Raw genomic sequence first — 230,686 nt, 5'->3', positions numbered from 1 at the left:
TCAGTGACGGTACGCCGTTTGCTGATGAAGTGACGCTTAACTGGATCCAGCAGAGCGTACTGGATACTACTGCTGGGTGGGGCAATGAAACGCCTTCCGCCCGTATGGCCGAAGTGAACGACGACATTCTGGCTCTGGAGTCGGAAGCCGTGGCGCTGGCGGACAGCGAAAGCCCGGATGCGGCACTGAGCTGGTTACAGCATCGACCAGGCATCGCCACTGCGCGGCAGCAGTGGCTGCTGCGCCTGCTAATGGGGCGTATTGCAGAACAGTACGGAAAAAATGAGCTCGCGGTGCACCTGTTTGCAGAGCTGGGTGAGCGTGCCACAGAAGTGGCCCTTAGCGACTGGGAACCCGAGCTGCTGTTTGAGGTACAGGCCCGTCATCTGAAACTCCTCAGACTGAAAGCCAGTCGCAGTGAGGCTGACAAGATTCGCCTCGGGCCTGCTATGGAAAAATTGCTAGGCGGGCTGATTCAGCTCGATCCGGCGCGGGCCGCGGTGTTATGTGGTTAGAGAAAGTTATTGGCTGGATAAAAGGAGGATGAATAAGTGTGGCTCATAATTTATAGCAAGGTACTTTCTCACATTTTTTATCTGGTCAGTCATTCAGAAAAATAACTACTGAATTTGAGATTTTAAATGAGGAGATAAAACCTATGTCTCTGACTACTCGCGAAGTGGTGAGATAACTTCCACTTTTGGGGAAGAAAACATTGTTTCCTATATTTTGAGTAACTATTTTATGGAAAATTTAACCCCGCGTTATTACGACGCAGAAATGCGCTACCTGCGTGAAGCCTCGAAAGAGTTTGCACACAATCATCCGGACCGGGCAGCGATGTTAGACCTGGATAAGGTCGGCACTCCGGATCAGGTGAATAACACCTGGCGGATCGTGTTGAGTCGTGACGACCTTGACCCGGATTCAGCCAGAATCATTGAAGCAGGGAGTGAACGGTTGACTCTGAAGGCGTTGAAAGATGAATGACACTCCGCGCCCGTCGCTATATGAAACCCTGTTTGGGAATTTTACCGGAGGTCTGGATCTGAATCAGGTTAGCGAGCAGAACCAGATAATCCTCTCCGTACTGGACAATATGCAGCGCATTCTTAACAGTCGTGCCGGCACGCTGGCACATCTGCCGGACTATGGTCTACCGGATATGACCAAAATTCTCCAGGGAATGCCGGGGACGGCGCATGAAATGATGGGGACGTTATCTACCGTACTGCTCAAATATGAGCCGCGTCTGAAAAAAATAACCGTTGTTCTGCTGGAACAGGCAGTCCCTGGCGAGCTGTGCTATGCCATTGACGCTGAACTCAAAGATGTTGGTCTGGTGCGTTATGGCACTGAATTTATGCCTGAAGGGCGAGTCCTGTTGAGACACCTGAGACAGCAGTATCTCGACACGGCAGCTCGTATTTAAGGTCTGGTTTTAGCGTTTCTCCCTAACCCCGTCAGTATCTGCTACGCCCTGAATATGCAGAACACCAAGCTGCATAAACAATCATCTTCTATAACCGCAAGTACGTCAGATGGATAACTGGTCATGAATGACATTACCCCACGTAGAATTAAAACCGGCGGTGACCCGCGAAGGCTACCGGATTATGCCGCTTTGTGTGATGAACTCAATAAGCTAACGCATCCGGCACGTCCTGATGTGAACTGGCGTTATGCTGAAAAACTGTGTCTTTCACTGTTTGAGCAAAATGGTGTTGAGCTGCAGACTGCGGCCTGGTATACGCTGGCCCGTACGCAGCTGGCCGGATTGTTTGGTCTGAATGAAGGGTTGGCAATACTGGAGGCTCTGATAAGCCATCAGTGGGGCGTGCTTTGGCCACAGCCTGTCCATGTTCGGATTGAGATCCTCAGTAATCTGAGCCAGCGTTTGCAACAACGGATGCGCTCACTCCCGCTGAAATACAGCGACCTTAGCCAACTGTATCGGGCAGAGCAACTGCTTACCCGTTTGGGGGCAGTTTTACAGCGCCTGGAACTCAGACATCTCAGTCAGCTGGATACATTGCGTACCCTGATACATAACAACGCTGTCAGGCTGGAGAACAGCGATGACACAATCTGTACAGGGGCGACAATTCAGTCGGGTATCGTTTCGCATGCTCCGGTCATGAATGACGTGGGTATAACAACAGGTTCCCATACTGGTCGTTCGTTTGAAGATATCCGGGCGCCAGACAGTGCAGTGCAATGGGTGTACGTTACACAGCCGAACGTGGAGGTACTGCCGGCAATACCTGAGCCAGTAAAAAAATGGAAATCTTTTGTCGGGGGGATGTGTACCATGCTGGTGATAGGTGCAGCAACGCTATGGACGTGGCAGTTTTTGCATCGGCCGGACCCGTTACAAACCCAGTTTACTGCCTCTCTGGCACCGTTACCCGCAGTACTCACGCCTGAACAATTGGATTTATTGCGTCAGCAATCTCCGTTGCCACAAGCTTTAATTACGCAAACACAACAGCAGCTTACGCTTCTGGACAAGCTACCGCCGGACTGGCTCATAACCCGGGAAAGGCAGCTTGTCGAACAGGCCCAGGTGATATGGCCGGAGCGCGCAAAGCCCCTGATACAGCAGTGGCAGCAACAATTTAATGTCGCTGCGTTGCCGACAGAAAATTTGAATGGCTGGCATCAGGGAATGGTTACGCTACAGAAACTGAGTGAACGACTGAACGGACTGGATGAGCATAAGGGGAAATACATGACGGTCAGTGAGCTGAAGTCAGTGGTGTTTTCAACGATACAGTCTTTTAATCAATCCATACCGGCTGAAGAGCAACTGCGGATACTGGAACAGTCGTCGGCAGGACAACCACTTCCTCCTGCCGCAGGGGCTGAGGCAGAGATGCATCTGAAACAGCTCATCGCCAGATATGCCGACATTAGACAGAATGCTTTGAAATTAAAAGGCGTTAACGATTACGAATGACCTGTAGCAACGATCTGAAATTTACCGTAGCCAGAAAAAGAAAAAGCCCCGCTTTGCAGCGAGGCCTTATAAATTTGGTGCCCGGACTCGGAATCGAACCAAGGACACGGGGATTTTCAATCCCCTGCTCTACCGACTGAGCTATCCGGGCAACGGGGCGCATTAAACCTGATTCGCCTCGTCTCGTCAATCAAATTTCTTCAATTTACGGCAGACTGCACAATCTATCATCAGTTTGCCGTTATCGCTCGAAATGTCAGGCAAACCAGGTGGTCCAGGCGGCGGAAAGCGGCATTGCCAGAAGGAGGGCAGGAAGCATATTGACCACCGGAAACATTTTTATGCCGCAGATGCGTAAGCCGGTTGCCAGCAGCAATAAACCACCTACGGCGCTGAAGTCCGCCATCATCGACGGTGTGGTCAGCGGTAATATCAGCGCAGCAGCCCACGCCAGCGTTAACTGGATGATGAGCAATGGAATACTAATCACCGATACCGCAATGCCAAGTGAACAGGCGAAGATCATCGCTGTAAAGAAATCAAGAAATGACTTGGCGATTAAAATACTCGGATCGCCTGTCATCCCTTCATTCATCGCGCCGAAGATCCCGGTGCCGCTGGCACAAAACAGGACAATAATCGCGACAAAATTCTGAATAAAAGATTCATGCGCAGATTTCTTGCTCGAGTGACGAAACAGATTCTGCGCTTTAGCGACCGCAGTGTTGACGCCTTTTTCCAGCAGACAAATTTCGCCGATTAATGCCCCGAGTAGCGTAGCTAAAACCATCGCCGGAAGGTTGGCACATTTCACGACCAGTAAAATACCAATTCCCAGCGATGCCAGGCCAAAAATGGACGTCATAGAGACGCGGATGTGTTCCGGTAAGCGTTGGCTAAGCAGTGCGCCGAGGGCGCCACCCAGTAATACTGCACTTGCGTTGATAAAAGGGCCGATGACCACAATAGTTCCTGTTAATTGTGTTGTTTGATGTTTTTATTATGAACTTTTTGCCCCGTCGATTGCTTGTCTGGTCGCAAAGTCCTGGCTTGCACGCGTTAGCGAAAAGTGCCATGATTGCGCGAATTTTCTCCTTCCTGTACGGAGCTTGCTTGATGCACGCCGCCTCCTTACATTCTTTCGCTTATCGCCGTTTCGCGCGAAATGTCTCCTGTTCTGTGACGCTGCTTTTTATGCGGTGACGTTAACGTATGCTCACTGCAGGGCAACAGTAAAATCAGAGCGTTTCTGCTTTTACTGATGTCTGGCGGTCGGAGCTGGTGACCAGTTTGACCCACATCTCATGGGGCAGGGGGTTCCACCTTGCCCGGTATTTTTACTTCCCCGAAACGGGTTTTGCGCTTATGAAATCAATGAGTATTGCCGCCAGTGGTGAACTGGTTTCCCGACTTTCTACCCATCGCCGCGTGGTGGCGCTGGAAGATACTGATTTTACGGACGTCGCGGCAGTCGTCATTACCGCTGCGGATAGTCGTAGCGGCATCCTTGCGTTACTTAAGCGCACCGGTTTTCATCTGCCGGTGTTTTTGTATTCTGAAGATGCGGTTGAATTGCCCGCGGGCGTTACGGCTATCATCAACGGCAATGAGCAGCAGTGGCTGGAGCTGGAATCCGCAGCCTGTCAGTATGAAGAGAATTTGCTGCCGCCATTTTATGACACGCTGACCCAGTACGTTGAGATGGGCAATAGCACCTTTGCTTGTCCTGGGCATCAACATGGTGCGTTCTTTAAAAAGCATCCTGCCGGACGCCATTTTTACGATTTCTTTGGCGAGAACGTCTTTCGTGCCGATATGTGTAACGCTGACGTAAAACTGGGCGATTTGCTTATTCATGAAGGTTCCGCAAAGGATGCGCAGAAATTCGCTGCCAAAGTCTTTCATGCCGATAAAACCTATTTTGTGCTGAACGGCACATCGGCGGCGAATAAGGTTGTGACGAATGCACTGTTAACGCGTGGTGATCTGGTGCTCTTCGACCGTAACAACCATAAGTCGAATCATCACGGTGCGCTGATTCAGGCGGGGGCGACGCCGGTGTATCTGGAAGCCTCACGCAACCCATTTGGGTTTATCGGCGGGATTGATGCGCACTGTTTTAATGAAGAGTATCTGCGCCAGCAAATTCGCGACGTTGCGCCAGAAAAAGCCGAACTGCCGCGCCCGTTCCGCCTGGCGATTATTCAGCTGGGAACCTATGACGGCACTATCTACAACGCCCGCCAGGTGATCGATACCATTGGGCATCTGTGTGATTACATTCTGTTTGATTCCGCGTGGGTCGGGTACGAACAGTTTATCCCGATGATGGCGGATTGCTCACCGTTGCTGTTAGAGCTTAACGAAAGCGATCCTGGGATCTTTGTGACCCAGTCGGTGCACAAACAGCAGGCGGGATTCTCACAGACGTCGCAGATCCATAAAAAAGATAACCATATTCGCGGGCAGGCGCGGTTTTGCCCGCATAAACGGCTGAATAATGCTTTTATGCTCCATGCTTCAACCAGCCCGTTTTACCCGCTGTTTGCTGCGCTGGACGTTAACGCCAAAATTCATGAAGGGGAGAGTGGGCGTCGGCTGTGGGCTGAGTGTGTTGAGATAGGGATTGAAGCCCGGAAAGCGATTCTTGCGCGCTGTAAGCTGTTCCGCCCGTTTATTCCACCTGTTATTGATGGCAAATTGTGGCAGGATTATCCGACGTCAGTGTTAGCCAGCGACCGCCGTTTTTTCAGTTTTGAGCCGGGGGCGAAGTGGCACGGCTTTGAAGGATATGCCGCGGATCAGTATTTTGTTGATCCCTGCAAGCTGTTACTCACTACGCCGGGTATCGATGCTGAAACCGGCGAATATAGCGATTTTGGCGTTCCAGCGACGATTCTGGCGCACTATCTGCGTGAGAACGGCATTGTGCCGGAGAAGTGCGATCTCAACTCCATTCTGTTCTTATTAACTCCGGCGGAAAGCCACGAGAAGCTGGCACAGCTGGTGGCGATGCTGGTGCAGTTTGAACAGCATATTGAAGATGACTCGCCGCTGTCTGAAGTCTTGCCGAGCGTTTATAACAAATACCCGGTGCGCTATCGCGACTATACCCTGCGCCAGTTGTGTCAGGAGATGCACGATCTGTATGTCAGTTTCGACGTCAAAGACCTGCAAAAAGCGATGTTCCGCCAGCAGAGCTTCCCGCCAGTGGTGATGAATCCCCAGGACGCGCATAGCGCTTATATTCGTGGTGAAGTGGAGTTGGTGCGCATTCGTGATGCCGAAGGGCGAATTGCGGCGGAAGGCGCGCTGCCGTATCCACCTGGCGTGCTTTGCGTGGTGCCAGGAGAAATGTGGGGCGGAGCGGTCCAGCGTTACTTCCTTGCGCTGGAAGAAGGCGTGAATTTGCTGCCGGGATTTTCGCCGGAGCTACAAGGTGTCTATAGCGAAACCGATGCGGATGGAATGAAACGGTTATACGGTTATGTGTTGAAGTAAGAATAAAAAACGGGGCACCTTCTGGCGCCCCGTTTTTCTTTGCGTAATTAGTGGTTAACAGTTTGTGTACCGGCAGGGACACGAACGTGTTTGTATTTAAACATCGCCATGAATGCGAAGGCCAGAATCACGGAGTAACCTGCGAAAATCAGCCATACGGTCTGCCAGTCGGTAATGCCGTTTTGGGTGTACATCTCAACCACTTTACCGCTCACGATGCCACCGAGGATACAGCCGAAGCCGTTGGTCATCATCAGGAACATCCCTTGCGCACTGGCGCGAATCGCCGGGCTAACTTCTTTTTCGACAAACACCGAACCAGAGATGTTGAAGAAGTCGAACGCACAGCCGTAAACAATCATCGACAGAACCAGCAGTACGGTACCGAACGGAGTCGGGTCGCCGTAAGCAAACAGTGCAAAACGCAGGATCCATGCCACGATACTGATCATCATTACGTTCTTAATACCGTAGCGGCTTAAGAAGAACGGGATGGTCAGAATGAACAGGGTTTCAGAGATTTGCGAAATCGACATGATGATTGACGCATGCTGCACGATGAAGCTGCTGGCAAACATCGGATCTTTGTCGAAGCTGTGCAGGAAGGTATTACCGAACATGTTGGTAATCTGCAGTTCCGCGCCCAGCAGCATCGAGAAGATGAAGAAAATCGCCATACGCTTGTTTTTAAACAGCGCGAATGCATCGAGGCCGAGCAGCGTCGTCCAGCTCTGATTAGCTTGCTGTTTAGCAACCGGAATATACGGCAGCGTAAAGGTGAACAGCACCAGAACGGCGGAGAGTGCTGCGCCAATATATAGCTGCATGTGGCTCAATTCAAAGCCAGACAGGCTCACAACCCACATCGCCATGATAAAGCCGATAGTACCCCAGATACGGATTGGCGGGAAATCAGTCACGATATCCATTCCTGCATTTTGCAGGCGATAGTAGGAGATGGTGTTGATTAACCCAAGCGTTGGCATATAAGCAAACGAGTTAATCAATATCACGAGGAACATCGCCTCCGGAGTGGTAACTTGTGCCGCCATGAAGAGGGTGATTGCGCCGATGGTGTGACAAATAGCATACACCCATTTCGCACTTAACCATTTGTCGGCCACAATCCCCAGCAAAGCAGGCATAAAGACCGCAGCGATACCCAGCGAGCTATAAACAGCGCCAATGGAAGCACCGTCGAACTTCAGGGTAACGAACATATATGAGCCGAGGGTCGTCAGCCAACTTCCCCACAGACAGAACTGCAGAAAAGAGAGGATTTTCAGCTGCAGCTTAAGATTCATGTTAATTTCCTCACATCGTGATGCGGATGAGTGTTTTAAAAAGCACATTTGACCGTGCAAGATGATGCGATTCTATCAACTTCGCTGACTGTTTTTTTGTTATCCGTAGCAAATAATTGCAAATAATCTCAATTTGCAAGGCGAAATTGTGATGCGTATAACACTTTGTCTCGGAGTATTGTCAGAGGCAAAGATGAAATTATCGGCGGCGGTAAGATTTCTGCGCCATGTTCACTTTATAAAGATAGCGACGAGATTCCGCAGACGGATGGCGGGTTGTCAGCGTCTGATAAACATCGCCCGGCGTCATAGTATTTATAATAGCGGCAGCCTGAATTTTATCGTTCGAGAAGACGCGTAATACGCTGCCTGCACCACCGTTATAGGCGGTGATGACGGCATAACGCCGCGACGTTGGGTTATCAATTCCGCCGAGATAAACATTATTCAGCATCGCCAGATACGCGGTGCCGGTATCAATATTGCTGGCAGGATCAAACAAGAAACTGCGGCTCGGCGTGCCGGATTTCCCCTGTGAGCGGAACACATCTTTCCCGGCAGTATGTTGTACCACCTGCATTAATCCCAGCGCATCGGAACGGCTGACCGCATACGGGTTAAAGGAAGATTCGGTCTGCATAATCGCCAGAATCAGCGACTCATCAACGCCATATTTCCGTGATGCCTGGCGGACCATGCCGAGATATTTGTGCGCACGTTTATCAAGGTGGTTCGGCACCATGTTAATGGTCACGCTGTAGATGATACGCAGCCCGTTGCTGCGGCTTTTGAGGCGGTTTTTCAGCAGATAATCCGCGAAGTTACTCGCACGGCCTTCCCAGCGAATCGGCTGCCCGGTGTTATCCACCACCTGACCGTAAAGGAAAGGTTCTTTCGAAATCGTAATATCATCAACGTCGGAATAGAGATCGACCGAACTCGGATCGTCGCCCATCAATAATGTTTTGATAATTGCCCGGCGCAAATGCGCAGCAGGTTCTGTCCCGGCGATGGTTTCGATAGTGATCGTACCGTCATCGAAGTTGATGTGGCTGCGGGTCTGATATTGATCGGTGTATTTCACGTAGTCCTTAGGACCGGCGATCACCACCTCTTTGAATCCCCAAATGTTCTCAATATTGTGGGCAAATTGCCCCATCAGAATATCAAAACCGTTGGTATCTTTGACCCAGGCTTCATTATAGGTATCGCCTTTTTTGGTCGTCGAACAGGAGATGAGCAACGGCGCAATCAAAGCCAGCGCGAGATATTTTTTCATCATTCCGGGTGCGTGTTGTGTTTGTTTTTATGCAAGTTGCCGGAGGCGTGCTCCGGCACTGTTTTTATTTTTTATCTTCCGGCGTATAGCCCTCGATATGCACCTCTTTACCTTCGAACAGGAAGTTAACCATCTCCTGCTCCAGCAGCTTGCGGTGCTCGGCATTCATCATGTTGAGTTTCTTTTCATTAATCAGCATGGTTTGTTTGTGCTGCCACTGCGCCCAGGCTTCTTTGGAGATCTCGTTATAGATGCGTTTTCCCAGTTCGCCGGGGTACAGCTGAAAATCCTGACCTTCTGCTTCACGCTGCAGGAAAGTACAAAAAATCGTTCTGCTCATAAATCATCCTCTTTATCGACTCACGCGCTAAACCGGCGCGCCAGTGCGTAACTGCTGTAACAAACGCTCCACGGGAGCCGCCAGGCCAACTGACGGCGGTTGCGCTAAGTTATACCAGAGCGCATTGCCTTCATCCATGCAGTCGGTGAATGACGACACGGGAAGCCACATAGGCACAATATCTAAGTGGAAATGGCTGAAGGTATGCCGAAACGCGGTCAGTTGCGTCAGGTTATCGGCAGCAATCTGCCGTTGTGCCAGCCATTGCCGCAAACTTTCTTCGTCGGCAAACTGTGGGAAACAGTATAAACCGCCCCACAATCCGCTCGGCGGACGCTGCGCCAGCAATACTTCATCTTCGTGCTGTAACAGCAGAAAGTAGCCGGTGCGCTCCGGCAGCGTCTGTTTCGGCTTTTTGCCCGGATAAAGCGACCAGCTATTATTGGCGGCGGCAATACAACCGTTTTGCAGCGGGCAGAGCGAGCATTTCGGCTTCGAACGCGTACAAATCATCGCACCTAAATCCATCACCGCCTGATTAAACCGCTCCACGCCAACCACGGGCGTCACCTGCTCGCTCAAACTCCATAATTTATTCTCGACCTCTTTTTTCCCAGGCCAGCCGCTTACAGCATAGCAGCGCGCCAGCACGCGTTTGACGTTACCGTCGAGAATCGGAAAGTGCTTACCCAGAGAAAGTGAGAGAATCGCGCCCGCAGTGGAACGCCCGACGCCCGGTAACGCCGCAACTTCTTCAAAGGTTTCCGGGAATTTACCGCCGTGTAAGGTGGCAACTTGTTGTGCCGCTTTATGCAGATTGCGCGCGCGGGCGTAATAGCCAAGCCCGGTCCACAAGTGGAGAACTTCGTCGAGCGGCGCGTTGGCGAGATCGGTCACCGTCGGGAAGCGCGCCATAAAGCGTTCAAAATAGGGGATTACGGTCGCAACCTGAGTTTGTTGCAACATCACTTCTGAGAGCCATACTTTGTAGGGCGTCTTGTCAATTTGCCAGGGCAGCGTTTTCCGCCCGTATTTATCGTACCAGTCCAGCACCTGGGCTGAAAATTGCGACGCTTGCATGGTCACCGAATTCACTGTTGTTGGGGGCAAGATTGCAGCACAGCCGCGGCGGGGTGTAAACCGGAACTTTCCGCAGCCACGGCCTTATCATGCTTGCATCCGGCAACTAACTTTGGATAATGCCCGTTTTCAGAACACTTTCACAAGCGACTAAATCTTTATGAAAAACGACGTCATCTCACCGGAATTTGATGAAAACGGCCGCCCACTGCGCCGTATCCGTAGTTTTGTGCGCCGCCAGGGGCGACTGACCAAAGGCCAGGAACATGCGCTGGAAAACTACTGGCCGGTGATGGGCGTTGAGTTCAGCGAAGATATGCTGGATTTCCCGACGCTGTTTGGCCGTGAAGCGCCGGTGACGCTTGAGATTGGTTTTGGCATGGGGGCGTCGCTGGTGGCAATGGCTAAAGACCGCCCTGAGCAGGACTTCCTCGGCATTGAAGTGCATTCACCGGGCGTTGGGGCTTGCCTGGCTTCCGCGCATGAAGAGGGCTTAAGCAACCTGCGCGTGATGTGTCACGACGCGGTCGAAGTGCTGCATAAAATGATTCCTGACAATTCATTGCGCATGGTGCAACTCTTTTTCCCTGACCCGTGGCACAAAGCGCGCCATAATAAACGCCGTATCGTTCAGGTGCCGTTTGCCGAACTGGTAAAAAGCAAACTGCAACTGGGTGGCGTATTCCATATGGCGACCGACTGGGAACCTTATGCGGAACATATGCTCGAAGTGATGTCTTCTATTGACGGTTATAAAAACCTGTCAGAGAGCAATGATTACGTACCGCGTCCGGCATCACGTCCGGTGACGAAATTTGAACAACGTGGTCATCGTCTTGGTCACGGAGTATGGGACTTAATGTTCGAGAGGGTGAAATAATGGCAAAGAACCGTAGCCGTCGTCTGCGTAAAAAAATGCACATCGACGAATTCCAGGAATTAGGATTTTCGGTGGCATGGCGATTCCCGGAAGGTACATCGGAAGAGCAGATTGATAAAACCGTTGATGACTTTATTAACGAGGTTATCGAACCGAACAAACTGGCCTTTGACGGCAGCGGTTATCTGGCCTGGGAAGGTCTGATCTGCATGCAGGAAATCGGCAAATGCACCGAAGAACATCAGGCGATTGTGCGTAAGTGGCTGGAAGAGCGCAAACTGGATGAGGTACGCACCAGCGAACTTTTCGACGTTTGGTGGGACTAATAAAGCATACGGGCGATGACAAATGCAAAACTGCCTGATGCGCTACGCTTATCAGGCCTACAAAGATGCACGATCGAGTAGGCCGGATAAAGCATTTACGCCGCATCCGGCATGGACAACGTGTACTTTGTTATCAATCTGGGGCCAGCAAATGCTGGCCTGATTTGTTCTTGAGGGAAGACTATGATGCGCAAAATGCTGCTGGCGGCAGCACTTTCAGTGACGGCAATGACCGCTCACGCCGACTACCAGTGCAGCGTCACGCCGCGTGACGATGTGATTGTCAGCCCGCAAACCGTGCAGGTGAAGGGCGAAAACGGCAATCTGGTGATCACGCCAGACGGCAATGTGATGTACAACGGCAAGCAATATTCACTGAACGCCGCCCAGCGCGAGCAGGCGAAGGATTATCAGGCCGAACTGCGCAGCACGCTGCCGTGGATTGATGAAGGTGCGAAAAGCCGCGTAGAGAAAGCACGCGTTGCGCTGGATAAAATTATCGTTCAGGAGATGGGCGAAAGCAGCAAAATGCGCAGCCGTCTGACCAAACTTGATGCGCAGCTGAAAGAGCAGATGAATCGCATTATCGAAACGCGCAGCGATGGCCTGACGTTTCACTATAAAGCCATTGATCAGGTTCGCGCCGAAGGTCAGCAGTTAGTGAATCAGGCGATGGGCGGAATTTTGCAGGACAGCATTAACGAAATGGGCGCGAAAGCGGTGCTGAAAAGCGGCGGCAACCCGTTACAGAATGTGCTGGGAAGCCTGGGGGGACTGCAATCCTCAATCCAGACCGAGTGGAAAAAACAGGAAAAAGATTTCCAGCAATTTGGCAAAGATGTTTGTAGCCGTGTTGTGACTCTGGAAGACAGCCGTAAAGCCCTGGTCGGAAATTTGAAATAATCCTCTAGTTTAAGACGGCATAATGCTTTTTTATGCCGTTTAATTCTTCATTTTGTTACCTGCCTCTAACTTTATAGATCTCCAAAATCTATTCACAAAGTAAATTGTTTAACGTCAAATTTCCTATACAAAGCTAAGGGATAATACGTAGCGTTCACGTAACTGGAGGAATGAAATGGAGTTTTTCAAAAAGACGGCACTTGCCGCACTGGTTATGGGTTTTAGTGGTGCAGCATTGGCATTACCCAATATCACCATTTTAGCGACTGGCGGGACGATTGCCGGTGGTGGTGACTCCGCAACCAAATCTAACTACACAGCGGGTAAAGTTGGCGTAGAAAATCTGGTCAATGCGGTGCCGCAACTGAAGGACATTGCGAACGTTAAAGGCGAGCAGGTCGTTAATATCGGCTCCCAGGACATGAACGATAATGTCTGGCTGACACTGGCGAAAAAAATTAACACTGACTGCGATAAGACTGACGGCTTCGTTATTACCCACGGTACCGACACGATGGAAGAGACTGCTTACTTCCTCGATCTGACGGTGAAATGCGACAAACCGGTGGTGATGGTCGGCGCAATGCGCCCATCCACCTCCATGAGCGCAGACGGTCCATTCAACCTGTATAACGCGGTAGTGACCGCCGCTGATAAAGCCTCCGCCAATCGTGGCGTGCTGGTAGTGATGAACGACACCGTACTGGACGGTCGCGATGTCACCAAAACCAACACCACCGACGTAGCGACCTTTAAGTCTGTTAACTACGGTCCGCTGGGATACATTCATAACGGTAAGATTGACTATCAGCGTACCCCGGCACGTAAGCACACCAGCGACACGCCGTTCGATGTCTCTAAGCTGAATGAACTGCCGAAAGTCGGCATTGTTTATAACTACGCTAACGCATCCGATCTTCCGGCTAAAGCCCTGGTAGATGCGGGCTATGATGGTATCGTGAGCGCTGGTGTGGGTAACGGTAACCTGTATAAATCCGTGTTTGACACTCTGGCAACCGCCGCGAAAAACGGTACTGCGGTAGTGCGTTCTTCCCGTGTACCGACGGGCGCTACCACTCAGGATGCCGAAGTGGATGATGCGAAATACGGTTTCGTTGCCTCCGGCACGCTGAACCCGCAAAAAGCGCGCGTCTTGCTGCAACTGGCTCTGACGCAAACCAAAGATCCGCAGCAGATCCAGCAGATCTTCAATCAGTACTAATCACCTCGCCCCGGTATCGCGCCGGGGCTTATTCACTTCAGACTCACGTCCATTGCCAATTATTATTACCCTGATGATAATCACTGAAATAAATTATTCCGCGCGAGGGTGTTCCGGTGAAAAAGCAATGGATTGTAGGCACGGCATTGTTCGTGTTGACGTCAGGTTACAGCTGGGCCGATGGCGAACCGCCAACTGAAAATATCTTAAAAGATCAATTCAAAAAGCAGTATCACGGCATTCTCAAGCTTGATGCCATCACCTTAAAAAATCTTGATGCTAAGGGTAATCAGGCCACCTGGTCAGCGGAAGGCGATGTCTCTTCCAGTGACGATCTCTATACCTGGGTCGGTCAGTTGACAGATTATGAACTGCTGGAACAGACCTGGACGAAAGATAAACCAGTAAAATTCTCGGCGATGTTAACCAGTAAAGGAACACCCGCGTCTGGCTGGACGGTGAACTTTTACTCTTTTCAGGCGGCAGCCAGCGATAGTGGGCGGGCGGTCGACGATATCAAAACGAATAATAAATATCTGATCGTGAATAGCGAAGATTTCAATTATCGCTTTAGTCAGCTTGAATCAGCGTTGAATACCCAGAAGAACTCGATTCCTGCGCTGGAAAAGGATGTAAAAGAGCTTGATAAGCAAATGGTGGCGGCGCAGAAAGCAGCAGATGCCTATTGGGGAAAAGATGCAAACGGCAAGCAAATGACCCGCGAAGATGCCTTTAAAAAAATTCACCAACAGCGTGATGAGTTTAATAAACAGAATGATAGCGAGGCGTTCGCGGTTAAATATGACAAAGAGGTTTATCAACCGGCGATTGCGGCATGTCATAAACAGAGTGAAGAGTGTTATGAAGTGCCGATTCAGCAGAAACGGGATTTCGATATCAACGAACAACGGCGACAGACTTTTCTACAATCACAAAAACTTAGCCGTAAATTGCAGGATGACTGGATAACGCTCGAAAAAGGGCAATATCCGTTAACGATGAAAGTTTCAGAAATAAACAGTAAAAAAGTCGCGATTTTGATGAAAATTGACGATATCAACCAGGCTAATGAACGCTGGAAAAAAGATACCGAACAACTGCGGCGCAATGGGGTGATTAAGTAATTTTTGCGATGACGCATGAGTTGTAGCCGGATGCTGCGTACACGCACGCCGCATCCGGCAATACAAATTTACTCCACTAGAAAAAGCTCCAGCAGCGAATTTAAAAACAACTTCCCATGTTCCGTTATCTGCCAGTAATCCGCACATTCTGTGAGATAGCCCTGAGCGATAGCCTCGTCTAACTGAGGGCGAATAACTTCTTCAGAAAGGCCAGTATACTGGCTAAACTCCACGCGCGGCGCGGCCTCCAGCAGACGGAAGCGATTCATAAAGAACTCAAACGGCTTATCTGCGGCTTCGACATCACGCTGGCTTTCCAGATACCGCCCCTGCATAAAACCGCGCGGATGCCGCGTTTTGGTGGTACGCAGAATGCGCCCATCCGGGAAGGTCACTTTGCCGTGCGCGCCGCAGCCAATACCGATGTAGTCGCCAAATCGCCAGTAGTTGAGATTGTGCTGGCACTGATAACCGGGCTTGGCGTAAGCGGAAGTTTCATATTGCTGATAACCTGCCGCGGTTAACAACTGATGCCCCTGTTCGAAAATATCCCATAACGCATCATCGTCCGGCAGTACGGGAGGGCGCGAGCCAAACAGCGTATTGGGTTCAATGGTCAGTTGATACCAGGAAAGATGCGGCGGATTCAGTTCAATGGCCTGGTGCAGATCGCCTAGCGCCTCTTCCAGTGATTGATCCGGCAGCCCGTGCATCAAATCGAGGTTAAAACTACGCAGACCCAGTCCGCTTGCCAGTTTTGCTGCACGTTTCGCTTCTTGTGGGCCATGAATGCGTCCAAGTCGTTTCAGCTTTTCTTCGCTAAAACTCTGTACGCCAATAGAGATGCGGTTCACGCCAGCACGCTGATAATCAACAAAGCGATCGGCTTCAACCGTACCAGGGTTCGCTTCCATAGTAATTTCTGCATCCGCTGCCAGCGGCAAACGCGCACGCACGCCGTCCAGCAGCGTTTGCATCGCCGGGCCGGAAAGCAGGCTCGGCGTACCGCCGCCAATAAAGATTGTCTTTACTTCACGGTCCTGTGCGTAAGCCACATCATTGTCCAGATCGCAAAGCAGATGCTGAACGTAATCGTCGTGCGGCACTTCCCCTTTCAACGCGTGAGAGTTGAAATCGCAGTACGGGCATTTCTGCACGCACCACGGGATGTGAATGTAGAGACTCAGCGGCGGTAATTTAACCATTACGTAAAGCGTCCAGCAGCAGTTTCAACGCCCGACCACGGTGAGAAATGGCGCTCTTTTCTTCGCGGGTCAGTTCGGCAGCGGTTTTCCCTTCGGAAGGTACGAAGAAGATTGGATCATAACCAAAGCCGCCAGTACCCGCTGGTTCACGAGTAATCACGCCCGGCCAGCTGCCGTGGCACACCAGCGGAGTGGGATCTTCCGCGTGACGCAGATATACCAGCACGCAGTGGAAACGCGCCTGACGTTGGTCGTCCGGTACGTCTTTCAGTGTTTCCAGCAGTTTTTGCAGATTCTTTTGATCGGTCGCGTCTTCACCGGAATAACGCGCGGAGTAAATACCCGGCGCGCCACCCAGCGCATCTACCGCCAGACCGGAGTCGTCGGCAATTGCCGGTAAACCGGTCACTTTTGCCGCATGGCGCGCTTTCAGAATCGCGTTTTCGATAAATGTCAGGCCGGTTTCTTCAGCGGAATCTACGCCGAGGTCTGTTTGGGCCACGATATCAAGACCGAAGTCGCTAAGCAGCGACGCCAGCTCACGCACTTTACCGGCATTGCCGGTTGCGAGGACAACTTTTTGCATAGGATACCTAATTAATTAACGCCGCGATTTCTGGCGGGATTTGTTGCGGATTAATGATTTTAATTTGTTTGTGGCGGCCAAGTTCGCCTTTCTCAATCACCACCTGGCTTTTGGCAACCCGGAATTGCTTACCGAGAAACTTCACCAGATGGCTGTTGGCCTGACCGTCAACTGGCGGCGCGGTAATGGCGACTTTTACCTCGTCGCCATGTAAACCGACAATAGAATCACGGCTGGCTTTCGGCTGAATATAGAGCCGTAAAACCAGACCGTCATCATTAACTGTTACGGCACTCATAACGCCATCCACAGCCCCGGCAGCAGCATGTTTCCGGTCGCCTGCAGCACTTCTGCGACACCCATATTAATGACATACAGTAGCAGAACGAGGATCATCGGCGAGAAATCAATCCCACCCATTGCCGGTAGCAGGCGGCGAATCGGACGCAGCAGTGGATCGGCAAGTTGAATCAGCACATATTCAATTGGGCTACGACCCTGGCTTACCCAGCTCATAATCGCCATCACCAGCAGGACCCAGAAAATCAGCAGGCCGATGGTTTTCAGCAGAATCAATAAACCGGCAATCCAGATGATCGGCAGGAAGGTCACCACTTTAAACAGCACGATGGCTTTGATGAAACTGAGAATATAGGCAACCAGCAGCGAGGCGCTATCAATTGGCCCCATTGCCGGAATAACGCGGCGCAGTGGCCCGATAATCGGTTGTGTCACCTTCACCACAAACTGTGAGAAAGGGTTATAAAAATCACAATGAGCCCACTGCATCCAGATGCGTAATAACAGCACCATGGTATACAGCTCAATGACCGTTGAAAGCAGGAAAGTCAACGTATTCATGGCGTTCTTAAGATTCCTTATTTTTTAGAGTAATCACGTGCACCAAAGATGGCAGTGCCGATACGAACCATCGTGCTACCTGCCGCAATGGCGGCTTCCATATCGTCCGACATTCCCAGAGAGAGCGTGTCGATATGCGGGTAGCGCGTTTTCAGTCCGGCAAATGCTACAGCCATTTGGCGTGCAACTTCAAACTGCCTTACATATTCTGACTCAGGCGCCGGGATTGCCATCAGCCCGCGTAGACGTAAACGCGGTAGTTCAGCGACCGCCGCTGCCAGCTCGTCCAGTTCCGCCAGTTGAATCCCTGACTTGCTGTTTTCATCACTAATATTAATTTGAATCAGTACGTTAAGAGGGGGAAGTTCTGCCGGTCGCTGGTCGTTCAGGCGTGTGGCGATACGCAAACGGTCGATGGTATGACACCAGTCGAAATGCTCTGCCACCAGGCGGCTTTTATTAGACTGCAACGGGCCAATAAAATGCCATTCTAATCCTGTTACGCCCAGCTCCTGAAAGTGGCGAATTTTATCTACCCCTTCCTGAACGTAGTTTTCACCAAATTGACGCTGCCCGGCATCAATGGCTTCTGCGATGGCGCTCGCAGGTTTTGTTTTACTGACTGCAAGCAGCGTAATTTCTTCTGGAGAACGGCCGCAACGCGTTGCAGCCGCTGAGATTTTGTCCCGGACCTGTGCCAGGTTATGCGCAATATCGTTCATTTTCCGAGGATCTTAGTATGAATATGGAAGAAATTGTGGCCCTTAGTGTAAAGCATAACGTCTCTGATCTACACCTGTGCAGCGCCTGGCCCGCACGATGGCGCATTCGCGGCAGAATGGAAGCTGCGCCGTTTGATGCGCCGGACGTCGAAGAGCTACTGCGGGAGTGGCTGGATGACGATCAGCGGGCAATATTGCTGGAGAATGGTCAGCTGGATTTTGCCGTGTCGCTGGCGGAAAACCAGCGATTGCGCGGCAGTGCGTTCGCGCAGCGGCAAGGCATATCTCTGGCGTTACGGCTGTTACCTTCGCACTGCCCGCAGCTCGAACAGCTTGGCGCACCACCGGTATTGCCGGAATTACTCAAGAGCGAGAATGGACTGATTCTGGTGACGGGGGCGACGGGGAGTGGTAAATCCACCACGCTGGCGGCAATGGTTGGCTATCTCAATCAACATGCCGATGCGCATATTCTGACGCTGGAAGATCCTGTGGAATATCTCTATGCCAGCCAGCGATGTTTGATCCAGCAGCGGGAAATTGGTTTGCACTGTATGACGTTCGCATCGGGATTGCGGGCCGCATTGCGGGAGGATCCTGATGTGATTTTGCTCGGAGAGCTGCGTGACAGCGAGACAATCCGTCTGGCGCTAACGGCGGCAGAAACCGGGCACCTGGTGCTGGCGACATTACACACTCGCGGCGCAGCGCAGGCAGTTGAGCGACTGGTGGATTCGTTTCCGGCGCAGGAAAAAGATCCCGTGCGTAATCAACTGGCAGGTAGTTTACGGGCGGTGTTGTCACAAAAGCTGGAAGTGGATAAACAGGAAGGACGCGTGGCGCTGTTTGAATTACTGATTAACACACCTGCGGTGGGGAATTTGATTCGCGAAGGGAAAACCCACCAGTTACCACATGTTATTCAAACCGGGCAGCAGGTGGGGATGATAACGTTTCAGCAGAGTTATCAACAGCGGGTGGGGGAAGGGCGTTTGTGACGTTGCTGTGCCTGATACGAATTGTAAACATGCCCGATGCGCAAGCTTATCAGGCCTACAAACGTAGTCATTCACACCGCATCCGGCAATGAACGTCTGATGCGACGCTGATGCGTCTTATCAGACCTACGACCGCTGCCACATGTGGGCTGGATAAGGCGTTCACGCCGCATCCGGCAAGATGGCGGGATGACGGTAACGACTATCCGCCAGGCTTTTAAATCGCCTTAATATCCTTGCTCGAAATAACTTTCGAGAATAATAACCGCAGAGGCAGAGTCGACTTTGCCTTTGTTGAGCGCCCGATAGCCGCCCTGTTCAAACAGACCGGAACGCGCTTCCACGGTGCTAAGACGCTCGTCATGGAGCTTTACTTCAACACCGAAACGGCCATGAATACGGTTGGCAAATTTACGCGCTCTGGCAGTCAATGGTTGCTCGGTGCCGTCCATATTCAGCGGCAAACCGACGATGATTTCGTCTGGTTGCCACTCTTTCAGTAAACGCTCGAGGATGTTCCAGTCCGGCGTACCGTCCTGTGCTTTAATTGCGGGCAGCGGGCGAGCGGTGCCGGTAATGCGTTGGCCGACCGCTACGCCAATGCTTTTGGTGCCGAAGTCGAAGGCGAGTAATGTTCCGCTCATCAGGCATGCCCTGCCACACCAGGCATGGTGAGAATATCAACACCAATCAGCCTTGCCGCATCGCGCCAGCGGTCGGCTATCGGTGTTTTGAACAGAATATTCAGATCTGCCGGGGCGGTTAACCACGCGTTATCGAGAATTTCTTGTTCCAGTTGGCCTTTATCCCAGGAGGAGTAACCAAGGGCTACCATCACGTCAGCAGGTTGTTTATCGGTGCCGAGTGTTTCCAGCACATCGCGGGAAGTGGTCATCACCGTGTTATCTGAAATGCGAATGCTGGACGCAAAATTGGATGGAGGGGTATGCAAAATAAACCCGCGATCTTCAGCCAGCGGGCCGCCAAGCATAACCGGTTTGTCCAGACGGACAGATTCATCACGCGGCTCCGGCGTGATCTTCAGCTTTTCCAGAATCCCTTCAATTTTGAGATTTTCCAGTGGCTTGTTAATGATGATCCCCATTGCTCCATTGGTATTATGTTCGCAAATGTAGACCACGGAACGACGGAAAATCGGATCCTGGAGAGCAGGCATGGCAATAAGAAAGTGATGCTGTAAATTCATTGTCAGAGGTTCTGTTTCCTGGTTCAAAAAAGCAACAGCGCCCAGTATGCGTGGAAAGTATGGCGCTGTCACTCATAGTCTCAACGAGCTCCCTCTCGCTAAACAGGGTTACTGCTGCTGTAATCGTGCTTCAATAGCATCCATTAACATTCCGGTGATAGACACCGGAAACTCTGCTTCAATCTCACGAATACAGGTTGGACTGGTGACATTAATTTCAGTCAGGCGGTCACCGATAATATCCAGACCAACAAAAATCAGCCCTTTTTCTTTCAGCGTCGGTCCTACCTGACGGGCGATTTTCCAGTCGCTTTCCGTTAGCGGACGAGGTTCGCCACGACCACCGGCAGCCAGATTGCCACGGGTTTCGCCGCCCTGTGGAATACGCGCCAGACAGTACGGTACTGGTTCGCCATCCACCACCAGCACGCGCTTGTCACCATCTTTAATCGCTGGCAGATAATTTTGTGCCATGCAGTAGCGAGTGCCGTGCTCAGTCAAGGTTTCGGCAATCACACCAAGGTTCGGATCGCCTTCTTTCACGCGGAAAATCGACGCGCCACCCATGCCGTCCAGCGGCTTAAGAATGATGTCGCTGTGTTTTTCCCAGAACGCTTTCAACTGCGCTTTATTGCGCGTGACCAGTGTTTCTGGCGTTAAGTCAGAGAACCAGGCGGTAAACAGCTTCTCATTACAGTCGCGCAGGCTCTGCGGCTTGTTAACAATCAGCGTTCCTTTCTCTTCGGCGCGTTCCAGAATATAGGTCGCGTAGATAAACTCGGTATCAAACGGCGGATCTTTACGCATCAGAATCACGTCGAGATCGGCCAGTTGCAGATCCTGCTCACCCGTGAACTCGTACCATTTATCGTAGTTCTGTTCGACGCTCAAAGTACGGGTACGAGCGCGAGCCTCACCATTGATCAAATAGAGATCGGCCATCTCCATATAGTGAAGTTCGTAACCACGACGCTGTGCTTCCAGCAACATAGCGAAACTGGAATCTTTCTTGATGTTGATGCTTGCGATGGGGTCCATCACGATGCCGAGCTTGATCATTATTCTTCTCCGTTAGCCCAGATCGCCAAAACGCACTTGTAGCGCGGTAATGGCGGTGAGCGCAGTTGTCTCAGTACGCAGAACGCGAGGTCCCAACAGGATATCAGTAAATTGATAGCGGGCAGTCATGGCAATTTCATCTGCCGATAAACCGCCTTCCGGGCCAATCAGCAGGCGGACGCGTTCGACTGGTAACGGCAGCGTGTTGATGCTGTTACTGGCGCGCGGGTGAAGATTGAGTTTCAAGCCTTCATCTTGCTCTGCACACCAGGCTTCCAGATCCATCGCCGGACGGATTTCTGGTACCCGATTACGACCACACTGCTCGCAGGCGGCAATTGCAATTTTCTGCCACTGCTGGCGCTTCTTGTTCAGACGTTCACTATCCAGTTTAACGCCGCAGCGTTCAGAAAAAAGTGGCGTAATGAGGCTTACGCCAAGTTCTATCGATTTCTGGATAGTGAATTCCATTTTTTCTCCGCGCGACATCACCTGACCGAGGTGAATATGCAAGGGAGATTCACGATCGTCTACCTGGCCTTCCAGCACTTTAACTTCCACGCTTTTTTTGCTGGCGCTGGTGATTTCTGCGTCAAAGACCTGGTTGCTGCCGTCAAATAACTGTAATGCCTGACCTGGCCCCATACGCAGGACGCGCCCGATATGGTTAGCGGCATCTTCACAAAGCGCGATCTGCGAATTGCTGGTGAGTGGTTCAGGATGATAAATGCGGGGGATACGCATGGTTAAATATCCGCGTCGTCTCCCCACGCGGTTGCGCGCGTGGGGCAGGGTTAACAAAAAGAATTTCGCTAGTGTAGGTTAGCTCTTTCGCGCCTGGCAAGCGCGTTGCACATACGGGTTGTGATTGCCTTGCACCTTCGCGATGCGTTCGTCACGCTCACACTCCCAGTCGGTGACCGGATACATTTTGTTCCAGGCGTTAAACAGCTGCGTTTGCTGGCGTGAGAGTGTCAGGTTGTACTGGTCACGCATGTAGAAGTAAATCCGCGCAATGGAACCACGGGCATGAGCTGGCGGTTCAGCAACTTTTTCTTTGAAATCAATCTTCATGGCGCACTGCCCATACTGGCCCTCGCCGCCATTCCACTGGCTGTACATAAAGTTGCCGCGATCGCCGTTCACTTCACCTATCGCGGGCTGCAGGTTATGCATATCGCTTTCCATTTGGCGATAAACCGGATCTTTAGCGCAGTTTTTACGACCGCCTTCCTGCCAGCACTGACGCTGGTGGCCGAACTGCCAGGCGGGAACAACATGTTCCCACTCTACGCGGCTGGCGCGGTTTTCATTTTTGCGCACCTGATACCCGCACGACTCCAGATCCACGATGCCTTTTTTACCCTGCCAGTTGATTTTACATCCGCAGTAAAATGTTCCCGGCACATCAGCGTAGACTTTTACCGCTGCTGTTTTCGCCTGGGAAAAACTATTGATGCCTTCGGCTAACGCCGTGCCGGATAATGCTGCGCTCAGTACCACCGCAGCCACAGACAAATTACGGTACATCACTTACTCCGTGTTAAAACGAGCGAGCAACGTAGCGAAAGTTGTTTTGGTATGCAATCAGCCAGATCAGTAAAATTCCTGATAGTTCTGCTGGTTATTGAGCAACCAGTTGTTCGCCGCAGTGAACACAGCGATAGACGGCTTCGCCTCGTACCACGCGGTTATGACGACGTACGGTAAGCTGATGCTCCTGGCACTTGCAACGGTAGGGGAAAGTGTTACGGCGCACGGATTGCAGTTCAAACTGATGCGTACGGCGGGCGGGAACGCCCAGCACGCTTTCCATCATCCACTTCCACTCTTTGCCATGTGGCGCTACGCGACCGAAGTGCTTCCACACCAGCAGATGCGCCAGTTCGTGTGGCACCACTTCTTCAATAAAGGCTTCACTGTTTTCCAACAGCAAAACGGGATTGAGGCGAATTTCATAGCTTTCCAGCCAGGCCGTTCCGGCGGATGTGCCACGCTGGGTATAAGAGAGTTTTGGCTCCGGATAGTTACGCCCCAGCTTCAGGTTGGCCTGGGCGAGTTTTTCCCGCAGGCGACGCATAACAGCCTGTTGGATGGCGATAGGGAGACGGGATGTTTTCATAGCGGCAGAGGATAGAGCGAAGAAAAGATGACTGCAAGAGGTGGCTTCCTCCGCGACGGGAGGAAGCCTGAGGAGATTAATCGTGAGCGCCGATTTCGCGCAGTTTACGACCTTTCATCAGATTACGTTCAATGTGTTCCAGCGAAACGTGTTTGGTTTCCGGCACCAGCCACAGTGTCAGCAGGATAAACAGCACATTCAGACCTGCGTAAACCCAGAAGGTATTGGCGTTGCCCAGCGTGTTGAGCATGGTCAGGAAGGTTGCGCCGACAATCATGTTGGCAATCCAGTTGGTAGCGGTGGAGCAGGTGATACCGAAGTCGCGGCCTTTCAGCGGCTGGATTTCAGAACACAGTACCCAAATCAACGGACCCGCGCTCATGGCAAAACCGACAATAAACATCAGCAGCATGGCGATGGCGAAATATTGCGCCGACGGTGAGTGAATACCGATATGCATCATTGTACCCAGTACGCCCATGCCCACAGCCATCACCATGAAGCCCAGCGTCAACGTTGGTTTACGTCCCCAACGGTCAACAAGACCGATTGCGATAAAGGTGGCAAGTACGTTGGTCAGGCCGACAATCACGGTCCCCCACATTTGTTCCGTCGTGTTGGTATATCCCGCCAGTTCGAAGATTTTTGGCGCGTAATACATGATGACGTTCATCCCGGTGAATTGCTGCATCACCTGCAACAGTACACCCAGGAACACCGCGCGACGGAAGTTACTGTTCTCTTTAAACAGCGCCCAACCGCTCTGTTTAACCTGCAAACTTTCACGGATTTCATCCAGTTCACGTTTCGCTTCCGCGCTGGTGTCGCGCAGGCGCAGTAGCACGCGTTCGGCATCAACAAAGCGGCGTTTAGCGGCAAACCAACGTGGGCTGTCTGGCAGGAAGAAGACGCCAATCAGTAGCAGAATTGCCGGGATGATAATCACACCCAGCATCCAGCGCCATGCGCCGGTGTAGCTGAAGGCGGTATCAGAAAGATAAGCACCGAGGATCCCGATAGTGATCATCAACTGATACATCGAGATCATACTGCCGCGGATTTTCTCTGGCGCAATTTCGGAGAGGTACAGCGGCGCGGTATAGGAGGCCACACCTACCGCCAGTCCCAGCAGCACGCGGGAAAGAATCAGCACTTCAACGTTCGGTGCAGCAGCAGAGAACAGCGAACCGGCAACAAACAGGATTGCGCCGATCATCAGGCTCTTTTTGCGCCCGAGTTTAAAGGAGAGCCAGCCGCTACCCACCGCACCGACTGCGGCACCAAACATCATGGAGCTTACGACCCATTCTTGCGTGTGCGAAGTAATCTGGAATTCATCTGCAATAAACGGCAGTGCGCCAGCAATTACACCGATATCCAGGCCAAAGAGTAATCCCGCCAGAGCAGCAAGGAAGCAGACGAAAAACGTCATTGCCTTGTTTGACCGCCCCTGTTTTTTAGCGTCAGGCATGATGCCCTCCAATATGGTTATTTTTTATTGTGAATTAAGATAGGTGAGTACGACGTAAAAAGATGTGAAGCAAATCACATCAGTGTAATCGCTTACACTAACATTCATTATGGTTATAATTTAAGTGTATGAAAATAATTGAGTTATATAATCATAGGTTAAACATAGTTATCTGCATTTAAGACTTTACCGAAAAGAAATGTAACGATTATAAAAAATGAATCATACAATGAAAATATTGTGAACATTTGCTCTGTGTTGCTGGTGTAATCGGTTTCAATCATGATGATGATTTGCGGGTAAAACGTGTTCAGGAAGAATGATGTCATTGCGCGGGTGGCTTTTTGCCGGATGCGGCGTGAACGCCTATCCACCGCGGTGAGGTAAAAGAAAAGGCCAGCGCGAGGCTGGCCTTTGAAAGCAGGTGAAGAAAGATTACTTCAGACCGGCAGCTTCACGCAGCAGTTGCGCTTTGTCGGTTTTTTCCCACGGGAAATGTTCGCGACCAAAGTGACCGTATGCTGCGGTTTCTTTGTAAATCGGGTGCAGCAGATCCAGCATCTGAATCAGACCGTATGGACGCAGGTCGAAGAACTCACGTACCAGCAGGGTCAGCTGTTCAGAAGGCACTTTCTCGGTACCGAAAGTTTCCACCATGATGGAGGTCGGTTCAGCCACGCCAATTGCGTAGGAAACCTGAATTTCGCAACGGTCAGCCAGGCCAGCAGCAACGATGTTTTTCGCGACATAACGTGCTGCGTACGCTGCGGAACGGTCCACTTTTGATGGATCTTTACCGGAGAACGCGCCGCCACCGTGACGTGCCATGCCGCCGTAGGTATCTACGATAATTTTACGACCAGTCAGACCGCAGTCACCCATCGGGCCGCCGATAACAAAACGTCCGGTCGGGTTGATGAAGAATTTGGTTGCGGAAGTCAGCCATTCAGCCGGCAGAATCGGCTTGATGATCTCTTCCATTACCGCTTCTTGCAGCGATTTCTGGTCGATATCTTCAGAGTGCTGAGTGGAAAGCACAACAGCATCGATGCCAACGATTTTGCCGTCGTCATACTGGAAAGTCACCTGGCTTTTCGCGTCCGGGCGCAGCCACGGCAGAGTGCCGTTTTTACGCACTTCAGCCTGACGCTGTACCAGACGGTGTGCATAGGTGATAGGTGCTGGCATCAGCACGTCGGTTTCGTTGGTTGCGTAGCCAAACATCAGACCCTGGTCGCCCGCGCCCTGTTCCAGCGGATCGGCACGGTCAACGCCCTGGTTGATGTCAGGAGATTGTTTGCCGATGGCGCTCAGGACCGCACAGGAGTTAGCGTCAAAGCCCATGTCGGAATGCACATAGCCAATTTCGCGAACGGTGTTACGGGTGATCTCTTCGATGTCTACCCAGGCGCTGGTGGTGATTTCACCGCCAACTAAAACCATGCCGGTTTTTACGTAGGTTTCGCAAGCAACGCGTGCTTTCGGATCCTGTTCGAGGATCGCGTCTAAAACGGCATCAGAGATTTGGTCAGCAATTTTGTCAGGATGCCCTTCAGAGACGGACTCGGACGTAAAAAGGTGTTTTGCCATATTTAATATCACCTAAAGAGAATTTGGTTAGCTCAAACTGTTGTGTGGATTTTCTGTGGTAGCGGATCCTACCACGACTCGACAGGTTAAAAACACTGGCAGTCTGAGTGTTAATCAGTATGGATGGATTAACATCTGGATGGCTATTTTAGGTCAATCCTTCACCCGATTTCCACTTTTTTTTGAATCGTGTCTCATTCTGTTAAAAACGTGGCTGGAAATTTTTCCTGACAATGCTGGCATTCTTTGTATTTATCTTTTGCAATTTTCTGCCATTGTGGGGTATAAAACGCGACGCGCGGCTTAAATAAAAAGCACACGACGTTTCTTTCGTGTTGCCACTTCCAGCCGGGTTGAAATCAGAGTTTTGGCTTGTGGGTTCGTCTTAACGGGCGGCCGTGGAGGTGATACGAAATAATGAACCGTTGTCTGCTGCTTAACCTGTCTCACCGTTCTGGTGAAGATTCGTTTCCCGCACTCTGCATCTCTGCTTTGCATACCTGCCGATGTTATACCCATCTCGGCGCTTCTCAGGATTCAAGAGCTGGTTACAGTTACTGAGGACTGAACAAGGGCGCTCTTGTAAAAACAAGAGTTTTCTCGTGGTTTCGCCGAACTGTCACACTTACGTTCGGTTATGTGCTTAATAATGTTATGAAAAAGAAACCGGTTGCGCAGTCGGAGCGTCAGCATACACTGCTGGAAAATCCATGTGCTTATGGGTTGTTATCGCAGTTTCAGGCTGCGATAGTGGTTAACTGTTTTACACTTAATAAAATAATTTGAGGTTCGCTATGTCTGACGACATGTCTATGAGTTTGCCTTCGTCAGCGGGCGAACACGGTGTACTACGCTCCATGCAGGAGGTTGCAATGAGCTCCCAGGAAGCCAGCAAGATGCTGCGTACTTACAATATTGCCTGGTGGGGCAATAACTACTATGACGTTAACGAGCTGGGCCACATCAGCGTGTGCCCGGACCCGGACGTACCGGAAGCTCGCGTCGATCTCGCGCAGTTGGTGAAAACCCGCGAAGCACAGGGCCAGCGTCTGCCTGCATTGTTCTGTTTCCCGCAGATCCTGCAGCACCGTTTGCGTTCCATTAACGCCGCGTTTAAACGTGCGCGTGAATCCTACGGCTATAACGGCGATTACTTCCTTGTTTATCCGATCAAAGTTAACCAGCACCGCCGCGTGATTGAGTCCCTGATTCATTCTGGCGAACCGTTGGGGCTGGAAGCAGGCTCGAAAGCAGAGTTGATGGCGGTGCTGGCGCATGCTGGCATGACCCGCAGCGTGATTGTCTGTAATGGTTATAAAGACCGCGAATATATCCGCCTGGCATTAATTGGCGAGAAGATGGGCCACAAGGTCTATCTGGTCATCGAGAAGATGTCAGAAATCGCCATTGTGCTGGATGAAGCAGAGCGTCTGAATGTCGTTCCTCGTCTGGGCGTGCGTGCACGTCTGGCCTCACAGGGCTCGGGTAAATGGCAATCTTCCGGCGGGGAAAAATCGAAGTTCGGCCTGGCAGCGACTCAGGTACTGCAATTGGTTGAAACGCTGCGTGAAGCCGGGCGTCTCGACAGCCTGCAACTGCTGCACTTCCACCTTGGTTCGCAGATGGCGAATATTCGCGATATCGCCACGGGCGTTCGTGAATCCGCGCGCTTCTATGTTGAGCTGCATAAGCTGGGCGTCAATATTCAGTGCTTCGACGTCGGCGGTGGTCTGGGCGTGGACTATGAAGGTACCCGTTCGCAGTCCGACTGCTCCGTAAACTATGGCCTCAATGAATATGCCAACAACATCATCTGGGCGATTGGTGATGCGTGTGAAGAAAATGGTCTGCCGCATCCGACGGTAATCACCGAATCGGGTCGTGCGGTGACTGCGCATCACACCGTGCTGGTGTCTAATATCATCGGCGTGGAACGTAACGAATACACGGTGCCGACCGCGCCCGCAGAAGATGCGCCGCGCGCACTGCAAAGCATGTGGGAAACCTGGCAGGAAATGCACGAACCGGGAACTCGCCGTTCTCTGCGTGAATGGTTGCACGACAGCCAGATGGATCTGCACGATATTCATATCGGCTACTCTTCTGGCACCTTTAGCCTGCAAGAACGCGCATGGGCTGAGCAGCTTTATTTGAGCATGTGCCATGAAGTGCAGAAGCAACTGGACCCGCAAAACCGCGCTCATCGCCCGATTATCGACGAGCTGCAGGAACGTATGGCGGACAAAATGTACGTCAACTTCTCGCTGTTCCAGTCGATGCCGGATGCGTGGGGGATCGACCAGTTGTTCCCGGTTCTGCCGCTGGAAGGGCTGGATCAAGTGCCGGAACGCCGCGCTGTGCTGCTGGATATTACCTGTGACTCTGACGGTGCTATCGACCACTATATTGATGGTGACGGTATTGCCACGACAATGCCAATGCCGGAGTACGATCCGGAGAATCCGCCGATGCTCGGTTTCTTTATGGTCGGCGCATATCAGGAGATCCTCGGCAACATGCACAACCTGTTCGGTGATACCGAAGCGGTTGACGTGTTCGTCTTCCCTGACGGTAGTGTAGAAGTGGAACTGTCTGACGAAGGCGATACCGTGGCGGACATGCTGCAATATGTACAGCTCGATCCGAAAACGCTGTTAACTCAGTTCCGTGATCAAGTGAAGAAAACCGATCTTGATGCTGAACTGCAACAACAGTTCCTGGAAGAGTTCGAGGCAGGTTTATACGGTTATACCTATCTTGAAGATGAATAATTAAACCGATGGTTGGGTGTTTTTATACAACACCCAACCTTTTCTCAGGTCATAAGGGCTAAAGGAAAGAGCACTAATTGCGGGAAGAGCACCAGTAAAATAAGGATTGCCACGCATGTAAGTAAGAACGGCCATATACCTTTGACCAGCTCATCCATACTTATCTTTCCAATACCACAAATTACATTTAATACTGTGCCTACTGGTGGTGTTATCAAACCAATGGACGTATTTATTACAAAAAGAACACCGAAATATACCGGGTCTATTCCTGCCTGTTTAATCAAAGGTACAAGTACAGGTGTCATAACTAAAATAGTGGGTGTTAAATCCATTGCTGTACCGATGATAAATATCAGCAACATTAATGTTAATATTAACAAAGTTTGGCTATGCATAACCGGCGCCAGCAGTTCCGTTAATTGTGCTGGAATATCTGCTGCTGCTATAAGCCATGCAGAAACCGATGCAGCAGCAACCAGGAACATAATAACAGCTGTTGTCTTAGCGGCATTGAGCATTAATCCATAAAGCGATCCTAAGTTAATGCCACGATAAATAAATACGCCGACAAATAATGAATAAGCAGCTGCTATCACTGCCGCTTCTGTTGGGGTAAATATACCAATCCTTAATCCACCCACGATAATAACAGGTAGCAACAACGCCCAAAAACCTTCACGAGTCTTTTTCAGCCTGTCTCGTAATGTGCTCTTCGGACTTGTTTGTATATTTTCTGATTTAGCCAGTAGTCGCCAGGTCAGGAGTAATCCCATTCCCATAATTATGCCAGGTACGATACCCGCAAGAAACAATTTGGTAATGGAAATTTGGCCTGTAACACCATATAAAATCATTGCTACTGATGGTGGAATTACTGGCGCTATTATTCCTCCGGCTCCGATTAAACCGCCAGTCCGATTTAATTTATACCCAGCTTCACGCATCATCGGTAAGAGAATCGCCGCCAATGCAGCAGTATCAGCTGCAGCAGAACCGGAGAGCGAAGCCATAATAATGGCGGCAAAAACGGCGACGTATCCCATTCCTCCTCGCACATGACCAACCCAGGTCATGGCAATACCAATAATCCGTTTGGTCATACCTCCGGCATTCATAAACTCTCCCGCCAGCATGAAAAAAGGTACTGCCAGTAACGGGAAGTTATTAGCTCCATTCCACATATTTTGAGTAATAATTTGGATATCTGTCATATCCAAAAAATACATTAATGAAAGAGCGCAAATAATTAGTGAGAAGGCGATAGGTAAACCGATGAACATCGATAACAGAAGTGAACCCGCAAATATTAATAATGCCATTACTTACCCTCCCTGGAAGATATGGAAGAAAGCGTTTTAGCCCGGAAGAGATAATTTTTTGTAAAAACAGATATGATGTTTATCAATGCACTGATAAAAATACAAATGCCGGTCAGCCATGAAATTCCGAAAATAAGCAACATATTAACATCTAAAACCGGTGAATATGTCGTTGACAGAATATCAGATTCAATCCAGGTACCGTAAATTAGCGTTACACTACATACCAACATAAGTACCTGTGAAGCTAATTGGCAAATCTGTTGACCCAATAATGGCATTTTTTTAATGAAAAGGTCTACGCGAATATGGCTCTGATCTTTGATTGCCACCACAGCACCAATAAATATCATCCATACGAATAAAAATCGAGGTAACTCTTCAGCTATGTCTATTCCACTGTTAAAGATAAAACGCATCAATACATTGATAAGCACAAGAAGAAACATAATGCTGATACATATCACCATGATGGCTTCAAGGCTACCTATGAAAAACCTTGTGGCTTTTTCATAAATTTTCATTATGGGAACCTTTATTGAGAATAGCGGGGATATAGTATTACCCGCTATCTTGATAGTATTATTCAGCGAGTTTTTTCTTTACATCATAAAAATGCTTGATGGTATCTTCACCGACGGTTTTTTTATGTTTTTCTATAACAGGTTGAACGGCTTGCTGGATTTTTGACAATTCTCCTTCTTGTAAGGAGGAAACTACCATGCCATTTTTCCTGAGTTCGTCAATGGCGCCTTTTTCCTGTTCAATTTCTTGCTGGCGTTGAAACGTTTTATTGTTGTTGGCAACTTTCTGGATCACTTCTCTTTGTTTCTCAGTCAGCGAATCAAACCACTTTTTAGACACGATCAACGCAACAGGGGTATAAACATGCCCTGTCAGTGTCATATATTTTTCAACTTCATACATTTTATTCTGTAAGATATCGACAGAAGGGTGTTCATGACCATCAAGAGCGCCAGTTTCAAGTGCTGTAAATACCTCTGAATAAGCCATAGGTGAAGGATTTATACCTAAGCTTTTAAAACTGTCTATAGCAACCTGTGTTGGCATTACACGAATTTTTAAGCCTTTAAAACCTTCAAGCGTGGTGACTTCTCGTTTTATATTTGCCACATTACGAAAAGCGCCACCTGCCCATGTCAATCCTTTCAGGTTAATGCTATCAAGATCTGTTAATAATTTATCGCCAAATTCACTATCAAGTATTTTTGCAGCTTCGTCATTAGAGGAAAATAAAAATGGGAAGTCGAATATTTGAAATTGTTTCTGAAAACCTGCAAGCGGAGAAACGGCGCCCATATAGAGTTGCTGAACATTACTTCGTGTTGCTTGCAACATTTGCTGTTCAGATCCGAGAACAGCATTTCCGTAAACAGTAATCTTAATTTCACCATCAGTTGCATTTTCAACATCTGCCGCAAATTTTTTCATAGCAATGGCTCTTGGATGTGCATCTGAAAATGAATGACCTAGCTTTACTGCTTTGACTTCTGCATTAAGGGTTGTTGAAAAAAAGCTACAACTTACTAATAATATCCCCAAGCTTAGACTTTGAACGGCAGAAGTAAATTCCTTTGCTTTCATATAAATATCCTTTATTAAATAAAATAATATGATTTGTATTTGTCTTGTTATTTATGGTGTTAATAATCTGGCTTATAAATTGTTATAATACTGCCAACCAACCACCATCGACATAAATAACTTGTCCATTGATATAGTCAGAAGCTGTAGAGGACAGGAATATGGCAGTTCCTACTAGCTCCTCTGGTTTTCCCCATCGTTCTGCTGGATTACTATTTTTAACCCATTTATCAAATTCTGCGTTATTAATAAGCGCAGTATTCATATCCGTTAATATATAGCCAGGACCAATAGCATTTGCCTGAATATTAAATTTTGCCCATTCAGCAGCCATAGAGCGGGTAAGCATTTTCACCCCGCCTTTTGCCGCGGTATAAGGTGAAACGGTTGGGCGAGCTGCTTCACTTGTTAAAGAGGCAATATTGATAATTTTGCCACCTGTATTGCGAGCTATCATGCGAGAGGCTGCTGCCTTTGAAACCAGAAAAACACTGGTGAGATTTACATCAATAACTTTTTGCCAGTCAGCTAAAGCAAGATCCACAATCGACTGACGGTACTGGATACCAGCGTTATTAATAAGAATATCGATAGCGATATCTTGTTCATCTATTTGTTGAAATGCTTGTTCCACAGCCTTTTCATCTGCCACGTTGAATGCAATTCCTTGTGCAGACAAGCCTCTGCTCTGGAGTTGTTCAACAGCTTCTTGCAACACGGCGTCATTCAGGTCATTTAGAATGACATGCGCACCAGCGCTGGCTAATCCTTCTGCATATGCGAATCCCAGACCGCGGGCGGAGCCTGTAATCAGAGCTGTTTTACCTGTCAGATCAAATAAATGATGCATTTTGTTTCCCTTATCATGGAAAGCTTTTTGAAAGGTAGGACGTCTGACAAGTTGCGTAAAAAACGATACAGTATTAAAAAACTTGTTCAATAAAAGCGCTTTCAAAATGTGTTGATAATCACAAAAAACAGAAAATTGAACTTGTAGGACATGTTATACTCATTTTTATTTTATAAAGTCTGTAGAAAGATGAATTCAAATAAAGCCGTTAAAAATCATAATGTTGTGTCTGTTTTGTTTGAGGCTATGAAAGGCTATCTGCAAGATGGTCGCTGGAAAGCGGGTTACAAACTTCCTTCAGAAGCCCAACTCGCTGCTCAATTTGGCGTAAGCAGAGTTAGCGTTCGAAGTGCAGTTCAAAAATTGCGTGATATGGGGGCTGTGATTACGTACCAGGGTAAAGGGACATATGTAACTGATAATATAGATAAATATGGTATTGATGATTTGCTGGCGAAGCCTGCTATGCATCTTAGTGAAGCTGCGTTTCGTGATATGCTGGTTTTCAGACAAACCGTGGAATTTAAATGCATTGAACTTGCTGCACAGCACGCAGATGATGAAGATATCGCGATTCTCGAACGTTTGCTTGGACAAATGTTAATCAATAAAAACGACTATAAAAAGTACAGTAAAGCAGACTACGAATTCCATCTTGGTATTGTTAATGCGGCAAAGAACACGGTTTTTACTGCAGCCATGCATGCAATAAAAGACATATATTATCAATATCTTGAAGAGTTGAATCGGACCCTTGGCATCACTATTGAAAGCATTGATGCACACTTGAATATTTATCTGGCAATAAAAAACCGCGATCCAAAAGCTGCCGCCGAAATTCTTGATACGCATATGGCGAGCAATCTCAAAGTTATCCAGACGCTTAATGAAAAAAAATAGTTGCCTGAGAAAATAATCCAGCTCATACTGCTCCATACCACATGTAGGACAACTGACATGTTGCGCGAATCGGCTAACTACAGTGGAAATGAATATGCAGAATCTGAAAATAACAGATGTCAGAACGATCCTTACTGCACCCGGTGGGATCGATCTGGCCGTTGTAAAAATTGAAACGAATGAACCTGGCTTATATGGGCTTGGATGCGCTACGTTTACTCAGCGGATAGTGGCAGTGGAAAAGGCTGTAAATGAGTATATGAAGCCTTTCTTGATTGGGAAAAATCCTGCTCGTATAGAAGATATCTGGCAATCAGCATGTGTAAGCGGTTACTGGCGTAGTGGCCCAATTATGAATAATGCCTTGTCAGGGATCGATATGGCTTTGTGGGATCTAAAGGGAAAAGTCGCCGGACTCCCTGTTTATGAATTGCTGGGGGGGAAATGCCGTGATGGCGTGCCATTATACCGCCATACTGACGGGGCTGATGAGATTGAAGTTGAAGATAATATCCACAGCGCTATAGCAGAGGGGTATCAGTACGTTCGCTGTCAGATGGGGATGTATGGTGGGGCTGGAACCGATGATCTGAAACTTATTGCCAGTAAATTAGCCAGAGCAAAAAACATTCAACCGAAACGCTCGCCAGCCAACAAAACTGCTGGCATCTATTTTGATCCGGAAGCGTATGCCAGAAGCGTTCCTCGTTTGTTCGATCATTTGCGTAATAAGTTTGGTTTTGGCATTGAATTTATCCACGACGTTCATGAACGCATAAGCCCCATTAACGCAATCCAATTAGCAAAATCACTTGAACCTTACTCACTTTTTTATCTTGAAGATCCTGTGGCCCCGGAAAACCTGGAGTGGTTGAAAGTACTTCGTCAACAATCGTCAACTCCTATTGCTATGGGGGAGTTATTCACGAATATTAATGAATATAAACCATTAATTATTAATCAACAGATTGACTTTATTCGCTGCCATGTCAGTTCAATTGGCGGGATCACACCAGCAAGAAAACTGGCGATTTTGAGTGAAATGTTTGGAGTTAGAACCGCATGGCATGGACCAGGAGATATTTCTCCTGTGGGGGTAGCCGCTAACATGCATTTGTCTGTAAGTTCGAGTAATTTTGGTATTCAGGAATACACGCCAGTCAATGAGGCGCTGCAAGATGTTTTTACAGGCTGCATCCAGGTTAAGGACGGTTTTGCATATGTGAGTGATAAACCAGGACTGGGTATTGAAATGGATGAAAATAAAGCAAAAGCATGGCCAATTAATGGCGGTATTCCTGGCTGGACATTAGCGCGTACTCCTGACGGTACAGCGGCCCGACCATAGCCGTAAATTTATTTTTAGTGAGACCTCAAACATAGGAAGTGTAACGGCTATTGCCTTTGCTCTGATTGACCTGATTTGTGCAGACTACCAGCGATAATTCTTCTTAATTCACTTCTACCAAATCCAACCCTTCTTCGTCGGGCCTGACGAAGAAGGCTTTTATATCAACTTTGTAAAAACAGCTCATCTATGAGCACATTAGGTCATCAATATGGTTGCTCACTGTCTACAAACTACTTTGGTTGTCAGCAAAATAGCGCAGGCACACTTTGATGCCCATATCGATACCTATAGTTGTGAGTTTGGCCACTGCCGCATTGTAAGAAGATCTGAACGACTTGAACTATTCGTATTGAGTGCGATGGAGACGACAACTTTACCGTACTGGATGTCTGCCAGGTGAACGATCACTGTGTGGATGATATTATCGTCCAGGCGAAATAGATTGTTGGTGATATGCCGAGCTATCTGACTTTGGATATCGACAGCCCGTGCCCTACTTTTGCGCTGGAGAAGCTTTTTCCCGGATGGCTGCGCTGAACTGCAACAACAGTTCCTGGAAGAATTCGAGGCAGGTTTGTACGGTTATACCTATCTTGAAGATGAATAATTAAGATTATTCCACTGGCGGGGCGATTTGTTTTGCCGAATCGGTCCGCTTTATTTTTATATATTCTTAAAAATAAATTGGCTGCTTTTATTCTTAAATAATCTCCCTACAATCGCTGCATTAATTAAATGCAGGGGGAACGGTTATGAAAAAATGGAAAGTACGTGGCGCGCTGGTCGCATTAGTCGTGTTGTTGGCAGGTTGTTCCAGTAACGCGCAGTATAATAGCAGTGCATCTGGCGATGTCGGCACTGCCTGGGGTGGGGATGTGCACTCAACGGTTCAGGGCGTATCTGCTGAGCGAGCCTGGCGCGATCCGGCGGAGATGATCGTTATTAGTTATTCAGCTAATGTTCCTTCCGGCTACGACCGCGTTTATAGCATTCGTATTAACGAACTGGAATATGCTATTCGCTATGCTAATTTTAATTCACTACCTATTACGCGGGTTTATGATTCATCAAATAGTGAACCACGCTATATTGTCCATGCCAGAGTAGGAATGAATTATCAATTATATGTCCGCAATTACAGTCGTAACACCAACTACGAGATCGTTGCTACGGTTGATGGCCTGGATGTTCTGAACGGTAAACAAGGTTCGCTGAATAACAACGGTTATATTGTGAATGCCGGAGATTCGTTAGCGATTAAAGGATTCCGCAAAGATAAACATACCGAAGCGGCTTTTCAGTTCGCCAACGTTGCTGATTCCTACGCAGCCAATTCGGCGCAAGGCGATGTGCGTAATACCGGTGTAATCGGCTTTGCCGCCTTTGAATTACAAGGCCCGGCGCAAAACGCGCTGCCGCCGTGCTCTGGACAAGCGTTTCCGGCAGATAACAATGGCTATGCGCCGCCGCCGTGTCGGAAATAGCAACCTCGCTTGATGCCTCGCCCATTTAAGGCGATAATTAGCACAAACTTGTGTTTCGCAAATCCAACCCTTCCTCGTCGGGCCTAACGACGCGGAAGGGTTTTTTTATATCGACTTTGTAATAGGAGTCCATCCATGAGCACCTTAGGTCATCAATACGATAACTCACTGGTTTCCAACGCCTTTGGTTTTTTACGCCTGCCGATGAACTTCCAGCCGTATGACAGCGATGCTGACTGGGTGATTACTGGCGTGCCGTTTGATATGGCCACTTCTGGTCGTGCGGGTGGTCGCCACGGTCCGGCAGCTATCCGTCAGGTTTCGACAAATCTGGCCTGGGAACACAACCGCTTCCCGTGGAATTTCGACATGCGTGAGCGTCTGAACGTCGTGGACTGCGGCGATCTGGTATATGCCTTTGGCGATGCCCGTGAGATGAGCGAGAAACTGCAGGCACACGCCGAGAAGCTGCTGGCTGCCGGTAAGCGTATGCTCTCCTTTGGTGGTGACCACTTTGTGACGCTGCCGCTGCTGCGTGCTCATGCGAAGCATTTCGGCAAAATGGCGCTGGTACACTTTGACGCCCACACCGATACCTACGCGAATGGTTGTGAATTTGACCACGGCACCATGTTCTATACTGCGCCGAAAGAAGGTCTGATCGACCCGAATCATTCCGTGCAGATTGGTATTCGTACCGAGTTTGATAAAGACAACGGCTTTACCGTGCTGGACGCCTGCCAGGTGAACGATCGCAGCGTGGATGACGTTATCGCCCAGGTGAAACAGATTGTGGGTGATATGCCGGTTTACCTGACCTTTGATATCGACTGCCTGGATCCTGCTTTCGCGCCGGGAACCGGTACGCCGGTAATTGGCGGCCTGACCTCCGATCGCGCCATTAAACTGGTACGCGGCCTGAAAGATCTCAACATCGTTGGGATGGACGTAGTGGAAGTGGCTCCGGCATACGATCAGTCTGAAATCACCGCTCTGGCTGCGGCGACGCTGGCGCTGGAGATGCTGTATATTCAGGCGGCGAAAAAGGGCGAGTAAGTAATCTGCCAGGTTGAATTTTTTGCACAGTCCCTTGTCTGGCACAAGGGACTTATCATTTAAAACCTATCCTGTTAATTAAGTCATCTTTACCCTGACTGCTGTTTTTTAATGGATTGTTATTATCGCGTTTTTAATGGAATAAATAGATGAAACGCACTCTTCCCTGGAAGCCTCTTCTTTGTTTGTTATTTCTTTTATCAACTGGCTGCGATAGAGCAGAAAAACAGAAAATTGCCGCACAGCTGCAACAAGACAAAGAGGCCATTTCCTCTGTCGTCAAAAAGAGTTATCACGCATTATGTGGCCTGAGTTTGTCACCAGCACAGATTCGCACGATCGCCTTGCGGAAATGCAGCAAGTATTTACGCCTGCTTTAATGGAGCCTGTACTGAAATACTGGCAAGAGTCACCCAAAACGTGTAAACGACGTTTCCCCAGTTATAGCGATCCTTTAGCGACCTTCGTCGAAGGCGACAAGGCGCAGATTGGTGCTTTTTTTGGTCACCAATCTGATATTGATATTCCAATGGAATTAATCCGGGAAGGGGATGGTAAATGGAAGATTGCTGCGATTGATATTGCATCGTTACACGAGTTTGAAAAAAACGGTCGGGTTACTGATGAGGTGCAGAAAAAAATAGATTTGCTAAAAAAACGCTCATTCAAGCAACATATGGATTCCCCTGTGTTGACGAGGACCGCGCCAGACCGGGTCAGTGAGTCCCCTTTGACATCGGTGGAGCAAACAGTTACGGAGCAAGACTCTTCCTGGCTGGATGTCTTACTGACAATAGGAAAATATGCCCTTTATCTGGTAGCGATAATACTTATTCTCGCATTTGTGGCTGTTTTGTGGATTGGTTATGGCCTGGTGTTCGCCGGACATCGCCTTTTCAAAGCATCCTGTAAAGATCCCTCAATTCAAAAAATTCCTGCGGCTGAACGTTGGGCGATGGCAGTCGGCGCGCCTTATGCCATTGCGGGTAACAATCACTGGGCGCGACGAGTCGTTAATGATGATTCCGTGGAAGCAGAGAATGATTGCAAAAGTGAAGTTGAGTCACTTGCTGACATGTGGGGCGTCTTTGATCGGGATTCGTTACTTGAGCAACTCTTAGCTTTGTTTGTAGCAGGGCATCGTTCAGTTTATGAAGAACAGATCAAAAACGATAGCGAAATGCCGGATGCTGAGTATCGCGCGTTCGCTCAGCAATTAGCTCAGAACGCGAAATCAAGTAGCGAAGCGAAAGAGCGTTTGTGGCAGCTACAGATGGTCAGAAAAAATCGACGTAAAATATGCGACATAGATTTTTGTGCCTGGGATATGGTGCGTTTTGTCATGCTATGTAATAGCGGGGCGCAAGTGGGATACATTACCCAGCGTGAAATGGTCGATTTTTCGATGCTGGCAGCCAGACGCGTGCAGCAACATTATAGAAGCTGGCGCGAATTGGCCGGACATTTTTTGCTGGCCCGTTGGTACTGGAAAGCAACGGATAAACGGCACCTGATTACCCATATTCTTTTTAAGAAAGCCATTACATCTTTATTAAAAGAGCAGGGGAGTCCGTGGCGTACTTTACCCTGGGATACTCCATTACCTGAAGGAACAGAGACGGCTTTTGCCTGGGCTTGTGGCGTAAGCACTGCCGATGTAGTAGAGGTGCGATTGGATACACCAGAGAAAGCAATCTACGAAGCGAATTGATGCCCCAAATGATTGAGCTTGTTTAATGACTGTGGCCGGCCCTGAATGAAAATTTCTCCGACATTCCTGTCGGAGAAATATGAAATCACTTTATCCCATCCGCGCTCATACGATCGCGAATATGCTGGGCGCGTTCGGCGGATGCCGGATGGTCGTCAAACATTGAGCTTTGGCGGCCTTCTTCCAGTTTCGCCAGTTTTTCAAAGCTGGTGGCAAGGCCTGCCGGGCTGATGCCGCGTTGACGCAGCAAATCGTAGGAATAATCATCCGCCTCTGCTTCCTGGCGCTGGGAGAATTGCGAATTGACTAATTTTTCGCCCAAGTCACCGAGTTGTGATTGCGATAAACTGCCGACAATCCCGCCCGCAGAGGCCGCAGCTACTCGCACGGCATTTGTACCAAGTGCTACCTGCATCCCTTTCTTCACATGGCCTAACGCCACATGGCCCATTTCATGACCGATCACCGCTTCGACTTCGTTATCGGTCATCATATCCATCAGGCCGCTATAGACGCGGATACAGCCGTTTGCCATCGCAAAGGCATTCACATCCTTCGCCATATACACTTTGTAATTTACCGGCTGGCCGTTGATGTTATTTCCCAGCGCATTAGCAATAGTGGTCAGACGTTTAGCGTATTCGCTACCGTCTGGCGCAATCGTCGCCTTGCTGTCCATCTCCTGGCACGCCTGATCGCTCAGGGCTTTTACCTGCGCATCGCTCAAACTGTAAGCCTGAAAAGCTTCCGCTCCTGATGAGAGCAGTCCACTGGAGTCCATATTCTGGCAACCGGTCAGTACCGTTGCCATGCTCATTGCTACCAATAAGGCGCGAATTTTCATGTTTTCTCTTCCGCACAAGGTCAGGATTATTCTAAAAATGCGCCGTTTGCAGGTGAATCGACGCTCGTCCTAAGTATAAGAAAAAGCGCAGCGGACGGGCGAGCAGATTGCGCAACATGCGAGCATGATCCAGAGATTTCTGAAACGGCAAAAGGATGTTCCATGTACATGACGCGCGGCTTGCGGTAAATTGTTGGCAAATTTTCCGGCGTAGCCCAAAACGCGCTGTCGTCAAGTCGTTAAGGGCGTGCCCTTCATCATCCGATCTGGAGTCAAAATGTCCTCACGTAAAGAGCTTGCCAATGCTATTCGTGCGCTGAGCATGGACGCAGTACAGAAAGCCAAATCCGGTCACCCGGGCGCCCCGATGGGTATGGCTGACATTGCCGAAGTCCTGTGGCGTGATTTCCTGAAACACAACCCGCAGAATCCGTCCTGGGCTGACCGTGACCGCTTCGTGCTGTCCAACGGCCACGGCTCCATGCTGATCTACAGCTTGCTGCACCTCACCGGTTACGATCTGCCGATGGAAGAACTGAAAAACTTCCGTCAGCTGCACTCCAAAACTCCGGGTCACCCGGAAGTGGGTTACACCGCTGGTGTGGAAACCACCACCGGTCCGCTGGGTCAGGGTATTGCCAACGCAGTCGGTATGGCGATTGCAGAAAAAACGCTGGCGGCGCAGTTTAACCGTCCGGGTCACGACATTGTCGACCACTACACCTACGCCTTCATGGGTGACGGCTGCATGATGGAAGGCATCTCCCACGAAGTTTGCTCTCTGGCGGGTACGCTGAAGCTGGGTAAACTGATTGCGTTCTACGATGACAACGGTATTTCTATCGATGGTCACGTTGAAGGCTGGTTTACCGACGACACCGCAATGCGTTTCGAAGCCTACGGCTGGCACGTTATTCGCGACATCGACGGTCATGACGCAGCATCCATCAAACGCGCAGTAGAAGAAGCGCGCGCAGTGACCGACAAACCGTCCCTGCTGATGTGCAAAACCATCATCGGTTTCGGTTCCCCGAACAAAGCCGGTACGCACGACTCCCACGGTGCGCCGCTGGGCGACGCTGAAATTGCCCTGACCCGCGAACAGCTGGGCTGGAAATATGCGCCGTTCGAAATCCCGTCTGAAATCTATGCTCAGTGGGATGCGAAAGAAGCAGGCCAGGCGAAAGAATCCGCATGGAACGAGAAATTCGCTGCTTACGCGAAAGCTTATCCGCAGGAAGCCGCTGAATTTACCCGCCGTATGAAAGGCGAAATGCCGTCTGACTTCGACGCCAAAGCGAAAGAATTCATCGCTAAACTGCAGGCTAATCCGGCGAAAATCGCCAGCCGTAAAGCGTCTCAGAATGCTATCGAAGCGTTCGGTCCGCTGTTGCCGGAATTCCTCGGCGGCTCCGCTGACCTGGCACCGTCTAACCTGACCCTGTGGTCTGGTTCTAAAGCAATCAACGAAGATGCTGCGGGTAACTACATCCACTACGGTGTTCGCGAGTTCGGTATGACCGCGATTGCTAACGGTATCTCCCTGCACGGTGGTTTCCTGCCGTACACCTCCACCTTCCTGATGTTCGTGGAATACGCACGTAATGCCGTACGTATGGCTGCGCTGATGAAACAGCGCCAGGTGATGGTTTACACCCACGACTCCATCGGTCTGGGCGAAGATGGCCCGACTCACCAGCCGGTAGAGCAGGTCGCTTCTCTGCGCGTAACCCCGAACATGTCTACATGGCGTCCGTGTGACCAGGTTGAATCCGCGGTCGCGTGGAAATACGGCGTTGAGCGTCAGGACGGCCCGACTGCGCTTATCCTCTCCCGTCAGAACCTGGCGCAGCAGGAACGTACTGAAGAGCAGCTGGCAAACATCGCGCGCGGTGGTTATGTGCTGAAAGACTGTGCCGGTCAGCCGGAACTGATTTTCATCGCTACCGGTTCTGAAGTTGAACTGGCTGTCGCTGCCTACGAAAAACTGACTGCTGAAGGCGTGAAAGCGCGCGTGGTTTCCATGCCGTCTACCGACGCATTCGACAAGCAGGATGCGGCTTACCGTGAATCCGTACTGCCGAAAGCGGTTACCGCTCGTGTTGCGGTGGAAGCTGGCATTGCTGACTACTGGTACAAGTATGTTGGCCTGAATGGCGCTATCGTCGGTATGACCACCTTCGGTGAATCTGCTCCGGCTGAACTGCTGTTTGAAGAGTTCGGCTTCACCGTTGATAACGTTGTTGCGAAAGCAAAAGCGTTGCTGTAATCGGTAAGATGCTTTGTGAGAAGGGCCGCGAAAGCGGCCCTTTTTTTACTTAGTAGAGATAAACGGAACTGTGCTACCTGGAATCATGGTATCGGGCAGCTTGCCGTCCCAGCGCTCAGCAGTGGTGAGGGCAACAAGTCCGGGATTATCTCGCAGGGCTTCCCCGCGCAGGCGGATAGCTTCTGCTTCAGCCGCACTTTTTAAACGAATGGTTTCAGCCTCTGCTGCGCCTCTTACGCGAATAGTTTCCGCTTCTGCTTTGGCTGCCGCCAGTTTACTGTCTGCTTCTGCCTGGGCCTGAGTTACCGCAATTTGCGCCTGGATTTTCTCTGTTTCCAGATTTTGCTTACGTGTGGCAATGGCGACTTCCGCTTTCATTCGATCTTCAATCGACTTTTCATAAGCGTCAGAAAAATCAATATTCTCAATCTGAACCCCGTCAATCACTACCGGGCCAACAACGGCTTTGCGCATGGCATTTTGCAGATCCTGAACCAGTTTTGTACGATCCTGTACCGCGCTGATGGCGGTATATTGACCGAAAACGTTCTCCAGTTGGGTTGGCAACTGGCGAACAATCAGGCGATCTTTTAATGCTTCAATGGTGTTGTAAGTGGTATAAACCGCGCCTGCTTCCGAAGGTTTTATGTGGAAGCTGACTGATACTGTCATTTGTGCCGGTTGCTGGTCGCGGCTGTAGGCCTGTAATCCCTGATAGACCACAGCCTGATTACGCGTGGAAATTTTCTCCACGCTTTCCATAAAAGGGATCTTAAAACCCAGACCCGGCTCGGCAACTTTTACGATTTTTCCGTAGCGCAGCAAAATGCCGCGTTCACCTTCATTAACGGTGTAATACGAGAGAAATGGCAGCACAACCACGGCAAGCACGCCAATGGCGATAGCAATAGATTTTTGTGGGCGAAATGAGGTTATAGAAACAGGTGCTTTCATGACAATCTTCCTTGAGTAAAGTATGGGAATATGTCACATGAGGTGAGGAGAAAACAGCCGACAGGTGAGAATTCAGAATCTATAAAGGGGTATAGCGAAAAAACATTGCATTAGAAAAGTATGTTTTCGAACATTCAATAAACAAATAGAGATATGCATCACAAATACAATAACAAACAAAATATTGATTTTGTGACAAACATAACAAATACAAAGTTGACTTTAAAAATATCAATTTCATATTATTGTTATTTAAGGTTTTATTATTTTGGTTTATGGGGTTTTTCTTCTCGCGTACCCAATTGCTTTCATTAAACCGCACGAGTATTTTATTTTTACCGCCGGACGATACCCTAAAAATAAAATAAGGATAATTTATGCGGCTTATTGATTATTTTCCAGAATCATCAATCTCAGTTATACATTCAGCAAAAGACTGGCAGGAAGCTATCGATTTCTCGATGGTATCATTGCTGGATAAAAACTATATCAGCGAGAATTACATTCAGGCAATTAAAGATTCAACTATCAACAATGGCCCTTATTATATTCTCGCACCAGGCGTGGCGATGCCTCATGCGCGACCGGAATGTGGGGCGCTTAAAACCGGGATGTCACTGACATTACTCGAACGACCAGTGTATTTCCCGGGGAATGACGAACCGATTAAATTACTCATCGGGCTTTCGGCTGCCGATGCTGATTCGCACATTGGCGCTATTCAGGCGTTAAGTGAATTACTGTGCGAAGAAGAAATACTCGAACAACTATTAACAGCAATATCAGAAAAACAATTAGCGGACTTAATCAACCGCGGATAATTACTCTCTCCTCTACAGGATAATATTATGGAAAACAAGTCTGCTCGTGCAAAGGTCCAGGCTTTTGGGGGCTTTTTGACGGCAATGGTCATCCCCAATATTGGTGCTTTTATTGCCTGGGGTTTTATTACTGCATTATTTATTCCTACTGGTTGGCTGCCTAACGAACATTTCGCCAAAATTGTCGGCCCGATGATTACCTATTTATTGCCCGTGATGATTGGTTCTACAGGTGGTCATCTGGTCGGTGGTAAACGCGGTGCGGTCATGGGCGGAATAGGGACGATTGGCGTTATTGTCGGTGCTGAAATTCCGATGTTCCTTGGCTCAATGATCATGGGACCGTTAGGTGGGCTGGTCATAAAATATGTCGATAAAGCACTGGAAAAACGCATACCTGCTGGTTTTGAGATGGTTATCAATAACTTCTCATTAGGTATCGCGGGGATGATTCTCTGTCTGCTGGGTTTTGAAGTCATCGGCCCGGCGGTGTTAATTGCCAATACTTTCGTCAAAGAGTGTATTGAAGCACTGGTACATGCAGGCTATCTGCCTTTGCTGTCAGTCATCAATGAACCGGCGAAAGTGCTTTTCCTCAATAACGCGATAGATCAGGGCGTCTATTATCCGCTGGGGATGCAACAGGCATCAGTTAATGGCAAATCCATCTTCTTTATGGTGGCATCCAACCCTGGGCCTGGCTTAGGGCTGCTGCTGGCATTCACTCTGTTTGGTAAAGGGATGAGTAAGCGCTCTGCACCTGGTGCGATGATTATTCACTTCCTCGGTGGGATCCACGAACTGTATTTCCCGTATGTGCTGATGAAGCCGTTGACCATTATCGCCATGATTGCGGGCGGTATGTCTGGCACCTGGATGTTTAATTTGCTGGACGGTGGTCTGGTTGCAGGCCCAAGCCCAGGTTCTATCTTTGCTTACCTGGCGCTGACGCCGAAAGGCTCGTTCCTGGCGACAATTGCCGGAGTTACGGTAGGCACGCTGGTGTCCTTTGTCATCACTTCCCTGATACTGAAGATGGAAAAAACAGTGGAGACTGAGAGCGAAGATGAATTTACCGAGTCAGCCAATGCGGTTAAAGCAATGAAGCAGGAAGGCGCATTCTCGTTAAGCCGTGTTAAGCGTATTGCCTTTGTTTGCGATGCAGGGATGGGCTCCAGCGCGATGGGCGCAACCACCTTCCGTAAACGCCTGGAAAAAGCAGGGCTGACAATGGAAGTAAAACATTACGCCATAGAAAACGCGCCTGCGGATGCGGATATCGTCGTTACTCATGCCAGTCTGGAAGGGCGCGTGAAACGTGTGACGGATAAAACGCTGATATTGATTAATAACTATATTGGCGATCCAAAACTCGACACTTTATTTAATCAATTAACCGCCGAACATAAAAACTGATTGCAGAGGTAAAAATGAAAACCAAAGTTGCTGCTATTTATGGCAAGCGGGATGTCCGTCTGCGCGAATTTGAATTGCCAGAAATTACTGATAACGAACTTTTGGTGAGTGTAATTTCTGACAGCGTCTGTTTATCGACCTGGAAAGCGGCGTTACTCGGTAGTGAACATAAGCGCGTACCCGACGATTTAGAAAATCATCCGGTCATTACCGGGCATGAATGTGCCGGGGTTATTGTCGAAGTGGGTAAAAATCTCACCGACAAATATAAAAAAGGTCAGCGTTTTGTATTGCAACCGGCGATGGGGTTACCAAGCGGATATTCAGCGGGCTACAGCTACGAATATTTTGGCGGTAACGCCACCTATATGATTATTCCAGAGGTAGCCATTAATTTGGGCTGCGTATTACCGTATCACGGCTCTTATTTTGCAGCGGCGTCGCTGGCAGAGCCTATGTGCTGCATTATTGGCGCTTATCATGCCAATTATCACACCACGCAATATGTTTATGAGCATCGCATGGGCGTCAAACCTGGCGGCAATATTGCACTGCTGGCGTGTGCAGGTCCGATGGGAATTGGCGCTATCGATTATGCCATTAACGGCGGCATACAACCGTCGCGGGTGGTGGTGGTCGATATCGACGACAAACGTCTGGCGCAGGTGCAGAAGTTGCTGCCAGTGGAGCTGGCGGCCAGTAAAGGCATTGAGCTGGTGTATGTGAATACCAAAGGGATGAGTGATCCTGTCCAGATGCTACGGGCGCTGACGGATGATGCCGGGTTCGATGACATTTTTGTTTATGCGGCGGTGCCTGCTGTTGTTGAAATGGCGGATGAATTACTGGCGGAAGATGGCTGCCTGAACTTCTTTGCCGGTCCGACGGATAAAAACTTCAAAGTGCCGTTTAATTTCTACAACGTCCATTACAACAGCACGCACGTCGTCGGTACATCCGGTGGTTCAACGGATGACATGAAAGAGGCGATTGCCCTTAGTGCCACGGGGCAGTTGCAGCCGTCGTTTATGGTGACCCATATCGGTGGCCTGGATGCGGTGCCAGAAACCGTGCTCAATCTGCCGGATATCCCAGGCGGCAAAAAACTCATTTATAACGGCGTGACCATGCCGCTCACTGCCATTGACGATTTTGCCGAAAAAGGCAAAACCGATCCGCTGTTTAAAGAGCTGGCGCGGCTGGTTGAGGAAACGCACGGCATCTGGAATGAACAGGCCGAGAAATATCTGCTGGCGCAATTTGGCGTTGATATTGGGGAGGCCGCGCAATGATGTCCCTGGCGTGGCCATTATTTCGCGTTACGGAACAGGCAGCGTTGGCTGCCTGGCCGCAAACCGGATGTGGCGACAAAAATAAAATTGATGGCCTGGCGGTCACCGCGATGCGCCAGGCGTTGAACGACGTCGCTTTTCGTGGGCGAGTGGTTATCGGCGAGGGAGAAATTGACCATGCGCCGATGCTGTGGATTGGCGAAGAGGTGGGCAAAGGCGATGGGCCAGAAGTCGATATCGCGGTTGATCCCATTGAAGGCACGCGGATGGTGGCGATGGGGCAGAGCAATGCGCTGGCGGTCATGGCTTTCGCCCCTCGAGATAGCCTGTTACATGCGCCCGATATGTATATGAAAAAGCTGGTTGTTAATCGACTGGCTGCCGGGGTGATTGATCTGTCTTTGCCCCTGGCGGACAACCTGCGCAACGTGGCGAAAGCGTTAGGCAAACCGCTGGACAAGCTGCGCATGGTTACGCTGGATAAACCGCGCCTGAGAGCCGCAATTGAGGAAGCAACACAGCTGGGCGTGAAGGTTTTTGCCCTGCCGGATGGCGATGTCGCCGCCAGCGTGCTGACCTGCTGGCAGGATAATCCTTACGATGTGATGTACACCATCGGTGGCGCACCGGAAGGCGTTATTTCTGCCTGTGCTGTTAAAGCATTGGGTGGGGATATGCAGGCGGAATTAATCGATTTTTGCCAGGCCAAAGGTGACTACACCGAAAATCGGCAAATCGCAGAACAGGAGCGTAAGCGTTGTAAGGAGATGGGTGTTGAAGTCAACCGTGTGTACTCGCTCGACGAACTGGTGAGGGGGAACGATATCCTCTTTAGCGCTACGGGCGTGACGGGCGGCGAGCTGGTGAACGGTATCCAACAGACGGCGAATGGGGTGCGGACGCAGACATTACTGATCGGCGGCGCGGACCAAACGTGTAATATAATAGACTCCCTGCATTGATGGTGATCTATCGGAAGACGAATGGCGACGCTGACAGAAGATGATGTGCTTGAGCAACTGGACGCACAGGACAATTTATTGTCATTTATGAAAACTGCGCATTCTATTTTGCTCCTGGGGATACGCCAGTTTCTGCCGTCGCTGTTTGTCGATAACGATGAAGAGATCGTGGAATATGCAGTGAAGCCGTTACTCGCCCAAAGCGGCCCGCTTGACGATATTGATGTTGCGCTGCGTTTGATTTATGCGCTGGGGAAAATGGATAAATGGCTGTATGCCGATATCACGCACTTTTCCCAGTTCTGGCATTACCTGAACGAACAGGATGAAACGCCCGGATTTACCGATGATATAACCTGGGATTTTATCAGCAATGTCAATAGCATAACCCGAAATGCGACGCTCTACGATGCGTTAAAAGCGATGAAGTTCGCCGATTTCGCCGTCTGGTCAGAGGCGCGTTTTAGCGGGATGGTCAAAACGGCGCTGACGCTGGCAGTAACGACAACTTTAAAGGAATTAACGCCGTGAAAATCGAACTGACGGTGAATGGACTAAAGGTACAGGCGCAGTACTCTGATGATGAAATTGAGAATGTACATAAACCGCTACTGCGTATGCTGGCGGCCTTACAGGCGGTAAATCCGCAGCGACGTACGGTGGTTTTTCTTTGCGCTCCGCCGGGGACGGGTAAATCTACATTAACTACCTTCTGGGAATATCTCGCGCAACAAGACCCTGAATTACCCACTATCCAGACGCTGCCGATGGATGGTTTTCACCATTACAATAGCTGGCTGGATGCGCATCAATTACGCCCCTTCAAAGGTGCACCAGAGACGTTCGATGTGGCGAAACTGGCGGAAAATCTGTGCCAGGTCGTGGAAGGGGATTGTACGTGGCCGCAGTACGATCGACAAAAACATGATCCGGTAGAAGATGCGTTGCACGTTACCGCACCAATAATCATCGTCGAAGGAAACTGGTTGTTGCTGGATGATGAGAAGTGGCGCCAGCTTGCGCAATTTTGTGATTTTTCGATCTTTATCAACGCGCCCGCAGCTGCATTGCGTGAACGGCTGGTGGGGCGCAAGCTGGCGGGGGGGTTATCGCTGGCAGACGCAGAAGCCTTTTATGAACGTACCGACGGTCCGAATGTTCGCCGGGTGCTTGAAGAGAGTCTGCCTGCAAATTTGACCTTAATGATGACCGCTACGGGTGAATATCGACGCTGCATCAGTCATATTCTGATATAAGTCAGGGTTTATGACGGCACAACGAAAAGATTTTGCTACGCTTATTCGTGATTCTGCAAAGTGGAATAAATTCCAACGCATCAGGCCGGAAAACGTGACGCAAGTCAGATAATTGTCTTCTTTGACTGGACAATCATTCCTTTTATTCCATGTTTCGCTTATCCTAGCTGAAGCGTTTCAGTCGATTAAATGTTCGACAATTAACCAATCAGTCGCAGTTTGCGACAGGTAAGGTTTCCCCGAACGATTTGCTGGATTACTCTGTCTGGCAAATTTGCTCAGGGAAAGCCTTGCAGGAGATCTATGACCGTACGCGTAGCGATAAATGGCTTCGGTCGCATCGGGCGTAATGTGGTTCGTGCTTTGTATGAATCAGGACGCCGGGCGGAAATTACCGTGGTGGCAATCAACGAACTGGCGGATGCTGCGGGCATGGCGCATTTGTTGAAATATGACACCAGTCATGGCCGTTTTGCATGGGAAGTCCGTGAGGAACGTGATCAACTTTTTGTTGGTGATGATGTCATCCGCGTATTGCATGAACGTTCACTGCAATCGCTTCCCTGGCGTGAACTAGGCGTTGATGTGGTTCTCGACTGCACCGGCGTATATGGCACCCGCGAGCATGGCGAAGCGCACCTTGCCGCCGGGGCCAAAAAAGTGCTCTTTTCACATCCTGGCAGTAACGATCTCGACGCGACCGTTGTTTACGGCGTCAATCAGGATCAACTTCGTGCGGAACACCGCATCGTTTCTAACGCTTCCTGTACCACGAATTGCATAATTCCTGTCATCAAATTGTTGGATGATGCGTACGGTATTGAGTCCGGCACTGTGACTACAATTCACTCCGCCATGCACGATCAACAGGTTATCGATGCATACCATCCTGACCTGCGCCGCACCCGGGCAGCCAGCCAATCGATTATTCCGGTCGATACCAAACTGGCCGCGGGTATCACGCGATTTTTCCCGCAGTTTAACGATCGTTTTGAAGCGATTGCGGTGCGTGTGCCAACCATAAATGTGACGGCAATCGATTTAAGCGTGACGGTGAAGAAACCTGTAAAAGCCAATGAAGTCAACCTGTTGCTGCAAAAAGCAGCACAAGATGCATTTCATGGTATAGTTGACTATACGGAATTACCGTTGGTCTCTGTAGATTTTAACCACGATCCGCACAGTGCCATTGTCGATGGCACCCAAACCCGGGTCAGTGGCGCACACCTGATCAAAACGTTGGTCTGGTGCGATAACGAATGGGGCTTTGCTAACCGAATGCTCGACACGACGTTAGCTATGGCTACTGTTGCTTTCAGGTAAGACGCAAGCAGCGTCTGCAAAACTTTTAGAATCAACGAGAGGATTCACCATGTCTGTAATTAAGATGACCGATCTGGATCTTGCTGGGAAACGTGTATTTATCCGTGCGGATCTGAACGTACCAGTAAAAGACGGGAAAGTAACCAGCGACGCGCGTATCCGTGCTTCTCTGCCGACCATCGAACTGGCCCTGAAACAAGGCGCGAAAGTGATGGTAACTTCCCACTTGGGTCGTCCTACCGAAGGCGAGTACAACGAAGAATTCTCTCTGCTGCCGGTTGTTAACTACCTGAAAGACAAACTGTCTAACCCGGTTCGTCTGGTTAAAGATTACCTCGACGGCGTTGACGTTGCTGAAGGTGAACTGGTTGTTCTGGAAAACGTTCGCTTCAACAAAGGCGAGAAGAAAGACGACGAAACCCTGTCCAAAAAATACGCTGCACTGTGTGACGTGTTCGTAATGGACGCATTCGGTACTGCTCACCGCGCGCAGGCTTCTACTCACGGTATCGCCAAATTCGCTGACGTTGCGTGCGCAGGCCCGCTGCTGGCAGCTGAACTGGACGCGCTGGGTAAAGCACTGAAAGAACCTGCTCGCCCGATGGTGGCTATCGTTGGTGGTTCTAAAGTATCTACCAAACTGACCGTTCTGGACTCCCTGTCTAAAATCGCTGACCAGTTGATCGTAGGTGGTGGTATCGCTAACACCTTTATCGCGGCACAAGGCCACGATGTGGGTAAATCCCTGTACGAAGCTGACCTGGTTGACGAAGCAAAACGTCTGCTGACCACCTGCAACATCCCGGTTCCGTCTGATGTTCGCGTAGCGACTGAGTTCTCTGAAACCGCTCCGGCTACTCTGAAATCTGTTAACGATGTGAAAGCTGACGAGCAGATCCTGGATATCGGTGATGCTTCCGCTCAGGAACTGGCTGAAATCCTGAAGAATGCGAAAACCATTCTGTGGAACGGTCCGGTTGGCGTGTTCGAATTCCCGAACTTCCGCAAAGGTACTGAAATCGTGGCTAACGCTATCGCAGACAGCGAAGCGTTCTCCATCGCTGGCGGCGGCGACACTCTGGCAGCAATCGACCTGTTCGGCATTGCTGACAAAATCTCCTACATCTCCACTGGCGGCGGCGCATTCCTCGAATTCGTGGAAGGTAAAGTACTGCCTGCAGTAGCGATGCTCGAAGAGCGCGCTAAGAAGTAAAAAATCACAGGGCAGGGAAACCTGCCCTTGTTGCAGCGCGCTTTTAAAGCACGCACTTTTTCATACTCTAAATAATTCGAGTTGCAGCACAGCAACTTGAGGTATGGCGAGTATAAGGCCCGACGATACAGGACAAGAGACATGTCTAAGATTTTTGATTTCGTAAAACCTGGCGTAATCACTGGTGATGACGTACAGAAAGTTTTCCAGGTAGCAAAAGAAAACAACTTCGCACTGCCAGCAGTAAACTGCGTCGGTACTGACTCCATCAACGCCGTACTGGAAACCGCTGCTAAAGTTAAAGCGCCGGTTATCGTTCAGTTCTCCAACGGTGGTGCTTCCTTTATCGCTGGTAAAGGCGTGAAATCTGACGTTCCGCAGGGTGCTGCTATCCTGGGTGCGATCTCTGGTGCGCATCACGTTCACCAGATGGCTGAACACTATGGTGTTCCGGTGATCCTGCATACCGACCACTGCGCGAAGAAACTGCTGCCGTGGATCGACGGTCTGCTGGACGCGGGTGAAAAACACTTCGCTGCTACCGGTAAGCCGCTGTTCTCTTCTCACATGATCGACCTGTCTGAAGAATCTCTGCAAGAGAACATCGAAATCTGCTCTAAATACCTGGAGCGCATGTCCAAAATCGGCATGACTCTGGAAATCGAACTGGGTTGCACCGGTGGTGAAGAAGACGGCGTGGACAACAGCCACATGGACGCTTCTGCACTGTACACCCAGCCGGAAGACGTTGATTACGCATACACCGAGCTGAGCAAAATCAGCCCGCGCTTCACCATCGCAGCGTCCTTCGGTAACGTACACGGTGTTTACAAGCCGGGTAACGTTGTTCTGACCCCGACCATCCTGCGCGACTCTCAGGAATATGTTTCTAAGAAACACAACCTGCCGCACAACAGCCTGAACTTCGTATTCCACGGCGGTTCCGGTTCTACTGCTCAGGAAATCAAAGACTCCGTAAGCTACGGTGTAGTTAAAATGAACATCGATACCGATACCCAATGGGCAACCTGGGAAGGCGTTCTGAACTACTACAAAGCGAACGAAGCTTACCTGCAGGGCCAGCTGGGCAACCCGAAAGGCGAAGATCAGCCGAACAAGAAATACTACGATCCGCGCGTATGGCTGCGTGCCGGTCAGACTTCGATGATCGCTCGTCTGGAAAAAGCATTCCAGGAACTGAACGCGATCGACGTTCTGTAAGATATTCCTCTCTGCTTATCTCAAGGCCCGCTCTGCGGGTCTTTTTTTCGCCAAAAGCAAAATTGCCTGATGCGCTACGCTTATCAGGCCTACAAGTGTCCTGCAATATATTGAATTTGCAGGTTTTTGTAGGTCGGATAAGGCGTTCACGCCGCATCCGGCATGACAAAGTGCACATTGTCATCTGTCTGAGGCCCGCTCTGCGGACCTTTTTTTCGCCAAAAGCAAAATTGCCTGATGCGCTACGCTTATCAGGCCTACACGTATCCTGCAATATATTGAATTTGCAGGTTTTTGTAGGTCGGATAAGGCGTTCACGCCGCATCCGGCATGACAAAGCGCACGTTGTCATCTGTCTGAGGCCCGCTCTGCGGACCTTTTTTTCGCCAAAAGCAAGGTGATGTACTTAAGAAATCTGTGATCTATTTGGCAAAATTATGCTTTATTGTTTACCCTTGTCAGACTGCCCGTCGTGAGGCGGCGGAGTATGTTTCTCCAATTTAAGTCAGTTGAAAAGGAATATTGAATGGAAGATTTGAAAGTTGTCGATAGCATAAACGGCGCAGGATCCTGGTTGGTAAACAACCAGGCGCTGTTGCTGAGTTATGCTGTAAACATCGTGGCGGCACTCGCGATCATCATCGTTGGTTTGATTATCGCGCGGATGATTTCCAACGCGGTGAATCGCCTGATGATCTCCCGTAACATAGATGCCACCGTTGCTGATTTTCTTTCTGCATTAATCCGTTACGCAATTATCGCCTTTACGTTAATTGCAGCACTGGGCCGCGTGGGCGTACAAACCGCATCGGTCATTGCCGTACTCGGTGCCGCAGGTTTAGCTGTAGGTCTGGCCTTGCAGGGGTCACTATCTAACCTGGCTGCTGGCGTTTTGCTGGTTATGTTCCGCCCGTTCCGTGCAGGAGAATATGTTGACCTCGGCGGCGTTGCCGGTACTGTACAGAGTGTGCAGATTTTCTCCACCACCATGCGTACCGCAGACGGTAAAATTATTGTTATTCCGAACGGTAAAATTATTGCCGGTAATATTATTAACTTCTCTCGTGAGCCGGCGCGCCGTAACGAATTTATTATTGGCGTAGCGTATGATTCTGATATCGATCAGGTTAAGCAGATCCTGACCGATATTATTCAGTCCGAAGATCGTATTTTAAAAGATCGTGAAATTACAGTACGCCTGAACGAACTTGGCGCATCGTCGATTAATTTCGTCGTGCGTGCCTGGAGCAACAGTGGCGATCTGCAAAACGTGTACTGGGATGTGCTGGAACGTATTAAACGTGAATTTGATGCTGCTGGTATCAGCTTCCCGTATCCGCAAATGGATGTGAACTTCAAGCGGGTGAAAGAGAGCAATAGTTAATTATGTAATGAGGGCTTATCAAGGTGATAAGCCCTCATTTTTAACAACTAAAATCAAACTTCATATTTTTAAAGTCCAGCCAGGCATTACCTGCACCGAAATTATACCCACCGAAATACTCTTCAAACTCAATATAATAAGGCGACATTCCGTTTGGTATAGACTGCACGGGCGCCATTGAACCACCGAGATGATTGGGTAGATGTGCACTATGCCACTGGTGAGTTTCACATTTACTTTTTCCCTCTGCATCTTTAGAAAAATAACGAATGGACTGATATTCCGTATTATTTCTTTCTGTGGGGCTAATTCCCGCATTAGGATCAAAAGCGCGCGGCTCGCATGAAATCGCCAGATTGAAAGCCAGCGACTGCTCAGGAATGGTGCCCATTTTACGGTATACAAAATTGCTTTCAGGCGTATCTTTTGGCCTGACGTTAGCCTGAAAATAACTAAAAGCACTGCCGATAGTCAGCCATTCTGGCGTATCTTGCTGGTCGCGATAGTGGTTAGGTATAAGTTCAGGCGGCTCACAAAATGGGCCGTTGAACTCGTGCTGGGTGAGTAAAATCACCGCATAAGAACAGCCTAATATATCTTCCATCCGAAATAGCCGTGGATGTCGTTGCTTTTCTGCCTGCCAGAAAACATAAAGGTCTGGATCTTCAGGTGGGGGGCAGGATTCAAAATTCTCAAACACATCCAATATTTCTTCTGTACATGGTGTTCCGCCATCGTTGTGCTCGGGCGCAACAGCAAAGAAAGATAACGCGACAATCTCTGGCCCATAAATCCGATAATCTTCCGGCAACAGCAGGGTAAATCCATGATTCAATGGGAAACCATTATTTGGATCCAGCGGCCACTGTTCGGGCGTTATGCCTGGCGGTAGGCCAAAGCACCAACCTTGTTGGCGCGGTATATTTTCGTGGATAGGGTAGGGGAGAAGAGTGAGATCATAGGCTTGCATAGTGTTAGTCCTTTACAACGCTAGCAGGAAAGAGAGCCATAACGCCGTTTATGTTATGGGGAATGATGAGATCTTTATCCTAAAATCAGTTACCGAATAGAATTATTTATTTTTTTATTAAAATTATTTATATGCTATTAGCATTATAAATTTTATCTAATAACAATCCCGCGCTATAGTCTCTTTATCAGATAATTAGTTCGGAATGTTAAACGTGTTTTCTTATTATTTTCAAGGCCTTGCACTTGGTGCTGCTATGATTCTGCCGCTTGGTCCGCAAAATGCTTTTGTGATGAATCAGGGCATTCGTCGTCAGTACCACATTATGATTGCTTTGCTCTGCGCGATAAGCGATTTGGTCCTGATTTGCGCCGGGATTTTTGGTGGTAGCGCGTTATTGATGCAGTCACCGTGGTTGCTGGCGCTGGTGACCTGGGGCGGTGTGGCCTTCTTGCTGTGGTATGGCTTTGGTGCTTTTAAAACGGCGATGAGCAGCAATATTGAGCTGGTTAGTGCTGAAGTGATGAAGCAGGGACGTTGGAAAATTATTGCCACTATGCTGGCAGTAACCTGGCTGAATCCACATGTTTACCTGGATACCTTTGTGGTATTAGGCAGCCTGGGCGGACAGCTTGATGTCGAACCAAAACGCTGGTTTGCGCTCGGGACGATCAGTGCCTCTTTCCTGTGGTTTTTTGGTCTGGCGTTATTAGCCGCCTGGCTGGCGCCGCGTTTGCGTACCGCCAAAGCGCAGCGCATTATCAATCTCGTGGTGGGCTGCGTTATGTGGATTATCGCCCTACAACTGGCGAAAGAGGGTGTTGCTCATGCACAAGCCTTGTTCAGTTAGGCGCTATCTGATGGAAAAATAAAACAGAGACGCTAAGCTTGCCTCCAGAGGTCCTGAGTTTTGGGCAAGTCAATTAACACGGAGAGACTAACGTGAAGTTCAAAGTTATCGCCCTGGCGGCATTGATGGGTTTCAGCGGGATGGCTGTGCAGGCCAATGAACTACCGGATGGTCCGCACATTGTCACTTCAGGAACGGCAAGCGTTGATGCGGTGCCAGATATCGCTATTCTTGCTATTGAAGTTAACGTGACGGCGAAGGATGCCGCTTCTGCCAAGAAGCAGGCGGATGAGCGTGTCGCGCAATATATCTCTTTCCTTGAACTCAATCAGATCGCGAAAAAAGATATCAGTTCCGCGAATTTGCGTACCCAGCCAGACTACGATTACCAGGATGGTAAAAGTATCCTGAAAGGCTATCGTGCCGTGAGAACGGTGGAAGTCACGCTTCGTCAGTTAGACAAACTGAATTCCTTGCTGGATGGCGCGCTGAAGGCCGGACTCAACGAAATTCGTTCTGTGTCGTTGGGCGTGGCACAGCCAGATGCCTATAAAGACAAAGCGCGTAAGGCTGCGATTGATAACGCGATTCATCAGGCTCAGGAGCTGGCGAACGGCTTTAATCGCAAACTGGGGCCGGTATATAGCGTGCGCTACCATGTTTCCAATTATCAGCCCAGCCCAATGGTACGCATGATGAAAGCCGATGCCGCGCCGGTTTCCGCCCAGGAAACTTACGAGCAGGCTGCTATTCAGTTTGATGATCAGGTCGATGTGGTCTTCCAGTTAGAACCAGTGGATCAACAACCCGCTAAAACACCTGCCGCACAATAATACCTGTAGCCCGACTCATTTGTCGGGCTAATGTCTTTATCTGATATCGCCTCTTTTTTCTGTAATTTTCTGTAAAACCATGACGTAGACACCTATCTTTGCTTGCGATTTCATTAAGGATTAACTTACTGAAACGGTTAAGCGGACAGGGATGTTTGGAGGAAGCGGCGATGGATATTTTTATTTCGAAAAAGATGCGCAATTTTATTTTATTAGCGCAAACCAATAATATTGCCCGAGCGGCAGAAAAGTTACATATGACTGCTTCACCGTTCGGCAAAAGTATTGCCGCGCTAGAGGAGCAAATTGGTTATACATTATTTACCCGTAAAGATAATAACATCAGCCTTAATAAAGCCGGGCAGGAGCTTTATCAAAAGCTTTTCCCGGTTTACCAACGGCTTTCTGCGATCGATAATGAAATTCATAATTCTGGACGTCGTTCTCGTGAAATTGTGATAGGTATCGATAATACCTATCCGACGATTATTTTTGATCAGTTAATTAGCCTGGGTGATAAGTATGAAGGCGTGACGGCCCAGCCGGTTGAATTCAGCGAAAATGAGGTTATCGACAATCTCTTCTATCGTCAGCTTGATTTTATTATCTCTCCGCAGCATGTTTCCGCTCGTGTACACGGGTTGGATAATCTAACAATGAGTGAACTGCCGCCGCTGCGACTGGGGTTTCTCGTTTCTCGCCGTTATGAAGAGCGTCAGGAGCAGGAGTTGTTACAGGAGTTGCCCTGGTTACAGATGCGCTTTCAAAACCGTGCTAATTATGAAGCGATGATTGATGCGAACATGCGCCCTTGTGGGATCAATCCAACAATTATTTATCGCCCATACAGTTTTATGGCCAAAATCAGCGCCGTTGAGCACGGACATTTTCTTACGGTGATCCCACATTTTGCATGGCGGCTGGTGAACCCAGCTACGTTGAAATATTTTGATGCACCGCATACGCCAATGTATATGCAGGAATACCTTTATTCACTGAAAAATCATCGCTATACCGCCACGCTGCTACAGCAAATTGCTGAAGATCGTGACGGTACGAGCGATTAACCTAGCATTGAGCCCGTTTCGATCAAATTGCGATGCAGATCGAAAACGTGGCTAAGATCGTGGTGAATATGCCCGCCGGGTGCATTCTCCAGATAGCGATGCAGATAGTCACGGTACATCGGATGTGCGCAGTTATCGATGATAGTGCGCGCGCGCTGAAGTGGGGAGAGGCCACGTAAGTCGGCGATCCCTTGTTCTGTGATGATCACTTTCACGCTGTGTTCGCTGTGATCAACATGGCTGCACATAGGCACGATGGTTGAGATCTTGCCTTCTTTAGCAATCGACGGTGCCATAAAGATCGACAGATACGCGTTGCGTTCAAAATCACCGCTACCGCCGATACCATTCATTAAATTAACGCCGACGACGTGCGTGGAGTTGGCGTGTCCGTAAATATCAAACTCGAGGCCGACATTCAGAGCGATAACACCAAGGCGGCGGATAATTTCTGGGTTATTGGAAATTTCTTGCGGACGTAACACAATGCGACTGGCGAAGTAATCCATATTGGCGTAAATCTTGCGCAGTGAATCGGCAGAAATTGTCAGACTGGAGGCGCTGGCCCCGGTAATTTTGCCGGTTTCCAGAAGATGAACCACAGACTCCTGTAGCACTTCCGAATACATCATAAACGGAGGAATTTCCGGGTTTTCCCCCAGACGCGCCATTACCGCATTATTGATGTTGCCTACCCCGCTTTGCAGTGGCAGAAATTCCCGTGGAATACGCCCCTGCGCCATTTCACGCAACAAGAAGGTGACCACATTGTCGGCGATTTGCTGGCACACAGGATTTTGTTTATCCAGCGAGTTACCTGCATCAGGTAAGTTAGTTTCCACGACGGCGACAATTTTTTTCGGATCGATTTGTACATAGCGGGTACCGACGCGATCCATCGCATGGAAGATCGACACGCTATTGCGCCGCGGTGGTGCGCCAGGAGTCACAATATCTGCCAGTTCTGCAACGCGCGGATCGTGATAATGATTGAGTTCAATGATCACTTTCTTTGCGTGCAGCAACCAGGTCGGGGCATTACCGATCCCACTGGTTAACCAGACGCGACCATCCGGAGCGAGGGCTGAGGCTTCAATTACCGCAACATCGATGTCGCCGAAAAAGCCGTAGTTGACCATTTGCGCAACTTCGCTCAAATGCAGATCAACAAAACTAACCGATCCCTGATTGATCTTTTTACGCAATCCCAATGATGTCTGGTATGGCGCGCGCCATGAAACGGCGTCAGCTTCAGAGAGTATGTCATCGGCGGCGGCGCTAATCGACGCTCCGGTCAGCAGGCGAATTTGATACGGTTTTTTCGCCTCATGTTGTTCATTGGCGCGACGGGCAATGGCAACAGGAAGAGCCTTGGGCGAACCCGCAGGGGTAAAACCACTGAATGCCACCATATCGTTGTGCTGGATAATTTCCGCCGCTTCATCGGCGGTCATCCTTGTCCGGGTAATATTCATCCTTTGCTCCTTAGTTCGTGGATCATTAATGACCGACGAAATTAGGTTTACGTTTTTCCAGGAAGGCGTTCATACCTTCCTGATAATCTTCGCTGTCATAAACCGCCCGGCGCATCCCTTGAATACGCTCAAATTCATCTGAATTCATAGTGTGCGCTTCACCCAACACGCGCAGCTCTTCCTTGATTACTGCAATGGCTAACGGTGCTTTTTCGGAAATGTGGTGAGCCGTTTGTAAGGTGAAATCTTCAAGTTCATCGGCCTCAACAACGTGGTTAAGAATGCCAACAGCCAGCGCGCGTTGGGCGGTGATTGGCGAAGCGGTAAAAATCAGCTCTTTGACAATGTGGAAGCCCGCGTCGCGAGTCAGGTTGTGGATCCCCACCAGGTTATACGGTACGCCCAGGTTGACTGGCGTCATTGAGAAGGTAGAGGTACTGGCGGCGATGATCAGATCAGAGCTCATGATCATTTCAAATGCGCCACCCCAGACGCTACCTTCGACCATCGAAATTACTGGTTTAGGGCATTTTTGGATCACGCGGGTAATTTGACGTAGCGGATCATCGTAAGAGAGCGGATCGCGACCTCCTGACGGCAACTCATGAATGTCGTGACCTGCGGAAAAGACTTTGGAACCACTTGGGGCACGCAGAATGATGCAGCGGATTTCTGGACGATTGAGATCGTTTAATGCCTGAATCAGGTCATCAATAAAGACTTTACTTAACGCATTGAGTTTGCGGGCATAGTTAAACTCAATGACCGCCACTTTGTTGATGATGGCTACATTAACATACTGATAAGACATAAAAATTCCCTTAATTAAAATATTGAGTCTGGATAAAATCACTGAGCTGCCGCAAACCTGTGCGTGGCGAGAGCATATTATTTTTGACCGCTAGTAGCGTTTGGCTGTAATAGCGATCGAAATCTTCATTAGTGAACAGGTGGCGTAGCACTTCTTCTTCGGTCTGTTTACGCAGCCATTCCACCGATTGTTGTTGCCGCACCTGTTGTAAACGACCGCTGGTAGTCAGTGCGGTTTTGAAATCGATAATTGCGCGCCAAATTTCATCGATGCCGCATTTTTCCAGTGCACTACAGGTGAGGACCTGGGGCTGCCATTCGTCATATTTGCGGCGCAAAATATGCAGAGCGCTTTCGTACATATGGCGGGTAATGGCGACATTGGTGTGGTTATCACCATCATCTTTGTTGATGACAATCAGATCCGCCATCTCCATCAAACCCTTTTTAATGCCCTGGAGATCATCGCCACCACCGGCAATTTGCAGCGAGATAAAGCAGTCCACCATGCGGGCGACTTCCGTTTCTGACTGCCCGACGCCGACGGTTTCAACGATCACCACGTCATAACCCGCCGCTTCACATAACAGCATTAACTCCCGCGCCCGCTGGCTGGCGCCGCCAAGGTGACCAGATGACGGAACCGGGCGAATAAACGCTGCATCGGCACGCGCCAGTTCGGTCATGCGAGTCTTATCCCCAAGGATGCTGCCACCGGTCACTGGGCTGCTGGGATCGACGGCAATCACCGCGACTTTCAGCCCCTGGCGGATCAGCAACATACCGAAGGCTTCAAGAAAGGTACTTTTTCCTGCTCCTGGCGTGCCGGTAACGCCCAGTCGCAGGGCGTTACCACAAAACGGCATGATGGCATCAAGCAGTTGAGTGCTGAGTGCCTGATGGCGAGGGTGACGGCTCTCAACCAGCGTCATGGCCTGGGCGAGCGTGGCTCGCTCACCCAGACGTAGGCGTCGAATGCTGTCTGCCAGCGTGGCTTCGTTAATCATGATGTTGGCTAATCCGGTTCAGCACATCACGCACGCTGTCGAGCATGGGAGTACCAGGACCGTAAATCGCCGCCACGCCACGCTCTTGCAGGAAGGCATAATCTTGCGGCGGAATAACGCCACCGGCGACCACGCAAATATCTTCGCGCCCCCATTTTTTCAGGGCTTCAACCAGTTCCGGGATCAGCGTTTTATGTCCTGCTGCAAGCGAGGATGCGCCCACCACATGAACGTCGTTTTCCACTGCCAGGCGGGCGATCTCTTCCGGCGTGGAGAACATGGGACTCAAATCAACGTCGAAACCAAGATCGGAATAGGCGCTGGCAATGACTTTCGCTCCGCGATCGTGTCCATCTTGTCCCATTTTGGCGATCAGAATGCGCGGGCGACGACCATTGTCGGCAAGGAACAGCTCCGTTTGCGCAACAATGGCATCAAACTCGAAGGCTGATTTTTCCGACTGATGATAGCTTTGCGCAATGACGCCGGTAACACACTGGCTCGGTACCAGATAACGGTCAAAAGCGGCTTCCAGCGCATCGGATATTTCACCCAGCGTCGCGCGAACGCGAGCCGCATTAACAGCGGCAGCCAGCAGGTTTTCGTTATGCTGTGCAGCGTGAGTCAGAGCGTTCAACGCGGCGGTTACGGCGGTATCATCACGGGTGGCGCGAATGCGTTCCAGCGAAGCAATTTGCTCGTTACGCACCATCACGTTGTCGATTTCAAGGACATCAGTTTCATCTTCGTGATCCAGTTTGTACTTGTTGACGCCGACGATCACGCGTTTGCCCTGGTCGATCAACGACTGTTCACGAGCAGACGCTTCTTCGATCATCCTTTTTGGCAGACCTGCTTCGATCGCCTTCGCCATGCCTCCGGCTTCGTCGATCTGATCAATGATGGCTCTGGCCTGTTTCACGATCTGATCGGTTAGTGACTCAACGTAATAAGAACCGGCCAGCGGATCGACGGTGCGACAGAGTTCTGACTCTTCCTGAATAATGATCTGGGTGTTACGGGCAATACGTGCCGAAAAATCGGTCGGCAAACCAAGCGCTTCATCAAAGGCATTTGTATGCAGCGACTGGGTTCCGCCAAGGGTAGCTGCCAATGCTTCAATGGTGGTGCGGATAACGTTGTTATACGGATCCTGTTCGGTGAGACTCCAGCCGGAGGTTTGACAGTGGGTGCGTAGCGCCAGCGATTTCGGATCTTTAGCACCAAACCCGCTTACTGCTTCGCTCCAGAGATAGCGTGCGGCGCGCAGCATGGCGACGTTCATAAACAGGTCCATGCCGATACCAAAGAAGAACGACAGGCGCGGGGCGAAGTCATCAATTTTTAAGCCAGCAGAGAGAGCTGCTTTGATGTACTCAATCCCATCGGCGAGAGTAAACGCCACCTGTTGCACACAGTTCGCACCGGCTTCGCCCATGTGGTAGCCGCTGATGCTAATGGTATTGAAGCGCGGCATATTGCCGGAACACCAGGCGATAATGTCAGCGATAATGCGCATAGAAGGTTTCGGTGGGTAAATATAGGTATTGCGGCAGAGGTACTCTTTGAGGATATCGTTCTGAATTGTACCCGTCAGTTTATCGGGGGGAACGCCTTGCTCTTCTGCCGCCACGATATAAAAGGCCAGCACTGGCAGGACTGCGCCGTTCATGGTCATCGAAACCGACATTTTATCCAGCGGGATTTGGTCGAAGAGCACTTTCATATCTTCTACGGTGTCGATAGCGACGCCCGCTTTGCCAACATCGCCCGCCACGCGCGGGTTATCGGAGTCGTAGCCACGGTGGGTGGCAAGGTCAAACGCCACGGAAAGACCTTTTTGCCCGGCAGCCAGGTTACGGCGATAAAAAGCGTTGGACTCTTTGGCGGTCGAGAAACCGGCATACTGACGGATGGTCCACGGTTGGGCGGTATACATGGTGGCGCGGGGACCACGAACGTAAGGCGGCAAGCCAGGAAGGGTACCGGTCACTTCCAGATTGTCGAGATCGGCTTCGGTATACAGTGGCTTGATGGCGATCCCTTCCGCCGTTTGCTGAACCAGTGAGTCGACGGTTTTCTCCCGACGGCTCAACTCCTTGTTGGCAAGCTGTTGCCACTCTTGCACGTTTGACATTATTTGCTCCATAAAACGCAATAAAAATGAGGGTGTTTGCGCTTACGGTGAGCTTTTTATACGGGTTTGTCGCCAGCAAAAAAAATGGAATGGGGCGTCGTTTTTTGCCGTGTGAGATTTGTCTGTTTTGCGACGTTATTCAAAGAATAAAAAAGAAAAAAAGAAAAACGCCTGATATGTGCTATCAGGCGTTAACTGATTGATTAATCCTGACGAAGCACTTTGTGACCATAGTCGAGCAAAGCATCAGTGACTTTACGCATCATGCGGCTTTCTGGGGCAAAGCGATGCCAGTAAAGCATTCGCCGTTGGAACAGCCCGGGCGTCAGATCAATCAACTCTCCGCTGGCCAATTCTTTTTCAATTTGCAGGTGTGGGATCATACAGCAGGTTGTACCCTGGCGAGCGAGCTGCACGAAGGCTTCGGACGAGTTAACGATATGGCACGGTACGCTACCTGGCGGCAGATCGAAGTTTTGCTGCAAAAATGCCTGGTGCATATCGTCAAGATGGTCAAACGCGACTACTGGTGCTTTGAGCAGCGCAGAACGACTTACTCCGTTGGGGAAGTATTTCTCGGCAAACGGTTTGGAGCTGACGAACAGATAGTCGAGCGCGCCAAGTTTATCGACCAGGCAACTGGGCAGCGCCTGATGTTGAATACTCACCGCGCCGACCACTTCACCTCGACGCAGACGCTCCTGGGTGCGAGTTTCATCTTCCACCTGTAAGTTCAGGCGAATAGGCGAATCAGCCAGTACAGGAGCCAGTGCCGGAAGCAACCAGGTTGCCAGACTGTCGGCGTTGACTGCCAGCGAGAGCAGTAGTGGGGTGGAACCGGTTTGTTCATCGCCCAGCCACTCTTCTTCCAGCAGCTCGACCTGGCGAAGCAGTGCCAGTAATTTTTGCCCTTGTTCTGTCGGGCGCGGGGGAACCGTTCGCACTAACAGCGGCTGCCCGAACATATTTTCCAGCTGCTTAATGCGCTGTGAGACGGCTGATTGCGTAATGCACAATTTCTGTGCCGCGCGCTCAAATCCTCGTTCACGTATCACCGCATCCAGTGCCTGTAATGTCCTGTAGTCCGGGCGTTTCATTGCTTTAACCTGCTCCTCAAATTTTCTTATGCCGAACTATGACATAATTTTGCTTTGGGTACAGAGCATTTAACGTATGCAAAAGCAGTCATAATGGAAATTTTGGTTGGCTTTATCGTGCTTTTTTAGTCTTTGTGAGGCGCGAAACCCGCAATGGATATTATTCATATTCGTCATATTATCAAGCCCCTGGCTTACCAGGGCAAAAGAGGATGTCCGGTGTTACCTGTTATTTCATGGATAAATGCGTCGCCGACTTGCTGACGGGGTCCGGGTCGCTTTTTTTGTATATAATGCGTGTGAAATTTCATACCACAGGCGAAACGATCATGACGCAGGATGAATTGAAAAAAGCAGTAGGATGGGCGGCACTTCAGTATGTTCAGCCCGGTACCATTGTTGGCGTAGGTACAGGTTCCACCGCCGCACACTTTATTGATGCGCTCGGCACGATGAAAGATCAGATTGAAGGGGCAGTTTCCAGCTCGGATGCATCCACTGAAAAACTGAAGAGCCTCGGCATTCACGTTTTTGATCTCAATGAAGTAGACAGCCTCGGCATCTACGTTGATGGCGCAGATGAAATCAATGGCCACATGCAAATGATCAAAGGCGGCGGCGCGGCGCTGACCCGTGAAAAAATCATTGCTTCGGTTGCAGAAAAATTTATCTGTATTGCAGACGCTTCCAAGCAGGTTGATATTCTGGGTAAATTCCCGCTGCCAGTAGAAGTTATCCCGATGGCACGTAGTGCAGTGGCGCGCCAGCTGGTGAAACTGGGCGGTCGTCCGGAATACCGTCAGGGCGTGGTGACCGATAATGGCAACGTGATCCTCGACGTCCACGGCATGGAAATCCTTGACCCGATAGCGATGGAAAACGCCATAAATGCGATTCCTGGCGTGGTGACTGTTGGCTTGTTTGCTAACCGTGGCGCGGACGTTGCGCTGATTGGCACACCTGACGGTGTCAAAACCATTGTGAAATGATCTGACGGGGGAACCTCCCCCGTTAAAAAAATTCTCTTCATTAAATTTGGTGACATGTGTCACGTTTTTACTTGGCTGTTGCTGATTGCTCTAAATAAATCCTCTAAACCAGCATATTCATCCAAGAAATACCTTTGCGTGATATTTCCTCAACATCGCGACGCAAACGTTCATATTGCCGCAATATTTTTTTTTGATATGTTGAAAGGCGGACGCAAATCCGCACACAACATTTCAAAAACAGGATTGGGTAAATGGCAAAGGTATCGCTGGAGAAAGACAAGATTAAGTTTCTGCTGGTAGAAGGCGTGCATCAAAAGGCGCTCGAAAGCCTTCGCGCGGCAGGTTACACCAACATCGAATTTCACAAAGGCGCGCTGGATGATGAACAATTAAAAGAATCCATCCGCGATGCCCACTTCATCGGCTTGCGATCCCGTACCCATCTGACCGAAGACGTGATCAACGCTGCTGAAAAACTGGTCGCTATTGGCTGTTTCTGCATTGGGACCAACCAGGTTGATTTGAATGCTGCGGCAAAACGCGGGATCCCGGTATTTAATGCCCCGTTTTCAAATACGCGTTCCGTTGCTGAGCTGGTGATTGGCGAACTTCTGCTGCTATTACGCGGAGTGCCGGAAGCCAACGCCAAAGCGCACCGTGGCGTATGGAACAAGCTGGCCGCAGGTTCTTTTGAAGCGCGCGGCAAAAAGCTGGGCATTATTGGTTATGGTCATATTGGTACGCAACTGGGCATTCTGGCAGAATCGCTGGGGATGTATGTTTACTTCTATGATATTGAAAACAAACTGCCGTTGGGCAACGCCACTCAGGTGCAACATCTTTCCGACCTGCTGAATATGAGCGATGTAGTGAGTCTGCATGTGCCAGAGAATGCGTCTACCAAAAATATGATGGGCGCGAAAGAGATCTCGCTGATGAAGCCGGGCTCGCTACTGATTAACGCTTCGCGCGGAACGGTGGTTGATATTCCGGCGCTGTGTGACGCGCTGGCGAGCAAACATCTGGCAGGGGCCGCAATCGACGTGTTCCCGACGGAACCGGCGACTAACAGCGATCCATTTACCTCTCCGCTGTGCGAATTCGACAATGTTCTGCTGACGCCACACATTGGCGGTTCGACTCAGGAAGCACAGGAGAATATCGGCCTGGAAGTTGCGGGCAAATTAATCAAGTACTCTGACAATGGCTCAACGCTCTCTGCGGTGAACTTCCCGGAAGTCTCTCTGCCACTGCACGGTGGGCGTCGTCTGATGCACATCCACGAAAACCGTCCGGGCGTGCTGACTGCGCTGAACAAAATATTTGCCGAGCAGGGCGTCAACATTGCCGCGCAATATCTGCAAACTTCTGCCCAGATGGGTTACGTCGTTATTGATATTGAAGCTGACGAAGACGTTGCCGAAAAAGCTCTGCAGGCTATGAAAGCTATTCCGGGTACCATTCGCGCCCGTCTGCTGTACTAATTCCCCTTCTTTGACAATCAACGGGCAGGTCACTGACTTGCCCGTTTTTTTATCCCTTTTACCGCGCTAATTACGGCATTTGCATCGCTGTGTAATCGCCTTTGCGAGCCTGCTCGAAGAAATAAATTAAAGCCAGATCAATGCGTTGTGTTTATTCAAAGAGGATTTACGATGACGGGGCAGCACAGGGCTGTAACGGTAAAGCCCTCACCGAAGCGAGGGCTTAAAGGAGAAGGGTTATGATGCGACTTGTCATCATACTGATTGTACTGTTACTGATAAGTTTGCCAGCTTATTAACAGTCAGTCTCAGGGGAGGAGCAATCCTCCCTTACCCTTACTCACTAAATTAGGTTAAAGAATCAACGATGTCAATCAGGGCGATGCAGGTGTGTCGCTCTCACCACTCCCAGATTTTCGATGGCGTAACCACTGCAGGCAGCGGGACGTCCCATTCTTCTACGGGGAGTTTTTCCACCAACTGGCAATCATGGGCATAACCTATTGGCTGCATGTTGTAGTGCTGCCAGTTTTGCAATGTCCGATCATAAAATCCACCGCCCATTCCCAGCCGTTGACTGAACTCATCAAAGGCGACCAGCGGCGTTATCAGGACGTCTAATCGGGAAAGGGGTAGCACGTCACGCACGTCCAGTTTTGGCTCGTGGATCTTCAACCTGTTCATCACCAGTTCACTCTTAGGATGGTAATTCAGGAACAGTAAATTACCGGCACTAAAGGGATGCAAAACGGGAAGATACACGCGCTTACCTGCGCGCCAGAGTTGCTCTATGAGCGGCTGGGTGTCGAGTTCACCATCAAAAGAGAGGAATACAGCGACCGTATGCGCCATCACAACAGGGGGATAACTCATCATCCGCATGGCAGCCTGCTGGCCCATTTCACGTTGTTGTTCCGGCGTTAACGCACGACGACGTTGCCGAATCATTTTGCGGATTTCTTGTCGGGATAATGTCAGTGGGAGCTCTGGTAGTTGCGTCATGGCTGGTGCCAGATAAGAAGGGAATCTCCGAGATGCCGCCGCAGGCTGTAACCCTTGAACCCTTGGTTCAAGGTGAATGTGTCGTCGCAGTTTTAAGGCTTCTCGGACGGACCGAGCATGCTCACCAACCACGGAGCGCCACATTCTTGTGGTATGAAATATCGGCTCAGGGGACTGGCCCGCTTGCGAACATCTCAGAGAAATTTTGTCTTCACGGTTACTCTACCACAGTAAACCGGAAAGTGTCATTCAAAGTTTTGGTTCGTTTTTTCGGTGATGCGACCTTGTTCAAGTAACGCTTGTTCGATGGTCTGTTGCAGCATCCGAATACGCTGTTCCATACTTGCCGCGTAGTCACGAGTCTTCGCTTTTTCTTGCGCTAACTCGTAGCTGATATTCAATGCGGCAATGAAAACCAACTGTTCAGTATTTGTGACTCTAGTGCGTTCTTTCAGATCTTGCAACCGTTGGTTCAGATCGTCCGCAGCCTGATTCAACGCATCCCTTTGGTCAGGCGGGCAGTTCACACGCAGTGAACGGCCAAAAATTTGGATATCGACGGGTTGTGCAGACATGCCACCTTCCTGCTGATTGACTGCGCTGCCTTCGCCTTCAGACCTTTGGTCTGCGAAGGGGCGAAACTATAGCTACCCTGGTGCAATGAGACAAGCCCTTTTCTGGTCCACCAGGGTCCAAAGTGATAGCATATCATGAATCTTCCTCCCTTTGATGCCGAATGCTTATGTCAATACAGAACGAAATGCCTGGTTACAATGAAATGAACCAGTATCTGAACCAACAAGGGACAGGTCTGACCCCTGCTGAGATGCATGGTTTAATCAGTGGGATGATATGTGGCGGTAATGATGACAGCTCCTGGCTGCCGCTGCTTCACGACCTGACGAACGAAGGTATGGCTTTCGGGCATGAACTTGCCCAGGCATTGCGCAAAATGCACTCTGCCACCAGTGATGCCTTGCAAGATGACGGCTTCCTTTTTCAGCTTTATCTGCCTGATGGCGATGGCGTTAGCGTTTTCGATCGCGCTGATGCGTTGGCAGGCTGGGTAAATCACTTCCTGCTCGGTCTTGGCGTCACTCAGCCGAAGCTGGATAAAGTGACTGGCGAAACTGGTGAAGCCATTGACGATCTGCGTAACATCGCGCAACTGGGCTACGACGAAGACGAAGATCAAGAAGAGCTGGAAATGTCGCTTGAAGAGATCATCGAGTACGTCCGTGTTGCCGCGCTGTTATGCCACGACACCTTTACTCATCCGCAACCGACCGCACCAGAAGTACAAAAACCAACTCTACACTAAAAACAAAAAACGTAAGGAGAGTGTTATGAGTGAGATATCTCAGCAGGAATTTCAGCGCCGCCGTCAGGCCCTGGTGGAGCAAATGCAACCCGGCAGCGCCGCGCTGATATTTGCGGCACCAGAAGTGACCCGAAGCGCCGACAGCGAATACCCCTATCGTCAGAACAGCGACTTCTGGTACTTCACCGGCTTTAATGAACCGGAAGCGGTGCTGGTGCTGATTAAAAGCGATGACACTCATAACCACAGCGTTTTGTTTAACCGCGTGCGCGACCTGACGGCGGAGATCTGGTTTGGCCGTCGTTTAGGTCAGGATGCCGCGCCAGAGAAACTGGGCGTTGATCGCGCTCTGGCGTTCAGTGAAATTAATCAGCAACTTTATCAACTGCTTAATGGTCTGGATGTGGTTTACCACGCCCAGGGCGAATATGCATATGCTGATGAAATCGTGAATAGTGCGCTGGAAAAACTGCGTAAAGGCTCGCGGCAAAATCTCACCGCGCCAGCAACGATGATCGACTGGCGTCCCATTGTTCATGAAATGCGCCTGTTCAAATCGCCGGAAGAGATTGCCGTACTTCGCCGCGCGGGTGAAATCACCGCACTGGCGCATACCCGGGCGATGGAAAAATGCCGTCCGGGGATGTTCGAGTACCATCTGGAAGGCGAAATTCACCATGAATTCAACCGTCACGGTGCGCGCTATCCTTCCTATAACACCATTGTCGGTAGCGGTGAAAATGGCTGCATTTTGCACTACACCGAAAACGAGTGTGAACTGCGTGACGGCGACCTGGTGTTGATTGACGCAGGTTGTGAATATAAAGGTTACGCGGGCGACATCACCCGTACCTTCCCGGTCAATGGCAAATTCACCCAGGCCCAGCGTGAAATCTACGACATTGTGCTGGAATCTCTTGAAACCAGCCTGCGCCTGTATCGTCCGGGAACTTCCATTCAGGAAGTCACCGGTGAAGTTGTGCGCATCATGATTAGCGGCCTGGTAAAACTCGGTATTCTGAAAGGTGATGTTGATGAACTGATCGCTCAGAACGCCCATCGTCCTTTCTTTATGCATGGCCTGAGCCACTGGTTAGGTCTGGATGTCCATGACGTTGGCGTTTATGGCCAGGATCGCTCGCGCATTCTGGAACCGGGCATGGTACTGACCGTAGAGCCAGGGCTGTATATTGCGCCGGATGCAGAAGTGCCAGAACAGTATCGCGGTATCGGCATTCGTATTGAAGACGACATTGTGATTACCGAAAACGGCAACGAAAACCTCACCGCCAGCGTGGTGAAAAAGCCGGAAGAAATCGAAGCATTGATGGCAGCTGCGAGAAAGCAATGAGCGTAATCATCGTCGGTGGCGGCATGGCTGGCGCGACGCTGGCGCTGGCTATTTCCCGGTTAAGTCACGGGACGCTGTCGGTACATTTAATTGAAGCGACCGCGCCAGAGTCTCATGCTCATCCGGGCTTTGATGGACGGGCTATTGCGCTGGCGGCGGGCACCTGTCAGCAACTGGCGCGCATCGGCGTCTGGCAATCTCTGGCTGATTGCGCAACCGCCATCACCACCGTGCATGTCAGCGATCGTGGTCATGCCGGATTCGTCACCCTCGCCGCAGAAGATTACCAACTGGCGGCGCTGGGGCAGGTTGTCGAATTGCACAATGTCGGGCAACGGCTGTTTGCGCTGTTGCGCAAAGCGCCTGGCGTAACGCTGCATTGCCCGGATCGCATTGCTAATGTTGTTCGTACCCCAGCTAACGTTGAAGTGACGCTGGAGAGTGGCGAGACGCTGACGGGCCGCGTGCTGGTGGCGGCTGACGGTACGCATTCCTCGTTAGCTACTACCTGTGGCGTTGACTGGCAGCAGGAGCCCTACGAACAACTGGCTGTGATTGCGAACGTTGCAACTTCCATTGCGCATGAAGGGCGCGCTTTTGAACGCTTTACGCAACATGGCCCGCTGGCGATGTTGCCGATGTCTGAAGGACGCTGTTCGCTGGTCTGGTGTCATCCACTGGAACGGCGCGAAGAAGTGTTGGCGTGGAGCGACGAGAAGTTTTGCCGTGAACTCCAGTCGGCCTTTGGCTGGCGACTGGGGCAAATTACCCACGCCGGTAAACGCAGTGCTTATCCGCTGGCGTTAACCCGCGCCGCCAGACCGATTACCCATCGCACCGTGCTGGTGGGCAATGCGGCACAAACCCTGCACCCGATTGCCGGGCAAGGATTTAACCTCGGTATGCGTGATGTCATGAGCCTTGCGGAAACCCTGACTCAGGCGCAGGAGCGCGCAGAAGACATGGGTGATTACGGTGTATTATGCCGTTATCAGCAGCGTCGACAGAGCGATCGTGAAGCAACCATCGGCGTCACGGACAGTCTGGTACATCTTTTTGCCAACCGTTGGGCGCCGTTGGTTGTCGGGCGCAACATCGGGCTGATGACGATGGAATTATTCACCCCGGCACGCGATGTGCTGGCGCAGCGCACCCTCGGTTGGGGGGCGCGTTGAAGGCGGTTTTAAGGAATAAACAATGCAAAGTGTTGATGTAGCCATTGTTGGCGGCGGCATGGTGGGGCTGGCGGTTGCCTGCGGCTTACAGGGGAGCGGCTTACGCGTTGCCGTACTGGAGCAGCGCATACCGGAACCTCTGGCGGCGGATGCACCACCACAACTGCGCGTTTCGGCTATCAATGCCGCCAGCGAAAAATTACTCACCCGTCTTGGCGTCTGGCAGGACATCCTCTCTCGCAGAGCCAGCTGTTATCACGGTATGGAAGTGTGGGATAAAGACAGTTTTGGTCACATTTCGTTTGACGATCAAAGCATGGGTTATAGCCATCTTGGGCATATCGTTGAAAACTCAGTGATTCACTACGCGCTGTGGAACAAAGCGCTGCAGTCGTCAGATATCACCCTGCTGGCCCCCGCAGAATTACAACAGGTCGCCTGGGGGGAAAACGAAACCTTCCTGACGCTGAAAGATGGCAGCATGTTAACGGCGCGTCTGGTAATTGGTGCGGACGGCGCTAATTCCTGGTTGCGCAACAAGGCCGATATTCCGCTGACTTTCTGGGATTATCAGCATCACGCGCTGGTGGCGACCATTCGCACGGAAGAACCGCATGATGCGGTGGCGCGGCAGGTTTTCCATGGCGAAGGCATTCTGGCCTTTTTACCACTTAGCGATCCGCATCTTTGCTCGATTGTCTGGTCACTGTCGCCAGAGGAAGCGCAGCGGATGCAGCAGGCAGGGGAAGACGAATTTAATCGCGCGTTAAATATCGCTTTTGATAATCGACTGGGCTTATGCAAGGTTGAGAGCGAGCGTCAGGTGTTCCCGCTGACGGGGCGTTATGCGCGCCAGTTTGCCGCGCACCGTCTGGTGCTGGTGGGCGACGCCGCGCATACCATCCACCCGCTGGCGGGGCAGGGGGTAAATCTCGGCTTTATGGATGCTGCAGAGCTGATTGCTGAACTGAAACGACTGCATCGTCAGGGTAAAGACATCGGGCAGTACATTTACCTGCGTCGCTATGAGCGTAGCCGCAAGCACAGCGCGGCGCTGATGCTGGCAGGTATGCAAGGATTCCGCGATCTGTTTTCTGGAGCTAATCCAGCGAAAAAACTGCTGCGTGATATTGGTCTGAAACTGGCCGACACGCTTCCTGGCGTTAAACCGCAACTTATTCGTCAGGCAATGGGATTAAACGATTTGCCTGAATGGCTGCGTTAAAAATTTCTCCTCTTTTGTTTATTTGATACCCATCACACTTTCATCTCCCGGTTTTTCGCCGGGAGATTTTCCTCATTTGAAATAAACTAATTTCACCCGTAATTTCGCATTATATTTTCTAATGTCGTGAATTTTTGATTTAGCGATTTTTGACAATTTTTTAGTTCTTAATATCGCTTTATTCAAAACTGTTTTATTAACTCGTTATGTTTGTTTGCGTGTGTCGCGTTATTTGGTTTTTTGTCCTGTTGTCATTTTTGAGATTTTTAACCATAAGCTAATGTGATGATCAATTTTTCCTTATGGTTAACCGTCTGTTTCGGTGGTAAGTTCAGGGAAAAGAGAACGATTGCGTTGGGGACCGGGAGTGGCTCCAGTGCTGGGTTTCGTGGTGACAATTTCACCACGAAAAGTTGTCAGCCCCGCTTATTCAATGAGGACAAGATGGCACAACAGACTCCTTTGTACGAACAACACACGCTTTGCGGCGCTCGCATGGTGGATTTCCACGGCTGGATGATGCCGCTGCATTACGGTTCGCAAATCGACGAACATCATGCGGTACGTACCGATGCCGGAATGTTTGATGTGTCGCATATGACCATCGTCGATCTCCGCGGCAGCCGCACCCGGGAGTTTCTGCGTTATCTGCTGGCGAACGATGTGGCGAAGCTCACCAAAAGCGGCAAAGCCCTTTACTCGGGGATGTTGAATGCCTCTGGCGGTGTGATAGATGACCTCATCGTCTACTACTTTACTGAAGATTTCTTCCGCCTCGTTGTTAACTCCGCCACCCGCGAAAAAGACCTCTCCTGGATTACCCAACACGCTGAACCTTTCGGTATCGAAATTACCGTTCGTGATGACCTTTCCATGATTGCCGTACAAGGGCCGAATGCTCAGGCAAAAGCTGCCACACTGTTTAATGACGCCCAGCGTCAGGCGGTGGAAGGGATGAAACCGTTCTTTGGCGTGCAGGCGGGCGATCTGTTTATTGCCACCACCGGTTACACCGGTGAAGCGGGCTACGAAATTGCGCTGCCCAATGAAAAAGCGGCCGATTTCTGGCGCGCGCTGGTGGAAGCGGGTGTTAAGCCATGTGGCCTGGGCGCGCGTGACACGCTGCGTCTGGAAGCGGGTATGAATCTTTATAGTCAGGAGATGGACGAAACCATCTCTCCTTTAGCCGCCAACATGGGCTGGACTATCGCCTGGGAACCGGCAGATCGTGACTTTATCGGTCGTGAAGCCCTGGAAGTGCAGCGTGAACATGGCACAGAAAAATTAGTTGGCCTGGTGATGACCGAAAAAGGCGTGCTGCGTAATGAACTGCCGGTACGTTTTACCGACGCACAGGGCAACCAGCAAGAAGGCATTATCACCAGCGGTACTTTTTCCCCGACGCTGGGCTACAGCATTGCGCTGGCGCGTGTGCCGGAAGGCATTGGCGAAACAGCGATTGTGCAAATTCGCAACCGTGAAATGCCGGTAAAAGTGACGAAACCTGTTTTTGTGCGTAACGGCAAAGCCGTCGCGTGATTTACTTTTTTGGAGATTGATTGATGAGCAACGTACCAGCAGAACTGAAATACAGCAAAGAACACGAATGGCTGCGTAAAGAAGCCGACGGCACTTACACCGTTGGCATCACCGAACACGCTCAGGAGCTGTTAGGCGATATGGTGTTTGTTGACCTGCCGGAAGTCGGCGCAACGGTTAGCGCGGGTGATGACTGCGCGGTTGCCGAATCAGTAAAAGCGGCGTCAGACATTTATGCGCCAGTAAGCGGTGAAATTGTGGCGGTAAACGACGCACTGAGCGATTCCCCGGAACTGGTGAACAGCGAACCGTATGCAGGCGGCTGGATCTTTAAAATCAAAGCCAGTGATGAAAGCGAACTGGAATCACTGCTGGATGCGACCGCATACGAAGCATTGTTAGAAGACGAGTAACGGCTTTAATCCTCTTCTGCGGGAGAGGATCAGGGTGAGGAAAATTTACGCCTCACCCTCACTCTCTTCGCAAGGAGAGAGGTTCACAATTCACTGCACGTTTCAGGAACCATCGCTCATGACACAGACGTTAAGCCAGCTTGAAAACAGCGGCGCTTTTATTGAACGCCATATCGGACCGGACGCCGCGCAACAGCAAGAAATGCTGAATGCCGTTGGCGCACAATCGTTAAACGCGCTGACCGGCCAGATTGTGCCGAAAGATATTCAGCTTGCGACCCCGCCGCAGGTTGGCGCACCGGCGACCGAATACGCCGCGCTGGCTGAACTCAAGGCTATTGCCAGTCGCAATAAACGCTTCACGTCTTACATTGGCATGGGTTACACCGCCGTGCAGTTGCCGCCGGTTATTCTGCGTAACATGCTGGAAAATCCGGGCTGGTATACCGCGTATACTCCGTATCAACCTGAAGTCTCCCAGGGCCGCCTCGAAGCACTGCTCAACTTCCAGCAGGTAACGCTGGATTTAACCGGGCTGGATATGGCTTCGGCTTCTCTTCTGGACGAAGCCACCGCTGCCGCCGAAGCAATGGCGATGGCGAAACGCGTCAGCAAACTGAAAAATGCCAACCGCTTCTTTGTTGCTTCTGACGTTCATCCGCAAACGCTGGATGTGGTACGTACTCGTGCCGAAACCTTTGGTTTTGAAGTGATTGTCGATGACGCGCAAAAAGTGCTTGAGCATCAGGATGTGTTCGGCGTGCTGTTACAGCAGGTCGGCACTACTGGTGAAATTCACGACTACACTGCGCTTATCAGCGAACTGAAATCACGCAAAATTGTGGTCAGCGTCGCCGCCGATATTATGGCGCTGGTGCTGTTAACCGCGCCGGGTAAACAGGGCGCGGATATTGTTTTTGGTTCGGCGCAACGCTTTGGCGTACCGATGGGCTACGGTGGCCCGCACGCAGCATTCTTTGCGGCGAAAGATGAATACAAACGCTCAATGCCGGGTCGTATTATTGGCGTATCGAAAGATGCCGCGGGTAATACTGCGCTACGCATGGCGATGCAGACTCGCGAGCAACATATTCGCCGTGAGAAAGCGAACTCCAACATTTGTACTTCCCAGGTACTGCTGGCAAACATCGCCAGCCTGTACGCCGTTTATCACGGTCCGGTTGGCCTGAAACGTATCGCTAACCGCATCCACCGCCTGACCGATATTTTGGCGGCGGGCCTGCAACAAAAAGGTCTGAAGCTGCGCCATGCGCACTATTTCGATACTTTGTGTGTGGAAGTGACCGACAAAGCGGGCGTACTGGCGCGTGCCGAAGCGGCTGAAATCAACCTGCGCAGCGATATTCTGAACGCGGTTGGGATCACCCTTGATGAAACAACCACGCGCGAAAACGTGATGCAGCTTTTCAGCGTGCTGTTGGGCGATAACCACGGGCTGGAGATCGACACGCTGGATAAAGACGTGGCTCACGACAGTCGCTCTATTCAACCTGCGATGCTGCGTGATGACGAAATCCTCACCCATCCGGTGTTTAATCGCTACCACAGCGAAACCGAAATGATGCGCTATATGCACTCGCTGGAGCGTAAAGATCTGGCGCTGAATCAGGCGATGATTCCGCTGGGTTCCTGTACCATGAAACTGAACGCCGCCGCCGAGATGATCCCGATCACCTGGCCGGAATTTGCCGAACTGCACCCGTTCTGCCCGCCGGAACAGGCCGAAGGTTATCAGCAGATGATCGCGCAGCTGGCTGACTGGCTGGTGAAACTGACCGGTTACGACGCCGTTTGTATGCAGCCGAACTCTGGCGCACAGGGCGAATACGCGGGCCTGCTGGCGATTCGTCATTATCATGAAAGCCGCAACGAAGGGCATCGCGATATCTGCCTGATCCCGGCTTCTGCGCACGGAACTAACCCTGCTTCTGCACATATGGCAGGAATGCAGGTGGTAGTTGTGGCGTGTGATAAAAACGGCAACATCGATCTGACTGATCTGCGCGCGAAAGCGGAACAGGCGGGCGATAACCTCTCCTGTATCATGGTGACCTATCCTTCCACCCACGGCGTGTACGAAGAAACGATCCGTGAGGTGTGTGAAGTCGTGCATCAGTTCGGCGGTCAGGTTTACCTTGATGGCGCGAACATGAACGCCCAGGTTGGCATCACCTCGCCGGGCTTTATTGGCGCGGACGTTTCGCACCTTAACCTACATAAAACTTTCTGCATCCCGCACGGCGGTGGTGGTCCGGGTATGGGACCGATCGGCGTGAAAGCGCATCTGGCGCCGTTTGTGCCGGGCCATAGCGTGGTGCAAATCGAAGGCATGTTAACCCGTCAGGGCGCGGTTTCTGCGGCACCGTTCGGTAGCGCATCCATTCTGCCAATCAGCTGGATGTACATCCGCATGATGGGCGCAGAAGGGCTGAAAAAAGCAAGCCAGGTGGCAATCCTCAACGCCAACTATATTGCCAGCCGCCTGCAGGATGCTTTCCCGGTGCTGTATACCGGTCGCGACGGTCGCGTGGCGCACGAATGTATTCTCGATATTCGCCCGCTGAAAGAAGAAACCGGCATCAGCGAGCTGGATATTGCCAAGCGCCTGATCGACTACGGTTTCCACGCGCCGACGATGTCGTTCCCGGTGGCGGGTACGCTGATGGTTGAACCGACTGAATCTGAAAGCAAAGTGGAACTGGATCGCTTTATTGACGCGATGCTGGCTATCCGCGCAGAAATCGACCAGGTGAAAGCCGGTGTCTGGCCGCTGGAAGATAACCCGCTGGTGAACGCTCCGCACATTCAGAGCGAACTGGTCGCCGAGTGGGCGCATCCGTACAGCCGTGAAGTTGCAGTATTCCCGGCAGGCGTGGCAGACAAATACTGGCCGACGGTGAAACGTCTGGATGATGTTTACGGCGACCGTAACCTGTTCTGCTCCTGCGTACCGATTAGCGAATACCAGTAATTCACTGATTCGACTATCTTCTAAAGGCGCTTCGGCGCCTTTTTACTTGCTGACAATTTGCTCAAGCGTAAATGATGGTACGGTTTTCCCCCTCGCCCTTTTAGGGCGAGGGAACTGATCGTGCGTTCTTTTGGCTTTGTCATCAGTCTTAATTTATGGGGAAAACAAATGGCTATAGCACTTGTGACCGGCGGCAGTCGTGGTATTGGGCGGGCAACTGCGTTACTGTTGGCGCAAGAAGGGTATACGGTTGCGCTTAATTATCAGCAAAACCTCCACGCGGCGCAGGAAGTGGTGAACTTAATAACGAAAGCCGGTGGCAAGGCATTTGCACTCCAGGCGGATATCAGCGACGAAAACCAGATCGTCGCAATGTTTACAGCAATCGACCAGCGTGATGAACCGCTAGCCGTGCTGGTCAACAATGCCGGGATCTTGTTTACCCAGTGCACCGTAGAAAACCTTACCGCAGAGCGAATCAACCGAGTATTTTCCACCAACGTAACGGGATATTTTCTCTGCTCACGCGAGGCGGTAAAACGCATGGCGTTTAAAAACGGCGGCAATGGCGGCGCTATCGTCAATGTCTCTTCGGTAGCCTCACGGCTGGGATCGCCGGGGGAATACGTTGATTATGCGGCATCGAAAGGGGCGATTGATACGTTAACCACCGGACTATCGCTGGAAGTTGCCGCGCAGGGAATTCGCGTCAATGGCGTGCGACCCGGTTTTATCTATACCGAAATGCACGTCAGCGGTGGTGAACCCGGACGCGTCGATCGCGTGAAATCGAACATTCCGATGCAGCGTGGCGGACAGGCGGAAGAGGTCGCGCAGGCCATTGTCTGGCTGATTAGTGATAAAGCATCTTATGTCACGGGAAGTTTTATCGATTTGGCAGGTGGGAAATAAAACAGGAAAGTTGTCTGACCGGATGCAACGCAGCAAGTATTGCATCCGGTACTTTATCTACTTAAAGCTTCTCGCCGTTGCTGGCAATCACCTCTTTGTACCAGTTAAAGCTCTTCTTACGTGAACGCGACATATCGCCAGTACCGTCGTCATGTTTATTCACATAGATAAAGCCGTAGCGTTTGCTGTACTGCCCGGTAGTGAACGACACGCAGTCGATGCAGCCCCACGGCGTGTAGCCCATCAGATCCACGCCATCGTAAGTCACCGCTTTTTTCATCTCTTCAATATGGGCGCGCAGGTAGTCAATACGGTAGTCATCGATGATGCTGCCATCTTCTTCTACTTTGTCGTAAGCGCCAAAACCGTTTTCGACAATAAACAGCGGCTTCTGATAACGCTCATACAATTCGCATAGTGCGTAGCGCAGACCCACCGGATCAATCTGCCATCCCCAGTCCGACGCTTTAACAAATGGGTTCGGTACACTGCCTTCAAAACCAGAGATCGCATCGCCGGTGCCGCCTTCGGCCTTCACCGCGTTGGTCATGTAATAACTGAAGCCAAGATAATCGCAGGTGCCTTCGCGCAGTATATCCAGATCGCCATCTTCCATCTTGATGTTAAATCCGCGACGCTCCCACTCGTTCAATACATAGGACGGGTAATAGCCACGCAGCTGCACATCGGTAAAGACGTAGCGCTCGCGCATCGACTCCTGAGCGAACATCACATCGTCCGGGTTACAGGAGTAAGGATAGAGCGGCACCATCGCCAGCATACAACCGACTTTCATCTCCGGGTTGATGCGATGCGCGGCTTTCACCGCCAGGGCGCTGGCGACAAACTGATGATGCAGCACCTGATACATCGTCTCTTCCGGGTTTTCATGCTCGGTATACACCACGCCGGAGCAGCAGTAACCGAACAGCGGCGCACGCCAGTTACGCTGGTTGTTAATTTCGTTGAAGGTCATCCAGTATTTGACTTTGTGCTTATAGCGTTCAAATACCACTTCCGCGAAACGCACAAAGAAGTCAACCACTTTACGGTTGGTCCAGCTGCCGTATTGCTGCACCAGATGCAGCGGCATTTCAAAGTGGGAGAGGGTAATCACCGGTTCGATGTTGTATTTCAGCAGTTCATCGAACATATCATCGTAGAACTTCAGCCCTTCTTCGTTTGGCTGAGCTTCATCACCTTTTGGAAAAATGCGCGTCCAGGCGATGGATGTACGAAAACATTTGAAGCCCATTTCGGCAAACAGCTTGATGTCTTCTTTGTAGTGGCCATAAAAATCAACGGCTTCATGGTTCGGATAGTATTTGCCCGGCAAGACTTCTTTGGTGATTTCGCGCGGCACGCCGTGTGCGCCACCGGTCAGTACGTCACAAATACTCGGCCCTTTGCCGCCTTTGTTCCAACCGCCTTCGACCTGATGAGCGGCAACTGCGCCACCCCATAAGAAATCTTTCGGTAAGGTGAGTTTTTTCACTATCATAAGCTCCAAATGAGTCAATTCTTACAGGAAATAGTACCATGCAGCCAAACGACATCACTTTTTTTCAACGTTTCCAGGATGACATTCTGGCTGGGCGTAAAACCATCACTATTCGCGACGAGTCTGAATCGCACTTTAAACCGGGCGATGTGCTCCGCGTCGGGCGCTTTGAAGATGACGGCTATTTTTGCACCATTGAAGTTACCGCAACTTCAACCGTAACGCTGGATACTCTCACAGAAAAACATGCACAACAGGAAAATATGACCCTGCCTGAACTGAAAAAAGTCATTGCCGACATCTATCCTGGTCAGACACAGTTTTATGTAATTGAATTTAAATGCCTTTAAGTTGAACTCACGCCTGTTAGTTGAAATTTCACATTTAATTTCATGATTTTTCGGATATTACTCTCAAATCAGAATTTATTTTAGCTAACAGGTGTTCACTGGAACTATTCTCAGTTACGCTGGAGAAGTGTTCACGTGCGTGTACGTTTCTCCGGAGTAAGTTATGGTTCAGAAGCCTCTCATTAAGCAGGGATATTCGCTGGCAGAGGAAATTGCCAACAGCATCAGTCACGGTATTGGGCTGGTGTTTGGTATCGTCGGGTTGGTATTGCTACTGGTTCAGGCGGTGGATCTTAATGCCAGCGCCACGGCGATAACCAGTTACAGCCTTTATGGCGGCAGTATGATCCTGCTGTTTCTCGCTTCGACGCTTTATCACGCCATTCCCCATCAACGGGCAAAAATGTGGCTGAAGAAATTTGACCATTGCGCCATTTACCTGTTGATTGCCGGAACCTACACGCCGTTTTTGCTGGTGGGGCTGGATTCTCCGTTAGCGCGCGGGTTGATGATTGTTATCTGGAGCCTGGCATTGCTGGGGATTCTGTTCAAACTGACCATCGCGCACCGATTCAAAATTTTATCTCTGGTGACTTATCTGGCGATGGGTTGGCTGTCACTGGTGGTGATTTATGAAATGGCAGTTAAACTCGCGGCGGGCAGCGTTACCTTACTGGCAGTAGGCGGTGTGGTTTACTCGCTTGGGGTGATTTTCTACGTCTGCAAACGCATCCCCTACAACCACGCCATCTGGCACGGCTTTGTGCTCGGCGGCAGTGTGTGCCATTTCCTGGCGATCTATTTGTATATTGGACAGCCGTAATGGCTGTGTCTTTGTCGGCATGAAAAGACACGCCAGCGCCGCATCAGGCATCGGAGTACAACTGCCGGATGCGGCGTGAACGCCTTATCCGGCCTACGGGCCGCTTCCCACTTGTGAAAAAGGCACCAAATCCCAGGCCTGATAAGACGCGCCAGCGTCGCATCAGGCATCGGAGCGCAACTGCCGGATGTGGTGTGAACGCCTTATCCGGCCTACGGGCCGCTTCCCATTTGTGAAAAAGGCACCAAATCCCATGCCTGATAAGACGCGCCAGCGTCGCATCAGGCAATAGATGCCCGAAGCGATACAGCGATTTACTCTTCCAGCGAATACGGCAGCGGCTCGATACGCAATGTATTCGCATCATCACGAACGCGGAAGATGCTGTCCGGTTCCATATCGTTATTCATGACGACCTGAACCACTACCTGACCATCTTCCAGTTTTACCGCAGCCAGCACCGTACCGGTACGACGCCAGTTTTCGCCCATTTTCAGCTCTAAGTCTTCACCAGCTGCCGGCAAACGGCTGGCGCTACCCGCCAGCAACCAGAGCGCGCGTTTGTTGGCTCCGCGGAACTTAGCTCGTGCCACCATCTCTTGCCCGGTATAGCAGCCTTTCTTAAAGCTGATACCGCCCAGCGCCTGAAGGTTAGTCGCCTGCGGGATAAACTGCCCACTGTTAGCAGCGTCAATAACAGGGAAACCCGCTTCAATGTTTAATGCCAGCCACTGTTGGCTATTGTTCAGTTCCGCCTCACCGCGCAGTTTATCGGTCAAAGTATTAGCGGTAGCTTCATCGGTTACGATCAGAAAACGTTCTGCCGGGTGTTCAAACCATAGCAGTGTGGTCGCACCTTCTCTGACTACCTGTTTTTCCTTCGAAGGCATTTCGCTGAAGAGATTTTCCAGCGCGGCGCGTGCCTGAAAACCGGCAACACCGAGCAGCACACGTTCATCGTCCGGCACGATGGTCACTTTAGAAAACACCGCATATTTTTTCAGTTCAGTCAGCTGCGAATCACGCACGCTGCGGCGTTCAATCCACGCAAAGCCATCGCCGTCGCGGAACAGACGTAAATTGCTCCACATTTTACCTTTGGCGTCGCAATGCGCGGCGAGCAAATGCTGGTCTTCTGACATCTGGCTGACGTCTGCTGTCACCTGGCCCTGCATATATTTTTCGCTGTCCGCGCCAGTAATGGTGGCAAGCGCCCAGTCATCAAGCGTCATCAGCGTCAGTGGTAAACGGGCAGAAGCCGTAGGCTGACGGGGAGGAAAAGGTGTAAAAGCCATAATGGAGTCCTGTGTAACAAACGGCGTATTAATGACTAATGGTAAAAGAGCTATGAGGCAATGCAAGTGCTTTCACTACGCGATCTGTGCCTTCTGATATGCTTTGCGAGGCGACATCCAAAAAAATGAAGCCATTGAATTGTTGCGGATTAATTTCGCGATCGCGATTGTGTTTACCGATATTCCCGCAAAAGAAGTCGAAAAACACGTTACAATAGCCTGGTACTGGATTTTCGTGAGACAGGAAGAAGATGGACATTAACAACAAAGCCCGCATTCATTGGGCATGCCGCCGTGGTATGCGCGAACTCGATATTTCAATCATGCCGTTTTTCGAACATGAGTACGACAGCTTAAGTGATGACGAAAAACGCATCTTTATTCGTCTGCTGGAATGCGACGACCCGGACCTGTTCAACTGGCTGATGAATCACGGTAAACCGGCCGATGCAGAACTGGAAATGATGGTCCGACTCATCCAGACACGGAACCGGGAACGTGGTCCTGTGGCAATCTGATCTGCGCGTCTCCTGGCGCGCACAGTGGCTTTCCTTGCTGATTCATGGGCTGGTTGCCGCTGTTATTTTACTCATGCCCTGGCCGCTCAGTTACACCCCGTTATGGATGGTGTTGCTTTCGCTGGTGGTGTTTGATTGCGTTCGCAGCCAGCGGCGCATTAATGCTCGTCAGGGGGAAATTCGCCTGTTGATGGACGGGCGTTTGCGTTGGCAAGGACAGGAGTGGAGCATCGTCAAAGCGCCATGGATGATTAAAAGCGGTATGATGTTGCGTTTACGCGCTGATAGTGGCAAACGTCAACATTTATGGCTGGCAGCAGACAGCATGGACGAAGCCGAATGGCGGGATTTACGGCGAATTTTGTTGCAACAAGAGACGCAAAGGTAAACATGACGGCAACGCTAATGCGCAAAGCCGTCAGTCACATCAGGCGTAATACTCTGCCATTTCGTTAAGGATTTGCTCACACCAGCTCTGAATACGCTCGTCGCTAAGGTCATACTGGTTAGTTTCATCCAGCGCCAGACCCACGAACAGCTGTCCGTCAGCAATCACCGGTTTCGGGCTGGTAAACTCATATCCTTCCGTTGGCCAGTAGCCGACGAACTTCACGCCTTTGGTCGAGAGTTTGTCATGCAGCATGCCGAGCGCATCAAGGAACCACTCGCCGTATCCCAGCTGATCGCCAAGCCCATATAACGCAACAATTTTACCTTCGAGGTTCAGGTCGTCGAGCTGATCCCAGACGGCTTCCCAGTCTTCCTGGATTTCGCCAAAATCCCAGGTCGGGATACCCAGAATGAGCACATCGTACTGCTCCATTAATTTCGGGGAGTCGTCCTTGAGGTTATGTAAGGTCACCAGTTCTGGGCCGATAATATCGCGGATTTTTTCCGCCGCCATTTCGGTGTAACAGGTGCTGGAACCGTAAAAAAGACCCATATTCATAACGTAAGCTTCTCGATTCTGCTGTGGCTTTTGCGGCTAGTGTATCAGAATCGCTTTAGTCACGGCACAATAAGGCATAATGGATCAAACGAGTAACGATAAGGGGCGCAAGTGAAACAAGATCTGGCACGCATCGAGCAGTTTCTGGATGCCCTGTGGCTGGAAAAAAATCTCGCCGAAAATACGTTGAACGCATACCGTCGCGATCTGTCAATGATGGTGGAGTGGTTGCATCATCGTGGGCTGACGCTGGCAACGGCACAAAGTGACGATTTGCAGGCATTACTGGCAGAACGGCTGGAGGGCGGGTATAAAGCCACCAGTTCAGCACGTTTGCTGAGTGCGGTGCGCCGATTGTTCCAGTATCTTTATCGCGAAAAGTTTCGTGAAGACGATCCCAGTGCGCATCTGGCTTCGCCGAAATTGCCCCAGCGTTTGCCGAAAGATTTAAGCGAAGCGCAGGTTGAAAGATTATTACAGGCACCTTTAGTCGATCAGCCTCTGGAGCTTCGCGACAAAGCCATGCTTGAAGTGTTGTATGCTACCGGGCTGCGTGTCTCGGAACTGGTCGGGCTGACAATGAGTGATATCAGCCTGCGCCAGGGCGTGGTACGGGTCATTGGTAAAGGCAACAAAGAACGCCTGGTGCCATTAGGTGAAGAGGCGGTCTACTGGCTGGAAAACTATCTGGAACACGGGCGGCCATGGCTATTGAACGGTGTGTCGATTGATGTGCTGTTTCCCAGCCAGCGCGCGCAGCAGATGACGCGCCAGACCTTTTGGCACCGCATTAAACATTATGCCGTGCTGGCGGGTATCGATAGCGAAAAGCTGTCACCGCATGTGTTGCGTCATGCCTTTGCCACTCATTTGTTAAATCATGGTGCGGACTTACGCGTGGTGCAGATGTTGTTGGGCCATAGCGATCTCTCCACCACGCAAATTTATACGCATGTCGCTACCGAGCGTCTGCGGCAACTTCATCAACAGCATCACCCACGGGCGTGATGTCTGAAAAGAACGGGAAGATTTATGAAGAAAGGTTTTATGTTATTTACTTTGTTGGCGGCGTTTTCAGGCTTTGTTCAAGCGGATGACGCGGCAATTCAACAAACGTTAGCCAAAATGGGCATCAAAAGCAGCGATATTCAGCCCGCGCCCGTGGCTGGCATGAAGACAGTTCTGACTAACAGCGGTGTGTTGTACATCACCGATGATGGTAAACATATCATTCAGGGGCCAATGTATGACGTTAGCGGCACGGCTCCGGTCAATGTCACCAATAAGATGCTGTTAAAGCAACTGAACGCGCTTGAAAAAGATATGATTGTTTATAAAGCGCCGCAGGAAAAACACGTCATCACCGTGTTCACCGATATTACTTGTGGCTACTGCCACAAGCTGCATGAGCAGATGGCAGACTACAACGCGCTGGGGATCACCGTGCGTTATCTCGCTTTCCCGCGCCAGGGGTTGGAGAGCCAGGCTGAGCAACAAATGAAAGCTATCTGGTGTGCGAAAGATAAAAACAAAGCGTTTGATGATGTGATGGCGGGTAAAGGCGTCGCGCCAGCCAGTTGCGACGTGGATATTGCCAACCATTACGCGCTTGGCGTCCAGCTTGGCGTCAGCGGTACTCCGGCGATTGTGCTGAGCAACGGTACTCTGGTGCCAGGCTACCAGCCGCCGAAAGACATGAAAGAATTCCTCGACGAACACCAAAAAATGACCAGCGGTAAATAATTCGCGTGAAACAACAGATAAAACTTCGTCGCCGTGAAATCGATGAAACGGCAGACCTGCCTGCTGATCTGCCGCCCTTGCTGCGTCGTTTATACGCCAGCCGGGGCGTGCGTAGCGCGCAGGAACTGGAACGCGGTGTTAAAGGGATGCTGCCCTGGCAGCAACTGAGCGGCGTCGAAAAGGCCGTTGAGATCCTTTACAACGCTTTTCGCGAAGGAACGCGGATAATTGTGGTCGGAGATTTCGACGCCGACGGCGCCACCAGTACCGCCCTTAGCGTGCTGGCGATGCGTTCGCTTGGCTGCGCCAACATCGACTTCCTGGTGCCGAACCGTTTTGAAGACGGTTACGGCTTAAGCCCGGAAGTGGTTGAGCAGGCGCATGCCCGTGGCGCGCAGTTGATTGTGACGGTGGATAACGGCATTTCCTCTCACGCGGGCGTTGAACACGCTCGCACGCTGGGCATTCCGGTTATTGTTACCGATCACCATTTGCCGGGCGATACGTTACCCGCGGCGGAAGCCATTATTAACCCTAACTTGCGTGACTGTGACTTTCCATCGAAGTCACTGGCAGGCGTAGGCGTCGCATTTTATCTGATGCTGGCGCTGCGCACCTTTTTGCGCGATCAGGGCTGGTTTGATGACCGTGGCATTGCAATCCCTAATCTGGCGGAATTGCTGGATCTGGTGGCGCTCGGGACGGTGGCGGACGTGGTGCCGCTGGATGCGAATAACCGTATCCTGACCTGGCAGGGCATGAGCCGAATCCGCGCCGGGAAGTGCCGCCCAGGGATTAAAGCGCTGCTGGAAGTGGCAAACCGCGATCCGCAAAAACTCGCCGCCAGCGATTTAGGTTTTGCGCTGGGGCCACGTCTCAATGCTGCCGGGCGACTGGATGATATGTCCGTCGGAGTGGCGCTGTTACTGTGTGACAACATCGGCGAAGCGCGTGTGCTGGCAAATGAACTCGACGCCCTAAACCAGACGCGCAAAGAGATTGAACAGGGAATGCAGGTTGAGGCGCTAACTCTGTGCGAGAAACTGGAGCGAAGTCGCGACACGCTGCCCGGCGGGCTGGCAATGTATCATCCTGAATGGCATCAGGGGGTTGTCGGTATTCTGGCTTCGCGTATTAAAGAGCGTTTTCACCGTCCGGTTATTGCGTTTGCGCCAGCGGGAGACGGTACGTTAAAAGGTTCTGGACGCTCCATTCAGGGGCTGCATATGCGCGATGCGCTGGAGCGCTTAGACACGCTCTATCCGGGCATGATGCTCAAGTTTGGCGGCCATGCGATGGCGGCAGGCCTGTCGCTGGAAGAGGATAAATTCGAACTTTTTCAGCAACGCTTTGGCGAACTGGTTACCGAGTGGCTGGACCCCGCATTATTACAGGGTGAAGTTGTCTCCGACGGCCCGTTAAGCGCTGAAGAGATGACCATGGAAGTGGCGCAGCTGCTACGTGATGCTGGCCCGTGGGGGCAGATGTTCCCGGAACCACTGTTTGATGGCCATTTCCGCCTGTTGCAACAGCGGTTGGTAGGCGATCGTCATCTGAAAGTGATGGTCGAACCGGTCGGTGGTGGCCCGTTGCTGGATGGTATTGCGTTTAACGTTGATACGGCCCTCTGGCCGGATAACGGTGTGCGTGAAGTGCAACTAGCCTACAAACTGGATATCAACGAGTTTCGCGGCAACCGCAGCCTGCAAATTATCATCGACAATATCTGGCCTGTCTGACGAATTTAGTATGTATAAAATTGAGCCGGGATCCGGTACAATCCCGCTCTTATCACCGCATTTTGACTAGCTCAATAAAAGAAATCAGACCATGTTTGAAATTAATCCGGTAAATAATCGCATTCAGGACCTCACGGAACGCTCCGACGTTCTTAGGGGGTATCTTTGACTACGACGCCAAGAAAGAGCGTCTGGAAGAAGTAAACGCCGAGCTGGAACAGCCGGATGTCTGGAACGAACCCGAACGCGCACAGGCGCTGGGTAAAGAGCGTTCCTCCCTCGAAGCCGTTGTCGACACCCTCGACCAAATGAAACAGGGGCTGGAAGATGTTTCTGGTCTGCTGGAACTGGCTGTAGAAGCTGACGACGAAGAAACCTTTAACGAAGCCGTTGCTGAACTCGACGCCCTGGAAGAAAAACTGGCGCAGCTTGAATTCCGCCGTATGTTCTCTGGCGAATATGACAGCGCCGACTGCTACCTCGATATTCAGGCGGGGTCTGGCGGTACGGAAGCACAGGACTGGGCGAGCATGCTTGAGCGTATGTATCTGCGCTGGGCAGAATCGCGTGGTTTCAAAACTGAAATCATCGAAGAGTCGGAAGGTGAAGTGGCGGGTATTAAATCCGTGACGATCAAAATCTCCGGCGATTACGCTTACGGCTGGCTGCGTACAGAAACAGGTGTTCACCGCCTGGTGCGTAAGAGTCCGTTTGACTCCGGCGGTCGTCGCCACACGTCGTTCAGCTCCGCGTTTGTTTACCCGGAAGTTGATGATGATATTGATATCGAAATCAATCCGGCGGATCTGCGCATTGACGTTTATCGCGCGTCCGGCGCGGGTGGGCAGCACGTTAACCGTACCGAATCTGCGGTGCGTATTACTCACATCCCAACCGGGATCGTGACCCAGTGCCAGAACGACCGTTCCCAGCACAAGAACAAAGACCAGGCCATGAAGCAGATGAAAGCGAAGCTTTATGAACTGGAGATGCAGAAGAAGAATGCCGAGAAACAGGCGATGGAAGACACCAAGTCCGACATCGGCTGGGGCAGCCAGATTCGTTCTTATGTCCTTGATGACTCCCGCATTAAAGATCTGCGTACCGGGGTAGAAACCCGCAACACGCAGGCCGTGCTGGACGGCAGCCTGGATCAATTTATCGAAGCAAGTTTGAAAGCAGGGTTATGAGGAACCAACATGTCTGAACAACACGCACAGGGCGCTGACGCGGTAGTCGATCTTAACAATGAACTGAAAACGCGTCGTGAGAAGCTGGCGAACCTGCGCGAGCAGGGGATTGCCTTCCCGAACGATTTCCGTCGCGATCATACCTCTGACCAATTGCACGCAGAATTCGACGGTAAAGAGAACGAAGAACTGGAAGCGCTGAACATCGAAGTTGCCGTTGCTGGCCGCATGATGACCCGCCGTATTATGGGTAAAGCGTCTTTCGTTACCCTGCAGGATGTGGGTGGCCGCATTCAGCTGTACGTTGCCCGTGACGATCTGCCGGAAGGTGTTTACAACGAGCAGTTCAAAAAATGGGACCTCGGCGACATCCTCGGCGCGAAAGGTAAACTGTTCAAAACCAAAACCGGCGAACTGTCTATCCACTGTACCGAGCTGCGTCTGCTGACCAAAGCTCTGCGTCCGCTGCCGGACAAATTCCACGGCTTGCAGGATCAGGAAGCGCGCTATCGTCAGCGTTATTTGGATCTCATCTCTAACGATGAATCCCGCAACACCTTTAAAGTGCGTTCGCAAATTCTGTCCGGTATTCGCCAGTTCATGGTGAATCGCGGCTTTATGGAAGTTGAAACTCCGATGATGCAGGTGATCCCTGGCGGTGCGGCTGCGCGTCCGTTCATCACCCATCACAACGCGCTGGATCTCGACATGTACCTGCGTATTGCGCCGGAACTGTACCTCAAACGTCTGGTGGTTGGCGGCTTTGAACGTGTGTTCGAAATCAACCGTAACTTCCGTAACGAAGGTATCTCCGTACGTCATAACCCAGAGTTCACCATGATGGAACTCTACATGGCTTACGCAGATTACAAAGATCTGATCGAACTGACTGAATCGCTGTTCCGTACTCTGGCACAGAATATTCTCGGTAAGACCGAAGTGACCTACGGCGACGTAACGCTGGACTTCGGTAAACCGTTCGAAAAACTGACCATGCGTGAAGCTATCAAGAAATATCGCCCGGAAACCGACATGGCAGATCTGGACAACTTCGACTCTGCGAAAGCGATTGCTGAATCTATCGGCATCCACGTTGAGAAGAGCTGGGGTCTGGGCCGTATCGTTACCGAGATCTTCGAAGAAGTGGCAGAAGCACATCTGATTCAGCCGACCTTCATTACTGAATATCCGGCAGAAGTTTCCCCGCTGGCGCGTCGTAACGACGTTAACCCGGAAATCACTGACCGCTTTGAGTTCTTCATTGGCGGTCGTGAAATCGGTAACGGCTTTAGCGAGCTGAACGATGCCGAAGATCAGGCGCAGCGCTTCCTGGATCAGGTTGCAGCGAAAGATGCAGGCGACGACGAAGCAATGTTCTACGACGAAGATTACGTCACCGCACTGGAACATGGTTTGCCGCCGACAGCTGGTCTGGGTATTGGTATCGACCGTATGGTTATGCTGTTCACCAACAGCCATACCATCCGCGACGTTATTCTGTTCCCGGCAATGCGTCCGGTAAAATAAGCGTTACGCGTATTCACATAACCCCGGCATTTGTCGGGGTTTTTTATTCCCGCTTTGCGAAAACAGATAATATATTTCTGGCTTTGCTATTGGCTGCCTGCATCACCATCCACGGACTAAACGCCCACGGCGTAGCATCAATAGCGCGCAAAACATCTGATAAATCACACCATTGATAATCCATCACTTCATCACCGTTGGGCTGTAACGCGCTGGTAATTCGTGCGGCAAAGACTGGACACATTTCATTTTCGACAATGCCATTCGGGTCAGTGGCGCGATAGTGGAAGTCTGGATAAACCGATTCGGGTGACGTTATTTCCACGCCCAGTTCATAGCGGCAACGGCGGATTACCGCCTCTTCATTGCTTTCGCCCAGTTGTGGATGACCGCACACCGAGTTAGTCCACACGCCTGGCCACGCTTTTTTGCTAAGTGCGCGGCGGGTAACCAGCAGTTGTCCCTTAGCATTAAACAGCCAGCAGGAGAACGCGAGATGTAAGGGGGTGTCTGCCGTGTGTGCGGCATATTTTTCCAGCGTACCCGAGGGGACTCCCTGTGCATTCAGTAAAATGACGTGTTCCGTTTGCATAATTTCTCACATGTAATTCTAATCACTCGTCATTATAGATAACTGAAGAGTCAAATGATTAACTAAGTGAGTGTTTATCGGCATCCGCCCGTTTTGAGCGGATGCTGACAGAGAAAGGTCATTTAAAAAAGCAGCATCATATATTTGAAGCGACTTTCAATAGCCATTGCCACGCAGTCAGAAATGACAGGAATGGAGATCATTAAGAGTAATAACAGACTGAATATAGTGCGTATTAATAGGTTCATATCATTCACCATGCTCATTTTTCTTTAGCTTGCGCATCAAAAGCCACATACGCACTGTTCTGACTTTTAAATCTTTATCAGAAACAGATTCCTTCACCAGATCGGCATGATGCTGATAACCATTGAAAAAGACGTTCAGCACCACCGCACTGATAGTCGCCAACATAATGCCGCTATGTAACAACGGTTGCAGTACAGCCGGTAACTTAGAAAAGAAATCATGAGAAAGCGTCGGGGTCATACCCACGCCAAGGCTAATAGCCACGATATAAAGGTTGTAGCGGTTGGTGGTGTAGTTACAGCGCGACAGAATGCGGATCCCCGTCGCCAGCACCATACCGAACATTACTAATCCTGCACCGCCTAGTACAAATTGCGGAATGGAAGCCACCAGCACCGCCATTTTGGGTACCATCCCGAACATGATTAATATAATCCCGGAAGAGATACACACCCAGCGACTGTGAACGCGCGTCACGCTGACCAGGCCAACGTTTTGCGAAAAGGAAGTATGCGGGAAGCTGTTAAACGTGCCGCCAATCATTGTCCCTATGCCATCTACGCGTAGCCCGCGAATAATGTCTTGTGAAGAAAGTTTTCTACCGACAATTTCCCCCAAGGCCAGGAACATCCCCATCGACTCAATAAATACGATGATTAACACTGCGGTCATGGTCAGAATGGAAACCGGATCGAAAACTGGCGTACCAAACGACATTGGCGTGACAATGGCGAACCACGAAGCATCATTCAGCCCAGACAGATTCACTTCATTCATCATCCACGACAACAAGAAGCCAAATACAATCCCCAGTAATACGGCGACATTGGACATAAATCCTTTGGCGTAACGGGTGATAAGCAAGATGAAAATTAAGACGGCGAAGGAAATGGTTAAATAAACCGGATTGCCATATTGTGGATTTCCTTTACCGCCAGCAGCCCAGTCAATGCCTACCTGAATAATACTCAGGCCGATAGAGGTAATAACCACACCGGTAACTAACGGTGGGAATAAAGGCATTAAGCGACCAATAAGTGGTGCTAATAGCGTGGTGATAAAACCGGCCGCAATGGTCGCGCCAAAAATCCCCAGCAGACCGATATCCGGGTTCATCCCAATGGCAATCATTGGCGTTACAGCCGCAAAGGTCACCGACATAATCACCGGCAGGCGAATTCCCATAAAGCGACCAATGCCGATACATTGCAATAATGTGACGATACCGCAGCAAAAGAGATCGGAGCTAATCAGCATTGCGATAGCTTCTTTCGAGAGTCCGAGTCTGTCACCAATCATAAGTGGGACGGCGACTGCGCCTGCGTACATAACAAGGACGTGTTGCAGACCGAGTATGATCAGCTTTCCTGGTGATAATATGCGGTCCACCTCATCCGTTGGGCGGTCTTGCCCTGAAGATGAGGGAATTTGAGAATCTATGGCGCTCATCAGTCTTTCTCCTTTCGCTCGCCAGAGTAAAAAGCAACCGTTTACGTTCACTAAAACTCTTTAATGACATGCTCGTGGGATGCCAGTTTTCACAAGGAGGGGACGTTACAAGATGGAAATGCGGGGGCAATCACATAATCGGGGTTAAACCGAGAAAATGAGAATAAAAATAGACAATGAAATTATCTTTAATTTTCTCATATTGATATTTCATTAATCATTCTGGCATGTCGCACTCTCGTATTTAATACTTTTTATCCGGATGGCATTTTTTTGAACGGCGATGTTTAAATATTGAAAACGGCACAGATTGAGGGGCGATAATTTGATATCGCTCACAAAATTATAATTAAAACTGACTCGTTTCCTCATATATGCCCGTTTATTGCATTGCGACATTTGAGAAGACATAACTCATCAAATGAAAGGGATGCAAATGAACAAGTTTATCGCTGCTGATGCTGCGGAATGTATAGGCTGTCATGCCTGTGAAATTGCCTGTGCGGTGGCTCATAATCAAGAAAACTGGCCGCAGAGTCATGGTGATTTTCGACCCCGTATCCACGTTGTTGGGAAAGGTCTGGCTGCAAATCCAGTGGCTTGCCATCATTGCAACAATGCCCCCTGCGTTACGGCTTGCCCGGTAAATGCTCTGACTTTCGAGCCCGATAGCGTGCAACTGGACGAACAAAAATGCATTGGTTGTAAAAGATGCGCAATCGCTTGCCCCTTTGGGGTAATTGAGATGGTCGATGCTATTGCGCAGAAATGTGACCTTTGTAACCAGCGCAATTCCGGCGCGCAAGCCTGTATTGAAGTCTGCCCAACCCAGGCGCTGCGGCTGATGGATGAGAGCGGCTTGCAGCAGATGAAAACGCTGCGACAGCGCAGGACGGCGGAGGGAAAAGCATCGGAAAAACCACAATCATCGCGTCGCGAGGCATTGCTCCCTGTCACTCCACGCAAAGGGGCAGATAAAGTTACAGCAAGCGAGCGGAAGACCCACTTTGGCGAAATTTATTGCGGCCTTGATCAAAAACAAGCGGCGTATGAAAGCGACCGTTGTGTCTATTGCGCCGAAAAAGCCAACTGTAACTGGCATTGCCCGCTGCATAACGCTATCCCTGATTACGTCCGCCTGGTGCAGGAAGGGAAGATTATTGAAGCGGCAGAACTCTGCCACCAGACCAGTTCATTACCGGAAATTTGCGGTAGGGTGTGTCCGCAGGACCGGCTTTGTGAAGGCGCATGTACTTTAAAAGATCACTCTGGCGCAGTCTCTATCGGTAATCTGGAACGCTATATTACTGATACTGCGCTGGCGATGGGCTGGCGTCCTGATGTCAGCCAGGTTGTTCCCCGCATAGAAAAAGTGGCGGTGATTGGCGCAGGACCCGCGGGGCTGGGATGTGCCGACATTCTGGCGAGGGCGGGTGTTCATGTTGATGTCTTTGATCGCCATCCAGAAATTGGCGGTATGCTGACTTTTGGCATTCCTCCGTTCAAGCTCGATAAAATGGTATTAAGCCAGCGGCGGGAGATATTCACCGCAATGGGAATCGACTTTCATCTCAATTGTGAAATTGGCCGCGATATCTCTTTCAACGAATTAACGGCGGAATATGATGCTGTTTTCCTCGGCGTGGGGACTTACGGCATGATGCGTGCAGATCTGCCGCATGAAGATGCGCCGGGCGTCATTCAGGCGCTACCGTTCCTGACTGCCCATACCCGCCAGCTTATGGGACTGCCGGAGTCTGAAGAGTATCCGCTGACGGATGTTGAAGGTAAACGCGTCGTGGTTTTGGGTGGCGGCGATACGACAATGGATTGTTTGCGTACTTCCATCCGCCTCAATGCTGCCAGTGTGACCTGCGCGTATCGCCGTGATGAAGTCAGTATGCCCGGTTCGCGTAAAGAGGTAGTCAACGCGCGCGAGGAAGGCGTTGAGTTTCAGTTCAATGTTCAGCCGCAATATATTGCTTGTGACGATGATGGGCGTTTAACTGCGGTGGGCCTGATTCGTACCGCAATGGGCGAGCCGGGACCAGATGGGCGCCGTCGTCCACGTCCGGTGGCGGGCTCTGAGTTTGAACTGCCCGCCGATGTTCTGATTATGGCGTTTGGTTTTCAGGCACATGCAATGCCGTGGTTACAGGGGAGTGGAATAAAACTCGATAAATGGGGACTGATTAAAACCGGTGACGCGGGATATTTCGCTACTCAGACGCATCTGAAAAAGGTCTTTGCCGGGGGGGACGCGGTTCATGGTGCGGATCTCGTTGTCACTGCAATGGCGGCAGGACGGCAGGCGGCGCGCGATATGTTAACTATGTTTGATACGAAGGCATCGTGATGAAATCGTTAATTATCGTTAATCCGGCTGACTGTATTGGCTGTCGCACTTGTGAAGTAGCCTGTGTTGTCGCCCATCCGTCAGAGCAGACTTTAAATGCCAGCTTCTTTTTGCCTCGCTTAAAGGTGCAGCGTTTGGATCGAATTAGTGCTCCGGTGATGTGTCACCAGTGCGAAAATGCGCCTTGCGTTGGGGCCTGCCCCGTGCAGGCGCTGACGATGGGTGAGCAGGTGGTGCAGGCAAATTCTGCCCGTTGTATCGGCTGCCAGAGTTGCGTCAGCGCGTGTCCGTTTGGGATGATCACAATTCAAATGTTGCCGGGAAATGTTCGGCCAGAAATCGTGAAATGTGACCTTTGCGAACAGCGGGAAGAGGGACCGGCTTGCGTTGCATCTTGCCCGACGCAGGCGTTGCAGTTGTTAACCGAAGGAGAACTCAGGCGAGTCCGCCAGCAGCGTATTGCTGCCAGCGGCAAGAATCCACTCTGACAAAACTCCGCGCTGTATGGCGCGGAGGTTCTTCTAGATAGCCCAGCCACCCGCGTAAAACGCGACCAAGGCGACAGTTATGATGACAGTACCAATATTGAGTTTGTTCCATTCGCGAGCAAAAACACGACCCACTACGAGAGTTACAAAGCCCAGCATAATGCCGGTGACGATATTACAGGTCAGGACGATAAAGACAGCGCAAACCAGGCCCGCCATCGCATCAATAAAGTCATTGAAGTCCAGTTTTGAGACGTTACTTAGCATCAGCAGACCCACGTACATCAGTGCGGGCGCTGTGGCATAACCGGGGATCAGAAACGATAACGGTGATAAAAACAGAATCAACAGGAACAGTAAGCCAACAATCGTCGCTGTCAGACCTGTTTTGCCACCCGCAGCTGTTCCTGCAGCAGATTCGATATAGACCGCCGCAGGCGCAGCACCTACCAGCCCAGAAAATATCGAGCTGACGGAATCGCTGGTCAGGGCTTTACCACCGTTGATTATCTGGTTGTCTTTATCCAGGAGATTCGCCTGACCGGCTACTGCGCGGATGGTACCGGTGGCATCAAATACGGCGGTCATCACCAGTGCCAGTACACTCGGGAGAACGGTTGGCTGGAGTGCACCCATAATGTCGAGGCTGAAAATTAGCGACTTACCATCTTCTCCTGTCAGGCTCGGCATCGCCACCAGACCGTGGTATTCCACCGCGGGGTCAAAGATTAAGCCGATTATCGAGATGGCGATAATTACCAGTAAGATCCCTCCTGGTACGCGGCACTTCTCCAGACCAAAAATTACCGCTAATCCCAGCAAGCTCATCGTCACAGGGAAAGAGGTAAATGCCCCGAGCGCTACCGGTAAACCTTCAATCGGGTTTTTGATAACCATACCAACGCCGTTAGCTGCAATCAGCAGCAGGAACAGGCCGATACCAATGCCTGTTCCGTGGGCAATACCCATCGGTAAATTGCGTAAGATCCAGGTTCGTATACCGGTTACCGAGATGGCGGTGAAGATGAGGCCCATCAGGAAGACCGCGCCCAGCGCGACGGGAACGCTAATTTGTTGCCCGAGTACCAGACTGAATGCGGTAAATGCCGTCAAGGAGATGGCGCAGCCGATCGCCATTGGCAAATTGGCCCACAGCCCCATTAGCAGCGAACCGAAGCCCGCGACCAGACAAGTAGCAACAAAGACTGCAGCAGGGGGAAAACCAGCTTTGCCCAACATGCCGGGAACCACGATTACAGAATAAACCATGGCCAGAAAGGTGGTTAAGCCTGCCAGTACTTCCTGGCGAACGGTACTGCCACGAGCGGTTATTTTAAAATAACTATCCAGCGCGCCCTGTGGCTTTGGTGCGACCGGTGTTTGTAGGATGTCTCCAGACATAATGATGTCCTCACGAGGATGTTAAGGTTTTATTATTAGTTGCGTTCGTACACCAGACGACCATCAACGTAGGTGCGGTAGATCGAACGGTCATCGCCCAACGTCATCATCACGAACAATTTGTCGACTAAAGAAACAGAGTTGTCATAGCGCAGCTGCTGTAGTGGTGTGGCAGTGGGTTCCATCACCACAAAATCAGCCTCTTTGCCGGGTAAAAAGTTGCCGATAAGGTCATCAAGGCCCAGAGATTTCGCGCCACCAAGGGTGGCAAGGTAAAACGCTTCATACGCGGAGAGGCGGTATCCCTGTAACTGCAATACTTTGTAGGCTTCGTTCAACGTTTGCAGCATGTTGAAGGTGGTTCCGGCACCAATGTCAGTTCCCATGCCCACTTTGACTTTTTTCTTCCAGGCTTTTTGTAGGTTGAATAGACCACTGCCCAGGTAGAGGTTTGAAGTTGGGCAGAAAGCGATGCTGGATTTGGTTTCGCTAAGACGATCCCACTCTTTTTCTTCGAGATGGACGCAGTGAGCAAAGACGCAGTTTTTCCCTGTCAGCCCGTACTGGTGGTAAACATCCAGATAACCATCATGTTCAGGATAGAGTGATTTCACCCAGGCAATTTCATCTTTGTTTTCACAGAGATGGGTATGTACCCACGTATCTGGATACTCTTCTTTCAGGCGTTGCGCCATCGCCATCTGTTCAGGTGAAGATGTTGGGGCGAAGCGTGGTGTAATGGCATATAACAGACGACCATTTTTGTGCCAGCGTTCGATCAGTTCTTTGCTTTGGTGATAGCTGCTTTCGGCAGTATCGAGCAGATAATCCGGTGCGTTGCGGTCCATCATCACCTTACCGGCAATCATGCGCATATTGATATGACTGGCGGCTTCAAACAGCGCATCAACGGATTGCGGATGGACGGTACCAAACACCAGCGCCGTGGTGGTTCCGTTACGTAAAAGCTGCTTGATGAAGAACGCCGACATTTCGCGGGCGTACTCTAAATCCTCATAACGGCGCTCAGTAGGGAAGGTGTGTTTATTCAGCCATTCCAGTAACTGCTCGCCATAGGCACCGACCATTTCACTCTGCGGATAATGGATATGCGTATCGACAAAGCCCGGTACTATCAGTTTGCCGCGATAATCACGGACGCGAATGGTGTCCGGGATTTGATGCTTGCCCTGTTCCCATTCACCAAACCATTCCACTTTCCCCTGTTTAATGAGTAATAAACCATCCTCAATAAATCGCAGCGCAGAAGCGATCTCTTCTGGATTATCGACCGTACGGATGACATCAATAAAACTGCCTCGTACTGCTTTTAACGTGTGTTCCCCTGACATCATTGACTCCTTTACTGTTAATCCATCTCTTCCGCAGAGGTAATACCCGGCAGAACGTTTTCCTGTCGGTAGCCACCAGGGAGGATAATATTTAATAAAATCGCAGTTAGGCCTCCGGCACAAATAGGATTTTCAACTAATACATATATTGAGGCGGGCAATATTTTAAAAATTTCGGGGTCATAAGAAACACCAAGTCCTAAACCTAAAGAAGTGGCGACAATAAGTGTTTCACGGCGCTTTAATCCGTTGGTAATAATGATGCGGATACCCGCAATGGCAATCATGGAAAACATCAACGTCATTGCACCACCCAGAACTGCCGAGGGAATAGTGGTGAAGAAGCCGCCGATCATCGGAAATAATCCAAGGATAACCAGCATTACCGCAATGGTGCGCCCGATATAACGTGAAGCGACGCCAGTCATCTGTATTACGCCATTATTTTGTGCAAAAGTGGTTAATGGTAATGAACCGACGGCGGAGGCGATAACCGAAACCAGACCATCTGCCAGCACGCCGCCTTTCAGGCGTGACTGATATTCTTCTCCCTGGATAGGGCGGCGGGAAACCATTGCTGTGGCGGTGATATCCCCTACCGCTTCCAGCACACTAAGCAGATAAATGGTGCCGACCACCAGGAACTGATGGAGGTTGAAATTAAATCCGTATTTGAAAGGATGGGGAATAGTAATGAGGGGGAGATTGCGTAAACTGCTGAAGTCCACCATGCCAAGGCATAATGAAACCGCATAACCCACGCACAGACCAATGGCGATTCCGCCCATACGTAGTAGCGGACTGCGACAACAGTTAAAGCCAATAACCACAATCAGCACCAGTAAACCAACGCCAAGGTGCTCGTAGTTGCCGAACGTGCCACTGCTCTTGGCGGCAAAACCACCGCCAAAATCAATAATGCCAACTTTAATCAGGCTTAAGCCGATCATCAGTACAACAATACCACTGACAGTGGGAGTAATTACTCTGCGTAAATAAGGAAGAATAAAAGAGGCTCCGACCACCAGAAAGGCACCAACGAAGGAGACGCCGAGGAGTGACGACATGATTAATTCTTCATGAAAACCGTCGCTTTTCATGCTGCTACCCAGCGCAATCATGACTGTCACAAATGAAAAATTGACTGACTGAATAGAGAGTAAACCTGAACCTATAATTCCATAGCGATTTACCTGCAACCAGGTACCAATGCCAGAAGCGATCATCGCCATGGAAACCAGGTAGGCTGTGGTTTCTGCGGAAAGTTGTAGGGCCGCCCCCACAATTAGCGCGGGTGTTACCATTGGGACGAAAATTGCCAATAGATGGGTAATGGCACCAACGATAGCCTGATGAAAAGGAGGGCGATCCTCCAGTTCAAATATAAGGTCAGAACCTGCATGGTTTATATCAGACATCCCTTCACTCCTTTATAAAGTAAATTTGATCATCTGAATCAGTAAAATAAATTCCCACGAATTTGGGGCGCAGGACGCCTTGAGAACGGCTTATCTCATTTTCGCAGTTACTAATTAGTTATCTTTAATACAAGGGAAACTGGCCGCCGAAGCGGCCATTTATTATTTATATTTTTTTCAGTGCGGTGAGTATTTTCTCCGGTGTGAAATGCCATTCGCGTAACCAAATGCCGCAAGCATCGTGAATTGCGGTAGCAATTGCCGGTGCTGCACCGTTCACGCCGATCTCCGAGATTGATTTCGCCCCGAATGGGCCGACTTTATCGTCACTCGGCACCAGCACAGCGCGGAAATCACGCGGAATGTCGCCAATTTTCGGCGCGCCATAGCTGCGTAAATCACGCGTTAATGGGTGTCCTTTGGCGTCATAAATGATCTCTTCGCTCATGCTGTGGCCGATAGCTCGGAGGGTAGCGCCGTAGATCTGCCCCAACGCTAACTCCGGGTTGACCGGAGTACCGCAATCCAGCAAGGCGTAGAATTTATCCAGGCGGATTTCACCGGTACGTGTATTGACGGCCACTTCAGCGAAGTTTGCCCCATACGGGAAGGCGAAATCAGGCGTGATGTAACTGGCTGTTCCCACCAGTGAACCAAAGCCAGTACCAGTTTCGCCTTTATGGGCAATATCCCCGAAACTGACTTCGCCTTTCTTGCCGCGAACGACACCCGGCGTTGCCAGTTGAACATCTTCCAGTGGCTCACCCAACATTTGCGCGCTGTGGAAAAGGATTTTGTCGCGTAAATTTTCCGCTGCCATACGTGCGGCGTTGCCTGAGAAGCAAGTGCCGGACGAGGCATACGCGCCTTTATCAAACAACGCATGATCGGTATCACCGGAGATAACATGCACGTCCTGCGGTGGACAATGCAGCACTTCGGCCGTCAGTTTAGTGACTACAGTATCCAGACCCGTACCGATGTCAGCACCACCAGAATGGACGATAAATGTACCGTCTGATTCCAGTTTGATCATGCAGTTAGCCTGATCGATATCAGGGATACCTGATTTCTGCATAATAATGGCGACGCCACGACCCACGCACCAGTCACCTTCCTGCGCTTTAGGTGAAGACCATTGGATCATCTCACGCCCCTGACGCAGGATCTCTTCCAGTGCGCAGCTGGCAGCAGAAGGAACGGAGGTTGGCGCTTTACCTTCACCAATTGCGCCGAGAATCTTCAGCTCTTGCCCTTCGTGTACCCGGTTACGTTCGATAATTTCCAGCTGGTCGATCTGCAACTGTTCAGCCAGTTCCGCTAATGCCATAGTAATAGCGAAGTTACCTTTCGGTGCGCCATAACCCTGATAAGCACCATTTGGGCAGATGTTGCTGTAGTAGGTGGTGACCTGGAAATCGACGTTATCGCACGGATATAACGGCAGTGATAGCGCCGGTCCGTTACACGGTACGGTGAGTGAGTGGTTGCCGTAAGGTCCTGTGTTGGCGCGGAAATCCATCTTCACTGCCGTCAGGCGACCATTTTTTTTGGCCCCCAGTTTTACGGTAACTTTCGCGACGTGACGAGAGGTGTTAGCAATAAACTCTTCTTCACGGGTGTAGCGGAACAGTACCGGACGCCCGGTCACGCAGGTTGCCCAGGCGCACACTTCTTCCAGCAGGATGTCCTGTTTAGACCCAAAACCGCCGCCTACGCGTTCTTTAATGACATGAACTTTATGCTGTTTCATGCCCACGAGACGCGCAACCTGGCGACGCAGGTGCCACGGTACTTGAGTGGACGCGTGGATAACCAGACGATCGCCGTCCATGCGGGTAAAGCAGATGTGTGTTTCAGTCGGGCACTGTTGTGCCTGAGTTGAATTATAGGTTCGTTCAATGATCACATCGGCGTCGGCAAAGCCTTTGTCCATATCACCAATATGACCATGAATACTGGCGGCGATATTTTTGCGAGGGCGAGAACCGATAGGGAAGTTGATGATCATATGCTCGCCGCGCTGGGCTGCATGGCTGTTATCGTCTTCCAGAGTATCTGGCGCACCAGCAACATACACCACCGGTTCATCGTGTACGACAGGCGCATCTTCCGCCATTGCCTCGTCAATCGACATTACTGGCTTAAGCACCTCATATTCAACGTCGATGAGCTTCAGTGCTTCGAGCGCAATTTCTTCATTTTCAGCTACGACCGCAGCCACGCGATCGCCGACGTGGCGCATTTTCTTGCCGAACATACGGCGGTCAAGCGGTGACGGTTCCGGTGCGCTCTGACCACCAGGTGTGTAGTAGATATCCGGGCAATTCAGGTGAGTAATAACGTGAACAACGCCCGGTAAAGCCTCGGCTTTACTGACATCCAGATGGGTAATCAGTGCGTGAGCGTGTGGGCTACGTAACATTTTAATGACGCAGGCGTCAGCGGTTACGCGGTCTTCAACATAGCAGGGTTTCGCCTGCACCATTTTGGCAGCGTCGGTTTTCGGGTAATGTTTACCAATAACTTCAAGGTCATCGCGGAAAGTTGGGGCGATATCAATCGTAGCCTGTGGGTTATTTTTACGTGCAACCGCCAGTTCAATGACCTGGTAGTATTGCTGCCAGCCAGCATCGCGGCTGAACAGACCAGAAAGCGCGTCGTCGATCTCTTCGCGGGTTGGTGTGGCGATGCGATCGAGAAGATCGGTGATAATCAGAGCCGCAGCCGGATCGTTATAACCGGACTGCACCACGCCGACATCAACCATTGCCTGTTGAACCAGACTTAATTCATTCCATTTGCCTAAGGATTCAGTGGTGAGAATGTCTGCGTTTTCTAACTGTGCTGCTATCAACAGGGAGGCGTTAAGGATATTACCGTTAAAAAGAATCGCGTCAGAACCGGCAAAACCGAAGCCATCATCACTGTTGCGCACAGAGTGCATACCCATGCCAAACAACAGCTTTTGCACGTTCTCACCAGGATTGGCCTTTAGCTCCTGGGGCGCGCCATTTAAAGTAAAGTGGATATTCATACGGCTTCCTCCCCAGCCTGTTGGCAGTCGGCATACAGGTCGGCTACCAGAACTCCCGTGATATAGCGTTTATAGGCCACGCTGCCCCGCAAATCTTCCTGCGGGAAAATGGCGTTGGCGACAGCCTGTTCAAGTGCATAGCCTTCCAAATTTTGTTTTTCGACATCGTGAAGACGCAGTGCTTTACTGGTGACGCCATCCAGCGCAATTCGCATACCGTCGTGGTCGGTTAACGCTACGGCTGCTGTCACTACCGTTAATCCAGCCTGGGAACGGCTAATTTTGCGAGTCGCACAGGTGCGGTACGGATCTTTAATGATGATTTCGGTTAGCAGGCGATCGCATGGGCAGGCCAGGTACTCTTCGATTGACAGTGTTTCACCATTGCCAAAAACCAGTTCAGCATCCAGAGCCAGCAGAACGGGAAGCAACACTGATTCTTCCTGCTGGGCGGCGATTTCGCCACCAATAGTCGACTGATTACGAACATGGCGAGAGTAAACAAAACCGAGTGCTTCGCGCAGTGCCGCAGGAATAAAGCGCGCATCACGCAGTGGCTGTAAGCGAGACATTGCACCAATACGCAGTGCGCCGTTATCCCAGTCAACCCAGTCCAGTTCCAGATCCTGTAAGGAAATGGCAATCTTTTTATCGGTGCGGGTTGGCGTGGCGTTGAGTTTGCTGCCGCCGGCAAACCAGACGGCTTCATCCTGGTAGCGGCGCTTCAGTTCCAGCGCCTGTTCGACAGAGTCGGGCCTGAAAAATTGTTCAATCATCTTCTTTCCTTATTTAACCCTCTTCCCTGAAGGAAGAGGGTTTTTGTCATTTATGCCAATGCATCCATACGACGCCACATACTGGCAGCGGCTTTTCTGGCTTGCGCATAAATGGAATCGCAATCGAAGTTAAACTGACGATCTTCATAGACCATCACGCCGTTGACCATCACGCTGTGAACGCTGCCTGACCCCATACCAAAGGCGATATGTCCAGCGATATTGTCTGCCAGCAGCGGCGTCGGCGAGTTGTAATCGCAAATGGTTAAATCTGCTTTATAACCGGCTTCCAGGAGGCCAAATTTCGCGCCAAAGTTGCGGCTTATCAGTTCGTTGCCGTTAGTCAGGGCTTTGGCAAAACTGTCTGGCCATAGCGGACCACCCGCATCGCGATGTTTAAAGAAGGCGAATTTCATCTCTTCAAACATGTCTGAACCAATGCCGTCGGTTCCCAACGCCAGATTGCGAATATCGCTAAGGTGGTGGTTGTAGCCGACGTGGTTGTTCATGTTGGAACGAGCGTTATGCACCAGGAACGCATCGCGCTGATTGAGCAGAGCAATATCTTCTTTTGACAAATACAGACCGTGAGCAACCAGCGTTTTGCTGTCGATGAGATCGTATTCTGCCAGCCGTACCAGCAGGTCTTTGCCGTACCAGTGGTGACTGTGAGACACGTCGTAAAGGTCTTCAGCGGCGTGAATGTGTAAACCACGCCCGGTAGCTTTCACTGCTTCGCGCAGCATTTCCAGCCCAGCATCCGGCACGGTAAACGGAGCGTGAGCGCCGATATGTGCTTCTACCAGATACGGCTCGGTTGCCGCTTTCTTCGCATCATCAATCTGACGGGCGAAGCGGATATTTTCTTCTACCCCTTCCTGTAACTCTTTAATGCCGTTGTTACGGTCAGTGGTTTCAAAACAGGTCATCGCGCGCAGGCCAACTTTTAAAAATGCGTTGCGCAGCGTTGAGAGCGACCCGCCGATATACGCCGGAGAAGCATGGTGATCGATAACCGATGTACATCCGCTCTTGATTGCTTCCAGTGAACAAATCAGTCCGCTGTAGTAGAGAGATTCTTCATCAAGGGCGCGATCGAGCCGCCACCACAGGTTTTTCAGCGTCGAGATGAAGTCCGGGCAGGGGGCGATGTTTGCCATAATTCCGCGGGAAAGCCCCGAGTAAAAATGGTTGTGCGAGCAGACAATCCCCGGCATTACAATCCGACCATGCATCTCTTTGTAGTTGGCTTCAGGGTAGCGGTGTGTCAGGGCGTTGCCGATAGCGATAATCACATCATTTTCGATGGCGATATCGACGCCTTCCTGCACTTTCGCCGGGTGTAGCTGTACTGCGGTGACATTCTTCAGAATCAACATGATTACACCTCCACGCGGCCCAGCAGATAATGATGATGCTGGTGGACATGGCTAATGATGCGGCACATATCGTTCAGCTCTGGCGGTACGTTGTTGAACTGGCCTTCGCTGTCGATGTTTAACACCCAGCTTTGGTTATTCAGACGCACGCGTACTCGGCAATCTTCCACCAGGAAGCCTGGGTTGCTGCTGTTATCAAAATCTTGCGACAGGCTAAAGACGGTGATTTTGTCTTTGTACGGTTTACCGTTCCACGGGCAGAACTGGGCGCAGTTGCCGCATTCGTTGCAGTAGGCGTCCAGGTGCAGTGTCTGGAAACGGTTCTGGAATCCAGGGACCGCAATTGACACGTTGGCGCGGTTCGGGCAGACATCCACACACTTGCTGCAAACGTAGTTACATTCAAGGCAACGTGCGGCTTCCTGAGCGACAAACGCGTCACGATCATCGCTGTTCACCAGGGTGACAGAGATATCGCCTTTGCGTTGGTAGATTTCCGTCGGGTTGACGTTGTTCCAGTATTTATCGCTTTGGTGTGAACGGATATTTTCCCGGCTAAGAATGGCATCCGATGCCCGACGAGCTGTGCCGACAGCCGCGACAATGGAGGACGGTCCGCGCTGTACGTCACCGATCATAAAGACATTAGTCAGGCGGGTTTCACCGTTATGGTCGACGTCTGGCCAGCCGTTGTTGTCCAGCGGCACGCCCATCGTATTCAGGGCTTCAGTATCCTGTTGTTCGCCAATGGCGGTAATCAAACTGTCTACGTGCAGTGTTACCGTTTCGTTGGTTTCTACCGGGCGGCGACGACCTTTCTCATCAGGTTCGCCAAGTGACATGACGCGCAACGTTAAGGTGCCATCAGCATCGAAGCGTTCAGGATTGTTCAGGAAACGGAACTCCACGCCATCGTGCAGTGCTTCTTCATACTCTTCGCGCCATGCTGGCATCTCTTGCAGTGAACGACGGTAAACGACGGTTGCTTTTTCAACGCCAGGCACGCGTAATGCCGCACGGGCGCAGTCCATTGCGGTGTTACCCGCCCCGACAACCACCACATGTTTACCCAGCTTGAGCGCAGTACCCTTGTTGTACTCGCGCAGGAAGGGGAGAGATTTCCAGACATTCTGGTTGTCGCCCGCCAGTTTCACACCGCTATTTTTATCAGTACCTGTGGCAATCAGAACGTAGTGGAAGCCCTGATTTTTTAACTGTTCGACGGTCAGGTCCGGCGAGCAACCGTACTCAAATTTCACGCCGTGATCGGCAACAAAATCGATATCGTGCTGAATTAACTCAGCCGGGATACGGAACTGAGGAATGATATTTTTCACCACGCCGCCCGCGTTAGCTTCGCGTTCAAACAGCGTGACCGGATGACCTGCTCTGGCAAGGAAGTAACCTGCAGCCAGGCCCGCCGGACCGGCGCCAATTACAGCAACCGGATGACGAGAACCAGAACCGGCTGGTTTGTGCCAGCGTTGCTTATATTCATCCCAGCCTTTTTCCAGGGCGACTTTTTTCAGTTCGCGGATATTCAACGCACTGTCGTAATCCAGACGAGTACAGTTGTACTGGCACTGGTGATCGCAAATATGGGCGGTAATCGCGGGCAGGGCGTTGCGTTGGTAGATAAGTTCCAGCGCGTCGGCATAGCGATGTTCGCCCAGCAGGCGAATATATTCCGGAATATCCTGTTTGATGGCACAAGCAGTAACACAGGGGGCAACGTAGCAGTCGGTCAGTGGCAGGTCTTCTGCCACTTCAATACGCTCTTCTGGCTTCCAGTGTTTCTGGGTGTATTCCATAGTTAGCGCATCTGCTGCCAGCCTGTTTAGCCGTTCGACGTCAACACGGTTAAGCTCCCAGGCGTCTGACCCTTCCAGTTCGCGCATGCAAGCGCTTAAGCGCAGATAGCCACCAGGTTTCAGCAGGTCAGTTGCCATGGTTATCGGGCGAATACCGGTATCGAAAATATCGCGGATAGTTAACTGGCTGGCGCCACCGGAATAAGAGATAGGCAGTTTGCCGTCAAAGGCGCGGGAAAGAACTGCAGCGACATTGATGGAGAGCGGGAACAGCGCACGCCCGGACATATACATCTCTTCGCCAGGCAGTGCGCCTTTATTGTTGATGGTGCCGAGGGTGTTAGTCAGTTTGACGCCAAAGCCGAGCGATTTTTCTTTCGCCAGCGCCATCAGGCGTTCCAGCATTTCCAGCGCCTGGGTTAGCTTGAGATCGTGATCAAATGACTCTTCTTTTAAGCCAATGTAATCGAAACCACAGCTATCGAGAATCTCGCGTACTCGCGCGTAACCCAATAAAGTCGGGTTGAGTTTCACGAAGGTATTGAGCTCTTTTTCTTCCAGCATGTAACGGCAAATGGCTTCGATTTCATGTGGAGGGCAGCCGTGCATCGTGGAGAGGGTAACGCCTTGTACCATGCTGGTGGGGATACGTGCCGATAAGGCCTGCAAACTTTCACGTTTTTCCTGCAAACCGTGGCGGGCTAAAAATGCGTCATTCTGGAGTAGTTTATGAAGCGTATCGCGGTATTGTGCAAACTTCGGATGTGCAGACGCGTCCATCATATTATCGATGAACTGCTGCATGGGTGGTTGTTTAATGCCTTCGAGGTTGTAACCGACGCTCATATTAAAGATGAATGATTTACCGGACTCGGACGGCTGGAACATAGCTTCGAGAAGATGCAGGGCGAACCAGGCTTTGAGGTATTCATCCCACGCTTTAAGCAGGGTAAATTCGGTGGACCATTCGGTGTTAAAACACTCGTCTTCGGCGTCGATACAGGGCTTTTCCAGCTCCAGACGATCGAGGATTTGTACTGTTTTAAGTTCGATGAAGCGTCCGCCAGTCAGCCAGGAAGTGACGATGTTTTGTGCGAGTTGCGTGTGCGGACCTGCGGCGGGGCCGACTGGTGTCGCACAGGTTTCACCGAAAACACCGACAGATTTACCTTTTGCGGGTGAGTAAAACTGTTGCTCGGGAATACCAAAGATTGAGCGTTGTTGTTGGTATTCATCAAATATGCGCGTCAAAAGTTCCTCAAACGGAATGGGACGCATAATATCCCCCATAACCCTCTCCTTAGCTTACACAGATATCATTGAGTGACCGGTATTGAGAAATCCGGTGGTTTAGGGGGATAGAGCAACAATCACACCACTCTTGCCATGTTCGCCAGGAAATATAAAAAAATGTGAAGTGCCTCGAAACTTAAGGGGCTTTTGTGAATGATCTCACAGGTATTAAATGAGAATTAAAATCACTCCTGGGTATTATTGTTGTCAGACGTTTTATCACTTTTTCTCATTTCTCAAAATCAGTGATTCTGTATCATTATGATAAAGATGTACTGAGTGGATTTATTATTTGAACGCAATCGTTTAACTGGCTTTTCTAAATTTTAGTATACTTTTTTTGCGCATTAATAAAGTCATTTGGAGTATCAATATCTAAAATTATTTCTTCATTTTCCATTTCGACGAAATAATGTTCGCCCATGAGTAATGCCTGGCGCATATGGGTAACATTAGGTTGTTTGACCGCCTGCATCAGGCAGGATTTTGACACTAAAATCGGATGGCCAGGCGTACCATTATGGAGCGGGAGTATGGCTCCGTTGTTTCGTAACTTCCAGATTTTTAGAAAGATATCTCTGTTGATGGTTGGCATATCACCATGAGTGAGAAAACAATGTTCTGTTTGTACCGCTGGCGCTGCGGCTTTTACCGAAGTCAGTAACCCCTGCGCATAATCTGGATTGTAGATAATAGTAATGTTGCTATGGCTAGCGTAGCGATTATGCAGTTCATTGCCGCGATAACCAGTGACCAAAATAATTCGGCTACAAAACTGCAACGCATTTTTGATACTCGCGTCAAGAATTGTTCCCTGTTGCCAGGGTAACATCATTTTCCATTGCCCCATTCTTGATGATAATCCGGCCGCGGTAATTATACAGTCGATGGCTGACATAGTGGTTCCATTATTATATGGGCTAATAACGCCTGAAAATGTGTTACTCCCTGATTAATGCGTATTTACCTCAGAGAGGTCCATGAAGACTCGTGAAAAGTATAATTGACCCATCGGCGTTATTCATTGATTTAGGCGCGCAGAAACACCCCACTGTGATTTCTGTTGTTGGCGCTGGGGGGAAAACCAGTCTGCTTTTTTGGCTGGCGCAGTTATTTCAGTCCATAGGCAGGCGTGTGTTAATTACTACGACCACACATATGTTTATGCCAGATTCTCACTGGCCCGTGGTTTTCTGTCGTGATCCCGCAATGCTTCCTCACTCGTCTCTCAAATTCCCCATTTCATTTTGTTTTCACCGCTGGAAAGCGAACCAGGGAAAAGCGCAGGGATTTACACCAGAAGCGATTGATGCACTGGTGCAACGACCAGAGTGTGACGTAATTCTCATTGAGGCAGATGGCTCGCGTGGAATGCCGTTAAAAGCGCCTGATGAGCACGAACCTTGCATACCCAAAAGCAGTTGCTGTGTGATTGCTGTGATGGGAGGGCATATTTTGGGCGCGCAAGTTGGCACGGAAAATGTCCATCGCTGGTCGCAGTTTGCTGATATTACCGGGTTAACACCTGATGCAACCTTGCAACTGAGCGATCTCGTTGCGCTGGTTCGTCACCCTCAGGGCGCGTTTAAAAACGTACCACAAGGCTGTCGACGAATCTGGTTCATTAACCGTTTTTCTCAATGTGAGAATGCGATTGCGCAAAGCGAGCTACTTCAGCCGCTGCAACAACATGACGTAGAGGCAATCTGGCTGGGCGATATACAAGAACATCCTGCAATCGCGCGCAGATTTGTGAATTAGCGGCCCGGGCCTTCCGGGTTACTGAATGGATATCGATTGAGGTTGGTATGAATATTTTCACAGAGGCTGCAAAACTCGAAGAGCAAAATTGTCCTTTTGCAATAGCGCAAATTGTAGATAGCCGAGGCTCTACTCCCCGCCATTCTGCACAAATGTTAGTGCGCGCCGATGGTTCTATCGTCGGTACAATTGGCGGGGGAATGGTTGAGCGAAAGGTGATTGAAGAGTCGCTTCAGGCATTGCAGGAACGTAAGCCGCGATTATTCCATGGGCGCATGGCGCGTAACGGCACGGATGCCGTCGGCTCAGATTGCGGAGGCGCAATGTCAGTGTTTATCAGCGTACATGGTATGCGACCCCGGCTGGTGTTGATCGGCGCGGGGCATGTTAACCGGGCGATAGCCCAAAGCGCAGCACTGCTGGGGTTTGATATTGCTGTTGCCGATATTTATCGCGAAAGCCTGAATCCTGAACTTTTCCCGCCATCAACTGCGCTTGTTCATGCTGAGTCGTTTGGCGCGGCAGTGGAAGCACTGGATATTCGCCCTGATAATTTTGTCCTGATTGCCACGAATAATCAGGATCGTGAAGCCCTCGATAAACTCATTGAACAACCCATTGCATGGTTGGGGTTGCTGGCAAGTCGCCGCAAGGTTCAGCTTTTCCTGCGTCAATTGCGTGAGAAAGGCGTGGCTGAAGAACATATTGCCCGTTTGCACGCACCGGTGGGCTACAACATAGGTGCGGAAACGCCGCAGGAGATCGCTATCAGCGTTCTGGCAGAAATATTACAGGTGAAAAATAACGCGCCGGGTGGGCTGATGATGAAACCTTCTCATCCTTCCGGACACCAGCTGGTGGTGATTCGCGGTGCGGGGGATATCGCCAGTGGTGTGGCGCTACGTCTGTATCATGCTGGTTTTAAAGTGATCATGCTGGAAGTGGAAAAACCGACGGTGATTCGTTGTACCGTGGCGTTTGCCCAGGCCGTGTTCGATGACGAAATGACGGTTGAAGGCGTCACCGCCCGACTGGCAACCAGCGCTGTAGAGGCGATGAAACTGACTGAGCGTGGGTTTATTCCCGTGATAGTTGACCCCGACTGTTTACTGCTTGATGAGCTGAAACCACTTTGTGTGGTGGATGCTATTCTGGCGAAACAGAATTTGGGTACGCGTGCAGACATGGCTCCAGTGACGATCGCGCTTGGGCCGGGCTTTACCGCAGGTAAAGATTGTCATGCGGTGATTGAAACAAATCGTGGGCATTGGTTGGGACAGGTTATTTACTCTGGTTGCGCACAGGAGAACACTGGCGTTCCCGGTAATATTATGGGGCATACCACCCGGCGAGTTATTCGCGCTCCGGCGGCAGGTATCATGCGGTCCAACGTGAAGTTAGGCGATCTGGTACAAGAGGGCGATGTTATTGCCTGGATTGGCGAGCATGAAATAAAAGCGCCACTGACGGGAATGGTGCGTGGTTTACTTAATGACGGGCTGGCGGTGGTCGGTGGCTTTAAAATCGGTGATATCGATCCTCGTGGTGAAACGGCTGATTTCACCAGCGTTTCTGACAAAGCCCGAGCGATTGGTGGTGGCGTACTTGAGGCGTTAATGATGTTGATGCATCAGGGCGTTAAAGCGACGAAAGAAGTACTGGAAGTGGCTTAAATGCAAATGGCCGGATGGTATTACCCACCCGGCCTGAGACTGATGACAAACGCCAAATTGCCTGATGTGCTGTGCTTATCAGGCCTACAAATGCTTTGCAACCAATTGAATATTAGATGTTTTGTAGAGTGGGTAAGGCGTTCACGCCGCATCCGGCATCAATAACGCGCACTTTGTTAACAATCTTTGGCCGAATGGCATCTCCACCCGGCCAATAAATTACTGAGAAATCACCGTTCCGGTTTTTCCTTCAATCCCTTCTTTCGCTTTGCTCAACACGGTAATCAGTGCTTCGCGACCTGCGCGAGAGCGGGCAAATGATGCGGCGGCTTCCACTTTCGGCAGCATAGAACCTTTTGCAAAATGCCCTTCTTCGATAAAGCGTTCTGCATCGGCCAATGACAGGCGATCGAGCCACTGCTCATTCTCTTTACCGAAGTTAATCGCCACTTTTTCTACAGCAGTCAGAATGATCAGCATATCGGCATCGATCATTTCTGCTAAACGGGCGCTGGCCCAGTCTTTATCGATAACCGCACTGGCACCGCGCAGATGGTTACCTTCTCGAATCACAGGAATACCGCCACCGCCAACGGTGATCACAACCTGTCCTGCATTTACCAGCGCTTTAACTGTCTCTTTTTCAACAATATCTACCGGCTTAGGCGAAGCAACGACACGACGATAGCCGCGACCCGCATCTTCTTTCAGGGTATAGCCTTGTTTTGTCAGTTGCTCTGCTTCCTGCTCGGTAAAGAACGAACCGATCGGTTTGGTTGGGTTGAGGAAGGCCGGATCGTTAGCGTCGACTTCGACCTGGGTAACCAGCGTTGCAACGGGTTTATTAATGCCACGAGAAAGCAGTTCTTCTCTTAAGGCGTTTTGCAGATCGTAACCAATATATCCCTGACTCAACGCAACACAGACAGACATTGGCAGCATCGGTGAATGCGCTTCAGTTTTTGCAGCGGCTTCGAATGCCTGGTTAATCATGCCTACCTGTGGTCCATTACCATGAGTGACGATAACTTCATGTCCCTGGGCAATTAAATCAACAATTGCCTGAGACGTAATTTTTACCGCTTTCATTTGTCCAGCCAGATCGTCGCCCAGCGCATTCCCGCCGAGGGCGAGAACAATTTTCTTACTCATTTTTCCTCACTCATCATTCTTGATTGTGTATAGATCCCTGGCAGTGGTTAGAGCACGGGAGGGACAAACGGTTTGCGTCGCAGGAAACGTCCTCGTCCGGCTTTGCCTGTAAAGGTGCCGTCACAGAAAATCGTTTCACCACGGGATAAGGTTCTGACAATCGCGCCCTGACAGGTAAAGCCCTCCCAGGGAGAGTAGTCGGCGTTGTCGTGGAGATGGCGATGCTGAATTTGTTGGCTCTGGCGTGGGTCGATAATCACCACGTCGCCATCGGAACCGGGTGCTAATAATCCTTTTTGTGGCCACAGGCCAAACAGCCTTGCGGGCATCGCACTGGTTAATTCAACAAAACGCTCCGGTGTGATACGTCCCGTCATTACTCCACTGGAGAACAGCAACTGCATGCGATTTTCCACACCGGGCAAGCCATTTGGGCAGCGGCTGAAATCGCCTTTAGAAATTTGTTGGCGCTGGGCCATCGAGAAGGTGCAGTGATCGGTCGCCACCACGTCAATCGCACCATCGCTGATGCCACACCACAGCTTGTCCTGCTCGCGAACGTTGCGCAGCGGTGGGCTAAGAATGAACTTCATGCCATCTTCTGTATCGTAACTGCGTTCGTCCAGCAGGAGATATTGCGGGCAGGTTTCAACCCAGACTGGCTGGTGATTCGCGCGAGCAAGGCGCAGATAATCCAGACCTAAGCCGTTAGACAAGTGCACGATATAGAGCGGGGCGTTACCGGCAATTTGTGCCAGGTTAATCATTCTGGCGATGGCTTCGGCTTCGCATTCCAGAGGTCGGCTCAAGGCGTGGTAGCGCGGCGCGGTTAACCCAGCGGCGATAAACTCAGCTCGCTTACTGGCGATTGCGGCGTCATTTTCTGGGTGTACAGTGGTCAGCGCGCCGGATTCATGCAGGCGGCGTAATGCCTGTAGGACTTCATCATCGTTGAGTTTGTATTGATAGGTTAAATAGAGTTTAAAACTGCTCAGCCCTTCTTCTACCATCATCGGAATTTCGTCGAGTATGGCGTGATTAATATGCTGGATAACACCGTGAAAGCTGTAGTCGATGACCGCTTTATGGGCGGCATAACCACGATAAACTTCCAGTTGATGGCGTAATCGGCAGCCATTCGGGCCAAATCCCATATGATCAATAATGGTTGTTGTACCGCCACACGCGGCTGCGCGGGTACCGGTAAAAAAATCATCACAACTGCGCGCGATGCCGACATCAATATTGAAATGTGTATGGACATCTACGCCGCCAGGGAAAACATAACAGCCAGTGGCATCAATTTCTTCACAGGGGAGTTGCGGCGAAATATCTTTGCCTAACTGGCGGACAATACCGCTTTCAATCAGCAAGTCCTGTTTGGCTTGTCCATCTGCGTTAACGACAGTGCCGTTTTTGATCAATACGCGCATAGCAAACTCCAAAAAACCCTCCGGCGAACCGGAGGGAAATAGGTGAAGAGTAATTATTCTGTTGCCAGCCAGCTTAACGGGATTGCAGCGTACATAGCGGCACAGGTCACCAGGTGAGATTTCCAGGTTTTTTCGTTTGGCGCGTGCGCTTCAGGTTCTTTACCCGGTCCAAAGCCGATGACCGGAATGCCGTGACGGCCCATAATGGATACGCCGTTAGTTGAGAACGTCCACTTATCAACGACCGGTGCTTTGCCAAACAGACCTTCGTAGGCATTCACCAGCGTTTTAACGGTGAAATGATCTTCTTCCACTTTCCAGGTCGGGAAGTAGCATTCGGTTGGGTAAACCAGGCCAGTCCAGGACGGACGGTCGTAGTTGTACATAGAAACGACAGCATTGGCTTTCTGTACCGCAGGCAGGGCGCGGATTTCATCCAGCGCGCCTTCCCAGGTTTCGCCCCAGGTCAGGCGACGGTCGATGGAAACGGCACAGCTGTCTGCTACTGCGCAACGACTTGGTGAGGTGAAGAAAATTTCGGAAACAGTCAGAGTACCTTTGCCGAGGAATTCGTCATAGCCCAGACGTTGGGACAGTTCTTGTAATTCGCCAAGAATCGGGCCCATTTTGAAAATGGCGTTATCACCGCGTTCTGGTGCTGAACCATGGCAGCTAACGCCCTGAACATCAATGCGAATTTCCATACGACCGCGCTGACCACGATATACCTGGCAGTCGGTTGGTTCGGTACTGACCACAAATTCCGGGCGAATGCCGGATTGTTCAATAATGTACTGCCAGCACAGACCGTCGCAGTCTTCTTCTTGCACAGTACCGGTGACCAGCAGGGTATATTCATCTTCCAGACCGAGGTCTTTAATGATCTTACCGGCATAAACCATTGATGCCATGCCGCCTTCCTGGTCGGAAGTACCACGGCCACCGATCAGCTCGTCGGTTTCCATGCCTTCGTACGGGTCGAATTCCCAGTTTTTGATGTTACCAATGCCTACGGTGTCGATATGAGCGTCCATTGCAACCAGACGCGGACCGTGGCCGATATAGCCGAGAACGTTACCCATTGGATCGATTTCAACTTTATCGAAGCCGACTTTTTCCATCTCTTCTTTAATACGATGTACTACACGTTTTTCGTCGCAGCTTTCACTGGGAATAGCAACCATATCGCGCAGGAAGCGAGTCATGTCTGCCTGGTAATCTTTTGCTTTTTCAAGAATCAGTTTGAATGGAATATTCTTAGCCATTATTTTTCTCCAGATTTTTTACTCCCCATTTGGCGGGGAGTTGTTCCAATAGGGTGATTAAGGTGCTACAGAGTGTTTGCCTTCCCAGACAACTTCGCGGTAGTGCTTCACGTCGGTGTCGCCTTCGGTGCTGATAACCAGGACGACGGCATCTTTGTTCAGAGCCAGTTTTTCCATCAGGCTTTGACGTTGCGGGTGATAATGAACAGCCGCGAGAACGCCCAAACCGACAGCGCCAGATTCACCAGAAATGATGCGTGGATCGTTGCCGTACGGATTACCCAGCACACGCATACCTAATGCGGCAACGCTGTCCTGACAGGAGATAAATTGGGTGGCACAGTTACGTAAGATTTCCCAGCCCAGAGGGTTAGGTTCGCCGCAAGCCAGGCCCGCCATAATCGTGGCCATATCGCCGCCAACGTTGACGATGTCACCTTTGACGCCGGAGCGATAAATACAGTCAGCTTTGTCAGGTTCAACAATGATGCTGTGCAGATTTTGCGGGGTGTAAACATCCACCAAATAACCTAGTACGCCGCCGGCCATAGCGCCGACACCGGCTTGCAGCAGAACGTGAGTTGGTGTTACGCCCATTTCACGCATTTGCTCGACGGCTTCATCTGCCAGAGTGGCGTAGCCCTGCATGATCCAGGTTGGAATTTTGGTGTAACCTTCCCAGGCGGTATCTTGCACCACTTCCCAGCCGTGTTGCTGCGCGTGTTGCATGGTCAGGCGAACGGTATCGTCATAGTTCATATCAGTGACGATGCACTCGGCTCCGAGGTTCAGAATGGCGTCAACGCGTTCTTGAGCGGAACCTTTCGGCATGTAAATTACCGCGTTCTGACCGAGTTGCTGTGCTGCCCAGGCAACACCGCGCCCGTGGTTGCCGTCGGTCGTTGTAGCGAATATCATTTTTTCGCCGATGGCATTTTTCAGATGCTCGAATGACAGCGTTTCGATATCAAGATGATATTTTTCACACAATAATTGAGCGATGGCGTACGCACCGCCGAGCATTTTGAAGGCGTTCAGACCGAATCGTTTTGATTCGTCCTTAACGAGAATTTTCTTCACACCAAAAAGGTTTGCGAGATCGTCCAGCGCACAAAGCGGTGTTGGGCGATAGCCAGCAATTTTCTGGTGGAACTGGCGCGCCAGTTTTGCCTGGCTTTGCGAAAAGAGCGGTGATGTTTCGCCGTTGAAAAATTTGTTATCGGCGATATCAATCTTCAATGAGAAAACGGACATATCCTATCCTTTTGGCCTCTGAAAATAGAGAGCCGACCTGTCGATCGGCCCGAGGGGGTTATTTCACGCGTTCTTGTGCTTCTTTCAGCAGTTGTTCGAGCAGTGCGCCTGGTTTGGAATATTTACGGGACAGGATCATCGCTGCGATGATGTATGGCTTCCAGCTGGCTTCTTTGTAGGTTGCGATACGGTATTTTTCGAATACACCTTCAGTAACTTCACCTTCTTTGCAGGATACGCCGCTGATATCGGCTGGCAGGCAGTGCATATACAGGGCTTCGCCATCACGGGTCAGCTCCATCATCTCTTCAGTACAATGCCAGTCTTTGTGCTGTGCGTTCTGTGCCAGACACTGTTTTTCCAGCGCTTTCAGTCCTTCGTGATCATTAGCGCGCAGCAGTTCAGTACGCTCTTCCATCACTTTGTAAGGTGCCCAGGACTTCGGATAAACGATGTCAGCGTCTTTGAATGCTTCTTCCATGCTTGTTACCTGACGGAAGCTGCCGCCGGATGCTTTAGCATTGTTTTTAGCGACTTCAACGACATCCGGGATCAGGTCATAACCTTCTGGATGGGCAAGGGTGACATCCATACCGAAGCGGGTCATCAGACCGATGATGCCTTGTGGTACAGACAGCGGTTTGCCATAGCTTGGGGAGTAGGCCCAGGTCATGGCGATTTTTTTACCTTTCAGGTTTTCCAGTGAACCAAAGTGTTCACGTAACCATGCCAGGTCAGCCATTGATTGAGTCGGATGGTCAATATCGCATTGCAGGTTAACTAAAGCCGGGCGCTGCGGCAGTACGCCTTGCTTGTAGCCATCGTCGAGTGCCGCGCCAACTTCACGCATATAGGCGTTACCCGCGCCCAGATACATATCGTCACGAATACCGATAGCGTCAGCGCAGAAGGAGATCATATTAGCGGTTTCACGGACAGTTTCGCCGTGCGCAATCTGTGATTTACCTTCATCAAGATCCTGCTGTGCAAGGCCGAGCAGGTTAAGCGCAGAAGCATAAGAGAAGCGGGTACGAGTGGAGTTGTCGCGGAATACGGAAATACCTAATCCACTATTAAAGACTTTGGTAGAGATGTTTTCAGCACGCAGTGCTTTTAATGCTGCGGCAACGTCCAGTACTTGTTTCAGTTCATCTGGCGTCTGTTCCCACGTTAACAAAAAATCTTTCTCGTGCAGGTGAGAGGTCAGCGAATTGATATCCTTAATCAGCTCATTAACAGTTTTCATCATAAAGTCCCGGTAGTGGAATGACAGGCAAAGTGGTTTATTTCACTGTGACTTGCCAAAGTGATTGGTGTTTTCACAGCTATACCAGGGACTAACAATAAACATGCCAGAATTATCTACGCGGTCACGAAACGCTAATCTGACAGGGGATATGTGGGATTGATCACAAATTATCGCCACACTACGGAAGTTAAAAATATACGGAAACGTTTGGCTTTTTTAACGCAGTTATTTATTTGCTGCTAAGTATCAGAAATAAGATAAAGGGACAGGTGAAAGCTCGTCAGTTTGATAAACTCACTCCCGTAATTCTCATATTGATATAGAAATGTGATATCACTTCCATAATTTCATTAGAAAGTGATAAAAATCTTATGTTTTTAGCAAAGCGATTTTTGCCTGAGTTAATATCGTTATGATCTGTGAACCATCAACGTCTTCAATGATCGACTTTTAAGTGATTCTGGAAGGTAAAGCTATGGAGCTTGCTAATACGCAGTCAGTTTTGATGCAAATTCAACCAACAATTCAGCGTTTTGCCAGAATGCTAGCCAGCGTTTTGCAGCTTGAGGTTGAGATCGTTGATGAAAACTTGTGTCGCGTCGCTGGAACCGGCGCATACGGGAAATTTCTTGGTCGCCAGTTGAGTGGCAACTCACGCTTGCTCCGCTATGTCCTCGAAACGAAAACCGAAAAGGTCGTGACACATTCTCGCTTCGATCCCCTTTGTGAAGGCTGCGACAGTAAAGAGAGTTGTCGTGAGAAGGCGTTCCTGGGGACGCCCGTTATTCTGCAGGATCGTTGTGTCGGAGTGATAAGTTTGATTGCTGTTACTCATGAGCAACAAGAACATATCAGTGATAATTTACGCGAATTTTCAGATTACGTTCGCCATATATCGACTATTTTTGTCTCGAAACTCCTGGAAGATCAGGGGCCGGGAGATAACATCAGTAAAATATTTGCTACCATGATCGATAATATGGATCAAGGTGTATTAGTTATTGATGAGGAAAATCGTGTTCAGTTCGTTAATCAGACTGCATTAAAAACACTTGGCGTTGTGCAAAATAATATGGTTGGGAAACTTATTCGTTTCAGGCCATTAACATTTGAGAGTAATTTTACTCATGGGCATATGCAACATATTGTCTCGTGGGATGATAAAAGTGAATTGATAATTGGTCAGTTGCATAACATTCAGGGACGACAGCTATTTTTAATGGCGTTTCACCAATCTCATACCAGTTTTTCCGTGGCAAATGCATCTGATGAACCGCATATTGAACAATTGGTTGGCGAGTGCCGTGTTATGCGGCAATTAAAACGGCTGATTAGCCGCATCGCACCTAGCCCCTCCAGCGTCATGGTTGTTGGTGAAAGCGGGACCGGAAAAGAAGTGGTGGCCCGTGCTATTCATAAGTTGAGTGGGCGACGGAACAAACCCTTTATCGCTATCAACTGCGCGGCGATTCCGGAACAGCTTCTGGAGAGTGAGCTGTTTGGTTATGTTAAAGGCGCATTTACTGGCGCTTCTGCCAACGGTAAAACAGGGCTGATTCAGGCAGCAAACACGGGGACGCTGTTTCTTGATGAAATTGGCGATATGCCTTTAATGCTTCAGGCAAAACTGCTGCGGGCGATTGAAGCGCGTGAGATCCTGCCTATTGGCGCCAGTAGCCCAATACAGGTCGACATCCGCATCATTTCTGCAACTAACCAGAATCTGGCTCAGTTCATAGCCGAAGGTAAATTCCGCGAAGATCTTTTCTACCGACTTAACGTTATTCCTATCACTCTGCCACCGCTACGTGAGCGTCAGGAAGATATTGAACTGCTGGTGCATTACTTTTTACATCTCCATACCCGTCGTCTGGGATCGGTTTACCCGGGTATTGCTCCCGATGTTGTTGAGTTACTGCGTAAGCATCGTTGGCCAGGAAACCTGCGAGAGTTAAGTAATTTGATGGAGTATCTGGTCAACGTCGTTCCTTCGGGCGAAGTCATCGACAGTACGCTACTACCACCAAATCTGGTTAATAACGGTACGGCGGAGCAAAGTGAGATGCCAGAAGCCAGCGAGGCACATTTGGCTCTTGATGATGCTGGCGGCACAGCGCTGGAGGAGATGGAAAAGCAGATGATTCGCGAAGCGCTCTCACGGCATAACAGTAAGAAGCAAGTCGCTGATGAGCTTGGTATTGGCATCGCCACGCTTTATCGTAAAATTAAGAAATATGAATTGTTAAGCGCATAGTCATCAAAAAATCCGGCCTGAATTCAGGCCGGATTGCGTTTTACTTCGTTTCTTCACAGTCCAGAACAGTATTCACAATCATTTGATATCCGGTACAGCGACACAGATTCCCGGCCAAGCCACGGCGAATTTCCGTAATGGTTAACGGTTTCTCTCGAGGTTTTGCCAGCATTGCCGTAGTGGCCATAATCAGCCCCGGCGTACAAAAACCACACTGTACAGCGCCAGATTTCGCATAAGCCTGTTGTACATGAGAAAGTTTGCCGCCTTTCGCTTCGCCTTCCAGCGTGCGGATCTGTTTTCCTTCAGCCCATGCGGCCAGGTATAAGCAGCTGTCTATCGCGGTTCCGTCAACCAGCACCGTACAGGCACCGCATTCACCAACGCAGCATCCTTGTTTGACACTAAGCAGCCCTTGTTCGCGGAGCAGTTCCGAAAGCGGCATACCTGGCGCGGCGTGAAGCTGAAAAGGCATATCGTTAATGATGCATTCAATAGTAATACTTTCGCTGTGATTCATTGCAATTTTCCCCCCGCCGCAGCGACGGCTTCGCTAATCACTTTTTTGGTCATCGTCTGAATGAGATGCAGACGGAACTCTTTACTTGCTCGCCATGAAGAACGCGGTGCGACATCCTGTAGGACAGATTCGCAGATGGCCTCCAGTGTTTGCTGGTTTAATGGCGCATTTTGTGCAGCCTGTTCGGCATGTTGGCAGCGAATCGGCGTTGGTGCGGCAACACCAAATGCCAGACGCAACTCGCTGAAGTAGCCGTTGTTCAATCGACAGTGAGCGGCACACCCGATTGTTGAAATATCCATCGCATCGCGCATGGCATATTTATAATGTGCGCTACCTGCGTGTTCTTTTGGCTGCGGAGGAAAATGAAACGCGACCAGAATTTCATCATGCTCAAGGGAAACCTTACCTGGTCCGGTATGAAAACCATTAATCGAGACGAAACGGACCCCTCGCGGTGAATGAATTTCCAGCTTCGCATCATAAATCAGTGTTGGTGTTGCTGAATCTGCGCTGGTGGCGCCGTTGCAAATATTTCCGCCGTAGGTAGCGACGTTACGGATTTGCGGGCCGGCAATAGACGAAGCCGCAGCGCATAATGCCGGGAGATGATGTTGCGTTAACTGATTTTCTATTAACTGAGTAAAGGTCGTCGCAGAGCCGATGCGTAGTGCACCATCTTCCGACAGCGTAATACCCCGAAGCTCCGCCAGATTGTGGATATCAACAATATGGCGATAGCGATCATTGTGGTGGTGGAGTTGAATCAGTACGTCAGTGCCACCGGCGAGCAGTTTGGCCTGCGGATTTTGAGCCAGCAGGTTGGTTGCATCGGCAACGGTCGTTGCGCGATGGTAAGAAGCAAAATCAAACATGATGTTATCCTCAAATCAATCCTGCCAGATGGAACTCTTCATATAACCGTTTTGGTGTCAGCGGCAGCGTATTGATTGCGACACCGGTAGCCATCTTCACCGCATTACGAATTGCAGCGGCAACAGGAATAATTGGCGGCTCACCCAGTGACTTATGTCCGTATGCAGATTGTGGTTCATTAATTTCGACAAACGCACTTTCCAGTTGTGGCAGATCCGGCATGGTCGGCATTTTGTAATCCAGTAAATTTGGGTTACGCACCACGCCACTTTTCGCGTCGATGATCATCTCTTCAAAAAGCGCCCAGCCGATGCCCATCCCCATCCCGCCGTGTACCTGACCTTCAGCCAGCAGCGGATTAAGAATATGGCCCGAATCATGAACGTTGAGGATGCGGTTGATGGTGACCTTACACAGCGCGATATCGACTGTCAGATCAACAAAGGTACAGCCAAACGCAGGTGGGTTCGTGGTGGTTTTGATCGAGCTTTCGGCAGAAAGTTGCCCGCCACGTTCAGGATGATAAAACGCATCCATTGCCAGGTCTTTTAACGACAGTAACGCCTCTTCCGGTCTTTCAACCAGTACGATATGGCCTTTTATCAGGGTTAGATTCATCGCCGACAGATGCAGCATTACTGCGGCGTGAGCGATGATTTTCTCTTTTAATAACAGTGCCGCACTGCGCAGCGCAGGTGCGGCAACATAGCTCTGACGTGAGGCAAATGCGCCTGGATCGAATGGCGTAATATCGGTATCTTGCGTCGAAATTACGCGTACATCACTGACCGGAACGCCCACGGTTTCAGCTACCATTTGCGAGAACACCGTGTCGGCACCCTGACCGATTTCCGTCGCGCCGCTCTGCACGTTGATGGTTCCATCCTGATTCATCAACAGGCGCGCGCCAGCGATTTCTACACCGACAGGCCAGGTATTCGAGGTGTAACTAAAACAGGCAACGCCAACGCCGCGGCGTAAATTGCCTTGCTGGTTCTGGCACCCTGCACGGCGTTTTTCCCATTCAAAGATTTCCCGCCCTTTTTCCAGGCACTCTGGCAATCCGGCACTGTATATGCGTTTGCCTGTGAGTGGATTTGTATCGCCTTCGCGGGCGGCATTGCGTAAACGAATTTCAACCGGGTCAATGCCCAGCGCTTCAGCAGCGTCATCCAGCATAGATTCAACAGCAAAAACCACCTGCGGTGCGCCATAGCCACGCATCGCACCCGCTGAGGGTAGATTGGTATAGCAAGTCTTTGAGCTATAAGAATAGGCACAGCGCGGGTAGAGATAAGCAACTTTATTGCCGCCTGCAGAAGCGATGGAATGACCGTGTGAAGCGTAAGCGCCGGTGTTAGACAGAACATCCAGGCTATAGCCTTTTAGCGTACCATCGCGGTTGACGCCCATTTGTCCGTCAATGGTAAAAGCGTGGCGAGTGCGGGTCGCCAGAAAACATTCTTCGCGGCTTAGGGAAACTTTAACCGGAATGCCGCCGAGTTTACTGGTCAGAAATGCCGCCATCGGCTCTTCCAGTACATCTTGTTTATTACCAAAACCACCGCCGACAAAGGGCTTGATAACCCGCACGCACGACCAGGGAATATCCAGCGCCTGACCGACAACGCGGCGGACAATGTGCGGGATTTGGGTGCTGGAAACGATGGTAATTCGTGAATCGTCTTCCATCCACGCCAATGAGGTCACACTTTCCATATGACAATGTTGAATGACCGGCGTCTGATAATGCCCCTGCACCTGGTAATCGGCAGCGTCGATTGCTTGCTGGACATTACCTGTCGACATTGTGCTTTGTTTCAGTAAATTGCCACCGCTATGGATTGGCGCAGCGTCTTCTGCCAGTGCCGCTTCTGGCGTGGTAATGACGGGTAATTCTTGCCATTCGATGTGAACAAGTTGCGCTGCTTTTTCCGCTGTGAGTTCATCACGGGCAACGACAATAGCAACCGCATCGCCATGATGGCGGACGTGGCGTGTTAACAGGGCGCGATCGGCGGTATCGCGTTTATTCTCATCCAGAGTCCAGGCATGGCCCGCCGTGGCAAAGGAAATATCAGGAACATCTTCCCAGGTAAATACGGCCAGTACGCCTGGTAAACTTCTGGCTTGTTCATCGTTAATGCTCACCGCATAACCATGTGCAATTGGGCTACGTACATATTTCGCGTAACACATGCCCGCCATAACATAATCGTCAGTATATCGTGCCCGCCCGGTGACCTTCGCAATGGCATCGACGCGCATGCATGATTCACCTGTAGCGGTTGCTTCCCGCGCTTCCATAGAAATCCCCTTGATTTGAACATTTGGTTCTTATGGCAATGATTAAGTCTTTGCAGGCAAGAATTACGCCAGAAACGACTATAAACACGAGGGGAGAGGGGAAGTGTGATGTCGTTAAAAAAACGCTACGGATGATGCATTTTTATCAGCAAAGAAAGTGAGTGCAGTTTATCAATATGAGCGTGATAAAAATCATTGTGATAAATGAGTATTAGAGGTCAATCAGGATGGTTCCGATGTTTGCCAACGGTGCTAATTGATTCTTTAACAGTTATTGATTCGTACATGCTCGTTCCCACGCAATGGATTGGGGATCTGACGGGGGGCTGCTATGATATAGCGTCTTGTTTTTTAGCGAGGAAAGATTTTGAGCGCAGGACGCCTGAATAAAAAAACTCTGGGTATCGTGATGCTGTTATCGGTAGGGCTGCTTCTGGCTGGCTGCTCGGGTAGCAAATCATCAGATACAGGAACGTATTCCGGCTCCGTTTACACCGTGAAACGGGGGGATACGCTTTATCGTATTTCACGCACCACGGGAACCAGCGTAAAAGAGCTAGCCCGACTCAACGACATCTCCCCCCCCTATACCATAGAAATCGGCCAAAAGCTGAAACTGGGTGGGGCGAAAAAAAGTAGTAACGGCACGCGCAAATCCACCGGCAAATCGACGACAAAAACAGCGTCAGTGACACCGTCTTCGGCCGTTTCGAAATCTTCATGGCCGCCGGTTGGGCAACGTTGCTGGTTATGGCCAACGAGCGGAAAGGTTATTATGCCTTACTCAATGGCAGATGGCGGCAATAAAGGGATTGATATTGCGGCGGCACGCGGGACGCCAATATACGCTGCAGGTGCCGGGAAAGTGGTATATGTGGGTAATCAGCTGCGTGGTTACGGTAATCTTATAATGATTAAACACAGTGAAGATTACATTACTGCTTATGCCCATAACGACACGATGCTGGTGAACAATGGGCAAAGTGTTAAAGCCGGGCAAAAGATAGCGACTATGGGAAGTACTGATGCGGAATCCGTGCGGCTACATTTCCAGATTCGCTACCGTGCTACGGCAATAGATCCTTTGCGCTACTTGCCGCCACAGGGTAGCAAGCCAAAGTGCTGATGGCGAATTAATCAGCAGTCAGTAGCAAGGCACTTGCTTAGGAGAGCGTAAGGTTTATAATGCCTTACGCATCTCGAAGCGGGCGTAGTTCAATGGTAGAACGAGAGCTTCCCAAGCTCTATACGAGGGTTCGATTCCCTTCGCCCGCTCCAGTTTCTTACTTTTTCTCTTTCTCAGTTTTTTTCGTAGTCATCGAATTCTTCCGTTATTGTTGATACGTTCACGTCAGACGTTGATAAATCCAATATCCCCTATAAAAATAGAGTGTATACCTCAAAATATAGAGCGCTATTCTGCTTATGATATTTATTGCAGATCAAGCGACCTCATATTGAGCATTAAAATCAATAATGCTATTAACTTTTGTCAATTGCTTCAATTTTTGAATGTTATTGATAATAACTAAATGATATTCTTTCTCTGTTCCGTGATAAGAGAACGCTTTTCTTTCATTCTGTGTTGTAGAAACATATACATCAATGCATTTTTTTATTATAGCGGCTTTATGTCTTTTTGGTTCAAGTAGCAGTGACTGGTCTATACAAGCGATAGCATCTTCAATTCTTTCATTATATATATTTACCAGTGTCTTATAGTAATACAAGGAGGCTACATCTAATACTTGTGTCTGTGCATGGTCAAAAAAAATGCGTGATGCAGTCGTTTGTCCGGAAAGACCGGTTATCAGTCCCATAATTCCTAAAATATTTCCATCGAAAATATTTTTATCAGATACCTTATCTATAAAGGCCAATGCTTTTTGAGTTGCATGTTTAAGTTCGTATAGACCATGAAGTGCCATAGACATATGACACTCAGCCAACAGGCAGTAGCATTCATTGGTTATTGACTGAGCATTAGTTTTATTTTTAACACTTTCAAATATAGTTATTGCATTGGCAATGCTTTCAGGCGTGAATTCATTCAGTTCATTTTTCCCGGCAGACATTTCGGCTGATAAAATATTTTCATCAGAAGGTACGTGTCGGGACATAAAACCTGGTTCTACTTTAGTTTTCTTCATTGCCAGATATAAGTTACTAATTATAAAGTGTGAGATTTTTTGTATGTCATCTGCCTCAAGATGTGTGCTGGCAATAAGATAAAAACTTTTTGCATCGATTACTTCAATATATAAACTATTTGAAGCATCATATTTGCTGATTCTTCCTGTGACAAAATAATCGGGTTTGAACCTGGCCAGGAAGGCTGTCTGAGATTTATTATCTATGCAATACTGGGTTGCAGCCATTGGATATATATATAGATCATCGGTTTTTTTATTTGAGATTAGTTGTACAAGTTCCTGATTAAGTGCTAATGGATCCTGACTGCTGTGAGATATTGTAAATGGAAATAAAGCAATAGTGCTGCCTGGAACATTATCTTGATTTTCTTTTATCTTGAATACTTGCCCACTGAATCGATAACCTTTTCTATATATGGTTTCAATGCAACGGTTGTAGCCAATTCTTTCAAAAATACATCTTAATGAATAGATGCATCGTGTAAGGGATTCGTCACTTACAATTACATTTTTCCATACAGATTCGATGATCGCATCTTTGGATACAACATTTCCCGCCGATTCAAGCAATACAAATAATACACCGAGTTCTTTCGGCGGGATGTAAAATTCCTCATTCCCTTTTGTAAGAATGCCATCTTCTGTAAGTATGATTCCATCAGGGAAATGATATGAGAACTTATTTTCTAAATCCATTAGCTCACCTCTATTAAGTTTGTGGTTTTTGGCATCCTGCATGAGTAACAGATATAACTGATATTCATATATTTCATTTAATATTTCTTTTTACTAAATTCATCATGATTGTTTAAGTTAATTTATATTAGCTTGATGTGATTGTAATCTGAAATATTCTTAATTAATGATTTGTTAATCATGTAAGTATATAACCAATTGAAAATAATCGATAAAGTTATGATTATCACATTTCTTAATTTAATGTGATTGTTCATTTAAGATAAAATGATAGGCTGTGAGGAATAGCTATGCGTCGACTTACAATCTGGTGTGAAAGAATTATTGCAAGAGTAATTTTATGTATTAGCAACTATTATGTTTATGTGCTCTATTAAATATCTCTGTGCGAACCAGCGTTTATTTTTACACCATTATTGTCATAGTGGAGTGCGGAAGGGTTTTTTAATGACGGATGTAATTTGAATGGGGGAGGGGATTACCGCATAAACTGTCAGGGATGAAGATGGATATAAGAATATATAAAGATTATATTCCAATGCCTGAAATGTTACATTTGTTGTTTGGACTTTTAATTACAGATGCATCATCAAGTTGTTTTGTTACCTTGCGCAATACATAATTGCTCTATTGCCAATGCTTAAAAGAAAATCATGATTGTTCTGTTTTTGAACATTATAGCTTATCATTTTTCCCGGAAATATATAAAAATCAGGCAGGAGTTGTGCAAGATTATCGTCTGAAATTTGATCGATAATATCAAATTTATTTATTTTGGTAGAGGTAAGATGCAAAGTGTCATAATTTTCGATCCACGTATATTCAATATCTCGGCGAAATGATTTATAAGTGTTCGTGTTTTGTTTCCAGGTACCGCTAAGTGCAACAGTTCCTGTCTTTTTATTTTTATTATACATAAAGTCAATAGTGAGATTAGCCCTCCCTTGGTCATTAAATATAATCCAATTGGCCGTGCATTTCTCATTGTATACTATTTGTTCTTTGGAATAATGATAGGCAATAAAAAAAATGAACCCACTGAGAAAGCATAAAATAATAAACAGCGTTTTTTTATAACGAATCATGGTTAACTCCGCGATACGATAGAGTTAAACAGTCTGCAACTGTGTTATTACTATGGTTCTTTTTGCATGCCATAACAATCAATCCGGGAGATGACTTATCGAGAGGGAAATATAGCCAGGGGTATTTTTTACAATCAATTCTAGATCCTAATATACGGTTCTTATATTTATCGAGATCTTTCAACCCATCAATGCTATCTTCTGTAACATTGAAGTGACAACCATTTATTTGTGCAACAGTTTTGTAATCTTTAAAGAATGATTTGGGTTGACTATTGTGCCAGAGAAAAAATGCGGTAAGCAAACCTACGGCAAATGCACTTAGCATGGGTAAATAATTTTTAGATAGCCTGACTATATTTCTGAGATAATTATCTGGATGAGCACTTGTCTCTTTAAACTCATCTTTAACGTTCAAGCATTGGGGAGATATGGTCTTTTGTGCATCTGCAGAAGGGATTATTACATGGTTTTCTATGTTTATATCATTACTGAGCTTAAAACCTTTTCTCGGCACGGTTGCAATAAGCGAATGGTTGGTTTCACCAACCGTGCGAAACCCGCGTCTGATAATCGATATATTTTGATATAACGTGTTGACCGGTACTCGCATGCCTTCTTCTTCCCAGACTCTGGAGAAAAAATCCTGTTGTGCAACCACATCAGGAAAGGCTTCAAGTAGCAGCGATAAGCACCTGCTTGCTGGCGTTGTCAGAACGGCGTTAAGCTCGGCGTCATGTACCGAAATTAATTTTCTGTGCTCTGGCCAGAACTCAATATTATCGTTAATAATCCAGTACATACGTCAATGAAACATAAAATTAAGTAAATTGAAATTATATAGTTTGATAAGTATATTAGTATTCATGGAATAAATATATATTAATTTTATATTTATCATGCAAACTATAGTTATAGCATATCAATGCAACTTAAAATTCCATGTGAATTAACAAATTTAACACTCTTAACCGTTGTCTTTATGCCTTCTTCTCGCAATATCTTTTCATTTTTGCGGTAGCGCGTAAGGTGACATAATTAAATAAGCGCTCAAATAAACTGAATTAAAAGTTCATGTGATAAAATACGGGCATCTTTATAAGTGCCCGTATATACAATGCTTATTATTATCAACAGTTACGTTTCAGTGCTGAACGGAGTGTGAACGGATAAATAATTCGTTTATTTTACCACCCATCCTTTTTTCAATTCTTTGCTTGTAGGCGTAGATGCTACGGATATCCATATCAAGAACCTCTGCAATCTGATATGGATTATAACCAGAAACCATATGTCCCATAATGGTGAATTCCATTTGAGTTAACGTATTGCCTCTGGTAAATGACAAATAACGACCAATGAATAGTTGCCTGATTTTTTCGTTAGCAATATCCAGGCCATCATCATTATATATAATGGCTGATATCGCGGAGTTGTGTTTCCTCCAGTAATTAGCAAGAGATTGCATATTTCGATCGCTTACTAACACTATTCCCATCTCAGTACTCGTAAGATAGTCGATCCAGTCACTCTCTAAAAAAAGGCGTAAAAAGCTTACTGAAAAATCTACAAAAATATATCCGCTTAATCGAGCGTTGTGGTTTTTACTTAATATACCTTCAACCACGCCACGATTAAAATACGAACTCTCTTCGGGCCACATACAAAAACATGCATTTGCACAATACTGCAAACGTGGTGATTTTTCTGGCATTATTTGGCAATGCATTGAGCAACTATTGCATGTAAGACTTTTATAGCGACTACAAAGCCTCATGTTAATAACCTCCCTATTCATAGATAATTGCATAATTTCATTGGTTATTGATGATGTCAATACACTCTGATTTAGTAAGCTTTTTATGAAAAATTGTGTTTAATCCGTATTTGTCATTATTCTTAATGGTATATTTAAGCGTGCATCATTAAGCTTTAAATGTGATTGGATTTCACTCAGTTAATCATATTGGCCTTATTGCAAATCAGACAAGTGCCTAATGTATTAAGAATATCTATACTGCAAATTGTTTTCGAATGACCAGAAGATATCTTGTAAATCTAAGTGATGCATCTTAAATAGTCTTAATTAAGATGTTCAGATTTTTATTTAGGATAACAGCTTGATAATGCTCGTTTAAGTTATGGAGCGTTTGGGGGGAGGGAACAAAGCAAGATGTGCATTGTAAGAATTGGAATGGTTCAAAATAGTGGTTATTTTGAACCATTCACATCAGTGATTAGCTAAAGAACATTACCGATACGCACAGGATACCGACGATCAACGTAATTAGATTTCCGATGGAACGCCAGGGCTTAAGTGCCGGGATGAGATATGTTGACAGCGTTGGCATGATAAAAAGAATCATGGCAATAAGTGGACCACTGATCGCATAAATCATCGAAATTGCATTAGGGTTGATGCAGCAAACGATGAAAGTAATCAGTGATACTAACATAATTGACAGCGCGCGGTTAAATGCACGGCTTTTTTTAACCCCTGCCTGCTGTAGCGTTGTTTTGACTAATTCCGTTGCACCTTCAATAACACCAAAGTAGGTACCTAAAAATGATTTAGACATTGCTACAACCGCGACAATTATTCCCGAAATCGACAACCATGTAGGGGCATTTGGCAGCATAGAAAGTGCCGATAAAATGGTAACACCCTCTTCTTTAGCTGTTTCAATATAAGATGGTGGTATTGATAACAGGCAGCTAAAGACGAAGAAAAGCACGCTCACACAAATGATGAGATAAGCGATTTTCATAATTTTTTTGCATTTATCCATAGCGTGTTCGCCATATTTTTCACGTCTATCAATAGCAAACGTAGAAATAATGGGCGTATGGCTAAAGGCGAAAACCATCACGGGAATCGATATCCATATCTGGTGAAGGGTATTCTGATTGAACTCTACTTGGGTAGTTAATAGAGCTGGTTGCCAGCTACCGACGAGGTAGAAAGAAAGAAATAAGAAATAGGCAATTAGTGGAAACACCAACAATCCCATTACCCGAATTGTGGCATGGCGCCCCATCAGAAAAATGAGATTCAGAATTAACACAACACCCAGACTCACCAGCATACGAATGCGCAGGTCGATGACCATATGCTTTGCCAGCTGTTCTGTCAGCGAATTGGTGATCGCCACTGCATATATCAACACGACGACAAAAAAAGCAATGAAGTAAAGAGTGGTAATCAGATTGCCGATCTTCTTGCCATAGTAATGAGTTACTGCGCCAGTAATCCCTTCGCCTGCGGATGTTTTTGAAGAAAGGATGAACTGGCACAGGGCCTTATGTGGCCAATATGTTAAAGGCCATGCGACCAGTGCTGTAATAAACAGGACCACCGCTCCCGCTGAACCTAGCTGAATAGGGAGAAAGAGCGTGCCTGCGCCAACGGCTGTGCCGTACAGTGCGAAGCTCCAGAGAGTTTCTTCTTTTGACCAAATTTTAGACATTATTTGAACGTATCATCTACAAATTAAGAAAAATGGAGGGCAATTTACCATAAACCAGGTCAAATATGGGAGATTAACGCTATATCACCTCATGGATTCATAGGTTAGTAGATGCAAACCTTGCGTGCCAGTTGGGTATCCATCCCTCATTCCGGTGAATTTCCTTTGTGATAAAAATCACTATTTTTAAACATTTAAAATAATTTTTATTAACAATCATTTACTATTGCGCTGTTAATCTGTGCGAGGTTGTGATGAAAGACGTTGTGATTGTCGGTGCGTTACGAACACCTATCGGCTGCTTTCGTGGGGCGTTGGCTGGCCATTCTGCCGTAGAACTTGGTAGCCTGGTCGTGAAAGCGTTATTAGAACGCACTGGCGTTGCTGCACATGCGGTGGATGAAGTGATTCTGGGGCAGGTTCTGACCGCAGGGGCTGGGCAGAATCCAGCACGGCAATCGGCCATTAAAGGTGGTCTACCCAACAGTGTTTCGGCAATTACGATTAATGATGTTTGTGGTTCCGGGTTAAAAGCACTGCATCTTGCCACACAAGCGATCCAGTGTGGCGAGGCTGATATTGTCATCGCCGGTGGTCAGGAAAACATGAGTCGCGCACCACATGTCCTGACTGATAGCCGTACCGGAGCACAGCTTGGCGATAGCCAACTGGTTGATAGTCTGGTGCATGATGGCTTATGGGATGCATTCAATGATTACCATATTGGTGTCACTGCCGAAAATCTGGCGCGTGAATATGGTATCAGCCGTCAATTACAAGATGCCTATGCACTTAGTTCACAACAAAAAGCGCGGGCGGCCATTGACGCTGGACGATTCAACGATGAGATTGTCCCGGTGAGAACGCAAAACAATGGGCAGCTGCTGATTGTTGATACCGATGAACAGCCGCGTACGGATGCCAGTGCAGAAGGGCTGGCTAGCTTAAACCCATCATTTGATAGCCACGGTTCTGTTACTGCGGGTAATGCTTCATCTATTAATGATGGTGCTGCTGCGGTAATGATGATGAGCGAAGCCAAGGCTAGAGCATTGAATTTACCCGTGCTGGCACGAATTCGCGCCTTTGCCAGTGTTGGTGTCGATCCTGCGCTGATGGGGATTGCTCCGGTATATGCGACTCGCCGTTGCCTTGAGCGTGTGGGCTGGCAGCTTTCTGATGTCGATCTTATTGAAGCTAATGAAGCGTTTGCCGCGCAGGCGCTTTCCGTTGGCAAAATGCTCGAATGGGATGAACGTAGGGTCAATGTTAACGGTGGCGCAATTGCGTTGGGTCACCCGATTGGCGCATCCGGTTGCCGTATTCTGGTTTCTTTGGTCCATGAAATGGTAAAACGCAACGCGCGTAAAGGGCTGGCTACACTTTGTATTGGCGGTGGTCAGGGCGTGGCGTTAACTATTGAACGTGACGACCCGATCTAAATTCCTTTCTATTCGTTAAACATCTGCCGCCATCAAGCCATTTCATGATGATGGTTGGCACGTCTGCGCACATACCCCATAGACGCTGAGTTTTGCCTTCACCTGACTTATTCGTGATCGACGCGACACTTTTCTCAATCCCTTATCGAAAAATGAAACAATGTTTTATTTTTGATTGAAAAGCGCACTGTGCAGGCATATCATCCTTTAAAGAATAAAACGAAACGATGTTTCACAATCGTTGTAATTTTACAGTTCAATGATTATCGGAGGTTGATGTGGACGTAAGACAGAGCATCCACAGTGCGCATGCAAAAACGCTGGATACACAGGGGCTGCGCAATGAATTTTTGGTTGAAAAGGTATTCGTCGCGGATGAGTACACGATGGTTTACAGCCACATTGACCGCATTATTGTTGGCGGCATTATGCCGGTAGCAAAAACGGTTTCTGTTGGCGGGGAAGTTGGAAAACAACTGGGCGTGAGCTACTTCCTGGAGCGACGCGAGCTGGGCGTTATTAATATTGGCGGCGCTGGTACGATTACCGTCGATGGTCAATGCTACGAAATCGGTCACCGCGACGCTCTCTATGTTGGCAAAGGTGCAAAAGAAGTGGTCTTTGCCAGCATTGATAGTGCCACTCCGGCGAAGTTTTATTACAACTGCGCACCTGCTCATACGACGTATCCCACTAAAAAAGTGACCCCGGCTGAAGTCGCTCCGGTTACGCTGGGCGATAACATCACCAGTAATCGTCGCACAATTAACAAATATTTTGTGCCAGATGTGCTGGAAACCTGCCAGTTGAGCATGGGGCTAACGGAGCTGGCTCCGGGAAACCTGTGGAATACCATGCCATGCCACACCCACGAGCGTCGGATGGAAGTTTACTTCTATTTCAACATGGATGATGACGCCTGCGTTTTCCACATGATGGGGCAACCGCAAGAAACGCGTCACATTGTGATGCATAACGAGCAGGCAGTCATTTCCCCGAGTTGGTCTATCCACTCCGGCGTAGGGACCAAAGCTTATACCTTTATCTGGGGCATGGTCGGTGAAAACCAGGTCTTCGATGATATGGACCACGTTGCCGTTAAAGACCTGTGCTAGTTGCTGGCAAAATGAATAAGGTATTATCATGATTTTAAAAGAATTTTCTCTTGATGGTAAAGTCGCGGTAGTCACTGGCTGTGACACTGGACTGGGGCAGGGGATGGCGCTGGGACTGGCGCAAGCGGGCTGTGATATCGTCGGCATTAATATCGTTGAACCGACAGAAACCATTGAACAGGTCACGGCGCTGGGGCGTCGTTTTTTAAGCCTGACCGCCGATCTACGTCAGATTGATGGCATTCCTGCACTGCTGGATCGTGCGGTAGCAGAGTTCGGCCATATTGATATCCTGGTCAATAACGCCGGATTGATTCGCCGTGAAGATGCACTCGATTTCAGTGAAAAAGACTGGGACGATGTGATGAACCTGAACATCAAAAGTGTATTCTTCATGTCTCAGGCGGCGGCGAAACACTTCATCGCACAGGGCAACGGTGGCAAGATTATCAATATCGCGTCCATGCTCTCATTCCAGGGCGGGATCCGCGTACCTTCGTATACTGCATCAAAAAGCGGCGTGATGGGCGTGACCCGTCTGATGGCGAACGAATGGGCAAAACATAACATCAACGTTAATGCGATTGCTCCGGGCTATATGGCGACCAACAATACCCAACAACTGCGGGCTGATGAACAGCGTAGTGCGGAAATTCTTGACCGCATCCCGGCAGGGCGTTGGGGATTGCCGAGCGATCTGATGGGGCCGGTGGTATTCCTTGCCTCGAGTGCTTCAGACTATGTGAATGGTTATACCATCGCCGTAGATGGCGGCTGGCTGGCGCGTTAAGTTATTCAATTCACTTTTATGGCCCTGCCGTATGGCAGGGTTTTTTATACCTGTAGATCATCATAATCCATATCTCGGTTATGAAATAATCCATATCAATTATCAATTAATAAATTTTATGAGTTTTATCTGCTTTAAAATTATGTAGTTAATAATAACGTCAATAATTTTACTTAATTTGAAAATTGGAATGTCCATCACATAACCGCATGTCGTAGCAATTTAATCCATATTTATGCTAATTCCGACCTGACACCTGTATGAGTTGTTCACGTATTTTTTCACTATGTCTTATTCTCTGCTGGCAGGAAAAAATGGTGACTATCAATACGGAATCTGCTTTAACGCCGCGTCCTCTGCGAGATACGCGTCGTATGAATATGTTTGTTTCGGTAGCTGCTGCGGTCGCAGGATTGTTATTTGGTCTTGATATCGGGGTTATCGCCGGAGCGTTGCCGTTCATTACCGATCACTTTGTGCTAACCAGTCGATTACAGGAATGGGTGGTCAGTAGCATGATGCTCGGCGCGGCAATTGGTGCACTGTTCAATGGTTGGCTGTCGTTCCGCCTGGGGCGTAAATACAGTTTGATGGCAGGGGCCATCCTGTTTGTGCTCGGTTCGATAGGGTCGGCTTTTGCGACCAGCGTAGAAATGTTAATCGCCGCTCGTGTGGTGCTTGGTATTGCCGTGGGGATTGCTTCTTATACAGCTCCACTGTACCTCTCTGAAATGGCGAGTGAAAACGTACGTGGCAAGATGATCAGTATGTACCAGTTGATGGTAACGCTGGGCATCGTGCTGGCGTTTTTATCCGACACGGCATTCAGCTATAGCGGTAACTGGCGTGCAATGTTAGGTGTTCTTGCCTTACCGGCAGTCCTGCTGATTATTCTGGTTGTTTTCCTGCCAAATAGCCCGCGCTGGCTGGCGGAGAAAGGGCGTCATATCGAGGCGGAAGAAGTGCTGCGTATGCTGCGCGATACATCAGAAAAAGCGCGAGAAGAACTTAACGAAATTCGTGAAAGCCTGAAATTAAAACAGGGCGGTTGGGCGCTGTTTAAAATCAACCGTAACGTCCGTCGCGCGGTGTTCCTCGGTATGTTGTTGCAGGCGATGCAACAATTTACCGGTATGAACATCATCATGTACTACGCGCCGCGTATCTTCAAAATGGCGGGCTTTACGACGACCGAACAGCAGATGATTGCGACTCTGGTCGTGGGGCTAACCTTTATGTTTGCTACTTTTATTGCGGTGTTTACGGTAAATAAAGCCGGGCGTAAGCCGGCACTGAAAATTGGTTTCAGCGTGATGGCGTTAGGCACTCTGGTGCTGGGCTATTGCCTGATGCAGTTTGATAACGGTACGGCTTCCAGTGGTTTGTCCTGGCTCTCTGTTGGCATGACGATGATGTGTATTGCCGGTTATGCGATGAGCGCCGCGCCAGTGGTGTGGATCCTGTGCTCTGAAATTCAGCCGCTGAAATGCCGCGATTTTGGTATTACCTGTTCGACCACCACGAACTGGGTGTCGAACATGATTATCGGCGCGACCTTCCTGACGCTGCTCGACAGCATTGGTGCTGCCGGTACGTTCTGGCTCTACACCGCGCTGAACATTGCGTTTGTGGGCATTACCTTCTGGCTCATTCCGGAAACCAAGAATGTCACGCTGGAGCATATCGAACGCAAACTGATGGCAGGCGAGAAATTGAGAAATATCGGCATCTGATGTCTCTGGCCGGATGTGCTGTACATCCGGCCTTTTTTTCGCTAATAGAGATCGGGCGCCAGGCCGTTGAGTTCCTTATTCAGCCTTGCTGCATTAACTCACAAGTCAGGAGAAAGGAATGAAAACAATTGGTCTGCTAGGGGGGATGAGCTGGGAATCCACTATTCCTTACTATCGTCTGATAAATGAAGGCATTAAACAGCGACTTGGTGGGCTTCACTCTGCGCAAGTGCTGCTACATAGCGTTGATTTTCATGAAATAGAAGAGTGTCAACGTCGCGGGGAGTGGGATAAAGCAGGAGAAATTCTGGCTGAAGCGGCACTTGGCTTACAGCGGGCGGGGGCTGAAGGCATTGTGTTATGTACCAATACGATGCACAAAGTAGCGGATGCTATCGAATCCCGTTGTTCACTGCCTTTCTTACATATTGCGGATGCCACTGGACGTGCAATTACCCGTGCCGGAATAACTCGTGTGGCGCTGCTGGGGACACGCTACACCATGGAACAGGATTTTTATCGTGGGCGACTGGCGGCGCAATTTTCCATCGACTGTCTGATCCCTGAAGCGGATGAACGGGCGAAAATTAACCAGATTATTTTTGAAGAACTGTGTCTGGGGCATTTTAGCGAAACATCACGCACTTATTATGTGCAAGTGATTGCTCGCCTCGCAGAACAGGGCGCGCAGGGTGTCATTTTTGGCTGTACGGAAATTGGTTTACTGGTGCCAGAAGAGCGCAGTGTTCTGCCTGTGTTTGATACTGCGGCTATTCATGCCGAGGATGCAGTAGCCTTTATGCTGTCGTAATTCACTACAAAATAGCCTCAAGAGCGGCAACCAGTTTTGGTAAACCGGTTTGTAAATGCTTGCTGAATGCCTGCACCAGTGCTGATGACGGGCGGTGCAGGGGGCGAATCAGGCTGACGGTGAAGGGAACCGCAATACTGAACCGTCGAACCACTAATCCGCTTGCCGAATAATCCAGAGCGGTGAGCGGGTTAACTACCGAAACTCCCGCCCCCGCCCGTACCATCGCGCAAACTGACGCGGCGCTATGGGTTTCTACTATCATGCGTCGTTTAACCTGATTCTCACTAAACAACTGATCCAACAGCTGGCGATAGCTGTCAGTGCGGGAAAGGCTGATGTAGTTCTCACCGTGAAAATCTTCCGGTGTTAATACCTTTTTTGCCGCCAGCGGATGGCCCGGCGGTAAAACACACACTTCGTCTAAAGACAGTAATTCGGTGCGTTCCGTACCCGCAGGCGTATGCAGCGTTTCGGTGAGTCCTAGATCATGACGCTGTGCCGAAAGCCACTCTTCAAGTAGCGGTGATTCCTGCGGGACAATGTTTAAGCTGACTTCAGGATAACGGGCCAGAAACGGTTGTAGCAGCGGCGGCAAAAAAGACTGCGAAAAGACCGGCAGGCAGGCAATAGACAGTTCTCCCTGGCGAAACTCGCGCAGACTTTCGGCGGCACTGACGATGCGATCCAGCCCGTACCAGGAGCGCTGCACCTCTTCAAACAGACGCAGCCCTTGAACGGTAGGGTGTAATCGACCGCGTACGCGTTCAAACAGTTTCAACCCGATCACCTTTTCAAAGCGCGCCAGTTCGCGGCTGACGGTTGGCTGTGAAGTATGCAGCAGTTGTGCCGCCTCAGTCAGGCTGCCGGCGGTCATAACCGCATGAAAAATTTCAATATGACGTAAGTTAACGGCGGCCATTAGCATTCTCTCGCAATCCGGTAATCCATATCATTTTTGCATAGACTCGACATAAATCGATATTTTTTATTCTTTTTATGATGTGGCGTAATCATAAAAAAGCACTTATCTGGAGTTTGTTATGCCACATTCACTGTTCAGCACCGATACCGATCTCACCGCCGAAAATCTACTGCGTTTGCCCTCAGAATTTGGCTGCCCGGTGTGGGTTTACGATGCGCAAATTATTCGTCGGCAGATTGCAGCGCTGAAACAGTTTGATGTGGTGCGATTCGCGCAGAAAGCCTGTTCCAATATTCATATTTTGCGCTTAATGCGTGAGCAGGGTGTGAAAGTGGATTCTGTCTCATTGGGGGAAATCGAGCGTGCGCTGGCGGCGGGATATAATCCGCAAACGCATCCCGATGACATCGTCTTTACCGCGGATGTTATCGATCAGGCAACGCTTGAGCGCGTCAGTGAATTGCAAATTCCGGTGAATGCGGGGTCTGTTGATATGCTCGATCAACTGGGTCAGGTTTCGCCAGGACATCGGGTATGGCTGCGCGTTAACCCGGGGTTTGGTCACGGACACAGCCAAAAAACCAATACCGGTGGCGAAAACAGCAAGCACGGCATCTGGTATACCGATCTTCCGGCCGCGCTGGAAGTCATACAACGTCATCATATGCAATTGGTTGGCATTCACATGCACATCGGTTCTGGTGTTGATTATGCGCATCTGGAGCAGGTGTGTGGCGCGATGGTGCATCAGGTCATCGAATTCGGTCAGGATTTACAGGCTATTTCTGCGGGGGGCGGGCTTTCTGTTCCGTATCAGCAGGGAGAAGAGGCGGTTGATACTGAACATTATTATGGTCTGTGGCATGCCGCGCGTGAGCAAATCGCCCGCCATCTCGGTCACCCTGTGAAACTGGAAATCGAACCGGGTCGCTTCCTGGTAGCGCAGTCTGGTGTGTTAATTACCCAGGTGCGGAGCGTCAAACAAATGGGGAGTCGCCACTTTGTGCTGGTTGACGCTGGATTTAACGATCTGATGCGCCCGGCAATGTATGGCAGTTATCACCATATTAGCGCGTTGGCGGCTGATGGTCGCTCTCTTGAACATGCGCCAACGGTGGAAACCGTTGTCGCAGGGCCATTATGTGAATCGGGCGATGTCTTTACCCAGCAGGAAGGGGGGAATGTTGAAACCCGTGCCTTACCGGAAGTGAAGGCTGGCGATTATCTGGTGCTGCATGATACCGGTGCATATGGTGCGTCAATGTCATCTAACTACAATAGTCGCCCACTGTTGCCAGAAGTTCTGTTTGATAATGGTCAGGCGCGGTTGATTCGCCGCCGCCAGACCATTGAGGAATTACTGGCGCTCGAGTTGCTTTAATCGCGGCTAGTCGCTGGCTGCGTTATGACTTGCATCCAGCGACGGTGTTGAAACTGAATGGCGACGTACCAGCGTAGGACTAAAAACGTTGGTGATTTCTGGCAGTGGGCGATTATCCGCCAGCGCCAATGCCAGTTCTGCAGCCTGGGTCGCCATTGTCACTATTGGGTAACGGACCGTGGTCAGCCGTGGGCGTACATAACGTGACACCAGCACATCATCAAAACCAATCAGCGAAATTTCACCTGGTACATCAATCCCATTGTCATTGAGCACGCCCATCGCGCCTGCCGCCATTGAGTCGTTATAACAAGCCACGGCGGTGAAATTTCTGCCTCTTCCCAACAGTTCTGTCATCGCCTGCTCGCCACCGCTTTCGTCCGGTTCGCCGAAAGTCACCAGCCGATCATTAGCCGGAATACCGCTTTCGGCAAGGGCATCGTAATACCCTCGCAGACGATCTTCGGCATCAGAAATAGAGTGGTTAGAGCAGAGATAACCAATGCGTGTATGACCTTGCTGAATTAAATGGCGCGTCGCCAGCCAGGCACCGTAGCGATCGTCCAGAGCGATACAACGACTCTCAAAACCCGGAAGGATCCGGTTGATTAACACCATGCCGGGTATTTGCTTCATCAATGAGGACAAATCGGCATCCGGGATCATTTTGGCATGGACGACCAGCGCGGCGCAGCGATGGCGAATCAACTGCTCAATGGCCTGGCGCTCTTTTTGTTCGTTGTGGTAACCGTTGCCAATTAATAAGAAATTACCGGTATGGTAAGCCACCTGTTCGACCGCTTTCACCATTGCACCGAAAAACGGATCGGAAACATCACCAACGACCAGGCCAACCGTTTCAGTGGTCTGTTGCGCCAACGCGCGGGCGTTAGCGTTCGGGTGATAACTCAGAGATTCCATTGCGCTATGCACAGCCAGACGAGAAGCTTCGCTGGCTTTTGGAGAGTTATTAATGACGCGGGAAACGGTGGCGACTGAAACGCCTGCCAGTCGGGCTACATCCTTAATGGTCGCCATGAAAATACCTTTGTGGGTAAACGCTTACATTCTGCCAGTGTTACGGAAAACGCCCGTTGGTTCAAGGGGCGTTGTGATTTCAGCGTGGGAAGTGTGCGCGAAGCGAGAATACGTAAGGAAAAAAAGAGATTGCAAACCTTTGGTTACACTTTGCGAAACGCTGTTGCGATTGACTGCTGGTGGCATTTGTCTACAGGTTGATAAAGTGGTGATCCCAGAGGTATTGATAGGTGAAGTCAACTTCGGGTTGAGCACATGAATTACACCAGCCTGCGCAGATGCGCAGGTTTTTTTTTGCCTGTCGCAAATCTGTAACAGTAACCGACAATTTACACACCTCGTTGCATTTCCCTTCATTCCTTTGCTTTTTCTCGCTGGCGAAGCGTCGTCGTGCGGACCACAATCAAGATCCCAGAGGTATTGATTGGTGAGATTATTCGGTACGCTCTTCGTACCCTGTCTCTTGCACCAACCTGCGCGGATGCGCAGGTTTTTTTTCGCACCGACTTTACTGTCGCTCGAGCTCTTCATCTCGTGTAATCTCACCGCATTCGCATTTAATGAATAATGAGCAAAGGGAGTTGAAATGCTTTTTAGCTTTTTTCGAAATTTGTGCCTTGCTCTGTACCGCGTTCGCGTGACAGGTGACACCCAGGCGCTGAAGGGAGAGCGCGTTCTTATCACGCCCAATCACGTCTCTTTTATTGATGGCATTCTGCTGGCGCTATTTTTACCCGTTCGCCCGGTGTTTGCTGTTTACACCTCTATCAGCCAGCAGTGGTATATGCGTTGGTTGAAATCATTTATCGACTTCGTTCCTCTCGATCCGACACAGCCGATGGCAATCAAACATCTGGTTCGTTTGGTGGAACAAGGCCGTCCAGTAGTGATTTTCCCTGAGGGGCGCATCACGACCACCGGTTCGCTGATGAAAATTTACGATGGCGCCGGTTTTGTGGCGGCGAAGTCAGGCGCGACGGTTATTCCGGTGCGAATTGAAGGGGCGGAGCTTACGCACTTCAGTCGCTTGAAAGGTCTGGTTAAACGGCGCTTGTTCCCGCAAATTCATCTGCATATTTTGCCTCCCACGCAGGTGCCGATGCCAGATGCACCGCGCGCCCGTGACCGCCGTAAAATCGCGGGGGAAATGCTGCACCAAATTATGATGGAAGCGCGTATGGCGGTACGCCCACGTGAAACGCTGTACGAATCACTACTGAGCGCAATGTACCGTTTTGGGGCCAGGAAAAAGTGTGTCGAAGACGTCAACTTTACCCCAGATACCTATCGCAAGTTGCTCACTAAAACACTGTTTGTTGGTCGCATCCTCGAAAAATATAGCGTTGAAGGGGAAAGAATCGGCTTAATGCTGCCCAATGCAGGCATCAGTGCGGCAGTGATTTTTGGGGCCATCGCCCGTCGCCGTATTCCGGCAATGATAAACTACACCGCCGGGGTAAAAGGGCTGACCAGCGCCATTACGGCGGCTGAAATCAAAACTATCTTCACTTCCCGCCAGTTCCTCGACAAAGGCAAACTCTGGCATCTGCCGGAGCAGCTGACTCAGGTACGCTGGGTGTATCTGGAAGATTTAAAAGCGGATGTCACCACTGCCGACAAAGTGTGGATCTTCGCCCATCTGTTGATGCCGCGTCTGGCACAGGTAAAACAGCAACCAGAAGAAGAGGCGCTGATCCTCTTTACTTCCGGTTCTGAAGGCCATCCGAAAGGCGTCGTCCATAGCCATAAAAGCATTCTGGCGAACGTCGAGCAGATTAAAACGATTGCCGATTTCACCACCAACGATCGCTTTATGTCGGCGTTACCGTTGTTTCACTCCTTTGGTTTAACTGTTGGCTTGTTTACGCCCCTGCTGACGGGCGCTGAAGTCTTCCTTTACCCCAGTCCATTGCATTACCGCATTGTGCCTGAACTGGTGTACGACCGCAGTTGTACGGTGCTTTTCGGTACTTCGACCTTCCTTGGTCATTACGCGCGCTTCGCCAACCCGTATGACTTCTATCGTCTACGCTATGTGGTGGCTGGCGCGGAGAAACTACAAGAAAGCACCAAACGACTTTGGCAGGATAAATTTGGCCTGCGTATTCTTGAAGGCTACGGCGTGACTGAATGCGCGCCAGTGGTGTCCATCAACGTACCGATGGCAGCGAAACCCGGCACCGTCGGGCGTATTTTGCCGGGGATGGATGCACGTCTGCTGGCGGTTCCGGGTATTGAAGAAGGTGGTCGCCTGCAACTAAAAGGGCCGAACATAATGAACGGCTACCTGCGGGTGGATAAACCAGGCGTGCTGGAAGTGCCAACGGCTGAGAACATACTCGGTGAGATGGAGCGCGGCTGGTATGACACTGGCGATATCGTGCGTTTTGATGAACAGGGATTTGTGCAGATTCAGGGGCGGGCAAAACGCTTCGCCAAAATTGCCGGAGAGATGGTTTCACTGGAAATGGTGGAACAACTGGCACTTGGTGTTTCGCCAGATAAAGTCCATGCCACCGCGATTAAGAGCGACGCCAGTAAAGGCGAGGCGCTGGTATTGTTCACTACAGACAGCGAACTGACGCGCGATAAACTACAGCAATACGCCCGCGAGCACGGCGTACCGGAACTTGCCGTACCGCGTGACATTCGCTATCTGAAGCAGATGCCATTACTGGGCAGCGGCAAGCCTGACTTTGTCACGTTGAAAAGTTGGGTAGACGAAGCGGAAAAACACGATGAGTGAGTCAGTGCACACTAACACTTCGCTATGGTCGAAGGGAATGAAAGCAGTTATTGCCGCGCAGTTTCTCTCTGCGTTTGGCGATAACGCGCTGCTGTTTGCCACTCTGGCGCTACTGAAAGCTCAGTTCTACCCGGACTGGAGTCAGCCAATCCTGCAAATGGTGTTTGTGGGCGCTTACATTCTTTTTGCGCCATTTGTCGGTCAGGTGGCGGATAGCTTTGCGAAAGGCCGGGTAATGATGTTTGCCAACGGCCTTAAGTTGCTGGGGGCTGCCAGTATCTGTTTTGGCATTAATCCGTTTCTCGGTTATACGCTGGTGGGCGTCGGTGCAGCGGCTTATTCTCCGGCGAAATACGGTATTCTTGGCGAGTTAACAACCGGTAATCAGTTAGTGAAGGCTAACGGCTTGATGGAAGCCTCCACTATTGCGGCGATTTTGCTCGGCTCCGTAGCCGGTGGCGTGCTGGCGGACTGGCATGTTCTTGCCGCGCTGGCGGCCTGTGCGCTGGCTTATGCTGGCGCGGTAGCGGCAAATCTCTACATTCCAAAACTGGCGGCGGCGCGTCCGGGACAGTCGTGGAATCTGATCAACATGGCCCGCAGCTTTATCTCTGCTTGCGCCGTATTATGGCACAACGGTGAAACACGATTTTCGCTGGTGGGAACCAGTTTATTCTGGGGCGCGGGTGTCACGTTGCGTTTTCTGTTGGTGCTGTGGGTGCCGGTGGCGCTGGGCATTACCGATAACGCGACCCCGACCTACCTCAACGCGATGGTAGCGATTGGCATCGTGGTTGGTGCGGGGGCGGCAGCAAAACTGGTCACCCTGGAAACCGTATCACGCTGCATGCCAGCCGGCATTTTGATTGGCGTGGTGGTGCTGATTTTCTCCCTGCAACACGAACTTCTGCCAGCCTATGCCTTGTTGATGTTGATTGGCGTACTTGGAGGCTTTTTTGTGGTACCGCTCAATGCATTATTACAGGAGCGAGGCAAAAAAAGCGTCGGGGCGGGGAATGCGATTGCAGTACAGAATCTCGGCGAAAACAGCGCCATGCTGCTGATGTTGGGAATTTACTCGCTGGCAGTAATGGTAGGCATCCCAGTCGTGCCCATAGGCATTGGCTTTGGTGCGCTGTTTGCGCTGGCAATAACGGCGCTGTGGATCTGGCAACGCCGTCATTAATCTTTTGCCAGATGGCACATTCAGCCATCTGGCGAAGGTCACATTCCCGAAGGGTGCATACCTTTCGGATACTTCACGCTGTAAGAGAATGGCAGACTCACGTTCTCTTTGCCTGACAGTTTCAGCGTCCAGGTCAGTTCACCCGTTTTTGCATCAAACTGCGCCTGCCCGTACTGCATTTTTTCTACCGTAATATCACTATTAGCACTGACTGGGATCTGGTCGAGCAGAGTAATATCCACCGCTTCGCCGTAGCTGTTCTTCACATTAAGGGTGTAACTGAAGTTACGTATTGCGCTGTCATTAAAGATAGATAACGCATTCTCTTTTTTGAGTGCGGCTTTACGCTGAATAATCAACTTAGGATCGCGGTTAAGCTGAATATCCAGCGACTTGCCATCTTCCGGCGGCTGTAAATAACCCACGCCGGTACGGTTATTGCCAAAGAAGATCTGACTTTCGCCGGGGATTAAATTTAACTGTTCCCACTCTTTAATTTGTACCTGGAGCCAGGCGTCATTACTGATCTTAATAGCAAAGAAGCGATATTTACCGTTGACCGACTCTTCCTTAATGACCACCGTGCGCGCGGTATTATCGCTGTCGATTTGCCACGGTAGCGAAAGTGCATAGCGAACATTTTGCGCGGTAAAACTTTCTGGTTGCGGTGAAACGGGCGCTGCCGATGCCGCATACATGCGCCCGGCTCGTTGCTCCCTTGTTTTTTGCATCTCTGCCCCCAGGGCTTTCTGCAATTCTGAGGCATCCTGGTCAGACGAATTTTCCGAACGCTGTTTCATCACAGGTGATTCTGAAAGCGAGCCGTTTACACCTCCATACTCCGGAACATCCACATACTGGGGTTCCAGTTGCGGCAAGGTGAGGTGAGTATCAGGTTCATTGGTCGAGAGCACGAGATTAACGTTTTTCCATGTAAGCCCGGTGTACTGGCGAATATTAGCCTTGTAAACCAGACGCAGCGGCTGGTTTATGGCCGTGGCGTGAATATCATAGAGCGGCGTCCATGTAGCATCAGGGGTCATATAACGCACCACCGCTTTCGCAGTGACGGCTTTTGGGACATATACCTTAGCGATGATAACCTGCGGATCATTGGCTGCTTCTGAATCGCCGTTACTCATGCTCTCGCGTTGCTCCAGCTTTTCAATTTCCAGCTGGTTATCAGCAAGTTTCTGCGTCAGTTCATTGTCAACACGTAATAGCTCACCATTTTTCTCTTTCACCATCTGCAGATACTTGCCAACTTCGGCGGCACTTTTATTTGTTAATGTGCTATTTGCCTCTAATACCTTAATTTGAGCCGCGATATTGTCTTTCTCGGCGGTCAGTTTTGCCTGTTCCTGTCTGGCAGCTTTTAACTGTTGCTGAATATCTGACGGCAGCGTATTCGGTTGTGTTCCCTGTAACTCAATACGTGAGGAAAGCACAGTCACTCCTTTATCGATAGAGATGGCGATGCTGTCGTCGGTTACCGAATTGGCGATATTAGTGAAGATAATTTCGCTTTCTCCGGCTGGTAAATTAAGTGTCTCTTCACCTTGCAGGCTGGCACCATGCAGATAAACCGTGACGTCTTTCAGCGTTAACGGTTGGGTTAATTGCGCACCCCAAACGGAAAAAACGCAACCGACAAACAGCATAGCGAGAGGAAGTGGTCTTAGAATCAACATGGTTATCCTTAACAAGCATTGAAACGCGCGCTGGCGTTGACCGAAAGAGTCTATTGCGCTTTGTCAGGAGAGAGGCGGCGAAAAGTAGTGAATATATTCTGAAAAAGTTGTGACAAGAGATGCCTGGCGCAGAACGCCAGGCGGAAGATTTAAGGTGCCGGATAAGTATAAACCTGATGCACTGCTTCAATTTCTGACAACACGTCTTCGCTTAACTCCAGATGCAAACTTTCGACGTTAGTTTTCAGCTGTTCCATCGTTGTTGCGCCCAGCAGAGTGCTGGCAACAAACGGTTGACGACGCACAAAGGCCAGCGCCATCTGAGCAGGATCCAGACCATGACGTTTGGCGATATCAACATACGCCGCGACGGCTTTTTGCGTTTGCTCACCGCTGTAGCGAGTGAAGCGGCTAAAGAGTGTATTGCGCGCGCCAGCCGGTTTTGCGCCGTTGAGATATTTCCCGCTCAACGTGCCAAATCCCAGACACGAATAAGCCAGTAACTCGACGCCTTCATATTGGCTGACTTCCGCCAGACCCACTTCAAAGCTGCGATTTAACAAGCTGTAGGGGTTTTGAATGGTGACGATACGCGGCAGGTCGTGTTTATCCGCGAGATGTAAACAGCGCATTATGCCAAATGCGGTTTCATTCGACACGCCGATATAACGAATTTTCCCCGCGCGTTGGTACTCTGCCAGTGCGTCCAGCGTATCCAGCAGAGAGACCGCGGGTGCGGAATCAGTCCAGCTATAACCGAGCTTGCCAAAGCAATTGGTCGGGCGCTGTGGCCAGTGCACCTGATAGAGATCGAGATAATCAGTCTGCAGACGCTTGAGGCTGTCATGCAGAGCTTCGCGGATATTCTTCCTGTCCAGCGCCTGATCCGGGCGGATCCCCTTGTCATTATTACGCGACGGTCCGCTCACTTTGGAGGCGATAATTAACTTTTCGCGGTTGCCATGTTTTGCCAGCCAGTTACCGACATAGGTCTCGGTTAACCCCTGAGTTTCGGGGCGTGGCGGTACCGGGTACATCTCGGCAACGTCGATAAGGTTAATGCCCTGAGCAACGGCATAGTCGAGTTGTGCATGGGCGTCGGCTTCGCTGTTCTGTTCACCAAACGTCATCGTGCCAAGCCCCAGCGTGCTGACTTCCAGCGAGCTGTGGGGTATACGGTGATATTGCATAGCCGTTTCCTTTTTATAATCACGACATAAGGAATATAAAAATGGCAGAGGGAAGGGAAAAGGGAAAGAGAAAAATCTTAAGGCCAGCCGGATGCTGACCTTATTTTTTAACGTTCAATAATTTGCGAAACATCATCACGGTTTATTTGCATCGCGTTACCTTGCTGATCGTGATAACTCACCAGCCCGGTGTCATCATCAATTTCCGGTTTTCCATCTGTCAAAATCATACGGCCATCTTTGGTCGCCATGACGTAATCACTGGAACAACCGGAAACGGCAAATGCCAGTCCGACTGCAGAAATTAATACTGCCCATTTTTTCATCCGGTCATCCTCACCTATTTTGCCCATTAATGATAATAGACTGTTTATAATCTGACGTTATACATCATGAAAGCAGGAAAATCTTAAACTGTGAGGAGGAGATCTGGCCGAACGCTCTCCCGCAGGAGAGCGAACGGAATATCAGAGCGGATTCTTTTTGTTGCGAATCAGGTTGAGGCTTTCAACCGCAATAGAGAAGAACATCGCGAAGTAGATGTAACCTTTCGGTACGTGGATATCGAAACTTTCCAGAATCAGGGTAAAGCCCACCAGAATCAGGAAAGAGAGCGCCAGCATTTTTACCGAAGGGTGGCGTTCGACAAAATCACCAATCGAGCGCGCGGCGAACATCATCACGCCTACGGCAATTACCACTGCTGCCATCATTATGAATAAGTGATCTGACAGGCCCACAGCGGTAATCACCGAGTCGAGGCTGAAAATAATATCCAGCAGCATAATCTGCACGATAGCGCCGAGGAATGATGAAACGCGAGTTTTCAACCCTTCTTCTTCGCCTTCAATGGATTCGTGGATTTCCTTGCTGGCTTTCCAGATAAGGAACAGACCGCCGAGTAACAAAATTAAATCGCGAGCGGAAATTTCCTGACTGAATATTGTAAAAAGCGGATTCGTCAGACGTGTGACCCAGGCAATAGACGCCAGCAGCGCCAGACGCATGACCATCGCCGCTGCCAAACCCAGACGCCGCGCGTGGCCACGTTGTGCTGTAGGTAGTTTTGCCACCACCAGCGAGAGGAAAATAATATTATCGATCCCAAGAACGATCTCCAGCAGCGTCAGCGTACCGAGCGCAAGCCAGGCGTTAGGATCGGTTACCCATGCAAATAACATCAAACAAAGCCCTGCCAAAAAAATGAAGCGGTAATTATATGCCCGGAATGCGGCAGGTCAAAGCGATGGGTGCTGGATCAAAAAATGACGAGCCAATAGCGCACTGGTGAAATTCTTCTTTAAATAAAAGCCGCGTGGCAGTGTCAGAATCGGTTCACCCTGGGCGCCAATGGCTTCGGTGAGCGCTTTCGCATTCGCCGCTTTAGGTCTTATCTGTAAATATTCCCCGTGACGAGCGGTAATTCTTTCAACCTGACCAAGAACAATCATATCCATCAATTCTTCCCAGTCTTCGCGTAACTGCCGTTCCTCTTCGTCATTTGGACTCCACAGTAATGGTGACCCTACGCGCCGCTGCGCCAGAGGAATACTGCGCTCGCCTTCTACAGGTATCCACAGCACGCGTTTTAACTTGTGACGTACATGGCTGGTTTCCCAGGTGACGCCGCTATTGCCGGTTAAAGGCGCCACGCAAACGAAAGTGGTTTCCAGAGGACGGCCAAGGCTATCCACAGGAATCGTTTTTAGCTCTACGCCCAGGGCCGCAAAATCTTGTTCAGGTTTACTGCCCGCGCTGGCGCCAAGCCAAATTTCCAGCAACACGCCTATCCAGCCTTTATCGCGCTTTAAATTCTCCGGTGCAACCAGCCCGGCAAGTACCGCCAGCTCACCCAATGTGTAACCGGAAAGTTGCTGTGCTTGCGCAAATAACTGCGCTTCAGTTTCTGGTGGAGAGAGCAATGGGCGAGGCTGGAGCATGGTGTTATACCTTGATTAAAAATTGAGCAGTAATTTTATACCGGATATACCAAGTGTAACTTTTTCCACGCGTGTTATTCAATTGCATGATTTATATTGCTTTTTAGGTTTCAGATAACCACGTTGCGCAACGTATGTGGAGGTTTTCCAAATCTGGTCACTGAAAATAAACAGGATCTTACACCATGTTATCCACAGAAAGCTGGGATAACTGTGAAAAACCCTCACTACTGTTTCCATTTACAGCCTTGACGTGCGACGAAACTCCAATTTTTAGTGATGCGGTGCTTAACTTATTGGCACATTCTGTGGATAAATACGACATTGGTTGATCTTTCACCACCTCGTATACAGTGAGTGTGATACAGGTCACGATTTTACCTGTTTGGTAGCGATTTAAGCACCTAGTTCATTGATTAGTAACTATTATTTTGTAATGCCTGAATCAGGGTTGTTCAGAATGCTCTGGGTTTTCCCGCAGTAATTCCGTACTTCTTCACAACTCTATCCACAGAAAAGGTGAATAAAAACGGTGATGTTCCCCCTCTGCTGTTTATAACTCTGCACTTAACTGTGAGTTATTCAATTGTTATTAGTGTGTAATGCCTTGCAGAGAGTGGTTTACCGCCTTCCAGGAGTATGAAACAATCATTCGCATATAAAGTTTTATTTTGAGGTAGTCCGGTGATTGATGACGATGGCTACCGCCCAAACGTAGGTATCGTGATTTGTAATCGTCAGGGGCAAGTAATGTGGGCCCGTCGATTTGGTCAGCACTCCTGGCAATTTCCGCAAGGCGGAATTAACCCCGGAGAATCCGCAGAACAGGCGATGTACCGTGAATTGTTTGAAGAAGTAGGATTAAGCCGCAAAGACGTTCGAATCCTTGCTTCAACGCGTAACTGGTTGCGCTACAAATTACCAAAACGTTTGGTGCGTTGGGACACGAAGCCGGTGTGTATCGGCCAAAAACAAAAATGGTTTCTCTTGCAGCTGGTGAGCGGCGATGCGGAAATCAATATGCAAACCAGCAGTACACCAGAGTTTGACGGCTGGCGTTGGGTAAGTTACTGGTATCCGGTCAGACAGGTGGTGTCATTTAAACGTGATGTCTACCGCAGGGTAATGAAAGAGTTTGCGAGTGTTGTGATGGCGCTACAGGACAATACGCCTAAACCACAAAACGCATCTACTTATCGACGTAAAAGAGGTTAAGTCACGCCAATTATGCTCACTCGCCTGCGCGAAATAGTCGAAAAGGTAGCCAGTGCTCCCCGCCTTAACGAGGCGTTGAATATACTGGTTACCGACATCTGTCTTGCGATGGATACCGAAGTCTGTTCGGTCTACCTGGCCGATCACGACCGACGTTGTTACTACCTGATGGCGACTCGGGGGCTGAAAAAACCGCGAGGTCGCACCGTAACGCTCGCGTTTGATGAAGGGATCGTCGGCCTGGTTGGCAGGCTGGCGGAACCGATAAACCTTGCGGATGCGCAAAAACACCCCAGCTTCAAATATGTCCCCTCCGTAAAAGAAGAGCGTTTCCGTGCTTTCTTAGGCGTTCCGATTATTCAGCGTCGCCAATTGCTTGGCGTGCTGGTGGTGCAGCAACGAGAGCTACGCCAGTACGATGAAAGCGAAGAATCCTTTCTGGTGACGCTCGCTACCCAGATGGCGGCCATTCTTTCCCAGTCGCAGTTGACTGCCTTATTCGGACAATATCGCCAGACGCGAATCCGCGCATTACCGGCTGCACCCGGCGTGGCGATTGCCGAAGGTTGGCAGGATGCCACTTTACCCTTAATGGAACAGGTGTATCAGGCATCAACGCTGGATCCAGCGCTGGAACGTGAGCGCCTGACCGGAGCGCTGGAAGAGGCAGCTAACGAATTTCGTCGTTACAGCAAACGCTTTGCTGCCGGGGCGCAGAAAGAAACTGCGGCCATTTTCGATCTTTACTCGCACCTGCTTTCCGACACCCGTCTGCGTCGCGAACTGTTTGCCGAGGTGGATAAAGGCTCGGTCGCAGAGTGGGCTGTGAAAACGGTCATTGAAAAATTTGCTGAACAGTTTGCCGCGCTAAGTGATAACTATCTCAAAGAGCGCGCTGGCGATTTACGCGCGCTGGGCCAGCGGTTGCTGTTTCACCTTGATGATGCAAATCAGGGGCCGAACGCCTGGCCGGAACGTTTCATTCTGGTGGCAGATGAATTGTCGGCGACGACCCTTGCGGAGTTGCCCCAGGATCGCTTAGTCGGCGTCGTCGTACGCGATGGTGCGGCCAACTCCCATGCGGCGATTATGGTGCGCGCGCTGGGTATTCCTACCGTGATGGGGGCGGACATTCAACCTTCAGTGCTGCATCATCGGACGCTGATTGTTGATGGTTATCGCGGGGAATTACTGGTCGACCCGGAACCGGTGTTGCTACAAGAATACCAACGGCTAATTAGCGAAGAAAATGAGCTAAGCCGGCTGGCGGAAGATGACGTCAATTTACCCGCACAGTTAAAAAGCGGTGAGCGCATTAAAGTCATGCTCAATGCGGGTTTAAGCCCGGAACATGAAGAAAAACTGGGCAGCCGTATTGATGGCATCGGCCTTTATCGCACTGAAATTCCTTTCATGTTGCAAAGCGGTTTCCCGTCGGAAGAAGAGCAGGTGGCGCAATATCAGGGCATGTTGCAAATGTTCAATGATAAGCCTGTCACGCTGCGCACGCTGGATGTTGGTGCTGATAAGCAACTTCCTTACATGCCTATCAGCGAAGAGAATCCATGTCTGGGTTGGCGTGGGATCCGCATTACGCTCGATCAGCCGGAGATCTTTTTGATCCAGGTGCGGGCGATGCTGCGTGCTAATGCAGCAACGGGCAACCTGAACATCTTATTGCCGATGGTCACAAGCCTCGATGAAGTTGACGAAGCACGCCGCCTGATTGAACGTGCCGGACGTGAAGTCGAGGAGATGATCGGCTATGCGATCCCGAAACCGCGCATCGGTATCATGCTGGAAGTGCCATCGATGGTGTTTATGTTGCCTCACCTGGTAAACCGGGTCGATTTTATCTCTGTTGGCACCAACGATCTGACTCAATACATTCTGGCTGTTGATCGTAACAACACGCGAGTTGCGAACATTTATGACAGCCTGCATCCTGCGATGTTACGTGCGCTGGCAATGATCGTCCGGGAAGCGGAAACGCAAGGAATAGATCTCCGTTTGTGTGGCGAAATGGCGGGAGATCCTATGTGCGTAGCAATCCTCATTGGGCTTGGGTATCGCCATCTGTCTATGAACGGGCGTTCTGTTGCGCGCGTAAAATATTTGCTGCGGCGCATTGATTTTGCCGAAGCGGAAAACCTTGCGCAGCGCAGCCTGGAAGCACAACTGGCGACTGAAGTTCGTCATCAGGTTGCGGCATTTATGGAGCGTCGCGGCATGGGCGGGCTGATTCGCGGGGGGCTATAGCGCGGATCGTATACATATCTTTTAACGGTATCCGGCAACCAGCCTGGTCCCCTTGTGCTATTATTCGCACCTTTGGAGCGCCTGGAACCTGCGGCGCGCATTTCAATCGCTGTTCTCTTTCAGCGAAATAACAAGAACTTGTGGTGACAGATGACCAGTAGCTATCTGCATTTTCCGGAATTCGATCCGGTCATTTTCTCAATAGGACCCGTTGCGCTTCACTGGTACGGCCTGATGTATTTGGTAGGTTTCATTTTTGCGATGTGGCTGGCAACACGTCGGGCGAACCGTCCGGGGAGCGGCTGGACCAAAAATGAAGTTGAAAACTTACTCTATGCGGGTTTCCTTGGCGTTTTCCTTGGCGGACGTATTGGGTATGTTCTGTTCTACAATTTCCCGCAGTTTATGGCCGATCCGCTGTATCTGTTCCGTGTCTGGGACGGCGGCATGTCCTTCCACGGCGGCCTGATTGGCGTGATTGTGGTGATGATTATCTTCGCCCGCCGCACCAAACGTTCCTTCTTCCAGGTCTCTGATTTTATCGCACCGCTTATTCCGTTTGGTCTTGGCGCCGGGCGTCTGGGCAACTTTATTAACGGTGAATTGTGGGGCCGCGTTGACCCGAACTTCCCGTTTGCCATGCTGTTCCCGGGTTCCCGTACCGAAGATATTCTGTTGCTGCAAAACAATCCGCAGTGGCAGTCCATTTTTGATACTTACGGCGTGCTGCCTCGCCACCCGTCACAGTTGTACGAACTGCTGCTGGAAGGTGTGGTGCTGTTTATTATCCTCAACTTGTATATTCGTAAACCGCGCCCGATGGGGGCCGTGTCTGGCTTGTTCCTGATTGGCTACGGCGCGTTTCGCATCATTGTTGAGTTTTTCCGCCAGCCCGACGCGCAGTTTACCGGTGCCTGGGTGCAGTACATCAGCATGGGGCAAATTCTTTCCATCCCGATGATCGTCGCGGGTGTGATCATGATGGTCTGGGCATATCGTCGCAGCCCACAGCAACACGTTTCCTGAGGAACCATGAAACAGTATTTAGAACTGATGCAAAAAGTGCTCGACGAAGGCACACAGAAAAACGACCGTACCGGAACCGGAACGCTTTCCATTTTTGGTCATCAGATGCGTTTTAACCTGCAGGATGGATTCCCGCTGGTGACAACCAAACGTTGCCACCTGCGTTCCATCATCCACGAACTACTGTGGTTCCTGCAGGGCGACACCAACATTGCTTATCTGCACGAAAACAATGTCACCATCTGGGACGAATGGGCTGATGAAAACGGTGACCTCGGCCCGGTATATGGCAAACAGTGGCGCGCCTGGCCAACGCCGGATGGACGTCATATTGACCAGATAACCACAGTGCTGAACCAGTTGAAAAACGACCCGGATTCCCGCCGCATTATTGTTTCGGCGTGGAACGTGGGGGAACTGGATAAAATGGCACTGGCTCCATGCCATGCGTTCTTCCAGTTCTATGTCGCAGACGGCAAACTCTCTTGCCAGCTTTATCAACGCTCCTGTGACGTCTTCCTGGGGCTGCCGTTTAACATTGCCAGCTATGCGTTACTGGTGCATATGATGGCGCAGCAGTGCGATCTTGAAGTGGGTGATTTTGTCTGGACCGGTGGCGACACGCACCTGTACAGAAACCATATGGATCAAACCCATCTGCAATTAAGTCGCGAACCGCGTCCGCTGCCGAAGTTGATTATCAAACGTAAACCCGAATCCATCTTCGACTACCGTTTCGAAGACTTTGAGATTGAAGGCTACGATCCGCATCCGGGCATTAAAGCGCCGGTGGCTATCTAATTACGAAACATCCTGCCAGAGCCGACGCCAGTGTGCGTCGGTTTTTTTTACCCTCCGTTAAATTCTTCGAGACGCCTTCCCGAAATTTTGCAACGCCCTGCAACAGGGTAAATAGTCCGGAAGACGGGCCGAAGAAATAGAAACTGGCACTCGTCTTTTTTTCTCCGCGCCGCATACTGCCGGCATGAAAAAACAACGTGGTTATACGCTGATTGAAACACTGGTCGCGATGCTGATTTTGGTCATGCTAAGTGCAAGTGGACTCTATGGCTGGCAGTACTGGCAGCAGTCGCAACGGTTATGGCAAACCGCCAGCCAGGCGCGAGACTATTTGCTCTATTTACGTGAGGATGCCAACTGGCATAACCGCGACCACAGTATCAGTGTCATCAGGGAGGGAACGTCATGGTGTCTTGCGAGTGCCGCCGCTGGGGCGAATACCTGTCATGGCAGTTCACCGCTGGTCTTTGTGCCTCGCTGGCCCGAAGTCGAAATGAGCGACCTGACACCTTCGCTCACTTTCTTTGGCCTACGGAATACTGCATGGGCCGGACATATTCGCTTCAAAAATTCAGCGGGCGAGTGGTGGTTGGTCGTTTCGCCATGGGGAAGGCTCCGGCTTTGTCAGCAAGGAGAAACAGAAGGATGCTTATAAAAGAGCAAGGTTTTTCTCTAATGGAAGTGCTGATTGCTATGGCAATCAGCAGCGTACTGCTGCTGGGAGCTGCGCGATTTCTGCCCGCATTACAGCGTGAAAGTTTGATTGCTACTCGCAAGCTGGCGCTGGAAGATGAAATCTGGCTGCGGGTATTTACAGTCGCGAAGCATCTCCAGAGAGCAGGTTATTGTCATGGAACCTGTCCCGGTGAAGGTCTGAAAATTGTTGGGCAGGGTGACTGCATCATTGTGCAGTGGGATGCGAACAGTAACGGTATCTGGGAGCATGAGCCGGGAAAAGAATCCGACCAGATTGGATTTCGGCTAAAAGACAATGTCCTGGAAACGCTACGCGGCACGACATCCTGTGAAGGTAAGGGCTGGGATAAATTGACCAATCCAGATGCCGTCGTTATCGACACTTTTCAGGTTACCCGACAGGATAACAGCGGTTTCCCGCCGGTGCTGACGGTTAATATGCACGCTGCCAGCAAGGCTGATCCACAAACCGTGGTACTTGCCAGCTATAGCGTGACAGGATTCAACCTGTGAACCGCGAAAAGGGTGTTTCATCGCTGGCACTGGTCCTGATGCTGCTGGTTTTGGGCAGCTTGCTGCTACAAGGAATGAGCCAGCAGGATCGTAGTTTTGCCTCTCGCGTGACTATGGAAAGCCAGTCATTACGCCGTCAGGCCATTGTGCAGTCGGCGCTTGAGTGGGGGAAAATGCATGCCTGGCAGGTACAGCAAGCTGTTCAGTGTTCGCAATATGCCGCAACGGGTGCTCGAGCTTGCCTGCGAAGACTTGCGGATAATAAAGCCTTGCTAATAGCCGGTTATGAAGACGTTTCATTATGGCGAATGGGGGAAGCCATCGATGGGAATATCGTATTTTCGCCACATGGCTGGAGTGATTTTTGTCCGCTGAAAGAGGAGGCGTTATGTCAGCTTCCCTGAATAATCAGCAAGGTTTTAGCCTGCCGGAGGTGATGTTGGCGATGGTACTGATGGTGATGATTGTCACTGCGTTATCTGGTTACCAGCGAACATTAAGCACCAGTCTTGCCAGCAGAAACCAGTACCAGCAGCTCTGGCGGCACGCCTGGCAGCAAGCACAACTGCGCGCGATTTCGCCACCTGCAAACTGGCAGGTCAACCGAATGCAGACATCGCAGGCGGGATGTGTCAGCATCAGCGTTACGCTATTTTCACCCGGGGGCAGAGAAGGCGAGATGACCCGCCTGTATTGCCCGAATCGTCAGTAGTCAGGAGCCGCTATGTTAAGGGTCTACCATTCCAATCGTCTGGACGTACTGGAAGCGTTGATGGAGTTTATTGTCGAACGCGAACGGCTGGACGATCCTTTCGAGCCAGAAATGATTCTGGTGCAAAGTACCGGTATGGCGCAGTGGCTGCAAATGACCCTGTCGCAGAAATTCGGCATTGCGGCAAACATTGATTTTCCGCTGCCTGCGAGCTTTATCTGGGATATGTTTGTCCGGGTATTACCAGAGATCCCCAAAGAAAGCGCCTTTAACAAGCGGAGTATGAGCTGGAAACTGATGACTCTGCTGCCGCAACTGCTGGATCGCGAAGATTTTACACTATTGCGTCATTACCTGACTGACGATAGCGACAAGCGAAAACTGTTTCAGCTTTCCTCAAAAGCGGCGGACCTGTTTGACCAATATCTGGTCTATCGCCCGGACTGGCTGGCGCAGTGGGAAGCCGGGCATCTAGTTGAAGGGCTGGGAGAAGCGCAGGCCTGGCAAGCGCCGTTGTGGAAGGTGCTGGTGGAATATACCCATGAACTCGGGCAACCGCGCTGGCACCGTGCCAATCTCTATCAACGCTTTATCGAAACACTGGAGTCTGCGACGACCTGCCCACCCGGCTTACCTTCGCGCGTCTTTATATGCGGTATTTCCGCGTTACCGCCTGTTTATCTCCAGGCGCTACAGGCGCTGGGTAAACATATTGAAATCCATCTCCTGTTTACCAACCCTTGCCGTTATTACTGGGGCGATATTAAAGATCCTGCTTATCTGGCGAAACTGCTGACCCGCCAGCGTCGACACAGTTTTGAAGATCGCGAATTGCCGCTATTTCGCGATAGCGAAAATGCCGGACAGCTCTTTAACAGCGACGGTGAACAGGATGTCGGCAACCCGCTACTGGCCTCCTGGGGTAAGTTGGGGCGCGACTACATCTATCTCCTTTCTGACCTGGAGAGCAGCCAGGAGCTGGACGCTTTTGTCGATGTTACGCCAGATAACCTGCTGCATAACATTCAGTCCGACATTCTGGAACTGGAAAACCACGTCGTTGCTGGTGTGAACATCGAAGAGTTTTCCCGTAGCGATAACAAACGCCCGCTTGACCCGCAGGATAGCAGTATCACCTTCCACGTTTGCCATAGCCCGCAGCGTGAAGTTGAAGTTTTGCACGATCGCTTACTGGCAATGCTGGAGGAAGATCCGACACTTACTCCGCGCGATATCATTGTGATGGTGGCCGACATCGACAGCTACAGTCCGTTTATTCAGGCCGTGTTTGGCAGTGCGCCAGCGGATCGGTATCTGCCATATGCCATTTCCGACCGTCGGGCGCGGCAGTCTCATCCGGTACTGGACGCGTTTATCAGCCTGTTATCGTTGCCGGACAGCCGCTTTGTGTCGGAGGATGTGCTGGCATTACTGGATGTGCCGGTGCTGGCGGCGCGGTTTGACATTACCGAAGAAGGGCTGCGTTACTTGCGCCAGTGGGTCAACGAATCCGGCATTCGTTGGGGCATAGATGACGATAACGTTCGTGAGCTGGAACTCCCCGCCACCGGACAACACACCTGGCGATTTGGCCTGACGCGCATGTTGCTGGGCTACGCGATGGAAAGTGCTCAGGGGGAATGGCAATCGGTTCTACCTTACGATGAATCGAGCGGCCTGATTGCAGAGCTGGTAGGACACCTGGCGTCACTGCTAATGCAGCTAAACATCTGGCGTCGCGGGCTGGCGCAGGAGCGCCCGCTTGAGGAGTGGCTGCCGGTTTGCCGCGATATGCTCAATGCCTTCTTCCTGCCGGATGCGGAAACCGAAGCGGCGATGACGCTTATTGAGCAACAATGGCAGGCGATTATCGCTGAAGGTTTAGGTGCGCAGTATGGCGACGCAGTGCCGCTATCGTTGTTGCGTGATGAACTGGCACAACGCCTGGATCAGGAACGTATCAGCCAGCGTTTTCTCGCGGGGCCAGTTAACATTTGTACTCTGATGCCGATGCGTTCAATTCCGTTCAAAGTGGTTTGCCTGCTGGGAATGAACGACGGCGTTTACCCGCGCCAGCTTGCACCATTAGGCTTTGACCTGATGAGTCAGAAACCGAAGCGTGGTGACCGTAGCCGTCGCGATGATGACCGCTATCTGTTCCTGGAAGCGTTAATATCCGCGCAGCAAAAACTCTATATCAGCTATATCGGCCGCTCTATTCAGGATAACAGTGAACGATTCCCGTCAGTTCTGGTGCAGGAACTGATCGACTACATCGGGCAAAGCCATTATCTACCGGGCGATGAAGCGCTTAACTGTGATGAAAGCGAGGCAAGGGTAAAAGCGCATCTTACTTGCCACCATACCCGGATGCCGTTTGACCCGCAAAACTACCAGCCCGGTAACTTACAAAGCTATGCGCGCGAGTGGCTACCCGCGGCCAGCCAGGCAGGTAAGGCACATTCTGAATTTGTTCAGCCGCTACCGTTTACCTTGCCGGAAACCGTGCCGTTGGAAACGCTACAACGATTCTGGGCGCATCCGGTGCGGGCGTTTTTCCAGATGCGTTTGCAAGTGAACTTCCGTACCGAAGACAGCGAAATTCCCGATACCGAACCTTTTATTCTTGAAGGGCTTAGTCGTTATCAAATCAACCAGCAGTTATTAAATGCACTGGTTGAGCAGGATGATGCCGAACGCTTGTTCCGCCGATTCCGGGCGGCAGGTGATTTGCCGTATGGTGCCTTTGGTGAAATTTTCTGGGAAACACAGTGCCAGGAGATGCAGCAGCTTGCAGACAGAGTCATTGCCTGCCGTCAGCCGGGCCAGAGCATGGAAATCGATCTCGCCTGTAACGGCGTGCAAATAACGGGCTGGTTGCCGCAGGTCCAGTCGGATGGCCTGTTGCGCTGGCGTCCCTCTTTATTAAGTGTGGCGCAGGGAATGCAACTTTGGCTGGAACACCTTGTCTACTGTGCCAGCGGTGGTAATGGTGAAAGTCGCCTTTTTCTGCGTAAAGATGGCGAGTGGCGTTTTCCGCCGCTTGCTGCCGAACAGGCTTTGCATTACCTCTCAAAGCTGATTGAAGGGTATCGTGAAGGTATGTCCGCGCCATTGCTGGTGTTACCTGAAAGTGGCGGTGCATGGCTAAAAACCTGTTATGACGCAGAAAACGATGCCATGCTGGACGACGAATCCACGTTGCAAAAAGCTCGTTCGAAATTCCTTCAGGCTTACGAAGGCAACATGATGGTGCGTGGCGAAGGTGATGATATCTGGTATCAACGGCTATGGCGGCAATTAACGCCAGAGACAATGGAAGCCATTATTGAACAGTCGCAACGTTTCCTGTTACCGCTGTTTCGCTTTAATCAGTCATGAGTGTTGTATAAAAATTGCGCAATTCATTTGCTTACTTTATGATGCGCACCAGTCACGGACTGATGGTTATATAGACATAGGCTGACTCGTGCAGCACAAGATTAAGTCCTGCCAGATGATTTTCGTTAACGTGTTGAATCTGGGTGGAAAATAAAGTTGATAATGAGGTCCGTGAATGCCCCGCAGCACCTGGTTCAAAGCATTATTGTTGTTTGTTGCCCTTTGGGCACCCTTAAGTCAGGCAGAAACGGGATGGCAGCCGATTCAGGAAACCATCCGTAAAAGCGATAAAGATAACCGCCAGTATCAGGCTATACGTCTGGATAACGGTATGGTGGTATTGCTGGTTTCTGACCCGCAAGCGATTAAATCGCTTTCGGCGCTGGTAGTGCCCGTTGGGTCGCTGGAAGATCCTGAGGCTTATCAGGGGCTGGCGCATTACCTTGAACATATGAGTCTGATGGGATCGAAAAAGTACCCGCAGGCTGACAGTCTGGCTGAATACCTCAAAATGCACGGCGGCAGTCACAATGCCAGCACCGCGCCGTATCGCACGGCTTTCTATCTGGAAGTTGAGAACGACGCCTTGCCTGGTGCGGTAGACCGCCTGGCCGATGCTATCGCTGAACCCTTGCTCGACAAGAAATATGCCGAACGTGAGCGTAATGCGGTGAACGCTGAATTAACCATGGCGCGTACGCGTGACGGGATGCGCATGGCACAGGTCAGCGCAGAAACCATTAACCCGGCACACCCCGGTTCAAAGTTTTCTGGTGGTAACCTGGAAACTTTAAGCGATAAACCTGGTAACCCGGTGCAGCAGGCGCTGAAAGATTTCCACGAGAAGTACTATTCCGCCAATCTGATGAAAGCGGTTATTTACAGCAATAAACCGCTACCAGAACTGGCGAAGATGGCGGCAGACACCTTCGGTCGCGTGCCGGACAAAGAGAGCAAAAAACCGGAAATCACCGTACCGGTAGTCACCGACGCGCAAAAGGGCATTATCATTCATTATGTTCCGGCGTTGCCGCGTAAAGTGCTGCGCGTCGAGTTTCGTATTGATAACAACTCGGCGAAATTCCGTAGTAAAACCGATGAATTGATTACCTATCTGATTGGCAATCGCAGCCCAGGAACGCTTTCTGACTGGCTGCAAAAACAGGGATTGGTTGAGGGCATTAGCGCCAACTCCGATCCTATCGTCAACGGCAACAGCGGCGTTTTAGCGATCTCTGCGTCTTTAACCGATAAAGGCCTGGCTAATCGCGATCAGGTTGTGGCAGCAATTTTTAGCTATCTCAATCTGTTACGTAAAAAAGGCATTGATAAACAATACTTCGATGAACTGGCGAATGTGCTGGATATCGACTTCCGTTATCCGTCGATCACCCGTGATATGGATTACGTCGAATGGCTGGCGGATACCATGATTCGTGTTCCTGTGGCGCATACGTTGGACGCGGTCAATATTGCCGATCGGTATGATGCTAAAGCGGTAAAAGAACGTCTGGCGATGATGACGCCGCAGAATGCGCGTATCTGGTATATCAGCCCGAAAGAGCCGCATAACAAAACGGCTTACTTTGTCGATGCGCCTTATCAGGTCGATAAAATCAGCGAACAAACTTTCGCTGACTGGCAGCAAAAAGCCGCCAATATTGCGCTCTCCTTACCGGAGCTTAACCCCTATATTCCTGACGATTTCTCGCTGATTAAGTCAGAGAAGAAATACGACCATCCAGAGTTGATCGTGGATGAATCGAACCTGCGTGTGGTGTATGCGCCGAGCCGTTATTTTGCCAGCGAGCCAAAAGCCGACGTCAGCCTGATTTTGCGTAATCCGAAAGCCATGGACAGCGCCCGCAATCAGGTGATGTTTGCGCTCAATGATTATCTCGCAGGGCTGGCGCTTGATCAGTTAAGCAACCAGGCGTCGGTTGGCGGCATTAGTTTTTCCACCAATGCTAACAACGGCCTAATGGTTAATGCTAATGGTTACACCCAGCGTCTGCCGCAGCTGTTCCAGGCATTGCTCGAGGGGTACTTTAGCTATACCGCTACGGAAGATCAGCTTGAGCAGGCAAAATCCTGGTATAACCAGATGATGGATTCCGCAGAAAAGGGCAAAGCGTTTGAGCAGGCGATTATGCCTGCGCAGATGCTCTCCCAGGTGCCTTACTTCTCGCGTGATGAAAGGCGCAAAATTTTGCCTTCCATTACCTTGAAAGAGGTGCTGGCCTATCGCGACGCCTTAAAATCAGGGGCTCGACCAGAGTTTATGGTTATTGGCAACATGACTGAAGCTCAGGCAACAACGCTGGCGCGCGATGTGCAAAAACAGTTGGGCGCTGATGGCTCAGAGTGGTGTCGTAACAAAGATGTACTGGTTGATAAAAAACAATCCGTCATCTTTGAAAAAGCCGGTAACAGCACCGACTCTGCGCTGGCAGCGGTATTTGTACCGACTGGCTACGATGAATACACCAGTTCAGCATATAGTTCTCTGCTGGGGCAGATAGTACAGCCGTGGTTCTACAATCAGTTGCGTACCGAAGAACAGTTGGGCTATGCCGTGTTCGCGTTCCCAATGAGCGTAGGGCGTCAGTGGGGCATGGGCTTCCTGCTTCAAAGCAACGAAAAACAGCCATCGTACCTGTGGGAGCGTTACAAGGCGTTTTTCCCGACAGCAGAAGCGAAATTGCGGGCGATGAAGCCAGAAGAGTTTGCGCAAATCCAGCAGGCGGTTATTACCCAGATGCTGCAGGCACCGCAAACACTCGGCGAAGAAGCATCGAAGTTAAGTAAAGATTTCGATCGCGGCAATATGCGCTTCGATTCGCGTGATAAAATCGTAGCCCAGATTAAACTGCTGACGCCGCAAAAACTGGCCGATTTCTTCCATCAGGCGGTAGTCGAGCCGCAAGGCATGGCCATCCTGTCGCAGATTTCCGGCAGCCAGAATGGGAAAGCAGAATATGTACACCCTGAAGGCTGGAAAGTGTGGGAGAACGTCAGCGCGTTGCAGCAAACAATGCCCCTGATGAGTGAAAAGAATGAGTGATGTCGCCGAGACTCTAGATCCTTTGCGCTTGCCCTTACAGGGCGAGCGCCTGATTGAAGCCTCTGCCGGCACAGGCAAAACCTTTACGATTGCGGCGCTCTATTTGCGCCTGTTACTTGGACTAGGCGGTTCTGCCGCCTTTCCCCGCCCGCTGACCGTTGAAGAACTGCTGGTGGTGACCTTTACCGAGGCTGCCACTGCAGAATTGCGCGGTCGTATCCGTAGCAATATCCACGAGTTGCGCATCGCCTGTTTGCGTGAAACCACCGACAATCCTCTTTATGCACGCCTTCTGGAAGAGATCGACGATAAAGCACAGGCCGCGCAGTGGTTGCTGTTAGCCGAACGGCAGATGGATGAAGCGGCAGTCTTTACCATTCACGGTTTTTGCCAGCGTATGCTCAACCTGAATGCCTTTGAATCCGGCATGTTGTTTGAGCAGCAACTGATTGAAGATGAATCGTTACTGCGCTACCAGGCCTGCGCCGATTTCTGGCGTCGCCATTGCTACCCGTTACCGCGTGAAATTGCTCAGGTAGTGTTTGAAACCTGGAAAGGGCCGCAGGCGTTACTGCGCGATATTAATCGTTATTTGCAAGGCGAAGCGCCGGTTATCAAAGCACCGCCGCCCGATGATGAAACGCTGGCTTCCCGCCACGCGCAAATTGTGGCGCGTATTGATACGGTAAAACAGCAGTGGCGCGACGCAGTGGGTGAACTGGATGCGCTGATCGAATCTTCTGGCATTGATCGACGCAAGTTTAACCGTAGCAATCAGGCTAAATGGATAGACAAGATTAGTGCCTGGGCAGAAGAAGAGACAAACAGTTATCAGTTGCCAGAGTCGCTGGAAAAATTCTCTCAGCGTTTCTTAGAAGATCGCACGAAAGCCGGGGGAGAAACCCCGCGACATCCGCTGTTTGAGGCGATCGATCAACTGCTTGCAGAACCATTGTCGATCCGCGACCTGGTGATCACCCGCGCATTGGCTGAGATCCGCGAAACGGTAGCGCGTGAAAAACGTCGCCGTGGCGAACTGGGTTTTGACGATATGTTAAGTCGGCTCGATTCCGCGCTGCGTAGCGAAAGCGGTGAGGCTCTGGCGACAGCGATCCGTACGCGATTTCCGGTGGCAATGATCGACGAATTTCAGGACACGGACCCGCAGCAGTACCGGATTTTTCGCCGTATCTGGCACCATCAGCCGGAAACCGCATTGCTGCTAATTGGCGACCCGAAACAGGCCATTTATGCGTTCCGTGGTGCGGATATCTTCACTTATATGAAGGCGCGTAGCGAAGTTCACGCGCACTACACCTTAGATACCAACTGGCGTTCCGCACCAGGAATGGTGAACAGCGTAAACAAGCTTTTCAGCCAGACTGATGACGCATTCATGTTTCGCGAAATACCGTTTATTCCAGTGAAATCAGCCGGGAAAAATCAGGCACTGCGTTTTGTATTTAAAGGTGAAACGCAGCCAGCGATGAAAATGTGGTTGATGGAAGGCGAAAGCTGCGGCGTTGGCGATTATCAAAGTACGATGGCGCAGGTATGTGCCGCGCAAATCCGCGACTGGTTACAAGCCGGGCAGCGCGGGGAAGCATTGCTGATGAACGGCGATGATGCGCGTTCGGTACGTGCCTCGGACATCAGTGTGCTGGTGCGCAGCCGCCAGGAGGCCGCTCAGGTGCGCGATGCCTTAACGTTGCTGGAAATCCCTTCCGTTTACCTTTCGAACCGCGACAGTGTTTTTGAAACTCTGGAAGCGCAGGAAATGCTTTGGTTGTTGCAGGCGGTGATGACGCCCGAACGTGAGAACACCCTGCGTAGTGCGCTGGCAACGTCAATGATGGGGCTGAACGCGCTGGATATCGAAACGCTGAACAATAACGAAAATGCGTGGGATGCGGTAGTCGAAGAGTTCGATGGTTATCGGCAAATCTGGCGCAAACGCGGCGTCATGCCAATGCTGCGGGCGCTGATGTCGGCGCGTAACATTGCAGAAAACTTGCTGGCAACGGCAGGTGGCGAGCGGCGTCTTACTGACATCTTGCATATCAGCGAACTGCTACAAGAAGCGGGAACGCAGCTGGAAAGTGAACATGCTTTGGTGCGTTGGTTATCGCAACATATCCTTGAGCCAGACAGTAATGCCTCCAGCCAACAAATGCGCCTCGAAAGCGACAAACATTTGGTGCAGATCGTCACGATCCACAAATCGAAAGGGCTGGAATATCCGCTGGTCTGGCTGCCGTTTATCACCAATTTCCGTGTACAGGATCAGGCGTTCTATCACGATCGAGGCTCGTTTGAAGCAGTTCTGGATCTTAACGCTGCGCCAGAAAGCGTAGATCTCGCTGAAGCCGAACGTCTGGCTGAAGATCTGCGTTTGCTTTACGTGGCGCTCACGCGTTCGGTCTGGCATTGCAGTCTCGGTGTTGCGCCGCTGGTGCGCCGTCGTGGCGATAAAAAAGGTGACACCGACGTTCATCAAAGTGCGCTCGGGCGCTTGCTGCAAAAAGGTGAACCGCAAGATGCGGCAGGGCTTCGCGCCTGTATTGAAGCATTGTGCGATGATGATATAGCCTGGCAAACGGCACAAACTGGTGATAACCAACCCTGGCAGGTTAATGATGCTTTAACTGCAGAACTGAATGCCAGGACGTTACAACGATTGCCCGGCGATAACTGGCGCGTCACCAGTTACTCTGGTTTGCAACAGCGTGGTCACGGTATAGCCCAGGATTTGATGCCTCGGCTGGATGTCGATGCTGCAGGCGTTGCCAGCGTCGTTGAAGAACCGACGTTAACACCACATCAGTTTCCGCGCGGTGCGTCACCGGGGACGTTCTTGCACAGTTTGTTTGAAGACCTGGATTTTACCCAGCCGGTTGACCCGAACTGGGTGCGAGAAAAACTGGAGCTTGGCGGTTTTGAAGCGCACTGGGAACCAGTGTTAACTGAGTGGATCACCGCTATTCTTCAGGCGCCGCTCAATGAAACGGGTGTTAGCCTGAGTCAGCTTTCCGACCGCGATAAACAGTTGGAGATGGAGTTTTACCTGCCGATTAGCGAACCGCTCATCGCCAGCCAGCTTGATGCACTAATTCGCCAGTTTGACCCGCTATCCGCTGGCTGCCCGCCGCTGGAGTTCATGCAGGTACGTGGCATGTTAAAAGGCTTTATCGACCTGGTGTTCCGCCACGAAGGGCGTTATTACCTGCTCGACTATAAATCCAACTGGTTGGGTGAAGACAGTTCGGCTTACACCCAACAGGCTATGGCAGCGGCGATGCAGGCACACCGCTATGATCTGCAATATCAGCTTTATACCCTGGCGCTGCATCGTTATCTGCGCCATCGCATTGCTGATTACGACTATGATCGTCACTTTGGCGGCGTTATCTATCTGTTCCTGCGTGGCGTTGATAAAGAACATCCGCAACAAGGGATCTACGCGACCCGACCCAACGCCGAGTTGATTGACCTGATGGATGAGATGTTTGCCGGTATGACCCTGGAGGAGGCGTAATGAAATTGCAAAAGCAATTACTGGAAGCTGTGGAGCACAAACAGCTACGCCCGCTGGATGTGCAATTTGCTCTGACCGTGGCGGGAGATGAACATCCTGCCGTCACCCTCGCGGCGGCGCTGTTAAGTCATGATGCCGGAGAGGGACACGTCTGTTTGCCGCTTTCACGACTGGAAAATAACGAGGCGTCGCATCCGCTGTTGGCGACCTGTGTCAGTGAAATCGGTGAGCTACAAAATTGGGAAGAATGCTTGCTGGCTTCACAAGCGGTCAGCCGGGGAGATGAACCAACACCGATGATCCTCTGTGGCGATCGCCTTTATCTGAATCGCATGTGGTGTAACGAGCGTACGGTGGCGCGCTTCTTCAATGAGGTGAATCATGCGATCGAGGTGGATGAAGCGTTGCTGGCGCAAACGCTGGATAAACTCTTTCCGCTTGGTGATGAAGTTAACTGGCAAAAAGTGGCGGCAGCAGTGGCACTGACGCGGCGCATTTCGGTAATTTCCGGCGGCCCCGGCACAGGTAAAACGACGACCGTGGCGAAGTTGTTGGCTGCGTTAATTCAGATGGCCGACGGTGAACGCTGTCGTATCCGCCTGGCTGCGCCAACGGGGAAAGCTGCCGCACGCTTAACAGAATCTCTCGGCAAGGCTCTGCGCCAGTTACCGCTGACCGATGAACAAAAGAAACGCATACCAGAAGACGCCAGCACCTTGCACCGCCTCCTGGGCGCGCAGCCAGGTAGCCAGCGTTTACGCCATCATGCGGGTAACCCGCTGCATCTTGATGTGCTGGTGGTGGATGAAGCGTCAATGATTGATCTGCCTATGATGTCTCGGCTGATCGATGCCTTGCCCGATCATGCGCGAGTGATCTTCCTTGGCGATCGCGATCAACTGGCCTCGGTTGAGGCTGGAGCTGTGCTGGGCGATATCTGTGCTTATGCCAATGCGGGCTTTACCGCAGAGCGTGCCGGGCAGTTGAGCCGCCTGACGGGAAGCCACGTTCCGGCGGGAAGCGGCACAGAAGCGGCATCATTGCGCGATAGTCTCTGCCTGCTGCAAAAGAGTTACCGTTTCGGCAGCAACTCTGGCATTGGTCAGCTTGCGGCGGCTATTAATCGTGGCGATAAGACGGCAGTGAAAACAGTTTTTCAGCAGGATTTTACTGATATCGAAAAACGGCTTTTACAGAGCGGCGAAGATTATATTGCGATGCTTGAGGAAGCTCTTGCGGGTTACGGACGCTACCTGGATCTGCTGCAGGCACGTGCCGAGCCGGATTTAATCATTCAGGCGTTCAATGAGTATCAGCTTTTGTGCGCCCTGCGGGAAGGGCCGTTTGGCGTGGCAGGACTGAATGAGCGAATTGAACAGTTTATGCAACAGAAGCGCAAAATTCATCGTCATCCGCACTCGCGCTGGTACGAAGGCCGGCCGGTGATGATTGCCCGTAATGACAGTGCGCTTGGGTTGTTTAATGGTGATATCGGTGTCGCTCTGGATCGCGGGCAGGGGACGCGCGTCTGGTTTGCAATGCCGGATGGCAATATCAAGTCGGTGCAACCGAGTCGCCTGCCGGAGCACGAAACCACGTGGGCGATGACAGTACATAAATCGCAGGGATCGGAGTTCGACCATGCGGCGTTGATTTTACCGAGCCAACGCACGCCGGTAGTAACGCGAGAGCTGGTTTACACCGCGGTGACCCGCGCGCGTCGGCGTTTGTCATTGTATGCCGATGAACGCATTTTAAGTGCGGCAATCGCTACGCGCACCGAGCGGCGTAGCGGGCTGGCAGCGTTGTTTGGTTCGCGGGGATAAATGTGATTGCCTGATGCGACGCATGTGCGTCTTATCATGCCTACGAGTGTTACGCATGTCGCATCTGGCGATTTCCATCGCTTACCCTAAATCCGCCATCAACACTTTGATTTTCCGTCGGTCGGATAAGGCGTTCACGCCGCATCCGACGATGAGTGCCGATGCCTGATGCGACGCATGTGCGTCTTATCATGCCTACGAGTGTTACGCATATCGCATCCGGCGATTTCCATCGCTTACCCTAAATCCGCCATCAACACCTTTGATTTACGCTGGTAGTTGTACAACTGCTTTTTGCTCTCCGGCAGCAAATCAATATCCACCGGGGTAAATCCGCGTTCCTGGAACCAGTGAATACTGCGCGTAGTCAGTACAAACAATTTGCTTAAGCCGCTCTGCTTCGCCTGGGCTGCAATGCGTTCCAGCAAAACCTCGCCCCTTGATGAACTGCGGTAATCCGGGTGAACTGCCACACAGGCCATTTCACCTATCTTCTCTTCCGGGAATGGATAGAGCGCGGCGCAGGCAATAGTCGTGTTATCGCGCTGAATAATAGTGAATTTGTCGATTTCCATCTCCAGTTGCTCGCGAGAACGACGCACCAGAATACCTTGCTGCTCCAGTGGGCGAATCAACTCCAGAATACCGCCAATATCGTTGATTGTTGCGCGACGAATCTGCTCGGCGCTTTCCATCACAATCTGCGTACCGATACCGTCGCGTGAGAACAACTCTTGCAACAGCGCGCCATCTTCCTGATAACTGATTAAATGACAGCGACGCACGCCGCTGCGGCAGGCTTTCACTGCGCCACGCAAAAAGCGCACCGTACCGGAGTTGTAATCGCCTTTCTCTTCCTGGACTTCTACCCGCGCTTGCGCTTCGTTAGGGAAAAGTTCGGAGACAATATCACCGTCGTCATTAGTGACACCCTGTGAAGAGCAAAAACCAATCATCTTCTCAGCTTTCAGTTTGATGGCCAGTTGAGTGGCAATCTCTTCCGAGGTCAGGTTAAAGCTCTCGCCAGTGACCGAAACCGCCACCGGCCCCATCAGCACAATCGCACCGCTGTCCAGTTGGCGATGAATCGCTTCTTCATCAATCCGCCGGATGCGCCCGCTATGGCAGTAATCCACACCATCATCCACGCCCAGCGGCTGGGCAATAATAAAATTGCCGCTGACGACGTTGATATGCGCGCCTTGCAACGGCGTGTTGTTGAGGCTCATTGACAGGCGAGCGGTAATATCCAGTTGTAACGTACCCGCAGCCTGCTTCACCAGCTCCAGCGTTTTGGCGTCGGTCACGCGCGTATTCTTGTGATATAGCGGCTCGTGGTGATGCGCTGCAAGATTTGCGTCGATCTGGGGACGTGCGCCATAAACCACCACCAGACGGATGCCGAGGCTGTGCAACAACCCAATATCATTGACAATACTGGAGAAATTTTCATGCTCAATGGCTTCTCCGCCGAGCATGATGACAAACGTTTTTCCCCGGTGGGTATTGATATAGGGAACCGAATGGCGGAATCCCTCGACCAGCTCGGTTTTACGTTCCTTTACCACGGCACACCTCTTTGCATGATTATTCGAAATTATTGTATTTTTATTCTGTTTTTTCGCCGTGCGCAAGTGCAAATTTTATGCGAGTGCGACTTTTTTATCAGTAATACCGTGAATATAAATAGAATGTTTACCGTTTTATAGATGACAGATTATGCGTCTTTCGCTAAAGTTTCCGGTCAAATTGGTCGTTTACTTGTTACACAGCTTAGATTTCTTTTGCTCGGGAGAGGCATGTCAGGATCCAACACTGCAATCAGCCGTCGTCGTTTACTGCAAGGCGCGGGCGCCATGTGGCTATTGAGCGTAAGCCAGGTGAGTCTGGCTGCGGTCAGCCAGGTCGTGGCGGTGCGCGTCTGGCCTGCGTCCAGCTACACCCGCGTGACGGTAGAATCAAATCGTCAGCTGAAATATAAGCAGTTCGCGTTGAGTAACCCTGAACGCGTGGTGGTGGATATCGAAGATGTAAACCTGAACTCGGTGCTCAAAGGGATGGCTGCGCAAATCCGCGCTGACGACCCGTTCATCAAGTCGGCACGCGTCGGCCAATTTGATCCGCAAACCGTGCGGATGGTTTTTGAGTTAAAGCAAAATGTAAAACCGCAGATGTTTGCCCTCGCGCCGGTCGCCGGGTTTAAAGAACGTCTGGTGATGGACCTTTATCCGGCCAATGCTCAGGACATGCAAGACCCATTGCTGGCATTGCTGGAAGATTACAACAAAGGCGACCTCGAAAAGCAGGTGCCGCCTGCGCAGAGTGGCCCACAGCCAGGCAAGGCCGGGCGCGATCGTCCGATTGTCATTATGCTCGACCCTGGCCACGGCGGCGAAGACTCCGGCGCGGTGGGGAAATACAAAACGCGCGAAAAAGACGTGGTATTGCAAATAGCTCGCCGTCTGCGCTCTCTGATCGAGAAAGAGGGCAATATGAAGGTTTACATGACGCGTAATGAAGACATCTTCATTCCGTTGCAAGTGCGCGTAGCAAAAGCACAGAAACAGCGTGCTGATTTGTTTGTCTCTATTCATGCCGACGCCTTTACCAGTCGCCAGCCGAGCGGTTCCTCGGTGTTTGCGCTCTCTACCAAAGGCGCAACCAGTACTGCGGCAAAATATCTGGCACAAACCCAGAACGCCTCGGACTTGATTGGTGGTGTGAGCAAAAGCGGCGACCGCTATGTCGACCACACCATGTTCGATATGGTGCAGTCGTTGACCATTGCCGACAGCCTGAAGTTTGGTAAGGCCGTGCTAAATAAGCTGGGGAAAATCAACAAACTGCATAAGAATCAGGTTGAGCAGGCCGGGTTTGCTGTGCTGAAAGCGCCAGATATTCCTTCCATTCTGGTCGAAACGGCGTTTATCAGTAACGTTGAGGAAGAACGCAAATTGAAAACGGCGACTTTCCAGCAGGAAGTTGCGGAGTCTATTCTTGCGGGAATTAAAGCGTATTTTGCCGATGGGGCGACGCTGGCGAGAAGAGGATGATAAAAAGGCGCTGAATGGCGCTTTTTTTATGGGAGAATAGAAACAAAAAAACACCCGTTAGGGTGTTCAATAATTGGTTGCGGGGGCCGGATTTGAACCGACGACCTTCGGGTTATGAGCCCGACGAGCTACCAGGCTGCTCCACCCCGCGTCACCGTACTGCTATTACTTCATCAAATTTTGATTGGTTGCGGGGGCCGGATTTGAACCGACGACCTTCGGGTTATGAGCCCGACGAGCTACCAGGCTGCTCCACCCCGCGTCACCGTACTGCTTTACTTCATCAAATTTTAATTGGTTGCGGGGGCCGGATTTGAACCGACGACCTTCGGGTTATGAGCCCGACGAGCTACCAGGCTGCTCCACCCCGCGTCCGTGGATGCGCACTATACTCCGCTCGCGTTTTCATGCAACCTTTTTTTTACTCTGATCACGGATTTGGCATGATATTGAACAAAAACAAAGCATTGAAGTCTATTTTTTGTACAAAATTTGCATCAGGGAATACTACGGATTTCATTAAAGGCGACGGTTTGTTATCTTCATTAACGCCTTATTTTTTAACCTGAAGAAGAGAACAATGAAAGGACGTTGGGTAAAGTACCTTCTTATGGGCGCGGTTGTGACGATACTGGCCGCCTGCTCCTCCAAACCAACCGATCGCGGACAGCAATATAAAGACGGGAAATTTACCCAGCCTTTCTCTCTGGTGAACCAACCAGATGCTGTTGGCGCGCCGATTAACGCCGGTGATTTTGCCGAACAAATTAACCATATCCGCAACGCGTCGCCGCGTCTGTATGGCAACCAGAGTAGCGTTTATAACGCCGTGCAGGAGTGGCTGCGTGCAGGCGGTGATACCCGCAATATGCGCCAGTTCGGCATTGACGCCTGGCAGATGGAAGGTACGGATAATTACGGTAACGTACAGTTTACGGGCTATTACACGCCGGTGATTCAGGCGCGCCATACTCGTCAGGGCGAGTTCCAGTATCCTATTTATCGAATGCCGCCAAAACGTGGGCGTTTGCCGTCTCGCGCGGAGATCTACGCGGGAGCATTGAGCGATAAATACATCCTCGCTTACAGCAACTCTCTGATGGATAACTTCATTATGGATGTGCAGGGTAGTGGGTATATCGACTTTGGTGATGGCAGTCCGCTTAACTTCTTCAGCTATGCCGGAAAGAATGGTCATGCCTATCGCAGTATTGGCAAGGTGTTGATCGATCGTGGCGAAGTGAAAAAAGAAGATATGTCGATGCAGGCGATTCGTCACTGGGGTGAAACACACAGTGAAGCCGAAGTTCGCGAGCTGCTGGAACAGAACCCGTCTTTCGTCTTCTTTAAACCGCAGTCTTTTGCACCGGTGAAAGGGGCAAGTGCGGTGCCGCTGGTTGGTCGCGCTTCAGTTGCCTCCGATCGTTCCATTATCCCGCCAGGTACAACCTTGCTGGCAGAAGTGCCGCTGCTGGATAATAACGGCAAATTTAACGGTCAGTACGAACTGCGTTTGATGGTGGCGTTGGATGTCGGTGGCGCAATCAAAGGCCAACACTTCGATATCTACCAGGGGATTGGACCGGAAGCCGGACATCGCGCAGGTTGGTACAACCACTATGGACGTGTCTGGGTGCTGAAAACCGCCCCGGGCGCAGGTAACGTCTTTAGTGGCTGATGTGATATTCTGTATGCCGTTTTTACGGATAAGGCAGGGTGAGGAATAACCTCACATCCTGATTGTTGACTAAGTGCGCGTTGTTCATGCCGGATGCGGCGTGAACGCCTTATCCGGCCTACAAATCATGCAAATTCAATATATTGCAGGAGTTATGTAGGCCTGATAAGCGTAGCGCATCAGGCATTTATGCGTTTAGGGTGAGGGATAACCTCGCCCTTTTTAATTCTGAGGTGCTATGTCTGTTGTAATTAGTGATGCATGGCGTCAGCGTTTTGGTGGCACAGCGCGTCTGTATGGTGAAAAAGCGTTGCAACTGTTCGCTGATGCGCATATTTGTGTGGTGGGTATCGGTGGTGTCGGTTCCTGGGCTGCGGAAGCGCTGGCGCGCACGGGGATTGGCGCAATCACGCTTATTGATATGGATGATGTGTGCGTCACCAATACCAATCGGCAAATTCATGCGCTGCGCGATAACGTCGGGCTGGCAAAAGCGGAAGTGATGGCGGAGCGCATTCGCCAGATTAACCCTGAGTGCCGTGTAACAGTAGTAGATGACTTCGTGACGCCGGATAACGTAGCGCAATACATGAGTGCAGGTTATTCGTATGTAATTGATGCCATTGATAGCGTGCGACCCAAAGCGGCGCTGATTGCTTATTGTCGGCGCAATAAAATTCCGCTAGTCACGACCGGTGGCGCTGGTGGGCAGATTGATCCGACGCAGATTCAGGTTACCGATCTGGCGAAGACGATTCAGGATCCGCTGGCGGCGAAGCTGCGCGAGCGCCTGAAAAGCGATTTCGGCGTGGTGAAAAACAGTAAAGGTAAGCTCGGCGTGGATTGCGTGTTCTCTACCGAAGCACTGGTGTATCCGCAGTCAGACGGCACGGTCTGTGCAATGAAAGCCACGGCGGAAGGGCCAAAGCGGATGGATTGCGCATCTGGATTTGGCGCCGCGACGATGGTAACCGCCACCTTTGGGTTTGTTGCGGTTTCTCATGCGCTGAAGAAGATGATGGCGAAAGCGGCGCGCCAGGGGTAAACATTAGGTCGGATGCGACGTCTGGTGTGTCTTATCCGACCAGGATCTGTGTAACATCAAGCTTGCTTTGCCGCAGCGAGAATTGCCTCGCTTAACGCATTCAATCCCTGACTGCGAGAGGCGCTAAGTTGCGCACGCAATCCCAGCTCATCAAACAATGCCAGCGGCGACAGTGCTTGTAACTCGGCGGCGGTTTTGCCCTCAACGGCAGTCAGCAATACGGCCAGCAGACCGCGCACAATGCGCCCTTCGCTATCACCAAAGAAATGCATCCTGCCGTTTTCTGCGACGTTATATCCAAGCCAGACGCGGTTTTCACATCCGGCAATTTCTTTGGCCTGTGCTTTTAATTCGTCTGGCAACGCAGGCAGCTGTTTCCCCAACATAATCAGCTGGCGATATTTGTCTTCCCATTGCGTCAATGGCGCGAAAGTATCGCGTAACGTCTCTACGGTAACGGTTGTGCCGAACGGATGTCCGGCGAGTTGCGGGTTCGTCATTAATCCACCAATAATTCCAGCGCGCGGTCAACGGCATTCACCAGCGCATCCACATCACTCTTTGTATTATATGGCGCAAAAGAGGCGCGCAGGGTGCCGGTTACGCCTAATTCTGCCAACAGCGGTTGAGCACAGTGCTGCCCGGCGCGCAGGGCAATACCATATTCCGCCAGTAGCGTCACCATATCGCTGTGATGAACACCCGCGAAATCAAAGGCCAGCAGGCTGGAGTCCTGACAGCGGAATGAACGAAAGCCTGGACGTTTTGCCAGAGCGTCTTCTGCAAGCGTCGCCAGGCTACGGCTCCAGCTTTCTGCCTGGTAGATATCGTAATCGGCCAGCCATTCCAGCGCCGCGCTTAATCCTATGACACCAGCGACATTTGGCGTTCCGGCTTCCAGTTTCCACGGCGCGGATTGAGTAGTGAAGCCGTCAAAACTCACTTCGTGAATCATTTTGCCGCCGCCCAGCCAGGGCGACATCGCTTCCAGCAGTTCTGGTTTGCCGTAAAGCACGCCGATACCCGTCGGGCCATACAGTTTGTGACCAGAGAAAGCATAGAAATCGATATCCAGTTGCTGAACATCGGCAGGGAAATGCACTGCGCCCTGTGCACCATCAACCATCACCACCATCCCGGCTGAATGAGCAAAGGTAATCGCTCGCGCCAGATCCGGGCAACCGCCAGTGACGTTCGACATCTGGCCCAACGCCAGAATTCGACTACGGGGAGTAATTAACTCCGGCAATAAATCGACATCCGGCAACCGCTGCGCATTAAGCGGCAGTTTCACTATTTTGGCTCCGGTTTGTTGGGCAACCATTAGCCAGGGAACGAGGTTAGCGTGATGCTCTGCCACGCTGACAATAATCTCATCGCCCGGTTGCAGACGCGGACGGGCATAGCATTGTGCCACCATGTTGATGGATTCGGTGGTGCCGCGCGTCCAGACGATAGTTTTATCATCCGGTGCATTTAGCAATTGCGCTACTTTTTCCCGTGCAGCTTCATAACGTGCGGTCAGGCGTTGGGCTTCGGCAAACTGGCTGCGATGGACGTTTCCGGCGCTCAGGCTATAGAACTGCCGGGTTGCTTCAACCACAGCTTCGGGTTTGAGTGCGGTCGCTGCACTATCGAGATAAACGCCCGCATCCTGTAGCGCGGGAAACTGGGCGCGAAATTGCGCGGGATTAAAAACGTTCATGAGACTCCTCGGCTTGATTCGCCGATCGTGACGCAAAATTCACTTTGAAACAAGGTGAGTGCTAACCATCGGAATCGTCTTGATATCCTGTCGAAGCCGCGTCAGTAACATATGCTGAATAGTGTTAGGCGTTAATTTTAGCCTGTTAATCAATATTATTAAGATTTAGTAATCGCTTTAAGGAGAAGAAGATGAAAAAGACTGCCGCCATTATCTCTGCCTGTATGCTGACTTTTGCCCTTAGCGCCTGCTCCGGTTCGAACTATGTGATGCACACCAACGACGGACGTACCATTGTATCTGATGGTAAACCGATGACGGATGATGAAACCGGTATGATTTCTTATAAAGACGCTAATGGCAACAAACAGCAGATCAACCGTACCGACGTGAAAGAGATGGTCGAACTGGATCAGTAATTCGCGATCGCAAGGTAAAAAAAAGCACCGCAATTAGGCGGTGCTACATTAATCACTATGGACAGACAGGGTAAATGTACAGGAAGTGAAAAAAGGTAGCTTTGCTACCATGGTCTGAATCGCAGACCAATTGCAAACACAACAACACAACATCACAACCGTAAGCCAAAAGTTCACCAGAACACGCATTCCGATAAAACTTTTCGTTCCGGCTCAGGAAGTGCCGCCACTATAGGTATTTGCTGGTAGAAGCTCAACGGACAATTTATAATGGCTCAGATTAAAAAAACTAATAGGTTACACAGTGTAATCTAATTGTTAAATTCATTTAACATCAAAGTTTAAAAGCCATGTCTAAACGATTACCACCGCTAAATGCCTTACGAGTTTTTGATGCCGCAGCCCGCCATTTAAGCTTCACGCGTGCAGCAGAAGAGCTTTTTGTGACCCAGGCCGCAGTAAGTCATCAAATCAAGTCCCTTGAGGATTTTTTGGGGCTAAAACTGTTCCGCCGCCGTAATCGTTCACTTCTATTGACCGAGGAAGGGCAAAGCTATTTTCTCGATATCAAAGAGATATTTTCGCAATTAACCGAAGCGACGCGTAAACTCCAGGCCCGTAGCGCCAAAGGGGCATTGACGGTTAGCTTACTCCCCAGTTTTGCCATCCACTGGCTGGTACCGCGACTTTCCAGCTTTAATTCAGCTTATCCGGGAATCGACGTTCGAATCCAGGCGGTCGACCGACAGGAAGATAAACTGGCGGATGATGTCGATGTGGCGATATTTTATGGCCGAGGCAACTGGCCGGGGCTGCGGGTGGAAAAGCTTTACGCCGAATACCTGTTGCCAGTGTGTTCGCCTTTACTATTAACCGGTGAGAAATCCTTGAAGACGCCGGAAGATCTGGCTAAACATACGTTATTACACGATGCATCCCGGCGAGACTGGCAGACATATACCCGCCAGTTGGGGCTGACTCATATTAACGTTCAGCAAGGGCCTATCTTCAGCCATAGCGCCATGGTGCTACAAGCCGCCATTCACGGGCAGGGGGTGGCGCTGGCAAATAACGTGATGGCGCAATCTGAAATCGAGGCCGGACGCCTTGTTTGCCCGTTTAATGACGTATTGGTCAGTAAAAATGCTTTTTATCTGGTATGTCATGACAGCCAGGCAGAACTGGGTAAAATAGCCGCCTTTCGCCAATGGATCCTGGCGAAAGCCGCTGCTGAACAAGAAAAATTCCGCTTTCGTTATGAACAATAATTTATGTAGGGTACGACCATGACCAGCCGTTTTATGCTGATTTTCGCCGCCATTAGCGGCTTCATTTTTGTCGCTCTGGGTGCTTTTGGTGCGCATGTTTTAAGTAAAACCATGGGCGCCGTTGAAATGGGCTGGATCCAGACCGGCCTCGAATACCAGGCATTTCATACGCTGGCAATTTTAGGTCTGGCGGTGGCAATGCAACGTCGCATCAGTATCTGGTTTTACTGGAGTAGCGTCTTTCTGGCGCTAGGTACGGTGCTGTTCAGCGGCAGCCTTTATTGCCTGGCGCTGTCTCATCTGCGTTTGTGGGCGTTTGTCACTCCGGTCGGCGGTGTGAGTTTTCTCGCGGGCTGGGCGTTAATGTTAGTTGGTGCTATCCGTTTAAAGCGCAAGGGCGTAAGTCATGAATAAAGTTGTATTGTTGTGCCGTCCGGGCTTTGAAAAAGAGTGCGCCGCAGAAATTACCGATAAAGCCGGGCAGCGGGAAATATTCGGTTTTGCCCGTGTAAAAGAGAATGCGGGTTATGTGATTTATGAATGTTATCAAGCGGAAGATGGCGATAAGTTAATCCGTGAACTGCCATTTAGTTCATTAATTTTTGCCCGCCAGTGGTTTGTGGTGGGGGAACTGCTCCAGCATTTGCCGCAGGAAGACCGCATTACGCCAATAGTTGGCATGTTGCAGGGTGTGGTAGAGAAGGGCAGCGAACTGCGTGTTGAAGTCGCGGACACCAACGAAAGTAAAGAGTTACTGAAATTCTGCCGCAAATTTACTGTACCGTTACGGGCTGCTTTGCGTGATGCGGGCGTCCTGGCGAGCTATGAAACGCCGAAGCGTCCAGTGGTGCATGTGTTCTTTATCGCGCCAGGCTGCTGTTATACCGGCTACTCCTACAGCAATAATAACTCGCCGTTCTATATGGGCATTCCGCGCCTGAAGTTTCCGGCAGATGCGCCAAGTCGTTCCACGCTCAAGCTGGAAGAGGCATTTCATGTGTTTATTCCTGCGGATGAATGGGATGAACGCCTGGCGAACGGGATGTGGGCGGTGGATTTGGGCGCTTGCCCGGGCGGCTGGACCTACCAACTGGTGAAGCGCAACATGTGGGTTTACTCCGTTGATAACGGCCCGATGGCGCAAAGTCTGATGGATACCGGACAGGTGACGTGGCTGCGGGAAGATGGTTTTAAATTCCGCCCGACACGTAGCAATATCTCGTGGATGGTGTGTGACATGGTGGAAAAACCGGCGAAGGTCGCGGCTTTGATGGCGCAGTGGCTGGTTAATGGCTGGTGTCGTGAAACTATCTTCAACCTTAAATTGCCGATGAAAAAACGCTACGAAGAAGTGTCACACAATCTGGCGTACATTCAGGCACAGCTTGATGAACATGGCATTAACGCCCAGATTCAGGCGCGTCAGTTGTATCACGATCGCGAAGAAGTGACGGTGCATGTCCGTCGCATCTGGGCTGCGGTAGGTGGTCGTCGCGACGAGCGCTAACAGGCAAGGCCGGGGCGTCGTCTCCGGCCTGCTACCCTTTCCGTCAGGCTGTTACCAAAGAAGTTGCAACCTGGCGCTCATCAGAAATAATGTGCGTTACCTCATCCAGATGCCCGATGCGGGCTTCCCCTGAACGATTAAATTTACTTTTATCAATCAATAACAACGATTGCGCGGCACGTTTTAATAGCATCGATTTGTAATCAGCGTTGATGGCATTGGAGTCCCACAGTGCGCCGCTGCTATCGATCCCTTCACAAGAAAAAATAAACAGATCGATTTCCAGCGATTTAAGTTGGGAAATCAGCGAGGGATTGACGTAACAGCCATATTTGCGCTCAAGTGTGCCGCCGGAACTGATCAGTTGAATGCGTTCGCGTTTACCGAGTTCATGGCAAATCGGATGGCTATTGGTGAAGACCTGGATGTTGATGTCAGGCAACTGGCGTGCCAGATACCAGCAAGTTGAACTGGCGTCTAAGGCTATCACCATCCCTTCTTCAATCCACGTGAGCGCCTCGCGCGCGATATCTGCTTTATGCGCATAATGGCTTTTCAGCCGGATGTGAAAGGGATCGCCACTGTCTTGATTTTGACGGTGGATATATTTAGCGCGTCCATGATTGCGCAGAATTTTACCCTGCGTCTGTAATTCATTGAGATCGCGACGAATGGTTTCTTTACTGACCTTTAGCTGTTCAGAGAGAGCTTCCGTGGTCAGGCTGGTATGGTTCAGCAGCAGGTTGACTATCGCTTGCTGGCGTGCCGCTTTCATATTTTTCACCCCATCATTCGATAACCGCCCGCGTCATGCGGGCGTACCGGTATGAGATTACGGTGTTACCCCTTTTTTTAAAAGAATATTCCCGTACTTCGCTCGTTCGCCTGTGATAACGATCGCAAAGGCTTTTTGCGCCCGTTCATAAAACGCAAAACGATTGATGCGGATGATGTCAGGACACGGGGCTTGTAGTGAAAGCGCATTACGGTAACGTCGTTCTACTTCAGGATCGAGAGTGTCACCTTCTACCGCCGCCATCATCACCAGCGGCGGTGCATAACTGTCCAGTTCAAATAACGGGATAATCGCCTGGAGCAAGTCGCTCACCAACAGGCCATCAGCGCGGATCACCTGCGGTCCCATCGAATGGGCGGGAAAGTGAGCATCGGAAAAAATAATTTCATCTCCATGTCCCATCTCTGCCAGCACTTTCAATAGTTCGGGAGAAATTAACGGCGAAATTGTTTTCAGCATTTCACACTTCCTCTATAAATTCAGGTTCAGTTTGCGGGTAGAAATAACGGTACTGATAATGAATCTGCGCGCGGGCTTCTTCCGGGCTGTTAAATTCCTCTACGCCATACCAACCGAACAGCGCAGCTCCTGCGACGGTCGTTTCGGCGTCGTCGAGAACTTTTACCGGAATATCAAGCATATTGGCTTTAATCTGATTCCACAATGTGTTGCGACTTCCTCCGCCGACTAACAATAATTCAGAGGCTTTAAAGTGCCCGATTTTTTCCAGCATCTGTAGATTGCGCTGTAATTGCGCGGTTAACCCTTCCAGCGCCGCGCGATAGAAATGCCCCCGCGTGGTATTAAGCGTCACTCCTTGCCAGCCAGCGTTCTGACACGACAATAAATCACACTGCATTTTCACACCATCCGCGCCAGGCGCGATCAGACGAGCCTCTTCAATCAACATTTGCCAGGGAGTTTCAGCCGTCCAGAACAGTTCTCTCACCCATTCCAGCACGCCGGATGCCAGCCATTGCATACCTGGGTTATACAACCCTACCTGGCTATCCAGTTCGCAGGTGGAACCGGCGTACTGACTTAACAGCGAAGTATCAACCTGGGCGCTGCGGACCATCAAAATTTCCCATGTACCGGAAGAGAGCACGGGTTCATTTTGTTCGGCACCAGCGCCAAAAAGGGCGAACTGGGTATCGTGACCTGCGGAAATCACCGGTATGCCAACGGGTAAGCCGAGCATTGCTGCTACGCCGTTCTGTAGCGTACCAATCTGTTCACCCGCTTCCACCAGACGAGGGAAGAGTCGGCGTGGAATACCGGTGGCTTGTAAAATTTGCGGACTGAAACCGCGTTGCTGGATATCCAGCATCTGGCTGGTTCCGGCCATCGTGATATCAGTAGTGAATTCGCCGGTTAAACGGTGGTTAATCAGCGACGAAATAAAGAGCCAGGCGTGCGCGCGTTCCAGCAGTTGTGGATGATTTTCTTTCAACCACACCAACTTATATAACGTATTGAAACTAAAGGCTCCGACGCCAGAAATAGCCTGCAACCGCTGTGCGGAGATCAACCGTTCAATATTGTCCATTACCGCTGCTGTTCGCGGACATTTCCAGCTAATGATCGGATAGAGCAGATTGCCTTGTTTATCTACCAGAGCGCCATCCACACCAAAGGTGGTGACGGCGATACCGCGGATGTGGCATTCAGTTAGTTCACTATTGATTTGCCGACAGCAATCAGCAAAGCGTTGCAAAATGGCGTCTAAAGACCACTGGTGCCAGGTGTTGTTTTCCATCGCGATATCGCTGGCATTAGGCGTTGAGGCGCGGGCAATAATTTTTCCCTGCCGATTAACCGCGATGGCCCTGACATTGGTCGCGCCACAGTCGAGTACCAGGATAACTTCTTGTTTCATAATCGCTCCTGCAATATAGCCGGATAACATTGCTTATCCGGCTAACCACTCTTGCTTGTTCAGGCCCGGTAGCCGGAGTGACCGGGCATCACATCAGGGAGTAATGTATTAACGCTTATACAACGGGCCGTAGTTCTGGCATGCACGGTAATCCTGGCCTTCAATATCCATACCGTGCGCGGCCCAGGTAGAAGGACGATACACTTTGCTCTCTTCAACGTTGTGCATACACACCGGGATACGCAGCATGGAGGCGAGAGTGATAAAGTCTGCGCCAACGTGGCCGATGGTCAGAACCCCGTGGTTAGCGCCCCAGTTCGCCATTACCGAATACACATCCGTAAACGGCCCTTTACCAGTGAGGCGCGGTGCAAACCAGGTGGTTGGCCAGGTTGAGTTGGTGCGTTTGTTGAGGATGTCATGCACATCCTTCGGTAATTCCACGCTCCAGCCTTCCGCGATTTGCAGTACCGGTCCCAGGCCTTTGATGATGTTGACACGAGTCATGGTGAACGGGACGCCGCCTTCGGTAAGGAAGCGGGAAGAGTAACCGCCGCCACGGAAGTATTCGTGGATCGCCGGGCACCATTCGGTAGCGGCGAGGCAAGCGTCAGCCTCTTGCTGAGAGATTTCCCAGTGTGGCTTCATCGTCGGGTTACCTTCGCTGTCGCGTTGTTTACAGGAACCGTCCAGCGCAGCAGAGCCGGAGTTGATCAAATGGATGATGCCGTGTTCTGCCAGTCCGTCCAGTTTATGCCCTGTTACACGCTCAATTGCATCTGGTGACCAGTAGGTACGCACATCGGCAAATACCTGAGCGGTGCCGGTGAGCTGGTGGCCCATTAACATTGCCACGCCGTTAAGACTGTCGTTTTCAGTCGCCACGACAAAGGGTTCGCGTACGCCATTCCAGTCAAATGAACTGTTGAGGATCGCTTCGGCGGTGTCACCATTGGGATATTGATCGGTCCAGTGGCGTTGCCCCTGGAAGCCCGCAGCGATGGCGTTGTAGCCAAGTGATTCTTCCACGCGACCGATATCGGCCAGTTTGCTATTGCCTTGCATCATGTCGCGGATACACATCGCCATCAGTAAACTTTCGCGCAGAACAACGCGGCTTTGCTCGGCATTACGTTGATACTGTTTGTTATTTTCATCTTCGCCATAGCGGAAGTTTTTATCAGCCCAGGCCAGCGCCATTTCCAGTTCGGCTTCGTCGTAAATCTTCTGATCGATACGGCGGCGCAGTTCGGTCATATCCACCGCCTGGACTTTCATTCCCAGCCAGGATTCAAAGAAGTTGTGGTCAACGATGGAACCGGCGATGCCCATCGAAACACCGCCCAGTGACAGATAGCTTTTACCTTTCATGCTGGCGACTGCCAAACCGGCGCGGGCAAAGCGCAGCAGTTTTTCTTCAACGTCGGCAGGGATCGATGTGTCATCGGCATCCTGAACGTCATGACCGTAAATGGAGAATGCCGGAATGCCTTTCTGACTGTGAGCAGCTAAAGCTGCTGCGAGGTAAACAGCTCCGGGGCGTTCAGTGCCGTTAAAGCCCCAAATGGCTTTCGGGCGGGTTGGGTCCATGTCGATGGTTTCACTGCCATAGCACCAGCAAGGCGTTACCGTAATGGTGAGGCCTACATTCTGACTGCTGAATTTTTCTTCGCAAGCAGCGGCTTCAGCCATACCCGCGATACAGGTATCGGAAATGACACACTCGACAGCAGCTCCGCAGGCATGGCGCAGTTTATCGGTCAGCAGTGCGGCCGTGGCTTTCGCCATATTCATTGTTTGTTCTTCAAGCGACTCACGAACACCCATGCGACGACCGTCGATAACCGGGCGGATGCCAACTTTCGGTAAGCTGATTTTTTTCATTACAGATTCCTCACTTTATTCGGAAAATATGTTCAGTTAGTTGCCGTTTGAGAACGGAAACGGGCAAAGATAAAGATGACCGCGAAGCAGAGTGCGGGGATCAGTTCAGCAGTGGGGATGTTGCCCGCCGCGTCACTGACAAAACCCATGACCGGAGTGACAATACCGCCGCCAATAATGGTCATAACGATGAAGGATGAACCGTATTTGGTGTCCTGGCCGAGATTCTTAATGCCCAGCGAGAAGATTGTTGGGTACTGAATCGACATAAAGGCGCTGCATAAAGTCAGGGCTATTAAGCCCACATGACCGCCAGCGAAGGCTGAGATCAGGCACAGTGCCATAGCGATTAATGCGTAGGCTGCCAGGACTTTGTGTGGTGCGAAGCGACTGATGAGCCAGGTACCGGTGAAACGACCAATAAAGAAGCACACCATGGTTCCGGTTAAATAGTTAGCGGCAAAGCCTGCAGTCATACCTGGAATTTCTTCTACAGCGTAGCGAATCAAATAGCTCCAGCAGGCCGTTTGTGCGCCGACATAGCAGAATTGCGCTAATACCGCCCAGCGCCAGTGACGAATACGCGCCAGACGAGAAAGCGATGCGGAGAACGATCCTTGTTTAGCGTCACTGTGATTATCACTCTGCAATGCCGGGAATTTCGTCAGCATGATCAGCAGGGCGACCAGTAACACGATAGCCACGATGATCATATAAGGTGTCTGTACCGATAATACCAAGCTGTGTTTATACGCACTCAATTGCTCTGGAGACATTTTATCGAGAACGTCTTGCGATTGATGTGGCACGTTAGACAAAATAAGACTTTGCCCAAAGACAACCGCGATAATTGCGCCAAATGAGTTAAATGTTTGCGCAAGATTTAAGCGGAAGTGACCACTGCTTTCCGGCCCTAATACCGTAACAAAAGGGTTTGCGGCAGTTTCCAGACAACCTAATCCGGCTGCAATAATAAATAGGCCAACTAAAAATAAGGTGTAGTTCATTATTTCTGCCGCGGGCCAGAATAATGCAGCGCCCAAGGCATATAAAAATAATCCGGTAATAATCCCTGCTTTATAACTGAGTTTTTTCATCAATATCCCAGCAGGGATTGGGATAATGAAATAACCAAAGTAAAAGGCCGATTGGATCAGGCCAGCCTGGAAATTTGTCAGCGTAAAAGCCTGCTGGAATTGAGGTAATAAAATGTCGTTAAGGTTATTGGCTACCGCCCAAAGAAAAAACAGTGAGCACAGCAGCGCGAATGGAATAATGTAACTTCTGCTTTGCCCTGCATCTTTATCTACCGCACGGTAACTCTGCGTTTGTATTGATGTGTTTCCCATAGCATCCTCTTAGGTTCAGAAGCTTAAGCACGTAATCGGTTATGTTTTCAAAAGTGCAAAACCAGCGAGTTCGGGCTTCATATCAGTGAATATTTGCCTGTCTGAAATGAACTCATGGATTCATTTTCAAATAAAAAACGCTCTGTAATATGACGGCGGTCACACTTATTAGCTGGAAAGTGACTTTATGTGACTACCATCACTTTAATAATCGAAATTTCATGCCCGTTTCAGAAAATAAATCATAAAAAACACAAACCAGATGACCGTATTAATTGTTTGTGCAGAAAACGGGCATTCCTGGCTGGGAGGAGCAGAAAAATGACCGTTTTGATAAATATTTTTAAGAGCGGTCATTTTTAATGGGGTTATAAAAAGAGAACTTGCAGTTATTTACTGTGATTAGTTGAACCAGGTCACAAAATATAAGCTTGTGAATTTCTTTCTGGTTAATCAGGAAGAAGATGGTGGGTAATTAAATGGCTAATTCAATAGTGTGAAAGGAACAACATTATTGCCCTGTTTTGAATCAGAGAGAGGTAGCTAATGGAACGAAATAAACTTGCTCGTCAGATTATTGACACTTGCCTGGAAATGACCCGCCTGGGACTGAACCAGGGGACAGCGGGTAACGTCAGTGTACGTTATCAGGATGGGATGCTGATTACGCCTACAGGTATTCCATATGAAAAACTGACGGAGTCGCATATTGTCTTTATTGATGGCAACGGTAAACATGAGGAAGGAAAGCTCCCCTCAAGCGAATGGCGTTTCCATATGGCGGCCTATCAAAGCAGACCGGATGCCAACGCGGTTGTTCACAATCATGCCATTCATTGCACGGCAGTTTCCATTCTTAACCGACCGATCCCCGCTATTCACTACATGATTGCGGCGGCTGGCGGTAATTCTATTCCTTGCGCGCCTTATGCGACCTTTGGAACACGCGAACTTTCTGAACATGTTGCGCTGGCTCTCAAAAATCGTAAGGCAACTTTGTTACAACATCATGGGCTTATCGCTTGTGAGGTGAATCTTGAAAAAGCGTTATGGCTGGCGCATGAAGTTGAAGTGCTGGCGCAGCTTTATCTGACGACCCTGGCGATTACGGACCCGGTGCCAGTGCTGAGCGATGAAGAGATTGCCGTAGTGCTGGAGAAATTCAAAACCTACGGGTTACGGATTGAAGAGTAATTTCGTAAAGCAACAAGGAGAAGGATGATGGCTAACAGAATGATTCTGAACGAAACGGCATGGTTTGGTCGGGGGGCAGCAGGTATCTTAACTGATGAGGTGAAACGCCGTGGTTATCAGAAGGCGCTGATCGTCACCGATAAAACGCTGGTGCAATGCGGCGTGGTAGCGAAAGTGACCGATAAGATGGATGCTGCAGGGCTGGCATGGGCGATTTACGACGGCGTAGTACCCAACCCAACAATTACTGTCGTCAAAGAAGGGCTCGGTGTATTCCAGAATAGCGGTGCGGATTACCTGATCGCTATTGGTGGTGGTTCTCCACAGGATACTTGTAAAGCGATTGGCATTATCAGCAACAACCCGGAGTTTGCCGATGTGCGTAGCCTGGAAGGGCTTTCCCCGACCAATAAACCCAGTGTACCGATTCTGGCAATCCCCACCACAGCAGGCACTGCGGCAGAAGTGACCATTAACTACGTAATCACTGACGAAGAAAAACGTCGTAAGTTTGTTTGCGTTGATCCGCATGATATCCCGCAGGTGGCGTTTATTGATGCTGACATGATGGATGGCATGCCTCCGGCGCTGAAAGCCGCGACGGGTGTCGATGCGTTGACTCATGCCATCGAGGGGTATATTACGCGTGGTGCATGGGCGCTGACCGATGCGCTGCACATTAAAGCCATTGAAATTATCGCCGGTGCGCTGCGTGGTTCGGTTGCCGGTGATAAAGATGCTGGAGAAGAGATGGCGCTCGGGCAGTATGTTGCGGGCATGGGCTTCTCGAACGTTGGACTGGGGCTGGTGCATGGTATGGCGCATCCGCTGGGGGCGTTTTACAACACTCCGCACGGTGTCGCTAATGCCATTCTGTTACCACATATTATGCGTTATAACGCCGAATTTACTGGCGAGAAGTACCGCGATATTGCGCGCGTAATGGGCGTAAAAGTGGAAGGTATGAGTCTGGAAGAGGCGCGTAATGCCGCTGTTGAAGCGGTGTTTGCTCTCAACCGTGATGTCGGTATTCCGCCACATTTGCGTGATGTTGGTGTACGCAAGGAAGAGATTCCGGCACTGGCGCAGGCGGCACTGGATGATGTTTGTACCGGTGGCAACCCGCGTGAAGCAACGCTTGAGGATATTGTAGAGCTTTACCATACCGCTTGGTAAATGCGCTGATGTGATAATGCCGGATGCGACGCTAGCCGCGTCTTATCCGGCATATAAGTGCATTAAATTCAATGTGTTGATAATCGTTTGCATCCGGCACGCCGTTACCGTACCAACCGCAATTGCTGTAAATTGCCGTCGATATGCAAATCAGTCTATAAGCGGGCGATATCACGGCACAGGAACGCCATCTCTTTATGGGCTTCTAATTTCTTGCGCCACTTTTCGGCAACCGCATCCAGATTCTCATATATCCCTTCCAGACTCTGAAACTCGACCAGCAACTGCGTGGCGCTTTTGGGCCCAATTCCCGCAACGCCTGGCACCTTTGAACTACTGATCCCAGCCAGCCCCCAGTAATCGGGCAATTGCTGCGGTTGAACGCCAAATTCTTTATCGATAAACGGTGCATCCAGCCAGCGTTTCTGGAAGTAATCGCGAATACGTAATGCAGGTGAAAGTAGCTGACAGTAGCCTTTATCTGTCGAAACGATGGTTGCCTGATGCCCCGCCTGGGTCACTTTGACCGCCAGCGTGGCGGCTAAGTCATCGGCTTCGTTGCCGCTGGCTGACCAGCACGGGACACCGCGTTGCTCAAAGGTTGCACGTAACGCGGGCATCTCGTTGTGCAACTCTTCCGGCATTGGCGGGCGACCCGCTTTGTAATCAGGCAGGCGCTGATGACGCCAGCCGCTACTGCGGTTTTCATCATCAAAAACGGCGACGGCGTGGGTCGGCTGGCTGTGCATAATAAGTTGATCAAGGGCGTGCTGACAGGTTTCCACGCAGGGTGAACCCTGCACGGCATGAATGCGACGAATAAGATTCAGTGCATCGACAATAAGCAAATGAACAGCCACGATAACCCCCTTAAAGATCAGGCGATAAGGGTAACATTCGATGCCGGAACAGGCTACGGCTGGATGAGAAAACAGGAAGAAGGCTCGCAAAACGAGATCTGATATTGATGACAACGCCAAATTGCCTGATGCGCTGCGCTTATCATGCCTACAAAAGAATCGCAATCTATTGAATTTGCGCTGTTTTATAGGTCGGATAAGGTGTTTACGCCGCATCCGACATAAACAACAGGTACATTCTCAACAATGTGAGGCCTCGCAAAACGAGGCCTCTGGAGAGCGATTAATCGCAGGCAACGATCTTCATTGCCAGGCCGCCGCGAGATGTTTCGCGGTACTTGGCGTTCATGTCTTTACCTGTTTCGTACATGGTTTCGATAACTTTATCGAGGCAGACGCGCGGTTCGCTGGTACGGCGCAGTGCCATACGCGCGGCGTTCACCGCTTTCACTGCCGCAATGGCGTTACGCTCAATGCACGGTACCTGAACCTGTCCAGCAACCGGGTCACACGTCAGGCCGAGGTTATGCTCCATAGCGATTTCCGCCGCGATGCACACCTGCGCCGGGCTTGCGCCTAACAGTTCTGCCAGACCCGCCGCCGCCATTGAGCACGCCACGCCAACTTCACCCTGGCAACCCACTTCGGCACCAGAAATCGACGCGTTCATCTTATAAAGAGAACCAATGGCGCTGGCTACCAGCAGGTAACGAGCCAGTGAGTTAGCGTTCACTTCGCGGATAAACTTGTCGTAGTACGCCAGCACTGCCGGGATAATCCCACACGCCCCGTTAGTCGGCGCAGTCACCACACGGCCGCCCGCAGCGTTCTCTTCGTTCACTGCCAGTGCGAACATGTTGATCCAGTCAACAACCGCCATCGGGTCAGTGGTGGTTTTATCCTGGCTGACCAGCATCCGGCGCAGTGCCGCGGCACGGCGAGGAACGCGCAATTTGCCTGGCAACACGCCTTCGGTGGAAATACCGCGTTCAATACCGCCACGCATCACTTCCCAGACGTTCGCCAGGTGCTGTTCCAGCTCTTCTTTGCTGTGCAGCGCCAGCTCGTTTTTCATCATCAGACCAGAGAGTGACAGCCCGGTTTCCTGGCAATGTTTTTGCAGGTCGGCTGCTGAACTGTAAGGATACGGAACTTCAACCGGTGCGCTATCCTGCTGGCCAAAATGCTCTTCATCAACGATAAAGCCACCGCCGATGGAGTAATACGTCTGGCTGTAAACAACTTTATCGCCCGCCAGCGCGGTAATGCGCATGCCGTTCTCATGCAGAGAAAGGTTATCGGCATGGAAGTTCATGCATTCATCAACCGGAAACTCGACTTCGTGCTGACCGTTTGCCAGCATCAGGCGACCGTGAGTATTCACATCCTGAATAAAACTAGGGATAGAATCGATATCCACGGTATCCGGCAGATTCCCTGCCAGGCCCATAATAATGGCGATATCAGTGTGGTGCCCTTTGCCGGTCAGAGAGAGCGAACCATAGACGTCAACCACCACGCGGGTCACGTCTTTAAGCAGGTTACGGGCAATCAGATCGTCGGTAAATTGTTTACCCGCTTTCATTGGTCCAACGGTATGAGAACTGGAAGGGCCAATGCCGATTTTGAAAATATCGAATACGCTAATCATAGGAAATACATCGCGTTAAAACGGAGGAAGCGCCGCCCGAAAGCGGCGCGAAAGGACTTAGCTGAACAGAGAGTAGAAGATTGCGGAGATTGCAATCAGACCCATCACGACAACGAATACGTTGCTGATGTGACCGCTGTATTTACGCATTGCCGGTACTTTCTGAATGGCGTACATCGGCATCAGGAACAGGATCATCGCGATGATTGGGCCACCCAGGGTTTCAATCATACCCAGGATGCTCGGGTTCAGGGTGGCAACAATCCAGGTCGTTACCAGCATGAACAGCGCAGTGATACGGTTCAGCTTGTTGATTTCGATAGACTTACCTTTACCACGCAGTGATTTGATCACCATACCGTTGAAGCCTTCACGTGCGCCCAGGTAGTGGCCCAGGAAGGATTTGGTGATAGCGATAATCGCGATAATCGGAGCCATCCACGCGATGATCGGCGCGTTAAAGTGGTTAGCCAGGTAAGACAGAATCGAGATGTTCTGCTCTTTAGCCGCAGCCAGGTCTGCCGGAGTCAGGCTCAGTACGCAGCTGAATACGAAGAACATTACGGTCAGCACCATCATGATGTGAGCGAATGCCAGGATCTTCGAGCATTTCTGTTCTGCCATATCGCCGTACTCTTCACGCTTCGCAACGGCGAAAGAAGAGATGATCGGAGAGTGGTTGAACGAGAACACCATTACCGGAATTGCCAGCCACAGGGTCATCCACAGACCGTTTCCGGTTGCCGATGCAGTGTCCAGAGATAGAGTTTCCAGTGCTGCGCCGTTCCACTGCGGGATCAGGTACAGAGCCAGCAGCATCAGTACGCCAACAAACGGGAATACCAGAATACTCATCGCTTTAACGATCATCTGCTCACCGAAGCGAACGATGGTCATCATACCCACGATCAGGATCAGTGACAGAATCGCACGCGGCGGTGGCGTCATACCCAGCTGGTGAGACATGAAGCTTTCAACCGTGTTGGTGATTGCCACGCTGTAAACCAGCAGAATCGGGTAGATAGCGAAGAAGTAAAGCAGGGTAATCAGTTTACCTGCGCCAATACCAAAGTGTTCTTCTACTACCTCGGTGATGTCTTCGCCTGGGTTTTTGCCAGACAGCACGAAGCGAGTCAGGCCACGATGCGCAAAGTACGTCATCGGGAACGCAAGGATAGCCATGATGATCAGCGGGATCATACCGCCAACACCGGCGTTGATTGGCAGGAACAGCACGCCCGCGCCGATTGCCGTGCCGTAAAGGCCCAGCATCCACATGGTATCTGTCTTGCGCCAGGCACTGCGAGAGTCTTTCGACGCAATCGTGCTGGTTTGAGTCGTTTCCATCTATTTCTCCTGGAGGAATGCAAATAATTCAGCTTTTAGCCAGTTCAGCCCGGGAAGGTGCCTGGCCGTAAAAATGAAATCTGTCTATCGGCGATGGCTTAATCATTTTCCGCCGTAATAATTTGAGGGCGGAAAGATACACACAAGTTATGTATCTATCAGTGATCTTGATCTCAAATACAATAATCTACTTGGAAGATAGATAATCCCAATGCTTTACTCTGTAAATCAAAAGTAAAATAGAATTTAAGGGCAATATTTGGCAGATTAACGACATCTGGCCTCTTCCGGGGCGCGCAATATATGTAGGTTGAACTGCAAAAATCAATACTTTTAGTTAATGATTGCAAGATTTTCTTTTTTGCGGAGATAAAATGCGGTCTTCAAATTAAGGGAAACGTTTGCGTTGCAACATAAATTGTATGACATATTACAGGTGGTGATATTAATGACATGATGACGCGCTTAAACATTCATATAACAAATGAAATAGATTGATTAGTGAGCGACTAAAAAAGAGAAAAAACCGGCAACAAACGTTACCGGGGAAGGGAGGATTAGGTGCAGATTTCGTAGCAAGGGATGTAGGCAGAGCCTGGTAACTTCATACGATGTTGGGCAACAAACCCCTGAAGCAGGTCGTCCATACGGCGCATGATCTCTTTATCACCGTTGATTTTGTATGGCCCAAACTCTTCAATGGCGCGAATGCCGACTTCTTTTACGTTCCCCGCCACAATGCCAGAAAACGCACGACGCAGGTCGGCAGCCAGCACTTCAACGGGCTGGTCCGGGTAAAGCTTCAGATTAGCCATATTCTCGTGAGACGGCTCAAACGGCATTTGCAAATCTGGCGTAATGCGCATTGACCAGTTAAAGCTGTAGGCATCGCCCGTATCGCGACGGTTTTCTTTCACCTGCGCCATCGCTTTTTTCATCTGACGGGCTACTTCTGCAGCGTCATCAATGATGATGCGATAATGGCGGCGCGCGTTTTCTCCCAACGTATGCACGACAAACTCGTCCAGTACGCGGAAGTAATCAGCACTCTCTTTCGGGCCGGTGAGGATCAATGGCAAGACCTGATCTTTGTTGGCCGGATTCATTAAAATTCCCAGCAAATACAGTAGCTCTTCCGCTGTACCCACACCGCCAGGGAAGATAATGATGCCGTGGGCGATACGGACAAACGCTTCCAGACGTTTTTCGATATCCGGCATGATGATCAGTTCGTTAACCAGCGGGTTAGGCGGTTCAGCGGCGATAATTGATGGTTCAGTCATACCAATAAAACGGCTGTCTTTGTAACGCTGTTGGGCGTGTCCAACCGCTGCGCCTTTCATCGGCGCTTCCATCGCGCCTGGACCACAGCCAGTGCAAATATTTAACTCACGCAGCCCCAACTGATTACCAACGCGACGGGCATACAAATACTCGTTTTCGTTGATGGAGTGACCGCCCCAGCACACCACCATATTGGGCGCTTCGCCCACGTGCAGCGCGCGAGCATTGCGCAAGATAGAAAAGACCAGGTTGGTAATATGAACAGAGTTGTCGAGATTCAGATTTGGAAAACGAACGGTGTTATGGATTTGCCCATAGACGAAGAGAATGTCGCGCAGAACGGCAAACAAGTTGGCCTGCAAGGAGCGAATGATACGCCCATCGACAAAAGCCTCTTCCGGGGGATTGATCAGTTCTAACTTAACGCCGCGTTCACGGCGTAGCACGTTAATGTCGAAATTTTCAAAACGGGACAGCAATTCTTTGCTGTTATCGGTGAGGCTACCGGAGTTCAGAACAGCGAGTGAACAGTTGCGAAATAATTGATAGAGGTCGCTGCTGGCGGTGCGTTTAAGCATGTCCACTTCCAACTGCGACAACATATCCATGGAGCCAAGAGGGCTAATATGTGTAATCAAGAAAAACTCCTTATGGGACGATTATCGTCATTCCCTTTGATTACAATAGCCCTGCCTGATGACCTTTCACAACCTTATGCGTGAATCCAGCCCGCAAAATTGAGAAAAATTTTATTGCCGTGCCAGACGGGTTGTCGATGGGACAAAATCACAGTTACTGCGCCATGGGTTAATGTCCAGACCGCCACGACGGGTATAACGTGCGTAAACGCTTAATTTCTCTGGCTGGCAGAAGCGTAACAGATCATTAAAAATGCGTTCTACGCACTGTTCATGGAACTCGTTATGATGACGGAAAGAAACCAGATAACGCAGCAGTTTTTCCCTGTCAATCTTGCGTCCACGATACTGAATCTGGATAGATCCCCAGTCTGGTTGATGAGTAATCAGGCAGTTTGATTTCAGCAGGTGGCTAACGAGTGTTTCTTCCACCACTTTCTCGCCGCTGGTGGCATTCTCAAGATAGTCAGTGGTGAATTCGTAGTTATCGATAGCAATATCCTGGTCATCAATGCAGGTGCCATTGAAATGCCCCACCGGCTGACCTTCCAGTTCATCAAGACGATATAACGCCACGCTAACGTTACCCTGGGCGCAAGTGCTTAAGTCGCGCTCCAGCGTCTGGCGCACTTCATCCCAATTGTTAAAGCGTGTCTGGTTAAAGCTGTTGAGATAGAGCTTAAAACTCTTCGACTCAATGAGATTTACGCTGGTGTAATCAAGTTCAACATGACCCACGGCAACCTGCGGCAAACCTTTCGCATTCAGCCAGGAAAGTTCATATAGCGTCCAGATATCCGTACCGTGAAAAGGCAGATTATCTGCTTTCAGGCCCAGCGGATCGCGATTCAAACTACGTGGAACGCCTTGTAGCAGGCTGGCGTCATAGGTATCCCGGTAATCGGTTGATTTTCCAAGAGTCAGGCCCGCAAGTGCCTGATGGTTTGCATAAGAAGACATGTTTCACCGTCATAAACCAGATAAACTAAACGACAAGTGTATCTGGTTTAAGTGAAGAGAGAAATTAGTGGACGAATTGACCGCACAAGCCTTGAGAGATTTTACCACGCGTTACTGTGATGCATGGCACGAACAGCACAATAGTTGGCCGTTAAGCGAGGAGCTGTATGGCGTTCCTTCACCGTGCATTATTTCAACCACTAATGATGCTGTGTTCTGGCAACCGCAGCCGTTTAGCGATGAGCAAAATGTAAACGCGGTTGAGCGTGCGTTTGATATTGTGATACAACCCGCAATTCATACCTTCTATACGACCCAGTTTGCCGGGGATATGCATGCGCAGTTTGGCGATATCAAACTGACATTACTGCAAACCTGGAGCGAAGATGACTTCCGCCGGGTGCAGGAAAACCTGATTGGACATCTGGTTACCCAGAAACGTCTGAAACTGCCCCCCACGTTATTTATCGCCACACTGGAAGAGGAGCTGGAAGTGATTTCGGTATGTAATCTCTCTGGCGAAGTATGCAAAGAGACGCTGGGGACGCGGAATCGTATGCATTTAGCCTCAAATCTTGCGGAATTCCTTACGCAGCTTAAGCCTCTTCTGTAATCCAAATACCCCGTCTGGTTGTGAGAGATCTCTTACAGACCCTGTAGGAGATCGCCAGGAAGTAAGTGAATACTTAAAAAGATAAGAATCGATATTTCTATTTTAAATCAACGTATTGAAGAAAGATTCTTAACTTTCATATGAAATTTTCCTTAAGGCATTGTCTGTAAGCGCCTTGTAAGACTCAGCGAAAAAGACGATTCTATCTTCGTCGACAGGGAGTCAGACAACGAAGTGAACATCAGGATGATGACACTTCTAAAGGACACGCCAGGATGGTGCTTCAGGGAAAGGCTTCTGGATGAAGCGAAGAGGAAAACGCTGGATGCGTTAAAGGACACCTCCAGGACGGAGAATGAGAACCGGTCAGGATGATTCGGTGGGTCAGGATGGCCAGGGACACTTCAGGATGAAGTATCACATCGGGGTGGTGTGAGCAGGAAGCATTAGTTCAGGATGAACGATTGGTCGCAAGACCACAGGAAAAGTTGTCAAGGATGAGCAGGGAGCAACAAAAGTAGCTGGAATGCTGCGAAACGAACCGGGAGCACTGTTAATACAGTGCTCCCTTTTTTTATTCCTGCTATCCTTCGCGGCAGTTTTTTCTTCTTGAGGTTGTTTTATGACCACTCATGACCGCGTTCGTCTTCAGTTGCAGGCGCTTGAAACATTACTGCGTGAACATCAGCACTGGCGGAGCGATGGACCGCAGCCGCATCAATTCAACAGTACCCAACCTTTCTTTATGGATACGATGGAGCCACTGGAATGGTTGCAATGGGTACTGATCCCACGAATGCACGATCTCTTAGATAATAATCAGCCATTGCCAGGGGCTTTCGCCGTGGCGCCGTATTATGAAATGGCGCTGGCGACGGACCACCCCCAGCGCGCGCTTATTCTGGCGGAGCTGGAAAAACTGGATGCGCTTTTTGCGGATGATACAAACTGATGCTGGAAATACTCTACCAGGATGAATGGCTGGTTGCGGTTAACAAACCGTCTGGCTGGCTGGTTCACCGCAGCTGGCTGGATCGCGACGAAAAAGTGGTGGTCATGCAAACCGTACGTGACCAGATTGGTCAGCACGTGTTTACCGCGCATCGGCTGGACCGACCGACTTCCGGCGTATTGCTGATGGGATTATCCAGCGAGGCCGGACGGCTGTTAGCGCAACAGTTTGAACAGCACCAAATCCAGAAACGTTACCATGCGATTGTGCGTGGCTGGCTGATGGAAGAAGCGGTGCTGGATTATCCGCTGGTGGAAGAACTGGATAAAATCGCCGATAAGTATGCCCGCGAAGATAAAGGCCCGCAGCCAGCAGTGACGCATTATCGCGGTCTGGCGACGGTTGAAATGCCAGTCGCGACCGGGCGTTACCCGACGACACGCTACGGTCTGGTGGAACTGGAGCCGAAAACCGGACGCAAACATCAGCTTCGTCGCCATCTCGCCCATTTGCGCCATCCGATTATTGGCGACAGCAAACATGGCGATTTGCGCCAGAATCGCAGCGCAGCTGAACATTTTGGCCTCCAGCGGTTGATGTTGCACGCCAGTCAGTTGTCATTGACGCATCCTTTTACTGGCGAGCCGCTGACTATCCACGCCGGTCTGGACGACACCTGGATGCGGGCATTATCACAATTTGGCTGGCGCGGTCTGCTTCCTGAAAATGAAAGGGTTGAGTTCAGCGCGCCATCGGGTCAGGATGATGAGATAAGTTCCTAATCCAGGGAGAAAACGGTATGGCGGAAATTGGTATTTTTGTAGGCACCATGTACGGGAATTCACTGCTAGTGGCCGAAGAAGCGGAAGCGATTCTGACCGCACAGGGCCACAAAGCAACGGTGTTTGAAGACCCAGAATTAAGCGACTGGTTACCCTATCAGGACAAGTATGTTCTGGTAGTTACGTCCACCACCGGGCAGGGCGACCTTCCTGACAGCATTGTGCCGCTCTTTCTGGGCATAAAGGATAACCTCGGTTTCCAGCCGAACCTGCATTACGGCGTGATTGCGCTCGGCGACAGTAGTTATGTGAATTTCTGCAACGGTGGCAAACAGTTTGATGCTTTGTTACAGGAACAGAGCGCGCAGCGGGTAGGGGAAATGCTGCTGATCGATGCCAGTGAAACCCCGGAACCAGAAACGGAATCCAATCCGTGGGTTGAGCAGTGGGGGACGCTGTTGCCCTGATTTGTTCAGCGATCGGCAAAATACCGTTTTAGCGGTGCTGAATCGAGTCTTTTCAGGCAAATGCCTGTAAAAACTGCTTCTTAGCGCGGGTTTTTACTGGCGTTTGCCTGGAGTCAAGCGATCCATTTCATACTCTTCTTTATTTCTCCGATTTAACCCTTCCTTTCTTGTTCTTGTTTTCATTTCCGTGAAGTGGATTCCACCGTCCAGGGCTAATGCCAAAATCGAGCCTCATTGAACGCATTAATGTTGTGTTGTTGCACGGTGAGCCGCTATGGCGCGCTTTTTATACTGCTATTGCCAGATATAAAACACGCGCCGCATTCGGCGAACGACCTATAAAAACGGCAAAAACACCCTACGTCACCTCTGATTTCCTGGCGATGTCGCAGTCCAGAGTGAGCGTGGCTAACGCGAATTTTCAGGAGTGCAACAATGAGTTCTTTAAGTCAGGCTGCGAGCAGTGTGGAAAAACGCACGAATGCTCGTTACTGGATAGTGGTGATGCTGTTTATCGTCACATCTTTCAACTACGGCGATCGCGCTACGCTCTCGATCGCCGGTTCGGAAATGGCCAAAGATATCGGTCTTGATCCAGTGGGTATTGGCTATGTGTTCTCTGCTTTCTCATGGGCTTATGTTATTGGGCAGATCCCTGGCGGCTGGTTGCTGGATCGCTTTGGTTCAAAACGCGTCTACTTCTGGTCAATCTTTATCTGGTCGATGTTTACCTTGCTGCAAGGTTTCGTCGATATCTTTAGTGGATTCGGCATTATCGTTGCCTTGTTTACTCTCCGCTTCCTGGTAGGGCTTGCCGAAGCACCTTCTTTTCCCGGCAACAGCCGAATCGTGGCAGCCTGGTTCCCGGCGCAGGAAAGGGGAACGGCGGTGTCGATTTTTAACTCCGCCCAATACTTCGCAACGGTGATCTTCGCGCCGATTATGGGCTGGCTGACTCATGAAGTGGGTTGGTCACACGTCTTCTTCTTTATGGGCGGTCTGGGCATTGTCATCAGTTTTTTCTGGCTGAAAGTCATCCACGAGCCAAATCAACATCCGGGCGTAAATCAGAAAGAGCTGGAGTACATCGCCGCTGGCGGCGCGCTGATCAATATGGATCAGCAAAACACCAAAGTTAAAGTGCCGTTCAGCGTGAAGTGGGGGCAGATCAAACAGCTGCTCGGTTCGCGGATGATGATCGGTGTTTATATCGGTCAGTATTGTATCAACGCCCTGACTTACTTCTTTATTACCTGGTTCCCGGTTTATCTGGTGCAGGCGCGCGGGATGTCGATTCTGAAAGCGGGCTTTGTGGCTTCCGTTCCTGCTATTTGCGGTTTTATCGGCGGCGTGCTGGGGGGGATTATTTCCGACTGGCTGATGCGCCGCACGGGCTCGCTGAACATTGCGCGTAAAACACCGATCGTGATGGGCATGTTGCTGTCGATGGTGATGGTGTTCTGTAACTACGTCGATGTTGAGTGGATGATCATCGGTTTCATGGCGTTGGCCTTCTTCGGTAAAGGCATCGGGGCGCTGGGTTGGGCGGTAATGGCAGATACTGCGCCAAAAGAGATCAGCGGTCTTTCCGGCGGCCTGTTCAATATGTTCGGTAACATTTCCGGTATCGTCACGCCAATCGCAATTGGTTATATCGTTGGCACGACTGGCTCCTTTAATGGGGCGCTGATTTATGTCGGGGTTCATGCCTTAATTGCGGTGCTGAGCTACCTGGTGCTGGTGGGCGATATTAAACGTATTGAGCTGAAACCTGTCGCGGGACAATAAGATGACGACACAATCCAGTCCAGTCATTACTGATATGAAAGTCATTCCGGTCGCCGGACATGACAGCATGTTGCTCAATATTGGTGGTGCACATAACGCATATTTCACCCGCAACATTGTGGTACTCACCGATAATGCCGGACATACCGGCATTGGTGAAGCACCGGGCGGAGAGGTGATTTATCAAACGCTTGTCGATGCTATTCCGATGGTTCTGGGCCAGGAAGTCGCGCGACTGAATAAAGTGGTCCAGCAGGTGCATAAAGGTAATCAGGTCGCCGATTTTGATACCTTCGGCAAAGGTGCCTGGACCTTTGAATTGCGCGTTAACGCCGTGGCGGCGCTGGAAGCCGCTTTGCTTGACCTGTTAGGTAAGGCGCTGAATGTTCCGGTCTGTGAACTGCTTGGCCCAGGTAAGCAACGCGATGCTATTACCGTCCTCGGTTATCTGTTTTATATCGGTGATCGGACTAAAACCGATCTTGCTTATCTGGAAAGTACACCAGGTAACCATGAGTGGTATCAGTTGCGTCACCAGAAAGCGATGAACAGCGAAGCCGTTGTGCGTCTGGCGGAGGCTTCACAGGATCGCTATGGCTTTAAAGATTTCAAACTCAAAGGTGGCGTATTACCTGGCGAGCAAGAAATCGACACCGTTCGTGCATTGAAGAAACGCTTCCCTGATGCGCGGATTACCGTTGATCCCAACGGTGCCTGGCTACTTGATGAAGCCATTTCTCTATGCAAAGGGCTGAATGATGTTCTTACCTATGCTGAAGATCCATGCGGCGCAGAACAAGGCTTCTCCGGCCGTGAAGTGATGGCGGAGTTTCGGCGGGCGACCGGCTTGCCCGTCGCGACCAACATGATCGCCACCAACTGGCGTGAAATGGGTCATGCGGTGATGCTCAATGCGGTAGATATTCCACTTGCCGATCCGCACTTCTGGACGCTTTCCGGTGCAGTCCGCGTGGCACAGCTTTGCGACGACTGGGGGCTGACCTGGGGCTGTCATTCCAACAACCACTTCGATATCTCTCTGGCGATGTTTACCCATGTGGGCGCGGCGGCACCGGGTAATCCCACCGCTATCGATACCCACTGGATTTGGCAGGAGGGCGATTGTCGCCTGACCAAAAATCCGCTGGAGATTAAAAACGGAAAAATTGCCGTTCCTGATGCGCCCGGCCTGGGCGTGGAACTGGACTGGGAACAGGTACAAAAGGCGCACGAAGCCTATAAACGTCTGCCTGGCGGCGCGCGTAACGACGCGGGTCCGATGCAGTACCTGATCCCCGGCTGGACCTTTGACCGTAAACGTCCCGTTTTCGGCCGTCATTGATTTTGAATAAGGATATAAATATGAATTCTCAATTTACGACGCCTGTTGTTACTGAAATGCAGGTCATCCCGGTGGCGGGTCATGACAGTATGCTGATGAATCTGAGTGGCGCACACGCACCGTTCTTCACGCGTAATATTGTGATCATCAAAGATAATTCTGGTCACACCGGCGTAGGGGAAATTCCCGGCGGCGAGAAAATCCGTAAAACGCTGGAAGATGCGATTCCGCTGGTGGTAGGTAAAACGCTGGGTGAATACAAAAACGTTCTGACGCTGGTGCGTAATACTTTTGCCGATCGTGATTCTGGCGGGCGCGGTTTACAGACTTTTGACCTGCGTACCACTATCCATGTAGTTACCGGGATAGAAGCGGCAATGCTGGATCTGCTTGGGCAACACCTTGGAGTTAACGTGGCATCCTTGCTGGGCGATGGTCAACAGCGTAGCGAAGTCGAAATGCTGGGTTATCTGTTCTTTGTCGGCAATCGCAAAGCCACACCGTTACCGTATCAAAGCCAGCCGGATGACAAATGCGACTGGTATCGTCTTCGTCACGAAGAAGCGATGACGCCGGATGCGGTGGTGCGCCTGGCGGAAGCGGCGTATGAAAAATATGGCTTCAACGATTTCAAACTGAAGGGCGGTGTACTGGCCGGGGAAGATGAAGCCGAATCTATTGTGGCACTGGCGCAACGCTTCCCGCAGGCACGTATTACGCTCGATCCTAACGGTGCTTGGTCGCTGAACGAAGCGATTAAAATTGGTAAATACCTGAAAGGTTCGCTGGCTTATGCAGAAGATCCGTGTGGTGCGGAGCAAGGTTTCTCCGGGCGTGAGGTGATGGCAGAGTTCCGTCGCGCGACTGGTCTGCCGACTGCAACCAATATGATCGCCACCGATTGGCGGCAGATGGGCCATACGCTCTCCCTGCAATCTGTTGATATCCCGCTGGCGGACCCGCATTTCTGGACGATGCAGGGTTCGGTACGTGTGGCGCAAATGTGCCATGAATTTGGCCTGACCTGGGGTTCACACTCTAACAACCACTTCGATATTTCCCTGGCGATGTTTACCCATGTTGCCGCAGCTGCACCGGGTAAAATCACCGCGATTGATACGCACTGGATCTGGCAGGAAGGAAATCAGCGCCTGACCAAAGAACCGTTTGAGATCAAAGGCGGTCTGGTACAAGTGCCGGAAAAACCTGGTCTGGGTGTAGAAATCGATATGGATCAGGTGATGAAAGCCCACGAGCTGTATCAGAAATACGGGCTTGGCGCGCGTGATGATGCGATGGGGATGCAGTACCTGATTCCTGGCTGGACGTTCGATAACAAGCGTCCGTGCATGGTGCGTTAAGACAGAAAACAAAAACCGGCTCTGTCAGGAGCCGGTTTGAGACTGATGCCAAACACAAAATTGCCTGATGCGCTACGCTTATCAGGCCCACATGCTTTTTTAATTCATTGAATTTGAATGGTTTCGTAGGCCGGTAAGGCGTTTTCGCCGCATCCGGCATAAACACAGGCACCTTGTCACCAGTCTGAAACCGGCTTCATAAGAAGCCGATTTTTACTCGATAAAATATTTATTACCCAAGAATTTTACTGGCTTCGCGTGCCACATTATCCATCTCGTCCAACAATTCCAGTAGCTCCGGCTCCAAATCTTCTTCTTTAGTACCGCTTCGTAGCTGTTGTTCGATAAGTTGACAGAGATTCTTCATACGCGGCACACCGCTATAGCCGCAACTGCCATGCAGTTTATGAATCAAATCAACCAGGCCTTCCGGATTTTCCCCAACCAGTTGTTCCTCAACTTTGTTGCGAACTTCTGGCAGGAAATCGAGCAACATTTGCAGCATATCGCGCGCCAGATCGGTTTTGCCAGCGGCCTGGCGTAGCGCCAGTTGCCAGTCCAGAGTCGCATTCTGGTTCACCACAATTTCGTTCACTTCTGGCGTCACAACGCGGGAAGAAATGCCGCTGCCGGGTTTGTAGCGCAGCAGCAAATTATGCAATCGCTCTTCTTCTATCGGTTTCGCCAGATAATCGCTCATCCCCGCGCCAAGTAATTTCTCTTTTTGCCCAGCCATCGCATGTGCAGTCACCGCGATGACTGGCGTTTGTTGCTGGTGCGGAAGCTGGTGGATAAGTTCGCATGCACGAATGCCGTCCATGTCCGGCATTTGAATATCCATTAAGATTAAATCGAACGGCATCTGTTTTGCTCGTTCAACCGCCTGATGTCCGCTATCGCACAACTCCACATGCTGAACCATGTCTTCCAGCAATGCGCCGATAAGTTTCAGGTTGGCGGGGTTATCATCAACAGCCATAACCGTCATTACCAGCTTACTTTCGTCGGTGACAGGCAACAGCGTATTTTGTGTTTGATGGCAAAACTCGGTCAGTACAGGCAACAGACGTGTAGGCGTCAGGGGTTTCAGCAGACACGCGCCGATACCATCTTGCTTGAGTTTTTCGGCATTGACCTGTGCATGGCACGGAAGGGCGAGCATCAGAAAATCGGTCATCGACACCGCTTTCGCTAACCGCTCATGTTGCATCGTTAGCGGTTCGCGGAAAGTCACCGCAATCCCTAACAACATCATGTCGTAATGCGCGGGAGGGAGTGCCGAGAAGCTTGGGCTGTAGACCACCTCAAGCGGTGTTTCGCTTAAAATATCCAGCGTGCACTGCGCGGCTGCCGAGTTCGGTTCGACATAAGCCAGGCGTTTGCCTGTGAGGCACTGGGTGGATGGTCCTTCAATAATAATATTCGGGTTCAGATCGAGATTAATATGGAACCAGAAGGTTGAGCCACGATTCGGCTGGCTATGGAACGAGATATCTCCGCCCATCTCATTAACCAGTTTTTGCGTAATTACCAGCCCCAGCCCGGTGCCGCCATGACGGCGTGAAATACTGGCATCTGCCTGCCTGAAGGCCTGGAACAGGCGCGATTGATCGCGTTCAGGAATACCAATACCGGTATCGCGGATCTGCACTTCAATCTGAACTTTGGTATTACTCAGCGCTCGTTTTTCCACCAGAATATCGATGTTGCCATTCTCGGTGAATTTAATCGCATTCCCTACCAGGTTAGTGATGATTTGCTGTAAACGCAGCGGATCGCCTATCACGTTATCTGGCACGTCGCTCTTAATATTGAGCGTCAATTCCAGCCCTTTATCGTGAGAAGAATGCGCCAGAAGAGTAACCACTTCATCCAGCGTGCTGCGCAGCGGGAACGGAATACTTTCCAGAATCAGCTTGCCCGCTTCCAGTTTCGAGAAGTCGAGAACATCATTAATAATTGCCAGCAAATTATTTGCCGAGCGTTCAATCGTGTTCAGGTGATCGCGCTGCGTTGGCGTTAATTCTGTTTTCAGCGTCAGGCGGGTAAAGCCAATAACTCCATTCAGCGGTGTACGCAGCTCATGTGACATGTTCGCCAGAAACTCGGACTTAATACGCGCAGCTTCCTGGGCGCGCTTTTTCGCCAGGTCCAACTCAACGTTCTGAATTTCCATCTGCTCCAGCGTTTCACGCAGATCTGATGTCGCCTGGTCGATATTGTGCTGCATCTCTTCGTGATAAGCCGCCAGAGACATTGCCATCGAGTTAATGCCGTTTTTCAGCATATCCAACTCGCCGAGCATAAATCCTTCCACCCGGCTGTCGAGTTGTCCTCGGCGGATGCGGTCGACAGTATTCACCATGTTGCGAATCGGGCCGGTTACATCGCGCATGAGTCGCCAGCCAAAAATAAGCGCAATACCAATACAGAACAGCATCATCACGCTGGAAATAAAAATCTCTTTATATTGCTGTAAGCGCACCGATTTAAGGTCCAGCTCAAGGGCAATATACCCCAGCATATTCTGACTATTTTTGGCATCGCTAATGGGCGATTCGTCGGGAGAATAACTCTCGGAGATAATCGGCGTACGCAAAATCATAATATCGCCATCACGTGTGACAGTGAGCTGGCGCGGAAATGGCACGTTACTACCGAGCTGCATTGCTGAAGGGTCGAGATGAAAATTGGAGGTGACAAAGAGTCGGTTATTTTCATCGTAAACTGAAATGGCGCGAACAATATCAGAATGGCGACGATGCAAAACGCTTATCAACTGACCGATAGATTCGCGATTTTGCAGGCTCATGCCATATTCAGTAGAAACTGCAAGCGGCTCAATAATGCTGGCACCGGCATCTTCCAGTTGACGCTGCAAGTCGTTATAGCGATGCACGACGAAAAAGATACTGAGCAATAAACCAATAAGGACGGTCGGCGCCAGGATCAGAATCATCATGCGTGCGCGCAGGCTGTAGTTGGTCATGGAGTTCCGTTATGGGACAATTAAGGTCACACTGTTAAATTGAGAAAGTCTCGCCAATGGCGCAATTCTACTCTGCAAAACGACGCGTGACGACGCGTCAGATCATAACCGTTTCAGTCAACGACCTCGACTCTTTTGGTCAGGGTGTGGCACGACATAACGGAAAAGCGTTATTTATCCCCGGGCTATTGCCGCAGGAAGACGCGGAAGTTACTGTTACTGAAGATAAAAAACAGTATTCCCGCGCTAAAGTCGTGCGCAGGCTAAGCGACAGCCCGGAACGCGAAACGCCACGCTGCCCTCATTTTGGCGTATGCGGCGGCTGTCAGCAACAACACGCCAGCATCGAACTACAGCAGCGAAGCAAAAGTGCGGCGCTCGCCCGGTTAATGAAGCACGACGTCTCTGAAGTGATCGCCGATGTTCCCTGGGGGTACCGTCGCCGCGCGCGCTTAAGCCTGAACTATCAGCCGAAAACACAACAATTACAGATGGGATTTCGCAAAGCGGGTTCCAGTGACATTGTCGATGTTAAGCAATGCCCCATTTTAGCGCCCCAACTTGAAGCATTGCTGCCCAAAGTCAGGGCATGCCTGACCAGCTTACAAGCCATGCGCCATCTTGGTCACGTTGAACTGGTGCAGGCAACCAGCGGCACGCTGATGATTTTACGCCATACCGCACCGCTAAGTTCGGCTGATCGTGAAAAACTGGAACGCTTTTCGCATTCTGAAGGCCTGGATCTGTTTCTCGCTCCCGATAGTGAGATACTCGAAACCGTCTCTGGCGAGATGCCCTGGTATGACTCAAATGGGTTGCGTTTAACTTTTAGCCCGCGTGATTTTATTCAGGTCAACGCGGGTGTGAACCAGAAAATGGTGGCTCGCGCGCTGGAGTGGTTGGATGTGCAGGCTGAAGACAGCGTGCTTGATCTGTTCTGCGGTATGGGCAATTTCACACTGCCATTAGCGACACGAGCGGCTAGCGTGGTAGGGGTAGAAGGTGTTGCGGCGCTGGTGGAGAAAGGTCAGGAAAATGCGCGACTTAATGGTTTACAAAATGTGACGTTTTATCATGAAAATCTTGAAGATGATGTCACAAAGCAACCGTGGGCTAAAAACGGCTTTGACAAAGTGTTGCTGGACCCGGCGCGAGCAGGTGCTGCTGGCGTCATGCAGCAAATTATAAAACTGGAACCCATTCGTATAGTTTATGTATCCTGTAACCCTGCGACGCTGGCTCGGGATAGCGAGGCGTTATTAAAAGCAGGATATACCATTGCGCGACTGGCGATGCTGGATATGTTCCCACACACGGGGCATCTGGAATCGATGGTGCTTTTTTCGCGCGTTAAATAGTTACGATTTGCTGATTTCGGCAGGTCAGGTCCCTAAAGGAGAGGACAATGGTTGCGGTAAGAAGTGCACATATCAATAAGGCTGGTGAATTTGATCCGGACAAATGGATCGCAAGTCTGGGGATTGCCAGCCAGAAGTCGTGTGAGTGCTTAGCCGAAACCTGGGCGTATTGTCTGCAGCAGACGCAGGGGCATCCGGATGCCAGTTTACTGTTGTGGCGTGGTGTCGAGATGGTGGAGATCCTCTCGACATTAAGTATGGACATTGACACGCTGCGGGCGGCGCTGCTGTTCCCTCTGGCCGATGCCAACGTAGTCAGCGAAGACGTACTGCGCGAGAGCGTCGGTAAGTCGGTCGTTAATCTTATTCACGGTGTGCGCGATATGGCGGCAATCCGCCAGCTGAAAGCGACGCACACTGATTCTGTTTCCTCCGAACAGGTCGATAACGTTCGCCGGATGTTATTGGCGATGGTCGATGATTTCCGCTGCGTGGTCATCAAACTGGCGGAGCGTATTGCTCATCTGCGCGAAGTAAAAGATGCGCCAGAAGATGAACGCGTACTTGCAGCAAAAGAGTGCACCAATATCTACGCGCCGCTGGCGAACCGTCTCGGGATCGGGCAACTGAAATGGGAACTGGAAGATTACTGCTTCCGTTATCTCCACCCGACTGAATACAAGCGCATCGCCAAATTGCTGCATGAACGCCGTCTCGACCGCGAACACTATATCGAAGAGTTTGTCGGTCATCTGCGCGCTGAGATGAAAGCTGAAGGCGTTAAAGCTGAGGTGTATGGTCGTCCGAAACACATCTACAGCATCTGGCGCAAAATGCAGAAAAAGAACCTCGCCTTCGATGAGCTGTTTGATGTCCGTGCAGTACGTATTGTTGCCGAGCGTTTACAAGACTGCTACGCCGCGCTGGGGATAGTGCACACTCACTATCGCCACTTGCCGGATGAATTTGATGATTACGTCGCAAATCCGAAACCAAACGGCTATCAGTCTATTCATACTGTGGTACTGGGGCCTGGTGGCAAAACCGTTGAGATCCAAATCCGCACCAAACAGATGCATGAAGATGCAGAGCTGGGTGTCGCTGCGCACTGGAAATACAAAGAAGGTGCGGCTGCTGGCGGGGCGCGTTCGGGACATGAAGACCGGATTGCCTGGCTGCGTAAACTGATTGCGTGGCAGGAAGAGATGGCTGATTCCGGCGAAATGCTCGACGAAGTACGCAGCCAGGTCTTTGACGACCGGGTATACGTCTTTACGCCGAAAGGTGATGTCGTTGATTTGCCTGCGGGATCAACGCCGCTGGACTTCGCTTACCACATCCACAGTGATGTCGGACACCGCTGCATCGGGGCAAAAATTGGCGGGCGCATTGTGCCGTTCACCTACCAGCTGCAAATGGGCGACCAGATTGAAATTATCACCCAGAAACAGCCCAATCCCAGCCGTGACTGGTTAAACCCAAACCTGGGCTATGTCACAACCAGCCGTGGGCGTTCGAAAATTCATGCCTGGTTCCGTAAACAGGATCGTGACAAAAACATTCTGGCTGGACGACAAATCCTTGATGACGAGCTGGAACATCTGGGGATCAGCCTGAAAGAAGCAGAAAAACACCTGCTGCCGCGTTACAACTTCAATGATGTCGACGAGTTGCTGGCGGCGATTGGTGGCGGGGATATCCGGCTCAATCAGATGGTGAATTTCCTGCAATCGCAATTTAATAAGCCGAGTGCCGAAGAGCAGGACGCCGCCGCGCTGAAGCAGCTTCAGCAAAAAAGCCATGCCCCGCAAAACCGCAGTAAAGATAACGGGCGCGTGGTAGTAGAAGGTGTCGGCAATCTGATGCACCACATCGCGCGCTGCTGTCAGCCGATTCCTGGTGATGAAATTGTTGGTTTCATTACTCAGGGACGCGGTATTTCTGTGCACCGCGCCGATTGTGAACAACTGGTGGAGCTACGCTCCCATGCGCCAGAACGCATTGTTGATGCAGTATGGGGCGAGAGCTACTCCGCCGGATATTCGCTGGTGGTCCGCGTGCTGGCTAATGATCGTAGTGGGTTGTTGCGTGATATCACGACCATTCTCGCCAACGAGAAGGTGAACGTGCTTGGCGTTGCCAGCCGTAGCGATACCAAACAGCAACTGGCAACCATCGATATGACCATTGAGATTTATAACCTGCAGGTGCTGGGCCGCGTGCTGGGTAAACTCAATCAGGTGCCGGATGTTATCGACGCGCGTCGACTGCACGGGAGTTAGGCCGAAATTTGCTCGTATCTACAATGTAGATTGATATATACTGTATCTACATATGATAGCGGTTTGAGGAAAGGGTTATGATCCACAGTAGCGTAAAGCGTTGGGGAAATTCTCCTGCAGTGCGGATCCCGGCTACGTTAATGCAGGCGCTCAATCTGAATATTGATGATGAAGTGAAGATTGACCTGGTGGATGGCAAATTAATTATTGAGCCAGTGCGTAAAGAGCCCGTATTTACGCTTGCTGAACTGGTCAACGACATCACGCCGGAAAACCTCCACGAGAATATCGACTGGGGGGAGCCGAAAGATAAGGAAGTCTGGTAATGGTAAGCCGATACGTACCCGATATGGGCGATCTGATTTGGGTTGATTTTGACCCGACAAAAGGTAGCGAGCAAGCCGGACATCGTCCGGCTGTTGTCCTGAGTCCGTTCATGTATAACAACAAAACAGGTATGTGTCTGTGTGTTCCTTGTACAACACAATCAAAAGGATATCCGTTCGAAGTTGTTTTATCCGGTCAGGAATGTGATGGCGTAGCGTTAGCTGATCAGGTAAAAAGTATCGCCTGGCGGGCAAGAGGAGCAACGAAGAAAGGAACGGTTACCCCAGAGGAATTACAACTCATTAAAGCCAAAATTAACGTGCTGATTGGGTAAGTGTTACTAACTCACTTCTATTCTGGTCACAGGCTTCCACCTGACAGACCCGCAATTTTCAGGACATTCCAATGAATCAAATCGACCGTTTACTCACTATCATGCAGCGCCTGCGCGATCCGGAAAACGGCTGCCCGTGGGATAAGGAGCAGACATTTACTTCTATTGCGCCTTATACCCTTGAAGAAACCTACGAAGTGCTGGATGCCATCGCTCGCGAAGACTTTGACGATCTGCGCGGTGAGCTCGGCGATCTGTTGTTCCAGGTGGTGTTTTACGCGCAAATGGCCCAGGAAGAAGGGCGCTTTGACTTTAATGATATTTGTGCTGCGATCAGCGATAAATTAGAGCGTCGCCATCCGCATGTTTTTGCTGATAGTTCTGCCGAAAACAGCAGTGAAGTTCTCGCCCGTTGGGAGCAGATCAAAACCGAAGAACGCGCGCAGAAAGCACAGCATTCGGCGCTGGACGATATTCCTCGCAGTTTGCCGGCTTTAATGCGCGCACAAAAAATCCAGAAACGTTGTGCCAACGTTGGCTTCGACTGGACGACGCTTGGCCCGGTGGTTGATAAAGTCTACGAAGAGATCGACGAGGTGATGTACGAGGCGCGGCAGGCTGTTGTCGACCAGGCTAAACTGGAGGAGGAAATGGGCGACCTGCTGTTTGCCACGGTTAATCTGGCTCGCCATTTAGGGACGAAAGCAGAAATCGCATTGCAAAAAGCGAACGAAAAATTCGAGCGTCGTTTTCGCGAAGTGGAGCGTATTGTTGCCGCGCGTGGACTGGAAATGACAGGTGTTGACCTCGAAACAATGGAAGAAGTCTGGCAACAGGTAAAACGGCAGGAAATTGATCTCTAAGGGAATTACGCGGTCAAGCGCCATTTGTGTCATTTTTTAAATGACAAGCGCTTGATTTGCGTCAAAAACATTTACCCCAAAGGGGCTATTTTCTCACTCCTGATTTCAATGGTGCGCTGGCGAAGAGGAGGGATAATGAAAGTTTGTGGCACAGGTCATGTTCGGGTATACTGCTTTCCCGTCCTGGTTATTCCATCGTCTTTTCAACCTAACTTCTCAGGTTCAGCATGACAACGAACTATATTTTTGTGACCGGCGGGGTCGTATCCTCTCTGGGTAAAGGCATTGCCGCAGCCTCCCTCGCAGCCATTCTTGAAGCCCGTGGCCTCAATGTGACTATCATGAAACTGGATCCGTACATCAACGTCGATCCAGGTACTATGAGCCCAATCCAACACGGGGAAGTGTTCGTTACTGAAGACGGCGCTGAAACCGACCTGGACCTGGGTCACTACGAGCGTTTCATTCGTACCAAAATGAGCCGCCGCAACAACTTCACCACGGGTCGTATCTACTCAGACGTTCTGCGTAAAGAACGCCGCGGTGACTACCTCGGCGCAACCGTACAGGTTATTCCACACATCACTAACGCTATCAAAGAACGCGTTCTTGCAGGTGGCGAAGGCCACGACGTGGTTCTGGTCGAAATCGGCGGTACCGTAGGTGACATCGAATCCCTGCCGTTCCTCGAAGCGATTCGCCAGTTGGCTGTTGAAATTGGCCGTGAGCACACTCTGTTTATGCACCTGACGCTGGTGCCGTACATGGCTGCGTCTGGTGAAGTCAAAACCAAACCGACCCAGCACTCTGTAAAAGAGCTGCTCTCCATCGGTATCCAGCCTGACATCCTGATTTGTCGTTCAGATCGCGCCGTTCCGGCGAACGAACGTGCGAAGATTGCATTGTTCTGTAATGTTCCGGAAAAAGCGGTTATTTCTCTGAAAGACGTCGATTCCATCTATAAAATTCCGGGCCTGTTGAAATCTCAGGGGCTGGACGATTATATTTGTAAACGATTCAGCTTAAACTGCCCGGAAGCGAATCTGTCCGAATGGGAACAGGTTATCTTCGAAGAAGCGAATCCGGTGAGTGAAGTCACCATCGGTATGGTCGGTAAGTACATTGAACTGCCGGACGCTTACAAATCAGTGATTGAAGCACTGAAACACGGCGGGCTGAAAAATCGTGTCAGCGTCAACATCAAACTGATCGATTCACAAGATGTTGAAACGCGCGGTGTTGAAATCCTTAAAGGTCTGGACGCGATCCTCGTACCTGGCGGTTTCGGCTATCGTGGCGTAGAAGGCATGATTACTACCGCGCGCTTTGCGCGTGAGAACAATATTCCTTATCTGGGCATTTGCCTGGGTATGCAGGTGGCGTTAATTGATTACGCTCGCCATGTTGCCAACATGGAGAACGCCAACTCTACGGAATTTGTGCCAGACTGTAAGTACCCGGTTGTGGCGCTGATTACCGAGTGGCGCGATGAAAACGGCAACGTTGAAGTTCGTAGCGAGAAGAGCGATCTCGGTGGCACCATGCGTCTTGGCGCACAGCAGTGCCAGCTGGTTGACAATAGCCTGGTTCGCCAGCTGTACAATGCGCCGACAATTGTTGAGCGTCATCGTCACCGCTACGAAGTCAACAACATGCTGCTGAAACAGATTGAAGATGCAGGTCTGCGCGTTGCGGGCCGTTCCGGGGATGATCAGTTGGTCGAGATCATCGAAGTTCCGAATCACCCGTGGTTCGTGGCTTGTCAGTTCCATCCGGAGTTTACTTCTACTCCACGTGATGGCCACCCGCTGTTTGCTGGCTTTGTAAAAGCCGCCAGCGAGTTCCAGAAACGTCAGGCGAAGTAAGTAAAAAAGTTAGAACGGCAACGCGTACCCTGGGTACGCGTTGTTTGTCTGGAGTTTCAGTTTAACTAGTGACTTGAGGAAAACCTAATGTCCAAAATCGTAAAAATCATCGGTCGTGAAATCATCGACTCCCGTGGTAACCCGACTGTTGAAGCCGAAGTACATCTGGAGGGTGGTTTCGTCGGTATGGCAGCTGCTCCATCAGGTGCTTCTACTGGTTCCCGTGAAGCTCTGGAACTGCGCGATGGCGACAAATCCCGTTTCCTGGGCAAAGGCGTAACCAAAGCTGTTGCTGCGGTTAACGGCCCGATCGCTCAGGCGCTGATTGGCAAAGATGCCAAAGATCAGGCTGGCATTGACAAGATCATGATCGACCTGGACGGCACCGAAAACAAATCTAACTTCGGCGCGAACGCAATCCTGGCTGTGTCTCTGGCTAACGCCAAAGCTGCTGCAGCTGCTAAAGGTATGCCGCTGTACGAGCACATCGCTGAACTGAACGGTACTCCGGGCAAATACTCCATGCCGGTTCCGATGATGAACATCATCAACGGTGGTGAGCACGCTGACAACAACGTTGATATCCAGGAATTCATGATTCAGCCGGTTGGCGCGAAAACTGTGAAAGAAGCCATCCGCATGGGTTCTGAAGTTTTCCATCACCTGGCAAAAGTTCTGAAAGCGAAAGGCATGAACACTGCAGTTGGTGACGAAGGTGGCTATGCGCCGAACCTGGGTTCCAACGCTGAAGCTCTGGCTGTTATCGCTGAAGCTGTTAAAGCTGCTGGCTATGAACTGGGCAAAGACATCACTCTGGCGATGGACTGCGCAGCTTCTGAATTCTACAAAGACGGTAAATACGTTCTGGCTGGCGAAGGCAACAAAGCTTTCACCTCTGAAGAATTCACTCACTTCCTGGAAGAACTGACCAAACAGTACCCGATCGTTTCTATCGAAGACGGTCTGGACGAATCTGACTGGGACGGTTTCGCATACCAGACCAAAGTTCTGGGCGACAAAATCCAGCTGGTTGGTGACGACCTGTTCGTAACCAACACCAAGATCCTGAAAGAAGGTATCGAAAAAGGCATCGCTAACTCCATCCTGATCAAATTCAACCAGATCGGTTCTCTGACCGAAACTCTGGCTGCAATAAAGATGGCGAAAGACGCTGGCTACACTGCAGTTATCTCTCACCGTTCTGGCGAAACTGAAGACGCTACCATCGCTGACCTGGCTGTTGGTACTGCTGCAGGCCAGATCAAAACTGGTTCTATGAGCCGTTCTGACCGTGTTGCTAAATACAACCAGCTGATTCGTATCGAAGAAGCTCTGGGCGAAAAAGCACCGTACAACGGTCGTAAAGAGATCAAAGGCCAGGCATAAGTCTGACTTTATCTGATTTAAAAATGCCAGCCTTCGGGCTGGCATTTTTTATGGTCGAGTTACCAGCGGCCTGAGGAACCACCGCCTCCAGATGAACCACCACCTCCGCTAAATCCGCCGCCGCCGCTAAACCCGCCACCACTTGAGCCTCCACCGGAAGAGGATGAAGAGGAACCTTTTCTTGAAGCTCTTTCTTTACCGAGTTTCTTATATTTGGCGCGTAGTTTTTTACTAACGATAAGCCAAAAGATAAGCAGCACTACGATCGCAAAAGGCGTTAACATACCGCAGGCAACGATTAAATTCGTCCATGGTCCTGGCTCTGCAACATAGAGGAATACCATCCCGTAAATTGCGCCAGTGAGTGCTATCCAGGGGAGATTTGACGGATCGGTAAAAACAATAAAATATGAAAGCACCGCCAGTAATATAATTACAGCAAGCGATAATGGAATAGGGGGATTGATACTGTAGTAATTCCCCCTGTTTTCCGGTAATTCACCATTCAGCAGAAGTGCGCCAATATTTTCGCTTGCCAGTGTTAACCCACCCATAAGGTCATCACTTTTGAAAGCAGGGATTAATATATCACGGATAATCTTCGCCGCTTGCAGGTCGGTAACCACCCCTTCCAGCCCGTAGCCCACTTCAATGCGAACTTTACGAGCTTCCCAGACGACCAGGATCAGAATACCATCGTCACGCCGCTCATCCCCCAGTTTCCAGCTATCAAAAACGCGAGTTGCATATTGTTCAATGGTATCGTCCCCGGTGGATGGCACAATTAATACGGCGACCTAGGCTCGTGTTTTTTGTGTAATATCCTGCAGCTGCTGTGTCAGTGATTGTTGTTCAGACGAGCTTAACGTACCAGTAATATCGGTCACCTGGTGGCGCAGCTCCGGCACAGCAATTTGCTGGGCAAGCACCGGAAGGCACCACAAAGCGAGTAAAATAAAGATTAAGCGCATTACGATCACCAGCGCCCGGAAGCGCCACCGCCACCAGACGAACCGCCGCCACCGCTGAAATTATCATTGTCAAAAGAGGATGAAGAGGAAGATGACGACGATGATGAAGAATGCCAGGAGGCCGAGTTGCTTCTTTCGTAACGTGACGGTCGGTTGGCACTACGCATTGAATCACGCACCTTTCTGCCGAAAGGTGTGAAAGCGATAGCTACGGTCAGGAATGGTGTGGCGAAACATAATAATGTGGCAAGAACTCCCCAGCTCCCGCTATATCCAGCGATGGGAAGTACAAAAGCCAGTACTATGGCAGCAAAGCAAATCACTCCCAGCGTTTTGACATATCCTCTGGCGGAAATAAAGGTCAGTACTATCGCCCAGACTATCAAAGCCCACCAACCGCTAAAGGGCAAAGGGTGATCGGGCGATGTGTTATTGACTAAATCATTTCCTGATAGTCGGGTTTCAATATCACTGATACCCTGTTGCAAGCCGCCAGTAAGGTCGCCTTTTTTAAACGCTGGAATAATACTGTTGCGAATAATTTGCCCGGACTGTGCATCAGTAAGAATACCCTCAAGCCCGTAACCGATTTCAATATGAACTGTATGATCTTGCCAGGCAACTACCAGTAAAATACCGTCATCACGACCTTTATGGCCGGGCTGCCAACTCTCGAACACACGTGTTGCATATTGCTCGATGGTTTCTTCGCCTGTGGTTTCAACCACCAATACCACAAGCTGCGTCTGTTCTTTTTGCGTCAGGGCTTTAATCTGGCTGGTCAGCGTACTTACTTCCCCTCTGGTTAATGTCCCTGTTAAATCATTCATATATTTAGGTAATTCAGGTACTGGAACTTGCACTGCAAACGCAGATGAACAGACCAGAACAAGAAGTAAGATAAAATTTTTCATATAATTAACTCGCCTAATGAGCATTAGCATTCTGGCTAAAATCTATTGTTGGGGCTTTGCTTACTGTGGCGACATCATCCGGCAAATAATTTTTCTTCGGTGTGTAATCCATGACCTTTGCGGTTAACACTGCGGGAAATTTGCGGATAGTGACATTATATTGTTCAATGGCTTTAATATATCTTCCTCGCGCGACAGCAATTCGATTTTCGCTTCCTTCGAGTTGTACCATTAAATTTTGATAGAGTTCCTGAGCCTTTAATTCTGGATAACGTTCACTAATAATTGTTAACTGCCCGAGAGTGCGAGTCACCTGCGCCTGAGCTTGTTGCCAGGCTTGTAATTTTTGCTCATCTCCCGGAGCTTGCTGAAGATCGCTGCTGGCACGATTAGCTTGACTACGGGCTAACGTAACGGCGTCCAATACCTCTTTTTCATGGCTGGAATAACCTTTAATACTTGCGACAAGATTAGGAATAAGATCGGCGCGACGTTGATACTGATTCAGTACTTCTGACCAGGAGGCATTAACCTGCTCATCATAGGTTTGAATATCGTTATAACCGCAACCTGATAAATTGAAAATAAATATAAATACGATGAATATTCTAAACATGTTTAAATCCCTTTTATTTAATCATTTAAAACATAATACGCCGCTTCATTTTATTCCTAATGATCTGATTCACTTTTTACCTTAAACCCGCCTGTAACAGAATGTTAATAAGACATGATTGTTGCGGCAGGATCTGCAATAATTAACAATTATCCACTTCTCAGAGAATGCTATGCAGTACCCGATTAACGAGATGTTCCAGACCCTGCAAGGTGAGGGTTACTTTACCGGCGTCCCCGCCATTTTTATTCGTTTACAGGGATGCCCGGTCGGCTGTGCCTGGTGCGACACCAAACACACATGGGAAAAGCTTGAGGATCGGGAAGTTTCCCTTTTCAGCATTCTGGGGAAAACGAAAGAGAGTGATAAGTGGGGAGCAGCAAGCAGTGAAGACTTGCTCGCAGTCATCGGTCGTCAGGGATACACCGCGCGTCACGTGGTGATTACGGGTGGTGAACCTTGTATTCATGACTTGATGCCACTAACTGACCTGCTCGAAAAGAACGGTTTCAGTTGCCAGATAGAAACCAGCGGTACTCATGAAGTGCGTTGTACGCCGAATACCTGGGTCACCGTGTCGCCAAAACTGAATATGCGTGGCGGTTATGAAGTATTGTCGCAAGCCCTGGAGCGAGCTAACGAAATCAAACACCCAGTTGGACGCGTACGGGATATCGAAGCACTGGATGAATTGCTGGCGACGCTGACCGATGATAAACCGCGAATCATTGCACTTCAGCCAATTAGCCAGAAGGAAGATGCTACGCGTTTGTGCATTGAAACTTGCATTGCGCGTAACTGGCGTTTGTCGATGCAAACACATAAATATTTAAATATTGCCTGATTAAACATTTATAAGCGTTGTAAATGGGTGGGGTTTGTAAAGACTCCCACTCATTTATATTTTTTGTCGCCTCTGAACACTCATCCATTTTGCCCATTCCGGGCTAATCATTGTCATTCTCTACAAATTCTGTAGCGTTAATTTTTCACTGGAGTGAAAATTATTACGTCGGAGTTTGGTAGATTTTAGTTTGTATAGAGTTATTTTATATATTTATCTTTTCAATCAATGGATTAAGTGCTCTTTAACATAATGGGTATGTTGTTTGTGTGATCCTGTAAAGTTGGTAGATTGTGACTGGCTTAAAAAATCATTAATTAATAATAGGTTATGTTTAGAGAGTTCCCCGCGCCAGCGGGGATAAACCGAATATCAAGGAAGTCATGAAGACTTCGACTATGAGCTCCCCGCGTCAGCCGGGGATAACCATTCAGGTATGTTCAGGCCGGGCAGTTTCCCGCCCGGTCTTCCTCATTTACGCATTCGACCAGCTCTGGATTGAATCCGCATTCCCCAGCTCACCATGCATCACTTCATACGATTTTTTCAGGATCACATCAGTATGTTTGGTTAAATCTTTGAAAATACCTTTATTCATCGCATCGTAGCGTTTGGCATTGCTCTCAATCGGCATAAAGACATCTTTCACGCGAACCATTTTGTCGACAGCCGTTGCGTAATCTGGATACAGACCAAGCCCTACAGCCGTGTTGATCGCCGCCCCCAGGCTTGCACAACCGTTAATGGCATTACGGCGCGCCGGAAGATTGAATACATCGGCAAAAATCTGCATAAACAGATCGCTGTTCGAACCACCGCCAGTAATGATCACATGCTTCGCAAAGTGATTCATTTCATTACACATATTGTCGTAATTGTTCTTCAGCGTTAGCGCCACGCTTTCCAGTATCGAGCGATATATCCATGCGTAATCCATGCTGGAATCAAAGCCGATCATAATCCCACGCTTGTAGGGTTCCCACGGATTGGTCAGCCAGTCCAGCACTGTCATCAGACCATTACAGCCAGGTGGCACACAAGAAGCTTTTTTGTTGAGCAAATCTTCCGGTGAAAGATCTTGTGCTTTGGCATCCTGAATTAACGACTCGCCTAACATGTCGCGCAGCCAGCTCACCGTCCACATGCCTTTTCGGATACCGTAACCTTCATAAAGCAACGTTTGCGGAATAGAAGACATAATCGGCCAGTACGCAACCGGATCTTTCGGCAGTGCTTTACCGTTCATCATCAATGCGATGTAAGTGCCAAGAGAAATTACTGCCGTTTCATCATCCAGTAACCCGGCTCCCAGGGCTTCTACCGGTTTATCACTGGTGGTACAAACAACCGGCAGTCCTGCCGGGAAATGCGTCGCCAGCGCGGCTTGAGGTGTGATATGCCCAAGAACAGTGCCTGGCATTTGCACATCAAAAAGCATCTGGCGGGGGATATTAAACTTCTCCATTACCGCAGCATCTTCACTCCATGCCCAGCTCTTATAATCCACCGGCCACTGACCAAAATAGTTGGCGATATTATCTTTTAATTCCCCCGTTAAACGGTGCGTCAGATAACCCGAAAAAGAGGTGACATACGCCACGTCAGGATTCGTATGTTCGTAATGGCGTGTAACGCGTGCATCCTGCCAGCTAATCAACGGAGCAGCAGGCGTGCCATCGGCTTTTAGTAACGCACGGCAGCAACGGATTGATCCCAGGCCGATGCCAACAATATCTTCTTTATTCCCGGCAAACTGGCTCATTAAATCGTGACCGGCAAAACATAATGATGCCCATAAATCGTCGTCAGGATGTTCTGCGGTATCGGCATCCGGCGTGTGCATCGGCTGTAATAAGCCTTTACCTTCGCAAACTACATTACCTTCCAGATCGTACATCACTACTTTTGTGCTCTGACTTCCGCCATCAATCCCTATGATGTATTTCTTCGACATGATTTTTCTCCTGTAATTTTTCTGGCTTACTTGCTGTTAGCCGTTGCGGGGGCTATATCAGCAGTACGAATTTTTTGGAACAGCAAAAAGGTAAAGACGATCACCATGCCGAGCGCCGCCATGCCCATCAGCCACATGTTGCGGTAGGCTTCTGCAGCGGGCAGGGTGTCCTGCCAGTGACCGATAATCGGGTAAACGAAGACATCCGGCAGGAATCCAATCACCGAACAAATACCTACCGTGGTACCCATAATGTAAGACGGTGTTCTCGCTTCGCCGGGGCAGGCCCAGTACAGCCCGCGTGAGGCGTAACAGGTGAATCCCAGTAGTAAAATCAGGCCAATCCCCATCGCGACCGATTGCGGGTTAGAGTTGGTAACGAGTAGGGCAGTCAGTGCCAGCAGGCCGATGATGGAAAGGATTTGGATCACGCGGGTAGGGGATTTCACTTTGCTGTAGGTGGTGATGATGCCGCCAAGTGGACCACACAGTGCGCGGAAGATTTTGTTGATCACAATCCCCATGTAGCTCGCCGCCACCAGCGACATGCCGTACATCTCGGTCAGATAGTTGGTGGAGTAACTCAGAATGGCGTAGATGGTGAAGACGCCAAAAATCACCATGCTGCAATACCAGGTGGTGCTGATGCGCAAAACGGCCAGGATGTCGCTAAGCTGGAATGACTGTTTTTCTTCGTTATTGGCACTGCGCAGGTTGTTGTTATCGCTAACAAAAAACCAGCACAGAATCCCCAATAAGATGTAAACCACACTGTAGATAATAATGACCGTTTTCAGGCTGGCGCTGTCATCCGGTGCAAAGCGAGAAAAGACCCACATGGTAAACACCGCCAGCGACATTACACCGACGCCGCGCAGCCCTTCCATCCAGCCCATGATCTTCCCTTGCTCGCTATGATCGCCAAGTAATGAGGCGGCTTTAATCGACACTGACCACAGCATTAAAATAGTGGTTATCGCAAAGGCGACCTGAATACAGAGCATTACCCAGAGTGGTGGATAGGTTGCCATTATCAGGCCCAGCAACCCGGTAATGATCATCGCGGAAGTAATCATTTTGCGGTGTGAAAATTTATCGGCAATAACGCCGCTGGGGGCATAAAGAATAATGGCCGCAATACCAAATGTACTCATTATTAAACCTATCTCGGTATTGCTGAATCCCATAAATTTCGCCATGGGAATTTGATAAATATAACGTAAATAAGCCAGATCAAAACTTACGCCGCCGCTAAAACTAATTATCGCGAGGGTTATCCAACGGCGATATGAGTTGTGTTGCATATCGTATTCCCATTTGTAATAGACAAAAAAAAGAGAAAAGTAAGCCGCCCTTTCAGGTGGATTACTTTTCTCAGGTCTCTAGTAATTGCGATAAGAAATAACATGGAAAGCAGAGATGTTGTGTGAGAGTAATCACGCTTCTGCTTTTTAAAACTATTTGATAATACAAACAGCACACTGTGATTACGATCACATTAGCAGTTATGCCCTTATGCTAAAAATTATCTCCAGTTACCAGAGATAATGAGAAAGGTAACTTCCCTCTCGCGGGGGAAGTTACCTTTCTTTTTTTTTGCCTTACGGAAATTGGAGCTAACTATGTCAATCGAATCTCTCAATGCGTTCTCAATGGATTTTTTCTCCCTGAAAGGTAAAACAGCAATTGTTACCGGCGGGAATAGCGGTTTAGGTCAGGCATTTGCAATGGCGTTGGCCAAAGCTGGCGCAAATATTTTTATTCCAAGTTTTGTCAAAGATAACGGCGAAACAAAGGAAATGATTGAAAAACAGGGTGTTGAAGTGGACTTTATGCAGGTGGATATCACCGCAGAAGGCGCACCGCAGAAGATTATCGCTGCCTGCTGTGAGCGCTTCGGTACCGTTGATATTCTGGTGAACAATGCCGGTATTTGTAAGCTGAATAAAGTGTTGGACTTCGGTCGTGCCGACTGGGATCCAATGATTGATGTGAACCTGACCGCCGCATTCGAGTTAAGTTATGAAGCCGCAAAAATTATGATCCCGCAGAAAAGCGGTAAAATCATTAATATCTGTTCATTGTTCTCTTACTTAGGTGGACAATGGTCACCTGCTTATTCTGCCACTAAACATGCTCTTGCCGGATTCACCAAAGCCTATTGCGATGAATTAGGTCAATATAATATTCAGGTGAATGGTATTGCTCCGGGATATTACGCTACCGATATCACTCTGGCGACCCGTAGTAATCCAGAAACTAACCAGCGCGTTCTTGATCATATTCCGGCAAACCGTTGGGGCGATACTCAGGATTTAATGGGCGCAGCCGTATTCCTCGCAAGTCCGGCATCGAATTATGTCAACGGACATTTATTAGTTGTCGATGGCGGTTATTTAGTGCGCTAATCCATAACGGTGGTTTCTGTTTTCTCTTATTAATGATTATTCCATTTTTATTATCAGGAAGGAATTACTATGTCTTTATCTCGCGCAGCGATTGTCGACCAGCTAAAGGAAATTGTTGGTGCAGATCGCGTAATTACCGATGAAACAGTATTAAAGAAGAACAGTATTGACCGTTTTCGTAAATTTCCGGATATTCATGGCATTTATACTTTGCCGATTCCGGCAGCGGTCGTAAAACTCGGTTCCACAGAACAAGTCTCCCGTGTGCTGAATTTTATGAATGCGCACAAAATTAATGGTGTGCCGCGTACCGGCGCTTCCGCCACCGAGGGGGGATTGGAAACCGTTGTGGAAAACTCGGTGGTGCTCGACGGCTCCGCCATGAATCAAATCATTAATATTGATATTGAGAATATGCAGGCCACGGCGCAATGTGGCGTTCCGCTGGAGGTGCTGGAAAACGCGTTGCGTGAAAAAGGTTACACCACAGGGCATTCTCCGCAATCAAAACCGCTGGCGCAGATGGGCGGCCTGGTAGCAACCCGCAGTATCGGGCAGTTCTCCACACTCTACGGCGCAATCGAAGATATGGTCGTTGGTCTGGAAGCAGTATTGGCTGATGGCACCGTGACACGCATTAAAAACGTGCCACGCCGCGCGGCTGGCCCGGACATTCGTCACATCATCATCGGCAACGAAGGTGCATTGTGCTATATCACTGAAGTAACAGTGAAAATATTTAAATTCACCCCAGAAAACAACCTCTTCTACGGCTATATCCTGGAAGACATGAAAACCGGCTTCAACATCCTGCGTGAAATCATGGTGGAAGGGTATCGTCCGTCGATCGCTCGTTTGTATGACGCTGAAGATGGCACCCAACACTTCACCCATTTTGCCGACGGAAAATGTGTGCTGATCTTTATGGCTGAAGGTAACCCTCGCATTGCGAAGGCGACGGGCGAAGGGATTGCGGAAATCGTTGCCCGCTACCCGCAATGCCAGCGAGTTGACAGCAAACTGATCGAAACCTGGTTTAATCACCTGAACTGGGGACCAGATAAAGTGGCTGCCGAACGTGTGCAGATCCTCAAAACCGGCAACATGGGCTTTACCACCGAAGTCTCCGGCTGCTGGAGCTGCATCCACGAAATCTACGAAAGCGTTATTAACCGTATTCGTACCGAGTTCCCGCACGCCGACGACATCACCATGCTGGGCGGTCACTCCTCTCATAGCTACCAGAACGGCACCAACATGTACTTCGTCTACGACTACAACGTCGTTGACTGTAAGCCGGAAGAGGAAATCGACAAGTACCACAATCCGCTCAACAAAATCATCTGCGAAGAAACTATTCGCCTCGGTGGTTCGATGGTGCACCACCACGGCATTGGTAAACATCGCGTTCACTGGAGCAAGCTGGAACACGGCAGCGCGTGGGCGTTGCTGGAAGGGCTGAAAAAGCAGTTCGATCCTAACGGCATTATGAATACGGGTACTATCTATCCGATTGAAAAATAATGTGTCAGGCAGCGTCCCGTGATGTCGGGGCGTTGCCTTTTCGGCTTCTCAACCGGGAAGCCGTTCTTATTACCGGACAATGAAGGGGTAAAGATGAACACTTCACCGGTGCGAATGGATGATTTACCACTTAACCGTTTTCACTGCCGCATTGCTGCGCTCACTTTCGGTGCGCACCTGACCGACGGTTATGTCCTCGGCGTCATTGGTTACGCCATTATTCAGCTTACTCCAGCCATGCAACTGACGCCGTTTATGGCGGGTATGATTGGCGGCTCGGCGTTACTTGGCCTGTTTATCGGCAGCCTGGTTTTGGGGTGGATCTCCGACCATATTGGGCGACAAAAAATCTTCACCTTCAGTTTTTTGCTGATTACGCTTGCTTCGTTTTTACAATTTTTTGCCACCACGCCAGAGCATCTTATTGGACTGCGCATTTTGATTGGCATTGGTCTGGGAGGCGATTACTCAGTCGGTCACACCTTGCTGGCTGAATTTTCCCCGCGCCGCCATCGCGGTATTTTGCTGGGCGCATTCAGCGTGGTGTGGACCGTAGGCTATGTGTTGGCAAGTATTGCCGGACATCACTTTATTTCCGAAAACCCGGAAGCCTGGCGCTGGCTGCTGGCATCGGCAGCTTTGCCCGCGTTGTTGATTACGTTATTACGCTGGGGAACGCCAGAATCGCCACGCTGGCTACTGCGCCAGGGGCGTTTTGCAGAAGCTCACGCTATCGTGCATCGCTATTTTGGTCCCCATGTTTTATTGGGCGATGAAGTGGCAGCGGCGACCCATAAACACATCAAAACCTTGTTCTCTTCGCGCTACTGGCGGCGCACGGCGTTTAACAGCGTCTTCTTTGTCTGCCTCGTAATCCCATGGTTTGTGATTTATACCTGGCTGCCGACCATTGCCCAAACTATTGGTCTGGAAGATGCGCTGACCGCCAGCCTGATGCTTAATGCGTTGTTAATTGTGGGCGCGCTGCTGGGATTAGTTCTGACGCACCTGCTGGCACATCGCAAATTTTTGCTAGGAAGTTTTTTGCTGCTGGCGGCAACGCTGGTAGTGATGGCCTGTTTGCCTTCCGGCAGTTCATTAACGCTACTGCTTTTTGTTCTCTTCAGCACCACCATTTCGGCGGTCAGTAATCTGGTGGGCATTTTGCCTGCGGAAAGTTTTCCTACTGACATTCGCTCGCTGGGCGTTGGTTTTGCCACCGCCATGAGTCGACTTGGCGCGGCGGTAAGTACGGGTCTGCTGCCGTGGATTCTGGCGCAGTGGGGAATGCAAGTTACCTTATTGATCCTGGCGGCAGTGTTGTTAGTTGGTTTTGTCGTGACCTGGCTATGGGCACCAGAAACTAAAGCCCTCCCGCTGGTGGCGGCGGGAAATGTATGAGGTGCGAATGAACATACTGTTAGCGTTTAAAGCCGAACCGGATGCCGGGATGCTGGCGGAAAAAGAGTGGCTGGCGGCGGCTCAGGGTAATAGCGGACCGGATGTTTCGCTACTGCGAAGTTTACTCGGTGCTGATGAACAGGCCGCTGCCGCGCTGCTGTTGGCGCAGAGAAAAAATGGCACGCCGATGACTTTAACCGCGTTGAGCATAGGCGATGAACGGGCGTTGCACTGGCTGCGCTATCTCATGGCTCTTGGGTTTGAGAAAGTTGTATTGCTGGAGACGGCGGCAGATCTGCGTTTTGCGCCGGAATTTGTCGCCTGGCATATTGCCGAATGGCAGCGCCAGAATCCGCTGGATCTGCTAATTACCGGCTGCCAAAGCAGCGAAGGACAGAATGGGCAAACGCCATTTTTGCTGGCGGAAATGCTGGGCTGGCCCTGTTTCACCCAGGTGGAGCGTTTCACTCTCGACGCGCCGTTTATCACCCTCGAACAGCGTACTGAAAATGGGCTGCGCTGTTGTCGTGTCCGCTTGCCCGCGGTGATTGCTGTGCGCCAGTGTGGCGAAGTGGCCTTGCCAGTACCGGGAATGCGCCAGCGTATGACGGCGGGGAAAGCGGAAATTATCCGCAAAACTGTTGCTGCTGAATCGCCAGCGATGCAGTGCCTGCAACTGGCAAGGCCAGAGCAACGACGCAGAGCGACGCTGATTGATGGGCAAACGGTAGCAGAAAAAGCGCAAAAGCTATGGCAGGACTATTTACGCCAAAGGATGCAGCCATGAATATCGCAATTGTGACAATAAATCAGGAACATGCCGCAATAGCGGGCTGGCTGGCGGAGCAGGATTTCAGCGGCAGCACACTAACGCACTGGCAAATCGAGCCGCAGCCGATGGTCGCGGAACAGGTGCTGGATGCGCTGGTAGAACAGTGGCAGCGAACGCCTGTGGACGTTGTTCTCTTTCCGCCGGGAACGTTTGGTGATGAACTGTCGACCCGGCTGGCCTGGCGTTTACATGGTGCAAGCATCTGCCAGGTGACTTCGTTAGATATTCCAACCGTAAGCGTGCGCAAATCCCACTGGGGAAATGCGCTAACGGCGACGTTGCAAACAGAAAAACGCCCGCTATGCCTTTCGCTGGCACGTCAGGTGGGAGCAGCGAAAAACGCCACGTTGCCCTCTGGTATGCAGCAACTGAACATTGTTCCCGGGGCGCTTCCCGACTGGCTGGTTAGCACAGAGGATCTTAAAAATGTTACCCGTGACCCATTAGCTGAGGCCAGACGAGTACTGGTAGTGGGGCAGGGCGGCGAGGCAGATAGCCATGACATCGCTACGCTGGCTGAAAAGCTGGGGGCAGAAGTGGGCTACAGTCGGGCGCGAGTGATGAACGGTGGCTTTGAAGCCGAAAAGGTCATTGGCATTTCCGGGCATTTGTTGGCGCCAGATGTTTGCATTGTGGCGGGCGCATCCGGTGCGGCAGCGTTAATGGCGGGCGTACGTAATAGTAAGTTTGTGGTGGCGATTAATCATGACGCCAGTGCGGCGGTATTTTCGCAGGCAGATGTTGGTGTGGTAGATGACTGGAAAGCCGTGCTGGAGGCACTGGTGACAAACATTCACGCAGATTGCCAATAACGTACAGTCGGATGCGGCGTGGACGGGGGCCAGGCTCGGGACTTGTAGGCCTGATAAGACGCGTCAAGCGTCGCATCAGGCGCTGAATGCCGGATTTGGCATACAGCCTACAAATCACACAAATTCAATTCGTTACGATTATCCCGTCAAAGCAATTTTTTCGCTAACGTCCAGACCCCGGTATTCGTGGTGGAAAGCGCCACCACACCCGCGTTAATCGCATTACGCGCATCTTCTTCATCGCACACCAACCCACCAGCAATCAGCGGTTGGCGGATTTTCTCCGTCACCCAGCCCAGCACTTTGGGCATGCAGCCTGGGAGGATCTCAATACAATCTGGGTTCGATTGCGCAACCTGCTTATCAATGTTGTGAAACGAAATCGAATCGACAATAAACAGGCGATGAATACAGAAAAAACCTTCCGCTCTTGCCGCTTTCAGCATCGATGCTTTCGTGCTGATAATGCCGTCCGCTTCGGTCACCAGTTTCAGAAACTGAATCACCACTTCTTTGTTCGATGCACCTTCCAGCAAATCGACATGAATAAAGGCATATTTCCCGGCGTTCTTAATCTTTTTAACGATATGGCTGATGGTGCAGATATTGCCGTACAACACGGAAATAAACTGGCATTCAGAATCGATTGCCAGTTGCAGGCTGGCATTATCTTTAACGGCAGCAATCACCGGATTCTGGCGGAGCAGGTGTAAGAGGGACATAAATTATCCTTATTATTTATCCAAAGCGGTAGGTGATGCCGAATCCGGAAGGCGGATAGCGCCACTGTTGTAGTGTTTTTTCGTCGCACAGCAAACGGCAGGTTCCGCACTCAAGGCAACCGCGATAATCAACACGCAAGTCCCCTTCCGGCGTGAGCGAAAAAAGACCTGCCGGACAGGCGTTAATCAATCGTTCTGCCGTCTGACGCTCAACGGAGTCAGCCGGAACAATGTGCGGCGCATCAGCAACGCGCCAGAGATTACGGGCTACAGACATCGCAGACTCCTGATAACATCGCCCGCCAGATGCCACAGGCCATGACGACGTATATGACGCCAGAGTAACTGGCGCAGCGGCAGAACAGGTTTATCCCCCTGATCCCATAAATCACGGGAAATATCCTGCATTAACGCAGGCCACGCACGGTACCATCCCGGGCGTTGCAAAAGCGCCGGAACATGCTGATAACGTTGTAGAACATCCCACAGCTGACTGCGTTCTATGTTTTGATGATAAAGCGGAAACAGATTTTGCGGCTCGCGGTGCTGGCAGGCGCTTATCAGCGTTTGTGCCGCCGCCTGTGCGCCAGTCAGCGCCATATCCATGCCGCGTACGGAAATTCCGGTATTGACGCAACTGCGTAACGCATCGCCCACCAGTAGCCAGCCGTTACCGGCGTATTGCACCGGCATACTGTGCAGGCCACCTTCTGGCACCAGATGCGCGCCATACTCCAGCGATTCCGTGTTTTTGATAAGCGGGCGCACTGCTGGATGCGTTTTAAAGCGGGCCAGCAGCTCGCTTGCCGGAACACGACTTTGCGTAAGGGAAGAGAGCGGGCAAACAATCCCTAACGAGAGCGTTTGTTGATTAGTATAAAGAAATGCGCCGCCGGGCAAGTCATCACAGATTTCGCCGCTGAACAGCAACGCTGCGCCTTCGTTATTCTCCAGATGAAAACGTTCTTCAATAGCGGATGTTTCCAGCGCCAGCACTTCTTTGATTCCTAACGCCATTGATTCGCCAGCAGGGCGGGTAACTAATCCGTGGCGTTCCGCCAGGAGGCTATTGGCACCTTCTGCCAGGACGACATAACGGGTGCGGAGAATATCGTCACCACAGATAACGCCACACACTCTGCCGTTTTCTTCATACAGCGCATCTACCGTCGCACCAGGGATACACTCGACACCTTCTTTTTCGGCTTCGGCAACCAGCCACGGATCGAATCGCGGGCGTAACACGCTCCATGACTCGCCGTTGGGCAGTAAGCTGGAAAATGTTGTGGCGCCATCTGGTGTTAATAAAGAAAGGCTTTCGTGGGTGATGCGACGCTCAAGGGGCGCGGTCAGATGAAATTGCGGGAGGAGTTCAGCGAGCGCATGGGTATATAAACGCCCGCCGGAAAGGTTTTTACTGCCGGGAATTTCAGCGCGTTCCAGTAACAGAACGGACAAACCTGCCCGCGCGCAACGTAAAGCACAAGCGGTGCCTGCTATACCCGCACCGATGATAATAATGTCGCAGTCATCTTCCATGGTGTGCTCCAGATATCCTGAGCGCAATACCCTAACATAGCGTTACTTAAGGGAAATTGACCGCCGACACACTCTTATCATTCGCCGCGATAGATACAGCCTGCAGTGCAGGTTTCTTTCACCATCACCGCACTTAATAGCGGCACAACGGGTTTAACTTGATCCCAAATCCATTTTGCTAAAACTTCGCTGGTTGGGTTTTCCAGACCGGGTATATCATTGAGGTAATAGTGGTCGAGGCGATCGTAGGTTGGTTTAAACGCCGCTTTCAGTTCAGCGAAATCGATAATCCAGCCCGTATGCGGATCGACTTCCCCTGTGATTTCCAGGCGCACCATAAAAGAATGCCCGTGTAAGCGCCCGCACTTATGTCCCTGTGGGACGTGCGGCAGACGGTGAGCGGCTTCGAAGGTGAAATCTTTAAATAACGTGGTGGACATCATAATTTCTCTACAGGACGATAAAACCGCCGTAGAGTACCGGAAAGCCTGTTTTTTCGCATTACTAAAAACGGGTTTGTTGCGCAAAATGACCGATTTAACTTAATTGCGGTCGATATTTATTTATTTTTCATTGAGTTAATAAATCTATTTTGTTGTTAAAGACTATTGCTAAAACAGGTTAGTCGATTTGGTTATTAGTTATCGCTATCCCGTCTTTAATCCACCCCCTTCACGCCGTTAACCTTACCTTCTCTTCTGTTTTATGGGCGCTGACAGGGCCGATAAACAGCTTTGCTTACTGGAACATAACGACGCATGACGACACAGGTCCCACCTTCCGCTTTGCTTCCGCTGAACCCGGAGCAACTGGCACGCCTCCAGGCGGCCACGACCGATTTAACGCCCACCCAGCTTGCCTGGGTTTCTGGCTATTTCTGGGGCGTGCTCAATCAGCAGCCTGCTACGCTTGCAGCGACGCCAGCGCCCGCCGCAGAAATGCCGGGTATTACTATTATCTCCGCTTCGCAAACCGGCAATGCGCGTCGGGTCGCCGAAGCGTTACGCGATGACTTATTAGCGGTAAAACTGAACGTTAAGCTGGTGAACGCGGGCGACTATAAATTCAAACAAATCGCCAGCGAAAAACTGCTTATCGTGGTGACGTCAACACAAGGGGAAGGGGAACCGCCGGAAGAAGCCGTCGCGCTGCATAAGTTTCTGTTCTCCAAAAAAGCGCCGAAGCTGGAAAACACCGCGTTTGCCGTGTTTAGCCTTGGCGATAGCTCTTATGAATTTTTCTGCCAGTCCGGGAAAGATTTCGACAGCAAGCTGGCGGAACTGGGCGGTGAACGCCTGCTCGATCGTGTCGATGCCGACGTTGAATACCAGGCCGCTGCCAGCGAGTGGCGCGCCCGCGTGGTTGATGCGCTTAAATCGCGCGCGCCCGTCGCAGCACCTTCACAATCCGTCGCTACTGGCGCGGTAAATGAAATCCACACCAGCCCGTACAGCAAAGACGCGCCGCTGGTGGCTAGCCTTTCGGTTAACCAGAAAATTACCGGGCGTAACTCTGAAAAAGACGTTCGTCATATCGAAATTGACTTAGGCGACTCTGGCCTGCGTTATCAGCCGGGTGACGCGCTGGGCGTCTGGTATCAGAACGATCCGGCACTGGTGAAAGAACTTGTCGAACTGCTGTGGCTGAAAGGCGATGAACCTGTCACCGTTGAGGGCAAAACCCTGCCGTTGAATGAGGCGCTACAGTGGCACTTCGAACTGACCGTCAACACCGCCAATATCGTTGAGAACTACGCTACCTTAACGCGCAGCGAAACGCTGCTGCCGCTGGTGGGCGATAAAGCGAAGTTGCAGCATTACGCCGCGACCACGCCGATTGTCGACATGGTGCGTTTCTCTCCGGCACAACTGGATGCCGAAGCGCTGATTAATCTGCTGCGCCCGCTGACCCCGCGCCTCTATTCCATCGCCTCCTCGCAGGCGGAAGTCGAGAACGAAGTACACGTCACCGTTGGCGTGGTGCGTTACGACGTGGAAGGCCGCGCCCGTGCCGGTGGTGCTTCTAGTTTCCTCGCGGATCGTGTGGAAGAAGAGGGCGAAGTTCGCGTCTTTATCGAACATAACGACAACTTCCGCCTACCCGCTAACCCGGAAACCCCGGTGATTATGATTGGCCCAGGTACCGGTATTGCGCCGTTCCGCGCCTTTATGCAGCAACGTGCCGCCGACGTAGCGCCGGGTAAAAACTGGCTGTTCTTTGGCAACCCGCACTTTACGGAAGATTTCCTCTACCAGGTGGAGTGGCAGCGCTACGTCAAAGAGGGCGTGCTGACACGTATCGATCTTGCCTGGTCGCGCGATCAAAAAGAAAAAATTTACGTACAAGACAAACTGCGCGAACAGGGCGCGGAGCTGTGGCGCTGGATCAATGACGGTGCCCACATTTATGTCTGTGGCGACGCTAATCGCATGGCGAAAGACGTTGAACAGGCACTTCTGGAAGTGATTGCCGAATTTGGTGGCATGGACACCGAAGCGGCAGATGAATTTTTAAGTGAGCTGCGCGTAGAGCGCCGTTATCAGCGAGATGTCTACTAATGAGCGAAAAACATCCAGGGCCTTTAGTGGTCGAAGGTAAACTGGCAGACGCCGAGCGCATGAAGCTTGAAAGCAACTATCTGCGCGGCACGATTGCTGAAGATTTAAATGACGGCCTGACCGGTGGGTTTAAGGGCGATAACTTCCTGCTGATCCGTTTCCACGGTATGTATCAGCAGGATGACCGTGACATCCGCGCTGAACGTGCTGAGCAGAAGCTGGAACCGCGCCACGCCATGATGCTGCGCTGCCGTTTGCCTGGCGGTGTTATCACCACCAAACAGTGGCAGGCGATCGATAAATTTGCGGTGGAAAACACTATTTACGGTAGCATCCGCCTGACCAACCGTCAGACGTTCCAGTTCCACGGTATTCTGAAAAAGAACGTCAAACCTG

The 230,686-nt window shown here is 50.3% G+C and carries 200 protein-coding genes, 5 tRNA genes, 1 other RNA gene and 2 pseudogenes (2 of these 208 only partly in view); 114 read left to right on the top strand and 94 right to left on the bottom strand.

Annotated elements, in window-relative coordinates:
- The 4 genes from tssA to D9738_RS01750 form a co-directional block, all read left to right on the top strand.
- On the top strand, window positions 1–515 hold the end of the coding sequence (gene tssA / locus D9738_RS01765) for a type VI secretion system protein TssA (RefSeq protein ID WP_130259432.1). Its footprint begins 1,081 nt before the window's first position; the window shows 515 of its 1,596 coding nt (coding positions 1,082–1,596); its start codon lies beyond the left edge, outside the window; the stop codon is at window positions 513–515.
- 229 nt (window positions 516–744) lie between these two features.
- Window positions 745–990 (top strand): type VI secretion system baseplate subunit TssF, encoded by a 246-nt coding sequence (locus tag D9738_RS25375; RefSeq protein WP_130207933.1) that lies wholly within the window; start codon window positions 745–747, stop codon window positions 988–990.
- Entirely contained in the window at window positions 983–1,432 is a 450-nt protein-coding gene (gene tssE / locus D9738_RS01755) for a type VI secretion system baseplate subunit TssE (protein WP_130259431.1), read from the top strand. Before D9738_RS25375 ends, tssE begins: the two co-directional genes overlap by 8 nt.
- Before the next feature lie 123 nt (window positions 1,433–1,555).
- Window positions 1,556–2,959, top strand: coding sequence for a VasL domain-containing protein (locus D9738_RS01750; protein WP_130207929.1), 1,404 nt, complete (start codon window positions 1,556–1,558; stop codon window positions 2,957–2,959).
- 75 nt (window positions 2,960–3,034) lie between these two features.
- Here D9738_RS01750 and D9738_RS01745 read toward each other — a convergent pair.
- Together D9738_RS01745 and D9738_RS01740 are read right to left on the bottom strand one after the other, a co-directional pair.
- A tRNA-Phe gene (locus D9738_RS01745) sits at window positions 3,035–3,110 on the bottom strand.
- 105 nt (window positions 3,111–3,215) lie between these two features.
- Entirely contained in the window at window positions 3,216–3,923 is a 708-nt protein-coding gene (locus D9738_RS01740) for a DUF554 domain-containing protein (RefSeq protein ID WP_130207927.1), read from the bottom strand.
- 401 nt (window positions 3,924–4,324) lie between these two features.
- On the opposite strand from D9738_RS01740, the gene speC reads away from it, so the two are divergent.
- Window positions 4,325–6,460 carry an ornithine decarboxylase gene (speC, locus tag D9738_RS01735; RefSeq protein WP_130259430.1) on the top strand — a complete coding sequence of 712 codons (2,136 nt, stop codon included), beginning with the start codon at window positions 4,325–4,327 and terminating at the stop codon, window positions 6,458–6,460.
- A 47-nt stretch (window positions 6,461–6,507) separates the two neighbouring features.
- Here the strand turns inward: speC and nupG are convergent, their stop codons facing one another.
- The 4 genes from nupG to mutY form a co-directional block, all read right to left on the bottom strand.
- Entirely contained in the window at window positions 6,508–7,764 is a 1,257-nt protein-coding gene (nupG, locus tag D9738_RS01730; protein WP_130207923.1) for a nucleoside permease NupG, read from the bottom strand.
- A gap of 199 nt (window positions 7,765–7,963) precedes the next feature.
- Entirely contained in the window at window positions 7,964–9,043 is a 1,080-nt protein-coding gene (gene mltC / locus D9738_RS01725) for a membrane-bound lytic murein transglycosylase MltC (protein ID WP_130208053.1), read from the bottom strand.
- A 64-nt stretch (window positions 9,044–9,107) separates the two neighbouring features.
- Window positions 9,108–9,383: an oxidative damage protection protein gene (locus tag D9738_RS01720; protein ID WP_000091700.1), complete on the bottom strand. Its 276-nt coding sequence runs from the start codon at window positions 9,381–9,383 to the stop codon at window positions 9,108–9,110.
- 27 nt (window positions 9,384–9,410) lie between these two features.
- On the bottom strand, window positions 9,411–10,463 hold the full coding sequence (gene mutY, locus D9738_RS01715) for an A/G-specific adenine glycosylase (protein WP_130259429.1): 1,053 nt from the start codon (window positions 10,461–10,463) through the stop codon (window positions 9,411–9,413).
- A 160-nt stretch (window positions 10,464–10,623) separates the two neighbouring features.
- Between mutY and trmB the strand changes: the two genes are divergently transcribed.
- The 5 genes from trmB to D9738_RS01690 all read left to right on the top strand — a co-directional run bounded on the left by trmB (window position 10,624) and on the right by D9738_RS01690 (window position 14,918).
- Window positions 10,624–11,343 (top strand): tRNA (guanosine(46)-N7)-methyltransferase TrmB, encoded by a 720-nt coding sequence (gene trmB, locus D9738_RS01710; RefSeq protein WP_021542238.1) that lies wholly within the window; start codon window positions 10,624–10,626, stop codon window positions 11,341–11,343.
- Window positions 11,343–11,669 (top strand): YggL family protein, encoded by a 327-nt coding sequence (locus D9738_RS01705; protein WP_001107564.1) that lies wholly within the window; start codon window positions 11,343–11,345, stop codon window positions 11,667–11,669. Before trmB ends, D9738_RS01705 begins: the two co-directional genes overlap by 1 nt.
- Before the next feature lie 183 nt (window positions 11,670–11,852).
- Entirely contained in the window at window positions 11,853–12,572 is a 720-nt protein-coding gene (locus D9738_RS01700) for a DUF2884 family protein (protein ID WP_000984799.1), read from the top strand.
- A 175-nt stretch (window positions 12,573–12,747) separates the two neighbouring features.
- A complete protein-coding gene (ansB, locus tag D9738_RS01695) occupies window positions 12,748–13,794 on the top strand; it encodes an L-asparaginase 2 (protein WP_000394125.1) in 1,047 nt (348 codons plus the stop codon).
- Window positions 13,795–13,910: 116 nt separating this feature from the next.
- Window positions 13,911–14,918 carry a DUF1202 family protein gene (locus D9738_RS01690; RefSeq protein ID WP_130259428.1) on the top strand — a complete coding sequence of 336 codons (1,008 nt, stop codon included), beginning with the start codon at window positions 13,911–13,913 and terminating at the stop codon, window positions 14,916–14,918.
- Between the two features lie 68 nt (window positions 14,919–14,986).
- Here the strand turns inward: D9738_RS01690 and hemW are convergent, their stop codons facing one another.
- The 5 genes from hemW to yggS are packed head-to-tail and all read right to left on the bottom strand — an operon-like array spanning window position 14,987 to window position 18,292.
- The gene (gene hemW, locus D9738_RS01685; protein ID WP_130259427.1) at window positions 14,987–16,123 is read right to left on the bottom strand and encodes a radical SAM family heme chaperone HemW; all 1,137 of its coding nucleotides are present in this window, start codon (window positions 16,121–16,123) and stop codon (window positions 14,987–14,989) included.
- Window positions 16,116–16,709 (bottom strand): XTP/dITP diphosphatase, encoded by a 594-nt coding sequence (locus D9738_RS01680; protein WP_130207915.1) that lies wholly within the window; start codon window positions 16,707–16,709, stop codon window positions 16,116–16,118. Before D9738_RS01680 ends, hemW begins: the two co-directional genes overlap by 8 nt.
- A gap of 7 nt (window positions 16,710–16,716) precedes the next feature.
- Window positions 16,717–17,007, bottom strand: coding sequence for a DUF167 family protein YggU (gene yggU / locus D9738_RS01675; RefSeq protein WP_001277222.1), 291 nt, complete (start codon window positions 17,005–17,007; stop codon window positions 16,717–16,719).
- Entirely contained in the window at window positions 17,004–17,570 is a 567-nt protein-coding gene (yggT, locus tag D9738_RS01670; protein ID WP_001094831.1) for an osmotic shock tolerance protein YggT, read from the bottom strand. Before yggT ends, yggU begins: the two co-directional genes overlap by 4 nt.
- A gap of 17 nt (window positions 17,571–17,587) precedes the next feature.
- Window positions 17,588–18,292, bottom strand: a complete 705-nt coding sequence (yggS, locus tag D9738_RS01665) for a pyridoxal phosphate homeostasis protein (RefSeq protein ID WP_000997795.1) — start codon at window positions 18,290–18,292, stop codon at window positions 17,588–17,590.
- Between the two features lie 17 nt (window positions 18,293–18,309).
- On the opposite strand from yggS, the gene D9738_RS01660 reads away from it, so the two are divergent.
- Entirely contained in the window at window positions 18,310–19,290 is a 981-nt protein-coding gene (locus D9738_RS01660) for a type IV pilus twitching motility protein PilT (RefSeq protein WP_001349546.1), read from the top strand.
- 227 nt (window positions 19,291–19,517) lie between these two features.
- Here the strand turns inward: D9738_RS01660 and ruvX are convergent, their stop codons facing one another.
- The 8 genes from ruvX to metK form a co-directional block, all read right to left on the bottom strand.
- Window positions 19,518–19,934, bottom strand: coding sequence for a Holliday junction resolvase RuvX (gene ruvX, locus D9738_RS01655; RefSeq protein WP_130221432.1), 417 nt, complete (start codon window positions 19,932–19,934; stop codon window positions 19,518–19,520).
- Complete coding sequence (locus D9738_RS01650; protein WP_130207909.1) at window positions 19,934–20,497, bottom strand: YqgE/AlgH family protein; 564 nt, start codon at window positions 20,495–20,497, stop codon at window positions 19,934–19,936. Before D9738_RS01650 ends, ruvX begins: the two co-directional genes overlap by 1 nt.
- Before the next feature lie 108 nt (window positions 20,498–20,605).
- Window positions 20,606–21,556, bottom strand: coding sequence for a glutathione synthase (gene gshB / locus D9738_RS01645; RefSeq protein ID WP_130207907.1), 951 nt, complete (start codon window positions 21,554–21,556; stop codon window positions 20,606–20,608).
- A gap of 12 nt (window positions 21,557–21,568) precedes the next feature.
- Window positions 21,569–22,300 carry a 16S rRNA (uracil(1498)-N(3))-methyltransferase gene (gene rsmE / locus D9738_RS01640; RefSeq protein WP_130259426.1) on the bottom strand — a complete coding sequence of 244 codons (732 nt, stop codon included), beginning with the start codon at window positions 22,298–22,300 and terminating at the stop codon, window positions 21,569–21,571.
- 78 nt (window positions 22,301–22,378) lie between these two features.
- Window positions 22,379–23,086, bottom strand: coding sequence for a deoxyribonuclease I (gene endA, locus D9738_RS01635; protein ID WP_130207903.1), 708 nt, complete (start codon window positions 23,084–23,086; stop codon window positions 22,379–22,381).
- A 94-nt stretch (window positions 23,087–23,180) separates the two neighbouring features.
- Window positions 23,181–23,678 carry a SprT family zinc-dependent metalloprotease gene (locus D9738_RS01630; protein WP_130259425.1) on the bottom strand — a complete coding sequence of 166 codons (498 nt, stop codon included), beginning with the start codon at window positions 23,676–23,678 and terminating at the stop codon, window positions 23,181–23,183.
- A 76-nt stretch (window positions 23,679–23,754) separates the two neighbouring features.
- Window positions 23,755–25,149: a galactose/proton symporter gene (gene galP, locus D9738_RS01625; protein WP_130207899.1), complete on the bottom strand. Its 1,395-nt coding sequence runs from the start codon at window positions 25,147–25,149 to the stop codon at window positions 23,755–23,757.
- Window positions 25,150–25,584: 435 nt separating this feature from the next.
- Window positions 25,585–26,739 (bottom strand): methionine adenosyltransferase, encoded by a 1,155-nt coding sequence (gene metK, locus D9738_RS01620; RefSeq protein WP_130207895.1) that lies wholly within the window; start codon window positions 26,737–26,739, stop codon window positions 25,585–25,587.
- Between the two features lie 55 nt (window positions 26,740–26,794).
- Here metK and D9738_RS25370 point away from each other — a divergent pair, with 55 nt between their 5' ends.
- From D9738_RS25370 to speA, 4 genes are all read left to right on the top strand, one after another.
- On the top strand, window positions 26,795–27,046 hold the full coding sequence (locus D9738_RS25370) for a hypothetical protein (protein ID WP_130207893.1): 252 nt from the start codon (window positions 26,795–26,797) through the stop codon (window positions 27,044–27,046).
- 110 nt (window positions 27,047–27,156) lie between these two features.
- Window positions 27,157–27,300 (top strand): protein YqgG, encoded by a 144-nt coding sequence (gene yqgG, locus D9738_RS25365; RefSeq protein ID WP_001297404.1) that lies wholly within the window; start codon window positions 27,157–27,159, stop codon window positions 27,298–27,300.
- Window positions 27,301–27,393: 93 nt separating this feature from the next.
- Window positions 27,394–27,525: an acid stress response protein YqgB gene (gene yqgB, locus D9738_RS01605; RefSeq protein ID WP_001338822.1), complete on the top strand. Its 132-nt coding sequence runs from the start codon at window positions 27,394–27,396 to the stop codon at window positions 27,523–27,525.
- 8 nt (window positions 27,526–27,533) lie between these two features.
- Complete coding sequence (gene speA / locus D9738_RS01600; RefSeq protein WP_010347927.1) at window positions 27,534–29,510, top strand: biosynthetic arginine decarboxylase; 1,977 nt, start codon at window positions 27,534–27,536, stop codon at window positions 29,508–29,510.
- A 44-nt stretch (window positions 29,511–29,554) separates the two neighbouring features.
- Here speA and D9738_RS01595 read toward each other — a convergent pair whose 3' ends face one another.
- The 4 genes from D9738_RS01595 to D9738_RS01580 all read right to left on the bottom strand — a co-directional run bounded on the left by D9738_RS01595 (window position 29,555) and on the right by D9738_RS01580 (window position 33,287).
- Window positions 29,555–30,832, bottom strand: a complete 1,278-nt coding sequence (locus tag D9738_RS01595) for a TRAP transporter large permease subunit (protein WP_130259424.1) — start codon at window positions 30,830–30,832, stop codon at window positions 29,555–29,557.
- On the bottom strand, window positions 30,832–31,356 hold the full coding sequence (locus D9738_RS01590; RefSeq protein ID WP_130259423.1) for a TRAP transporter small permease: 525 nt from the start codon (window positions 31,354–31,356) through the stop codon (window positions 30,832–30,834). The genes D9738_RS01595 and D9738_RS01590 overlap by 1 nt, the downstream gene beginning before the upstream one ends.
- A 58-nt stretch (window positions 31,357–31,414) precedes the next feature.
- Window positions 31,415–32,437: a DctP family TRAP transporter solute-binding subunit gene (locus D9738_RS01585; RefSeq protein WP_130259422.1), complete on the bottom strand. Its 1,023-nt coding sequence runs from the start codon at window positions 32,435–32,437 to the stop codon at window positions 31,415–31,417.
- An 82-nt stretch (window positions 32,438–32,519) separates the two neighbouring features.
- Window positions 32,520–33,287 carry an SDR family oxidoreductase gene (locus D9738_RS01580; RefSeq protein WP_130259421.1) on the bottom strand — a complete coding sequence of 256 codons (768 nt, stop codon included), beginning with the start codon at window positions 33,285–33,287 and terminating at the stop codon, window positions 32,520–32,522.
- A gap of 189 nt (window positions 33,288–33,476) precedes the next feature.
- Here D9738_RS01580 and D9738_RS01575 point away from each other — a divergent pair, with 189 nt between their 5' ends.
- From D9738_RS01575 to D9738_RS01550, 6 genes are all read left to right on the top strand, one after another.
- The gene (locus D9738_RS01575) at window positions 33,477–34,187 is read left to right on the top strand and encodes a FadR/GntR family transcriptional regulator (RefSeq protein WP_130259420.1); all 711 of its coding nucleotides are present in this window, start codon (window positions 33,477–33,479) and stop codon (window positions 34,185–34,187) included.
- A gap of 94 nt (window positions 34,188–34,281) precedes the next feature.
- Window positions 34,282–35,535 (top strand): enolase C-terminal domain-like protein, encoded by a 1,254-nt coding sequence (locus D9738_RS01570; RefSeq protein WP_130259419.1) that lies wholly within the window; start codon window positions 34,282–34,284, stop codon window positions 35,533–35,535.
- 755 nt (window positions 35,536–36,290) lie between these two features.
- Window positions 36,291–37,022: a hypothetical protein gene (locus tag D9738_RS01560; RefSeq protein ID WP_130259418.1), complete on the top strand. Its 732-nt coding sequence runs from the start codon at window positions 36,291–36,293 to the stop codon at window positions 37,020–37,022.
- A 135-nt stretch (window positions 37,023–37,157) separates the two neighbouring features.
- Window positions 37,158–38,078, top strand: a complete 921-nt coding sequence (gene speB / locus D9738_RS01555; RefSeq protein ID WP_000105566.1) for an agmatinase — start codon at window positions 37,158–37,160, stop codon at window positions 38,076–38,078.
- 149 nt (window positions 38,079–38,227) lie between these two features.
- Entirely contained in the window at window positions 38,228–38,458 is a 231-nt protein-coding gene (locus D9738_RS24975) for a hypothetical protein (RefSeq protein ID WP_240780571.1), read from the top strand.
- Window positions 38,431–39,789: a DUF1266 domain-containing protein gene (locus tag D9738_RS01550; protein ID WP_240780570.1), complete on the top strand. Its 1,359-nt coding sequence runs from the start codon at window positions 38,431–38,433 to the stop codon at window positions 39,787–39,789. Before D9738_RS24975 ends, D9738_RS01550 begins: the two co-directional genes overlap by 28 nt.
- An 85-nt stretch (window positions 39,790–39,874) precedes the next feature.
- Here D9738_RS01550 and loiP read toward each other — a convergent pair whose 3' ends face one another.
- Window positions 39,875–40,633 carry a metalloprotease LoiP gene (gene loiP, locus D9738_RS01545; RefSeq protein WP_130259417.1) on the bottom strand — a complete coding sequence of 253 codons (759 nt, stop codon included), beginning with the start codon at window positions 40,631–40,633 and terminating at the stop codon, window positions 39,875–39,877.
- 277 nt (window positions 40,634–40,910) lie between these two features.
- Between loiP and tkt the strand changes: the two genes are divergently transcribed.
- Complete coding sequence (tkt, locus tag D9738_RS01540; RefSeq protein ID WP_000098613.1) at window positions 40,911–42,902, top strand: transketolase; 1,992 nt, start codon at window positions 40,911–40,913, stop codon at window positions 42,900–42,902.
- A gap of 45 nt (window positions 42,903–42,947) precedes the next feature.
- Here tkt and D9738_RS01535 read toward each other — a convergent pair whose 3' ends face one another.
- A complete protein-coding gene (locus tag D9738_RS01535) occupies window positions 42,948–43,856 on the bottom strand; it encodes a prohibitin family protein (RefSeq protein WP_000646923.1) in 909 nt (302 codons plus the stop codon).
- 377 nt (window positions 43,857–44,233) lie between these two features.
- Here D9738_RS01535 and cmtB point away from each other — a divergent pair, with 377 nt between their 5' ends.
- The 10 genes from cmtB to mscS all read left to right on the top strand — a co-directional run bounded on the left by cmtB (window position 44,234) and on the right by mscS (window position 54,744).
- Window positions 44,234–44,677 carry a PTS mannitol transporter subunit IIA gene (cmtB, locus tag D9738_RS01525; protein ID WP_130259416.1) on the top strand — a complete coding sequence of 148 codons (444 nt, stop codon included), beginning with the start codon at window positions 44,234–44,236 and terminating at the stop codon, window positions 44,675–44,677.
- Window positions 44,678–44,704: 27 nt separating this feature from the next.
- On the top strand, window positions 44,705–46,093 hold the full coding sequence (cmtA, locus tag D9738_RS01520; protein WP_130259415.1) for a PTS mannitol transporter subunit IICB: 1,389 nt from the start codon (window positions 44,705–44,707) through the stop codon (window positions 46,091–46,093).
- 14 nt (window positions 46,094–46,107) lie between these two features.
- Window positions 46,108–47,385, top strand: a complete 1,278-nt coding sequence (locus tag D9738_RS01515) for a zinc-binding dehydrogenase (protein WP_130259414.1) — start codon at window positions 46,108–46,110, stop codon at window positions 47,383–47,385.
- Window positions 47,382–48,347 (top strand): class II fructose-bisphosphatase, encoded by a 966-nt coding sequence (glpX, locus tag D9738_RS01510; protein ID WP_130259413.1) that lies wholly within the window; start codon window positions 47,382–47,384, stop codon window positions 48,345–48,347. The genes D9738_RS01515 and glpX overlap by 4 nt, the downstream gene beginning before the upstream one ends.
- 21 nt (window positions 48,348–48,368) lie before the next feature.
- Window positions 48,369–48,878, top strand: coding sequence for a fumarase E (gene fumE, locus D9738_RS01505; protein WP_130207875.1), 510 nt, complete (start codon window positions 48,369–48,371; stop codon window positions 48,876–48,878).
- On the top strand, window positions 48,875–49,603 hold the full coding sequence (locus tag D9738_RS01500; RefSeq protein WP_130259412.1) for a nucleoside/nucleotide kinase family protein: 729 nt from the start codon (window positions 48,875–48,877) through the stop codon (window positions 49,601–49,603). Before fumE ends, D9738_RS01500 begins: the two co-directional genes overlap by 4 nt.
- Window positions 49,604–49,906: 303 nt before the next feature.
- On the top strand, window positions 49,907–50,926 hold the full coding sequence (gene epd, locus D9738_RS01495; RefSeq protein WP_130259411.1) for an erythrose-4-phosphate dehydrogenase: 1,020 nt from the start codon (window positions 49,907–49,909) through the stop codon (window positions 50,924–50,926).
- Window positions 50,927–50,975: 49 nt separating this feature from the next.
- A complete protein-coding gene (pgk, locus tag D9738_RS01490) occupies window positions 50,976–52,139 on the top strand; it encodes a phosphoglycerate kinase (protein WP_130258045.1) in 1,164 nt (387 codons plus the stop codon).
- Window positions 52,140–52,280: 141 nt separating this feature from the next.
- Entirely contained in the window at window positions 52,281–53,360 is a 1,080-nt protein-coding gene (fbaA, locus tag D9738_RS01485; protein ID WP_000034372.1) for a class II fructose-bisphosphate aldolase, read from the top strand.
- 526 nt (window positions 53,361–53,886) lie between these two features.
- On the top strand, window positions 53,887–54,744 hold the full coding sequence (mscS, locus tag D9738_RS01480) for a small-conductance mechanosensitive channel MscS (protein WP_130259410.1): 858 nt from the start codon (window positions 53,887–53,889) through the stop codon (window positions 54,742–54,744).
- A 40-nt stretch (window positions 54,745–54,784) separates the two neighbouring features.
- On the opposite strand, the gene D9738_RS01475 is transcribed toward mscS, so the two are convergent.
- Window positions 54,785–55,714 (bottom strand): hypothetical protein, encoded by a 930-nt coding sequence (locus tag D9738_RS01475; RefSeq protein WP_130259409.1) that lies wholly within the window; start codon window positions 55,712–55,714, stop codon window positions 54,785–54,787.
- A gap of 214 nt (window positions 55,715–55,928) precedes the next feature.
- On the opposite strand from D9738_RS01475, the gene argO reads away from it, so the two are divergent.
- The 3 genes from argO (at window position 55,929) to D9738_RS01460 (ending at window position 58,464) form a co-directional block, all read left to right on the top strand.
- A complete protein-coding gene (argO, locus tag D9738_RS01470) occupies window positions 55,929–56,564 on the top strand; it encodes an arginine exporter ArgO (RefSeq protein WP_130207865.1) in 636 nt (211 codons plus the stop codon).
- Window positions 56,565–56,656: 92 nt separating this feature from the next.
- Window positions 56,657–57,397 (top strand): oxidative stress defense protein, encoded by a 741-nt coding sequence (locus D9738_RS01465; RefSeq protein WP_064529765.1) that lies wholly within the window; start codon window positions 56,657–56,659, stop codon window positions 57,395–57,397.
- Between the two features lie 170 nt (window positions 57,398–57,567).
- Complete coding sequence (locus tag D9738_RS01460; protein WP_130207863.1) at window positions 57,568–58,464, top strand: LysR family transcriptional regulator; 897 nt, start codon at window positions 57,568–57,570, stop codon at window positions 58,462–58,464.
- Here the strand turns inward: D9738_RS01460 and scpC are convergent.
- The 5 genes from scpC to argP all read right to left on the bottom strand — a co-directional run bounded on the left by scpC (window position 58,461) and on the right by argP (window position 64,990).
- A complete protein-coding gene (gene scpC / locus D9738_RS01455; RefSeq protein ID WP_130207861.1) occupies window positions 58,461–59,939 on the bottom strand; it encodes a propionyl-CoA:succinate CoA transferase in 1,479 nt (492 codons plus the stop codon). The two genes, D9738_RS01460 and scpC, sit on opposite strands and share 4 nt — an antisense overlap.
- 25 nt (window positions 59,940–59,964) lie before the next feature.
- Complete coding sequence (scpB, locus tag D9738_RS01450) at window positions 59,965–60,750, bottom strand: methylmalonyl-CoA decarboxylase (protein ID WP_130207859.1); 786 nt, start codon at window positions 60,748–60,750, stop codon at window positions 59,965–59,967.
- A 10-nt stretch (window positions 60,751–60,760) separates the two neighbouring features.
- Entirely contained in the window at window positions 60,761–61,756 is a 996-nt protein-coding gene (meaB, locus tag D9738_RS01445; protein ID WP_130259408.1) for a methylmalonyl Co-A mutase-associated GTPase MeaB, read from the bottom strand.
- Entirely contained in the window at window positions 61,749–63,893 is a 2,145-nt protein-coding gene (scpA, locus tag D9738_RS01440) for a methylmalonyl-CoA mutase (protein ID WP_130259407.1), read from the bottom strand. The genes meaB and scpA overlap by 8 nt, the downstream gene beginning before the upstream one ends.
- Window positions 63,894–64,096: 203 nt before the next feature.
- On the bottom strand, window positions 64,097–64,990 hold the full coding sequence (argP, locus tag D9738_RS01435; RefSeq protein ID WP_000828349.1) for a DNA-binding transcriptional regulator ArgP: 894 nt from the start codon (window positions 64,988–64,990) through the stop codon (window positions 64,097–64,099).
- 329 nt (window positions 64,991–65,319) lie between these two features.
- Between argP and rpiA the strand changes: the two genes are divergently transcribed.
- The 3 genes from rpiA (at window position 65,320) to D9738_RS01420 (ending at window position 67,765) form a co-directional block, all read left to right on the top strand.
- Window positions 65,320–65,979: a ribose-5-phosphate isomerase RpiA gene (rpiA, locus tag D9738_RS01430; RefSeq protein WP_130207853.1), complete on the top strand. Its 660-nt coding sequence runs from the start codon at window positions 65,320–65,322 to the stop codon at window positions 65,977–65,979.
- A gap of 254 nt (window positions 65,980–66,233) precedes the next feature.
- A complete protein-coding gene (serA, locus tag D9738_RS01425) occupies window positions 66,234–67,466 on the top strand; it encodes a phosphoglycerate dehydrogenase (RefSeq protein ID WP_064529774.1) in 1,233 nt (410 codons plus the stop codon).
- A gap of 239 nt (window positions 67,467–67,705) precedes the next feature.
- Window positions 67,706–67,765, top strand: coding sequence for a type I toxin-antitoxin system Ibs family toxin (locus tag D9738_RS01420; protein WP_100635201.1), 60 nt, complete (start codon window positions 67,706–67,708; stop codon window positions 67,763–67,765).
- A 100-nt stretch (window positions 67,766–67,865) separates the two neighbouring features.
- Here the strand turns inward: D9738_RS01420 and D9738_RS01415 are convergent, their stop codons facing one another.
- The 3 genes from D9738_RS01415 to zapA all read right to left on the bottom strand — a co-directional run bounded on the left by D9738_RS01415 (window position 67,866) and on the right by zapA (window position 69,043).
- Window positions 67,866–68,468 carry a 5-formyltetrahydrofolate cyclo-ligase gene (locus D9738_RS01415; RefSeq protein ID WP_130259406.1) on the bottom strand — a complete coding sequence of 201 codons (603 nt, stop codon included), beginning with the start codon at window positions 68,466–68,468 and terminating at the stop codon, window positions 67,866–67,868.
- A 20-nt stretch (window positions 68,469–68,488) separates the two neighbouring features.
- A non-coding RNA gene (gene ssrS, locus D9738_RS01410) (6S RNA) lies at window positions 68,489–68,672 on the bottom strand.
- A 41-nt stretch (window positions 68,673–68,713) separates the two neighbouring features.
- Complete coding sequence (gene zapA / locus D9738_RS01405) at window positions 68,714–69,043, bottom strand: cell division protein ZapA (protein ID WP_001276008.1); 330 nt, start codon at window positions 69,041–69,043, stop codon at window positions 68,714–68,716.
- A gap of 167 nt (window positions 69,044–69,210) precedes the next feature.
- On the opposite strand from zapA, the gene ygfB reads away from it, so the two are divergent.
- From ygfB to D9738_RS01365, 8 genes are all read left to right on the top strand, one after another.
- On the top strand, window positions 69,211–69,789 hold the full coding sequence (gene ygfB, locus D9738_RS01400) for a UPF0149 family protein YgfB (RefSeq protein ID WP_135383206.1): 579 nt from the start codon (window positions 69,211–69,213) through the stop codon (window positions 69,787–69,789).
- Window positions 69,790–69,814: 25 nt separating this feature from the next.
- Window positions 69,815–71,140: a Xaa-Pro aminopeptidase gene (gene pepP, locus D9738_RS01395; RefSeq protein WP_130259405.1), complete on the top strand. Its 1,326-nt coding sequence runs from the start codon at window positions 69,815–69,817 to the stop codon at window positions 71,138–71,140.
- Complete coding sequence (gene ubiH, locus D9738_RS01390) at window positions 71,137–72,315, top strand: 2-octaprenyl-6-methoxyphenyl hydroxylase (protein ID WP_130259404.1); 1,179 nt, start codon at window positions 71,137–71,139, stop codon at window positions 72,313–72,315. The genes pepP and ubiH overlap by 4 nt, the downstream gene beginning before the upstream one ends.
- A gap of 22 nt (window positions 72,316–72,337) precedes the next feature.
- The gene (ubiI, locus tag D9738_RS01385; RefSeq protein WP_130259403.1) at window positions 72,338–73,540 is read left to right on the top strand and encodes an FAD-dependent 2-octaprenylphenol hydroxylase; all 1,203 of its coding nucleotides are present in this window, start codon (window positions 72,338–72,340) and stop codon (window positions 73,538–73,540) included.
- A gap of 444 nt (window positions 73,541–73,984) precedes the next feature.
- Window positions 73,985–75,079, top strand: coding sequence for a glycine cleavage system aminomethyltransferase GcvT (gene gcvT / locus D9738_RS01380; protein WP_130259402.1), 1,095 nt, complete (start codon window positions 73,985–73,987; stop codon window positions 75,077–75,079).
- 23 nt (window positions 75,080–75,102) lie between these two features.
- Complete coding sequence (gene gcvH, locus D9738_RS01375; RefSeq protein ID WP_001295377.1) at window positions 75,103–75,492, top strand: glycine cleavage system protein GcvH; 390 nt, start codon at window positions 75,103–75,105, stop codon at window positions 75,490–75,492.
- 118 nt (window positions 75,493–75,610) lie between these two features.
- A complete protein-coding gene (gene gcvP, locus D9738_RS01370) occupies window positions 75,611–78,484 on the top strand; it encodes an aminomethyl-transferring glycine dehydrogenase (RefSeq protein ID WP_130259401.1) in 2,874 nt (957 codons plus the stop codon).
- A 168-nt stretch (window positions 78,485–78,652) separates the two neighbouring features.
- Window positions 78,653–79,396 carry an SDR family oxidoreductase gene (locus D9738_RS01365; protein ID WP_130207838.1) on the top strand — a complete coding sequence of 248 codons (744 nt, stop codon included), beginning with the start codon at window positions 78,653–78,655 and terminating at the stop codon, window positions 79,394–79,396.
- 61 nt (window positions 79,397–79,457) lie between these two features.
- On the opposite strand, the gene bglA is transcribed toward D9738_RS01365, so the two are convergent.
- A complete protein-coding gene (gene bglA, locus D9738_RS01360; RefSeq protein WP_138213477.1) occupies window positions 79,458–80,891 on the bottom strand; it encodes a 6-phospho-beta-glucosidase BglA in 1,434 nt (477 codons plus the stop codon).
- A 44-nt stretch (window positions 80,892–80,935) separates the two neighbouring features.
- On the opposite strand from bglA, the gene yqfB reads away from it, so the two are divergent.
- On the top strand, window positions 80,936–81,247 hold the full coding sequence (gene yqfB, locus D9738_RS01355; RefSeq protein ID WP_130259399.1) for a N(4)-acetylcytidine aminohydrolase: 312 nt from the start codon (window positions 80,936–80,938) through the stop codon (window positions 81,245–81,247).
- 163 nt (window positions 81,248–81,410) lie between these two features.
- Window positions 81,411–82,070 carry a hemolysin III family protein gene (locus D9738_RS01350; protein ID WP_130217956.1) on the top strand — a complete coding sequence of 220 codons (660 nt, stop codon included), beginning with the start codon at window positions 81,411–81,413 and terminating at the stop codon, window positions 82,068–82,070.
- Between the two features lie 314 nt (window positions 82,071–82,384).
- Here D9738_RS01350 and ygfZ read toward each other — a convergent pair whose 3' ends face one another.
- Window positions 82,385–83,365: a tRNA-modifying protein YgfZ gene (gene ygfZ, locus D9738_RS01345; protein WP_130207830.1), complete on the bottom strand. Its 981-nt coding sequence runs from the start codon at window positions 83,363–83,365 to the stop codon at window positions 82,385–82,387.
- Between the two features lie 251 nt (window positions 83,366–83,616).
- On the opposite strand from ygfZ, the gene sdhE reads away from it, so the two are divergent.
- Both sdhE and D9738_RS01335 read left to right on the top strand, forming a co-directional pair.
- Entirely contained in the window at window positions 83,617–83,883 is a 267-nt protein-coding gene (sdhE, locus tag D9738_RS01340; protein WP_000354046.1) for an FAD assembly factor SdhE, read from the top strand.
- On the top strand, window positions 83,864–84,271 hold the full coding sequence (locus tag D9738_RS01335) for a protein YgfX (RefSeq protein WP_064529790.1): 408 nt from the start codon (window positions 83,864–83,866) through the stop codon (window positions 84,269–84,271). Before sdhE ends, D9738_RS01335 begins: the two co-directional genes overlap by 20 nt.
- A 39-nt stretch (window positions 84,272–84,310) precedes the next feature.
- Here the strand turns inward: D9738_RS01335 and fldB are convergent, their stop codons facing one another.
- Window positions 84,311–84,832, bottom strand: a complete 522-nt coding sequence (gene fldB / locus D9738_RS01330; protein WP_130207828.1) for a flavodoxin FldB — start codon at window positions 84,830–84,832, stop codon at window positions 84,311–84,313.
- Window positions 84,833–84,943: 111 nt separating this feature from the next.
- On the opposite strand from fldB, the gene xerD reads away from it, so the two are divergent.
- From xerD to lysS, 5 genes are all read left to right on the top strand, one after another.
- Entirely contained in the window at window positions 84,944–85,840 is an 897-nt protein-coding gene (gene xerD / locus D9738_RS01325) for a site-specific tyrosine recombinase XerD (protein ID WP_064529792.1), read from the top strand.
- Between the two features lie 24 nt (window positions 85,841–85,864).
- Entirely contained in the window at window positions 85,865–86,575 is a 711-nt protein-coding gene (gene dsbC, locus D9738_RS01320) for a bifunctional protein-disulfide isomerase/oxidoreductase DsbC (RefSeq protein ID WP_130259398.1), read from the top strand.
- 5 nt (window positions 86,576–86,580) lie between these two features.
- On the top strand, window positions 86,581–88,314 hold the full coding sequence (recJ, locus tag D9738_RS01315) for a single-stranded-DNA-specific exonuclease RecJ (protein WP_130259397.1): 1,734 nt from the start codon (window positions 86,581–86,583) through the stop codon (window positions 88,312–88,314).
- A gap of 91 nt (window positions 88,315–88,405) precedes the next feature.
- Window positions 88,406–89,504 (top strand): peptide chain release factor 2 gene (gene prfB / locus D9738_RS01310; RefSeq protein WP_096179399.1). Its coding sequence is split into 2 segments (ribosomal slippage): window positions 88,406–88,480 and window positions 88,482–89,504, totalling 1,098 coding nucleotides; the frame shifts between segments, so codons are not numbered across the junction.
- A 9-nt stretch (window positions 89,505–89,513) separates the two neighbouring features.
- Window positions 89,514–91,031 (top strand): lysine--tRNA ligase, encoded by a 1,518-nt coding sequence (gene lysS, locus D9738_RS01305; protein WP_021529652.1) that lies wholly within the window; start codon window positions 89,514–89,516, stop codon window positions 91,029–91,031.
- 43 nt (window positions 91,032–91,074) lie between these two features.
- Here lysS and idi read toward each other — a convergent pair whose 3' ends face one another.
- The 3 genes from idi to uacT form a co-directional block, all read right to left on the bottom strand.
- Window positions 91,075–91,623, bottom strand: coding sequence for an isopentenyl-diphosphate Delta-isomerase (gene idi / locus D9738_RS01300; RefSeq protein WP_130259396.1), 549 nt, complete (start codon window positions 91,621–91,623; stop codon window positions 91,075–91,077).
- Window positions 91,624–91,745: 122 nt separating this feature from the next.
- The gene (locus D9738_RS01290; protein WP_130217940.1) at window positions 91,746–91,871 is read right to left on the bottom strand and encodes a hypothetical protein; all 126 of its coding nucleotides are present in this window, start codon (window positions 91,869–91,871) and stop codon (window positions 91,746–91,748) included.
- 1 nt (window position 91,872) lies between these two features.
- Window positions 91,873–93,321 (bottom strand): urate/proton symporter UacT, encoded by a 1,449-nt coding sequence (gene uacT / locus D9738_RS01285; protein ID WP_130207816.1) that lies wholly within the window; start codon window positions 93,319–93,321, stop codon window positions 91,873–91,875.
- A gap of 436 nt (window positions 93,322–93,757) precedes the next feature.
- On the opposite strand from uacT, the gene ygfT reads away from it, so the two are divergent.
- Together ygfT and D9738_RS01275 are read left to right on the top strand one after the other, a co-directional pair.
- A complete protein-coding gene (gene ygfT / locus D9738_RS01280) occupies window positions 93,758–95,677 on the top strand; it encodes a formate-dependent uric acid utilization protein YgfT (protein WP_130259395.1) in 1,920 nt (639 codons plus the stop codon).
- Window positions 95,677–96,165 (top strand): 4Fe-4S dicluster domain-containing protein, encoded by a 489-nt coding sequence (locus D9738_RS01275; RefSeq protein WP_130259394.1) that lies wholly within the window; start codon window positions 95,677–95,679, stop codon window positions 96,163–96,165. Before ygfT ends, D9738_RS01275 begins: the two co-directional genes overlap by 1 nt.
- A gap of 33 nt (window positions 96,166–96,198) precedes the next feature.
- On the opposite strand, the gene ghxQ is transcribed toward D9738_RS01275, so the two are convergent.
- The 8 genes from ghxQ to mocA all read right to left on the bottom strand — a co-directional run bounded on the left by ghxQ (window position 96,199) and on the right by mocA (window position 109,530).
- Window positions 96,199–97,566 carry a guanine/hypoxanthine transporter GhxQ gene (ghxQ, locus tag D9738_RS01270; RefSeq protein WP_130259393.1) on the bottom strand — a complete coding sequence of 456 codons (1,368 nt, stop codon included), beginning with the start codon at window positions 97,564–97,566 and terminating at the stop codon, window positions 96,199–96,201.
- Window positions 97,567–97,601: 35 nt separating this feature from the next.
- Window positions 97,602–98,918, bottom strand: a complete 1,317-nt coding sequence (gene guaD / locus D9738_RS01265; RefSeq protein WP_130208049.1) for a guanine deaminase — start codon at window positions 98,916–98,918, stop codon at window positions 97,602–97,604.
- A gap of 17 nt (window positions 98,919–98,935) precedes the next feature.
- Window positions 98,936–100,336: a xanthine/proton symporter XanQ gene (gene xanQ, locus D9738_RS01260; RefSeq protein WP_130259392.1), complete on the bottom strand. Its 1,401-nt coding sequence runs from the start codon at window positions 100,334–100,336 to the stop codon at window positions 98,936–98,938.
- 166 nt (window positions 100,337–100,502) lie between these two features.
- On the bottom strand, window positions 100,503–103,373 hold the full coding sequence (locus tag D9738_RS01255; protein ID WP_130259391.1) for a molybdopterin-dependent oxidoreductase Mo/Fe-S-binding subunit: 2,871 nt from the start codon (window positions 103,371–103,373) through the stop codon (window positions 100,503–100,505).
- Complete coding sequence (gene ygfM / locus D9738_RS01250) at window positions 103,370–104,149, bottom strand: molybdopterin-dependent oxidoreductase FAD-binding subunit (protein ID WP_130259390.1); 780 nt, start codon at window positions 104,147–104,149, stop codon at window positions 103,370–103,372. Before ygfM ends, D9738_RS01255 begins: the two co-directional genes overlap by 4 nt.
- Before the next feature lie 50 nt (window positions 104,150–104,199).
- Window positions 104,200–105,528, bottom strand: coding sequence for a putative aminohydrolase SsnA (ssnA, locus tag D9738_RS01245; RefSeq protein ID WP_130207802.1), 1,329 nt, complete (start codon window positions 105,526–105,528; stop codon window positions 104,200–104,202).
- A 2-nt stretch (window positions 105,529–105,530) separates the two neighbouring features.
- A complete protein-coding gene (gene ygfK, locus D9738_RS01240; protein WP_130259389.1) occupies window positions 105,531–108,629 on the bottom strand; it encodes a putative selenate reductase subunit YgfK in 3,099 nt (1,032 codons plus the stop codon).
- A gap of 322 nt (window positions 108,630–108,951) precedes the next feature.
- Window positions 108,952–109,530, bottom strand: coding sequence for a molybdenum cofactor cytidylyltransferase (mocA, locus tag D9738_RS01235; RefSeq protein ID WP_130259388.1), 579 nt, complete (start codon window positions 109,528–109,530; stop codon window positions 108,952–108,954).
- A gap of 92 nt (window positions 109,531–109,622) precedes the next feature.
- Here mocA and yqeC point away from each other — a divergent pair, with 92 nt between their 5' ends.
- Window positions 109,623–110,393 carry a selenium cofactor biosynthesis protein YqeC gene (yqeC, locus tag D9738_RS01230; protein WP_130259387.1) on the top strand — a complete coding sequence of 257 codons (771 nt, stop codon included), beginning with the start codon at window positions 109,623–109,625 and terminating at the stop codon, window positions 110,391–110,393.
- 47 nt (window positions 110,394–110,440) lie between these two features.
- Window positions 110,441–112,066 (top strand): selenium-dependent molybdenum cofactor biosynthesis protein YqeB, encoded by a 1,626-nt coding sequence (gene yqeB, locus D9738_RS01225; RefSeq protein ID WP_130207794.1) that lies wholly within the window; start codon window positions 110,441–110,443, stop codon window positions 112,064–112,066.
- 219 nt (window positions 112,067–112,285) lie between these two features.
- Here the strand turns inward: yqeB and arcC are convergent, their stop codons facing one another.
- Genes arcC through ygeW form a run of 5 tightly spaced genes read right to left on the bottom strand, consistent with a single transcriptional unit; the run spans window position 112,286 to window position 118,416 of the window.
- Window positions 112,286–113,218, bottom strand: a complete 933-nt coding sequence (gene arcC, locus D9738_RS01220; protein WP_130259386.1) for a carbamate kinase — start codon at window positions 113,216–113,218, stop codon at window positions 112,286–112,288.
- 47 nt (window positions 113,219–113,265) lie between these two features.
- Complete coding sequence (gene hyuA, locus D9738_RS01215) at window positions 113,266–114,651, bottom strand: D-phenylhydantoinase (RefSeq protein ID WP_130258070.1); 1,386 nt, start codon at window positions 114,649–114,651, stop codon at window positions 113,266–113,268.
- Between the two features lie 53 nt (window positions 114,652–114,704).
- A complete protein-coding gene (locus D9738_RS01210; RefSeq protein WP_064529812.1) occupies window positions 114,705–115,916 on the bottom strand; it encodes a YgeY family selenium metabolism-linked hydrolase in 1,212 nt (403 codons plus the stop codon).
- 57 nt (window positions 115,917–115,973) lie between these two features.
- Window positions 115,974–117,170, bottom strand: coding sequence for a diaminopropionate ammonia-lyase (dpaL, locus tag D9738_RS01205; RefSeq protein WP_130259385.1), 1,197 nt, complete (start codon window positions 117,168–117,170; stop codon window positions 115,974–115,976).
- Between the two features lie 58 nt (window positions 117,171–117,228).
- On the bottom strand, window positions 117,229–118,416 hold the full coding sequence (ygeW, locus tag D9738_RS01200) for a knotted carbamoyltransferase YgeW (protein WP_001360948.1): 1,188 nt from the start codon (window positions 118,414–118,416) through the stop codon (window positions 117,229–117,231).
- 478 nt (window positions 118,417–118,894) lie between these two features.
- On the opposite strand from ygeW, the gene D9738_RS01195 reads away from it, so the two are divergent.
- Entirely contained in the window at window positions 118,895–120,673 is a 1,779-nt protein-coding gene (locus D9738_RS01195) for a sigma-54-dependent Fis family transcriptional regulator (RefSeq protein WP_130258073.1), read from the top strand.
- Between the two features lie 40 nt (window positions 120,674–120,713).
- Here D9738_RS01195 and xdhC read toward each other — a convergent pair whose 3' ends face one another.
- The 3 genes from xdhC to xdhA are packed head-to-tail and all read right to left on the bottom strand — an operon-like array spanning window position 120,714 to window position 124,376.
- Complete coding sequence (gene xdhC, locus D9738_RS01190; protein ID WP_130207784.1) at window positions 120,714–121,193, bottom strand: xanthine dehydrogenase iron sulfur-binding subunit XdhC; 480 nt, start codon at window positions 121,191–121,193, stop codon at window positions 120,714–120,716.
- The gene (gene xdhB, locus D9738_RS01185; RefSeq protein WP_130259384.1) at window positions 121,190–122,068 is read right to left on the bottom strand and encodes a xanthine dehydrogenase FAD-binding subunit XdhB; all 879 of its coding nucleotides are present in this window, start codon (window positions 122,066–122,068) and stop codon (window positions 121,190–121,192) included. The genes xdhC and xdhB overlap by 4 nt, the downstream gene beginning before the upstream one ends.
- Window positions 122,069–122,078: 10 nt before the next feature.
- Window positions 122,079–124,376: a xanthine dehydrogenase molybdenum-binding subunit XdhA gene (gene xdhA / locus D9738_RS01180; protein WP_130259383.1), complete on the bottom strand. Its 2,298-nt coding sequence runs from the start codon at window positions 124,374–124,376 to the stop codon at window positions 122,079–122,081.
- A 367-nt stretch (window positions 124,377–124,743) separates the two neighbouring features.
- Between xdhA and actS the strand changes: the two genes are divergently transcribed.
- A complete protein-coding gene (gene actS / locus D9738_RS01175; RefSeq protein ID WP_130217906.1) occupies window positions 124,744–125,502 on the top strand; it encodes an amidase activator ActS in 759 nt (252 codons plus the stop codon).
- Between the two features lie 78 nt (window positions 125,503–125,580).
- A tRNA-Gly gene (locus tag D9738_RS01170) sits at window positions 125,581–125,654 on the top strand.
- 164 nt (window positions 125,655–125,818) lie between these two features.
- Here D9738_RS01170 and D9738_RS01165 read toward each other — a convergent pair.
- From D9738_RS01165 to D9738_RS01145, 5 genes are all read right to left on the bottom strand, one after another.
- The gene (locus D9738_RS01165) at window positions 125,819–127,225 is read right to left on the bottom strand and encodes a winged helix-turn-helix domain-containing protein (protein WP_130259382.1); all 1,407 of its coding nucleotides are present in this window, start codon (window positions 127,223–127,225) and stop codon (window positions 125,819–125,821) included.
- A 602-nt stretch (window positions 127,226–127,827) separates the two neighbouring features.
- Window positions 127,828–128,310: a hypothetical protein gene (locus tag D9738_RS01160; RefSeq protein WP_130217902.1), complete on the bottom strand. Its 483-nt coding sequence runs from the start codon at window positions 128,308–128,310 to the stop codon at window positions 127,828–127,830.
- Complete coding sequence (locus tag D9738_RS01155; protein ID WP_130259381.1) at window positions 128,297–129,112, bottom strand: transcriptional regulator; 816 nt, start codon at window positions 129,110–129,112, stop codon at window positions 128,297–128,299. Before D9738_RS01155 ends, D9738_RS01160 begins: the two co-directional genes overlap by 14 nt.
- A 342-nt stretch (window positions 129,113–129,454) precedes the next feature.
- Window positions 129,455–130,087 (bottom strand): helix-turn-helix transcriptional regulator, encoded by a 633-nt coding sequence (locus D9738_RS01150; protein ID WP_130207770.1) that lies wholly within the window; start codon window positions 130,085–130,087, stop codon window positions 129,455–129,457.
- A 460-nt stretch (window positions 130,088–130,547) separates the two neighbouring features.
- A complete protein-coding gene (locus D9738_RS01145) occupies window positions 130,548–131,777 on the bottom strand; it encodes an amino acid permease (protein WP_130259380.1) in 1,230 nt (409 codons plus the stop codon).
- Window positions 131,778–132,031: 254 nt separating this feature from the next.
- Here D9738_RS01145 and D9738_RS01140 point away from each other — a divergent pair, with 254 nt between their 5' ends.
- From D9738_RS01140 to D9738_RS01115, 5 genes are all read left to right on the top strand, one after another.
- Window positions 132,032–133,219 carry an acetyl-CoA C-acetyltransferase gene (locus tag D9738_RS01140; RefSeq protein WP_130207766.1) on the top strand — a complete coding sequence of 396 codons (1,188 nt, stop codon included), beginning with the start codon at window positions 132,032–132,034 and terminating at the stop codon, window positions 133,217–133,219.
- A gap of 278 nt (window positions 133,220–133,497) precedes the next feature.
- On the top strand, window positions 133,498–134,334 hold the full coding sequence (gene kduI / locus D9738_RS01130; RefSeq protein WP_130259379.1) for a 5-dehydro-4-deoxy-D-glucuronate isomerase: 837 nt from the start codon (window positions 133,498–133,500) through the stop codon (window positions 134,332–134,334).
- A gap of 28 nt (window positions 134,335–134,362) precedes the next feature.
- Window positions 134,363–135,124, top strand: a complete 762-nt coding sequence (kduD, locus tag D9738_RS01125; protein ID WP_130258075.1) for a 2-dehydro-3-deoxy-D-gluconate 5-dehydrogenase KduD — start codon at window positions 134,363–134,365, stop codon at window positions 135,122–135,124.
- 314 nt (window positions 135,125–135,438) lie between these two features.
- A complete protein-coding gene (gene araE / locus D9738_RS01120; RefSeq protein ID WP_130259378.1) occupies window positions 135,439–136,857 on the top strand; it encodes an arabinose-proton symporter AraE in 1,419 nt (472 codons plus the stop codon).
- 118 nt (window positions 136,858–136,975) lie between these two features.
- The gene (locus tag D9738_RS01115; protein WP_130207758.1) at window positions 136,976–137,668 is read left to right on the top strand and encodes an aspartate/glutamate racemase; all 693 of its coding nucleotides are present in this window, start codon (window positions 136,976–136,978) and stop codon (window positions 137,666–137,668) included.
- Window positions 137,669–137,672: 4 nt separating this feature from the next.
- Here D9738_RS01115 and lysR read toward each other — a convergent pair whose 3' ends face one another.
- Window positions 137,673–138,590, bottom strand: coding sequence for a DNA-binding transcriptional regulator LysR (gene lysR / locus D9738_RS01110; protein ID WP_130259377.1), 918 nt, complete (start codon window positions 138,588–138,590; stop codon window positions 137,673–137,675).
- 121 nt (window positions 138,591–138,711) lie between these two features.
- Between lysR and lysA the strand changes: the two genes are divergently transcribed.
- Entirely contained in the window at window positions 138,712–139,974 is a 1,263-nt protein-coding gene (lysA, locus tag D9738_RS01105; protein WP_130221485.1) for a diaminopimelate decarboxylase, read from the top strand.
- 6 nt (window positions 139,975–139,980) lie between these two features.
- Here lysA and galR read toward each other — a convergent pair whose 3' ends face one another.
- Window positions 139,981–141,012: an HTH-type transcriptional regulator GalR gene (gene galR / locus D9738_RS01100; RefSeq protein WP_130207752.1), complete on the bottom strand. Its 1,032-nt coding sequence runs from the start codon at window positions 141,010–141,012 to the stop codon at window positions 139,981–139,983.
- 586 nt (window positions 141,013–141,598) lie between these two features.
- Here galR and aas point away from each other — a divergent pair.
- Together aas and lplT are read left to right on the top strand one after the other, a co-directional pair.
- Complete coding sequence (gene aas / locus D9738_RS01090; RefSeq protein ID WP_130259376.1) at window positions 141,599–143,758, top strand: bifunctional acyl-ACP--phospholipid O-acyltransferase/long-chain-fatty-acid--ACP ligase; 2,160 nt, start codon at window positions 141,599–141,601, stop codon at window positions 143,756–143,758.
- Complete coding sequence (gene lplT / locus D9738_RS01085) at window positions 143,751–144,944, top strand: lysophospholipid transporter LplT (RefSeq protein ID WP_130221486.1); 1,194 nt, start codon at window positions 143,751–143,753, stop codon at window positions 144,942–144,944. The genes aas and lplT overlap by 8 nt, the downstream gene beginning before the upstream one ends.
- Window positions 144,945–144,982: 38 nt before the next feature.
- Here lplT and D9738_RS01080 read toward each other — a convergent pair whose 3' ends face one another.
- The 5 genes from D9738_RS01080 to mutH form a co-directional block, all read right to left on the bottom strand.
- On the bottom strand, window positions 144,983–146,635 hold the full coding sequence (locus tag D9738_RS01080) for a DUF4139 domain-containing protein (RefSeq protein WP_130259375.1): 1,653 nt from the start codon (window positions 146,633–146,635) through the stop codon (window positions 144,983–144,985).
- A gap of 149 nt (window positions 146,636–146,784) precedes the next feature.
- Window positions 146,785–147,825 carry an NADP(H)-dependent aldo-keto reductase gene (locus D9738_RS01075; RefSeq protein ID WP_130259374.1) on the bottom strand — a complete coding sequence of 347 codons (1,041 nt, stop codon included), beginning with the start codon at window positions 147,823–147,825 and terminating at the stop codon, window positions 146,785–146,787.
- A gap of 107 nt (window positions 147,826–147,932) precedes the next feature.
- Window positions 147,933–148,151, bottom strand: coding sequence for a lipoprotein YgdR (ygdR, locus tag D9738_RS01070; RefSeq protein WP_000758660.1), 219 nt, complete (start codon window positions 148,149–148,151; stop codon window positions 147,933–147,935).
- 141 nt (window positions 148,152–148,292) lie between these two features.
- Window positions 148,293–149,006: a TerC family protein gene (locus D9738_RS01065; RefSeq protein ID WP_064529833.1), complete on the bottom strand. Its 714-nt coding sequence runs from the start codon at window positions 149,004–149,006 to the stop codon at window positions 148,293–148,295.
- 57 nt (window positions 149,007–149,063) lie between these two features.
- Window positions 149,064–149,765 (bottom strand): DNA mismatch repair endonuclease MutH, encoded by a 702-nt coding sequence (mutH, locus tag D9738_RS01060; RefSeq protein WP_130259373.1) that lies wholly within the window; start codon window positions 149,763–149,765, stop codon window positions 149,064–149,066.
- A gap of 185 nt (window positions 149,766–149,950) precedes the next feature.
- On the opposite strand from mutH, the gene D9738_RS25360 reads away from it, so the two are divergent.
- From D9738_RS25360 to recD, 13 genes are all read left to right on the top strand, one after another.
- On the top strand, window positions 149,951–150,097 hold the full coding sequence (locus D9738_RS25360) for a hypothetical protein (protein ID WP_276319965.1): 147 nt from the start codon (window positions 149,951–149,953) through the stop codon (window positions 150,095–150,097).
- 352 nt (window positions 150,098–150,449) lie between these two features.
- The gene (rppH, locus tag D9738_RS01050; RefSeq protein ID WP_130207736.1) at window positions 150,450–150,980 is read left to right on the top strand and encodes an RNA pyrophosphohydrolase; all 531 of its coding nucleotides are present in this window, start codon (window positions 150,450–150,452) and stop codon (window positions 150,978–150,980) included.
- A 12-nt stretch (window positions 150,981–150,992) separates the two neighbouring features.
- Window positions 150,993–153,239, top strand: coding sequence for a phosphoenolpyruvate--protein phosphotransferase (gene ptsP / locus D9738_RS01045; RefSeq protein ID WP_130259371.1), 2,247 nt, complete (start codon window positions 150,993–150,995; stop codon window positions 153,237–153,239).
- A 150-nt stretch (window positions 153,240–153,389) separates the two neighbouring features.
- Window positions 153,390–154,265 (top strand): prolipoprotein diacylglyceryl transferase, encoded by an 876-nt coding sequence (gene lgt, locus D9738_RS01040; protein ID WP_032239304.1) that lies wholly within the window; start codon window positions 153,390–153,392, stop codon window positions 154,263–154,265.
- 6 nt (window positions 154,266–154,271) lie between these two features.
- The gene (gene thyA / locus D9738_RS01035; protein WP_107192916.1) at window positions 154,272–155,066 is read left to right on the top strand and encodes a thymidylate synthase; all 795 of its coding nucleotides are present in this window, start codon (window positions 154,272–154,274) and stop codon (window positions 155,064–155,066) included.
- 184 nt (window positions 155,067–155,250) lie between these two features.
- Window positions 155,251–155,721 carry a prepilin peptidase-dependent protein gene (locus D9738_RS01030; protein WP_130207732.1) on the top strand — a complete coding sequence of 157 codons (471 nt, stop codon included), beginning with the start codon at window positions 155,251–155,253 and terminating at the stop codon, window positions 155,719–155,721.
- On the top strand, window positions 155,712–156,275 hold the full coding sequence (locus D9738_RS01025) for a prepilin peptidase-dependent protein (RefSeq protein WP_130259370.1): 564 nt from the start codon (window positions 155,712–155,714) through the stop codon (window positions 156,273–156,275). Before D9738_RS01030 ends, D9738_RS01025 begins: the two co-directional genes overlap by 10 nt.
- Window positions 156,272–156,679 carry a DUF2509 family protein gene (locus D9738_RS01020; RefSeq protein WP_130259369.1) on the top strand — a complete coding sequence of 136 codons (408 nt, stop codon included), beginning with the start codon at window positions 156,272–156,274 and terminating at the stop codon, window positions 156,677–156,679. The genes D9738_RS01025 and D9738_RS01020 overlap by 4 nt, the downstream gene beginning before the upstream one ends.
- Entirely contained in the window at window positions 156,664–156,987 is a 324-nt protein-coding gene (locus D9738_RS01015) for a prepilin-type N-terminal cleavage/methylation domain-containing protein (RefSeq protein WP_130259368.1), read from the top strand. Before D9738_RS01020 ends, D9738_RS01015 begins: the two co-directional genes overlap by 16 nt.
- A gap of 12 nt (window positions 156,988–156,999) precedes the next feature.
- Window positions 157,000–160,368 carry an exodeoxyribonuclease V subunit gamma gene (gene recC / locus D9738_RS01010; protein ID WP_130259367.1) on the top strand — a complete coding sequence of 1,123 codons (3,369 nt, stop codon included), beginning with the start codon at window positions 157,000–157,002 and terminating at the stop codon, window positions 160,366–160,368.
- Between the two features lie 175 nt (window positions 160,369–160,543).
- Window positions 160,544–163,432, top strand: coding sequence for a pitrilysin (gene ptrA / locus D9738_RS01005; RefSeq protein ID WP_130259366.1), 2,889 nt, complete (start codon window positions 160,544–160,546; stop codon window positions 163,430–163,432).
- Window positions 163,425–166,967: an exodeoxyribonuclease V subunit beta gene (recB, locus tag D9738_RS01000; RefSeq protein ID WP_130259365.1), complete on the top strand. Its 3,543-nt coding sequence runs from the start codon at window positions 163,425–163,427 to the stop codon at window positions 166,965–166,967. Before ptrA ends, recB begins: the two co-directional genes overlap by 8 nt.
- Window positions 166,967–168,793, top strand: a complete 1,827-nt coding sequence (gene recD, locus D9738_RS00995; protein ID WP_130259364.1) for an exodeoxyribonuclease V subunit alpha — start codon at window positions 166,967–166,969, stop codon at window positions 168,791–168,793. Before recB ends, recD begins: the two co-directional genes overlap by 1 nt.
- A gap of 236 nt (window positions 168,794–169,029) precedes the next feature.
- On the opposite strand, the gene argA is transcribed toward recD, so the two are convergent.
- Window positions 169,030–170,361, bottom strand: a complete 1,332-nt coding sequence (gene argA / locus D9738_RS00990) for an amino-acid N-acetyltransferase (RefSeq protein ID WP_130207716.1) — start codon at window positions 170,359–170,361, stop codon at window positions 169,030–169,032.
- Between the two features lie 231 nt (window positions 170,362–170,592).
- On the opposite strand from argA, the gene amiC reads away from it, so the two are divergent.
- Window positions 170,593–171,846, top strand: a complete 1,254-nt coding sequence (gene amiC, locus D9738_RS00985; RefSeq protein WP_044189882.1) for an N-acetylmuramoyl-L-alanine amidase AmiC — start codon at window positions 170,593–170,595, stop codon at window positions 171,844–171,846.
- Window positions 171,847–171,920: 74 nt separating this feature from the next.
- Here the strand turns inward: amiC and D9738_RS00980 are convergent.
- The 3 genes from D9738_RS00980 to D9738_RS00970 all read right to left on the bottom strand — a co-directional run bounded on the left by D9738_RS00980 (window position 171,921) and on the right by D9738_RS00970 (window position 172,218).
- Window positions 171,921–171,997, bottom strand: a tRNA-Met gene (locus tag D9738_RS00980).
- A gap of 34 nt (window positions 171,998–172,031) precedes the next feature.
- Window positions 172,032–172,108 (bottom strand) — tRNA-Met (locus D9738_RS00975).
- A 33-nt stretch (window positions 172,109–172,141) separates the two neighbouring features.
- Window positions 172,142–172,218 (bottom strand) — tRNA-Met (locus D9738_RS00970).
- A 208-nt stretch (window positions 172,219–172,426) separates the two neighbouring features.
- Between D9738_RS00970 and mltA the strand changes: the two genes are divergently transcribed.
- Both mltA and tcdA read left to right on the top strand, forming a co-directional pair.
- Entirely contained in the window at window positions 172,427–173,524 is a 1,098-nt protein-coding gene (gene mltA, locus D9738_RS00965; protein WP_130259363.1) for a murein transglycosylase A, read from the top strand.
- Between the two features lie 238 nt (window positions 173,525–173,762).
- Window positions 173,763–174,569, top strand: a complete 807-nt coding sequence (gene tcdA, locus D9738_RS00960) for a tRNA cyclic N6-threonylcarbamoyladenosine(37) synthase TcdA (RefSeq protein ID WP_000117724.1) — start codon at window positions 173,763–173,765, stop codon at window positions 174,567–174,569.
- A gap of 56 nt (window positions 174,570–174,625) precedes the next feature.
- Here tcdA and csdE read toward each other — a convergent pair whose 3' ends face one another.
- Both csdE and csdA read right to left on the bottom strand, forming a co-directional pair.
- On the bottom strand, window positions 174,626–175,069 hold the full coding sequence (csdE, locus tag D9738_RS00955; protein WP_130259362.1) for a cysteine desulfurase sulfur acceptor subunit CsdE: 444 nt from the start codon (window positions 175,067–175,069) through the stop codon (window positions 174,626–174,628).
- Window positions 175,069–176,274 (bottom strand): cysteine desulfurase CsdA, encoded by a 1,206-nt coding sequence (csdA, locus tag D9738_RS00950; protein WP_130259361.1) that lies wholly within the window; start codon window positions 176,272–176,274, stop codon window positions 175,069–175,071. The genes csdE and csdA overlap by 1 nt, the downstream gene beginning before the upstream one ends.
- Window positions 176,275–176,465: 191 nt before the next feature.
- On the opposite strand from csdA, the gene D9738_RS00945 reads away from it, so the two are divergent.
- From D9738_RS00945 to rlmM, 4 genes are all read left to right on the top strand, one after another.
- Window positions 176,466–176,693, top strand: a complete 228-nt coding sequence (locus tag D9738_RS00945) for a YgdI/YgdR family lipoprotein (protein ID WP_130207708.1) — start codon at window positions 176,466–176,468, stop codon at window positions 176,691–176,693.
- A gap of 350 nt (window positions 176,694–177,043) precedes the next feature.
- Window positions 177,044–177,961 (top strand): glycine cleavage system transcriptional regulator GcvA, encoded by a 918-nt coding sequence (gene gcvA, locus D9738_RS00940; RefSeq protein ID WP_130207706.1) that lies wholly within the window; start codon window positions 177,044–177,046, stop codon window positions 177,959–177,961.
- A gap of 18 nt (window positions 177,962–177,979) precedes the next feature.
- Window positions 177,980–178,375, top strand: a complete 396-nt coding sequence (locus D9738_RS00935) for a DUF423 domain-containing protein (protein ID WP_000203905.1) — start codon at window positions 177,980–177,982, stop codon at window positions 178,373–178,375.
- Window positions 178,368–179,468, top strand: a complete 1,101-nt coding sequence (gene rlmM, locus D9738_RS00930; RefSeq protein ID WP_130259360.1) for a 23S rRNA (cytidine(2498)-2'-O)-methyltransferase RlmM — start codon at window positions 178,368–178,370, stop codon at window positions 179,466–179,468. The genes D9738_RS00935 and rlmM overlap by 8 nt, the downstream gene beginning before the upstream one ends.
- Window positions 179,469–179,511: 43 nt before the next feature.
- On the opposite strand, the gene fucR is transcribed toward rlmM, so the two are convergent.
- The 5 genes from fucR to fucP all read right to left on the bottom strand — a co-directional run bounded on the left by fucR (window position 179,512) and on the right by fucP (window position 185,376).
- Complete coding sequence (gene fucR, locus D9738_RS00925) at window positions 179,512–180,243, bottom strand: L-fucose operon activator (protein ID WP_130259359.1); 732 nt, start codon at window positions 180,241–180,243, stop codon at window positions 179,512–179,514.
- 57 nt (window positions 180,244–180,300) lie between these two features.
- Window positions 180,301–180,723: an L-fucose mutarotase gene (gene fucU / locus D9738_RS00920; protein ID WP_000920840.1), complete on the bottom strand. Its 423-nt coding sequence runs from the start codon at window positions 180,721–180,723 to the stop codon at window positions 180,301–180,303.
- 1 nt (window position 180,724) lies between these two features.
- The gene (fucK, locus tag D9738_RS00915) at window positions 180,725–182,143 is read right to left on the bottom strand and encodes an L-fuculokinase (RefSeq protein ID WP_130259358.1); all 1,419 of its coding nucleotides are present in this window, start codon (window positions 182,141–182,143) and stop codon (window positions 180,725–180,727) included.
- Window positions 182,144–182,251: 108 nt separating this feature from the next.
- On the bottom strand, window positions 182,252–184,027 hold the full coding sequence (fucI, locus tag D9738_RS00910; protein ID WP_130259357.1) for an L-fucose isomerase: 1,776 nt from the start codon (window positions 184,025–184,027) through the stop codon (window positions 182,252–182,254).
- Between the two features lie 32 nt (window positions 184,028–184,059).
- Window positions 184,060–185,376, bottom strand: coding sequence for an L-fucose:H+ symporter permease (fucP, locus tag D9738_RS00905; protein ID WP_000528603.1), 1,317 nt, complete (start codon window positions 185,374–185,376; stop codon window positions 184,060–184,062).
- Between the two features lie 546 nt (window positions 185,377–185,922).
- On the opposite strand from fucP, the gene fucA reads away from it, so the two are divergent.
- Entirely contained in the window at window positions 185,923–186,570 is a 648-nt protein-coding gene (gene fucA, locus D9738_RS00900) for an L-fuculose-phosphate aldolase (protein WP_130259356.1), read from the top strand.
- A gap of 27 nt (window positions 186,571–186,597) precedes the next feature.
- Window positions 186,598–187,746 (top strand): lactaldehyde reductase, encoded by a 1,149-nt coding sequence (gene fucO / locus D9738_RS00895; RefSeq protein WP_130259355.1) that lies wholly within the window; start codon window positions 186,598–186,600, stop codon window positions 187,744–187,746.
- Window positions 187,747–187,901: 155 nt separating this feature from the next.
- Here fucO and xni read toward each other — a convergent pair whose 3' ends face one another.
- The 5 genes from xni to queF form a co-directional block, all read right to left on the bottom strand.
- Window positions 187,902–188,606: a flap endonuclease Xni gene (gene xni, locus D9738_RS00890; protein WP_130259354.1), complete on the bottom strand. Its 705-nt coding sequence runs from the start codon at window positions 188,604–188,606 to the stop codon at window positions 187,902–187,904.
- A gap of 283 nt (window positions 188,607–188,889) precedes the next feature.
- The gene (gene sdaB / locus D9738_RS00885; RefSeq protein ID WP_130259353.1) at window positions 188,890–190,257 is read right to left on the bottom strand and encodes an L-serine ammonia-lyase II; all 1,368 of its coding nucleotides are present in this window, start codon (window positions 190,255–190,257) and stop codon (window positions 188,890–188,892) included.
- Window positions 190,258–190,314: 57 nt separating this feature from the next.
- Window positions 190,315–191,604 (bottom strand): HAAAP family serine/threonine permease SdaC, encoded by a 1,290-nt coding sequence (gene sdaC / locus D9738_RS00880; protein ID WP_064528228.1) that lies wholly within the window; start codon window positions 191,602–191,604, stop codon window positions 190,315–190,317.
- 557 nt (window positions 191,605–192,161) lie between these two features.
- Window positions 192,162–193,526: a nucleotide 5'-monophosphate nucleosidase PpnN gene (ppnN, locus tag D9738_RS00875; protein WP_130207698.1), complete on the bottom strand. Its 1,365-nt coding sequence runs from the start codon at window positions 193,524–193,526 to the stop codon at window positions 192,162–192,164.
- A gap of 111 nt (window positions 193,527–193,637) precedes the next feature.
- A complete protein-coding gene (queF, locus tag D9738_RS00870; RefSeq protein WP_130214551.1) occupies window positions 193,638–194,486 on the bottom strand; it encodes an NADPH-dependent 7-cyano-7-deazaguanine reductase QueF in 849 nt (282 codons plus the stop codon).
- A gap of 67 nt (window positions 194,487–194,553) precedes the next feature.
- Between queF and syd the strand changes: the two genes are divergently transcribed.
- The 7 genes from syd (at window position 194,554) to gudD (ending at window position 201,791) form a co-directional block, all read left to right on the top strand.
- A complete protein-coding gene (gene syd, locus D9738_RS00865; RefSeq protein ID WP_130259352.1) occupies window positions 194,554–195,099 on the top strand; it encodes a SecY-interacting protein in 546 nt (181 codons plus the stop codon).
- A 622-nt stretch (window positions 195,100–195,721) separates the two neighbouring features.
- The gene (locus tag D9738_RS00860) at window positions 195,722–196,051 is read left to right on the top strand and encodes a YqcC family protein (protein WP_130259351.1); all 330 of its coding nucleotides are present in this window, start codon (window positions 195,722–195,724) and stop codon (window positions 196,049–196,051) included.
- A complete protein-coding gene (truC, locus tag D9738_RS00855; protein ID WP_130259350.1) occupies window positions 196,051–196,833 on the top strand; it encodes a tRNA pseudouridine(65) synthase TruC in 783 nt (260 codons plus the stop codon). Before D9738_RS00860 ends, truC begins: the two co-directional genes overlap by 1 nt.
- A 17-nt stretch (window positions 196,834–196,850) precedes the next feature.
- Window positions 196,851–197,300 (top strand): flavodoxin, encoded by a 450-nt coding sequence (locus D9738_RS00850; protein ID WP_130259349.1) that lies wholly within the window; start codon window positions 196,851–196,853, stop codon window positions 197,298–197,300.
- A gap of 435 nt (window positions 197,301–197,735) precedes the next feature.
- A complete protein-coding gene (gene gudP, locus D9738_RS00845) occupies window positions 197,736–199,088 on the top strand; it encodes a galactarate/glucarate/glycerate transporter GudP (protein ID WP_130259348.1) in 1,353 nt (450 codons plus the stop codon).
- A gap of 1 nt (window position 199,089) precedes the next feature.
- A complete protein-coding gene (locus D9738_RS00840) occupies window positions 199,090–200,430 on the top strand; it encodes an enolase C-terminal domain-like protein (RefSeq protein WP_130259347.1) in 1,341 nt (446 codons plus the stop codon).
- Window positions 200,431–200,450: 20 nt separating this feature from the next.
- Window positions 200,451–201,791 carry a glucarate dehydratase gene (gene gudD, locus D9738_RS00835; protein WP_130259346.1) on the top strand — a complete coding sequence of 447 codons (1,341 nt, stop codon included), beginning with the start codon at window positions 200,451–200,453 and terminating at the stop codon, window positions 201,789–201,791.
- Between the two features lie 232 nt (window positions 201,792–202,023).
- Here gudD and barA read toward each other — a convergent pair whose 3' ends face one another.
- The gene (gene barA, locus D9738_RS00830; RefSeq protein WP_130207684.1) at window positions 202,024–204,780 is read right to left on the bottom strand and encodes a two-component sensor histidine kinase BarA; all 2,757 of its coding nucleotides are present in this window, start codon (window positions 204,778–204,780) and stop codon (window positions 202,024–202,026) included.
- Window positions 204,781–204,836: 56 nt separating this feature from the next.
- Here barA and rlmD point away from each other — a divergent pair, with 56 nt between their 5' ends.
- From rlmD to eno, 7 genes are all read left to right on the top strand, one after another.
- Complete coding sequence (gene rlmD, locus D9738_RS00825; RefSeq protein ID WP_130259345.1) at window positions 204,837–206,138, top strand: 23S rRNA (uracil(1939)-C(5))-methyltransferase RlmD; 1,302 nt, start codon at window positions 204,837–204,839, stop codon at window positions 206,136–206,138.
- 47 nt (window positions 206,139–206,185) lie between these two features.
- Entirely contained in the window at window positions 206,186–208,420 is a 2,235-nt protein-coding gene (gene relA, locus D9738_RS00820) for a GTP diphosphokinase (protein ID WP_130207682.1), read from the top strand.
- Window positions 208,421–208,497: 77 nt separating this feature from the next.
- Window positions 208,498–208,746: a type II toxin-antitoxin system antitoxin MazE gene (gene mazE / locus D9738_RS00815; RefSeq protein ID WP_000581937.1), complete on the top strand. Its 249-nt coding sequence runs from the start codon at window positions 208,498–208,500 to the stop codon at window positions 208,744–208,746.
- The gene (gene mazF, locus D9738_RS00810; protein ID WP_130259344.1) at window positions 208,746–209,081 is read left to right on the top strand and encodes an endoribonuclease MazF; all 336 of its coding nucleotides are present in this window, start codon (window positions 208,746–208,748) and stop codon (window positions 209,079–209,081) included. The genes mazE and mazF overlap by 1 nt, the downstream gene beginning before the upstream one ends.
- A gap of 71 nt (window positions 209,082–209,152) precedes the next feature.
- Complete coding sequence (gene mazG / locus D9738_RS00805) at window positions 209,153–209,944, top strand: nucleoside triphosphate pyrophosphohydrolase (protein ID WP_130259343.1); 792 nt, start codon at window positions 209,153–209,155, stop codon at window positions 209,942–209,944.
- A gap of 227 nt (window positions 209,945–210,171) precedes the next feature.
- Window positions 210,172–211,809 carry a CTP synthase (glutamine hydrolyzing) gene (pyrG, locus tag D9738_RS00800; protein WP_130207680.1) on the top strand — a complete coding sequence of 546 codons (1,638 nt, stop codon included), beginning with the start codon at window positions 210,172–210,174 and terminating at the stop codon, window positions 211,807–211,809.
- A gap of 87 nt (window positions 211,810–211,896) precedes the next feature.
- Window positions 211,897–213,195 carry a phosphopyruvate hydratase gene (gene eno / locus D9738_RS00795; protein ID WP_064528183.1) on the top strand — a complete coding sequence of 433 codons (1,299 nt, stop codon included), beginning with the start codon at window positions 211,897–211,899 and terminating at the stop codon, window positions 213,193–213,195.
- Between the two features lie 59 nt (window positions 213,196–213,254).
- On the opposite strand, the pseudogene D9738_RS00790 reads toward eno, so the two are convergent.
- The 3 genes and pseudogenes from D9738_RS00790 to D9738_RS00780 all read right to left on the bottom strand — a co-directional run bounded on the left by D9738_RS00790 (window position 213,255) and on the right by D9738_RS00780 (window position 215,696).
- A pseudogene (locus D9738_RS00790) lies at window positions 213,255–214,175 on the bottom strand (YgcG family protein).
- A 233-nt stretch (window positions 214,176–214,408) separates the two neighbouring features.
- Window positions 214,409–215,080 (bottom strand): annotated as a pseudogene (locus tag D9738_RS00785) (YgcG family protein); the annotation flags it as partial.
- A gap of 13 nt (window positions 215,081–215,093) precedes the next feature.
- On the bottom strand, window positions 215,094–215,696 hold the full coding sequence (locus D9738_RS00780) for a LemA family protein (protein WP_130259341.1): 603 nt from the start codon (window positions 215,694–215,696) through the stop codon (window positions 215,094–215,096).
- A 172-nt stretch (window positions 215,697–215,868) separates the two neighbouring features.
- On the opposite strand from D9738_RS00780, the gene queE reads away from it, so the two are divergent.
- Complete coding sequence (gene queE, locus D9738_RS00775; protein ID WP_130207676.1) at window positions 215,869–216,540, top strand: 7-carboxy-7-deazaguanine synthase QueE; 672 nt, start codon at window positions 215,869–215,871, stop codon at window positions 216,538–216,540.
- 475 nt (window positions 216,541–217,015) lie between these two features.
- Here queE and D9738_RS00770 read toward each other — a convergent pair whose 3' ends face one another.
- Both D9738_RS00770 and D9738_RS00765 read right to left on the bottom strand, forming a co-directional pair.
- A complete protein-coding gene (locus D9738_RS00770) occupies window positions 217,016–218,494 on the bottom strand; it encodes an FGGY-family carbohydrate kinase (RefSeq protein ID WP_130259340.1) in 1,479 nt (492 codons plus the stop codon).
- 26 nt (window positions 218,495–218,520) lie between these two features.
- Window positions 218,521–219,798, bottom strand: coding sequence for an MFS transporter (locus D9738_RS00765; RefSeq protein WP_130207674.1), 1,278 nt, complete (start codon window positions 219,796–219,798; stop codon window positions 218,521–218,523).
- Window positions 219,799–220,116: 318 nt separating this feature from the next.
- Here D9738_RS00765 and D9738_RS00760 point away from each other — a divergent pair, with 318 nt between their 5' ends.
- The 5 genes from D9738_RS00760 (at window position 220,117) to D9738_RS00740 (ending at window position 225,471) form a co-directional block, all read left to right on the top strand.
- Complete coding sequence (locus tag D9738_RS00760; protein WP_000021321.1) at window positions 220,117–220,902, top strand: SDR family oxidoreductase; 786 nt, start codon at window positions 220,117–220,119, stop codon at window positions 220,900–220,902.
- A gap of 69 nt (window positions 220,903–220,971) precedes the next feature.
- Window positions 220,972–222,426: an FAD-binding oxidoreductase gene (locus tag D9738_RS00755; protein ID WP_000059295.1), complete on the top strand. Its 1,455-nt coding sequence runs from the start codon at window positions 220,972–220,974 to the stop codon at window positions 222,424–222,426.
- A gap of 21 nt (window positions 222,427–222,447) precedes the next feature.
- Entirely contained in the window at window positions 222,448–223,827 is a 1,380-nt protein-coding gene (locus D9738_RS00750) for an MFS transporter (protein WP_165383310.1), read from the top strand.
- 7 nt (window positions 223,828–223,834) lie between these two features.
- Complete coding sequence (locus D9738_RS00745) at window positions 223,835–224,614, top strand: electron transfer flavoprotein subunit beta/FixA family protein (protein WP_130259338.1); 780 nt, start codon at window positions 223,835–223,837, stop codon at window positions 224,612–224,614.
- Window positions 224,611–225,471 carry an electron transfer flavoprotein subunit alpha/FixB family protein gene (locus D9738_RS00740; protein ID WP_130207670.1) on the top strand — a complete coding sequence of 287 codons (861 nt, stop codon included), beginning with the start codon at window positions 224,611–224,613 and terminating at the stop codon, window positions 225,469–225,471. Before D9738_RS00745 ends, D9738_RS00740 begins: the two co-directional genes overlap by 4 nt.
- A 146-nt stretch (window positions 225,472–225,617) precedes the next feature.
- Here D9738_RS00740 and D9738_RS00735 read toward each other — a convergent pair whose 3' ends face one another.
- From D9738_RS00735 to queD, 4 genes are all read right to left on the bottom strand, one after another.
- Window positions 225,618–226,193 carry a glycerol-3-phosphate responsive antiterminator gene (locus tag D9738_RS00735; protein ID WP_130207669.1) on the bottom strand — a complete coding sequence of 192 codons (576 nt, stop codon included), beginning with the start codon at window positions 226,191–226,193 and terminating at the stop codon, window positions 225,618–225,620.
- A gap of 16 nt (window positions 226,194–226,209) precedes the next feature.
- Complete coding sequence (locus D9738_RS00730) at window positions 226,210–226,470, bottom strand: ferredoxin family protein (RefSeq protein WP_130207668.1); 261 nt, start codon at window positions 226,468–226,470, stop codon at window positions 226,210–226,212.
- The gene (locus D9738_RS00725; protein WP_130259337.1) at window positions 226,461–227,732 is read right to left on the bottom strand and encodes an FAD-dependent oxidoreductase; all 1,272 of its coding nucleotides are present in this window, start codon (window positions 227,730–227,732) and stop codon (window positions 226,461–226,463) included. The genes D9738_RS00730 and D9738_RS00725 overlap by 10 nt, the downstream gene beginning before the upstream one ends.
- A gap of 77 nt (window positions 227,733–227,809) precedes the next feature.
- Complete coding sequence (gene queD, locus D9738_RS00720) at window positions 227,810–228,175, bottom strand: 6-carboxytetrahydropterin synthase QueD (RefSeq protein ID WP_016159619.1); 366 nt, start codon at window positions 228,173–228,175, stop codon at window positions 227,810–227,812.
- A gap of 315 nt (window positions 228,176–228,490) precedes the next feature.
- On the opposite strand from queD, the gene cysJ reads away from it, so the two are divergent.
- Window positions 228,491–230,290, top strand: a complete 1,800-nt coding sequence (cysJ, locus tag D9738_RS00715) for an NADPH-dependent assimilatory sulfite reductase flavoprotein subunit (RefSeq protein WP_130259336.1) — start codon at window positions 228,491–228,493, stop codon at window positions 230,288–230,290.
- Window positions 230,290–230,686, top strand: the beginning of a protein-coding gene (cysI, locus tag D9738_RS00710; RefSeq protein ID WP_130259335.1) for an assimilatory sulfite reductase (NADPH) hemoprotein subunit. It continues 1,316 nt past the right edge of the window; the window shows 397 of its 1,713 coding nt (coding positions 1–397); it begins with the start codon at window positions 230,290–230,292; the stop codon falls past the right edge of the window. The genes cysJ and cysI overlap by 1 nt, the downstream gene beginning before the upstream one ends.

This window comes from Escherichia sp. E10V5 (genome assembly GCF_004212315.1).
Classification (GTDB): domain Bacteria; phylum Pseudomonadota; class Gammaproteobacteria; order Enterobacterales; family Enterobacteriaceae; genus Escherichia.
The sequence above is the reverse complement of the archived record's forward strand: the minus strand, read 5'-3'. Positions and strand labels throughout refer to the sequence as shown.

What these genes read in the sequence shown, in the direction of transcription:
- D9738_RS25375 (WP_130207933.1), top strand. Translation starts at nt 745, where the DNA reads ATGGAAAATTTAACCCCGCGTTATTACGACGCAGAAATGCGCTACCTG.
- tssE (WP_130259431.1), top strand. Translation starts at nt 983, where the DNA reads ATGAATGACACTCCGCGCCCGTCGCTATATGAAACCCTGTTTGGGAAT.
- D9738_RS01750 (WP_130207929.1), top strand. Translation starts at nt 1,556, where the DNA reads ATGAATGACATTACCCCACGTAGAATTAAAACCGGCGGTGACCCGCGA.
- speC (WP_130259430.1), top strand. Translation starts at nt 4,325, where the DNA reads ATGAAATCAATGAGTATTGCCGCCAGTGGTGAACTGGTTTCCCGACTT.
- nupG (WP_130207923.1), bottom strand. Translation starts at nt 7,764, where the DNA reads ATGAATCTTAAGCTGCAGCTGAAAATCCTCTCTTTTCTGCAGTTCTGT.
- mltC (WP_130208053.1), bottom strand. Translation starts at nt 9,043, where the DNA reads ATGAAAAAATATCTCGCGCTGGCTTTGATTGCGCCGTTGCTCATCTCC.
- D9738_RS01720 (WP_000091700.1), bottom strand. Translation starts at nt 9,383, where the DNA reads ATGAGCAGAACGATTTTTTGTACTTTCCTGCAGCGTGAAGCAGAAGGT.
- mutY (WP_130259429.1), bottom strand. Translation starts at nt 10,463, where the DNA reads ATGCAAGCGTCGCAATTTTCAGCCCAGGTGCTGGACTGGTACGATAAA.
- trmB (WP_021542238.1), top strand. Translation starts at nt 10,624, where the DNA reads ATGAAAAACGACGTCATCTCACCGGAATTTGATGAAAACGGCCGCCCA.
- D9738_RS01705 (WP_001107564.1), top strand. Translation starts at nt 11,343, where the DNA reads ATGGCAAAGAACCGTAGCCGTCGTCTGCGTAAAAAAATGCACATCGAC.
- D9738_RS01700 (WP_000984799.1), top strand. Translation starts at nt 11,853, where the DNA reads ATGATGCGCAAAATGCTGCTGGCGGCAGCACTTTCAGTGACGGCAATG.
- ansB (WP_000394125.1), top strand. Translation starts at nt 12,748, where the DNA reads ATGGAGTTTTTCAAAAAGACGGCACTTGCCGCACTGGTTATGGGTTTT.
- hemW (WP_130259427.1), bottom strand. Translation starts at nt 16,123, where the DNA reads ATGGTTAAATTACCGCCGCTGAGTCTCTACATTCACATCCCGTGGTGC.
- D9738_RS01680 (WP_130207915.1), bottom strand. Translation starts at nt 16,709, where the DNA reads ATGCAAAAAGTTGTCCTCGCAACCGGCAATGCCGGTAAAGTGCGTGAG.
- yggU (WP_001277222.1), bottom strand. Translation starts at nt 17,007, where the DNA reads ATGAGTGCCGTAACAGTTAATGATGACGGTCTGGTTTTACGGCTCTAT.
- yggT (WP_001094831.1), bottom strand. Translation starts at nt 17,570, where the DNA reads ATGAATACGTTGACTTTCCTGCTTTCAACGGTCATTGAGCTGTATACC.
- yggS (WP_000997795.1), bottom strand. Translation starts at nt 18,292, where the DNA reads ATGAACGATATTGCGCATAACCTGGCACAGGTCCGGGACAAAATCTCA.
- D9738_RS01660 (WP_001349546.1), top strand. Translation starts at nt 18,310, where the DNA reads ATGAATATGGAAGAAATTGTGGCCCTTAGTGTAAAGCATAACGTCTCT.
- ruvX (WP_130221432.1), bottom strand. Translation starts at nt 19,934, where the DNA reads ATGAGCGGAACATTACTCGCCTTCGACTTCGGCACCAAAAGCATTGGC.
- D9738_RS01650 (WP_130207909.1), bottom strand. Translation starts at nt 20,497, where the DNA reads ATGAATTTACAGCATCACTTTCTTATTGCCATGCCTGCTCTCCAGGAT.
- gshB (WP_130207907.1), bottom strand. Translation starts at nt 21,556, where the DNA reads ATGATCAAGCTCGGCATCGTGATGGACCCCATCGCAAGCATCAACATC.
- rsmE (WP_130259426.1), bottom strand. Translation starts at nt 22,300, where the DNA reads ATGCGTATCCCCCGCATTTATCATCCTGAACCACTCACCAGCAATTCG.
- endA (WP_130207903.1), bottom strand. Translation starts at nt 23,086, where the DNA reads ATGTACCGTAATTTGTCTGTGGCTGCGGTGGTACTGAGCGCAGCATTA.
- D9738_RS01630 (WP_130259425.1), bottom strand. Translation starts at nt 23,678, where the DNA reads ATGAAAACATCCCGTCTCCCTATCGCCATCCAACAGGCTGTTATGCGT.
- galP (WP_130207899.1), bottom strand. Translation starts at nt 25,149, where the DNA reads ATGCCTGACGCTAAAAAACAGGGGCGGTCAAACAAGGCAATGACGTTT.
- metK (WP_130207895.1), bottom strand. Translation starts at nt 26,739, where the DNA reads ATGGCAAAACACCTTTTTACGTCCGAGTCCGTCTCTGAAGGGCATCCT.
- yqgG (WP_001297404.1), top strand. Translation starts at nt 27,157, where the DNA reads ATGAACCGTTGTCTGCTGCTTAACCTGTCTCACCGTTCTGGTGAAGAT.
- yqgB (WP_001338822.1), top strand. Translation starts at nt 27,394, where the DNA reads ATGAAAAAGAAACCGGTTGCGCAGTCGGAGCGTCAGCATACACTGCTG.
- speA (WP_010347927.1), top strand. Translation starts at nt 27,534, where the DNA reads ATGTCTGACGACATGTCTATGAGTTTGCCTTCGTCAGCGGGCGAACAC.
- D9738_RS01595 (WP_130259424.1), bottom strand. Translation starts at nt 30,832, where the DNA reads ATGGCATTATTAATATTTGCGGGTTCACTTCTGTTATCGATGTTCATC.
- D9738_RS01590 (WP_130259423.1), bottom strand. Translation starts at nt 31,356, where the DNA reads ATGAAAATTTATGAAAAAGCCACAAGGTTTTTCATAGGTAGCCTTGAA.
- D9738_RS01585 (WP_130259422.1), bottom strand. Translation starts at nt 32,437, where the DNA reads ATGAAAGCAAAGGAATTTACTTCTGCCGTTCAAAGTCTAAGCTTGGGG.
- D9738_RS01580 (WP_130259421.1), bottom strand. Translation starts at nt 33,287, where the DNA reads ATGCATCATTTATTTGATCTGACAGGTAAAACAGCTCTGATTACAGGC.
- D9738_RS01575 (WP_130259420.1), top strand. Translation starts at nt 33,477, where the DNA reads ATGAATTCAAATAAAGCCGTTAAAAATCATAATGTTGTGTCTGTTTTG.
- D9738_RS01570 (WP_130259419.1), top strand. Translation starts at nt 34,282, where the DNA reads ATGCAGAATCTGAAAATAACAGATGTCAGAACGATCCTTACTGCACCC.
- D9738_RS01560 (WP_130259418.1), top strand. Translation starts at nt 36,291, where the DNA reads ATGAAAAAATGGAAAGTACGTGGCGCGCTGGTCGCATTAGTCGTGTTG.
- speB (WP_000105566.1), top strand. Translation starts at nt 37,158, where the DNA reads ATGAGCACCTTAGGTCATCAATACGATAACTCACTGGTTTCCAACGCC.
- D9738_RS24975 (WP_240780571.1), top strand. Translation starts at nt 38,228, where the DNA reads ATGAAACGCACTCTTCCCTGGAAGCCTCTTCTTTGTTTGTTATTTCTT.
- D9738_RS01550 (WP_240780570.1), top strand. Translation starts at nt 38,431, where the DNA reads ATGCAGCAAGTATTTACGCCTGCTTTAATGGAGCCTGTACTGAAATAC.
- loiP (WP_130259417.1), bottom strand. Translation starts at nt 40,633, where the DNA reads ATGAAAATTCGCGCCTTATTGGTAGCAATGAGCATGGCAACGGTACTG.
- tkt (WP_000098613.1), top strand. Translation starts at nt 40,911, where the DNA reads ATGTCCTCACGTAAAGAGCTTGCCAATGCTATTCGTGCGCTGAGCATG.
- D9738_RS01535 (WP_000646923.1), bottom strand. Translation starts at nt 43,856, where the DNA reads ATGAAAGCACCTGTTTCTATAACCTCATTTCGCCCACAAAAATCTATT.
- cmtB (WP_130259416.1), top strand. Translation starts at nt 44,234, where the DNA reads ATGCGGCTTATTGATTATTTTCCAGAATCATCAATCTCAGTTATACAT.
- cmtA (WP_130259415.1), top strand. Translation starts at nt 44,705, where the DNA reads ATGGAAAACAAGTCTGCTCGTGCAAAGGTCCAGGCTTTTGGGGGCTTT.
- D9738_RS01515 (WP_130259414.1), top strand. Translation starts at nt 46,108, where the DNA reads ATGAAAACCAAAGTTGCTGCTATTTATGGCAAGCGGGATGTCCGTCTG.
- glpX (WP_130259413.1), top strand. Translation starts at nt 47,382, where the DNA reads ATGATGTCCCTGGCGTGGCCATTATTTCGCGTTACGGAACAGGCAGCG.
- fumE (WP_130207875.1), top strand. Translation starts at nt 48,369, where the DNA reads ATGGCGACGCTGACAGAAGATGATGTGCTTGAGCAACTGGACGCACAG.
- epd (WP_130259411.1), top strand. Translation starts at nt 49,907, where the DNA reads ATGACCGTACGCGTAGCGATAAATGGCTTCGGTCGCATCGGGCGTAAT.
- pgk (WP_130258045.1), top strand. Translation starts at nt 50,976, where the DNA reads ATGTCTGTAATTAAGATGACCGATCTGGATCTTGCTGGGAAACGTGTA.
- fbaA (WP_000034372.1), top strand. Translation starts at nt 52,281, where the DNA reads ATGTCTAAGATTTTTGATTTCGTAAAACCTGGCGTAATCACTGGTGAT.
- mscS (WP_130259410.1), top strand. Translation starts at nt 53,887, where the DNA reads ATGGAAGATTTGAAAGTTGTCGATAGCATAAACGGCGCAGGATCCTGG.
- D9738_RS01475 (WP_130259409.1), bottom strand. Translation starts at nt 55,714, where the DNA reads ATGCAAGCCTATGATCTCACTCTTCTCCCCTACCCTATCCACGAAAAT.
- D9738_RS01460 (WP_130207863.1), top strand. Translation starts at nt 57,568, where the DNA reads ATGGATATTTTTATTTCGAAAAAGATGCGCAATTTTATTTTATTAGCG.
- scpC (WP_130207861.1), bottom strand. Translation starts at nt 59,939, where the DNA reads ATGAATATTACCCGGACAAGGATGACCGCCGATGAAGCGGCGGAAATT.
- scpB (WP_130207859.1), bottom strand. Translation starts at nt 60,750, where the DNA reads ATGTCTTATCAGTATGTTAATGTAGCCATCATCAACAAAGTGGCGGTC.
- meaB (WP_130259408.1), bottom strand. Translation starts at nt 61,756, where the DNA reads ATGATTAACGAAGCCACGCTGGCAGACAGCATTCGACGCCTACGTCTG.
- scpA (WP_130259407.1), bottom strand. Translation starts at nt 63,893, where the DNA reads ATGTCAAACGTGCAAGAGTGGCAACAGCTTGCCAACAAGGAGTTGAGC.
- argP (WP_000828349.1), bottom strand. Translation starts at nt 64,990, where the DNA reads ATGAAACGCCCGGACTACAGGACATTACAGGCACTGGATGCGGTGATA.
- rpiA (WP_130207853.1), top strand. Translation starts at nt 65,320, where the DNA reads ATGACGCAGGATGAATTGAAAAAAGCAGTAGGATGGGCGGCACTTCAG.
- serA (WP_064529774.1), top strand. Translation starts at nt 66,234, where the DNA reads ATGGCAAAGGTATCGCTGGAGAAAGACAAGATTAAGTTTCTGCTGGTA.
- D9738_RS01415 (WP_130259406.1), bottom strand. Translation starts at nt 68,468, where the DNA reads ATGACGCAACTACCAGAGCTCCCACTGACATTATCCCGACAAGAAATC.
- zapA (WP_001276008.1), bottom strand. Translation starts at nt 69,043, where the DNA reads ATGTCTGCACAACCCGTCGATATCCAAATTTTTGGCCGTTCACTGCGT.
- ygfB (WP_135383206.1), top strand. Translation starts at nt 69,211, where the DNA reads ATGTCAATACAGAACGAAATGCCTGGTTACAATGAAATGAACCAGTAT.
- pepP (WP_130259405.1), top strand. Translation starts at nt 69,815, where the DNA reads ATGAGTGAGATATCTCAGCAGGAATTTCAGCGCCGCCGTCAGGCCCTG.
- ubiH (WP_130259404.1), top strand. Translation starts at nt 71,137, where the DNA reads ATGAGCGTAATCATCGTCGGTGGCGGCATGGCTGGCGCGACGCTGGCG.
- ubiI (WP_130259403.1), top strand. Translation starts at nt 72,338, where the DNA reads ATGCAAAGTGTTGATGTAGCCATTGTTGGCGGCGGCATGGTGGGGCTG.
- gcvT (WP_130259402.1), top strand. Translation starts at nt 73,985, where the DNA reads ATGGCACAACAGACTCCTTTGTACGAACAACACACGCTTTGCGGCGCT.
- gcvH (WP_001295377.1), top strand. Translation starts at nt 75,103, where the DNA reads ATGAGCAACGTACCAGCAGAACTGAAATACAGCAAAGAACACGAATGG.
- gcvP (WP_130259401.1), top strand. Translation starts at nt 75,611, where the DNA reads ATGACACAGACGTTAAGCCAGCTTGAAAACAGCGGCGCTTTTATTGAA.
- D9738_RS01365 (WP_130207838.1), top strand. Translation starts at nt 78,653, where the DNA reads ATGGCTATAGCACTTGTGACCGGCGGCAGTCGTGGTATTGGGCGGGCA.
- yqfB (WP_130259399.1), top strand. Translation starts at nt 80,936, where the DNA reads ATGCAGCCAAACGACATCACTTTTTTTCAACGTTTCCAGGATGACATT.
- D9738_RS01350 (WP_130217956.1), top strand. Translation starts at nt 81,411, where the DNA reads ATGGTTCAGAAGCCTCTCATTAAGCAGGGATATTCGCTGGCAGAGGAA.
- ygfZ (WP_130207830.1), bottom strand. Translation starts at nt 83,365, where the DNA reads ATGGCTTTTACACCTTTTCCTCCCCGTCAGCCTACGGCTTCTGCCCGT.
- sdhE (WP_000354046.1), top strand. Translation starts at nt 83,617, where the DNA reads ATGGACATTAACAACAAAGCCCGCATTCATTGGGCATGCCGCCGTGGT.
- fldB (WP_130207828.1), bottom strand. Translation starts at nt 84,832, where the DNA reads ATGAATATGGGTCTTTTTTACGGTTCCAGCACCTGTTACACCGAAATG.
- dsbC (WP_130259398.1), top strand. Translation starts at nt 85,865, where the DNA reads ATGAAGAAAGGTTTTATGTTATTTACTTTGTTGGCGGCGTTTTCAGGC.
- lysS (WP_021529652.1), top strand. Translation starts at nt 89,514, where the DNA reads ATGTCTGAACAACACGCACAGGGCGCTGACGCGGTAGTCGATCTTAAC.
- idi (WP_130259396.1), bottom strand. Translation starts at nt 91,623, where the DNA reads ATGCAAACGGAACACGTCATTTTACTGAATGCACAGGGAGTCCCCTCG.
- D9738_RS01290 (WP_130217940.1), bottom strand. Translation starts at nt 91,871, where the DNA reads ATGAACCTATTAATACGCACTATATTCAGTCTGTTATTACTCTTAATG.
- uacT (WP_130207816.1), bottom strand. Translation starts at nt 93,321, where the DNA reads ATGAGCGCCATAGATTCTCAAATTCCCTCATCTTCAGGGCAAGACCGC.
- ygfT (WP_130259395.1), top strand. Translation starts at nt 93,758, where the DNA reads ATGAACAAGTTTATCGCTGCTGATGCTGCGGAATGTATAGGCTGTCAT.
- D9738_RS01275 (WP_130259394.1), top strand. Translation starts at nt 95,677, where the DNA reads ATGAAATCGTTAATTATCGTTAATCCGGCTGACTGTATTGGCTGTCGC.
- ghxQ (WP_130259393.1), bottom strand. Translation starts at nt 97,566, where the DNA reads ATGTCTGGAGACATCCTACAAACACCGGTCGCACCAAAGCCACAGGGC.
- guaD (WP_130208049.1), bottom strand. Translation starts at nt 98,918, where the DNA reads ATGTCAGGGGAACACACGTTAAAAGCAGTACGAGGCAGTTTTATTGAT.
- xanQ (WP_130259392.1), bottom strand. Translation starts at nt 100,336, where the DNA reads ATGTCTGATATAAACCATGCAGGTTCTGACCTTATATTTGAACTGGAG.
- D9738_RS01255 (WP_130259391.1), bottom strand. Translation starts at nt 103,373, where the DNA reads ATGAATATCCACTTTACTTTAAATGGCGCGCCCCAGGAGCTAAAGGCC.
- ygfM (WP_130259390.1), bottom strand. Translation starts at nt 104,149, where the DNA reads ATGATTGAACAATTTTTCAGGCCCGACTCTGTCGAACAGGCGCTGGAA.
- ssnA (WP_130207802.1), bottom strand. Translation starts at nt 105,528, where the DNA reads ATGTTGATTCTGAAGAATGTCACCGCAGTACAGCTACACCCGGCGAAA.
- ygfK (WP_130259389.1), bottom strand. Translation starts at nt 108,629, where the DNA reads ATGGGGGATATTATGCGTCCCATTCCGTTTGAGGAACTTTTGACGCGC.
- mocA (WP_130259388.1), bottom strand. Translation starts at nt 109,530, where the DNA reads ATGTCAGCCATCGACTGTATAATTACCGCGGCCGGATTATCATCAAGA.
- yqeB (WP_130207794.1), top strand. Translation starts at nt 110,441, where the DNA reads ATGAATATTTTCACAGAGGCTGCAAAACTCGAAGAGCAAAATTGTCCT.
- arcC (WP_130259386.1), bottom strand. Translation starts at nt 113,218, where the DNA reads ATGAGTAAGAAAATTGTTCTCGCCCTCGGCGGGAATGCGCTGGGCGAC.
- hyuA (WP_130258070.1), bottom strand. Translation starts at nt 114,651, where the DNA reads ATGCGCGTATTGATCAAAAACGGCACTGTCGTTAACGCAGATGGACAA.
- D9738_RS01210 (WP_064529812.1), bottom strand. Translation starts at nt 115,916, where the DNA reads ATGGCTAAGAATATTCCATTCAAACTGATTCTTGAAAAAGCAAAAGAT.
- dpaL (WP_130259385.1), bottom strand. Translation starts at nt 117,170, where the DNA reads ATGTCCGTTTTCTCATTGAAGATTGATATCGCCGATAACAAATTTTTC.
- ygeW (WP_001360948.1), bottom strand. Translation starts at nt 118,416, where the DNA reads ATGAAAACTGTTAATGAGCTGATTAAGGATATCAATTCGCTGACCTCT.
- D9738_RS01195 (WP_130258073.1), top strand. Translation starts at nt 118,895, where the DNA reads ATGGAGCTTGCTAATACGCAGTCAGTTTTGATGCAAATTCAACCAACA.
- xdhC (WP_130207784.1), bottom strand. Translation starts at nt 121,193, where the DNA reads ATGAATCACAGCGAAAGTATTACTATTGAATGCATCATTAACGATATG.
- xdhB (WP_130259384.1), bottom strand. Translation starts at nt 122,068, where the DNA reads ATGTTTGATTTTGCTTCTTACCATCGCGCAACGACCGTTGCCGATGCA.
- xdhA (WP_130259383.1), bottom strand. Translation starts at nt 124,376, where the DNA reads ATGGAAGCGCGGGAAGCAACCGCTACAGGTGAATCATGCATGCGCGTC.
- D9738_RS01165 (WP_130259382.1), bottom strand. Translation starts at nt 127,225, where the DNA reads ATGGATTTAGAAAATAAGTTCTCATATCATTTCCCTGATGGAATCATA.
- D9738_RS01160 (WP_130217902.1), bottom strand. Translation starts at nt 128,310, where the DNA reads ATGATTCGTTATAAAAAAACGCTGTTTATTATTTTATGCTTTCTCAGT.
- D9738_RS01155 (WP_130259381.1), bottom strand. Translation starts at nt 129,112, where the DNA reads ATGTACTGGATTATTAACGATAATATTGAGTTCTGGCCAGAGCACAGA.
- D9738_RS01150 (WP_130207770.1), bottom strand. Translation starts at nt 130,087, where the DNA reads ATGAGGCTTTGTAGTCGCTATAAAAGTCTTACATGCAATAGTTGCTCA.
- D9738_RS01145 (WP_130259380.1), bottom strand. Translation starts at nt 131,777, where the DNA reads ATGTCTAAAATTTGGTCAAAAGAAGAAACTCTCTGGAGCTTCGCACTG.
- D9738_RS01140 (WP_130207766.1), top strand. Translation starts at nt 132,032, where the DNA reads ATGAAAGACGTTGTGATTGTCGGTGCGTTACGAACACCTATCGGCTGC.
- kduD (WP_130258075.1), top strand. Translation starts at nt 134,363, where the DNA reads ATGATTTTAAAAGAATTTTCTCTTGATGGTAAAGTCGCGGTAGTCACT.
- araE (WP_130259378.1), top strand. Translation starts at nt 135,439, where the DNA reads ATGGTGACTATCAATACGGAATCTGCTTTAACGCCGCGTCCTCTGCGA.
- D9738_RS01115 (WP_130207758.1), top strand. Translation starts at nt 136,976, where the DNA reads ATGAAAACAATTGGTCTGCTAGGGGGGATGAGCTGGGAATCCACTATT.
- lysR (WP_130259377.1), bottom strand. Translation starts at nt 138,590, where the DNA reads ATGGCCGCCGTTAACTTACGTCATATTGAAATTTTTCATGCGGTTATG.
- lysA (WP_130221485.1), top strand. Translation starts at nt 138,712, where the DNA reads ATGCCACATTCACTGTTCAGCACCGATACCGATCTCACCGCCGAAAAT.
- galR (WP_130207752.1), bottom strand. Translation starts at nt 141,012, where the DNA reads ATGGCGACCATTAAGGATGTAGCCCGACTGGCAGGCGTTTCAGTCGCC.
- aas (WP_130259376.1), top strand. Translation starts at nt 141,599, where the DNA reads ATGCTTTTTAGCTTTTTTCGAAATTTGTGCCTTGCTCTGTACCGCGTT.
- lplT (WP_130221486.1), top strand. Translation starts at nt 143,751, where the DNA reads ATGAGTGAGTCAGTGCACACTAACACTTCGCTATGGTCGAAGGGAATG.
- D9738_RS01080 (WP_130259375.1), bottom strand. Translation starts at nt 146,635, where the DNA reads ATGTTGATTCTAAGACCACTTCCTCTCGCTATGCTGTTTGTCGGTTGC.
- D9738_RS01075 (WP_130259374.1), bottom strand. Translation starts at nt 147,825, where the DNA reads ATGCAATATCACCGTATACCCCACAGCTCGCTGGAAGTCAGCACGCTG.
- ygdR (WP_000758660.1), bottom strand. Translation starts at nt 148,151, where the DNA reads ATGAAAAAATGGGCAGTATTAATTTCTGCAGTCGGACTGGCATTTGCC.
- D9738_RS01065 (WP_064529833.1), bottom strand. Translation starts at nt 149,006, where the DNA reads ATGTTATTTGCATGGGTAACCGATCCTAACGCCTGGCTTGCGCTCGGT.
- mutH (WP_130259373.1), bottom strand. Translation starts at nt 149,765, where the DNA reads ATGCTCCAGCCTCGCCCATTGCTCTCTCCACCAGAAACTGAAGCGCAG.
- D9738_RS25360 (WP_276319965.1), top strand. Translation starts at nt 149,951, where the DNA reads ATGTTATCCACAGAAAGCTGGGATAACTGTGAAAAACCCTCACTACTG.
- ptsP (WP_130259371.1), top strand. Translation starts at nt 150,993, where the DNA reads ATGCTCACTCGCCTGCGCGAAATAGTCGAAAAGGTAGCCAGTGCTCCC.
- lgt (WP_032239304.1), top strand. Translation starts at nt 153,390, where the DNA reads ATGACCAGTAGCTATCTGCATTTTCCGGAATTCGATCCGGTCATTTTC.
- thyA (WP_107192916.1), top strand. Translation starts at nt 154,272, where the DNA reads ATGAAACAGTATTTAGAACTGATGCAAAAAGTGCTCGACGAAGGCACA.
- D9738_RS01030 (WP_130207732.1), top strand. Translation starts at nt 155,251, where the DNA reads ATGAAAAAACAACGTGGTTATACGCTGATTGAAACACTGGTCGCGATG.
- D9738_RS01025 (WP_130259370.1), top strand. Translation starts at nt 155,712, where the DNA reads ATGCTTATAAAAGAGCAAGGTTTTTCTCTAATGGAAGTGCTGATTGCT.
- D9738_RS01015 (WP_130259368.1), top strand. Translation starts at nt 156,664, where the DNA reads ATGTCAGCTTCCCTGAATAATCAGCAAGGTTTTAGCCTGCCGGAGGTG.
- recC (WP_130259367.1), top strand. Translation starts at nt 157,000, where the DNA reads ATGTTAAGGGTCTACCATTCCAATCGTCTGGACGTACTGGAAGCGTTG.
- ptrA (WP_130259366.1), top strand. Translation starts at nt 160,544, where the DNA reads ATGCCCCGCAGCACCTGGTTCAAAGCATTATTGTTGTTTGTTGCCCTT.
- recB (WP_130259365.1), top strand. Translation starts at nt 163,425, where the DNA reads ATGAGTGATGTCGCCGAGACTCTAGATCCTTTGCGCTTGCCCTTACAG.
- recD (WP_130259364.1), top strand. Translation starts at nt 166,967, where the DNA reads ATGAAATTGCAAAAGCAATTACTGGAAGCTGTGGAGCACAAACAGCTA.
- amiC (WP_044189882.1), top strand. Translation starts at nt 170,593, where the DNA reads ATGTCAGGATCCAACACTGCAATCAGCCGTCGTCGTTTACTGCAAGGC.
- mltA (WP_130259363.1), top strand. Translation starts at nt 172,427, where the DNA reads ATGAAAGGACGTTGGGTAAAGTACCTTCTTATGGGCGCGGTTGTGACG.
- tcdA (WP_000117724.1), top strand. Translation starts at nt 173,763, where the DNA reads ATGTCTGTTGTAATTAGTGATGCATGGCGTCAGCGTTTTGGTGGCACA.
- csdE (WP_130259362.1), bottom strand. Translation starts at nt 175,069, where the DNA reads ATGACGAACCCGCAACTCGCCGGACATCCGTTCGGCACAACCGTTACC.
- csdA (WP_130259361.1), bottom strand. Translation starts at nt 176,274, where the DNA reads ATGAACGTTTTTAATCCCGCGCAATTTCGCGCCCAGTTTCCCGCGCTA.
- D9738_RS00945 (WP_130207708.1), top strand. Translation starts at nt 176,466, where the DNA reads ATGAAAAAGACTGCCGCCATTATCTCTGCCTGTATGCTGACTTTTGCC.
- gcvA (WP_130207706.1), top strand. Translation starts at nt 177,044, where the DNA reads ATGTCTAAACGATTACCACCGCTAAATGCCTTACGAGTTTTTGATGCC.
- D9738_RS00935 (WP_000203905.1), top strand. Translation starts at nt 177,980, where the DNA reads ATGACCAGCCGTTTTATGCTGATTTTCGCCGCCATTAGCGGCTTCATT.
- rlmM (WP_130259360.1), top strand. Translation starts at nt 178,368, where the DNA reads ATGAATAAAGTTGTATTGTTGTGCCGTCCGGGCTTTGAAAAAGAGTGC.
- fucR (WP_130259359.1), bottom strand. Translation starts at nt 180,243, where the DNA reads ATGAAAGCGGCACGCCAGCAAGCGATAGTCAACCTGCTGCTGAACCAT.
- fucU (WP_000920840.1), bottom strand. Translation starts at nt 180,723, where the DNA reads ATGCTGAAAACAATTTCGCCGTTAATTTCTCCCGAACTATTGAAAGTG.
- fucK (WP_130259358.1), bottom strand. Translation starts at nt 182,143, where the DNA reads ATGAAACAAGAAGTTATCCTGGTACTCGACTGTGGCGCGACCAATGTC.
- fucI (WP_130259357.1), bottom strand. Translation starts at nt 184,027, where the DNA reads ATGAAAAAAATCAGCTTACCGAAAGTTGGCATCCGCCCGGTTATCGAC.
- fucP (WP_000528603.1), bottom strand. Translation starts at nt 185,376, where the DNA reads ATGGGAAACACATCAATACAAACGCAGAGTTACCGTGCGGTAGATAAA.
- fucA (WP_130259356.1), top strand. Translation starts at nt 185,923, where the DNA reads ATGGAACGAAATAAACTTGCTCGTCAGATTATTGACACTTGCCTGGAA.
- fucO (WP_130259355.1), top strand. Translation starts at nt 186,598, where the DNA reads ATGGCTAACAGAATGATTCTGAACGAAACGGCATGGTTTGGTCGGGGG.
- sdaB (WP_130259353.1), bottom strand. Translation starts at nt 190,257, where the DNA reads ATGATTAGCGTATTCGATATTTTCAAAATCGGCATTGGCCCTTCCAGT.
- sdaC (WP_064528228.1), bottom strand. Translation starts at nt 191,604, where the DNA reads ATGGAAACGACTCAAACCAGCACGATTGCGTCGAAAGACTCTCGCAGT.
- queF (WP_130214551.1), bottom strand. Translation starts at nt 194,486, where the DNA reads ATGTCTTCTTATGCAAACCATCAGGCACTTGCGGGCCTGACTCTTGGA.
- D9738_RS00860 (WP_130259351.1), top strand. Translation starts at nt 195,722, where the DNA reads ATGACCACTCATGACCGCGTTCGTCTTCAGTTGCAGGCGCTTGAAACA.
- truC (WP_130259350.1), top strand. Translation starts at nt 196,051, where the DNA reads ATGCTGGAAATACTCTACCAGGATGAATGGCTGGTTGCGGTTAACAAA.
- D9738_RS00850 (WP_130259349.1), top strand. Translation starts at nt 196,851, where the DNA reads ATGGCGGAAATTGGTATTTTTGTAGGCACCATGTACGGGAATTCACTG.
- gudP (WP_130259348.1), top strand. Translation starts at nt 197,736, where the DNA reads ATGAGTTCTTTAAGTCAGGCTGCGAGCAGTGTGGAAAAACGCACGAAT.
- D9738_RS00840 (WP_130259347.1), top strand. Translation starts at nt 199,090, where the DNA reads ATGACGACACAATCCAGTCCAGTCATTACTGATATGAAAGTCATTCCG.
- gudD (WP_130259346.1), top strand. Translation starts at nt 200,451, where the DNA reads ATGAATTCTCAATTTACGACGCCTGTTGTTACTGAAATGCAGGTCATC.
- barA (WP_130207684.1), bottom strand. Translation starts at nt 204,780, where the DNA reads ATGACCAACTACAGCCTGCGCGCACGCATGATGATTCTGATCCTGGCG.
- rlmD (WP_130259345.1), top strand. Translation starts at nt 204,837, where the DNA reads ATGGCGCAATTCTACTCTGCAAAACGACGCGTGACGACGCGTCAGATC.
- relA (WP_130207682.1), top strand. Translation starts at nt 206,186, where the DNA reads ATGGTTGCGGTAAGAAGTGCACATATCAATAAGGCTGGTGAATTTGAT.
- mazE (WP_000581937.1), top strand. Translation starts at nt 208,498, where the DNA reads ATGATCCACAGTAGCGTAAAGCGTTGGGGAAATTCTCCTGCAGTGCGG.
- mazF (WP_130259344.1), top strand. Translation starts at nt 208,746, where the DNA reads ATGGTAAGCCGATACGTACCCGATATGGGCGATCTGATTTGGGTTGAT.
- mazG (WP_130259343.1), top strand. Translation starts at nt 209,153, where the DNA reads ATGAATCAAATCGACCGTTTACTCACTATCATGCAGCGCCTGCGCGAT.
- pyrG (WP_130207680.1), top strand. Translation starts at nt 210,172, where the DNA reads ATGACAACGAACTATATTTTTGTGACCGGCGGGGTCGTATCCTCTCTG.
- eno (WP_064528183.1), top strand. Translation starts at nt 211,897, where the DNA reads ATGTCCAAAATCGTAAAAATCATCGGTCGTGAAATCATCGACTCCCGT.
- D9738_RS00780 (WP_130259341.1), bottom strand. Translation starts at nt 215,696, where the DNA reads ATGTTTAGAATATTCATCGTATTTATATTTATTTTCAATTTATCAGGT.
- queE (WP_130207676.1), top strand. Translation starts at nt 215,869, where the DNA reads ATGCAGTACCCGATTAACGAGATGTTCCAGACCCTGCAAGGTGAGGGT.
- D9738_RS00770 (WP_130259340.1), bottom strand. Translation starts at nt 218,494, where the DNA reads ATGTCGAAGAAATACATCATAGGGATTGATGGCGGAAGTCAGAGCACA.
- D9738_RS00765 (WP_130207674.1), bottom strand. Translation starts at nt 219,798, where the DNA reads ATGCAACACAACTCATATCGCCGTTGGATAACCCTCGCGATAATTAGT.
- D9738_RS00760 (WP_000021321.1), top strand. Translation starts at nt 220,117, where the DNA reads ATGTCAATCGAATCTCTCAATGCGTTCTCAATGGATTTTTTCTCCCTG.
- D9738_RS00755 (WP_000059295.1), top strand. Translation starts at nt 220,972, where the DNA reads ATGTCTTTATCTCGCGCAGCGATTGTCGACCAGCTAAAGGAAATTGTT.
- D9738_RS00750 (WP_165383310.1), top strand. Translation starts at nt 222,448, where the DNA reads ATGTCGGGGCGTTGCCTTTTCGGCTTCTCAACCGGGAAGCCGTTCTTA.
- D9738_RS00745 (WP_130259338.1), top strand. Translation starts at nt 223,835, where the DNA reads ATGAACATACTGTTAGCGTTTAAAGCCGAACCGGATGCCGGGATGCTG.
- D9738_RS00740 (WP_130207670.1), top strand. Translation starts at nt 224,611, where the DNA reads ATGAATATCGCAATTGTGACAATAAATCAGGAACATGCCGCAATAGCG.
- D9738_RS00735 (WP_130207669.1), bottom strand. Translation starts at nt 226,193, where the DNA reads ATGTCCCTCTTACACCTGCTCCGCCAGAATCCGGTGATTGCTGCCGTT.
- D9738_RS00730 (WP_130207668.1), bottom strand. Translation starts at nt 226,470, where the DNA reads ATGTCTGTAGCCCGTAATCTCTGGCGCGTTGCTGATGCGCCGCACATT.
- D9738_RS00725 (WP_130259337.1), bottom strand. Translation starts at nt 227,732, where the DNA reads ATGGAAGATGACTGCGACATTATTATCATCGGTGCGGGTATAGCAGGC.
- queD (WP_016159619.1), bottom strand. Translation starts at nt 228,175, where the DNA reads ATGATGTCCACCACGTTATTTAAAGATTTCACCTTCGAAGCCGCTCAC.
- cysJ (WP_130259336.1), top strand. Translation starts at nt 228,491, where the DNA reads ATGACGACACAGGTCCCACCTTCCGCTTTGCTTCCGCTGAACCCGGAG.